188 protein-coding genes, 11 pseudogenes and 2 riboswitches (2 of these 201 running past the window's edge) are annotated in these 227758 nt (G+C 68.2%); of the genes and pseudogenes, 93 read left to right on the top strand and 106 right to left on the bottom strand.

What is annotated here, in order from left to right; all coding sequences use genetic code 11:
- Both IDM45_RS17610 and IDM45_RS17605 read left to right on the top strand, forming a co-directional pair.
- Positions 1–158, top strand: the 3' portion of a protein-coding gene (locus tag IDM45_RS17610; RefSeq protein ID WP_233457489.1) for a hypothetical protein. The gene continues 151 nt to the left of window position 1, outside the view; only the last 158 of its 309 coding nucleotides appear in the window; its start codon lies beyond the left edge, outside the window; its stop codon occupies positions 156–158.
- 71 nt (positions 159–229) lie between these two features.
- Positions 230–517, top strand: coding sequence for an ATP-binding cassette domain-containing protein (locus IDM45_RS17605; RefSeq protein ID WP_325168960.1), 288 nt, complete (start codon positions 230–232; stop codon positions 515–517).
- A gap of 91 nt (positions 518–608) precedes the next feature.
- Here IDM45_RS17605 and gdhA read toward each other — a convergent pair whose 3' ends face one another.
- Both gdhA and mutL read right to left on the bottom strand, forming a co-directional pair.
- Positions 609–1952, bottom strand: a complete 1344-nt coding sequence (gdhA, locus tag IDM45_RS09390; RefSeq protein WP_209422608.1) for an NADP-specific glutamate dehydrogenase — start codon at positions 1950–1952, stop codon at positions 609–611.
- A gap of 314 nt (positions 1953–2266) precedes the next feature.
- Positions 2267–4192 carry a DNA mismatch repair endonuclease MutL gene (gene mutL, locus IDM45_RS09385; RefSeq protein ID WP_209422607.1) on the bottom strand — a complete coding sequence of 642 codons (1926 nt, stop codon included), beginning with the start codon at positions 4190–4192 and terminating at the stop codon, positions 2267–2269.
- A 95-nt stretch (positions 4193–4287) separates the two neighbouring features.
- On the opposite strand from mutL, the gene IDM45_RS09380 reads away from it, so the two are divergent.
- Positions 4288–4941 carry a DedA family protein gene (locus IDM45_RS09380; protein ID WP_209422606.1) on the top strand — a complete coding sequence of 218 codons (654 nt, stop codon included), beginning with the start codon at positions 4288–4290 and terminating at the stop codon, positions 4939–4941.
- 58 nt (positions 4942–4999) lie between these two features.
- On the opposite strand, the gene IDM45_RS09375 is transcribed toward IDM45_RS09380, so the two are convergent.
- From IDM45_RS09375 to tsaE, 4 genes are all read right to left on the bottom strand, one after another.
- On the bottom strand, positions 5000–5233 hold the full coding sequence (locus tag IDM45_RS09375; RefSeq protein ID WP_209422605.1) for a glycine zipper domain-containing protein: 234 nt from the start codon (positions 5231–5233) through the stop codon (positions 5000–5002).
- A 304-nt stretch (positions 5234–5537) separates the two neighbouring features.
- Positions 5538–5894 (bottom strand): cupin domain-containing protein, encoded by a 357-nt coding sequence (locus IDM45_RS09370; protein ID WP_209422604.1) that lies wholly within the window; start codon positions 5892–5894, stop codon positions 5538–5540.
- A 56-nt stretch (positions 5895–5950) separates the two neighbouring features.
- Positions 5951–7432: an N-acetylmuramoyl-L-alanine amidase gene (locus tag IDM45_RS09365; protein ID WP_209422603.1), complete on the bottom strand. Its 1482-nt coding sequence runs from the start codon at positions 7430–7432 to the stop codon at positions 5951–5953.
- A gap of 13 nt (positions 7433–7445) precedes the next feature.
- Positions 7446–7979, bottom strand: coding sequence for a tRNA (adenosine(37)-N6)-threonylcarbamoyltransferase complex ATPase subunit type 1 TsaE (gene tsaE, locus IDM45_RS09360; protein WP_408631669.1), 534 nt, complete (start codon positions 7977–7979; stop codon positions 7446–7448).
- Here tsaE and queG point away from each other — a divergent pair.
- From queG to IDM45_RS09320, 8 genes are all read left to right on the top strand, one after another.
- Entirely contained in the window at positions 7959–9044 is a 1086-nt protein-coding gene (queG, locus tag IDM45_RS09355) for a tRNA epoxyqueuosine(34) reductase QueG (RefSeq protein ID WP_232654090.1), read from the top strand. The genes tsaE and queG overlap by 21 nt on opposite strands.
- Before the next feature lie 9 nt (positions 9045–9053).
- Positions 9054–11780: a diguanylate cyclase gene (locus IDM45_RS09350; protein WP_209422600.1), complete on the top strand. Its 2727-nt coding sequence runs from the start codon at positions 9054–9056 to the stop codon at positions 11778–11780.
- Between the two features lie 207 nt (positions 11781–11987).
- On the top strand, positions 11988–14258 hold the full coding sequence (locus IDM45_RS09345; protein ID WP_209422599.1) for a TonB-dependent hemoglobin/transferrin/lactoferrin family receptor: 2271 nt from the start codon (positions 11988–11990) through the stop codon (positions 14256–14258).
- Positions 14259–14306: 48 nt separating this feature from the next.
- Positions 14307–14858: a pyridoxamine 5'-phosphate oxidase family protein gene (locus IDM45_RS09340; protein WP_209422598.1), complete on the top strand. Its 552-nt coding sequence runs from the start codon at positions 14307–14309 to the stop codon at positions 14856–14858.
- A 10-nt stretch (positions 14859–14868) separates the two neighbouring features.
- A complete protein-coding gene (locus IDM45_RS09335; protein ID WP_209422597.1) occupies positions 14869–15792 on the top strand; it encodes a ChuX/HutX family heme-like substrate-binding protein in 924 nt (307 codons plus the stop codon).
- On the top strand, positions 15789–16715 hold the full coding sequence (locus IDM45_RS09330) for a heme/hemin ABC transporter substrate-binding protein (RefSeq protein ID WP_209422596.1): 927 nt from the start codon (positions 15789–15791) through the stop codon (positions 16713–16715). The genes IDM45_RS09335 and IDM45_RS09330 overlap by 4 nt, the downstream gene beginning before the upstream one ends.
- Positions 16716–16826: 111 nt before the next feature.
- Positions 16827–17897, top strand: a complete 1071-nt coding sequence (locus tag IDM45_RS09325; protein WP_209422595.1) for a FecCD family ABC transporter permease — start codon at positions 16827–16829, stop codon at positions 17895–17897.
- Complete coding sequence (locus IDM45_RS09320) at positions 17894–18691, top strand: ATP-binding cassette domain-containing protein (RefSeq protein ID WP_209422594.1); 798 nt, start codon at positions 17894–17896, stop codon at positions 18689–18691. The genes IDM45_RS09325 and IDM45_RS09320 overlap by 4 nt, the downstream gene beginning before the upstream one ends.
- Before the next feature lie 168 nt (positions 18692–18859).
- Here the strand turns inward: IDM45_RS09320 and IDM45_RS09315 are convergent, their stop codons facing one another.
- From IDM45_RS09315 to IDM45_RS09300, 4 genes are all read right to left on the bottom strand, one after another.
- Positions 18860–19774, bottom strand: coding sequence for an AEC family transporter (locus tag IDM45_RS09315; RefSeq protein WP_209422593.1), 915 nt, complete (start codon positions 19772–19774; stop codon positions 18860–18862).
- Positions 19774–20184, bottom strand: a complete 411-nt coding sequence (locus IDM45_RS09310) for a DUF1850 domain-containing protein (RefSeq protein WP_209422592.1) — start codon at positions 20182–20184, stop codon at positions 19774–19776. Before IDM45_RS09310 ends, IDM45_RS09315 begins: the two co-directional genes overlap by 1 nt.
- A gap of 14 nt (positions 20185–20198) precedes the next feature.
- Positions 20199–22247 carry a TRAP transporter permease gene (locus IDM45_RS09305; protein WP_209422591.1) on the bottom strand — a complete coding sequence of 683 codons (2049 nt, stop codon included), beginning with the start codon at positions 22245–22247 and terminating at the stop codon, positions 20199–20201.
- Positions 22248–22323: 76 nt separating this feature from the next.
- On the bottom strand, positions 22324–23280 hold the full coding sequence (locus IDM45_RS09300) for a TAXI family TRAP transporter solute-binding subunit (RefSeq protein WP_209422590.1): 957 nt from the start codon (positions 23278–23280) through the stop codon (positions 22324–22326).
- Positions 23281–23516: 236 nt separating this feature from the next.
- Here IDM45_RS09300 and IDM45_RS09295 point away from each other — a divergent pair, with 236 nt between their 5' ends.
- Both IDM45_RS09295 and xerD read left to right on the top strand, forming a co-directional pair.
- Positions 23517–24587 carry an RNA-guided endonuclease InsQ/TnpB family protein gene (locus IDM45_RS09295; RefSeq protein WP_267912108.1) on the top strand — a complete coding sequence of 357 codons (1071 nt, stop codon included), beginning with the start codon at positions 23517–23519 and terminating at the stop codon, positions 24585–24587.
- A gap of 63 nt (positions 24588–24650) precedes the next feature.
- On the top strand, positions 24651–25571 hold the full coding sequence (xerD, locus tag IDM45_RS09290) for a site-specific tyrosine recombinase XerD (RefSeq protein WP_209422589.1): 921 nt from the start codon (positions 24651–24653) through the stop codon (positions 25569–25571).
- A 15-nt stretch (positions 25572–25586) separates the two neighbouring features.
- Here xerD and IDM45_RS09285 read toward each other — a convergent pair whose 3' ends face one another.
- The 3 genes from IDM45_RS09285 to IDM45_RS09275 form a co-directional block, all read right to left on the bottom strand.
- Positions 25587–26858 (bottom strand): EAL and HDOD domain-containing protein, encoded by a 1272-nt coding sequence (locus IDM45_RS09285; protein WP_209422588.1) that lies wholly within the window; start codon positions 26856–26858, stop codon positions 25587–25589.
- A 41-nt stretch (positions 26859–26899) separates the two neighbouring features.
- Complete coding sequence (locus tag IDM45_RS09280) at positions 26900–28138, bottom strand: EAL and HDOD domain-containing protein (RefSeq protein WP_232654099.1); 1239 nt, start codon at positions 28136–28138, stop codon at positions 26900–26902.
- Positions 28139–28225: 87 nt separating this feature from the next.
- On the bottom strand, positions 28226–29026 hold the full coding sequence (locus IDM45_RS09275) for a ferritin-like domain-containing protein (protein ID WP_209422587.1): 801 nt from the start codon (positions 29024–29026) through the stop codon (positions 28226–28228).
- A 50-nt stretch (positions 29027–29076) separates the two neighbouring features.
- Between IDM45_RS09275 and IDM45_RS09270 the strand changes: the two genes are divergently transcribed.
- Both IDM45_RS09270 and hslO read left to right on the top strand, forming a co-directional pair.
- A complete protein-coding gene (locus IDM45_RS09270) occupies positions 29077–29601 on the top strand; it encodes a gamma carbonic anhydrase family protein (protein ID WP_209422586.1) in 525 nt (174 codons plus the stop codon).
- 58 nt (positions 29602–29659) lie between these two features.
- A complete protein-coding gene (hslO, locus tag IDM45_RS09265) occupies positions 29660–30646 on the top strand; it encodes an Hsp33 family molecular chaperone HslO (RefSeq protein ID WP_209422585.1) in 987 nt (328 codons plus the stop codon).
- A gap of 74 nt (positions 30647–30720) precedes the next feature.
- Here the strand turns inward: hslO and IDM45_RS09260 are convergent, their stop codons facing one another.
- The 4 genes from IDM45_RS09260 to IDM45_RS09245 all read right to left on the bottom strand — a co-directional run bounded on the left by IDM45_RS09260 (position 30721) and on the right by IDM45_RS09245 (position 34552).
- A complete protein-coding gene (locus IDM45_RS09260; protein WP_209422584.1) occupies positions 30721–32016 on the bottom strand; it encodes a TRAP transporter large permease in 1296 nt (431 codons plus the stop codon).
- Positions 32009–32515 (bottom strand): TRAP transporter small permease, encoded by a 507-nt coding sequence (locus tag IDM45_RS09255; RefSeq protein ID WP_209422583.1) that lies wholly within the window; start codon positions 32513–32515, stop codon positions 32009–32011. The genes IDM45_RS09260 and IDM45_RS09255 overlap by 8 nt, the downstream gene beginning before the upstream one ends.
- 117 nt (positions 32516–32632) lie before the next feature.
- On the bottom strand, positions 32633–33616 hold the full coding sequence (locus IDM45_RS09250; protein ID WP_209422582.1) for a TRAP transporter substrate-binding protein: 984 nt from the start codon (positions 33614–33616) through the stop codon (positions 32633–32635).
- A gap of 264 nt (positions 33617–33880) precedes the next feature.
- On the bottom strand, positions 33881–34552 hold the full coding sequence (locus tag IDM45_RS09245; protein ID WP_209422581.1) for a GntR family transcriptional regulator: 672 nt from the start codon (positions 34550–34552) through the stop codon (positions 33881–33883).
- A gap of 121 nt (positions 34553–34673) precedes the next feature.
- Between IDM45_RS09245 and IDM45_RS09240 the strand changes: the two genes are divergently transcribed.
- From IDM45_RS09240 to IDM45_RS09230, 3 genes are read left to right on the top strand one after another with little or no spacing between them, the layout of a single operon-like run.
- Complete coding sequence (locus IDM45_RS09240; protein ID WP_209424065.1) at positions 34674–35432, top strand: LamB/YcsF family protein; 759 nt, start codon at positions 34674–34676, stop codon at positions 35430–35432.
- A gap of 13 nt (positions 35433–35445) precedes the next feature.
- On the top strand, positions 35446–37116 hold the full coding sequence (locus IDM45_RS09235) for a 5-oxoprolinase subunit B/C family protein (protein WP_408631677.1): 1671 nt from the start codon (positions 35446–35448) through the stop codon (positions 37114–37116).
- 33 nt (positions 37117–37149) lie between these two features.
- Positions 37150–38931 (top strand): acetyl/propionyl/methylcrotonyl-CoA carboxylase subunit alpha, encoded by a 1782-nt coding sequence (locus IDM45_RS09230; RefSeq protein WP_209422579.1) that lies wholly within the window; start codon positions 37150–37152, stop codon positions 38929–38931.
- 91 nt (positions 38932–39022) lie between these two features.
- Here the strand turns inward: IDM45_RS09230 and ftsB are convergent, their stop codons facing one another.
- The 5 genes from ftsB to IDM45_RS09205 all read right to left on the bottom strand — a co-directional run bounded on the left by ftsB (position 39023) and on the right by IDM45_RS09205 (position 43672).
- A complete protein-coding gene (ftsB, locus tag IDM45_RS09225; RefSeq protein ID WP_209422578.1) occupies positions 39023–39310 on the bottom strand; it encodes a cell division protein FtsB in 288 nt (95 codons plus the stop codon).
- A gap of 67 nt (positions 39311–39377) precedes the next feature.
- Positions 39378–40664: a phosphopyruvate hydratase gene (gene eno / locus IDM45_RS09220; protein WP_209422577.1), complete on the bottom strand. Its 1287-nt coding sequence runs from the start codon at positions 40662–40664 to the stop codon at positions 39378–39380.
- Positions 40665–40826: 162 nt separating this feature from the next.
- Positions 40827–41117 carry a DUF1330 domain-containing protein gene (locus IDM45_RS09215; RefSeq protein WP_209422576.1) on the bottom strand — a complete coding sequence of 97 codons (291 nt, stop codon included), beginning with the start codon at positions 41115–41117 and terminating at the stop codon, positions 40827–40829.
- Between the two features lie 4 nt (positions 41118–41121).
- Entirely contained in the window at positions 41122–41979 is an 858-nt protein-coding gene (gene kdsA, locus IDM45_RS09210) for a 3-deoxy-8-phosphooctulonate synthase (RefSeq protein WP_209422575.1), read from the bottom strand.
- A gap of 25 nt (positions 41980–42004) precedes the next feature.
- The gene (locus tag IDM45_RS09205; protein ID WP_209422574.1) at positions 42005–43672 is read right to left on the bottom strand and encodes a CTP synthase; all 1668 of its coding nucleotides are present in this window, start codon (positions 43670–43672) and stop codon (positions 42005–42007) included.
- Positions 43673–43862: 190 nt separating this feature from the next.
- On the opposite strand from IDM45_RS09205, the gene coaBC reads away from it, so the two are divergent.
- From coaBC to IDM45_RS09190, 3 genes are all read left to right on the top strand, one after another.
- Positions 43863–45089 (top strand): bifunctional phosphopantothenoylcysteine decarboxylase/phosphopantothenate--cysteine ligase CoaBC, encoded by a 1227-nt coding sequence (gene coaBC, locus IDM45_RS09200; protein ID WP_209422573.1) that lies wholly within the window; start codon positions 43863–43865, stop codon positions 45087–45089.
- Complete coding sequence (gene dut / locus IDM45_RS09195; protein ID WP_209422572.1) at positions 45086–45532, top strand: dUTP diphosphatase; 447 nt, start codon at positions 45086–45088, stop codon at positions 45530–45532. The genes coaBC and dut overlap by 4 nt, the downstream gene beginning before the upstream one ends.
- A 205-nt stretch (positions 45533–45737) precedes the next feature.
- A complete protein-coding gene (locus IDM45_RS09190; protein ID WP_209422571.1) occupies positions 45738–46223 on the top strand; it encodes an outer membrane lipoprotein in 486 nt (161 codons plus the stop codon).
- 30 nt (positions 46224–46253) lie between these two features.
- Here IDM45_RS09190 and IDM45_RS09185 read toward each other — a convergent pair whose 3' ends face one another.
- Positions 46254–46778, bottom strand: a complete 525-nt coding sequence (locus IDM45_RS09185) for an FKBP-type peptidyl-prolyl cis-trans isomerase (protein WP_209422570.1) — start codon at positions 46776–46778, stop codon at positions 46254–46256.
- A gap of 78 nt (positions 46779–46856) precedes the next feature.
- Here IDM45_RS09185 and IDM45_RS09180 point away from each other — a divergent pair, with 78 nt between their 5' ends.
- The 3 genes from IDM45_RS09180 (at position 46857) to IDM45_RS09170 (ending at position 48922) form a co-directional block, all read left to right on the top strand.
- Positions 46857–47984: a cupin domain-containing protein gene (locus tag IDM45_RS09180; protein WP_209422569.1), complete on the top strand. Its 1128-nt coding sequence runs from the start codon at positions 46857–46859 to the stop codon at positions 47982–47984.
- Positions 47977–48468 carry a hypothetical protein gene (locus IDM45_RS09175; RefSeq protein ID WP_209422568.1) on the top strand — a complete coding sequence of 164 codons (492 nt, stop codon included), beginning with the start codon at positions 47977–47979 and terminating at the stop codon, positions 48466–48468. Before IDM45_RS09180 ends, IDM45_RS09175 begins: the two co-directional genes overlap by 8 nt.
- 169 nt (positions 48469–48637) lie before the next feature.
- Positions 48638–48922 (top strand): hypothetical protein, encoded by a 285-nt coding sequence (locus IDM45_RS09170; RefSeq protein ID WP_209422567.1) that lies wholly within the window; start codon positions 48638–48640, stop codon positions 48920–48922.
- Between the two features lie 112 nt (positions 48923–49034).
- Here the strand turns inward: IDM45_RS09170 and IDM45_RS09165 are convergent, their stop codons facing one another.
- The 6 genes from IDM45_RS09165 to IDM45_RS09145 form a co-directional block, all read right to left on the bottom strand.
- Entirely contained in the window at positions 49035–49832 is a 798-nt protein-coding gene (locus IDM45_RS09165; protein WP_209422566.1) for an MBL fold metallo-hydrolase, read from the bottom strand.
- Positions 49833–49847: 15 nt separating this feature from the next.
- Complete coding sequence (bamC, locus tag IDM45_RS09160) at positions 49848–50942, bottom strand: outer membrane protein assembly factor BamC (protein ID WP_209422565.1); 1095 nt, start codon at positions 50940–50942, stop codon at positions 49848–49850.
- Between the two features lie 70 nt (positions 50943–51012).
- Complete coding sequence (gene dapA, locus IDM45_RS09155; protein ID WP_209422564.1) at positions 51013–51912, bottom strand: 4-hydroxy-tetrahydrodipicolinate synthase; 900 nt, start codon at positions 51910–51912, stop codon at positions 51013–51015.
- Positions 51913–51942: 30 nt separating this feature from the next.
- A complete protein-coding gene (locus IDM45_RS09150; RefSeq protein ID WP_209422563.1) occupies positions 51943–52521 on the bottom strand; it encodes a class I SAM-dependent methyltransferase in 579 nt (192 codons plus the stop codon).
- 25 nt (positions 52522–52546) lie between these two features.
- Positions 52547–52678, bottom strand: coding sequence for a hypothetical protein (locus IDM45_RS17935; protein ID WP_267912107.1), 132 nt, complete (start codon positions 52676–52678; stop codon positions 52547–52549).
- Positions 52675–53886 (bottom strand): MFS transporter, encoded by a 1212-nt coding sequence (locus IDM45_RS09145; protein ID WP_232654101.1) that lies wholly within the window; start codon positions 53884–53886, stop codon positions 52675–52677. The genes IDM45_RS17935 and IDM45_RS09145 overlap by 4 nt, the downstream gene beginning before the upstream one ends.
- 131 nt (positions 53887–54017) lie before the next feature.
- Here IDM45_RS09145 and IDM45_RS09140 point away from each other — a divergent pair, with 131 nt between their 5' ends.
- The 8 genes and pseudogenes from IDM45_RS09140 to IDM45_RS09105 all read left to right on the top strand — a co-directional run bounded on the left by IDM45_RS09140 (position 54018) and on the right by IDM45_RS09105 (position 66091).
- Positions 54018–56000, top strand: a complete 1983-nt coding sequence (locus IDM45_RS09140; RefSeq protein WP_209422561.1) for a DNA topoisomerase IV subunit B — start codon at positions 54018–54020, stop codon at positions 55998–56000.
- Positions 56001–56066: 66 nt separating this feature from the next.
- Positions 56067–56348, top strand: a complete 282-nt coding sequence (locus IDM45_RS09135; protein ID WP_209422560.1) for a type II toxin-antitoxin system RelE/ParE family toxin — start codon at positions 56067–56069, stop codon at positions 56346–56348.
- Positions 56349–56360: 12 nt separating this feature from the next.
- Complete coding sequence (locus IDM45_RS09130) at positions 56361–56666, top strand: HigA family addiction module antitoxin (RefSeq protein WP_209422559.1); 306 nt, start codon at positions 56361–56363, stop codon at positions 56664–56666.
- On the top strand, positions 56650–56874 hold the full coding sequence (locus tag IDM45_RS09125; RefSeq protein ID WP_209422558.1) for a hypothetical protein: 225 nt from the start codon (positions 56650–56652) through the stop codon (positions 56872–56874). Before IDM45_RS09130 ends, IDM45_RS09125 begins: the two co-directional genes overlap by 17 nt.
- A 223-nt stretch (positions 56875–57097) precedes the next feature.
- Positions 57098–58840, top strand: coding sequence for a site-specific DNA-methyltransferase (locus IDM45_RS09120; protein ID WP_209422557.1), 1743 nt, complete (start codon positions 57098–57100; stop codon positions 58838–58840).
- A gap of 3 nt (positions 58841–58843) precedes the next feature.
- A complete protein-coding gene (locus IDM45_RS09115; protein ID WP_209422556.1) occupies positions 58844–61555 on the top strand; it encodes a DEAD/DEAH box helicase in 2712 nt (903 codons plus the stop codon).
- 274 nt (positions 61556–61829) lie between these two features.
- Positions 61830–64174, top strand: a pseudogene (gene parC, locus IDM45_RS09110) (DNA topoisomerase IV subunit A).
- Positions 64175–64306: 132 nt separating this feature from the next.
- Positions 64307–66091 (top strand): methyl-accepting chemotaxis protein, encoded by a 1785-nt coding sequence (locus tag IDM45_RS09105; protein WP_209422555.1) that lies wholly within the window; start codon positions 64307–64309, stop codon positions 66089–66091.
- Positions 66092–66145: 54 nt separating this feature from the next.
- Here the strand turns inward: IDM45_RS09105 and IDM45_RS09100 are convergent.
- Positions 66146–66603 (bottom strand): annotated as a pseudogene (locus IDM45_RS09100) (RidA family protein).
- Here IDM45_RS09100 and IDM45_RS09095 point away from each other — a divergent pair.
- From IDM45_RS09095 to IDM45_RS09055, 9 genes are all read left to right on the top strand, one after another.
- A complete protein-coding gene (locus IDM45_RS09095) occupies positions 66602–69091 on the top strand; it encodes a DNA internalization-related competence protein ComEC/Rec2 (RefSeq protein ID WP_209422554.1) in 2490 nt (829 codons plus the stop codon). The pseudogene IDM45_RS09100 and the gene IDM45_RS09095 sit on opposite strands and share 2 nt — an antisense overlap.
- Before the next feature lie 132 nt (positions 69092–69223).
- Entirely contained in the window at positions 69224–69889 is a 666-nt protein-coding gene (locus tag IDM45_RS09090) for a TetR/AcrR family transcriptional regulator (RefSeq protein WP_232654107.1), read from the top strand.
- A gap of 15 nt (positions 69890–69904) precedes the next feature.
- Positions 69905–70855: an SDR family oxidoreductase gene (locus IDM45_RS09085; RefSeq protein WP_209422552.1), complete on the top strand. Its 951-nt coding sequence runs from the start codon at positions 69905–69907 to the stop codon at positions 70853–70855.
- 44 nt (positions 70856–70899) lie between these two features.
- The gene (locus IDM45_RS09080; protein WP_209422551.1) at positions 70900–72078 is read left to right on the top strand and encodes an acyl-CoA dehydrogenase family protein; all 1179 of its coding nucleotides are present in this window, start codon (positions 70900–70902) and stop codon (positions 72076–72078) included.
- A 29-nt stretch (positions 72079–72107) separates the two neighbouring features.
- Positions 72108–72992, top strand: a complete 885-nt coding sequence (locus IDM45_RS09075; RefSeq protein ID WP_209422550.1) for a beta-keto acid cleavage family enzyme — start codon at positions 72108–72110, stop codon at positions 72990–72992.
- Between the two features lie 11 nt (positions 72993–73003).
- On the top strand, positions 73004–74620 hold the full coding sequence (locus IDM45_RS09070; RefSeq protein WP_209422549.1) for a class I adenylate-forming enzyme family protein: 1617 nt from the start codon (positions 73004–73006) through the stop codon (positions 74618–74620).
- Positions 74617–75672, top strand: coding sequence for an AMP-binding protein (locus IDM45_RS09065; protein WP_209422548.1), 1056 nt, complete (start codon positions 74617–74619; stop codon positions 75670–75672). Before IDM45_RS09070 ends, IDM45_RS09065 begins: the two co-directional genes overlap by 4 nt.
- Positions 75673–75825: 153 nt before the next feature.
- On the top strand, positions 75826–77427 hold the full coding sequence (locus IDM45_RS09060) for a class I adenylate-forming enzyme family protein (protein WP_209422547.1): 1602 nt from the start codon (positions 75826–75828) through the stop codon (positions 77425–77427).
- Between the two features lie 136 nt (positions 77428–77563).
- Positions 77564–78682 carry an ISAs1 family transposase gene (locus IDM45_RS09055; protein WP_209422546.1) on the top strand — a complete coding sequence of 373 codons (1119 nt, stop codon included), beginning with the start codon at positions 77564–77566 and terminating at the stop codon, positions 78680–78682.
- A 100-nt stretch (positions 78683–78782) separates the two neighbouring features.
- Here the strand turns inward: IDM45_RS09055 and IDM45_RS09050 are convergent, their stop codons facing one another.
- The 9 genes and pseudogenes from IDM45_RS09050 to IDM45_RS09010 all read right to left on the bottom strand — a co-directional run bounded on the left by IDM45_RS09050 (position 78783) and on the right by IDM45_RS09010 (position 90366).
- A complete protein-coding gene (locus IDM45_RS09050) occupies positions 78783–80954 on the bottom strand; it encodes a 3-hydroxyacyl-CoA dehydrogenase NAD-binding domain-containing protein (RefSeq protein WP_209422545.1) in 2172 nt (723 codons plus the stop codon).
- 30 nt (positions 80955–80984) lie between these two features.
- Complete coding sequence (locus tag IDM45_RS09045; protein WP_209422544.1) at positions 80985–82190, bottom strand: acetyl-CoA C-acetyltransferase; 1206 nt, start codon at positions 82188–82190, stop codon at positions 80985–80987.
- 92 nt (positions 82191–82282) lie between these two features.
- A complete protein-coding gene (locus IDM45_RS09040; protein WP_209422543.1) occupies positions 82283–83449 on the bottom strand; it encodes an acyl-CoA dehydrogenase family protein in 1167 nt (388 codons plus the stop codon).
- A 165-nt stretch (positions 83450–83614) separates the two neighbouring features.
- Positions 83615–84781, bottom strand: coding sequence for an ABC transporter substrate-binding protein (locus IDM45_RS09035; RefSeq protein ID WP_209422542.1), 1167 nt, complete (start codon positions 84779–84781; stop codon positions 83615–83617).
- A 92-nt stretch (positions 84782–84873) separates the two neighbouring features.
- Positions 84874–86736, bottom strand: a complete 1863-nt coding sequence (locus IDM45_RS09030; protein WP_209422541.1) for an AMP-dependent synthetase/ligase — start codon at positions 86734–86736, stop codon at positions 84874–84876.
- 4 nt (positions 86737–86740) lie between these two features.
- A complete protein-coding gene (locus tag IDM45_RS09025) occupies positions 86741–87550 on the bottom strand; it encodes an ABC transporter ATP-binding protein (RefSeq protein WP_209422540.1) in 810 nt (269 codons plus the stop codon).
- Positions 87547–88383, bottom strand: coding sequence for an ABC transporter ATP-binding protein (locus IDM45_RS09020; RefSeq protein WP_209424064.1), 837 nt, complete (start codon positions 88381–88383; stop codon positions 87547–87549). Before IDM45_RS09020 ends, IDM45_RS09025 begins: the two co-directional genes overlap by 4 nt.
- Before the next feature lie 28 nt (positions 88384–88411).
- Positions 88412–89488, bottom strand: coding sequence for a branched-chain amino acid ABC transporter permease (locus IDM45_RS09015; RefSeq protein ID WP_209422539.1), 1077 nt, complete (start codon positions 89486–89488; stop codon positions 88412–88414).
- 3 nt (positions 89489–89491) lie between these two features.
- A pseudogene (locus tag IDM45_RS09010) lies at positions 89492–90366 on the bottom strand (branched-chain amino acid ABC transporter permease).
- A gap of 180 nt (positions 90367–90546) precedes the next feature.
- On the opposite strand from IDM45_RS09010, the gene IDM45_RS09005 reads away from it, so the two are divergent.
- Positions 90547–91983, top strand: a complete 1437-nt coding sequence (locus tag IDM45_RS09005) for an NAD-dependent succinate-semialdehyde dehydrogenase (RefSeq protein ID WP_209422538.1) — start codon at positions 90547–90549, stop codon at positions 91981–91983.
- 74 nt (positions 91984–92057) lie between these two features.
- On the opposite strand, the gene IDM45_RS09000 is transcribed toward IDM45_RS09005, so the two are convergent.
- From IDM45_RS09000 to IDM45_RS08990, 3 genes are all read right to left on the bottom strand, one after another.
- Positions 92058–92957 (bottom strand): sulfurtransferase, encoded by a 900-nt coding sequence (locus tag IDM45_RS09000; protein ID WP_209424063.1) that lies wholly within the window; start codon positions 92955–92957, stop codon positions 92058–92060.
- A 99-nt stretch (positions 92958–93056) separates the two neighbouring features.
- Complete coding sequence (locus IDM45_RS08995; RefSeq protein WP_209422537.1) at positions 93057–93953, bottom strand: DMT family transporter; 897 nt, start codon at positions 93951–93953, stop codon at positions 93057–93059.
- A gap of 123 nt (positions 93954–94076) precedes the next feature.
- The gene (locus IDM45_RS08990) at positions 94077–95216 is read right to left on the bottom strand and encodes an aromatic ring-hydroxylating oxygenase subunit alpha (RefSeq protein WP_209422536.1); all 1140 of its coding nucleotides are present in this window, start codon (positions 95214–95216) and stop codon (positions 94077–94079) included.
- Between the two features lie 255 nt (positions 95217–95471).
- Here IDM45_RS08990 and xseB point away from each other — a divergent pair, with 255 nt between their 5' ends.
- The 4 genes from xseB (at position 95472) to IDM45_RS08970 (ending at position 99827) form a co-directional block, all read left to right on the top strand.
- Entirely contained in the window at positions 95472–95714 is a 243-nt protein-coding gene (gene xseB, locus IDM45_RS08985) for an exodeoxyribonuclease VII small subunit (protein WP_209422535.1), read from the top strand.
- Positions 95711–96628, top strand: a complete 918-nt coding sequence (locus IDM45_RS08980) for a polyprenyl synthetase family protein (protein ID WP_209422534.1) — start codon at positions 95711–95713, stop codon at positions 96626–96628. Before xseB ends, IDM45_RS08980 begins: the two co-directional genes overlap by 4 nt.
- A 68-nt stretch (positions 96629–96696) precedes the next feature.
- On the top strand, positions 96697–98592 hold the full coding sequence (gene dxs, locus IDM45_RS08975) for a 1-deoxy-D-xylulose-5-phosphate synthase (RefSeq protein ID WP_209422533.1): 1896 nt from the start codon (positions 96697–96699) through the stop codon (positions 98590–98592).
- Positions 98593–98744: 152 nt separating this feature from the next.
- Positions 98745–99827, top strand: a complete 1083-nt coding sequence (locus tag IDM45_RS08970; protein WP_209422532.1) for a TRAP transporter substrate-binding protein — start codon at positions 98745–98747, stop codon at positions 99825–99827.
- 162 nt (positions 99828–99989) lie between these two features.
- On the opposite strand, the gene IDM45_RS08965 is transcribed toward IDM45_RS08970, so the two are convergent.
- From IDM45_RS08965 to modA, 6 genes are all read right to left on the bottom strand, one after another.
- Positions 99990–101810, bottom strand: coding sequence for a TRAP transporter large permease (locus IDM45_RS08965; RefSeq protein WP_209422531.1), 1821 nt, complete (start codon positions 101808–101810; stop codon positions 99990–99992).
- 26 nt (positions 101811–101836) lie between these two features.
- The gene (locus IDM45_RS08960; protein ID WP_209422530.1) at positions 101837–102463 is read right to left on the bottom strand and encodes a TRAP transporter small permease subunit; all 627 of its coding nucleotides are present in this window, start codon (positions 102461–102463) and stop codon (positions 101837–101839) included.
- A gap of 237 nt (positions 102464–102700) precedes the next feature.
- The gene (locus tag IDM45_RS08955; protein WP_209422529.1) at positions 102701–103819 is read right to left on the bottom strand and encodes an ISAs1 family transposase; all 1119 of its coding nucleotides are present in this window, start codon (positions 103817–103819) and stop codon (positions 102701–102703) included.
- 109 nt (positions 103820–103928) lie between these two features.
- Complete coding sequence (gene modC, locus IDM45_RS08950; protein ID WP_209422528.1) at positions 103929–105035, bottom strand: molybdenum ABC transporter ATP-binding protein; 1107 nt, start codon at positions 105033–105035, stop codon at positions 103929–103931.
- Positions 105032–105721 carry a molybdate ABC transporter permease subunit gene (gene modB, locus IDM45_RS08945; protein ID WP_209422527.1) on the bottom strand — a complete coding sequence of 230 codons (690 nt, stop codon included), beginning with the start codon at positions 105719–105721 and terminating at the stop codon, positions 105032–105034. Before modB ends, modC begins: the two co-directional genes overlap by 4 nt.
- A gap of 76 nt (positions 105722–105797) precedes the next feature.
- Entirely contained in the window at positions 105798–106565 is a 768-nt protein-coding gene (gene modA / locus IDM45_RS08940) for a molybdate ABC transporter substrate-binding protein (protein WP_209422526.1), read from the bottom strand.
- An 81-nt stretch (positions 106566–106646) separates the two neighbouring features.
- Between modA and IDM45_RS08935 the strand changes: the two genes are divergently transcribed.
- The 8 genes from IDM45_RS08935 (at position 106647) to IDM45_RS08900 (ending at position 114359) form a co-directional block, all read left to right on the top strand.
- Positions 106647–107438: a TOBE domain-containing protein gene (locus IDM45_RS08935; RefSeq protein ID WP_209422525.1), complete on the top strand. Its 792-nt coding sequence runs from the start codon at positions 106647–106649 to the stop codon at positions 107436–107438.
- 239 nt (positions 107439–107677) lie between these two features.
- On the top strand, positions 107678–108448 hold the full coding sequence (locus IDM45_RS08930) for an ABC transporter ATP-binding protein (protein WP_209422524.1): 771 nt from the start codon (positions 107678–107680) through the stop codon (positions 108446–108448).
- Position 108449: 1 nt separating this feature from the next.
- On the top strand, positions 108450–109166 hold the full coding sequence (locus tag IDM45_RS08925; RefSeq protein WP_209422523.1) for an ABC transporter ATP-binding protein: 717 nt from the start codon (positions 108450–108452) through the stop codon (positions 109164–109166).
- A gap of 81 nt (positions 109167–109247) precedes the next feature.
- Complete coding sequence (locus tag IDM45_RS08920) at positions 109248–110450, top strand: ABC transporter substrate-binding protein (RefSeq protein ID WP_209422522.1); 1203 nt, start codon at positions 109248–109250, stop codon at positions 110448–110450.
- Positions 110451–110531: 81 nt separating this feature from the next.
- Positions 110532–111725, top strand: coding sequence for an ABC transporter substrate-binding protein (locus IDM45_RS08915; protein ID WP_209422521.1), 1194 nt, complete (start codon positions 110532–110534; stop codon positions 111723–111725).
- Between the two features lie 64 nt (positions 111726–111789).
- Complete coding sequence (locus tag IDM45_RS08910) at positions 111790–112674, top strand: branched-chain amino acid ABC transporter permease (protein WP_209422520.1); 885 nt, start codon at positions 111790–111792, stop codon at positions 112672–112674.
- A 19-nt stretch (positions 112675–112693) separates the two neighbouring features.
- Positions 112694–113692, top strand: a complete 999-nt coding sequence (locus tag IDM45_RS08905; protein ID WP_209422519.1) for a branched-chain amino acid ABC transporter permease — start codon at positions 112694–112696, stop codon at positions 113690–113692.
- A 220-nt stretch (positions 113693–113912) separates the two neighbouring features.
- Positions 113913–114359 (top strand): CZB domain-containing protein, encoded by a 447-nt coding sequence (locus tag IDM45_RS08900; protein ID WP_209422518.1) that lies wholly within the window; start codon positions 113913–113915, stop codon positions 114357–114359.
- An 82-nt stretch (positions 114360–114441) separates the two neighbouring features.
- Here IDM45_RS08900 and IDM45_RS08895 read toward each other — a convergent pair whose 3' ends face one another.
- The 4 genes and pseudogenes from IDM45_RS08895 to IDM45_RS08880 form a co-directional block, all read right to left on the bottom strand.
- Positions 114442–115557 (bottom strand): lipocalin-like domain-containing protein, encoded by a 1116-nt coding sequence (locus IDM45_RS08895; RefSeq protein WP_209422517.1) that lies wholly within the window; start codon positions 115555–115557, stop codon positions 114442–114444.
- Positions 115557–116612: a PLP-dependent cysteine synthase family protein gene (locus tag IDM45_RS08890; RefSeq protein WP_209422516.1), complete on the bottom strand. Its 1056-nt coding sequence runs from the start codon at positions 116610–116612 to the stop codon at positions 115557–115559. Before IDM45_RS08890 ends, IDM45_RS08895 begins: the two co-directional genes overlap by 1 nt.
- A gap of 100 nt (positions 116613–116712) precedes the next feature.
- Positions 116713–117934 (bottom strand): annotated as a pseudogene (locus tag IDM45_RS08885) (IS256 family transposase).
- Between the two features lie 180 nt (positions 117935–118114).
- Positions 118115–120750, bottom strand: a pseudogene (locus tag IDM45_RS08880) (FtsX-like permease family protein).
- Positions 120751–120910: 160 nt separating this feature from the next.
- On the opposite strand from IDM45_RS08880, the gene IDM45_RS08875 reads away from it, so the two are divergent.
- Positions 120911–121342: an Hsp20/alpha crystallin family protein gene (locus tag IDM45_RS08875; RefSeq protein WP_209422515.1), complete on the top strand. Its 432-nt coding sequence runs from the start codon at positions 120911–120913 to the stop codon at positions 121340–121342.
- Positions 121343–121376: 34 nt separating this feature from the next.
- On the opposite strand, the gene IDM45_RS08870 is transcribed toward IDM45_RS08875, so the two are convergent.
- From IDM45_RS08870 to IDM45_RS08850, 5 genes are all read right to left on the bottom strand, one after another.
- Positions 121377–122072: an ABC transporter ATP-binding protein gene (locus tag IDM45_RS08870; RefSeq protein ID WP_209422514.1), complete on the bottom strand. Its 696-nt coding sequence runs from the start codon at positions 122070–122072 to the stop codon at positions 121377–121379.
- Positions 122069–123049 (bottom strand): tRNA (adenosine(37)-N6)-dimethylallyltransferase MiaA, encoded by a 981-nt coding sequence (gene miaA, locus IDM45_RS08865; protein ID WP_209422513.1) that lies wholly within the window; start codon positions 123047–123049, stop codon positions 122069–122071. Before miaA ends, IDM45_RS08870 begins: the two co-directional genes overlap by 4 nt.
- The gene (locus IDM45_RS08860) at positions 123039–124295 is read right to left on the bottom strand and encodes a multidrug effflux MFS transporter (protein WP_209422512.1); all 1257 of its coding nucleotides are present in this window, start codon (positions 124293–124295) and stop codon (positions 123039–123041) included. The genes miaA and IDM45_RS08860 overlap by 11 nt, the downstream gene beginning before the upstream one ends.
- Before the next feature lie 59 nt (positions 124296–124354).
- Entirely contained in the window at positions 124355–124801 is a 447-nt protein-coding gene (locus tag IDM45_RS08855) for an HIT family protein (protein WP_209422511.1), read from the bottom strand.
- 132 nt (positions 124802–124933) lie between these two features.
- On the bottom strand, positions 124934–125959 hold the full coding sequence (locus IDM45_RS08850; protein WP_209422510.1) for a porin: 1026 nt from the start codon (positions 125957–125959) through the stop codon (positions 124934–124936).
- Between the two features lie 148 nt (positions 125960–126107).
- On the opposite strand from IDM45_RS08850, the gene IDM45_RS08845 reads away from it, so the two are divergent.
- Together IDM45_RS08845 and IDM45_RS08840 are read left to right on the top strand one after the other, a co-directional pair.
- Complete coding sequence (locus tag IDM45_RS08845; protein WP_209422509.1) at positions 126108–126731, top strand: Crp/Fnr family transcriptional regulator; 624 nt, start codon at positions 126108–126110, stop codon at positions 126729–126731.
- A 241-nt stretch (positions 126732–126972) separates the two neighbouring features.
- Positions 126973–129219 (top strand): sensor domain-containing diguanylate cyclase, encoded by a 2247-nt coding sequence (locus tag IDM45_RS08840; protein ID WP_209422508.1) that lies wholly within the window; start codon positions 126973–126975, stop codon positions 129217–129219.
- Between the two features lie 111 nt (positions 129220–129330).
- Here IDM45_RS08840 and xdhB read toward each other — a convergent pair whose 3' ends face one another.
- Positions 129331–131676, bottom strand: coding sequence for a xanthine dehydrogenase molybdopterin binding subunit (gene xdhB / locus IDM45_RS08835; protein ID WP_209422507.1), 2346 nt, complete (start codon positions 131674–131676; stop codon positions 129331–129333).
- Complete coding sequence (gene xdhA / locus IDM45_RS08830) at positions 131673–133211, bottom strand: xanthine dehydrogenase small subunit (RefSeq protein ID WP_209422506.1); 1539 nt, start codon at positions 133209–133211, stop codon at positions 131673–131675. The genes xdhB and xdhA overlap by 4 nt, the downstream gene beginning before the upstream one ends.
- Positions 133212–133403: 192 nt before the next feature.
- On the opposite strand from xdhA, the gene IDM45_RS08825 reads away from it, so the two are divergent.
- The 8 genes from IDM45_RS08825 to IDM45_RS08790 all read left to right on the top strand — a co-directional run bounded on the left by IDM45_RS08825 (position 133404) and on the right by IDM45_RS08790 (position 142964).
- Positions 133404–134336 carry a LysR family transcriptional regulator gene (locus IDM45_RS08825; RefSeq protein ID WP_209422505.1) on the top strand — a complete coding sequence of 311 codons (933 nt, stop codon included), beginning with the start codon at positions 133404–133406 and terminating at the stop codon, positions 134334–134336.
- Positions 134337–134416: 80 nt separating this feature from the next.
- Positions 134417–136006 (top strand): ABC transporter ATP-binding protein, encoded by a 1590-nt coding sequence (locus IDM45_RS08820; protein ID WP_209422504.1) that lies wholly within the window; start codon positions 134417–134419, stop codon positions 136004–136006.
- Positions 135993–137069, top strand: coding sequence for an ABC transporter permease (locus tag IDM45_RS08815; protein ID WP_209422503.1), 1077 nt, complete (start codon positions 135993–135995; stop codon positions 137067–137069). Before IDM45_RS08820 ends, IDM45_RS08815 begins: the two co-directional genes overlap by 14 nt.
- The gene (locus IDM45_RS08810) at positions 137069–137989 is read left to right on the top strand and encodes an ABC transporter permease (protein WP_209422502.1); all 921 of its coding nucleotides are present in this window, start codon (positions 137069–137071) and stop codon (positions 137987–137989) included. The genes IDM45_RS08815 and IDM45_RS08810 overlap by 1 nt, the downstream gene beginning before the upstream one ends.
- 58 nt (positions 137990–138047) lie before the next feature.
- On the top strand, positions 138048–139211 hold the full coding sequence (locus tag IDM45_RS08805; protein ID WP_209422501.1) for a BMP family ABC transporter substrate-binding protein: 1164 nt from the start codon (positions 138048–138050) through the stop codon (positions 139209–139211).
- A gap of 88 nt (positions 139212–139299) precedes the next feature.
- Positions 139300–140454, top strand: a complete 1155-nt coding sequence (locus IDM45_RS08800) for a BMP family ABC transporter substrate-binding protein (RefSeq protein WP_209422500.1) — start codon at positions 139300–139302, stop codon at positions 140452–140454.
- Positions 140455–140569: 115 nt separating this feature from the next.
- Positions 140570–141877: a DUF3422 family protein gene (locus IDM45_RS08795; RefSeq protein ID WP_209422499.1), complete on the top strand. Its 1308-nt coding sequence runs from the start codon at positions 140570–140572 to the stop codon at positions 141875–141877.
- 37 nt (positions 141878–141914) lie between these two features.
- Positions 141915–142964 carry an adenosine deaminase gene (locus tag IDM45_RS08790; protein WP_209422498.1) on the top strand — a complete coding sequence of 350 codons (1050 nt, stop codon included), beginning with the start codon at positions 141915–141917 and terminating at the stop codon, positions 142962–142964.
- Positions 142965–143068: 104 nt separating this feature from the next.
- Here the strand turns inward: IDM45_RS08790 and flhC are convergent, their stop codons facing one another.
- From flhC to bfr, 3 genes are all read right to left on the bottom strand, one after another.
- Positions 143069–143665: a flagellar transcriptional regulator FlhC gene (gene flhC / locus IDM45_RS08785; protein ID WP_209422497.1), complete on the bottom strand. Its 597-nt coding sequence runs from the start codon at positions 143663–143665 to the stop codon at positions 143069–143071.
- 70 nt (positions 143666–143735) lie between these two features.
- On the bottom strand, positions 143736–144062 hold the full coding sequence (gene flhD / locus IDM45_RS08780) for a flagellar transcriptional regulator FlhD (RefSeq protein WP_209422496.1): 327 nt from the start codon (positions 144060–144062) through the stop codon (positions 143736–143738).
- Positions 144063–144313: 251 nt separating this feature from the next.
- Positions 144314–144790, bottom strand: a complete 477-nt coding sequence (bfr, locus tag IDM45_RS08775; protein WP_209422495.1) for a bacterioferritin — start codon at positions 144788–144790, stop codon at positions 144314–144316.
- 236 nt (positions 144791–145026) lie between these two features.
- On the opposite strand from bfr, the gene ahpC reads away from it, so the two are divergent.
- Both ahpC and ahpF read left to right on the top strand, forming a co-directional pair.
- A complete protein-coding gene (gene ahpC, locus IDM45_RS08770; RefSeq protein WP_209422494.1) occupies positions 145027–145590 on the top strand; it encodes an alkyl hydroperoxide reductase subunit C in 564 nt (187 codons plus the stop codon).
- A gap of 118 nt (positions 145591–145708) precedes the next feature.
- A complete protein-coding gene (ahpF, locus tag IDM45_RS08765) occupies positions 145709–147277 on the top strand; it encodes an alkyl hydroperoxide reductase subunit F (RefSeq protein WP_209422493.1) in 1569 nt (522 codons plus the stop codon).
- Between the two features lie 20 nt (positions 147278–147297).
- On the opposite strand, the gene IDM45_RS08760 is transcribed toward ahpF, so the two are convergent.
- Entirely contained in the window at positions 147298–147798 is a 501-nt protein-coding gene (locus tag IDM45_RS08760; protein ID WP_209422492.1) for a hypothetical protein, read from the bottom strand.
- Positions 147795–147998 (bottom strand): hypothetical protein, encoded by a 204-nt coding sequence (locus IDM45_RS08755; RefSeq protein ID WP_209424196.1) that lies wholly within the window; start codon positions 147996–147998, stop codon positions 147795–147797. Before IDM45_RS08755 ends, IDM45_RS08760 begins: the two co-directional genes overlap by 4 nt.
- On the opposite strand from IDM45_RS08755, the pseudogene IDM45_RS08750 reads away from it, so the two are divergent.
- Positions 147952–148901 (top strand): annotated as a pseudogene (locus IDM45_RS08750) (DNA/RNA non-specific endonuclease). The gene IDM45_RS08755 and the pseudogene IDM45_RS08750 sit on opposite strands and share 47 nt — an antisense overlap.
- A 185-nt stretch (positions 148902–149086) precedes the next feature.
- On the top strand, positions 149087–149548 hold the full coding sequence (locus IDM45_RS08745; protein WP_209422491.1) for a KGG domain-containing protein: 462 nt from the start codon (positions 149087–149089) through the stop codon (positions 149546–149548).
- Positions 149549–149669: 121 nt separating this feature from the next.
- On the opposite strand, the gene IDM45_RS08740 is transcribed toward IDM45_RS08745, so the two are convergent.
- Together IDM45_RS08740 and IDM45_RS08735 are read right to left on the bottom strand one after the other, a co-directional pair.
- Positions 149670–150701, bottom strand: coding sequence for an SDR family oxidoreductase (locus IDM45_RS08740; protein WP_209422490.1), 1032 nt, complete (start codon positions 150699–150701; stop codon positions 149670–149672).
- Between the two features lie 48 nt (positions 150702–150749).
- Positions 150750–150899: a hypothetical protein gene (locus tag IDM45_RS08735; protein ID WP_209422489.1), complete on the bottom strand. Its 150-nt coding sequence runs from the start codon at positions 150897–150899 to the stop codon at positions 150750–150752.
- A gap of 231 nt (positions 150900–151130) precedes the next feature.
- Between IDM45_RS08735 and IDM45_RS08730 the strand changes: the two genes are divergently transcribed.
- Positions 151131–151691 carry a hypothetical protein gene (locus IDM45_RS08730; protein ID WP_209422488.1) on the top strand — a complete coding sequence of 187 codons (561 nt, stop codon included), beginning with the start codon at positions 151131–151133 and terminating at the stop codon, positions 151689–151691.
- Between the two features lie 110 nt (positions 151692–151801).
- On the opposite strand, the gene IDM45_RS08725 is transcribed toward IDM45_RS08730, so the two are convergent.
- Positions 151802–152248, bottom strand: coding sequence for a hypothetical protein (locus tag IDM45_RS08725; protein WP_209422487.1), 447 nt, complete (start codon positions 152246–152248; stop codon positions 151802–151804).
- A gap of 632 nt (positions 152249–152880) precedes the next feature.
- On the opposite strand from IDM45_RS08725, the gene IDM45_RS08720 reads away from it, so the two are divergent.
- Positions 152881–153762: a hypothetical protein gene (locus IDM45_RS08720; protein WP_209422486.1), complete on the top strand. Its 882-nt coding sequence runs from the start codon at positions 152881–152883 to the stop codon at positions 153760–153762.
- A 115-nt stretch (positions 153763–153877) separates the two neighbouring features.
- On the opposite strand, the gene IDM45_RS08715 is transcribed toward IDM45_RS08720, so the two are convergent.
- The 5 genes from IDM45_RS08715 to IDM45_RS08695 all read right to left on the bottom strand — a co-directional run bounded on the left by IDM45_RS08715 (position 153878) and on the right by IDM45_RS08695 (position 160823).
- Positions 153878–156238 (bottom strand): CHASE2 domain-containing protein, encoded by a 2361-nt coding sequence (locus tag IDM45_RS08715; RefSeq protein ID WP_232654116.1) that lies wholly within the window; start codon positions 156236–156238, stop codon positions 153878–153880.
- Positions 156235–157944, bottom strand: a complete 1710-nt coding sequence (locus tag IDM45_RS08710) for a FecR domain-containing protein (protein WP_232654118.1) — start codon at positions 157942–157944, stop codon at positions 156235–156237. The genes IDM45_RS08715 and IDM45_RS08710 overlap by 4 nt, the downstream gene beginning before the upstream one ends.
- Positions 157941–158651 (bottom strand): response regulator transcription factor, encoded by a 711-nt coding sequence (locus tag IDM45_RS08705; RefSeq protein ID WP_209422485.1) that lies wholly within the window; start codon positions 158649–158651, stop codon positions 157941–157943. The genes IDM45_RS08710 and IDM45_RS08705 overlap by 4 nt, the downstream gene beginning before the upstream one ends.
- 134 nt (positions 158652–158785) lie before the next feature.
- On the bottom strand, positions 158786–160099 hold the full coding sequence (locus IDM45_RS08700) for a tryptophan--tRNA ligase (protein WP_209422484.1): 1314 nt from the start codon (positions 160097–160099) through the stop codon (positions 158786–158788).
- 37 nt (positions 160100–160136) lie between these two features.
- Complete coding sequence (locus IDM45_RS08695; protein WP_233457487.1) at positions 160137–160823, bottom strand: site-2 protease family protein; 687 nt, start codon at positions 160821–160823, stop codon at positions 160137–160139.
- A gap of 296 nt (positions 160824–161119) precedes the next feature.
- On the opposite strand from IDM45_RS08695, the gene IDM45_RS08690 reads away from it, so the two are divergent.
- The 4 genes from IDM45_RS08690 to IDM45_RS08675 are packed head-to-tail and all read left to right on the top strand — an operon-like array spanning position 161120 to position 166346.
- The gene (locus IDM45_RS08690) at positions 161120–161992 is read left to right on the top strand and encodes a c-type cytochrome (RefSeq protein ID WP_209422482.1); all 873 of its coding nucleotides are present in this window, start codon (positions 161120–161122) and stop codon (positions 161990–161992) included.
- Positions 161993–162044: 52 nt separating this feature from the next.
- Positions 162045–163418 carry a cbb3-type cytochrome c oxidase subunit I gene (locus tag IDM45_RS08685; RefSeq protein ID WP_209422481.1) on the top strand — a complete coding sequence of 458 codons (1374 nt, stop codon included), beginning with the start codon at positions 162045–162047 and terminating at the stop codon, positions 163416–163418.
- A 6-nt stretch (positions 163419–163424) separates the two neighbouring features.
- Positions 163425–164222, top strand: coding sequence for a CbbQ/NirQ/NorQ/GpvN family protein (locus tag IDM45_RS08680; RefSeq protein WP_209422480.1), 798 nt, complete (start codon positions 163425–163427; stop codon positions 164220–164222).
- An 18-nt stretch (positions 164223–164240) separates the two neighbouring features.
- Positions 164241–166346, top strand: a complete 2106-nt coding sequence (locus IDM45_RS08675) for a VWA domain-containing protein (RefSeq protein WP_209422479.1) — start codon at positions 164241–164243, stop codon at positions 166344–166346.
- Positions 166347–166469: 123 nt separating this feature from the next.
- Here the strand turns inward: IDM45_RS08675 and IDM45_RS08670 are convergent, their stop codons facing one another.
- Positions 166470–167105: an L-threonylcarbamoyladenylate synthase gene (locus IDM45_RS08670; protein WP_209422478.1), complete on the bottom strand. Its 636-nt coding sequence runs from the start codon at positions 167103–167105 to the stop codon at positions 166470–166472.
- A 98-nt stretch (positions 167106–167203) separates the two neighbouring features.
- Complete coding sequence (locus IDM45_RS08665) at positions 167204–168085, bottom strand: 3',5'-nucleoside bisphosphate phosphatase (RefSeq protein WP_209422477.1); 882 nt, start codon at positions 168083–168085, stop codon at positions 167204–167206.
- 221 nt (positions 168086–168306) lie between these two features.
- On the opposite strand from IDM45_RS08665, the gene IDM45_RS08660 reads away from it, so the two are divergent.
- Genes IDM45_RS08660 through IDM45_RS08650 form a run of 3 tightly spaced genes read left to right on the top strand, consistent with a single transcriptional unit; the run spans position 168307 to position 172941 of the window.
- Positions 168307–169104 (top strand): SDR family oxidoreductase, encoded by a 798-nt coding sequence (locus IDM45_RS08660; protein WP_209422476.1) that lies wholly within the window; start codon positions 168307–168309, stop codon positions 169102–169104.
- Between the two features lie 58 nt (positions 169105–169162).
- A complete protein-coding gene (locus IDM45_RS08655) occupies positions 169163–170263 on the top strand; it encodes a TRAP transporter substrate-binding protein (RefSeq protein ID WP_209422475.1) in 1101 nt (366 codons plus the stop codon).
- The gene (locus IDM45_RS08650; protein ID WP_209422474.1) at positions 170260–172941 is read left to right on the top strand and encodes a bifunctional diguanylate cyclase/phosphodiesterase; all 2682 of its coding nucleotides are present in this window, start codon (positions 170260–170262) and stop codon (positions 172939–172941) included. The genes IDM45_RS08655 and IDM45_RS08650 overlap by 4 nt, the downstream gene beginning before the upstream one ends.
- Here IDM45_RS08650 and IDM45_RS08645 read toward each other — a convergent pair.
- Positions 172938–173849, bottom strand: a complete 912-nt coding sequence (locus IDM45_RS08645; RefSeq protein ID WP_209422473.1) for a DMT family transporter — start codon at positions 173847–173849, stop codon at positions 172938–172940. The genes IDM45_RS08650 and IDM45_RS08645 overlap by 4 nt on opposite strands.
- Positions 173850–173961: 112 nt before the next feature.
- Here IDM45_RS08645 and IDM45_RS08640 point away from each other — a divergent pair.
- Together IDM45_RS08640 and IDM45_RS08635 are read left to right on the top strand one after the other, a co-directional pair.
- Positions 173962–174944: pseudogene (locus IDM45_RS08640) on the top strand (quinone oxidoreductase family protein).
- A gap of 139 nt (positions 174945–175083) precedes the next feature.
- Positions 175084–176076 carry a bile acid:sodium symporter family protein gene (locus tag IDM45_RS08635; RefSeq protein ID WP_209422472.1) on the top strand — a complete coding sequence of 331 codons (993 nt, stop codon included), beginning with the start codon at positions 175084–175086 and terminating at the stop codon, positions 176074–176076.
- Here the strand turns inward: IDM45_RS08635 and IDM45_RS08630 are convergent.
- Positions 176067–177737, bottom strand: coding sequence for a Na/Pi cotransporter family protein (locus IDM45_RS08630; RefSeq protein WP_209422471.1), 1671 nt, complete (start codon positions 177735–177737; stop codon positions 176067–176069). The genes IDM45_RS08635 and IDM45_RS08630 overlap by 10 nt on opposite strands.
- A 227-nt stretch (positions 177738–177964) precedes the next feature.
- On the opposite strand from IDM45_RS08630, the gene IDM45_RS08625 reads away from it, so the two are divergent.
- The gene (locus tag IDM45_RS08625; RefSeq protein ID WP_209422470.1) at positions 177965–179638 is read left to right on the top strand and encodes a methyl-accepting chemotaxis protein; all 1674 of its coding nucleotides are present in this window, start codon (positions 177965–177967) and stop codon (positions 179636–179638) included.
- A gap of 25 nt (positions 179639–179663) precedes the next feature.
- Here IDM45_RS08625 and lspA read toward each other — a convergent pair whose 3' ends face one another.
- The 3 genes from lspA to IDM45_RS08610 all read right to left on the bottom strand — a co-directional run bounded on the left by lspA (position 179664) and on the right by IDM45_RS08610 (position 184199).
- Positions 179664–180191 (bottom strand): signal peptidase II, encoded by a 528-nt coding sequence (gene lspA / locus IDM45_RS08620; protein WP_209422469.1) that lies wholly within the window; start codon positions 180189–180191, stop codon positions 179664–179666.
- Positions 180191–183046, bottom strand: a complete 2856-nt coding sequence (gene ileS / locus IDM45_RS08615; protein WP_209422468.1) for an isoleucine--tRNA ligase — start codon at positions 183044–183046, stop codon at positions 180191–180193. The genes lspA and ileS overlap by 1 nt, the downstream gene beginning before the upstream one ends.
- A 118-nt stretch (positions 183047–183164) precedes the next feature.
- Entirely contained in the window at positions 183165–184199 is a 1035-nt protein-coding gene (locus IDM45_RS08610; protein WP_209422467.1) for a bifunctional riboflavin kinase/FAD synthetase, read from the bottom strand.
- A gap of 147 nt (positions 184200–184346) precedes the next feature.
- On the opposite strand from IDM45_RS08610, the gene IDM45_RS08605 reads away from it, so the two are divergent.
- A complete protein-coding gene (locus IDM45_RS08605) occupies positions 184347–184904 on the top strand; it encodes an HNH endonuclease (protein ID WP_209422466.1) in 558 nt (185 codons plus the stop codon).
- Between the two features lie 87 nt (positions 184905–184991).
- On the opposite strand, the gene IDM45_RS08600 is transcribed toward IDM45_RS08605, so the two are convergent.
- From IDM45_RS08600 to IDM45_RS08590, 3 genes are all read right to left on the bottom strand, one after another.
- The gene (locus IDM45_RS08600; protein WP_209422465.1) at positions 184992–186107 is read right to left on the bottom strand and encodes an acyl-CoA dehydrogenase family protein; all 1116 of its coding nucleotides are present in this window, start codon (positions 186105–186107) and stop codon (positions 184992–184994) included.
- 26 nt (positions 186108–186133) lie between these two features.
- The gene (locus tag IDM45_RS08595; protein WP_209422464.1) at positions 186134–187315 is read right to left on the bottom strand and encodes an acyl-CoA dehydrogenase family protein; all 1182 of its coding nucleotides are present in this window, start codon (positions 187313–187315) and stop codon (positions 186134–186136) included.
- Between the two features lie 96 nt (positions 187316–187411).
- Entirely contained in the window at positions 187412–188122 is a 711-nt protein-coding gene (locus tag IDM45_RS08590; protein ID WP_209422463.1) for a YceH family protein, read from the bottom strand.
- A gap of 52 nt (positions 188123–188174) precedes the next feature.
- On the opposite strand from IDM45_RS08590, the gene purN reads away from it, so the two are divergent.
- Positions 188175–188792, top strand: coding sequence for a phosphoribosylglycinamide formyltransferase (purN, locus tag IDM45_RS08585; protein ID WP_209422462.1), 618 nt, complete (start codon positions 188175–188177; stop codon positions 188790–188792).
- Between the two features lie 14 nt (positions 188793–188806).
- Here purN and IDM45_RS08580 read toward each other — a convergent pair whose 3' ends face one another.
- Entirely contained in the window at positions 188807–189361 is a 555-nt protein-coding gene (locus IDM45_RS08580; RefSeq protein WP_209422461.1) for a hypothetical protein, read from the bottom strand.
- A gap of 277 nt (positions 189362–189638) precedes the next feature.
- Here IDM45_RS08580 and IDM45_RS08575 point away from each other — a divergent pair.
- Positions 189639–190736 (top strand): annotated as a pseudogene (locus IDM45_RS08575) (RsmB/NOP family class I SAM-dependent RNA methyltransferase); the annotation flags it as partial.
- A gap of 7 nt (positions 190737–190743) precedes the next feature.
- Positions 190744–191934, top strand: a pseudogene (locus IDM45_RS08570) (aldehyde dehydrogenase family protein).
- Between the two features lie 105 nt (positions 191935–192039).
- On the opposite strand, the gene rpmG reads toward IDM45_RS08570, so the two are convergent.
- Positions 192040–192210, bottom strand: coding sequence for a 50S ribosomal protein L33 (rpmG, locus tag IDM45_RS08565; RefSeq protein WP_209422460.1), 171 nt, complete (start codon positions 192208–192210; stop codon positions 192040–192042).
- Positions 192211–192231: 21 nt separating this feature from the next.
- Positions 192232–192465, bottom strand: a complete 234-nt coding sequence (gene rpmB, locus IDM45_RS08560; protein ID WP_091570468.1) for a 50S ribosomal protein L28 — start codon at positions 192463–192465, stop codon at positions 192232–192234.
- Positions 192466–192761: 296 nt separating this feature from the next.
- On the opposite strand from rpmB, the gene IDM45_RS08555 reads away from it, so the two are divergent.
- A complete protein-coding gene (locus IDM45_RS08555) occupies positions 192762–193598 on the top strand; it encodes an ABC transporter substrate-binding protein (protein ID WP_209422459.1) in 837 nt (278 codons plus the stop codon).
- 30 nt (positions 193599–193628) lie between these two features.
- Here the strand turns inward: IDM45_RS08555 and IDM45_RS08550 are convergent, their stop codons facing one another.
- The 11 genes and pseudogenes from IDM45_RS08550 to trxB all read right to left on the bottom strand — a co-directional run bounded on the left by IDM45_RS08550 (position 193629) and on the right by trxB (position 208971).
- Positions 193629–194195, bottom strand: a complete 567-nt coding sequence (locus IDM45_RS08550; RefSeq protein ID WP_233457486.1) for a vWA domain-containing protein — start codon at positions 194193–194195, stop codon at positions 193629–193631.
- 173 nt (positions 194196–194368) lie between these two features.
- Positions 194369–195535: an ATP-binding protein gene (locus tag IDM45_RS08545; RefSeq protein ID WP_209422458.1), complete on the bottom strand. Its 1167-nt coding sequence runs from the start codon at positions 195533–195535 to the stop codon at positions 194369–194371.
- A 72-nt stretch (positions 195536–195607) separates the two neighbouring features.
- Positions 195608–199474 carry a cobaltochelatase subunit CobN gene (cobN, locus tag IDM45_RS08540; RefSeq protein WP_209422457.1) on the bottom strand — a complete coding sequence of 1289 codons (3867 nt, stop codon included), beginning with the start codon at positions 199472–199474 and terminating at the stop codon, positions 195608–195610.
- A gap of 90 nt (positions 199475–199564) precedes the next feature.
- Positions 199565–200641: a cobalamin biosynthesis protein CobW gene (gene cobW / locus IDM45_RS08535; protein WP_209422456.1), complete on the bottom strand. Its 1077-nt coding sequence runs from the start codon at positions 200639–200641 to the stop codon at positions 199565–199567.
- Between the two features lie 2 nt (positions 200642–200643).
- Positions 200644–201305: pseudogene (locus tag IDM45_RS08530) on the bottom strand (energy-coupling factor ABC transporter permease).
- A gap of 144 nt (positions 201306–201449) precedes the next feature.
- A riboswitch (cobalamin riboswitch) is annotated at positions 201450–201683 on the bottom strand.
- Positions 201648–202634 (bottom strand): LLM class flavin-dependent oxidoreductase, encoded by a 987-nt coding sequence (locus IDM45_RS08525; protein ID WP_209422455.1) that lies wholly within the window; start codon positions 202632–202634, stop codon positions 201648–201650. (Overlaps the previous riboswitch by 36 nt.)
- Positions 202631–203374, bottom strand: a complete 744-nt coding sequence (locus IDM45_RS08520; RefSeq protein WP_209422454.1) for an ABC transporter ATP-binding protein — start codon at positions 203372–203374, stop codon at positions 202631–202633. The genes IDM45_RS08525 and IDM45_RS08520 overlap by 4 nt, the downstream gene beginning before the upstream one ends.
- Positions 203371–204369, bottom strand: a complete 999-nt coding sequence (locus tag IDM45_RS08515) for a FecCD family ABC transporter permease (protein ID WP_232654130.1) — start codon at positions 204367–204369, stop codon at positions 203371–203373. Before IDM45_RS08515 ends, IDM45_RS08520 begins: the two co-directional genes overlap by 4 nt.
- Positions 204366–205313, bottom strand: a complete 948-nt coding sequence (locus IDM45_RS08510; RefSeq protein ID WP_209422453.1) for an ABC transporter substrate-binding protein — start codon at positions 205311–205313, stop codon at positions 204366–204368. Before IDM45_RS08510 ends, IDM45_RS08515 begins: the two co-directional genes overlap by 4 nt.
- On the bottom strand, positions 205313–207481 hold the full coding sequence (locus IDM45_RS08505) for a TonB-dependent siderophore receptor (RefSeq protein WP_209422452.1): 2169 nt from the start codon (positions 207479–207481) through the stop codon (positions 205313–205315). The genes IDM45_RS08510 and IDM45_RS08505 overlap by 1 nt, the downstream gene beginning before the upstream one ends.
- A 160-nt stretch (positions 207482–207641) precedes the next feature.
- Positions 207642–207921, bottom strand: a riboswitch (cobalamin riboswitch).
- A gap of 90 nt (positions 207922–208011) precedes the next feature.
- Entirely contained in the window at positions 208012–208971 is a 960-nt protein-coding gene (trxB, locus tag IDM45_RS08500; protein ID WP_209422451.1) for a thioredoxin-disulfide reductase, read from the bottom strand.
- A gap of 167 nt (positions 208972–209138) precedes the next feature.
- Between trxB and IDM45_RS08495 the strand changes: the two genes are divergently transcribed.
- Both IDM45_RS08495 and lolA read left to right on the top strand, forming a co-directional pair.
- Complete coding sequence (locus tag IDM45_RS08495; RefSeq protein WP_325169004.1) at positions 209139–211586, top strand: DNA translocase FtsK; 2448 nt, start codon at positions 209139–209141, stop codon at positions 211584–211586.
- Between the two features lie 20 nt (positions 211587–211606).
- Positions 211607–212239, top strand: a complete 633-nt coding sequence (gene lolA, locus IDM45_RS08490) for an outer membrane lipoprotein chaperone LolA (RefSeq protein WP_209422450.1) — start codon at positions 211607–211609, stop codon at positions 212237–212239.
- A gap of 74 nt (positions 212240–212313) precedes the next feature.
- Here the strand turns inward: lolA and IDM45_RS08485 are convergent, their stop codons facing one another.
- The 10 genes from IDM45_RS08485 to IDM45_RS08440 all read right to left on the bottom strand — a co-directional run bounded on the left by IDM45_RS08485 (position 212314) and on the right by IDM45_RS08440 (position 222808).
- Positions 212314–214251 (bottom strand): FAD-binding oxidoreductase, encoded by a 1938-nt coding sequence (locus IDM45_RS08485; RefSeq protein WP_209422449.1) that lies wholly within the window; start codon positions 214249–214251, stop codon positions 212314–212316.
- Entirely contained in the window at positions 214248–215693 is a 1446-nt protein-coding gene (locus IDM45_RS08480; RefSeq protein ID WP_209422448.1) for a cbb3-type cytochrome c oxidase subunit I, read from the bottom strand. Before IDM45_RS08480 ends, IDM45_RS08485 begins: the two co-directional genes overlap by 4 nt.
- Positions 215690–216193 (bottom strand): hypothetical protein, encoded by a 504-nt coding sequence (locus IDM45_RS08475; RefSeq protein WP_209422447.1) that lies wholly within the window; start codon positions 216191–216193, stop codon positions 215690–215692. The genes IDM45_RS08480 and IDM45_RS08475 overlap by 4 nt, the downstream gene beginning before the upstream one ends.
- Positions 216190–217743 carry a hydrogenase iron-sulfur subunit gene (locus IDM45_RS08470; protein ID WP_209422446.1) on the bottom strand — a complete coding sequence of 518 codons (1554 nt, stop codon included), beginning with the start codon at positions 217741–217743 and terminating at the stop codon, positions 216190–216192. Before IDM45_RS08470 ends, IDM45_RS08475 begins: the two co-directional genes overlap by 4 nt.
- A 19-nt stretch (positions 217744–217762) precedes the next feature.
- A complete protein-coding gene (locus tag IDM45_RS08465) occupies positions 217763–218659 on the bottom strand; it encodes an SCO family protein (RefSeq protein ID WP_209422445.1) in 897 nt (298 codons plus the stop codon).
- 12 nt (positions 218660–218671) lie between these two features.
- Positions 218672–219571: a heme o synthase gene (gene cyoE, locus IDM45_RS08460; protein WP_209422444.1), complete on the bottom strand. Its 900-nt coding sequence runs from the start codon at positions 219569–219571 to the stop codon at positions 218672–218674.
- A 15-nt stretch (positions 219572–219586) separates the two neighbouring features.
- Positions 219587–221287 (bottom strand): cbb3-type cytochrome c oxidase subunit I, encoded by a 1701-nt coding sequence (locus IDM45_RS08455; protein ID WP_209422443.1) that lies wholly within the window; start codon positions 221285–221287, stop codon positions 219587–219589.
- Between the two features lie 10 nt (positions 221288–221297).
- Positions 221298–221837 (bottom strand): cupredoxin domain-containing protein, encoded by a 540-nt coding sequence (locus IDM45_RS08450; protein ID WP_209422442.1) that lies wholly within the window; start codon positions 221835–221837, stop codon positions 221298–221300.
- A gap of 12 nt (positions 221838–221849) precedes the next feature.
- Positions 221850–222005 (bottom strand): hypothetical protein, encoded by a 156-nt coding sequence (locus IDM45_RS08445; protein WP_209422441.1) that lies wholly within the window; start codon positions 222003–222005, stop codon positions 221850–221852.
- 149 nt (positions 222006–222154) lie between these two features.
- Positions 222155–222808 carry a uracil-DNA glycosylase family protein gene (locus IDM45_RS08440; RefSeq protein ID WP_232654134.1) on the bottom strand — a complete coding sequence of 218 codons (654 nt, stop codon included), beginning with the start codon at positions 222806–222808 and terminating at the stop codon, positions 222155–222157.
- A gap of 129 nt (positions 222809–222937) precedes the next feature.
- On the opposite strand from IDM45_RS08440, the gene IDM45_RS08435 reads away from it, so the two are divergent.
- From IDM45_RS08435 to IDM45_RS08415, 5 genes and pseudogenes are all read left to right on the top strand, one after another.
- Positions 222938–224254, top strand: a complete 1317-nt coding sequence (locus IDM45_RS08435) for a replication-associated recombination protein A (protein WP_209422439.1) — start codon at positions 222938–222940, stop codon at positions 224252–224254.
- Positions 224255–224445: 191 nt separating this feature from the next.
- Positions 224446–225375 carry a branched-chain amino acid ABC transporter permease gene (locus tag IDM45_RS08430; protein WP_209422438.1) on the top strand — a complete coding sequence of 310 codons (930 nt, stop codon included), beginning with the start codon at positions 224446–224448 and terminating at the stop codon, positions 225373–225375.
- 26 nt (positions 225376–225401) lie between these two features.
- Positions 225402–226478, top strand: coding sequence for an ABC transporter permease subunit (locus tag IDM45_RS08425; RefSeq protein WP_209424059.1), 1077 nt, complete (start codon positions 225402–225404; stop codon positions 226476–226478).
- A 25-nt stretch (positions 226479–226503) separates the two neighbouring features.
- Complete coding sequence (locus IDM45_RS08420; RefSeq protein WP_209422437.1) at positions 226504–227289, top strand: ABC transporter ATP-binding protein; 786 nt, start codon at positions 226504–226506, stop codon at positions 227287–227289.
- Between the two features lie 13 nt (positions 227290–227302).
- Positions 227303–227758: pseudogene (locus IDM45_RS08415) on the top strand (ABC transporter ATP-binding protein); it runs 281 nt beyond the window's last position.

Raw genomic sequence — 227758 nt, 5'->3', positions numbered from 1 at the left:
AAGAGGGCGAGGCCAAGGCTGGCGTGCTGCGACTGCTCGCTGGTGAGCTGGCGCCCACCGCCGGCAGCCTGTCGCTCAACGGTGCTGCGCATGGCAGCCCGGCCTATGGCCAGCAGGTCTTCTGGCGCGACCCGCTGGCCCCTGGCTGCAGGAGCTGACGCCGCTGGCCTGGAGCGCGCAACTGGCCAGCCAGCAGCCGCACTGGAGCGCGCAGCAGTGGCAGCGCCATGTGCAGGGCTTCGGACTGCAGCCCCATCTGGAAAAGGCCATGTTCCAGCTCTCCACCGGCAGCCAGCGCAAGGTCTTGCTGGCCGCTGCCCTGGCCAGCGGTGCGCCGCTGACGCTGATCGACGAGCCTGTGGCAGCGCTGGATCGCTCGTCGATTGCTTATTTGTGCGCCGCCCTGGCGCGCGAGGCCGCACGCCCGCCCGGCCTGGCCCGGCGTGTCTTGGCGGTGGCCCACTGGGACGCTCTGGCAGACGATATTGCCTGGCAGGAACGGCTCAGGCTGGCCTGACTCGCCCCCTGCCAGAACGCCAGCACACGGAGCACCTTAAAGGCCTGGCGCCGTGCGCCCACGTCTGGCGCACAACGCCCAACTTCTCAGCTCAGACCACGCCCTGCGCCAGCATGGCGTCGGCCACCTTGGCAAAGCCGGCGATATTGGCGCCGTCGATGTAGCTCAGGCGGCCATCGGCGCGGCGGCCATGCTCGACGCAGGCGGCGTGGATGCCCTGCATGATGCGCAGCAGTCGGGCATCCACCTCTTCGCGCGTCCAGCACAGGCGGCTGGAGTTCTGGCTCATCTCCAGGCCCGAGGTGGCCACGCCGCCGGCGTTGCTGGCCTTGCCCGGCGCATACAGCACGCCGGCAGCCTCGAAGACCTTGGCAGCCTCGTTGGTGCAGGGCATGTTGGCACCCTCGGCCACGCACAGCACGCCGTTCTTGATCAGCGTGGCGGCGTCGTGCTCATCCAGCTCGTTCTGGGTCGCGCAAGGCAGGGCGACATCGACCGGCACCTGCCAGGGCGTCATGCCGGCCTCGAAGCGCACGCCGGTGCGTGCAGCGTAGTCGCCGACGCGGCCATAGCAGTGGTTCTTCACGTCCATCAGGATGGCCAGCTTCTCGGGCGTGAAGCCGTCCTCGTCGATGATGGTGCCGCTGGAATCCGACACGGTGACCACGCGCGCGCCATGCTGCATGGCCTTTTCCACGGCGTACTGCGCCACGTTGCCCGAGCCGGACACGGACACGCGCAGCCCGTCGAAGGAGCGGCCCCGGGTTTTCAGCATTTCCTCGGCAAAGTACACCGTGCCGTAGCCCGTGGCCTCGGGCCGGATCAGCGAGCCGCCATAGGCCAGGCCCTTGCCGGTGAACACGCCGGCGGCGTTGTTGGCCAGCTTCTTGTACATGCCGGCCATGAAGCCGACCTCGCGCCCGCCCACGCCGATGTCGCCAGCCGGCACATCGGTATCGGCACCCACGTGGCGGAACAGCTCGGTCACGAAAGCCTGGCAAAAGCGCATGATCTCGGTCGGGCTCTTGCCCTTGGGGTCGAAGTCCGAGCCGCCCTTGCCGCCACCCATGGGCAGCGTGGTCAGCGCGTTCTTGAAAGTCTGCTCGAAGGCCAGGAATTTCAGCACCGACAGCGTGACCGAGGGGTGAAAGCGCAGCCCGCCCTTGTACGGGCCGATGGCCATGCTGTGCTGGATGCGGTAGCCACGGTTGACATGCACCGTGCCATGGTCGTCGAACCAGCTCACGCGGAAGCTGATGACACGCTCGGGCTCGACCAGACGCTCCAGCAGGCCGTGCTCGGCGTAGCGTGGGTTCTTTTCGATGAAAGGCCACAGGCTTTCCATGACCTCGGTGACCGCCTGCAGGAACTCCGGCTGGCCGGGGTTGCGCTGGGCGACGTATTCAAGAAACTGGCCTACGGACTGGTGCTTCATGGTGTGGGCTTTCGGCGAAAGAGAAGTGGGAAGGGGCTTGAACTTTGCGGCAGTGCAGCATGAGTTTATGTCGAAACGGTATGACTTCATGCAAGGTTGACACTGAGGCAACAAAAAAAAGAAATTTTTTGGGTCGTCCACATGGCAAATGTCCACGTCCGGCCACGGGCAGGCGCGCGCCGGCTGTTGCAGGGGTGGGCGGCGGCCGGCCAGTGGCAAGAATGGCTGGGAGGCCAGCAGGTCTGGCGGGCCGTAGCACCCTCATCCAGCGCCAGTGAGTGCCAGCGGGTGCCCGTCAGCACCGGCAGGGCCGGTCAGCGCCCGCGCAGAAAGAGGGCGTCCAGCTCTTTGAGCGTCAATTGCCGCCAGGTGGGCCGGCCGTGGTTGCACTGGTCGGAGCGCTCGGTCACTTCCATCTGGCGCAGCAAGGCGTTCATCTCCTCCAGCGTCAGCTGGCGATGCGCGCGCACTGCGCCATGACAGGCCATGGTGGCCAGGATGTCGTGGCGCGCCCGCTGCAGCACCTGGCTGGCGTCGTGTGCGGCCAGTTCGGCCAGCACGCTGCGCGCCAGCTCGACGGCATTGGCCTGCGCCAGTGCCGCCGGCAGCGCACGCACGGCCAGGGTGCGCGCCGAGAAGGGCGCGATCTCCAGCCCCAGCGCGGCCAGCGCCTCGCTCTGGCCTTCAGTGGTGGCCACTTCCAGCGGCGTGGCGGCAAAGGTCGCCGGAATCAGCAGCGGCTGGCTGGCAATCGCGCTGCCGACTTCGGCCTGGGCCTTGAGGCGCTCATAGACGATGCGCTCGTGCGCGGCGTGCATGTCCACCAGGATCAGGCCCCGGCTGTTTTCCGCCAGGATGTAGATGCCGTGTACCTGCGCCAGCGCGCGGCCCAGGGGCCAGATGTCGGCGGCGGCGCTGCCGGCAGGCGTGGCATCGGGGGCAGCCATCCCGGCAGCAGCTGCAGGGACGGCGGGCGGCTGGCTGTGCGGGGCCGCAGCGCCCCACAGCAGGCTCAGGTCGGAGACCTTGTGGCCGGCTGTTTGTTTATCGAAATTGATAGCTGTCTGCGCTTGCTGGTATTGGGTTTGAGCCACTTTTGGCTCATATTTTGCAGGTTCTGCAGGGGTCGTGGCAGCGGGCCAGGCTGCCAGGGCCGACGCACGCGGCACGGCCAGCGCATCGGTCACGGCGTGGCGCACGGCCTGATGCACCTCGCGGCTGTCGCGAAAGCGCACCTCCAGCTTGGTGGGGTGGACGTTGACATCGACCCGCTGCGGCTGCAGCTCCAGGTACAGCGCATACACCGGCTGGCGCTGGCCGTGCAGCACGTCTTCGTAGGCGCTGCGTGCTGCGTGGGCCAGCACCCGGTCGCGCACGAAGCGGCCATTGACGTAGCAATACTGCTGATCGGCGCGGCTGCGTGCAGCGTCGGGCACGCCGGCCCAGCCGATCAGGCGGATGCTGCCGCTGCTGCGCTCCACGGCAATGGCGTTGTCGATGAAATCCTCGCCCAGCACATCGGCCAGGCGCCGCGCCAGCGCCGTGCGCCAGGCCTGTGGATCAGGCGCTGCCGGGCCATCGGCTGCCGGGCTGGCGGCCAGGGTGGCGCGCCACTGCTCGACCAGGCGCCCCTCATGCCAGATGGCAAAGCCCACGTCCGGGCGTGCCAGGGCATGGCGGCGCACGGCCTGGATGCAGTGCGCCAGCTCGGTGGCATCGCTCTTGAGGAACTTGCGCCGCGCCGGGGTGGAGAAAAACAGCTCCTTGACCTCCACCGTCGTGCCCTGGGCGCGCGCGGCCGGGCGCAGCTCGCCGCTGCGTGCATCGAGCACGAAGGCGCTGTCCTGCCCGGCAGTGCGCGACAGCAAGGCCAGCTCGGACACCGAAGCAATCGCCGCCAGCGCCTCGCCGCGAAAGCCCATGGTCAGCACGGCTTCGAGCTCGTCCAGGCTGGTGATCTTGCTGGTGGCGTGGCGGCGCAGGGCGGTCTGCAACTGCGTGCTGGGGATGCCGCTGCCATCGTCCTCGACGGCAATCAGGCGCACGCCACCAGCCAGCAGGCGCACGGTGACTTGCCGGGCGCCGGCGTCCAGGGCGTTGTCCACCAGCTCGCGCACGACCGAGGCCGGGCGCTCGACCACTTCGCCGGCGGCGATCTGGCTGATCAGCTCGTCGGGCAGGTCACGGATGGGGGCGGGAGCGAGGGCGGAAGGCGAGGACAGGACGGGCACGTGGGCCATTCTAGGCAGCCGCGCCGGGGCGGCTGGCTCGGCGCTACATTACGCCGCTTCGGGCGCCGGCATTGTGCTGCGGCGCAGCACGCTTTGGGGTCACTGTGGAAGTTCTGGCGTTTCTGATCGATTTCATCCTGCATGTGGATCAACACCTGGCGGCCTTTGTGGCCAGCTACGGGCCGTGGGTCTATGCCCTGCTGTTTGCCATCGTCTTTGTCGAGACCGGTGTGGTGGTCATGCCTTTTCTGCCCGGGGATTCGCTGCTGTTCGTGGTGGGCGCGCTCAGTGGCGCCGGGCTGATGAACTTTCCGCTGGCCTGCGCGCTGCTGCTGGCGGCGGCCATTCTGGGCGACCAGTGCAACTACTCCATCGGGCGCTACTTCGGCCCCAAGGTCTTCCAGTGGGAGGGCTCGCGCTGGTTCAACCGCCGCGCCTTCGACCAGGCCCATGCGTTCTACGAGCGCTACGGCGGCGTCACCATCGTGCTGGCGCGCTTCATGCCTTTCATCCGCACCTTCGCGCCCTTCGTGGCCGGGGTGGCCGACATGCGGCGCAGCGCCTTCACTGCCTACAACGTCGGCGGGGCGCTGCTGTGGGTGCTGGGCATCTGCTCTGCCGGGTATTTCTTCGGCAATCTGGCCTGGGTGCAAAAACACCTGGACAAGATCATCTGGGCCATGATCTTCGTCCCCGGCCTGATCGCCATCGCAGGTGCCTGGCGGGCTGGGCGCAAGCACAATATTGCTACTGAATAAATAGCTGTTAGCGCTTGCCCAGCAAGGGTTTTAGGCCGATTTGACCCGATTTTTTGCTTCAACGGCGGCCCTGGCGCTGGTCGCGATCCTCGCCCAGTTCGTGGCCGATCAGCGCACCGGCGCCGGCGCCGATCACAGTGGCCGCCGTGCCGCCGACGGCACTGCCGACCACACCGCCGGCCACGGCGCCCACGCCGGTACCGATCTGGGCATTGGTCGGATTGCTGGAGCAGCCTGCCAGGCCCAGGGCGGCGGCGCTGGCGGCGATGCAGACAAGGTGACGGTAGTTCATGACGTTCTCCTGATGTGAAGGAACCCTGCCGGGCAGGACGCGCCTGCCGCGTCCAGCAGCCCGGGCCGGGCCTGCATCTGGAATATGCGTCTGCACGGTGGCAATCCTGTCAGCGCGCCCTGTCAGCGGGCGTAGGAAGGCGGCACAGGCCCCGGGCGTCAGGCCTGGCCGGGCAGCAGGCAGATGGTCAGCAGCAGCGAGCTGTCGTGGATGGCGCTCAGAGCGTGTTCACGATCTCCGCGCGCAGGGGCGCGAGTGCGGATCGGGATGGGCTGCCAGGCGCAAACCGCAGCGATAGCCCGTGCTATCGCGAGGATTTGCAACGCCGCAGACCGCCCGAGGCCGCGCTCGCGCACCCGCGCGGGGATCGTAAACACGCTCTCAGGGCGTGCGGCGCACGTGCCTGCAAATGCAGCAGATCGCCAGCGCGCAGCACATGCGTGGCGCCGCCGACCTCGAACTGCACCTCACCCTCCAGGCATTGCACGGTGATCTCGCCCGGCGTGTCGTGCTGGCGCAGGCGCTCGCCAGCGCGCAGCACCACCCGGATGACCTCCAGCTGCGCTGCCTTGATGATGGCGTAGGACTGGGTGTCGGCCAGCAGCGCGCCCAGCGGACGGATGCTGACGAGCTGCGCGGATTGGGCGTGGGGCAGGGCCATGGAAGGGTCTCCTTGGGTAGTGTGGGCTGCCGCGCGCGAGCGCAGGCCGGGCGGGCTCACACGGTGCGGTTGCGCGCCAGCGGCGGATTGCGCGCGAAGTATCGGCTGATGCCGCGCATCAGCGCGTCGGCCAGTTGCTCCTGGTAGGCAGCCGAGCGCAGACGTTTTTCCTCCTCGGGGTTGCTGATGAAGGCAGTTTCCACCAGCACGCTGGGGATGTCGGGTGCCTTGAGCACGGCAAAGCCGGCCTGCTCCACGCGCGGCTTGTGCAGCTTGGCCATGCCGCCAATTTCGCCCAGCAGCACGCTGCCCAGCTTGAGGCTGTCGTTGATCTGCGCAGTGGTGCTCATGTCCAGCAGCACGCGCTGGATGTGCTTGTCCTGCGCGCCCACGTTCACGCCGCCGATCAGGTCGGCCTGGTTTTCCTTGTTGGCCAGCCAGCGCGCCGCCGAGCTGGAGGCACCGCTCTCGCTGAGTGCAAAGACGCTGGCGCCGCGTGCCGCCGGGTTGGTGAAGGCATCGGCATGGATGGACACGAACAGGTCGGCTTGCACGCGCCGCGCCTTGTCCACGCGCGTGGCCAGGGGCACGAAGTAATCGCCGTCGCGCGTCAGGAAGGCGCGCATGGGGTTGCCGCCTACGCTGGTGGCGTTGATGCGCTCGCGCAGGCGGTGCGCCACACGCAGCACCACGTCCTTCTCGCGCGTGCCGCCCGGGCCGATGGCACCCGGGTCTTCGCCGCCGTGGCCGGGGTCGAGGGCGACGATGATCAAGCGGTCGGTGGCGCGGGCGAGCGGTGCAGCCGGGCGCACCACAGGCCGCTTGGCTGCCGGGGCTGGAGCCGCAGCCACAGCCGGGGGTGGAGCCGGCGACGTGGCTGGCGGCGGCAGGGGCAGGGGCAGGCCGGAGGTGGGCGGCGCCTCGCCCCGGGCCGCGTGCTGGGCGATCAAGTCGCCCAGCGGGTCGATCGGGGCTGGCGCGGCCACCGGCGGCAGCGGGGGCGCCAGGGGCGCGGCGGAGGCCACCATCGGCGCGGCCTCGCGCAGGCGCTCGGCAATCAAAGTCTCCAGCGGATCGGCCGCCTGCTCTGGGTAGAGGTCGAACACCAGCCGGTGCCGGTAGGCGGCAATCGGCGGCAGGCTGAAGACTTGGGGCAGGGCGGCATGTTTGAGATCGACCACCAGGCGCACCACGCCCGGCGCGTTCTGGCCAACGCGGATACCGGCGATGTTGGGGTCGTCGGGCTTGACCTTGGCGACCAGCTCGCGCAGCGCCGGATCAAGCTCGATGCCCTCGATGTCCACGGCCAGGCGTGGCGGTGTGCCGACGAAGAATTGCCTGGCCACCAGCTTCTGGTCGGATTCGATGGTGACGCGCGAGTAATCGCGCGAGGGCCACACGCGCACGGCCACGATGCCGGCGCCGTGCGCCAGGTGCTGCGCGCCCAGCAGTAGCACCACGGCGCCGGCGCGCAGCGTGGCCCGCCGGCCCGGGCTGGGAGGGCAGGAAGGGGTGGGGGAGGAGGGGAAACGCGCCATGTCGCTCAAGGGTTCAGGACAGGGTGGGTGCCAGCGCCTGCAGCAGGGCTGCTCCGCGCGGTGTGTGGGCAGCAAGCGTGACGAGCCGGCTCGCATCATCGTTGGCATACAGCCAAATGGCAACATCTGCCGCCGGCAGGACGGCTGCCGCCTTGTCCGGCCACTCGGCCAGCTTCAGGCCGGGGCTGGCGAAGATGTCGCGAAAGCCTGCATCCTCCCACTCGCGTGGATCGCTGAAGCGGTAGAAATCGAAATGCCAGATGTCCAGGCCGGGCGCCTGGTGCGGCTCAACCACGGCGTAGGTCGGGCTCTTGATGCGCCCGGCTACGCCCAGGGCGCGCAGCAGGTGGCGCACCAGCGTAGTCTTGCCCGCGCCCAGGTCGCCGTGCAGCGTGATGAAGGCGTTGCGCAGCGCAGGCTGGCCGGCCAGGGCGCGGGCGAAACGCTGCGTCGCCTCCTCGTCTGCCCATGTCAGCGATGCGGATGCAAGCGCACCGGCCAGGAGGCTTCCTACAATTTCGGCGCTATGGTGGTCAGCAGCAGTCAACTCGTTCCTCTCATCCGGCAATGGGCGCGTGAACTGGGATTTTCCCAAATCGGCATCGCCGGCGTGGATCTGGCCAGCGCCGAGCCTGGGCTGGCGCAGTGGCTGGCCGCCGGCTTTCACGGCGACATGCAGTACATGGCGGCGCATGGTATGCGCCGGGCCAGGCCGGCGGAGCTGGTGCCGGGCACCGTCAGCGTCATCACCGCGCGCATGGATTATTTGCCGCGCGATACGCCGGCGGGCTGGCAGGCCGTCGAGTTCGAGCGCCTGGCGCGCCCGTCCGAGGGCGTGGTCTCGGTCTATGCCCGGGGCCGGGACTATCACAAGGTGCTGCGCGCACGGCTGCAAAAACTCAGCGACCGCATCGCCGAGGCGCTCGGCCCCTTCGGCCACCGGGTGTTCACCGACTCGGCCCCGGTGCTGGAGGCCGAGCTGGCCAGCCGCAGCGGCCAGGGCTGGCGTGGCAAGCACACGCTGGTGCTGTCGCGCGAGGCCGGCTCCATGTTCTTCCTGGGCGAGATCTATGTGGACATGCCGCTTGAGCCGACCGAGCCGGTCACAGCGCACTGCGGCAGTTGCCAGGCCTGCATGGATATCTGCCCGACCGGGGCCATCGTGGCGCCGCACCGCGTCGATGCACGGCGTTGCATTTCTTACCTGACCATCGAACACGCCGGGCCAATTCCACTTGCCTTGCGCTCGCTCATGGGCAATCGCATCTACGGCTGTGATGATTGCCAGCTGATATGCCCCTGGAACAAATTCGCCCAAGTCAGCAGCCTGCCCGACTTCGACCAGCGCGCCGGTCTGTCCGGCCAGCAGCTGGCGGCGCTGTTCGGCTGGGACGAAGCCACCTTTCTGCGGCTGACCGAGGGCGGCCCCATCCGGCGCATCGGACACGAGCGCTGGCTGCGCAACATTGCTGTGGCCCTGGGCAATGCTCTGCGCGTGGCCGATGCAGCGCAGGCGGCGTCCCTGCGCGCTGCCCTGCAGGCGCGGCTGGCGCACCCTTCGCCCTTGGTGGTTGAGCATGTACATTGGGCGTTGGCTCAGCAACCACCCTGAACAAGCTCCATGCCTGATGAGCGCCGCAAGCCCGTTGCCAGCCTCCTGAAGCGGGATCGATGGTCGCGCTCTCAGATCTTGATTGCGCTGGCCCTGGCCGGGCTGCTGGCGGCCCTGGCTGCCTACTGGTCGGTGCTGCTGACCAGCCACCGCGAGCAGCAGCGCGAAGTCGAGGCGCAGACCTGGCTGCGCGCGGGGCAGATGGCGCAATCGGCCTCGGTGCAGGTGCAGACGCTGCTGGCGGGGCTGGACTACACGCTGCAAAGCCTGGGCGCACTCTACGCCATGCGCGATCGGGCCGCGTTTGCCGACGCCGTGCAGGCCGTGCAGCAGGCCTACCCCGTGGGCACGGTGATGCAGGTGGCCGTGGCCGATGCGGCAGGCAACATCGTCTATTCCAGCCTGGAGCCGCAGGGCCAGCCGCGCACTTCCGTGACCATCCGCGACCGCGAGCATTTCGAGGTACATGCGCAGCAGCAGGTGCCGGGCATGTTCGTCAGCCGACCGGTGCTCGGGCGGGTGTCGCAGCGCTGGTCGATCCAGCTCAGCCGGGCGCTGCAGCGCGATGGCGTGTTCATCGGGGTGCTGGTGCTGTCGCTGTCGCCAGACCACATCGCACAGTATTTCGAAGCCCTGGCCAGCGGCGCGGGCGATGTCATCGTCCTGCTGCGCAGCGATGGCAGCTATCTGGCACGCTCGCAGCGCCAAAACGAGGTGCTGGGCACTTCGGTGCCGCCGGATCGGGCCGGGTTCTTCCAGGGCCACCAGGACAGCGGACGCTACAGCATCGACTCCCCCATGGATGGCCTGTGGCGCCTGTACGCCTGGCACCGGGTCGAGGCGCTGCCCCTCGTGGTCAGTGCCGGCATGGATCACAACCGGGCGCTGGCACCGGTGCGCGCCGAGTTCGTGCGCATCGTGACGCGTAACGCTGTGGGCACGGCCTTGATCCTGGCGGGCTTCGTCGCCGCAGCGTGGCTGGCGCTGCTGCGCGAGCGCAGCGAACGTCTGCAACAACAGGAAAAGGAGCGCTACGCTCGCCTGGCGCAACAGGCCATTGCCCTGAGCGAGGAGCGTCTGCGCGCAACGATGCGTGCCGTGCGCGATGGCCTGTGGGAGTGGGATCGCAGCAGTGGCGTGGTGCTGTTGGACGCTCGCTGTGCGGAAATCCTAGGCCACACCGGTGGGCCGATGACCCTGGACGCAGAGCGTTTCATGGCGCATGTGCATCCAGCCGACAGGCAGCGGCTGCACACCCGGCTGCGGCAGCACTTGGCCAGCGGCGAGGAGTTTCGCGTCGAGATCCGCCTGCGCACGGCGGCCGGCGGCTGGCGCAGCATCGAGTCGCGCGGCGAGGTCACGCAGCGCGACGACAGCGGCAGGGCCTTGCAGATGCTGGGCACGCAAACCGACATCCAGCAGCGGGTCGAGCAGACCAACCTGATCCATGCCCTGCTGGACAGAAGCAGCGCCCTGGTGCTGATGGCAACCCCGCAGCGCCGCATCGCCTATGCCAACGAGCGCGCCGCCCAGGCGTTCGGCCTGGCAGTGGGCACGCAGGCCCTGCAGGCGCAGCCCTCGTTCAGGCTGCTGCATCTGGACGACGCCAGCTTCACGCGCTTCCACGAGGTCTATGCCGCGCTGCAGCAGCATGGTCAGGCGCGCATCGAGTTGCAGTTGCGCCTGGCCGACGGCAGCGTCCACTGGTTCGACGTGCAGGGCAGCCGGCTCGATCCGCAGCAGGAGGGCGAAGGCGAAATCATCTGGACTTTGCTGGACATCGATGCGCGCCGCCGGGCAGAAAGCGCGCTGGAACATGCCCGGCGCACCCTGGGCGTCATCATCGATCGCTTTCCTTCCGGCGTGCTGGTGGCGGACGCACAGGATTGGCAGATCGTGGCCGCCAACCGGCAGTTGCTGGAGCTGCTGGGGCTGCAGGCGTCTGCGCCGCCCCTGGTAGGCCTGGCGGTCGCGCAACTGCCGGCCCTTGTGCCCGAGTCCCTGGCGCAGGCGCTGCTGCGCAGCGACGGCCAGGGCGGCTTTGCCGAAGGCAAGAGCCTGCAGGCGCTGGCCGGCGAGCGCTTCCTGGAGATCGAATCCTTTGCCTTGCTCGACCAGGGCCGGCGCATCGGCCACTGCTGGGTCTTCAGCGACGTGACCGAGCGGCGCCAGCGCGAAACCCGGCTGGAGACGATGGCGCTGACCGATGCCCTGACCGGGGAGCCCAACCGGCGTGCCTTCCTGGAGCGGCTGGACACGGAGATGCAGCACCTGCGCGCCGGACTGGTTGGGCACGCCGCGCTGGTCATGCTGGACATCGACCATTTCAAGCGCGTCAACGATACCTGGGGCCACGCCGCCGGCGACGTGGTGCTGCGCGAGATGGCCCAGACCCTGGCGCAGGCGCTGCGCCGTCAGGACATGGTGGGGCGCATCGGTGGCGAGGAATTCGCACTGCTGCTGTCCGGCGCCAATGCCGAGGTGGCCCTGGAGCGTGCCGAGGAGCTGCGCCTGCTGATCGCCGGGCGCGAGATTTTGCTGCCCGACAGCACTGCGCTGCACATCACCATCAGCCTGGGTGTCTGCAGCATGGAGGCCGAGGACGAGTCCGGCCTGATTGCCCTGGAGCGAGCCGATACCGCCATGTATTTTTCCAAGCGCAGCGGGCGCAACCGCACGACCTGCTGGTCGGCTGATCTGCCCGCCATGGCCGAGCCTGCGCCTGTGGCGCGGTGAGCCGGCGGCAACTGGATTTATTTTTGAGAAGCGTTTCGATTGTTGAATGAGAATCGCTATCATTATGATTAAAATCAAGCTGCGCTCATGTTGAGCCACTGGCGCGCGTACCGGGTATGCGCGCCAGCCTGCTTCCATCACCTCTCCCGCACCAGCCAGCCTGCGCCAGCCCGTGCCTTCTGACAAGGAACTTGCACTGTGCTGCACATGCATCCGCTGGTTCTGGCGCTCGCCAGTGCCGGCCTGACTGGTCTTGCCGCTCCCTTGTGGGCGCAAGAGCCGCCTTCGCCCCTGCCTGCATCGCCTCTGCCCGCCGGCACGTCTTCTGCGGCGCCGCTGTTGGCCGATGCGGCCACGCTCAGAGCCGTCACTGTCAGCGCCACGCGCACCGAGCGCACGATCGATGAGGTGCCGGTCACCGTCACCGTGACCGAGCGCGCCGACATCGAGCGGCGCGACCCGCGCAACCTGAAGGACTTGCTCGACGACGAGATCGACCTGTCGGTGCGCAGCGCCCCGACGCGTTTCAGTGTGGCCAGTCCGACCGGGCGCGCCGGGGTCGAAGGCATCAACATCCGTGGCCTGGAGGGCAACCAGGTCTTGATGACGGTCGATGGCATCCGCGTGCCCAATGCGTTTTCGTTCGCTGCGTTTTCCACCGGGCGCGGCGACTATGTGAGCCCCGACGGGCTCAAGAGCGTGGAGGTGCTGCGCGGGCCGGCATCGATGCAGTTCGGCAGCGATGGCCTGGCCGGTGCGGTCAGCTTTCGCACGCTTGACCCGGGCGACGTGTTGCAGGGCGATGTGCGCCTGGGAGGCTTTGCCCGCAGCGGCTATGCCAGTGTCGATCGCTCGCGCTACGGCACGCTGGCCCTGGCCGGGCGCACGGGGCAGGGCAGCGGCCATTGGCAGGGCCTGTTGCTGGCCAGCCTGCGCGCTGGCCACCAGACCGGCAACCAGGGCAGCGACGACAGCCTGGACGAGCGCCGCACCGCGCCCAATCCGCTGGACTACGACAGCGGCTATGTGCTGGCCAAGGCGAGCTACGCCATCGATGGCGCACACCAGCTCGGTGCGACCCTGGAGGCACTGCGCCGCACGCAGGACACCCAGGTGTACTCGGGGCGCAAGAGCCCGCCGCTGGCCGATACCAGCGTCATCGGTCTGGAAAGTGACGACCGCGTGGCCCGCGAGCGCGTCTCGCTGGAGCACCGCTTTGCCGATCCGGACGCACGCGGTGTGCAGCGTGCTCAGACCACGCTGTACTGGCAGGACGCGCAGAGTCGGCAAAAGACCTGGGAAGACCGCTTCATCGCCCTCGACCGCACGCGCGACAACCGCTACCAGTCCCGGGTTTTTGGCTTTTCCAGCGTGCTGCAAAGCGACATCACGCTGGGCCTGCCCCAGCATCTGACCTATGGCCTGGACTGGAGCCGCGCCAGCAGCAGCGCCCTGCGCGACGGCACCGTACCGGCTGCGGGCGAGAGCTTCCCCACGCGCCCCTTTCCCAGTACGGCCTACACGCTGGCCGGCGCTTTCGTGCAAAGCGAAATGCCGTGGGGGGCGTTCAACCTGACGCCAGGGCTGCGCCTGGATCACTATGCCCTCGCGCCCTCGGCGGCTGGCTACGACGGCGAGGCGGTGTCACTGTCGGGCAGCGCCGTCAGCCCGCGCCTGGGCGTGCTGTGGCAGCTTTCGCCAGCGTTTGCTCCCTACGCCCAATGGTCGCGGGGCTTTCGCGCACCGACGCCCGACCAGGTCAACAACGGCTTTTCCAACCCCCTGCAGGGCTATGCCTCGATAGGCAACCCCCGGCTGCAGGCTGAGCGTGCCAAGAGCGTGGAAATCGGCGCACGCGGGCAGTTCGGTGCCTGGCGCTATGGCGTGGCGGCGTTCGACAACCGCTACCGGAACTTCATCGAGCAGGACATCGTGCAGGGCACGGGCCGGCCTGGCGATCCGATGGTGTTCCAGTACATCAACCTCAACGACGCGCGCATCCATGGCGCACAGCTGCGCGCCGAGTGGGCCATCGAGCGCCACTGGACGCTTGCCGCTGGCGTGGCCTACACCAAGGGCTACAGCACCGAAGCAGGCAGGCGCACGCCGCTGGAGAGCGTCAATCCGCTTAAGGCCACGCTCAGCGTGCGCTACGAGCGCGCGCGCTGGGGCCTGGAGGCGCTCGCCGTGCATTACGGCCGCAAGTCGCCCAGTAGCGTGCAGCCGGTCAGTGCCTCGCCTTCCAGCCCAGGGGCTGGCGGCCCGGCCTTCATTCCGCGCGCGGCCACCGTCATCGACGTGGGCGCCCATTACCAGTTCACGCCTCGCCTGGCGCTGCAGGCGCGCATCGGCAATCTGCTGGACACGACGTATTGGCGCTGGCAGGACGCGCGCGGCCTGGCTGCCAGCAGCCAGGTGCTGGATGCCTACAGCGCACCCGGACGCAACGTGCAGCTGTCGGTCAAGTACGACTTTTGAGATTTTTCCGGAGCACTTACCCATGAATACCGCCATGAATGCCACCCCGTGACCAGGCTCGACCTGAGTAGCCTCAACGCCGAAGCCTGGGATTTCGCGCTGCGCCAGCAGACCCTGCACCTGGCCACCTGCGATGCCGCAGGCCTGCCCGAGGCCAGCTACGCGCCCTACGTCGAGCAGGGCCGCGAACTCTACGTCTATGTCAGCGAGATTGCCCGCCATTGGCGCAATCTGGCCGCCAGCGGGCGCTGTGCGGTGCTGTTCATCGAAAGCGAGGCCGAAGCCAAGACGCCATTTGCACGCCAGCGCCTCGCGCTGCAATGCACCGCCCGGGAGGTGGCGCGCGGCGGCGCCGACTTCGACGCCGTGATGGCGCTGTTTCGGCTGCGCTTTGGCAAGATGATGAATGTGCTCGAACCCATGCAGGACTTTCACCTGTACCGCCTGACGCCGACCCAGGGCAGCTACGTCACCGGCTTCGCCCGGGCGTTTCGGATGGCGGGCGACGGACTCAGCGAGGTCAGCCACCGCAGCGACGAAGGCCATCGCACGGGCGATGCCGGTGCGCGTCGGGCGCTGTCCCAGGCCCTGGCAGGCTGAGGAGCGGGCCATGCCATACGACCATACTTTCGATGCCGGCCTGCGCGCGCAGTTCGAGCTGCGGCGCCGACAAGGCCAGCGCCACCGCGACATCGCCCAGGCCCTGGGCGTGTCCGAGGGCCGGCTGATCGCCGCGCACTGCCAGGCCCCTGGCGACGCGCGCCTGCAGGCCACGCCGCTGCAGCCCCACTGGTCGGCGCTCATCGGTGCATTGCATGAGCTGGGCCAGGTCATGGCGCTGACGCGCAACGCTGGTTGCGTCCACGAGGCCATTGGCCGCTATCCGGCGTCACTCGCTGGCACGGGCCGGGTGGCGGGCGAAGGCTTCGAGCTGCAATTGCACTACGCCCGCTGGGCAGGCGGCTTCGGCGTCGCCGAGCAGGGCGTCCGAGGCGGGTTGCAGCGCAGCCTGCAGTTCTTCGACGCTGGCGGCCAGGCTATCCACAAGGTAGTGCTGCAGTCGGGCAGCACGCAGGAGGCATTTGGGCCGCTGCTGGCGCGCTTCGCCGGCACGCAGCCAACGGCGTTCGAGCCAGTGCCCGCAGCGCAGCCGGCTCCAGCGCCGATGCCGGCAGCAGCCACGCAGCACGCAGCCGGCGTGCAGCGTCTCCTTGAATGGGCGGCGCAGCAGGCGCTGGCACTGACCGTGCGCGTGGCCAACCCGGGGGCCGAGCAGTCGCGCAGCGCAGCGGTGCAACGCATCGCTGTGATGGGGCCGTGGCTGAACATCCTCGACCCCGGCTTCAATCTGCACTTGCGGGCCGACTGGATCGACCGCACCGAACGGCATTCCAGCGCCGTGCGCGCCGTGCCGATGCTGCAGGTGTGCGCTGCCGGCGGCGCCCTGCTGTGCAGCATCGAGCCGGCGTCGGATGCGGATGCGGTGCGCTGGGCCGCGCTGGTGGACGTGGCCTTGCCGGAGTGCGTCGCATGAGCCGCGCCGCCTTGTCGGCCCCATCGCCGGCCCCATCGCCGGCCCGGTCGCGCCGCGCCGGCCTGCGCCTGGCTCTGGGCGCTGCGGCCCTGGCCGGCACGCCCTGGGCGTGGAGCGCCGGCGCTGCGGCCCCCGGGCGCGTCGTCAGCGTCGGCGGGGCCATCACCGAGATCATCTATGCGCTGGGTGCGGGCGGGGCGCTGGTCGGTGTTGACAGCACCTCCACCTATCCGCCCGAAGCCACGCGCCAGCCCGTCGTGGGCTACGCCCGGGCGCTGTCGAGCGAGGGCATCCTGGCGCTGGCGCCGGCGCTGGTCGTCGCCAGCGAGGAAGCCGGCCCGCCACTGGTGCTGCGCCAGTTGCAAGGCGCGGGCGTGCCGGTGCAGGTGCTGGCTGCCCACCACCGCTTCGAGGGCCTGCTCACGCGCGTGGCGCGCCTGGGGGAGCTGCTTGGCCGGCAGGACGCGGCAGCGCAACTGGCGCAGCGGCTGCGTGCCGACTGGCAAGCGGCGCGCGCCCGTGTGGCCGGCCAGCGTGCTGCCGGGCCGCGCGTGCTGTTCGTGCTCTCGCACAGTCCCAGCCAGATCGTCGTCGGCGGCCAGGGCAGCGCCGCCGAGGCCATGCTGCACTATGCCGGCGCGCGCAATGCCGTACAGTCGTTTGCCGGCTTCAAGCCGCTGACGCCCGAGGCCGTGGTGGCCGCGCAGCCCGACGTGGTGCTGTTGACCGAGCAGGGCCTGCAGGCGATCGGTGGGCTGGAAGGAGCGCTCAAGCTCCCTGGGCTGCAGCACACGCCTGCGGGACGGGCGCGGCGCATCGTCGCGCACGACGCGCTGCTCCTGCTGGGCTTTGGCCCGCGCTTGCCGGTAGCCCTGGCAGCGCTGGATGCCAGCCTGCGCGAAGCCATGGGGGCTGCGTCATGAGTATTCGCCAGCTTGCTGATGACTTCGTTTTTGATAGCTGCTTGCGCTTGCCTGGTAAGGGTTTAAGACATATTTCATATAAAAACAAGGTGTTGCCATGCGGGGGCTGCCATGAGCGCTGACAGCCTGGCCCTGCCAGCCAGCGCCCGCCGGGTGGCGTTGCGCCAGCTGGTGCAGCGCCGGCCTGCGCTGGCGGTGCTGCTGTCGATTGCGGCCAGCATCGGGCTGGCCTTGGCCTGTGGAGCGGTGCAGGTGGCGCCGGGCGACTGGGGCGCGCCACTGCGGGATGGCCCGCTGTCGGGCAGCGCCTATGTGTTGTGGCATCTGCGCCTGCCACGCATCGCCCTGGCCCTGCTGGTGGGGGCCGCGCTGGGGCTGTCCGGCGCTCTGACGCAAGGGCTGTTTCGCAATCCCCTGGCTGATCCTGGCTTGCTGGGCGTGAGCAGTGGTGCAGCCTGCGCAGTCGCCCTGAGCATCGTGTTCCTCTCGGCCCTGCCGGCCCTGCCGGTGGCGCTGCGTCCCTGGCTGCTGCCGCTGGCGGCATTTGCCGGCGCCGTGGGCGTGTGCCTGGCGCTCGATCGCGTCGCGCGCTGGCTGACGGCGGATTCCATCACCGGCCTGTTGCTGACGGGTATTGCCCTGAACGCGTTGGCAGCGGCGGTGATCGGCCTGTGTACCTATCTGGCCAGTGACGAGCAGTTGCGCAGCCTGACGTTCTGGACGCTGGGCTCGCTGGCCGGCGCCAACTGGCCGGTGGTGGCCGTGCTGGCGGCGCTGCTGTTGGCGGCGCTGTGGCAGGTGCGCCGGTTGCTGCGCGTGATGAATGCGCTGGCCCTGGGCGAGGCCGCCGCCGCGCATGTTGGCGTCAACGTGCGCCAACTGCGCACCTGGGTGGTGGTGCTGGTGGCGCTGCTGTGCGGTGTAGCCGTCGCCTGGTGCGGAATGATCGGTTTCATCGGCCTGGTGGCCCCGCACATCGTGCGCAGCCTGGCCGGGCCAGACCAGCGCCGCGTTGCCCCGCTGGCCATGGGCGTGGGGGCGTTGCTGCTGCTGGTGGCCGATACGCTGGCGCGCAGCGTGGCAATACCGGCCGAGGTGCCGGTGGGCATTTTTACCGCACTGTTCGGGGCGCCGTTTTTCTTGTTGCTGCTGTTGGCCGCGCGCCGAAGGGGGCTGGCATGAGCGCGCCGCTGCTGGTGCTGGAGCAGGCCGGGGTGCGGCTGGGCCGGCAGGATTTCGGCCCCTTCACGCTGCAGGTCGCAGCAGGTGAGCACATCGCCATCCTCGGGCCGAGTGGCGCCGGCAAGTCCACGCTGATGAAGCTGCTGGCGCGCGAACTCGCGCCTGTGCGGGGCCGTGTGCTGCTGCAGGGTCGAGCGCTGGCAGATTGGCCTCTGCAGGCTCTCAGCCGCCGGCGTGCGGTGCTGCCCCAGGGCCACGACGTGGCCTTCGGCCTGCCGGTCGATCTGGTGGTTGCGCTGGGGCGTGTGGCGCTGGCCCACGACCCGCAGCAGGCCCGCATCGTCGAGCAGGCAGCGGCACTGGCCCGCGCGCAGCATCTCTTGGGGCGGCGCTTTGACACCCTGTCGGGCGGCGAGCGCGCGCGCGTGCAATTGGCCCGCGTGTTCGCCCAGCTGTGGGACGAGGAGGAGGCGCTGGTGATGGTCGATGAGCCGCTGGCTGCGCTCGATCCGGGTCTGCAGCTACAGCTGATGGATGCCATGCTCGGCTTTGCCCGCACACGCGGCCATGCGGTGCTCGCCATCCTGCACGACGTGAACCAGGCGCTGCGCGATTTCGAGCGCTTGCTGCTGGTGCAGCGCGGCGCGCTGGCTGGCGATATGGCCGTCGATGTGGCCGGCGGCAGCGGGGCGTTGGCTGCGCTGGAGCGCCTCTATGGCGTGCGCTTTGCCAGTGCCATGACGGCGGATGGCGAGTGCGTCACTGCTGCGGTGCGCGCACTGGAGCCGGCCTGAATGCTCAGAGCGTGTTTACGATCCCCGCGCGGGTGCGCGAGCGCGGCCTCGGGCGGTCTGCGGCGTTGCAAATCCTCGCGATAGCACGGGCTATCGCTGCGGTTTGCGCCTGGCAACCCATCCCGATCCGCACCCGCGCCCCTGCGCGCGGAGATCGTAAACACGCTCTCAGAGCAGCACTCCCAGCGCCAACGGCAGGCTGGCCAGCGCCAGCAGCGTCGAGAGCGTGATCAACCCGGCCACATAAGGCCCGTTGTAGCCCATGCGCACGGCCAGCACGTAGCAGCTCGATGCCGTCGGCAGCGCAGAAAACGCCAGCAGCACGCTGCGCTGCACGCTGTCGAGCGCGAACACGTGCGCCAGCGCCCAGGCCCACAGCGGCAGCAGCAGGTGGCGGATGGCCAGCAGCACGGTGCTCAGGGTGCGATTGCCTTCCAGCAGCGCTCCCCATTGCAGCCCGGCGCCGGTGGCCATCAGCCCGAGGGCGATCGAGGCTGCGCCGATGCGCGCCACCGGCGCCGTGGCCCAGCCGGGCAGCGTGAGGCCGGCCAGGTTGCAGGCCAGGCCGCCGACCGTGGCGATGATCAACGGGTTGCGCGCCAGCTCGCGCAGCACGTGCTGCTCGCTGTGGCGCGCCATCGGCCAGACGGCAGCGACGTTGAGCAGCGGCACGCACACACCGATCAGTACAGCGATCATCTGCAGTCCGGCATCGCCGGCCACGCGCTCGGCCAGCGCCAGGGCGATGAAGGAGTTGAAGCGAAACGCCACCTGCGCCGCCCCGGCGTGGTCGCGCGCGTGCAGGTGCCGGCGCAGCCCCGGCAGGCGCGGCAGGAGCTGCGACAGTGCAATGCCGCCGCTGCTCAGCAGCAGCCCGGCGGCCATCAGCGCCGAAGTCTCGCTGACCTGGATGGGCGTCTTGACGATGGAGTGAAACAGCAGCACCGGGAACAGGAAGAAGTACACCAGCGCTTCCACGCTCTGCCAGACGCTGCGCCCCAGCAGGGTGTAGCGGCACACCAGGTAGCCTGCCAGGATCAGCGAGAAATCGGGCAGCAGCAGTTGGACGTAACCACCCATCATCAGGGGGCGCCAGCAGGGGCGCTGCAAGGCGACAGCCGCGTGATGGCGCCATCCGAGGCGAGCCAGTGGCCCATGGGCCGGCAGCGTCCGGCCAGGCACAGCTCGAAGTCGGCAGTGAACTCCGAGCGCGTGAGCAGCAGCGGCGTGGCTGGCTGGGCGGGCGGCTGGTAGCGGTACCAGCCCCCGTCCAGCCGCGCGTCAGGGGGCGGCTCCATGCCGGCGGCGGAGCCGCGCACCCGGGCCTGCAGCGCCCGCAGCGTGGCGGGCGGGCCGGGCAGGACGGCGTAGTCCTCCTCCCAGCGCACCTTTTCGATGGAATGCGTCCAAGCCAGGGTGAAGCGCTCGGCGGGCACGAAGATTGAGGCTGCCGGCGCAGCCGCCAGCGCCAGGCAGATGCCCAGTACTGTCATGTCTTCAGGCCGCTTCAGGTCGATGCCGCAGCGGTGTGCTGGCGCCGGCTGCGCCGCACATGCCATGCCAGGAACAGCGCCACGGCGGCCAGGCCGACCTCGTCGGTCAGCGGCGCCGCCACCACCAGCAGGCTGGCCGCTGCCACGGCGATCAGGCGCTCGGCCCAGTTCAGCGGCCCGAGCAGATAGCCGATGGCGCCTGCGCCCCACATGGCCACTGCCACCAGCGCCTTGAAGACCACCCAGGTGGTGTCTAGCCAGTCGCCCTGCTGCAGCATCAGTGCCGGGCTATAGACGGCCATGTAGGGCACGACGAAGCCGGCCACGGCGATGCGCACCGCCTGCAGGCCGATCTTCAGGCCGCTCTCGCGCGCGATCGGCGCCGCCGCAAAGGCTGCCAGGGCCACGGGCGGCGTCAGGTCGGCCATGATGCCGAAGTAGAAGACGAACATGTGCGAGACGATCAGCGGCACGCCCAGCTGCAGCAGTACCGGCGCAGCCAGCGAGCTGGTGATGATGTAGTTGGGAATGGTCGGAATGCCCATGCCCAGCACCAGGCAGGTCAGCATGGTCAGCAGCAGCGCCAGGAACAGGCTTTTCTCGCCGATCAGGATGATGCGCCCGCCCAGTTCGGCGGCCACGCCCGTGAGGTTGATGATGCCGATGATGACGCCCACCAGCGCGCAGGCGATGGCTACCGGCAGCGCGTGGCGTGCGCCGTCGGCCAGTGCGGCCAGGGCCAGGCGGCGTGCGTCGCCGCCGGTGCGCCGGATGTAGGTCAGCGCCACCAGCAGCAGGGTGACCACGATGAAGGTGCCCACGCCGAAGTAGAAGAAGCCCGCGCAGGCAAAGCCCAGCAGCACCCAGAACAGCACGCGCAGCGGCGTGCCCTGCACGCCGCTGGCCACAGCCGCGCCGAAGATCAGCACCACCGTGAGCGCCAGGCCGACGGTGCCCGAGAACATCGGCGTGTAGCCGGAAAACAGCAGCGTCACCAGGCCAATCAGCGGCAGCAGCAAATACCAGCGCAGGCGCACGGCAGTCCAGGGGTTGGGGCATTCCTCCTTGGGCAGGCCGGTGAGGCCCTTGCGCCCGGCCTCCAGATGCACCATCCAGAAGGCGGTGAAGAAGTACAGGATGGCCGGGATGACGGCGGCCTTGACGATGTCCACATAGGGTACGTTGATGGTCTCGGCCATGATGAAGGCCACCGCTCCCATCACGGGCGGCATGATTTGCCCGCCCATGCTGGCGGTAGCCTCGACGCCGCCGGCAAAGGCCGGGGCGTAGCCGAAGCGCTTCATCAGCGGGATGGTGAACTGCCCCGTCGTCACCACGTTGGCCACGCCCGAGCCGTTGATGGTGCCCATCAGCGCCGACGAGATCACTGACACCTTGGCCGGCCCGCCGCGCGTGTGGCCCACCGTGCCCAGGGCGAAGTCGTTGAACAGGTTGATCATCCCGGCCTGCTCCAGAAAGGCGCCGAACAGGATGAACAGGAAGATGTAGGTGGACGACACATAGGTCGGCGTGCCGTAGATGCCCTCGGTGCCGAAAGCCAGCGTGCCGACGATCTGATCGAGCCCGAAGCCCCGGTGCGCCAACATGCCCGGCAGGTACTGCCCGAATAGGCCGTAGAGCAGGAAAAGGCCGCAGATGAGCGGCAGGCCCCAGCCCATGGCGCGCCGCGCGGCCTCGAAGACCAGGGCGATCAGGGTCACGCCGATGACCCAGTCCATGGCGACCAGCTCGCCGGCGCGCGCCGTCAGGTCGGCCTCGAAGACCCAGTGGTACAGGCTGAAGACGAATCCGATCAGGCCCAGCGCCCTGCCCAGCACCCGACCCCAGCGCTGCGCTGCCGGGCTGCTCCGCTCCAGCGGCGGAAACAGGATGAAGATCATCAGCAGCACGAAGCCCACGTGGATGGCGCGGATGACCTGGCTGGACAGGGGGTGGAAGGCCGCCATCCACAACTGGTAGCTGGAAAACAGGATGGCCACCGCAAAGATGGCTCCGCGCAGTCCGCTGCGGCTGGAAGTGGTCTGTGTCTCGTTCATGGTCATGGTGCTTGGCCCGGGCGGCAGCTGTTGCTGCAATGAAAACGGCCCCTTGTCGGGGCCGGATCTGACGGGAAATGGCTTACTTGATCAGGCCCACTTCCTTGTAGTAGCGCTCGGCGCCCGGATGCAGCGGCACCGGCATCCCCTGGATGGCCTTGTCGCGCTGGATGGCCTTGGCGGCATTGTGTGCCGAGTGCAGCGTCTCCAGGTTCTCGTAGAGCTGCTTGGCCATCTGGTAGGCCAGCTCGTCGGGCACGCCCGCGTGCGTGACCAGGAAGTTGGGAATCGCCGCCGTGGGCACGTCCGCCGCCTGGCCGGTGTAGGTGCCGGCAGGGATGATGGCGCTTTGGTAGGCGGCGTCGCCCACCTTGGCCACGGTCTCGGCGGGCACGGGCACGACGATGATCTTCACCGCCGTGGCCAGGTCGCGGATGGAGGCCACGCCCAGGCCGGCGGATTGCAGCGTGGCGTCGAGCTGGCGGTTCTTGATCAACTCCACCGATTCGCCAAAGGGCAGGTACTCGACCTTGCCCAGATCCTTGTAGTCCAGGCCGGCGGCCTTGAGGATGGCGCGGGCGTTGAGCTCCGTGCCCGAGCGCGCCGCGCCGACCGAGACGCGCTTGCCCTTGAGATCGGCCAGCGTCTTGATGCCGGCATCGGCGTTGGCGACGATCTGGATGTAGTTGTTGTAGGTGGCCGACAGGCCGCGCAGCTTGTCGAGCTTTTTCGGGAAGCCCGCTTCGGCATCGCCCTTCCAGGCGTCCGATAGCGCATCGCCCAGGGTGAAGGCCAGCTCGCCACGGCCGGCCTGCAGCAGGTTCAGGTTCTCGGCCGAGGCCTTGGTCACCTGCGCCGTGGCGCGGGCGCCCGGGATGGTCTTGCCATAGACCTGCGACAGCGCCACGCCCAGCGGGTAGTACACGCCGCTTTGGCCGCCGGTCAGGACGTTGACGAATTGCTGCTGCGCGTGTGCGCCCGAGGTGGCGAGGAGGGCGCTCAGGCCGAGCCCGAGTCCGAGTTGACGAAGCCAGCGCATGTGGAAGTCTCCTGTATGTCGTGTGTGCTGCTGATGTGGCGGGGCAGAATAACGCAACTGCTGGCTGGCGGGCGGCTGGCCTGCAGGAGCCCGAGCAGGGTTTTCACCCATGGCGCGGGAAGCTTCGGGGTTTACCGGGGTTGAGAGCGTGGACGGCGCAGCCGTCCTGAGGAGGGCTGTGCGGCTGTGCCTGATCGTGCTCGCCGTGGGGCTACATCCATTGAATAATCTGTGCCATGGATTGCACCAAGACCCTGCGCCTGCGCATCAAGGACAAGCACCGCAAGATGCTGGCCGCGATGGCGCGCGAGGTCAATCAGGTCTGGAACTTCTGCGACGAGACCAGCCACCGCGCCATACGAGAGCGCCGCCAATGGCTATCGGGCTACGACCTGCAAAAGCTGACCAAGGGCTTCAGCAAATGCGAGGGCATCCACATCGGCTCGCCCACCGTGCAGCAGGTGTGTGAGTACTACGCCAAGGCCCGCAAGCAGTTCAAGAAAGCCAAGCTGCGCTGGCGTGTCTCCAACCCGCAAAGCAGCAAACACAGCCTGAGCTGGATTCCATTCAAGGCGCGGGCCTTGCAATACAAAGCGGGGCAGATTGCCTTTGCCGGCCAGAAATTCAGCCTCTGGGACAGCTACGGTCTGATGGATTACGAGCTACGTGCAGGCAGCTTCAGCCAAGACAGCCGGGGCCGCTGGTACTTGAATGTCGTCGTCAAGGTACAGGCCAAGGCCAGCGCGGGCACGGCCAGTATCGGTATCGACCTGGGGCTGAAAGAGGCGGCGGTGGCCTCCACGGGCGAACGCATCGAAGGGCGCTTTTACCGCAGACTCGAATGCCAGCTGGGCATCGCCCAGCGGGCACACAAAAAACAGCGCGTACGTGCCATCCACGCAAAAATTGCCAACCAGCGCAAAGACCTGCTGCATCAGTTCAGCACGCGGCTGGTGAAAAACAACGCCGCCATCTTCGTGGGCGACGTGGCCGGCGCCAAGCTGGTCAAAACCAAGATGGCCAAGAGCACGCTGGATGCGGGCTGGGCCAAATTAAAGACGATGTTGGAATACAAGAGCCATCAGGCCGGTATCGTCTTGGAGGTAGTGGGCGAGAGCTACACCACCCAGACTTGTTCGTGCTGCGGGAACATTCCCGCCAGCAGTCCGAAAGGTAGGGCAGGCCTGCGAATAAGAGAATGGACTTGCAGCGACTGCGGCGCGGCGCACGACCGCGACGTGAATGCGGCCAGGAACATTCTCGCGGCGGGACATCGCCGTCTTGCAGAAGGAATCCCCGCGCTTTAGGGCGGGGAGGATGTCAAGGGTTGTTCTGTCCCGCCGGCAGACTGCCATACACCTCAGGCATTCATGCGTTCCCTGTCCCAAGCGGCCCTTGCGCCTGCCCCCGATGCTTCCTTGATCGACCAGTTCATCGACGCCCTGTGGCTGGAGGATGGCTTGGCGCGCCTGACGCTGCAAGCCTACCGCGGCGACCTGCGGGCGCTGGCGCAGTGGCAGGCGCAGCGGGAAAAAGGCCTGCTGCAGGTGCAGGAGAGCGACCTGGAGGCCTATCTGAGCCACCAGCACGCCCAGACCCGCGCCACCACTGCCAATCGCCGCCTGACCGTGTTCCGGCGCTTTTATGCCTGGGCGCTGCGCGAGCGGCTGCTGACCGCCGATCCCACAGTGCGCCTGCTGGCCGCGCGCCAGGCGCTGCGCGTGCCGCAGACCCTGACGCAGCAGCAGGTCGAGCAACTGCTGCGCGCACCGGATGTGGACACTGCCCTGGGCCTGCGCGACCGCGCCATGCTGGAGCTGCTGTATGCCAGCGGCCTGCGCGTGAGCGAGCTGGTGGAGCTCAAGACCTGGCACGTCAGCCTGGGCGAAGGGGTGCTGCGTGTCATGGGCAAGGGCGCACGCGAGCGCCTGGTGCCCTTTGGCGAGGAAGCGCAGCAATGGCTGGAGCGCTATCTGCGGCGCGCGCGCGGCGAGCTGCTCGGGCCGCGCCAGACCGATGACCTGTTCGTCACGCGCCGCGCAGCGGCCATGAGCCGGGTCATGTTCTGGAAGCTGGTGCGGCACTATGCCCTGCTGGCCGGCATCAGCGCGCCGCTGTCGCCGCACACCCTGCGCCACGCCTTTGCCACGCATCTGCTCAACCACGGCGCCGACCTGCGCGTGGTGCAGCTGCTGCTGGGACATGCCGACATTTCCACCACCACCATCTACACGCACGTGGCGCGCGAGCGGCTCAAAGTCCTGCACGCCCGGCACCACCCGCGTGGCTGAGGGGCAGGGCCAGCCCTATTCGTCCTGGTCGAGGTTCTCGGCCCAGGCCAGCGCCTGCAGGTGTGCCCAGTTGACCTGCCGGTTGGACAGGTGCAGCGCCTGGGCGCAGCGGGCAAAGGCCTCCTCGTCGGCGCTTTCGCAGGCGCGCGTGAGCTCCAGGAAGGGCGCCAGCACGCCCTTGCCATGCAGCACGGCATCGACCACCGGCTGGGGCAGGGCGACGGACTCGAAGGCCTGCTCCAGCGATACGCCCAGCATCACGTCCAACAGCGAGAACACGCCGGCGACGAAGGCGTTGTCGCAGTCCTCGGGCTGCAGCAGCTCGGCGGCCAGCAGCTCCATCAGGCGCCCGCGCACCACGGCGGTCTGGCCCACGGCGGGCGGCGAGCCGGTGTTGCGCGAAGTGGTCAGCAGCAGGGCGGCCCAGCGAAAGAGTTTTTTCAGGCCCAGGATCATCACGGCGTGGCGAAACGAGGTGATCTCGCACGACAGGCCGAAACCCGAGGAGTTGATGAAGCGCAGCAGGTTGAACGACAGCGTCGGATCTTTCTTCAGCAGCTCCTCGATCTCGGTCAGCGAGGCCTGCTGGCGCACCATGTTGATGAGCTGCACGATGGTGGCCTGCGAGGGCCGGATGGTCTGCGCCTGGATGACCGTCGGCTGGGCGAACCAGTAGCCCTGGAACAGGCGCACGCCCAGGGCAGCCATGCGCTCGTACTGCTCGGCCGTCTCCACCTTCTCGGCCACCAGGGCGGCTGCGCTGTAGGAGCGGGCGAACTTAATCAGCGGCTCGGCCAGCTCGGGCTTGAAGGCCAGCAGATCAAGCTTGATGTAGGCTGCCTGCGGCAGCCAGGAGGCGTAGGCGCGGCGCAGCACCTCCTGGTTGAAGGCCAGGCGAAAGCCGCGCGCGCGCAGGCTCTCGAAGACCGGCAGCAACTCCCCGATCTGCTCGGGCGTGGCCTGCTCGCCCAGCGTCTGCACCTTGAGCACCACCCGCTCGGGGTGGATCAGCTCCAGGTGCGGCCCCTTGAGGCTTTCGTGGGTGCAGTTGATGAAGACGGTCTTGCGCCCCACCAGGGCTTCCGAGCCGGCATAGGACAGGGCGTTGAACAGCAGCGCGGCATCGCTGGCCGCCGTGTGGGCCGCTGCCGCCGTGGAGCGGTCGAACAGCTCGTAGCCGAACACGGCGCGCTTGTCGTCCAGGATGGGCTGGCGGGCAATGAGGTTCTGCCTGTCGTGTGCAGGCTCGGCGCTGGAGCTGGGGGAAGGGGGCGCAATATCGGTCATGGCACAAACATTTGAAAGCTGGCGGCGCAGGGCAGGCCCTGTCAGTGGCCGACCACCCCGGCCCAGGTCAGCGCCTGCAGGTGTGCGGCGTTGATCTGGCCGATGTCCAGCGCCAGGGCCTGGGCCATCCGGGTGAAGGTGGGCTCGTCGCCGTTTTCGCAGGCGATGGCCAGGGCCAGCAGTCTGCCGTGGGTGCCGCTTTGCTGCAGCAGTGCCTCGGTGACGCTGGCTGGCAGGCTCAGCAGGCCCAGCGCTTCGGCCAGCGGCATCCCCAGCATCTGGTCGAGCATGGAAAACAGGCCCACCACAAAGGCCTCGTCGGCCGTTTCCTGGTCGCCCAGGCGCAGCGCCAGCAACTCCATCAGGCGGGCGCGCACCACGGCGGTCTGGGCCACGGCGGGCGGCGTGCCGGCGCTGCGCACCGCCGTCAGCAGCAGCGCTGCCCAGCGAAACAGCCGCTTGAGGCCCAGCAGCATGACCGCCTGGCGCAGCGAAGACACCTCGCGTGTCATGCCCAGGCTGGCCGAGTTGATCAGGCGCAGCAGGCTGAAGGACAGGCTGGCGTCCTTTTTCAGCACCTCCTCGATGGCGTCGGCGCCGGCCTGGCTGCGCAGCACGTTGAGCAGCTGCACCGTGATGGCCTGCGAGGGTGTGAGCACGCGCGCCTGCACCAGGGTCGGGCGGGAAAACCAGAAGCCCTGGAACATCTGCACGCCCAGCGACGACACCATGTCGTACTGCTGGGCGGATTCGATCTTTTCGGCAATCAGCTCGGCGCGGCTGTGCCGGCTGGCGTAGCTGATGAGCACGCTGGCCTGGTCGGCAGCCAGCACCGACATGTCCAGCTTGATGTAGTCGGCCAGCGGCAGCCAGGGCGCATAGGCCGACTCCAGCACCGTGTGGTTGAAGGCCAGGCTGAAGCCGCGCTCGCGCAGGCTGCTCAGGATGGTCAGGCGCGCACGCACCTCGGAGGCCGCGACATGGCCCAGCGGCGGGATCTCCAGCACCACCTTGTCCGGATCGACCAGGTCGAGATGCCCGCCGGACAGGCTCTCGTGGGTGCAGTTGACGAACAGCAGCGTCGGGCCGACCAGCTCGTCGATGCCGACATGCGACAGGGCGGTGAACACCAGCATCATGTCGCTGGCAGCCGTGTGCGGGGAGCGCGAGCGGTCGAACAGCTCGTAGCCGATGACCGCCTCCTGGCCATTGACTATGGCCTGGCGCGCAATCATGGCGCCGGGGCGGCCCGAGGCGGCAGGGGAAGACTGGGAGAGCATGAAACCTGGAGGCAGGGGACGCGGGGCGTCGCAGCAGGGCTGAGCAAGGCAGGGCGGAGGGCCATTGTAGGGAATGCAGGCCCGGGCTCAACCGTTGTCCAGCCAAGCCAGCTCGGCCTGGCTGAAGCCGGCAGCGCGGCGTGCCTCGGCATTGATCGGCGGCTTGGGGCGCGGCGCCTCGTAGTGCTGCGCCAGCCAGGCGTAGTGCGCCAGCGGCTCCAGGCCGCGCCGGGCGCACAGCCAGCCAAACCAATGGTTGCCGATGGCCACGTGGCCAATCTCCTCACGCAAGATGGTGTCCAGGATGTCCACGGCGGCCAGCGCGTCGGGCGTGCCGACGCGGCGCAGCTTGTGCTGGATCAGCGGTGTCGCGTCCAGGCCGCGCGCCTCCAGCGTGCGCGGCACCAGCGCCATGCGCGCCACGATGTCATGCGCCGTCTTCTCGCACATGGCCCACAGGCCCTGGTGCGCCGGGAAGTCGCCGTAGTCGTGGCCCAGGTGCGCGCGCAGATGGTCGCGCAGCAGGCGAAAGTGCCTGGCCTCCTCGGCGGCCACCTGCAGCCAGTCCAGGTAGAACTGGCGCGGCATGTCGGCAAAGCGCCAGATGGCGTCCAGCGCCAGGTTGATGGCGTTGAATTCGATGTGGGCGATGGCGTGGATCAGCGCCGCGCGGCCCAGGGCCGTGGCCGGCGAGCGCCGGGCAACGGCCGTGTGCGCCAGCAATTCGGGCCGCACCGGGTGCCCGGGCAGCGCCTGGATGGGGGTGTAAACAGCTTTTTCAGCTATCGAAATACTAGCTGCCTGCGCTTGCAGGGCAACGGTTAGAGTCGATTTTTCCTCTGGATCGGTGAGTTGCAGGATGTGCAGGGCGTGTTGGCGAAGCTCCATCCCTACAATTGTATTTTTCCCGCCAACCCCCGCATGAAAGGCAGCATCCGATGGCAATCTACGAACTCGACGGCGTGGCGCCGCAGCTGGCAGACAGCGCCTGGGTGGCCGACAGTGCCCAGGTCATGGGCAACGTCCGCCTGGAGGGCGACGCCAGTGTCTGGTTCGGCGCTGTGGTGCGCGGCGACTGCGAGAGCATTGCCATCGGCGCCGGCTCCAACGTGCAGGACGCCAGCGTGCTGCATGCCGACTTCGGCCAGCCGCTGGTCATCGGGCGCCACGTCACCATCGGCCACCAGGTCATGCTGCACGGCTGCACCATCGGCGACGAATCGCTGATCGGCATCGGCGCCGTGGTCTTGAATGGCGCCAGGATAGGCCGCAACTGCCTCGTGGGCGCGGGCGCGCTGGTCACCGAGGGCAAGGAGTTCCCCGACGGCTCGATGATCCTGGGCAGCCCGGCCAAGGCGGTGCGCCAGCTCACGCCCGAGCAGATGGCGGCCATTCGCCAGAGTGCCCAGCACTACATCGACAACGCGCGGCGCTTTCGCGCCACGCTGCGCCAGATCGGCTGAAGAGGCCCGGCCCTGCGCCGATCTGGCGCGCAACTGCCAAGAAAAGGGATCACCTTCCGTGTCCGAACTGCACAAATTCCTGTTTGACGGCCTGCCGGTGCGCGGCGCCATCGTGCGCCTGACCGATGCCTGGGTCGAGCTGCTCTCCCGGCGCGCCGGCAACAGCGAGACCGGCGCCTACCCGCCGCCGGTGGCCGAGCTGCTGGGCGAGATGGCCGCCGCCGGCGTGCTCATGCAGTCGCACATCAAGTTCAACGGCGCGCTGATCCTGCAGGTCTTTGGCGACGGCCCGGTCAAGCTGGCCGTGGCCGAGGTGCGCTCCAGCCTGGGCCTGCGCGCCACCGCCACCATCAGCGGCGAAGTGCCTGCCGCCGCGCGCCTGCCCGAGCTGGTCAACATCGGCGGCCAGGGCCGCTGCGCCATCACGCTCGATCCGCAGGATCGCCTGCCCGGCCAGCAGCCCTACCAGGGCGTGGTGCCGCTCAACGATGCCGCAGGCGAGGCGCTGCCCGATCTGTCCCAGGTGCTGATGCAGTACATGCGCCAGTCCGAGCAGCTCGATGCCACGCTGGTGCTGGCGGCCAACGACCAGGTGGCCGCCGGCCTGCTGATCCAGCGTATGCCGGTGCAGGGCGAGGGCAATCTGGCCGGCACTGGCCTGGGCAGCGATGAGCAGCGCGCGCAGCACGAGGAAGACTACCGGCGCATCGCCACGCTGGCGGCCAGCCTGACGCGCCAGGAGCTGCTGACGCTGGACGTACACACCATCTTGCACCGCCTGTTCTGGGAGGAGCGCCTGCTGCGCTTCGAGCCGCAGCAGGGCGCCAGCGGCCCGCACTTTGCCTGCACCTGCTCGCGCGAGCGCGTGGCCGCCATGCTGCGCAACCTGGGCCAGGCCGAGGTGCAATCCATCCTGGACGAGCGCAGCAACGTCGAGGTGGGCTGCGACTTCTGTGGCCGCCAGTACCACTTCGACCGGGTGGATGCGGCCCGGCTGTTCACCGAGCCGGAAAAGCAGCCGCCCGCGCCCTCCGGGATGCAGTGAGAAGACCCCAAAAAAGAGCGCTGCGGCACGGCTGCCGGGCGCTTCTTGGCTGCAGCTGGCGTGCTGCGCCGGGCTCACATGTTGGCGGGCAGTGCGGTGACGATGGCCGGGAAGAGCCACAAGATGGTCAGCGCCAGCACCATCAGCATGAAATACGGCGCGCAGACCCGGGCGATGTAGGTGATCTGGCGGCCCGTCATGCCTTGCAGCACGAACAGGTTGAAGCCCACCGGCGGGGTGATCTGCGCCGTCTCCACGGTGATGACCAGGAAGATGCCGAACCACAGCGGGTCGATGCCCGCCGCCTGGATGATGGGCAGCACTACGCTCACGGTCAGCACGATGGCGGAGATGCCGTCCAGAAAGCAGCCGATCAGCACGTAGAAGATGCCCAGCACGACGATCAGCATGCCCGGCGACAGGCCCAGGCCGCCGACGAACTCGGCCAGCTGGCGCGGCAGGCCGATGTAGCCCATGGCCAGCGTCATGAAGGCCGCTCCCGACAGGATCAGCGCAATCATGCAGTACAGCCGCGTGGCGCCCAGCAGCGCTGCCTTGAAGCTGTCCCAGGTGAGCGAGCGCTGCGCAGCCGACAGGATCAGCGCGCCGGCCACGCCGATGGCTGCGGCCTCGGTGGCGGTGGCGATGCCGGTGTAGATGCTGGCAATCACGCTGCCGATCAGCAGCACCACCGGGATCAGGTGGCGCGCCTCGTGCAGTTTCTGGGCCAACGTCAGCCGTGCGTCCGAGGCCGGCACCTTGTCCGGGTGGAGCAGCGCCCAGCCGACGATCCAGCCGCTGAACATCAGCGCCAGCATCAGCCCCGGCAGCACGCCGGCCATGAACAGCTTGGAGATCGACAGCTCGGCCGAGACGCCATAGACGATCAGGATGATGGAGGGCGGGATCAGCAGGCCCAGCGTGGCCGGCCCACCCAGCGAGCCGATGATCTGCGCGGTCGGGTAGCCGCGCTTTTGCAGTTCCGGCAGGTTCATTTTGCCCACCGTGGCACAGGTCGCGGCCGACGAACCCGACACTGCAGCAAAGATGGTGCAGCCGATGACGTTGGTGTGCAAAAGCCGCCCGGGCAGGGCGTTCACCCACGGCGCCAGCCCGCGGAACATGCTCTCGGACAGGTTGGTACGGTACAGGATCTCGCCCATCCACACGAACAGCGGCAGCGCCGTAAGCGTCCACGAACTCGATGCACTCCAGATGGTCATGGCCATGGCGTCGCCTGCGGCGCGCGCGGTGAAGAACTCCATGCCGAACCAGGCTACGCCAGCCAGCGTCAGCCCCACCCATACGCCGCCGCCCAGCAGGGCCAGCAGCACCACGATCAGCGCAATGCTGGCGGTGATCTCACTCATGGTGTGCATCCTCCACGACGCGCGGCTGGCGCCGGCCCAGCAGCTCCAGTATCAGCTCGTCGCAAAAGGCGATGAAGAACACCAGCGTGCCCAGGGCCATGAACAGCTGCGGAATCCACAGCGGCGTGGCGTCCATGCCCATCGAGACGTCATCGATCTCCCAGGACTGCCACACCAGGCGCGATGAGTAAAAGGCCAGGAAACCCGACAGCGCCACGGCAATGGCCAGCGCCGCCACTTCCAGAGCCCGGTGGGCGCCGCCCTTGAGCGCGCCCAGCAGCAGGGTCACGCGGATGTGTTCGCCCTTTTTCAGGGTGCTGGCCAGGGCCATGAAGCCGGCGCCGGCCATGGCGTAGCCGGCATAGGCGTCGGTGCCCGGGGCAGAAAAGCCCAGCAGGCGGCTGAAGATGGTCAGGAGCACCATCAGCAGTACGCCGATCATGAACAGGCCGGCCAGCCAGGCGCTGGCGGAGTAGAGACTGTCGAGCAGCTTGCGCATGGGAGTTTTTCCTCGACGGCAGCCATCCGGGGCGGCGGTCGGGCACGTCGAGGCCGCCAGAGCCAGGCCTGGCGGGTGCGCGCCGGGCCAGAAGTCCGGATGCGGTGAGCCGCCTGCTTACTTGCTGGCCTTGAAGCTGTCGAGCAGCGCCTTGCCCTCGGCGCCGGCCTTGTCCTGCCATTCCTTGATGACGGTGTCACCCACCCGGGCCAGGTCGGCCTTGAGCTGGGCCGAGGGCTGCTCGACCTGCATGCCGCCCTGGCGCAGGGTGTCGAGCGCGCGTGCATCGACCTCGCGCGAAGCCTTCCAGCCGCGCTCCTCGGCAGCGGCGGCGGCCTTGAGCACGGCGTCCTGCTGCGCCTTGTCCAGAGCGTTGAAGGCCTTCTTGTTGACCACCACGGCGTTCTTGGGGATCCAGGCCTGGACGTTGTAGTAGTACTTCAGGTTCTCGAACAGCTTGTTGTCCGCGCCGGTGGCGCTGGAGGTGATCAATCCTTCGATCACGCCGGTGGCCAGGGCCTGCGACAGCTCGGCCTCCTGAATGGTCACGGGCTGCGCGCCCACCAGCTCGCCGATGCGCGCCGTGGTGGGCGAATACACGCGCCACTTCATGCCCTTGAGGTCAGCGGCCGAGTTGATGGGTTTCTTGGTGTAGATGCCTTGCGGCGGCCAGGCCACGGCGTACAGCAGGATCTGGCCCTGCTTGTCCAGCAGCTTTTGCATCTGCGGCTTTTGTGCCTGGTAGAGCCTGAAGGCATCGTCGTAGTCGGCGGCCAGGAAGGGCAGGCCGTCGGCGCCGAACAGGGGCAGCTCGTTTTGGAAGCTGACCATGAAGAACTCGCCCATGTGCGCATTGCCGGTCTGCACCGCGCGCTTGATGTCGGGCATCTTGAACAGCGAGGCACCGAAGTGCGGAGTGATCTTGAGAGCGCCGCTGGTGGCTGCCTCGACGTCCTTGACGAACTGCTCGTTGTTCTTGGAGTGGAAGTTGAACGCCGGGTAGGCGGTGGCGAAGTCCCACTTGGTCTGGGCGGATGCCCCGCTCGCGAAACCGGCGGCGGCCAGAACTGCGGTGGCGCTGAGGAGGATGCGACGCTTCATGAAAAGTCTCCGGAGGGTGGGTCGAGAGCCGCCGCCGGTGGACGCCGCTTGCGACGCCGCTCCGTGCTGGCGGAGTGCGGACGGCTGGAAGTTAGCAGTCTCGCCCCGCAATCGCCATTGGGGTTTTCAACAATAAAAATTTATTGTGGGTGATGTAGCTTATTGTTGTACCTCTAGACTAGGTATTTTGTTCAACAAAACAAGCGACAAGGCTTTTTTTGCTCTTTTCGCTCTTTCCTCATCGCCACCGTGGCACCAGACCCCTCACTGCACCTGCCTGGCATAGACCGCCAGCACCATACGCTCGGACTGCACCAGGTAGGCCTCCAGTTCGCGCGCGGCCTCGGCCGTCTGGCCGTCCATGAACAGCTGCAGCAGCCGCGCGTTGTAGTCCACGTAGGGCGCGTGCAGGTACTCGGGGTCGTCGAGCAGGCCAAAAGCCAGGCGCAGCTCGGCGCAGATGTCCTCGAACATGGCCGACAGGCGTTCGCTGTCGCTCAGCGCCACGATGGCGGCGTGAAAAGCCATGTTGGCCGAACCCACGCGCAGCCAGTCGCGTGCCTCGCGTGCGGCACTGGCCTCCTCAACGGTCTGGCGCATACGCTTGTGCGCCGGGTGCAGCGGCCAGGCCTTCTTCAGCGACTGGCACTCGATGAGCCGGCGCACGCGGTAGATGTCGATGATGTCGGCCATCGAGGGTACGACCACCGACACGCCCCGGTTGGGTTCATGGTGCAGCAGCCCCTCCTTGATCAGGATGCGGAACACCTCGCGCAAGGTGTTGCGCGAGATGTCGAGCTGCTGGCTCAGCGCCGCTTCGGACAGATGCTGGCCGGCGCGCAACTGGCCGTGGATGAGCTGCTGGCGGATGGTGTCGGCGACCGTATCGGCCAGGCTGGTGGCCTCGGTACGGGTCGAAAAATGCCGGGATTGCATGGCGTGGGCGTGCAGTGGAGTTGCAGACAGGAGCGGCTGAGGCGGGCCGGACGGAACAGGCTGGCGGCATGATTGTTGAGCAATCATGCCGATTTTTGTGAAAACGGAGCAGCGAATGGACATCACCATGGACATCAACAGCGACCTGGGCGAGAGCTTCGGCCCCTGGCGCATGGGCGACGATGCCGCCATGCTGGACATCGTGACCAGCGCCAACGTGGCCTGCGGCTTCCACGCGGGCGACCCTGCCGGCATCTTGCAGACCCTGCGCGCGGCGGCGCAGCGCGGCGTGGCGGTGGGCGCGCATGTGGGCTACCGCGACCTGGTCGGCTTCGGGCGGCGCAACATGGAGCCGGGCAGCGCCGAGCTGGTGGCCGACGTGATCTACCAGATCGGCGCGCTGCAGGGCCTGGCGGCAGCGGCCGGCACGCAGGTGCGCTACGTCAAGCCGCACGGCGCCCTGTACAACACCATCGCCCACGACCGGCGCCAGGCCGATGACGTCATCAGCGCCGTGCTGGCGGTGGACGCCAGCCTGGCGCTGATGGCGCTGGCCGGCTCGCCCCTGGTCGAGTGGGCGCGCGCACGCGGCCTGCGCGTGGTGACCGAGGCCTTTGCCGATCGGGCCTACAACGATGACGGCACCCTGGTCGCGCGCCGCCACGGCGGGGCCGTGCTGCACGACGCCGAGGCCGTGGCCGAGCGCATGTTGCGGCTGGTGCAAAGCGGCGAGATCGAAGCCATCAGCGGGCGCAGCGTGCGCGTGCAGGCCGACTCCATCTGCGTCCACGGCGACAGCCCCGGTGCGCTGGAGATGGCACGCCGCATCCGTGCGCGGCTGGCGCAGGCCGGTGTGGCGCTGCGCTCCTTTGCCGACTGAGCTGGCAATGTCCATGCGTTTCCTGCCCGCCGGCGATGGCGCCGTGCTGCTCGAATTGCCCGATCTGGCGCATACCCTGGCGCTGCACCGCGCACTCAGCGCCCAGCCCTTGCCGGGCGTGTGTGAAGTCGTGCCTGCTGCCCGCACCCTGCTGGTCTACTACGACCGCCAGGCCCTCGTTGCGCTGCCCGAGCTGATGGCGGCGCTGCGCACGCGCGCCGCGCAGGTGGCAGCTGGCGGCCAGGCGTATGCCGGCGCGCCCGGGCGGCTGGTGGAGATCCCGGTGCGCTACGACGGCGCGGATTTGCCCGAGGTGGCCGAGCTGCTGGGCATCAGCGTGGCCGAGGTCATGGAGCGCCACACCGCCCAGCCCTGGCAGGCGGCCTTTGCCGGCTTTGCCCCGGGCTTCGTCTATCTGACCGGTGGCCATCCCTGCTTTCAGTTGCCGCGCCGGGCCTCGCCGCGCGTGCGGGTGCCCGCCGGCTCGGTGGCGCTGGCCGGGGATTTCAGCGCCGTCTATCCCGGCGCCAGCCCGGGCGGCTGGCAGCTCATCGGCGTGACCGAAGTGCCCATGTGGGATCTGCAGCGCGCCGAGCCGGCCTATGTGCAACCGGGCTTTCGGGTGCAGTTTCGCAATGCGTGCAGCGCGGGCCGGCACATCAGCCTGCCTGGTCTGCCCAGCCGCACTGCACAAGGGGCCGGAGATGTGGAAAATGCCCAGGATTTTGAGTCAAAAACGCCTCAAACCCAATACCAGAAAGCGATAGCAGCTATTGAAATAGTAGCTACCGGCCTGCAGACCCTGGTGCAGGACGCGGGCCGCCACGGCCTGGCCGGGCTGGGCGTCTCGCCCTCCGGGGCGCTGGATGCGCCGGCCATGCGCCTGGCCAACCGCCTGGTGGGCAACCCGGTCGATCAGGCCGTGCTGGAGAGCCTGCTGGGCGGCCTGCAGCTGCGCAGCCAGGGCCGCACGACGCTGGCCGTCACCGGCGCGCGCGTGGCGCTCACGCTGCAGGCAGCCGATGGGCGGCAGTGGCCTGTGGCCAGCCACACGGCGCTTGCGCTCGACGATGGCGACCTGCTGAGCGTGGCCGCGCCCGAGGCTGGTGTGCGCAGCTATGTCGCCGTGCGCGGCGGCTGGCAGGTGGCGCCGGTGCTGGGCAGCTGTGCCAGCGACACGCTGGCGCAGATTGGCCCGCCAGCGCTGCAGGCCGGCCAACGCCTGGCCGTGGGCGCTGGCGTGCCGCAGCAGGCCTTGCGCGCCGTGCAGGAGCCGGCGCCCGCGTCTGCCCTGCCCAATTGGCCCCGGGCGGGCGATGCCGTGGTGCTAGACGTGCTGCTCGGCCCGCGCACCGACTGGTTCACACCCGAGGCGCTGGCGCTGCTGCAGGAGCAGGACTGGCTGGTCACCCCGCGTTCGAGCCGCGTCGGTATGCGCCTGCACGGCCAGCAGCCGCTGGCGCGCAGCCGCCCGCAGGAGCTGCCCAGCGAGGGCACGGTCACGGGCGCCATCCAGGTGCCGGCCGACGGCCAGCCCGTGCTGTTCCTGGCCGACCATCCGCTGACCGGGGGCTACCCGGTGATTGCCGTGGTGGCCAGCCACCATCTGGCGCTGGCGGCGCAGACCCCGGTGGGCTGCCGGCTGCGCTTGCGCGTGATTGCGCCGTTTGCCCCGGCAGCCTGAAGACACCCCGAAAAAACCACAAGGACGCCTGCCATGCTTCGCAAAATCTTGATCGCCAATCGCGGCGAGATCGCCGTGCGCATCGCGCGCGCCTGCCGGGACTACGGCGTGCGCTCGGTCGCCGTCTATGCCGACCCGGACGCCGAGGCCCTGCACGTACAGGCCGCCGACGAGGCCTGGGCGCTGCAGGGCCTGCGCCCCGCCGAGACCTATCTGGACATGGGCAAGCTGCTGGACATCGCGCGGCGCAGCGGCGCCGATGCCGTGCATCCCGGCTACGGCTTTCTGTCCGAGCGCGCCGAGTTCGCCCGCGCCGTGCAGGCTGCCGGCCTGGTCTGGATCGGCCCGCCGCCTGCCGCCATCGAAGCCCTGGGCGACAAGGTGGCGGCGCGGCGCATCGCCCGGCAGGTGGGCGCGCCCCTGGTGGCCGGCACGCCCGGCCCGGTGCAAGGCGCCGATGAGGTGCTGGCCTTTGCCCGCGCCCACGGCCTGCCCGTGGCCATCAAGGCGGCGCACGGCGGCGGTGGCCGGGGGCTGAAGGTCGCCTGGCACATGGACGAGGTGGCCGAACTGTACGAATCCGCCGTGCGCGAGGCCACGGCGGCCTTCGGGCGCGGCGAGTGCTATGTCGAGCAGTTCCTGGATCGCCCGCGCCATATCGAAGCCCAGGTGCTGGCCGACCGGCATGGCCAGGTGCTAGTGCTGGGCACGCGCGACTGCTCGCTGCAGCGGCGCAACCAAAAGCTGGTGGAAGAGGCGCCCGCGCCTTTCCTGAGCGAGCAGCAGCGCCAGCAGATCCACGAGTCGGCGCGCGCCATCTGCGCCGCTGCCGGCTACGAGAGCGCCGGCACGGTGGAATTCCTGCTTGGCTGCAACGGGCAGATTTCCTTCCTGGAGGTCAACACCCGGCTGCAGGTCGAGCACCCGGTGACCGAGGAGACCACCGGTGTCGATCTGGTGCTGGAGCAGTTGCGCATTGCCGACGGTCTGCCGCTGCCCTGGACGCAGACCCCGCCGGCGCGCGGCCACAGCATCGAATTTCGCATCAACGCCGAAGACCCGGGACGTGGCTACCTGCCCACGCCCGGGCGCATCACGCGCTTCGATGCGCCCAGCGGCCCGGGCGTGCGCCTGGACAGCGGGGTGGCCGCGGGCAGCAGCGTGCCGGGCGTGTTCGACTCGCTGCTGGCCAAGCTGATCGTGACCGGGGCGACGCGCGAGCAGGCGTTGGCGCGGGCGCGCCGGGCGCTGCGCGAATTTCACATCGAAGGCGTGGCCACGGTGCTGCCCTTCCACCGGGCGGTGCTGCAGGAGGCGGCCTTCACCGCCGAGGATGGCTTTGCCGTCCACACGCGCTGGATCGAGACCGAGCTGGCGGCGCACCTGGAGCCTGCCGCCCGGCCCGGGCCAGAGGAGGCTGCGCCGCTGCTGCGCACCTTCATCGAAATCGATGGCCGGCGGGTGGCACTGGGGTTGCCGGCGGGGCTGGTGCTGGCTGGCGTATCCGGCCAGGAGGGTGGCGCAAGAGGTGGGAGCGGCGCATCCGGGACGCCGGCCCAGGCGCCGAGGGCTGCCGCTGCGCCGGGCGAGGTATTGGCACCCCTGGCCGGCACCCTTGTGGCCTGGCACCGGCACAGCGGCGACGCCGTGCAGGCCGGCGAGGTGATTGCCGTGCTGGAAGCGATGAAGATGGAGACATCGGTGGCCGCCCCGCAGGCCGGCATCCTGCAATGCCTGGCCGAAGTCGGCAGCGCGCTGCAGGCTGGCCAGAGCCTGGCGCGCATCCAGGCGGCGGGCGCGCAGGCCGGGGGGTGAGGGCGGTTGTGCGTTGAACGCTGAGCGTTCTGCGTGTTTGTGGGCATTCACGCCCAGCGCCCAACGCCCCCCGCCAAACGCTCGACCTTCCTCAACGCGGCGCCACCGGCATGACCTGGACGTAGATCTCACCCTGGCGCACCATGCCCAGCTCGGTGCGGGCGCGCTCCTCGACCATTTCCAGGCCCTCGCGCAAATCCTGCACCTCGGCGGCCAGGCGCTCGTTGTCCTGGCGCGCCCGGGCATTGGCGGCCTGCTGGGCCGCCAGCTGGCTGCGCATCTCGCGCACCTGCGGAATGCTGCCGCGCCCCTGCCACAGCTGCATGTGAATGCCCAGCAGCAACAGGAGCAGCAAGAGCGCGACAGTGCGTGTGGCCACGGGTGCAGTGAGCGGTCAAGCCAAGTGGGCGGGAGGGCAGGAGGGCAGCAAGGCGCCTGGCTGCGCGTCAGCGCAGGTTGTAGAAGGCAGCGCGGCCTGGGTACTGCGCCACGTCGCCCAGGTCTTCCTCGATGCGCAGCAACTGGTTGTACTTGGCGATGCGATCCGAGCGGCTCAGGGAACCAGTCTTGATCTGGCCGGCGTTCAGGCCCACGGCGATGTCGGCAATCGTCGAGTCCTCGGTCTCGCCCGAGCGGTGGCTGATGACGGCGGTGTAGCCGGCGCGCTTGGCCATCTCGATGGCGGCGAAGGTCTCGCTCAAAGTGCCGATCTGGTTGATCTTGATCAGGATGGAGTTGGCTATTGCCTGGTCGATGCCTTCCTTGAGGATGCGGGTGTTGGTCACGAACAGGTCGTCGCCGACCAGCTGCACCTTGCTGCCCAGGCGCTCGGTCAGCAGCTTCCAGCCGTCCCAGTCGCCCTCGTGCATCCCGTCCTCGATGCTGATGATGGGGTATTTGTCGCACCAGGTGGCCAGCATGTCAGTCCACTGCTGGGCCGTGAGCTGCACGCCGCCTTCGCCGGCCAGCACGTACTTGCCGTCACGATAGAACTCGCTGGCGGCGCAGTCCAGGGCCAGCACGATCTGCTCGCCTGCCGTGTAGCCGGCGGCGTCGATGGCTTCCAGGATGAGCTGGATGGCCGCTTCGTGGCTGTCCACGCTGGGGGCAAAGCCGCCCTCGTCGCCCACTGCTGTGCTCATGCCGCGCCCGTCGATGATCTTCTTGAGCGCATGGAAGACCTCGGCGCCCCAGCGCAGCGCCTCGCGAAAGCTCGGCGCGCCCACCGGCACGATCATGAACTCCTGCAAGTCCAGGCTGTTGTTGGCGTGCGCGCCGCCGTTGATGACGTTCATCATCGGCACCGGCAGCTGGCAGCCGCCCATGCCGCCGAAGTAGCGATACAAAGGCAGGCCGGCTTCCTCGGCGGCGGCGCGGGCCACGGCCATGGACACGGCCAGCATGGCGTTGGCGCCCAGGCGGCTCTTGTTGTCCGTGCCGTCCAGGTCGATCAGCGTCTTGTCCAGGAAGGCTTGCTCGGCAGCGTCCAGGCCCAGCACGGCCTCGGAGATTTCGGTGTTGATGTGCTCGACGGCCTTGAGCACGCCCTTGCCCAGGTAGCGGCCCTTGTCGCCGTCGCGCAGCTCGATGGCCTCGCGCGAGCCGGTGGAGGCGCCGCTGGGCACGGCAGCGCGGCCCATGACGCCCGATTCGAGCAGCACGTCGCATTCGACGGTGGGATTGCCGCGGCTGTCCAGGATTTCGCGGCCTACGATGTCAACAATGGCACTCATGGTGATTCTCCAGGGAGTATGAAAACCGTTGCGCCGCAGCAAGAAAAGCGGCTGTATTTTGTATGAAATATGGCGCAAACCCTTGTGGGGCAAGCGATTCCAGCTATCAATGAAGGAGTGAATTCGGGGCTGTCGAATGTCCCCGCATGTCCCCCGACGCCCTCAGACGCCCTCGACGCAGACCATGTGCATGATGGCCGCGCCCTCGCGGGCGGCGCGCGCCTTGCGGTATTCGGGCGAGTCGTGGAAGGCCAGTGCGGCCTCGAAGCTGGCGAACTTCAGGATCACGGTGCGCTGCGGGTTCCAGTCACCCTCCAGCACCTCGACCTTGCCGCCGCGCACGCAGACTTCGGCGCCGTGCGTGCGGATGGCCTCGGTGCTCCAGCGCTTGTACTCCTCGTATTGCTGCGGGTTGGTCACGCTGACCGAGGCAATGATGTATCCGGCGGGCATGGCGTCAGGCTCCAAAGTCGTTTTCCAGAAAGCCGCTTTTCTTGGCCACGGCATCGAGCTGCACCAGGCTGGCCAGCAGCGCGCGCATGTGCCGCAGTGGCACGGCGTTGGGCCCGTCGGACAGGGCGTTGCACGGGTCGGGGTGGGTTTCCATAAACAGCCCGGCCACGCCCACGGCGACGGCGGCGCGCGCCAGCGGTGGCACCATCTCGCGCATCCCGCCGCTGCTCGTGCCCTGGCCGCCGGGCAGTTGCACGCTGTGCGTGGCGTCGAACACCACGGGTGCGCCCGAGTCCCGCATGATGACCAGGCTGCGCATGTCGCTGACCAGGTTGTTGTAGCCGAAGCTCGCACCGCGTTCGCAGGCCATGAAGCGGTCTTCGGACAGACCGGCCTCGCGTGCGGCGGCACGGGCCTTGTCGATCACGTTCTTCATGTCGCCGGGCGCCAGGAACTGGCCCTTCTTGATGTTGACCGGCTTGCCCGATTGCGCCACGGCGCGGATGAAGTCGGTCTGGCGGCACAGAAAAGCCGGCGTCTGCAGCACGTCCACCACCGCTGCCACGTGGGGCACTTCGGCCTCGGTATGCACGTCGGTCAGCACCGGCACGCCGATGTCTTTTTTCACCCGGGCCAGGATCTCCAGGCCGCGCTCCATGCCCGGGCCGCGAAAGCTGGTGCCCGAGCTGCGGTTGGCCTTATCGAAGCTGCTCTTGAAGATGAAGGGGATGCCCAGCGAGGCGGTGATGTCCTTGAGCTGGCCGGCCACGTCCAGCTGCAGCTGCTCGGATTCGACCACGCAGGGGCCGGCGATCAGGAAGAAGGGGTGCTTGAGGCCGACGGGGAAGCCGCACAGTTGCATGTCGGATGTCCTGGTTGGTGCCGGCTCAGGCGCTGGCTGCCGCGCCGGCCTGCTGGTGGCGCTGCACGGCGGCGCGCACGAAGTCGTTGAACAGCGGGTGGCCGTCCCACGGCGTGGACTTGAACTCGGGGTGGAACTGCACGCCCATGTACCACGGGTGCACGTCCTGCGGCAACTCGACGATCTCGGTGAGTTGCTCGCGCTGGGTCTGCGCCGAAATCACCAGGCCGGCGGCGCGCAGGCGATCGAGGTACTGCACGTTGGCCTCGTAGCGGTGGCGGTGGCGCTCGGTGGCGGTGTCGCCATAGATGCGGTGCGCCAGCGTGCCGGGCTGGACGTTGGAGGTCTGCGCGCCCAGGCGCATGGTGCCGCCCAGGTCGGAGTGCTCGTCGCGCGTCATCACGCGGCCATCCTCGTTCTTCCATTCGGTGATCAGGGCAATCACCGGATGCGGGCAGCCCTGGTCGAACTCCGTGGAGTTGGCCCCGGCCAGGCCGGCCACATGGCGCGCATATTCGATGGTCGCCACCTGCATCCCCAGGCAGATGCCCAGGTAGGGCACGCGCTGCTCGCGCGCGTAGCGGGCGGTGCTGATCTTGCCCTCCACGCCGCGCGAACCGAAGCCGCCGGGCACCAGGATGGCGTCGAAGCGCCCCAGCTGCTCGGCAGCGTTGGCGTCGGTGATGGCCTCCGAGTCCATGTGCGTGATCTTCACGCGGACATGGTTTTGCAGGCCGGCGTGCTTGAGCGCTTCGTTGACCGACTTGTAGGCGTCCGACAGCTCGGTGTACTTGCCGACCATGGCGATGCTGATCTCGCCGGCCAGGTGCTCGCACTCGTGTACCAGGTCGTCCCAGCGCTTCAAGTTGGCCGGCGGCGTGTTCAGGCGCAGTTTGTCGCAGATCAGGCCGTCCAGGCCCTGCTCGTGCAACATGCGCGGCACCTTGTAGATGTTGTCCACGTCCCACATGCTGATCACGCCCCATTCGGGCACGTTGGTGAACAGCGAGATCTTGCCCTTTTCCTCGGCGGGCACGGCGTGCAGCGCGCGGCACAGCAGGGCGTCGGGCTGGATGCCGATCTCGCGCAGCTTCTGCACCGTGTGCTGGGTGGGCTTGGTCTTGAGTTCGCCAGCGGTTTCTATCCAGGGCAGGTAGGTCAGGTGGACGAAGGCCGAGTTGTTCGGCCCGAGCTTCAGGGACAGCTGGCGCACGGCCTCCAGAAAGGGCAGGGACTCGATGTCGCCCACCGTGCCGCCGACCTCGCAGATCGCCACATCGACCGCGTCCGGCGTGCCGATGCCGGCGCCGCGCCTGATGTATTCCTGGATCTCGTTGGTCACGTGCGGAATGACCTGCACGGTCTTGCCCAGGTAGTCGCCGCGGCGCTCCTTTTCCAGCACCGACTGGTAGATGCGGCCGGTGGTGAAGTTGTTGGCCTGCTTCATGCGCGTTTCGATGAAGCGCTCGTAGTGGCCCAGATCCAGGTCGGTCTCGGCGCCGTCGTCGGTCACGAACACCTCGCCATGCTGGAAGGGGCTCATGGTGCCCGGATCGACGTTGATGTAGGGGTCGAGCTTGATGAGGGTGACTTTGAGGCCGCGCGATTCGAGGATCGCGGCAAGCGAGGCGGAGGCGATTCCCTTGCCCAGGGAAGACACCACACCGCCGGTGACGAAGACGAATTTGGTCATGCCATTGATCGTGGAGCGGAGCGGGCAGGTCAGACCGGGTGCCAGGGAGCCGGGGGCTGATCCTGCCAGCGCCGCAGGTGCTGCTGTGCAGTGGGCAGGTGGCCCTGAGCTGGCAGCCACCCGTGCAAAAGCCGGCAATTTTACCTTGCCGCCGTCCGGCCCTGCCGGCAGCCTCTGCTACATTGCCCCGATGCAAATACTGGCTGGCAAGCACCTGGTGCTGGGGTTGAGTGGCGGCATCGCCTGTTACAAATCGGCTGAACTGGTACGGCTGCTGGCCAAGGCCGGCGCCAGCGTCCAGGTCGTCATGACCGAGGCGGCCGAGCAGTTCATCACGCCGGTGACCATGCAGGCGCTGTCGGGCCGCGCGGTCTATGGCTCGCAGTGGGATGCGCGCGAGGCCAACAACATGGCGCACATCAACCTCTCGCGCGAGGCCGACGCGGTGCTGATCGCGCCGTGCAGCGCCGATTTTCTGGCCCGCCTGGCGCAGGGCCGCTGCGACGAGCTGCTCAGCCTGCTGTGCCTGGCGCGGCCCATCGAGCGGGTGCCGCTGCTGCTGGCGCCGGCCATGAACCGCGAGATGTGGGCGCACCCGGCCACGCAGCGCAACCTGGCGCAGGTGGCGCGCGACGGCGCCGCTGTGCTGGGCGTGGGCTGCGGCGAGCAGGCCTGCGGCGAGACGGGCGATGGCCGGATGCTGGAGCCTGCCGAGATCATGGAGGAGCTGGCAGCCTTCTTCACGCCCAAGCTGCTGGCCGGCGAGCAGGTGCTGATCACCGCCGGCCCGACGTTTGAAGCCATCGACCCGGTGCGCGGCATCACCAACCTGTCCAGCGGCAAGATGGGCTTTGCCATCGCCCGCGCTGCACGCCAGGCCGGCGCGGAGGTCACGCTGGTGTCCGGCCCGGTGCATCTGCCGACGCCGCGCGGGGTGCGGCGCATTCCTGTCGATTCAGCAAGAAAAATGCTTGAAACCGTTACCAGTCAAGCGCAGAAAGCTAGTATTTTCATAGCGACTGCGGCAGTGGCCGACTGGCGCCCGGCCAGCAGTGCCGAGCACAAGATCAAGAAGGACGGCTCCGGCCAGGTGCCGACGCTGGCCTTCGTCGAGAACCCGGACATCCTGGCCAGCGTGGCGGCCTCGGCGCGCGCGCAAAGCGGCCAGCTGTACTGCGTGGGCTTTGCCGCCGAGAGCGAGAACCTGCTGGAGCACGCGGCCGCCAAGCGCGCACGCAAGGGCGTACCGCTGCTGGTGGGCAACATCGGCCCGGACACCTTCGGCCAGGACGACAACGCCCTGCTGCTGGTGGACGCAGGCGGCCACCGCGAGCTGCCGCGCGCCTCCAAGATCGAGCTGGCGCGCCAGCTGGTGGCGGACATCGCCGCGCGGCTGCGGCACACTCGCGGCGCATGAAGATAGACGTCAAGATTCTCGATGCGCGCATGGCGCAGCAATTGCCCGCCTACGCCACGCCGGGCAGCGCCGGCCTGGACTTGCGCGCCTGCCTGGACGCGCCGCTGACCCTGGCACCCAACGCCTGGGAACTGGTGCCCACCGGCCTGGCCATCCATATCAAGGATCCCGGCCATGCGGCGCTGATCCTGCCGCGCTCCGGCCTGGGCCACAAGCACGGCATCGTGCTGGGCAACCTGGTCGGCCTGATCGACAGCGACTACCAGGGCCAGCTCATGGTGAGCTGCTGGAACCGCAGCAGCACGGCCTATACCCTGCAGCCGCTGGAGCGGCTGGCGCAACTGGTCGTCGTGCCGGTGGTGCAGGCGCAGTTCCAGGTGGTGCAGGAGTTTGCCGCCAGCCAGCGCGGCGAGCGCGGCTATGGCTCGACCGGGCAGCATTGAGACGGCTTGCCTTGAGGGCCGGTGGCGTCAGTCCACGCCGACGCCTTGTCGCTGGCCCGAACTACAGGCGCTGCGCCGCACTGCTGGCCGACTGGCAGGCCGCCATCTGCTGCAATTCCCCTCTGGCCGCGCCGTCCGTATCTGGCCGCCCCGGGCCGAATACTGCACAGTTTTCTTTTTCATCACAGCTACAAGGAGCGATGCCATGCGTCAATATTCCCGTCTCGCTGCCCTGACCAGCACCGTCGTGCTGGCTGGCTCCCTGGCCGCCTGCGCCAGCTCGCCGCGCTACTCCGACCGCCCGTACTACTCGGGCCAGCCGGTGCAGACCGCCCCCACCTATGACGACCGGACGACCGAGTTCGGCGTGGTCTCCAACATCGAAGTCCTGCAGGATCGTGGGCGCACCTCGGGCGCTGGCGCCGTGCTGGGCGCAGTGGTCGGCGGCGTGCTGGGCAACCAGGTCGGCAAGGGAGGCGGGCGCGTTGCCGCCACGGCCATCGGCGCCGTGGGCGGCGCCGTGGCCGGCAACGCCATCGAGGGTAGCGGCGATCGCGGCGGCTACGACGGCTACCGCATCATCATCCGCCTCGACCGGGGCGGCCAGCGCGTCTATGACGTGCCCAACCCCGGCGATCTGCGCCCGGGCGATCGGGTGCGGCTGTACAACGGCCAGATCTCGCGCATCTGAGCTGCGCTGGGGTGACCGCCTGGCGGCGCCTCAGTGCCGGGCGTCGCTGCCGGGCGCCATGGGCTGGATGCGAAAGAAGCCCGCGCCAGCCGAGCGGCGCTCGGCTTCTTCTTCGCTGGCCTCGCGCACGCCGTGAACCCTGAGCTGCAGCCGCAGCGCCATGCCGGCCAGCGGGTGGTTGCCGTCCAGCACCACATGCTCGGGGTAGATCTGCGCCACGGTGTAGAGCGCATCGCGCGGCGCCTGGGCGCTGACGCCCTCGGGCAGTGCCGAGCCCTCGAAGGTCATGCCTTCTTCCAGCTCTTGCGGGAACAGCGCGCGTGCCTCCAGAAACAGCAATTGCCCGTCATAGTCGCCAAAGGCGTCCTCAGGCTCCAGGTGCAGTGACAGCTCGGCGCCTACCTCGTGGCCCTGCAAGGCCTGCTCGATGCGCTCCAGCAGGTCGTCGCCGCCGACCATGAATTCCACTGGCTCGTGCAGCACGTCCAGTTCTTCGCCCAGCGTGTCCTTGAGCACCCAGGTCAGCGCCACTACGCAGTGTTCATTGATTTCCATAAGAGAATTGTCGCAGTTCCCATCTCTCTTCCTCTCTCCCTTTCTCCTTCGGCACGCCCTTGAGGCGCGTCCCACGTCATGGATGTACGACAGCCCACAGCCTTGCTCGGCGGCCTGAGTCCGGCCCAGTTCATGCAGCGCCACTGGCACAGAAAGCCCCTGCTGGTGCGCGCTGCCATCCCCGGCTTCAAGCCGCCCGTGTCGCGCGCCGAACTGCTGCGCCTGGCGGGCAGCGAGGATGTCGAGTCGCGCCTAATCCAACACCAGGACGGCCAGTGGCGGCTGCGCCACGGGCCGCTGCCGCGCCGCGCCATCCCGTCCCTGACCACGCGCGAATGGACGGTGCTGGTGCAGGGCGTGGATCTGCACGACGATGCAGCCCATGCGCTGCTGCAGCGCTTTGCCTTCGTGCCGCACGCCCGGCTGGACGACCTGATGATCAGCTACGCCAGCGACGGCGGCGGCGTCGGGCCGCACTTCGACAACTACGACGTGTTCCTGCTGCAGGGCCTGGGCCGCAGGCGCTGGCGCATCGGGCGGCAGAAGAACGCCAAATTGATCGAAGGCCTGCCGCTGAAGATCCTGGCCCGCTTCGAGCCTGAGGAGGAATATGTGCTCGAACCTGGCGACATGCTGTACTTGCCGCCGGGCTGGGCGCACGACGGCGTGGCCGAGGGCGAGTGCATGACCTGCTCCATCGGTTTTCGCTCGCCCGACGCCGCCGGCCTGGCGCACGAGGTGCTGTTGCGCGTGGCCGATGCGGCTGCCGACGAGGACGACGCGCCGCTGTACCGCGACCCGAAGCAGACGGCCACCGCCAGCCCCGGCGCCATCCCCGCTGCCCTGCAGGCCTTCGCCCGCGAAGCCGTGCAGCGCGCCCTGGCCGACCCGGCGGCGCTGGACTGCGCCCTGGGCGAGGCCTTGACCGAGCCCAAGCCCAACGTCTGGTTCGAGCCGGCGCCTGCGGGCGGCTTGATGGAGCGCGTGGTGCTGGATAAACGCACACGCATGATGTATGACGAGCAGCACATCTTCATCAACGGCGAGAGCTACCGCGCTGCGGGCGACGACGCCGTGCTGATGCGCCGCCTGGCCGATGGGCGCGCCCTCGGGCCGCAGGAGCTGGCGCGCGCCAGCGACGAGGCGCTGGAGCTGCTGGCTGCCTGGTGCGACGCCGGCTGGGCACACGCGCGCAGCGATGGCTAACGCCCTGCCCACAGGCCGCTTCGAGGGCCGAGAGGCCTTTGCCGTCCTGGTGCGCCAGGCATTGGCCGCTGCCGCCCAGGCGGGCTGGGCCGAGCTGGTGTTGAGCGATGCCAGCTTTGCCGATTGGCCGCTGGGCGAGCGCGAGGTGGTGCAGTCGCTGCAGCAGTGGTCACGCGCGGGCCGGCGCTGCACGCTGCTGGCGCTGGACTTCGATGATCTGGTACGCCGCCAGCCGCGCTTCGTGCAGTGGCGCCGGCAGTGGGATCACCTCATCGCCTGCCGCAAGGCCGCCACCCCCGATCCGCTGGCGCTGCCCAGCGTGCTGTGGTCGCCTGAGTGGGTGCTGCAGCGCCATGACCCGGTGCGCAGCGTGGGCGTTGCCGGCCACGAGCCCGAGCGGCGCGTGCAGCTGCGCCAGACGCTGGACGAGTGGCTGGAGCGCCGGAGCACACCCGCCTTCCCGGCCACAGTGCTGGGGCTGTAGCACGATCAATACAGGCTTGTTCTTCGTGTAACTCTGTATTGACGTATCGTTCTTATAATCATCGGCTGATTTCACCAGGGTGCGCAAAGCGCTCTCAGTCGCGCCGATCGCTGTGAGGCGTTGAGGTTCGGCATTTCATAACAATCGTCTTCATCATTAGGAAACTGACATGAAAAATTCCGTCGTCCTGGCCGCCTTGATCGCTGCTGCCGCCCTCGCTGCCTGCGGCAAGAAGGAAGAGCCCGCTCCGGCGCCAGCGCCCGCTCCTGTGGAAGCCCCGGCTCCGGCACCCGAGCCGGCACCTGCTCCCGAGCCGGCACCCGCACCTGCCGAGGCTCCTGCTGCCACCGACGCGGCCACGCCTGCTGCCGATGCCGCCTCCGACGACGCCAAGGCTGCTGCCGACGCTGCTGCCGCCGCCGCAGCAGCTCCTGCCTCCTCGGAAGCCAAGTAAGCACGTCGCCAAGACGCAGCCAGCCTGGCACTCATGTGCCGGGCCAGGCAACAAAAACCCCGTGCGTACCAGCGCTACGGGGTTTTTTGTTGCCTGCTGCCTGCCGAGGCCATCACTCCCAGCGTCCCTGGCCGGGTGCCACCCAATTCGTCCCGGTGCGCTGGTCGGCCACGATGATGTCGGCGCTGGCACAGCCCCAGGCCTGTGCCAGCGCGGCCTGCGCCAAGTGCGGCTGGTTGTTGCGCGCGCTCAGATGGGCCGCCACCACCTGGCGCAGGCCGGGATGGCAGACGGCGCGCAGCAGCTCGGCGCTGGCGTCGTTGGCCAGGTGGCCGTGCGGGCCGGCGATGCGCTGCTTGAGAAAGGCCGGGTAGCGCCCGCCGTGCAGCATGTCGGCGTCGTGGTTGGCCTCCAGCAGCAGGGCGTGGCAGCCTTGCAGGTGCTGCACCACATGCTCCGGGGCATGGCCCAGGTCGGTCATCAGGCCGATGTGCGTGGCGCCGTCGCTCACGCGCAGATGCAGCGGCTCGCGCGCATCGTGGGGCACGGCAAAGGGCCAGGCCTCGAAGCCGCCCAGGTCAATGGCCTGGCCATCGTGGGCAAGGTGCAGCAGGCCGTCCAGCCCGGGCGCGCCCATGCCGCGCCAGGTGCCCTCGCTCATCCAGACCGGGATGCGCTCGCGCAGCGCGAGTTTGAGCACGCAGCCGGTGTGGTCGGAATGCTCGTGCGTGATGAAAACGGCATCCAGCGCGCCGGCGCTGGTGCCGGCGGCCTGCAATCGCACATCCACTTGGCGCAGGCTCAGGCCGCAATCCAGCAGCAGGCGGCAAGGACGCGTGCCGCTGCTGCCGCCCTCGATCAGCGTGGCGTTGCCACCGCTGCCGCTGGCCAGATTGCGAAAGCGCAGCAAGGTTGCGGCAGCCGCTTACTTCAGGTCGTCGGCGATCACGCGCACGATGCGCTCGGCGGTAGCCGAGGACTCGGGCGCGCCGGCAGCGTTGAGCACCGACACGGTGCTGCTGGCGCCCTCGCTGCGCACCACGATGCGGTACTTGAGCGGCGGCGCAGCGTCCGGGCTGCGGCTGAACAGCTTGCCAAAGAAGCCCTGCTGCTTCCTGTCCGCATTGGGCTCGACGTAGCGCACGAAATACACGCCCTGGCTGCGGTCCCGGTCTTCCACGGTGAAGCCGGTGCGATCCAGCGCCACGCCGACGCGGCGCCAGGCACGGTCGAAGGGCTCGGCGATCTGCACCACGGGCACGCCATCGACCTGGCCGATGCTGGCGGCTGGCGCTGCCGGCAGCGGCGCGGCGGCAGCCGCGCGCGACTGCTCCTCGCTCACGCCCAGCTTGACCATCAGGCGGCGCAGGAATTCGGTCTCCAGCTCCGGGTCGGCGGCGCGCGGCTGCCACACGGTCTGATCCTTTTGCGTGTTTGTATAGACCTCGACCATGCCGCGATGGCTGACATAGATCTCGGTGCCGCCATCGGCGCGCCGCTCGATGCGCGTGCGAAAGCGGTCACGCTCGCCGGTCGAGTACAGCGAGTCGAAAACCTTGCCGATGGTCGAGCGGATGATGTCCTGCGGCAGCTTGGCGCGGTTTTCCGCCCAGTCAGTCTCCAGCAGGCCCAGGTCGCGGTTTTCCAGGGTGTAGATGAAGCCGTTGTCCAGCCAGAAGTCACGTACCGGCTCCCACAGCTGGTCGGCACTGCGGCCCACCACCAGCCAGCGCTGGTTGCCGTCGCGCTCGATGCGCACGTCGCCGATGGCCTTGGGCGCGGCGCTGCTGGCGCTGCTGCGGCTTTGCTGCGCCGCGCCGGCCTCGTAGGCGGCGGCGGAGACAGTGCCGCCGGGCACGCTGTAGCGGGTGTCGCGCGACAGTTGCGTCAGGTCGGGCGGCACCTCCAGCGTCGCGCCCTTGCTGGCGCTCTTGTAGTCGATCTTGTCGCTCTCCAAGACGGAGCAGGCAGACAGGGCGAGGGCCAGGCCGAGCAGGCCGATGCGGGTGCTAGGGTTCACGAGAGCAGTCCTCGTTGCGCGGTGCGGATGCGCGAAGGCGGATGGATGGAGCGGGCAGGCGGGCGGCACGTCAGGCCAGCAGGCCGGCGGCGCGCAGTGCGCCCTCGACCACGGCTTCGTTGCCCTGCGACAGTGGCGTCATGGGCAGGCGCATGGCCGGGCCGCACAGGCCCAGGCGCGCCATGGCCCACTTGACGGGGATGGGGTTGGCCTCGACGAACAGGTGCCTGTGCAGCGGCAGCAGCTGGAACTGGATGTCCATGGCGGCCCGGCGGTCGCCGGCGATGGCTGCGGCGCACAGCTGGCGCATCAGGCGCGGCGCGACGTTGGCCGTGACGCTGATGTTGCCGTGGCCGCCGCACAGCATCAGGGCCACCGCCGTGGGGTCGTCGCCCGAATAGACGGCAAAGCCCTGCGGGACGTCGCGGATCAGCCACTGCGCACGCTCGATGTTGCCGGTGGCCTCCTTGATGCCGACGATGCCCGGCACCTGCGACAGGCGCAGCACGGTCTCATGGTGCATGTCTGCCACGGTGCGCCCGGGCACGTTGTACAGCACCATGGGCAGGTCGCCGACCGCCTCGGCGATGGCCTTGAAGTGCTGGTACTGGCCTTCCTGCGTGGGCTTGTTGTAGTAGGGCACGACCTGCAGCTGGCTGCTCGCGCCCACCTGCCTGGCGTAGCGTGCCAGGGCGATGGCCTCGTGCGTGGAGTTGGCGCCGCAGCCGGCCATCACGGGCACGCGGCCAGCGGCCTGCTCGACGGCCACGCGGATGATCTCGCGGTGCTCCTCGACATTCACCGTGGGCGACTCGCCCGTGGTGCCGACGACGCCGATGCAGTCCGTGCCCTCCTGGACGTGCCAGTCGATGAGCTTGCGCAGCGCGGCGTAGTCCACGCTGCCGTCATCGAGCATGGGGGTGACAAGGGCGACGATGCTGCCCGTCAAAGGGGCGCTGGAAAGAGTCATGGCGCGGTCAAAAACGCAAAAAAAGGCATTCTAACGAGGCGACTGCCCACCAGCCGGGACGGGCGGCTGCAGGGGCCAGCGCTGTGCCGGCTGCGCCGGAGCACGCACGGCGGCAATGCGCTGCACGAAGCGCTCGGGGGCGCTCAGAAAGCCGTCCTCGTAGGCCACCACGCGCAGCTCGGCGCAGGCGCGCAGCAACTCGCCCGGCGCCAGCAGGAAGTCGGGCCGTGCGGGCCGGCCCACGGTCTCGTTGCCCTGGGCAAAAGTCTCGTACAGCAGCACGCCGCCCGGCGCCACGCTGGCGACGATGGTCGGCAGCAGTGGCCGCCACAGGTAATTGGTCACCACCACGGCGGCGAACTGCCGCCCGGGCAGGGGCCAGGGGCCATTCTCGATGTCTGCCTGAATGGCTGCAGCGGCCATGTTTGCTATTGATTCAGTAGCTGACAGCGCTTGATCCACGCCGGTTACCGGGTGATTTCGTTCATGAAACCAGCGCACGTGCCGGCCCGCGCCGCAGGCCACGTCCAGCACGGCGCCGCCAGCGGGCACCAGGTGCGACCAGCGCACTATCCATTGCGAGGGCGGGTGCAGGTCGGCAGCGGTCATGGCAGGGGTGCGGGGATTCGGTTGTCTAGAAGCAGGCCCACAGCTGATCGGCCAGCGTGAGCATGAAGTCCGGGCGCAGATACCAGGCGAACACGGCCAGCAGCACGGCGGCCAGCGCCAGGGCCAACAGGGCGTTGCGCACAGGCAGGCGCCTCATGCGGGCTGGGCCGCCGTTGCAGCGGCGGGGCGGACGATGGCGTTCTCACGCACCGGCAGGTTGAGCAGCCCGGCCAGAATGCCCAGGGCAATCGCCAGGTACCAGACGATGTCGTAGCTGCCCGTGCGGTCGTACAGATAGCCGCCCAGCCACACGCCCATGAAGCTGCCGATCTGGTGGCTGAAGAACACAAAGCCGCTGAGCATGGACAGGTGCTGCACGCCGAAGATCTGCGCCACCACGGCGTTGGTCGGCGGCACGGTGGACAGCCACAGCATCCCCATGACGGCGGAAAACACGTACACCGAGGTGGGCGACAGCGGCACCAGCATGAAGATGGCGATGACCACCGCGCGCGCCCAGTAGATGGCTACCAGGATGGTGCGCTTGGGCAGGCGCTGGCCCAGCGCGCCGGCGGCATAGGTGCCCACCACGTTGAACAGGCCGATCAGCGCCAGCGCCATGCTGGCCACCTGCGGCGTCAGGCCGTGATCCTTGAGGTAGCTGGGCATGTGGACGCCGATGAAAACCACCTGGAAGCCGCAGACGAAATAGCCCGCCGTCAGCAGCAGGAAGCTCGGGTGGCGCAGTGCCTCGGCCACCGCGTGGCCCACGCTCTGGCCGTGGCCGCCGGCGCTGCGCTGGCGTTGGCCGCCAAAGCCCGGCTCACGCAGGCCAAAGGCCAGCGGGATGATCAGCAGCGCCATGGCCGCTAGCACCAGCAGCGCCTGCTGCCAGCCCAGGCTCAGGATCAACTGGCCCTCCAGCGGCACCATCAAAAACTGCCCGAACGAGCCGGCTGCCGCCGCCACACCCATGGCCCAGGAGCGCCGCTCGGCCGCGATCTGCCGGCCCAGCACGCCATAGATCACGGCATAGGTCGTGCCGGCCTGCGCCGCGCCTATGACCACGCCAGTGCTCAGGGCAAACAGCCCTGGCGTGGGCGACAGCGCCATGCCGGACAGGCCCAGCGCATACAGTAGCGCCCCGCCGATCAGCACCCGGAAGGCGCCCAGGCGATCCGCCGCCATGCCGCCGAAGATGCCGAACACGCCCCAGGCCAGGTTCTGGATGGCCATGGCAAAGGCAAAGGTCTGGCGCGTCCAGCCCATGTCCTGCGTGATGGGTGCAAGCCACAGGCCGAAGCCGTGGCGTATGCCCATGGACAGCGTGACCACGGCAGCGCCGCACGCCAGGATCTGAAACATGGGAAGAGGAGACTGCTGGGAGGGGCCGGAGTGCATCCGGGCGAATGTAACCAAAACCCGCGCCACCTGCCGGGCCAGGCAAAAAACGCCAAAATACTGTTCAAAAAACCAGTTATCTACAATCTGCCGCCATGGCCAGCAAAGCACAACACCACCCCGCCCACGACTACGGCGAGCGCTCCATCCGCGTCCTCAAGGGCCTGGAGCCCGTCAAGCAACGCCCGGGCATGTACACCCGCACCGACAACCCGCTGCACATCATCCAGGAGGTGCTGGACAACGCCGCCGACGAGGCGTTGGCCGGCTACGGCAAGAAAATCCGCGTGACGCTGCACCTGGATGGCTCGGTCAGCGTCGAGGACGATGGCCGGGGCATCCCGTTTGGCCTGCACCCCGAGGAAAAGGCCCCCGTGGTCGAGCTGGTCTTCACCCGGCTGCACGCCGGCGGCAAGTTCGACAAGGGCCAGGGCGGTGCCTACAGCTTCTCGGGCGGCCTGCACGGCGTGGGCGTGTCGGTGACCAATGCGCTGTCCACGCGCATGGAGGTGGCCACGCACCGCGAAGGGCAGGTGGCGCGCCTGGTCTTTGCCGGCGGCGACGTGGTCGAGCCGCTGGCGGCCCGGCCCCTGCAGCCCGGCGAGCGCAAGCAGGGCACGACGGTGCGCGCCTGGCCCGACGCGAAGTATTTCGAGTCCAGCCACCTGCCTATGGGCGAACTCACGCACCTGCTGCGCAGCAAGGCGGTGCTGATGCCCGGCGTCGCCGTCACGCTGTACAACGAAAAAACGCGCGAGACGCAAACCTGGCAATACAAGGGCGGCCTACGCGACTATCTGGCGCAGACACTGCCCGCCGACCCGGTCATCCCCATGTTCGAGGGCGAGGGTTTTGCCGATGCCGGCAACGACCACTTTGCCGAAGGCGAGGGCGCAGCCTGGGCCGTGGCCTTCACCGAAGAAGGCGCGCCGGTGCGCGAGAGCTACGTCAACCTGATCCCCACATCCGCCGGCGGCACGCACGACAGCGGCCTGCGCGATGGCCTGTTCCAGGCCGTCAAGAGCTTCATCGAGCTGCACGGCCTGCTGCCCAAGGGCGTCAAGCTCATGCCCGAGGACGTGTTCGCCCGCGCCAGCTACGTGCTGTCGGCCAAGGTGCTCGATCCGCAGTTCCAGGGCCAGATCAAGGAGCGGCTGAACTCGCGCGATGCCGTGCGGCTGGTGTCCAGCTTCGTGCGTCCGGCGCTCGAACTGTGGCTGCATCAGCACGTGGACTACGGCAGGAAGCTGGCGGAGCTGGCCATCAAGGCGGCGCAGACCCGCCAGCGCGCCGGCCAGAAGGTCGAGAAGAAAAAAGGCTCGGGCGTGGCCGTGCTGCCCGGCAAGCTCACCGACTGCGAAAGTCGCGATACGGCGTACAACGAAGTTTTCCTGGTCGAGGGCGACTCCGCCGGCGGCAGCGCCAAGATGGGCCGCGACAAGGAGACGCAAGCCATCTTGCCGCTGCGCGGCAAGGTGCTCAACACCTGGGAGGTCGAGCGCGACCGGCTGTTTGCCAACACCGAAGTGCACGACATCGCCGTGGCCATCGGCGTCGATCCGCACGGCCCGCAGGACGAGCCGGATCTGTCCGGCCTGCGCTACGGCAAGGTCTGCATCCTGTCGGACGCGGACGTGGACGGCTCGCACATCCAGGTGCTGCTGCTGACGCTGTTCTTTCGCCACTTCCCCAAGCTGATCGAGGCCGGCCACATCTACGTGGCGCGCCCGCCCTTGTTTCGCGTGGACATCCCGGCGCGCGGCAGAAAGCCGGCGGCCAAGCTCTACGCGCTGGACGAGGCGGAACTGACCGCCATCCTGGACAAGGCCGCCAAGGAAGGCGTGGCGCGCGAACGCTGCCAGATCAGCCGCTTCAAGGGCCTGGGCGAGATGAACGCCGAGCAGCTGTGGGAAACCACGCTCAACCCCGACACGCGCCGATTGATGCCGGTGCAGCTGGGCGCTGCGGGCCACGAGGCCACGGCAGCACTCATGACCCGCCTGATGGGCAAGGGCGAGGCCGGCTCGCGGCGCGAGCTGATGGAGCTGCATGGGGATTCGGTCGAGGTGGATGTGTGAGCGCAGCCGATGCTGGGCGAGCTTGCTGACGTTTGACGATACTAACGACTAACGTTAGCATTTCGCATGGCGATCCAATCCCTTGCCGACTCCGACACCCGAGCTTTGTTCGAGCAGCAGCGGGTCAGGCGCTGGGTGCACATTGAGACGGTCGCCCTGCGCAAGCTGGCCATGCTGCACCGCGCTGCGGTACTGGATGACCTGCGCATCCCGCCCGGCAACCGCCTGGAAGCCCTGCAGGGCGATCGCAAGGGCCAGCACAGCATCCGCATCAATGACCAGTGGCGCGTGTGCTTCGTCTGGCAGAACGGACACGCCACGCAGGTGCAAATCGTTGACTACCACTGAAAGGAGCACTGCATGACCACCCAAGTCGCATGGCCGCACCCCGGTGAAATCCTGCTGCATGAGTTTCTGGAACCCATGGGCCTGACCCAGTACCGGCTGGCCAAGGAGATTGGCGTCTCGCAGCGCCGCATTGGCGAGATCGTGGCGGGCACGCGCTCCATCACCGTCGATACTGGGCTGCGGTTGTCGAAATTTTTTGGGACGTCCGACGGATTCTGGGCGGGGCTGCAGTTCGATTACGACACGGCCATCGCCAAGGAACGCATGGCCGATGTGCTGGCGCAGATTCGGCGCTTCGAGCATGAACCCGCCCAGTGAGAATCCACAGGGCTTGGCCAGCGAGGCCGGCGCGCGTGATCGCGTGCTGCAAAGCTGGAAGCAGTACGTCCGCCAGTTCGACGCAGAGCGGCGCACCAGTGACGCCCCTGAGATCACGCAGGAAGCAATTGCCCAGGAGATCGAGTCGGCACGTGCTCAACGCCGCGCCGGTCTTGCTCCCTCTCCCTCCGGGAGAGGGCTGGGGTGAGGGCCGCCAGCTGAACCAATTGCGAGTGTTTTAGCCTGCCAGCCCGCGCCATACAAGCGCAAGCAGCTATCAAAAAAGAAGCAACCGAGCGGGCATAAAGCCGCTCTCATGAGAACAACCTCCGGAGGATTCCTTGTCTGCCATCCATGACTTGATCGCCCAGATCGGCGAGCCGCGCCTGCGCGGTTGCGCTCCGGCTTGAGCCAACGAGGAACCAGCGCCCATGCCCACACTGAACTGGATCGGCAAAGAAGCCGTCGTCAAGCACCACAAGGAAGTGCCATTCCGTCTGCTGGAGCCGGTACCGGAGCTCTCCTGCGGCCCGGGGCAGGGCAAAGACTCGGGCAACCTCATCGTGCAGGGCGACAACCTGCATGCGCTCAAGGCGCTGCTGCCGCGCTATGCCGGGCAGGTGAAGTGCATCTACATCGACCCGCCTTACAACACCGGCAATGAAGGCTGGGTCTACAACGACAACGTCAACAGCCCGGAGATCCGGAAATGGCTGGGCGAAGTGGTCGGCAAGGAAGGCGAGACGCTGGATCGGCACGACCGCTGGCTGTGCATGATGTACCCGCGGCTGGTGTTGCTGAAGCAGTTTTTGAGAGAAGACGGTTTAATTTTCGTGTCTTTGGATGATAACGAGCAGCACTCTCTACGTTGGCTTATGGATGAAGTATTTCAACGAAAAAACTTTGTGGCACAGTTTGTTTGGAATACCGAAGGTCATACAGATAATCAATTTCATGTAAAAGTAAATCATGAATATGTTATCTGTTATGCGATGAATTCAGAGAGGGTGGCTTTCGGGCACATCATCGATCCGAATACTAGAGAGGAAAGTAATTTATGGGCTGGATTTGCGGAAAATTCCATTACAAAAAATGGGTCTGCAAATCCTCCTAGTGAAATTGTATTGCCTGTCGGTTTTCCCGTGGCGGCTGCTGAAATTGATCTTCCAGCAAGTGAAATACCTGTAGGTTTGGTTCAAGCAATGACTGAAGAAGGACTGTCAAGTAATCCTCTAAAGAGGCGTTTTGGCAAAATTCAATTTCCTCTAAGATTGGATCCAATGAAGGGGGTTAGTGGAAAGCTAACTTCTTCTTGCAGGGTTTTTTCTGGCTGGGCGAATGCTAATAAATTGCGCCGCTTCATTGAAAATAGCTGCCTTCCATTGGATGAAGATGACGGACAGCTGAAATTTTTTCTATCGGCAAGCGGTGTTATCTATTACAGAAAAGATCGCGGTGAGAAGGCTAGGAATATTCTTTCAGTGTTGCGTGGTTTTGGGACGACAGAAAAAATGCGTGCTGAACTTGAAAGGATGAATATTAGCTTCAGCTACCCTAAGCCCAAAGAATTAATAAAGTATATTATCAGGATGGGCTCTGAGGAGGGTGATATTATTTTGGATTCTTTTGCGGGCAGTGGCACGACTGGGCACGCTGCTCTAGAAATGGCTGCAGAAGGGGAGAGAAGGCATTTTATTCTTATTGAGATGAGCGATTCCACTGCAAAAGATATCGCAAGGAAGCGGTTGGAGCTAGTTTCCGGCGGTCTTATGGGCGCTGTAGGGGAAAATGTTCAAGGAGCGGGTGGCGGTTTCCAATATTGTCGCCTGTCTGCCGAGCCCCTTTTCGCAGCAGACGGCCAGATACGCAACGATGTGAAGTTTGCCCAGTTAGCCGAATTCGTCTGGTTTGCCGAAACCGGCACCGGTTTTACCGGCACCGCCGACTCTCCGCTGTTGGGCGTGCATGAAGGCCGCGCCATCTACCTGCTCTACAACGGCATCCTCAAGGACAAATCTGTGGGCGGCGGGAACGTGCTCACCGGCCCGGTATTCGAGGCGCTGCCGAAGTTTGCCGGCCCGAAAGTGATCTATGCCGCTGCCAATCGCATGGGTGCCCGCGCCGCACGCGAAGGCGTCACTTTCAAGCAAACCCCTTATGCGCTAGAGGTGTAGGCCATGTCCGGGTTCGCACCGAAAATCTATCAACAGCAAGTGCTCGGCAGTGTGGAGGCCTATTTCAAAGCCTGCCACGAATTGCCGTCACCTTCGATTGCCTTCACCGCCACCACCGAACGCCTGTGGGGACGCGGCAATCTGTACAACCCGCTGTCGGGCTTTCCGGCCGACATGCCGTATTTCTGTCTGCGCGTACCCACCGGCGGCGGAAAGACCTGGCTGGCGGCGAAAAGCGTTCAACTGGTCAACACGCATCTGCTGCGCACCGAGCACAGCGTGATTCTGTGGCTGGTGCCCAGCAAGCCGATCCGCGAACAGACCCTCAAGGCGCTGAAGGATCGCAGCCATCCCTATCACGCCGCACTGCGCGAGGCAGGCCCGATCACGGTGCTCGACTTGGACGAAGCCAAGAGCGTGACCCGTGCCACGCTGGACACCTCGACCACGGTGATCGTGGCCACACGGCAGGCCTTCCAGGTGGAAGATGAAGAATGCCGCAAGGTGTACCAGTCCAGCGGCGCACTGATGCACCACTTCGACAACCTGTCGCCAGTGCAGCGCGATGGCTTGCTGACCGATGGCGAGGGCAGCGGGCGCACCACGCCGTATTCACTGGCCAACGTGCTGCGGCTGCGCCGCCCGTTCGTGGTGGTGGACGAGGCGCACAACAGCCGCACCGAACTGGCCTTCGATATGCTGGCGCGCTTTCGCCCCAGCGGCGTGATGGAGCTGACCGCCACGCCCGATCTGGAGCGCACACCGACCAATGTGCTGCACAGCGTATCCGCCGCCGAGTTGAAGGCGGAGGAAATGGTCAAGCTGCCGGTGGTGCTGCAAACCGAGCCGAACTGGCAGCAGTGTCTGGCCGATGCCATTGGCCGACGCGATGCCCTGCACAAGCTGGCCGATGAAGAACGCCGCGCCGGCGCAGCCTATCTGCGCCCGCTGGTGCTGATTCAGTCCGAACCTCGCCGCGCCGGTATCGAAACGCGGGACTTCGAAAAGGTGAAGAACGAGCTGATCACCAACCACGGCATTCCCGGCAGCGAAATCGTGGTGGCCACGGGTGACGAAAAGGGCCTGGAGCAGATCGACGCTGACTACAAACTGGGCATTGCCGATCCGGCTTGCCCGGTGAAATTCGTCATTACCCAGAGAGCGCTGGCCGAGGGCTGGGATTGCCCGTTTGCCTACATTCTGGTGAGCATGGCCTCGCTGTCGTCGGCTACGGCGGTGGAGCAGTTGCTTGGGCGCGTGTTGCGGCAGCCAGGTGCTGTCCACCGGCAGGCCAAGGCGTTGAATCAATCCTATGCCTTCGTGGTATCGCGCGACTTTGCCGAAACAGCGGGGGCGCTGCGCGACCGTCTGGTGGCCGGCGCCGGGTTCGAGCGGCGCGAAGTCGCTGAATTCGTCACGGCCGCCAGGGCCGAACAGGCCCGGCTTGACCTGGAGGGCCATGCCGGGCGCGTGGTCGTTCGGCCCGTAGCGATCACATTGTCCGAAAAGCCCGACCTGAAGAGCGTACCGAAGCCGGTACGAGACAAAGTGAGTTGGGACGGCAAGCTCAACACGCTGACCATCAGCACGCCGCTCACGGAGGATGAGGCCGAAGTGCTCAAGGCGTCGGTTGCCTCCGAAACCGCTGCGGCGGCAATTGTGGAAGCCGCCGAAGTCAGCCGCACCACGGCGATCGAATTCTTCCAGACGCCGGCTGAACTGGGCGTGCGTTTCCGGGTGCCGCAGTTGGCCTTGCGGGTGCAGGGCGGGCAAGGTGAATTGGCGCTGTTTGATGACCCGGAGGTGCTGGAGTATCCGTGGGATCTTTCACCCTACGATGCCGCACCGACGGCCGATGACCTGACGGCATTGGGGGCGGCGCTGAAGGTGTCGGAAGGCGGCGAGATCGATATCGATGCGAGTGGTCGCCTGGTGTCCCGCTTCCTGCCCGATTTGCAGCGCGATCTGGGTCTTGTTTATCAACCCGAAAACTGGGATGAAGTTCGCATCGCCACCTGGCTGTGTCGCAACCTCCCCGAGCCCTCACTGACCCACGCGAGCAAGCAGGCATTTGTTGCTGCGTGGGTCACCGATCTGCTGCGACGTGAAGGTTTCACGCTGGCACGCGCCAACCTGCAGAAATTTTTGGTCCGCAATCTGATCGAGGCCCGAATTCGCGAGCTGCGCAAGCAGGCCGTTGGCGCGGCCTTCCAGCAGGCGCTGTTCGGAGACGGCGCAGCCACCCGAGTGGCAGTGACCGATCAATACGCTTTCGAGTTTCACGCCCAGGCCTATGCCCCGAGCCGCGATTACGACGGGCGTTTCGGGCACTTTGATTTCCGCAAGCACTTCTATGGGCGGATGGGTGACTTCGATAGCAAGGAAGAATTCGAATGCGCCTGCCAGCTGGATATGTGGGCGCAGCAGGGCCGGATCCGGTACTGGGTGCGTAATCTGGTTCGGCGTGAGGGCAGCTCATTTTTTCTGCAGAAGGCCGATGGCCGCTTCTACCCTGATTTTCTCTGCCAATTGCCCGATTCGGCGGGCCAGCCGGGGCCGATTCTGGCGGTTGAATACAAGGGCGCGGATCGATGGAACGGGGCTGAGGATGACCGCCTGATCGGTGGCCTATGGGCCCAGCTGTCGGAAGGCCGCTGCCGGTTTGTGATGGTCAAGGACAAGCGCTGGGATTGGGTCGAGAAGGCGCTTGGATGAAGCGGCCATGTGTTCCGTCTGGAATTTCTGCCACAAGCTGGGGCCCCAATGGCGTTTCCAGCAAAAGTGCACCGCCGGCTGCATTTTTTCGCGCAAGCCCTCACTTGCGAACCACATGCCTCGCCGCCCCGTTGAACCAGGCATCCAGCTGGCCAAGGCTGCCTCCAGGCATCCTCCGAGTGGCAATAGCAAATTTGGCCCCCTTTTTGAGTATTTGAACGTTTTGGCCTCTAGCCAGCGCCAGTCAAGCGCAAGCAGCTATTATTTTTGAAGCATGACAGACACCCTTTCCCTAGACCCTACCCGCCAGGCCGACGACGACAGCCTGGCCAGCTACGCCCAGCGCGCCTACCTGGAATACGCCTTGTCCGTCGTCAAGGGCCGGGCCCTGCCCGATGTGTGCGACGGCATGAAGCCGGTGCAGCGGCGCATCCTCTACGCCATGGGCGAGATGGGCCTGGGCTGGAGCGGCGCCAACCGCAACGTTGCCGCCAAGCCGGTCAAGAGCGCCCGCGTGGTGGGCGATGTGCTGGGCCGCTTTCACCCGCACGGCGACCAGTCGGCCTACGACGCGCTGGTGCGGCTGGCGCAGGACTTCTCGCAGCGCTACCCGCTGATCGACGGCCAGGGCAACTTCGGCAGCCGCGACGGCGACGGCGCTGCCGCCATGCGCTACACCGAGGCGCGGCTGGCGCGCATCACCAGCCTGCTGCTCGACGAGATCGACATGGGCACGGTGGATTTCGTGCCCAACTACGACGGCTCGACCCTGGAGCCGCGCCAGCTGCCGGCGCGCCTGCCGTTTGCGCTGCTCAACGGCGCCAGCGGCATCGCCGTGGGCCTGGCGACCGAAATCCCCAGCCACAACCTGCGCGAGGTGGCCGATGCCTGCGTGGCACTGGTCAAGAACCCCAAGCTGGACGATGCGGCGCTGTTTGCCCTCATCCCCGGCCCGGACTATCCCGGGGCGGCCAGATCATCAGCGCTGCCGAGGACATCCAGGCGGCCTACCGCAGCGGGCGCGGCAGCCTCAAGGTGCGCGCGCGCTGGAAGATCGAGGAGCTGGCGCGCGGCCAGTGGCAGCTGGTGGTGACCGAGCTGCCGCCCGGCGTGTCGGCGCAAAAGGTGCTCGAAGAAATCGAGGAGCTCACAAACCCCAAGGTCAAGGCCGGCAAGAAGGCTCTCAACCCTGAACAGGTGCAGCTCAAGGCCAGCGTGCTGGCGCTGCTCGACGGCGTGCGCGACGAATCCAGCAAGGATGCGCCGGTGCGCCTGGTCATCGAGCCCAAGACCTCCAAGATCGCGCAGGCCGAGCTGACCACGGCGCTGCTGGCACACACCAGCCTGGAAACGTCAGCGCCCATCAACCTGACCATGGTCGGCCTGGATGGCCGCCCGGTGCAGAAGTCGCTGCGCCAGATGCTGGATGAGTGGATTGCCTTTCGCCAGCAGACCATCACCCGGCGCAGCCAGCACCGGCTGGCCAAGGTGCAAGAGCGCATCCACATCCTCGAAGGGCGGCAGATCGTGCTGCTCAACATCGACGAGGTGATCGCCATCATCCGCGAGGCGGATGAGCCCAAGGCGGCGCTGGTGGAGCGCTTCCATCTGTCCTCCGCCCAAGCCGAGGACATCCTGGAAATCCGCCTGCGCCAGCTGGCGCGGCTGGAGGCGATCCGCATCGAGCAGGAGCTGGCCGAGCTGCGCGAGGAGCAGGCAAAGCTTGAAGACATCCTGGCCAATCCGGCCTCGCTGCGCCGGCTGATGGTGCGCGAGATCGAGCAGGACGCCAGGCAGTTTGCCGACGCGCGCCGCACGCTGATCCAGCACGAGCGCCGCGCCGTGGCCGAGGTGCGCGTGCCCGACGAGCCGGTCACGGTGATCGTGTCGCAAAAGGGCTGGGTGCGTGCGCGCCAGGGCCACGGCCTGGAGGCGGCCAGCTTCAGCGTCAAGGCCGGCGACCAACTCTACGGCACCTTCGAGTGCCGCACGGTGGACACGCTGCTCGTCTTTGGCAGCAATGGCCGGGTGTATTCGGTGGCCGTGGCGCAGCTGCCCGGCGGGCGTGGCGACGGCCAGCCCATCACCACGCTGATCGAACTGGAGGCGGGCACGCAGCCGGTGCATTACTTCGCCGGCCCGGCCAGCGCGCAGCTGGTGCTGGCCGGCTCGGGCGGCTACGGCTTCATCAGCACGGTGGAGCACATGACCGGGCGCAACCGGGGCGGCAAGGCTTTCGTCAGCCTGGCGCAGGGCGAGACCCTGTGCCAACCCTCGCACGCCGCTGGCAGCAGCGCCGGCGAGGCGCTGGTGCCGGCCACGCACGTCTGCTGCGCCTCGGTGGGCGGGCGTGTCCTGACCTTCGAGCTGGGCGAGTTGAAGCTCATGGAAAAGGGCGGGCGCGGCTTGCAGCTCATCGACCTGGATGCTGGCGACCAGCTGGCCGGGGCCGCTGCCTACACGCGCAGCGTGCGCCTGACCGGCGTCGGGCGCGGCGGCAAGGCGCGCGAGGAGGTGCTGGAAATCCGCAGCCTGAACAACGCGCGCGCCGTGCGCGGGCGCAAGGGCCGAGCGGCAGAGCCGGGCTTCAGGCTGAACGGCGTGCAGCGGGTGCAGTAGCCGACCAGTGGGCTGGCGTGCGCGGCCCTGGCCAAGAAGCTGTCGTGCGCGCGAGCCAGCAAGGCGATATTTTGTGGCCAAATGTGAATGAGGTGTCTGCAGATGGGGCAGGCCAGGTTTTAGGAGTCCTTCATGTTTCGCTCGCTGCGCATTTCGCACAAGCTCTGGCTGGCGGTGCTGATACTGGTCATCTTGCTGGTGGCGGTGGTCGGCTTTGCCGGCTATCGCTCATCCAAGTCCCAGGCTCAGGCTGATCTGGTGATGCTCGACCTGGCCGAGCGCGTCGAATCGGCTCTGCGCTGGCAGGGCCTGACCGAGACCAATGCGGCGCGCACGGAGGCCATGATCGTCAGCTCCGACCCGGCGGTGGAGGCGCAGTTCAAGGAAACCATTCCGGCCACCTCGGCGCGGATCAGCGAGCTGCAAAAACGCCTGCAGGAGCTGGCCACCCGCGACGTTGACAAGGCGCAGATGGCCAGGATCGCCCAGGCGCGCACGGCCATGCTGGAGCTGCGCAAGAAGGCCGTGGCCCTCAAGAGTGCCGGCCAGCACGACGAGGCCATGGAGCTGATCGGCCAGCAGTACAACCCGGCATCGGCCAGCTACCTGCGCACGCTGCACGAGTTTGCCGAGATGCAGCGGGCCTACTCCGCCGAGCGCAAGGTGGAGCTGGGCCAGGATCGCCTGCGCACCGTGCAGATTGCCGGCGTGATGGTGCTGGGCGTGCTGCTGGCCATCGTGGCCGGCACCCAGTTCCTGATCCGCACCATCCAGCAGCCCCTGCTGCAGGCCAGCGGCCTGGCCGGGCGCATCGCGCGTGGCGACCTGAGTGCGCGCGCCTCCGATTCCCGGCGCGGCGATGAGTTCGGCGAATTGCTGGCCTCGCTGGAGGCCATGCGTGCCTCGCTGGCGCGCATGGTGGCGCAGGTGCGCAGCAGCACCGACAGCATCGCCACCGCCAGCGACCAGATCGCCGCTGGCAACCAGGATCTGTCGGCGCGCACCGAAAGCACCTCCAGCAACCTGCAGCAGACGGCGGCGGCCATGGAGGAGTTCACCAGCACCATTGCCCAGAGCGCCGGCAGCGCCAGCCAAGCCAGCCAGTTGGCCAGCAGCGCGCGCGATGTGGCGCAGCGCGGCGGCGCGGTGGTGTCCGAAGTGGTCAGCACCATGGAGGCCATCCAGGCCAGCAGCCGCAAGATCTCCGACATCATCGGCGTGATCGACGGCATCGCCTTCCAGACCAACATCCTGGCGCTCAACGCCGCTGTCGAAGCCGCGCGTGCCGGCGAGCAGGGCCGGGGCTTTGCCGTAGTGGCCGGCGAGGTGCGCACGCTGGCGCAGCGCGCCGCTACCGCCGCCCGGGAGATCAAGGGCCTGATCGACGTCTCGGTCGAAAACGTGGAGAGCGGCTCGCGCCTGGTGCAGCAGGCTGGCGGCACCATGGGCGAGATCGTGCAGTCGGTGCAGCGCGTAGCTGACATGATCGGTGAGGTCACGGCGGCTGCCGCCGAGCAAAGTGCTGGTGTCGGGCAGGTCAATCAGGCGGTAGGCCAGCTCGACCGGATGACGCAGCAAAACGCTGCGCTGGTCGAGCAAAGTGCCGCTGCCGCGCAAAGCCTGCGCGAGCAGGCGCAGCAGCTGGCGCAGGTGGTGTCGGTCTTCAAGGTGGAGGATGGCGGCGGCGCACCGGCAGCGCCAGTCCGGCCCGCCCCTGCGGCGCCAGCGCCAGCGCCGATGCCGGCTGCTGCCGCACCCCGGCTGGCGCCCCGGCCAGCAGCTCCCGTCCGGGTCGCTGCACCGGCTGCTGGCGCTGCTGCCACTGCTGGTGCCGCGCCTGTGCTTGCTGCCAGAAGTGCGCCACCTGCGCGCAAGCCGGCAGCGGCGGGTGCCGAGGATGACTGGGAAAGCTTTTGACGAAGCTCTTGCTCCCGGCGCACCGGCGGACGGGTCGGGCAGCGCTGGCGGGTGTCAGGCCAGCTCTGCGATCAGCTCGATTTCCACGCAGGCGCCCATGGGGATTTGCGCCACGCCAAAGGCGCTGCGCGCGTGCTTGCCGGCCTCGCCGAAGACCTGGCCGATGAGTTCGCTGGCACCGTTGGTCACCAGGTGCTGCTCGGTGAAGTCGCCCGTGGAGTTGACCAGGCTCATGAGCTTGACGATGCGCTTGACGCGGTTCAGATCGCCTCCGGTAGCCTCGTGCAGCGTGCCCAGCAGGTCGATGGCGACGGCGCGCGCGGCGGCCTTGCCCTCCTCGGTGCCGATGTCGCGGCCCAGCTGCGCCACCCATGGCTTGCCGTCGCGGCGGGCGATGTGGCCACTCAGGAAGACCAGATTGCCGGTCTGCACATAGGGCACGTAGGCCGCCGCCGGCACCGCCACGGGGGCAGGGTGATGTTCAGCTCCTGGAGCCTGTCATAAACGCTCATGGTGATCTCCGTCAGGTTTGAAAAAGGCCGGCAAGTGTTGCACAGCGCCCGACCCTGGGCGGGCAGCGCCGCCCTGCTGGGTGTCGTGCTGGGCACGGCAGTGCAATTGCAGCAGGCGGCCCTGTGGGGCTGGCCGGCCTACGGCGCAGCCCTGGCGCTGGGCCTGCTGATCCTCGTCCAGGCGTGGCGTGGCCTGGGCGCGCGGCGTCCCGTCATGCGTGCCGGGGCGGCCCTGCTGGGAGCGGCAGCGCTGGCCTGGGGGCTGTGCGGCCTGCGCGCGCTGGTGTTTCTGTCCGGCGCACTGGCCCCGGCGCTGCAGGGCCAGGATGTACGCGTGACGGGTGTGGTCGCCGCCATGCCCCAGCCGGGCGAGAGCGGCCTGCGCCTGCGCCTGGCGGTGGAGTCGGCCCGGCTGGGAGATCGGCCAATGGCGTTGCCGAAGTTGATCGACCTGAGCTGGTATGCCGCCGGCTGGGGCCGGCCGGCAGCGCATCCGCCGCCCGATGTGCAGGCTGGCGAGCGCTGGCGCCTGACGGTGCGCCTGAAAGCGCCGCACGGGGCGCGCAACCCGCATGGCTTCGACTACGAGCTGTGGCTGTGGGGGCAGGGCGTGCAGGCCACTGGCTATGTGCGCGCCGGTGGGCGCGACGCGCCGCCCGAGCGGCTGGGCAGCACCTGGCGATACCCGGTCGAGCAACTGCGCCAGCATGTGCGCGACGCCATCGTGCGCCGGCTGGCCACGCCCCAGGCTGACGAGGCGCGCCGGCGCGCCGCCGGTGTGGTGGCGGCATTGGTCACCGGCGACCAGCGCGCCATAGACCGCGCCGACTGGGAGGTGTTTCGCATCACCGGCGTGGCGCACTTGATGAGCATCTCAGGCCTGCATATCACCTTGTTCGCCTGGCTGGCAGCGGCGGCCCTGGGCTGGCTGTGGCGCAGGAGCGCGCGCCTGTGCCTGCTGACCCCGGCGCCGCACGCGGCCCTGGTGGGCGGCGTGCTGCTGGCGGCGGCTTATGCCCTGTTCAGCGGCTGGGGCGTGCCGGCGCAGCGCACCGTGCTGATGCTGGCCAGCGTGGCGCTGCTGCGCTTGTCGGGACGGCACTGGCCCTGGCCGCAGGTCTGGCTGCTGGCCTGTGCGGTGGTGGTGCTGGCCGACCCCTGGGCCTTGCTGCAGGCCGGCTTTTGGCTCAGCTTTGTTGCCGTGGGTATTCTTTTTGCTACCGATAAAGGAGCTGTCAGCGCACGCCAGTCAAGGGTTTCAGGCCTATTTCTATCATTATTGCGTGAGCAATGGGTGGTCACGCTGGCGCTCAGCCCGCTGACGCTGCTGCTGTTCGGCCAGGTGTCGCTGGTGGGGTTGATCGCCAATGTGCTGGCCATTCCCTGGACGACGGCGGTGGTGCTGCCGCTGGCCCTGGGCGGGGTGCTGTGGCCGTGGCTGTGGCAGCCGGCGGCGGCAAGCGTGGAGTTGCTGGCGCTGTGGCTGCAGTGGCTGGCCGCCTGGCCCGGAGCGCAGTTGCAGTTGCCGCAGGCGCCGCTGTGGGCCGGCCTGGCAGCGGTGGTGGGCGGTCTGGTGCTGGCGCTGCGCCTGCCCTGGGCCTTGCGGCTGCTGGGCCTGCCGCTGCTGCTGCCGGCGCTGCTGTGGCAGCCGCCGCGCCCGGCACCCGGCCAGTTCGAGCTGCTGGCGCTGGATGTCGGCCAGGGCCAGGCGGTGCTGGTGCGTACGGCCCGCTACAGCCTGCTGTACGACACCGGCCCGCGCTACAGCACCAGTGCCGATGCTGGCGAGCGCGTGGTGGTGCCGCTGCTGCAGGCCTGGGGCGAGCGGCTGCAGCATGTCGTGCTCAGCCACAGCGACGGCGACCACACCGGCGGCACTGCTGCCGTGCTGCAGCACCAGGGCGCTGCGGCGCTGCTGGCCTCCTTCGACCCGGCGCCGGCCCTGCCGGCTGGGCGCAGCGTGCAGCCCTGCCAGGCCGGCCAGCGCTGGAGCCGCGATGGCGTCGAATTCCAGTTCCTGCACCCAGGGCCGCAGCCTGCCGGGCCAGCGCCGCGCCCCAACGCGCGCAGCTGCGTGCTGCGCGTGCAGGCGCAGCCCGTGCGCCCCGGTGTGCCGGGCGCGGCGGCGCTGCTGGCCGGCGATATCGAGCGCGCCCAGGAGCGCGCCCTAGTCGCCGCCGCTGCGCCCCTGGCGGCGCAGGTGCTGCTGGTGCCGCACCACGGCAGCAAGACTTCCTCCAGCGAGGCCTTCATCGACGCCGTGCAGCCACGCCTGGCCCTGGTGCAGTCGGGCTGGCGCAACCCCTTCGGCCACCCGGCGCCCGAGGTCGTGCAGCGCTATCGCCAGCGCGGCATCGAGCTGGTAGCCAGCCCGGCCTGCGGCGCTGCCCGGTGGGCGTCGGACGCGGGCCGGCTGCACTGCGAGCGCCAGCAGGGGCGGCGCTACTGGCACCACTTGATCGACGAGCACGAGCAAGAACAGCGGTGAGGCCGGGCAGGTTTATTTTTAGAAAGCATTTGCTTGCTAAAAATAAATGTCCTTGCTATGGTGCCGTCCATGCCCGTGAAAAAGCACGCTCCGGCCACCGCATCTGCGGCTGCTGAACCTTCACCGCTCCCCATGCCGGGGCTGCCGCAATCGCCAGCCGCAGCCGCTGCGGATGTACTGCCCAAGCGTCCGCGCGGGCGCCCGCGCAAGAGTGCCGACGCCCTTGATGACGGCAACCGCCGCCGCGCGCTCATGGACAAGGCGGCCCGGCTGTTCCTCACCCAGGGCTACGCGGCCACCAGCACGCGCGACATCGCTGCCGCCACCGGTATGCACAGCGGCTCGCCCTACTACCACTTCAAGAGCAAGAGCGCCCTGCTGCACGCCGTCATGGCCGAGGGCATGGCCATGGCGCTGCAAAGCCAGCAGGAGACGCTGGACGCGCTGAGCCCGGATGCCGGCGCACGCGCGCAGCTGCGCGTGCTGATCCGCCACCACTTCGAGATCCTGCTGGGCCCCAGGAGCGGCTTCATCCCGGTGATGCTGTACGAATGGCGCTCGCTCACCGCTGCGCAGAGGAAGGACGTGGCGCGCATCAAGGATGCCTATGAGGCGGCCTGGATGCCAGCGCTGCAGGCGCTGGCGCGCGAGGGCGCGCTGCAGGCCGAACCGGCGGTGGCGCGCCTGTTCATCTTCGGCGCGCTGAACTGGGCGGTGAGCTGGTTTTCCCCGAAAAAAGGCCTCTCGCTCGACGCCCTGTCCGAGCAGGCGCTGGCCTTGTTCATCCAGAAAGATTGACCCGAAAGGACTGATGTGACGCTTTCTTCCTCCACCCCGCCCTCCGCCCAGCCCGGCGGCGGCTACCGGTCGGTCTTTGCGCCCGGTCTGCTGGCCGGCCAGGTCATCATCGTCACGGGCGGCGGCTCGGGCATTGGCCGCTGCAGCGCGCACGAACTGGCGCACCTGGGCGCACAGGTGGTGCTGGTCGGGCGCAAGGCCGACAAGCTGGCCGCCGTCCAGCAGGAGATCGAGGCCGACGGCGGCCACGCCTCAGCGCACTCCTGCGACATCCGCAGCGAGGACGGTGTCGTGCAACTGGTGCAGCAGGTGCTGGCCGCGCATGGCCGCATCGACGGCCTGGTCAACAACGCTGGCGGGCAGTTCATGTCGCCGCTGGAGAGCATTTCGGCCAGGGGCTGGGAGGCGGTGGTCAACACCAACCTGACGGGCGGCTTTTTGCTGGCGCGCGAGTGCTTCAGGCAGTGGATGGGCGAGCACGGCGGCGCCATCGTCAACATCGTCGCCGACATGTGGGGCTCCATGCCCGGCATGGGCCACAGCGGCGCAGCGCGCGCCGGCATGGTCAGCTTCACCGAGACGGCAGCCGTCGAGTGGGCGCGCGCCGGCGTGCGCGTCAACGCCGTGGCGCCGGGCTACATCGCCTCCAGCGGCATGGACAACTACCCGCCCGAGGCGGCGCAGATGCTGCGCGCCATCCCGCGCACTGTGCCCGCCGGGCGCATGGGCACGGAGGCCGAGGTGTCGGCGGCCATCGCCTTCCTGCTCAGCCCGGCGGCCAGCTTCATCAGCGGCACCACGCTGCGCGTGGACGGCGCCCGGCCCCAGGGGCGCGCCGGCTGGGGTATGCAGCTGCCAGACGAGCAGGCGCGCCAGCGCGCTGCCGTGCAGCCCTTCGAGGGCTTTCACCGGGCGCAGACGCCGCGCGTATTCGCCAAGGCCGAAGCCGCTGCAGCCGGCCACTGAAGACCGGCGCAGCCCCCCGCAAGAACAGAAGACAGGAGACAGGCATGAACGCCCCCGCCAGCGCCGAGCAGCTGGGCAGCGAGCGCGCCGAGCGCGAAGCCCTGACCGACACCATCACCCGCTTCGCCAGAAGCGAGATCGCGCCGCACGCTGACGCCTGGGACGCCGCCGGCGAATTCCCGCGCGAGCTGTACCGCCGCGCCGCCGAGCTGGGCCTGCTGGGCCTGGGCTATCCCGAGGAGTACGGCGGCACGCCGGTGAGCTACGCCATGCGCGTGCCGCTGTGGCGCGCGCTCAGCCGCCACGGCGCCAGCGGCGGCGTGCTGGCCAGCCTGTTCTCGCACAACATCGGCCTGCCGCCGGTGGTCAACTTCGCCAGCGCCGCCGTGCGCGCCGAGGTCATCCCGCCGGTGCTGGCCGGCGAGCAGATCGCCGCGCTGGCCATCACCGAACCCGGCGGCGGCTCCGACGTGGCGCGCCTGGCGACCACCGCCCGGCGCGATGGCGATGATTACATCGTCAACGGCGAAAAAGTCTTCATCACCTCCGGTATGCGCGCCGACTGGATCACGGCTGCCGTGCGCACGGGCGAGCCGGGCAGCAAGGGCGCGGGCGGTATCTCCATGCTTTTGATCCCGGCGAGCAGCGCCGGCCTGTCGCGCAGCCCGCTGGCCAAGATGGGCTGGCTGTGCTCGGATACGGCGCACCTGCGCTTTGACAACGTGCGCGTGCCGGCGCGCTATCTGCTGGGTGAGGAAGGCCAGGGCTTTCGCATCATCATGGGCAATTTCAACGGCGAGCGCTTCGGCCTGGCGGCCTCGGCCCTGGGCTTTGCCGAGGCCTGCTTCGACGAGGCGCTGGCCTGGGCGCGCCAGCGCCGGGCGTTTGGTGCAGCGCTGGTCGAGCACCAGGTCATCCGCCACAAGCTGGCCGACATGCAGATGCGCATCCAATCCACCGCCGCCTGGGTGGACGCCATCGCCGCCCGCGCCGATGCCGGCGATACCGGGCCGGATTGGGTGGCGCAGATCTGCCTGCTGAAGAACCACGCCACGCAGACCATGCAGTTCTGCGCCGACCAGGCCGTACAGATTCTGGGCGGCATGGGCTTCATGCGTGGCACCGTGAGCGAGCGCATCTACCGCGAAGTCAAAGTGATGATGATCGGCGGCGGCGCGGAAGAAATCATGAAAGATTTGGCCGTGCGGCAGCTCGGCCTGTGACCAACCTCCAACAGAAAGAGCCACTTGCCATGAGCGCAGCCAATCCCCACAACAAAGCCGTCGTCACCTGTGCCATCACCGGCGTGCTGACCGACCCGGCGCAGCACCACGTGCCCGTCACCCCCGAGCAATTGGCCCAGGAAGCGCGCCGCGCCTACGACGCCGGCGCCAGCGTGATCCACGTCCACTTTCGCAGCCAGGAGCCGGGCCGCGGCCACCTGCCCAGCTGGGATCCGCAGGTCGCCCAGGCTTGCGTGCAAGCCATGCGCGAGGCCTGCCCCGGCATCATCATCAACCAGACCACCGGTGTGGTCGGGCCGCACTACCAGGGGCCGCTGGATTGCCTACGCGCCACCCGGCCCGAAATGGCGGCGTGCAATGCCGGCTCGCTGAACTACCTGAAAGTGCGCGCCAATGGCACCTGGGCCTGGCCGCCCATGCTGTTCGACAACCAGCCGGCCAAGGTGCAGGACTTCCTGGACGTGATGGAGGAAACCGGCACCCTGCCCGAGTTCGAATGCTTCGATGTGGGCATCGTGCGCTGCGTGCAGATGTATGTGCAGACCGGCATGTACACGCGCGGCCTGCCGGAATACAACTTCGTCATGGGTGTCGAGTCCGGTATGCCGGCCGACCCGGATCTGCTGCCGATCCTGCTCAAGCTCAAGATCGAGGGCGCGCCCTGGCAGGCCACGGTGATTGGCCGCAGCGAGATCTGGCCTGTCCACCAGCGCGTGGCCGAGTTGGGCGGGCATCTGCGCACCGGGCTGGAGGACAGCTTCTACCTGCCGGATGGCAGCAAGGCCACGTCCAACGGCCCCATGATTGAGCAGCTCGTGCAGTGCGCGCGCCGCGCCGGGCGCGAGGTGGCCAGCACCGATGAGGCGCGCGCCATCCTGGGGCTGGCGGCCTGAGGAGCGAGGCGATGACGTACACAGAACCCCCTGCGCAGTCAGGCCAGCCCCCGGCCTGGGCCGGGACGGTGGCCGATGCGCTTGCGCACGCCGCAGCTACACGCCCGGGCACCGCCTATATCGACGGCGGGCGCGAATGGTCGTGGCGCCAGGTGGCCGAGGCCTCGGCGCACCTGGCGGCGCAGCTGCGCCAGCGCGGCCTGGGCCGGGGCGACCGCATCGGCATCATCCTGCCCAACCAAATCGAGTGGCTGCTGACGTATTTCGCGGCCGCGCAGATTGGCGCCGCCGTGGTTGGCCTGAACGTGCGCTACCGCGAGACGGAGCTGGACTTCATGCTCGCGGACGGTCGCGTCAAGGCGGTGTTGGCGCCAGCGCAGTACGCGGGCTTCGACTACGTGGACTTCTTCGCGCGCCGGCGCGGGCAGTATCCGCAGCTGGAGCACGCCTGGTTTCTCGCCGATACGGCGGTGCTGCCCGACGGGGCCGACTTCCGCAGCCTGCTGCAGCCGGGCGCCGCCCCGGTGCCGGTGGGGACGGCCTCGCCCGACGACCTGCTGATGGTCATCTACACCTCAGGCACTACGGGCCGGCCCAAGGCGGCGGGGCTGACGCACCGCTCGCAGCTGGCCTCGGCCTGGGCGCAATGCACGCACACCCGGATGGCAGCGGACGACCTGCTGCAGCTGGCCATGCCGTTCAACCACGTGGGTGGCATCACCTGCGGCATCCTGGCCATGCTGCTGGGCGGCGGCACGTGCGAGCTGGTACCCGCCTTTCATCCCGACACGGTGCTGGAGATGGCGCACCTGCACCCGCCTACGCTGCTGGTGGGCGTGCCGACCATGCTGACGCTGCTGCTGATGAGCCCGCGCCTGGCGGAGGCCGACTTCAGCCGCCTGCGCCTGATCGTGGTGGGGGGCTCCACGGTCGATGCGCCGCTGCTGCACCGGCTGCAAGAGGCCTTCCCGGGCGTGGCTTTCATGAACCTCTATGGCCTGTCCGAGACTTCGGGCGCCATCATCATGACGCCGTGGGATGCCGGCGCCGAGGCGCTGGTTGGCTCCATCGGCGCGCCGCTGGCGGGCGCCCGGGTACGCATCGCCGATGCGCAGGGCGCCACACTCGCTGCGGGCGAAGTAGGGGAGATTTGCGTGCATGGGGCCGGCGTGATCCCGGCATACGTCGGCAGCCACGGCGAGGGCGCGGCCTTCGACGACCTCGGCTGGCTGAGCACCGGCGACATGGGCTACCTGGGCGCGGACGGCCTCATCTACCTGATGGGACGCAAGAAGGACATGTTCATCCAGGGCGGCTACAACGTCTATCCGGCGGAAATCGAGGCCGTCCTGGCCTCGCACCCCGAAGTGGTCATGGCGGCGGGCATCGGCGTGCCCGACCCAGTGCTGGGCGAAGTCGGGCGCTTTCACGTGGTGCGCCGACCAGGCAGCGCGCTGGATGCCCAGGCCCTGCAGGAGCATTGCCGCGAGCGCCTGGCCGACTACAAGGTGCCGCGCCAGATCGTCTTCAGCGAGGCGCTGCCGATGACGCCGGCCGGCAAGATCCACAAGGCAGCGCTGCGCCAGCAGGTCGCGAATGAAGGCGGGCAGGGGGAGGCGGTGCGATGAACGTCCACTTCGATTTCACTGATCGCCACGTCGTGATCTTCGGCGGCACCACTGGCATCAACCTCGGGATTGCCCAGGCCTTTGCCGCTGCCGGCGCGCGCGTCAGCGTGGCCAGCCGCAAGCAAGACAACGTCGCTGCCGCCGTCGCCACGCTGGCGTTCTGTGTGCCGGCCATGTGGGCGGCCATCCATGCTGCCGGGCTGCAGGGGCGCGATCTGGCCTCGCTGCGCTACACCGTCTCGGGTGGCGCGCCGTGCCCGGTGGTGCTGATCGAGGCACTGCGCAGCGCCGGCCTGGTCTTCACCGAGGGCTTCGGCCTGACCGAGACGGCGCCGATCGCATCGGTACTGGATGTCGCCGATGTGCTTGAGCGTGCCGGCTCCATCGGCAAGCCGATCGCGCACGTCGAGTACCGCATCGCCGACGAGGCCGGCCAGGATGTGCCGCCGGGCGAGACCGGCGAGTTGCTGATCCGCGGCCCCAACGTCTTCATCGGCTACTGGCAAAAGCCCGAGGCCACGGCCGAGGCGCTGCGCGGCGGCTGGTTCTATTCGGGCGACCTGGCGCGCCAGGATGAGGCGGGCTACTACTACATCGTCGATCGCAAGAAGGACATGGTCATCAGCGGCGGCGAGAACGTCTATCCCGCCGAGGTCGAGCAGGTGCTGTACCGCCATCCGGGCATCGCCGAGGTGGCCGTCATCGGCTCGCCCGACGCGCGCTGGGGCGAGGCCGTCACGGCAGTGGTCGTCCCCAAGGCTGGCGCGCAGATCGACGAGGCCGGGCTGATCGCCTGGTGCCGCGAGCGCCTGGTGCCGCGAGTGCCTGGCGCACTTCAAGTGCCCGCGCGTGGTGCAGTTCATCGACGTGCTGCCGCGCACCGCCACCGGCAAGGTGCTCAAGCGCGAGTTGCGCCAGCGCTGGACGGCGGACGGCGCTGCCGTGCAGCGCTAGCGCACGCCAGCCCGGCAGTAAGAGCGTGTTTACGATCCCTGCGCGGGTGCGCGAGCGCGGCCTCGGGCGTTCTGCGGCGTTGCAAATCCTCGCGATAGCACGGGCTATCGCTGCGGTTTGCGCCTGGCAGCCCATCCCGATCCGCACCCGCGCCCCTGCGCGCGGAGATCGTAAACACGCTCTAAGAGCAAGAGGCGCCTGAAGGCGCTCGCCAAGACAGAGTCCAACCACCAAAAAAGGAGACAAGACCCATGATCCAGATGCCTATCACCCCTGCGGCACGCCGCATCCGCCGCGTCGCCCTGGGCGATTTTGTCCATCGCAGCGCGCGCAAGTTCGGCGAGCGCACCGCCGTGGTCGATGGCGATATCCGCCTGAGCTATGCCGAGCTGGATGCGCGCAGCTCGCGCTTTGCCCATTACCTGCTGGAGACCTTCGGCAGTGGCCGGCAGATTGGCATGTTGTGCATGAATTCTGCCGACATGGTGGTGGCCTACAACGGCATCCACAAGTCCGGCAATGTCTGGGCGCCGGTCAATGTGCGCCTGGACGCCGGCTCCATCGAATACATCCTGCGCCACGCCGAGGTCTCGGCGGTGGTGGTGGATGCGCCCCTGTACGCCGACCCGGCCCTGGCCGCCATGCTGCAGGGCCTGGGCGTGCCGCTGATCATGACCATGGCGGGCGGCGCGGCCACCGTGCCGGGCGCCACCACCCTGGGCCAGGCCGAGGCCGGGCGCAGCGATGCACTGCCCGACATCGACATCGACGACAGCCAGCCGGCCCTCTTGATGTACACCAGCGGCACCACCGGCAACCCCAAGGGCGTGGTGCATTCGCACCAGTCGGTGGCGGCGGCCATCCTGGGCAACGCCAGCGGCTTTGCCTATGTCGAGACGGACGTGTTCTCGGGCGTGCTGCCGCTGTTTCACTGCGCGCAGCATGGCCTGGCCGCGACGGCGCACGCCGTGGGCGCGTGCATCGTGCTGGCGCGCGCCTTCGTGCCCGACGAGATCCGCGCGCTGGTGCTGCGCGAGCGCCTGACGGTCTTCACCGGCCTGCCCATGATGTACGGGGCGCTGCTGGCCGACCCGCAGTTCCGCTGTGACAGCCTGCGCCAGTGCATCTACGCCATGGCGCCCATCCCCAAGCCGCTGATTGCCCAGATCGCCGAGCGCATGAGCCGCAATGTCGTGCTGGCTACCGGACAGACCGAGATCTACCCGGCCACCATGATGTTCAGGGCGCTGGAGCACCCCGAGCTGGACGCCAATTACTGGGGCACTTCCTTCATCCACTGCGAGACGGCGGTCATGGACGACGAGGGCCGCCTGCTCGGCCCCGGCGAGGTTGGCGAGATCGTGCATCGCGGCGCCAATGTCATGCTGGGCTACTTCAAGGACGAGCGCGCCACGGCCGAGGCGCAGCGCTTTGGCTGGCACCACACGGGTGACCTGGGCATGTGGGGGCCCAAGGGCCAGATGCTGTTCATCGACCGCAAAAAGGACATGATCAAGACCGGTGGCGAGAACGTCGCCAGCGTCAAGGTCGAGGCCGTGCTGCTGGGCCACCCGGGCGTGGCCGGCGCGGCGGTGCTGGGCCTGCCGCACCCGCACTGGATCGAGGCGGTGTGCGCCTTCGTGGTCAAAAAGCCCGGCGCCGAGGTCGATGAGGAATCCATCCAGGCCCACTGCCGCGAGCGCCTGGGCGGCTTCGAGGTGCCCAAGCTGGTGCGCTTCGTCGAGGCCCTGCCGGCCACGGCGACGGGCAAGGTGCAAAAGCATTTGCTGCGCCAGCAGTTCGCCGAGCTGGCGCGGCAGGCGTGGGCAGCAGAGCCGGCGACCCAGAAATGACGGGAAAAAGAATTCAGGAGTGATAATTTACTACTGAAATGATAGCTATCAGCGCTTGCTGTCAGGGCGATCGCATCTAAATTTTGAGCCAATCTTGATGCAAAGTGCAGGCTCCTAAAGCCAACCGGATGCGACCTTGAGCCTGCTGCAACTGCTCCAACAAATTCCCGATCCCCGTGTGCAGCGCACCCGCCGCCATGAGCTCATCGACTTGCTGGCTATCGCCCTGTGCGCTACTGTCGCCGGAGCAGACAACTGGATCGAGACGGTGGAGTTTGCCCAGGCCCACCAGGCCTGGCTGCAACGCTTTTTGCGCCTGCCCTGCGGCATTGCCTCACACGACACCTTCGCGCGGGTCTTTCGCCGCCTGGATCCACATGCACTCGAACAGGTCTTGCAGCAATGGCTCAAGGGTATGTCTGCGAGCGCCTCGGGCCATGTGGCCATCGATGGCAAGAGCGTGCGCAGCGCCCACCGCAAGGGCAAGGGTGCGCACCACAGTTTGCATTTGGTCAGCGCCTGGGCATCTGAGCAGCGCTTGCTGCTGGGCCAGCGCAAGGTCGATGGCAAGAGCAACGAGATCACGGCCATTCCTGAGTTGCTCAAGTTGTTGGACATTGGTGGGTGCACCATCACCATCGATGCCATGGGCTGCCAAAAAGCCATTGCCAAGCAAATCGCCGACCAAGGTGCCCACTACGTGCTCAGCCTCAAGGGCAATCAGCGGCACATGTTCAACGTGTGCAAGAAACACTTTGAAAGCGCTGAAGCTGACAGGGGCCAGCAAACGTTCAGTGACTCAGACAAAGGCCACGGGCGCATCGAGACGCGCAAGTACCAGGTGTCGGCACTGCCGCCGGCGCTGCAGCGTGCGGCCCAGCACTGGCCCCAGCTGCAAAGCGTGGTGCGCGTGGTGCGCACGCGCCAACTGCCAGGCCAAGAGCGAGTCGGCGAACAAACCAGCTACTACCTCAGCAGCCTGAGCGCACACACCAGCGCCCAGCAAATGGCGCAATACATCCGGGGGCACTGGAGCGTGGAAAACCAGCTGCACTGGAGCCTGGATGTGGGCATGGGCGACGACAGCGGTCTGAGCCAGAAAGACCACGCTGCGCACAACCAAGCGCTGCTCAGGCGCATAGCCCAGCAGATGCTGCAAGCCGACACCAGCGTGAAGGCCGGACTCAAGGCCAAGCGCAAACGCGCGGGCTGGGACTTGACCTACTTGGAGCGGGTCATGGAGCTATGCATTTAGATGCGATCGCCCTGCGCTTGCTGTGTAAGGGTTTGACGCTGAAAAGCATAAAAAACCGCCTCATGGAGGCGGTTTTTTGATGGCCCGAGGCGCTTAGCGTTCAGTACCGGGGCTGATGTGCCCGGATGGCCTCGCGTGTCCTGGCGTCCAGCGCAAAACCCGCGCCATGCTGCGCCGCCAGCGCATCGGCCCGGTGCAGGAAGGCATCCACCCCCGTGCCATAGATGAACTGCATGGCCCCACCCGTCCAGGCCGGGAAGCCGATGCCGAAAATCGAGCCGATGTTGGCGTCATGCACGCTGGTCAGCACGCCCTCGGCCAGGCAGCGCGCAGTCTCGATGGCCTGGCGGTACAGCAGGCGATCCTGGATGTCCTGCACGTCCCACGCGACTTCGGGTTTCTCGAACAACTCGCGCAGGCGCGGCCACAGGTGCTTCCTGCCGCCTTGAGGATAGTCGTAGAAGCCGCCCCCGCCGGCGCGGCCCGGGCGCTGGTGCTCCTTGACCATGCGCTCGACCAGCAACTGGCCGGGCGTCGCCTCGTAGGCCTTGCCCTCGGCGGCGAAGTCGGCGCGGGTCTGCTCCATGACGTGGACGCTCAGGGTGAGGGCGGTTTCGTCGAGCACCGCCAGCGGCCCCACGGGCATTCCGGCCTGCATGGCGGCGTTCTCGATCACGGCGGCAGGGATGCCCTCGCTGAGCATGGCCGCGCCCTCCATGACGAAGGTGCCGAAGGTGCGGCTGGTGTAGAAGCCCCGCGAGTCGTTGACCACGATGGGAATCTTGCCCAGCGCCTGCACGCAGTCGAAGGCGCGCGCCACGGTCTCGTCGTCGGTCTGCTGGCCGCGGATGATCTCCACCAGCTTCATCTTGTCCACGGGGCTGAAGAAATGGATGCCGATGAATTTTTCCGGTCGGCTGCTGGCCTGCGCCAGGCCGCTGATGGGCAGGGTCGAGGTGTTGCTGGCAAAGAAGCCGCCTTCGGCCAGCTGCGGCTCGGCCTCGCGCGTGACCTGGGCCTTGAGGTCGCGGCTCTCGAACACAGCTTCGATGATCAGTTCGCAGCCGGCCAGATCGGCGGCGCTGGCCGTCGGCTTGATGCGCGCCAGCAGCTCCTGCGCGGCCTCGGGTGCCATGCGGCCCTTTTCCACGCGCTTGGCCGCAAGCTTTTCGCTGTAGGCCCGGCCCTTGTCCGCTTTGTCCTGGCTCACGTCCTTGAGCACCGTCTCGATGCCTCGGCTGGCTTGCGCCCAGGCGATGCCCGCGCCCATCATGCCGGCGCCCAGGATGCCCACCTTGGCTGGCTTGAAGCGCGCCACACCCGCTGGCCGCGACTTGCCCGCCCGGATGGCGTTCAGGTCGAAGAAGAAGGTGTTGATCATGTTGTGCGCCACCGGCGTGGTCATCAGGCGCGCCAGGTAGCGGCTCTCGATGCGCAGCGCCGTGTCGTAGTCCACCATCGCGCCCTCGACCATGGCCGACAGGGCGGCCTCGGGGGCCGGGTAGCGCCCGCGCGTGGTCTTGCCGAGCATGGCCGGGGCCACGACCAGGGCGCCGGCGATCTTGGGGTTGCTGGGCGTGCCGCCGGGCACACGATAGTCCTTGGCGTCCCAGGGTTGCTGGGCCGTCGGCTGCGCGGCGATGTGCGCCAGCGCGCGCGGCAGCAGTGCGTCCTGCGAATCGACCAGTTCGTGTACCAGGCCCAGCTTGTGCGCCTCGGCGGGGCCGAAGGTCTTGCCCTCCAGGATGAACGGCTGCGCGCCCAGCAGGCCCAGCAGGCGCGTCATCTTGGTGATGCCGGTGGCGCCGGGCAGCAGGCCCAGGGTGACTTCGGGCAGGCCGAACTGGATTTTCCTGTCGTTCACGGCGATGCGGTGGTGGGCGATCAGCGCCACCTCCCAGCCGCCGCCCAGGGCCGTGCCGTTGAGGCAGGCGACCACCGGGATGCCCAGCGTCTCAAGCTGGCGGAAGTTCTTTTTCATGGCCTCGATGCGCGCAAACACCGTGGGCGCATCGGCTGGCGTCAGGCGCATGGTGGCCTTGAGGTCGGCACCGGCAAAGAAGCTGCTCTTGGCCGAGGCCAGCACGATGCCCTTGAGGGCCTGGCCCAGCTGCTGGCGGTCGGCCAGCACGCGCGCAGTGGCCTCTCCCAGGTCAGCCTGCCACTGCTCGCACATGGTGTTGACCGGCGAGCCCTGCTCGTCGAAGGTGATCAGGGCGACCTGGCCGTCTGCGCCCTGTGCGGGGATGAGTTCGTAGCGGATGGTTTGCATGTCGGTGTCTTTTTCAGCTCAGCAGTTGCGTCAGATGCGTTCCACGATCGTGGCGATGCCCATGCCGCCGCCCACGCACAGGGTGATCAGGCCGTAGCGCAGGCTGCGCCGGTGCAGTTCATCGACCAGCGTGCCCAGCAGCATGGCGCCGGTGGCGCCCAGCGGGTGGCCCATGGCAATCGCCCCGCCGTTGACGTTCACCTTCTCGTGCGGCACGCCCAGCTCTTTCATGAAGCGCATGGGCACGGCGGCAAAGGCTTCGTTGACCTCGAACAGGTCGATCTGGTCAACCGTCATGCCGGCGCGCGCCAGCGCCTTGAGCGTGGCCGGCATGGGGCCGGTGAGCATGATGGTCGGATCGGCTCCGCTCACGGCGGTGGCGACGATGCGTGCGCGCGGTGTCAGGTTCTGTGCCTTGGCCGCCGCCTCGTTGCCGATCAGCACGGCAGCGGCGCCATCGACGATGCCCGAGGAGTTGCCGGCGTGATGCACATGGTCGATGGCCTCGACCTGCGGATAGCGGCGCAGCGCCACGGCATCAAAACCCATGCCGCCCAGCTGGGCGAACGAGGGCTTGAGGCCGGCCAGGGTCTCCACGGTGGTCTGCGGCTTGATGAATTCGTCCTCCTCCAGGATGACCTGGCCGAGGAAGTCGCGCACCGGCACCACCGAGCGCTTGAAGTGCCCGGCAGCGCGTGCGGCAGCGGCGCGGCGCTGCGACTCCAAGGCAAAGGCATCGACGTCGGTGCGCGTGTAGCCGTCCAGCGTGGCGATCAGGTCGGCGCCAATGCCCTGGGGCACGAACATGGTCTGCAAGTTGGTGGCGGGGTCTTGCGCCCAGGCGCCGCCATCGGCGCCGATGGGCACGCGGCTCATGCTCTCCACGCCGCCGGCAACGACCAAATCCTCCCAGCCGCTGGCGACCTTTTGCGCCGCCAGGTTCACCGCCTCCAGGCCCGAGGCACAAAAGCGGTTGACCTGCACGCCGGCGCAGCGCCAGTCCCAGCCGGCCTTGAGCGCGGCGATCTTGGGCAGCACCGAGCCCTGCTCGCCAATGGGCGAGACGATGCCCATGACCACATCGTCCACCTGCGCGGTGTCCAGGTCGTGGCGCCGCTGCAACTCGCCCAGCAGGCCGGCCAGCAGGTCGATGGGCTTGACTTCGTGCAGGCTGCCGTCCTTCTTGCCCTTGCCGCGCGGCGTGCGCAGGGCGTCGAATACATAGGCATGGGTCATGGAATGATCTCCTTTTTAGGTCAAATTGGCTTGAAAGTGGCTCTGGGCAAGCGCTGGCAGCTATCAATAAATGAGTTTGAAAATAGCCGGCCTCAGCGTCCGCCCAGGCCCATGCTGCGGGTGATGACTTCTTTCATGATCTCGTTGGTGCCGCCGTAGATGCGCTGCACGCGTGCGTCGGCCCAGGCGCGGGTGATGGGGTATTCCCACATGTAGCCGTAGCCGCCAAAGAGCTGCACGCACTCGTCCATGACCTTGAACTGCAGGTCGCTGGTCCAGTACTTGGCCATGCTGGCCGTGGCGGTGTCGAGCTTGCCTTGCAGGATCAGCTCGCAGCACTTGTCCACGAAGACGCGCGCCACCTGCACCTCGGTCTGCAGCTCGGCCAGGGTGAAGCGCGTGTTCTGGAAGGCCGCCACCGGCTGGCCGAAGACCTTGCGCTCCTTGACGTAATCCACCGTCCAGTCGATGGCCGCCTGCGCGGCGGCTACCGCCGAGATGGCGATCTGCAGGCGCTCCCAGGGCAGCTGCTCCATCAGGCAGATGAAGCCCTTGCCCTGCATGGCCGGGCCGCCCAGCAGGTTCTCTGCCGGCACGCGCACGTTGTTGAAGAACAGCTCGGAGGTGTCCTGCGCCTTCATGCCGGCTTTCTTCAGGCGCTGGCCCTTCTCGAAACCCTCCATGCCGCGCTCGACCAGTAGCAAGCTGGTGCCCTTGGCGCCGGCGCTGGGGTCGGTCTTGGCGACGACGATGACCAGGTCGGCGTGCCAGCCGTTGGTGATGAAGGTCTTGCTGCCATTGAGCAGGTAGTGGCTGCCGTCGGCGCTCAAGGCCGCCGTGGTCTTGACGCCCTGCAGGTCGCTGCCGGCGCCGGGCTCGCTCATGGCGATGGCGCCGACCATGCTGCCGTCGGCCAGCTGCGGCAGGTACTTGCGCTTTTGCTCCTCGGTGCCGTAGTGCAGGATGTACGGCGCGACGATCTCGCTGTGCAGGCCGAAGCCGATGCCGGTCGTGCCGGCGCGGGCGATCTCCTCCATCTGGGCGATGGAGTAGCCCTTGTCGGCGCCGGCGCCGCCGTACTCCTCGGGCATGGTCATGCACAGAAAACCGTTGGCGCCGGCCTTGCGCCAGACCTCGCGGTCAACGTAACCCTGGTCTTCCCACTGGGCGTGGTGGGGCGCGATTTCCTTGTCGAGGAAGCGGCGAAAGCTGTCGGCAAAGGCTTGGTGCTCAGGCTGCAAAAGGGTGCGTTCGATCATGGCTGGACTCGGCAGTGGCAGGGGTGGCGATGGCAAAAGGGATTTTGAAAAGCAAATGCTTGCTGAAATTCTGCCACTGTTGCAGCATCTTGTGGGCAGTGTTTTCGAGCATGAAAAAACCGCCCGCAGGCGGTTTCGGCAGTGGCAGGCGTGGCCTGGCCGGGGTCAGTTGAAGTAGTCCGAGACCACCTTCCAGCGCCCATCCTGGATCTGCGACAGGCGCGAGCGATCGGTGCCCAGGCGCTGGGTGGCGCTGAACCTGAGGGTGTCGCTGCCGAACATGTCGGGCTCGATGGGCGCGCTGTCCATGGCCTTGATGAAGCTGTCGGTGCTCAGGCTGGCGCCGGCGCGCTGCGCGCCCTGGAGGAAGTTGTCCATGATCTGGTAGCCATAGACCGAGAACACGCCGGGGTCTTCGTTGAACTTGGTCTTGTACTTGTTGGCCCAGAAGCGGATGGGCTGCGAGGTGTCGTCCAGGTAGGGCACCTGGATCGCCATGGTGGCGTACAGGCCGTCCATGGCCTTGCCGCCCAGCTTGTGGATCAGGTCGGTGTAGGCGGCGGTGGTGCCCAGGAAGGTCGGGGAAAAGCCCGTCTTGCGCGATTCGCCTATGGTGCCGATGGTCTCGCGGATCACCGTGCCCAGCACCACGAAGTCGCAATTGGCGGCCTTCATCCTGGCCACCTGCGAGGAAAAATCGGTCGCGCCGCGCTTGTAGGTGGTTTTCTCGGCCAGCTCCATGCCGATGCTCTTGAGGCCCTCCTCGGCGCCGCGCATGACCTCCAGGCCGAACTCGTCGTCCTGGTAGATGGTGCAGACCTTCTTGGCGCCCTTTTCCTTGACCAGGCGCGGCGTGGCCGTGCGCGCCTGGTCGTAGTAGGGCACGGAGAAGGCGTACTTGAGGCGCATGTTGGGCTCCTCGAACATCTCGCGCGCCCCGGTCAGTGGGTAGAAGTTGATGACCTTCTTGGGAAACAGCACCCCGAAGGTGGCCACGTTGGCTGCCGTGCCGATGTGGCCGACCATGGCGAAGACCTTGTCCTGGTTGACCAGCTTCTGCGCCGCCAGCACGGCGCGCTTGGGGTCGTAGCCCGAGTCCTCGGACTTGAAGACCACCTTGCGGCCGTTGATGCCGCCTTGCTCGTTGGCCTCGTCCACGCGCAGCAACATGCCGTTGCGCGCCTGCTTGCCAAAGCCCGCCAGCGGGCCGGACAGATCCTGGATGGTGCCCACCGTGAGGGTGTCCTTGGTGACGCCCTGCTGCGCCTGTGCCCAGGCCCCCGTGGCCGCGCAGGCCAGGGCGGCGGCTGTGGCAAGAAGATGGAATTTCATGCGCTTGTCTCCTGTGGTTGTGGCTTGTCGGGTCTATTTGTCGGGTTTATAGGCTGCTGCGGTGCGCCGGCCATCGGCACTATCCCTGCCGGCTAGCCCGATCCGTACATGGCTTCGATCTGTGGCGCGTACTTGGTCTGCACCAGTTTGCGCTTGAGCTTCATGGTCGGGGTCAGCTCTTCGTCCTCGGCGGTGAGCTGGGTGTCGAGCAGGAAGAACTTCTTGATCTGCTCGACGCGGGCGAACTTCTTGTTCACCTCGTCGATGACGCTCTGGATCAGCGCCTGCACCTCGGGTGCGCGCGTGAGGCTGGCGTAGTTGGAGAACGGCACGTCGTGATCCTGCGCGTATTTCTCGACGTTCTCCTGGTCGATCATGATGATCACCGTGAGGTAGGCTCGCTGGTCGCCGATGACCACTGCGTCGGTGATGTAGGGGCTGAATTTCAGCTCGTTTTCCAGCTCGCTGGGCGTAATGTTCTTGCCGCCGGCGGTGATGATGATGTCCTTCATCCGGTCGGTGATGCGGTAGTAGCCTTCGGCGTCCACCGTGCCGACGTCGCCGGTGCGCAGCCAGCCATCCTGGGTGAAGGTCTCGGCGGTCTTGTCCGGCAGGTTCAGATAGCCCTTGAAGACGTTCGGCCCCTTGACCTGGATTTCTCCGGTCTCGGGATCGAGCCGCACCTGGTTGAAGCTGGTCGCCGGGCCGATGGAGCCGGGCTTGATGCGCGCGGCCACCATGCCAGTGGAGGCGCCGCAGGTCTCGGTCATGCCCCAGACCTCCAGCATGGGCACGCCCAGCGCCAGATACCACTTGATGAGTTCGGGCGAGATCGGCGCCGCGCCGGTGACCAGGAAGCGTGCGCGGTGGATGCCGATCAGCTTGCGCACATTGCCCAGCACCAGCCAGCGCGCCAGGTGGAATTGCGCTTTCAGGGTGGCCGGCACGCTTTGGCCGGCCAGCACCCGGTCGGCAATCTTCATGCCCACGCCGATGGCCCAGGCGTAGGCGGCCTGCTGCACGCGGCTGGATTCCTTGAGGGCGATCATGACGCCGGAGTAGAACTTCTCCCACACGCGCGGCACGGCGGTGAACACGGTGGGCGCGATCTCGCGCACGTTCTCGGGCACGGTGTCGGGGTTCTCGACAAAATTGAGCTTGCAGCCGGTGTAGAGCGAGAAATACTCGCCGCCCATGCGCTCGGCGATGTGGCACAGCGGTAGGAAGCACATGGCTTCGTCGTCCGCGCTGCGCGCGATCAGCGTGTTGAAGCCGCGCGCCGTATAGGCCAGCGCGCTGTGGCTGTGCATGGCGCCCTTGGGCTTGCCGGTGGTGCCCGAGGTATAGACCAGGATGGCAGTGTCGTCTGGCTGCAGGGCGGCGATGCGCTGCTCGATTTCCTGTGGGTGTGCGGCGTTCCACTCGCGGCCCAGGGCGCGCAGGTCGGCCAGGCTGATGATGTGCTCGTCGTGCAACCCGCGCAGGCCCTCCATGTCGAAGACCACGATGGTGCGCAGCAGCGGCAACTGCCCGCGCACCTCCAGTGCCTTGTCCAGTTGCTCGTCGTCCTCGACGAACAGCACGCGCGTGGCCGAGTCCTGGCACAGGTAATGCACCTGCGGCGCGGCGTCGGTCGGGTAGATGCCGTTGGCCACGCCGGCGCACGACAGCACGGCCAGGTCGGTCAGCACCCATTCGACGTTGGTGTTGGACAGGATGGAGGCGCACTCGCCCGGCGCAAAGCCCAGCGCCATCAGGCCGCCGGCAATCTCGCGCACGGCCTCGCCGACGCGGCTCCAGCTCCAGCTTTGCCAGATGCCGAGCTTTTTCTCGCGCAGCCACACGCGCGGGCCGCGTTCACGCACGGCATTCCAGAACATGGCCGGGATGGTGTCGCCGGCCAGCACGCTGTCCGGTTGCGGTTGGATGCGGGAGAGATCCCAAAGGTTGGACATCGGCTTACCTCCAGGTTTTCTTTTTCTTCCAGCGCCGCTCGCCGCGCACGCTGCTTTCCTTCATGCCGAGGTAGAACTCCTTGATGTCGTCCTTCTCGCGCAGCGCGGCGCAGCTGTCTTCCATGACGATGCGGCCGTTTTCCAGCACATAGCCATAGTCCGAGGCGTTCAGCGCCATGTTGGCGTTCTGCTCGACCAGGAGGATGGTGGTGCCGCGCTCACGGTTGATGCGCACGACGATCTCGAAGATCTCCTTGGTCAGGCGCGGCGACAGGCCCAGGCTGGGTTCGTCGAGCAGGATCAGCTCGGGCTTGGCCATGAGGGCGCGCGAGATCGCCAGCATCTGCTGTTGGCCGCCCGACAGCAGGCCCGCGTCCTGACTCTGGCGCTCGCGCAGGATGGGGAAGTAGCCGTACACCGTTTCCATGTCGTGCGCCACGGCGTCGCGGTCGGCTCGCGTGTAGGCACCCATGAGCAGGTTGTCGCGCACTGACAGCAACGGAAACACCTCGCGCCCCTCGGGCACGTGCGACAGGCCACGGCGCACGATGGCTGCCGGGTCGTGTGCGGTGATGTCCTGGCCGTGCAGTTGCACGCTGCCCTTGCGCGGGTCGATGATGCCGGAGATGGTCTTCAGGATGGTGGTTTTGCCGGCGCCGTTGCTGCCCAGCACGGTGGCGATCTCGCCACGGCGCACCTGCAGGCTGACGCCGCGAATGGCCTTGATGGGGCCGTAGCTGCTTTCGATGTTCTGCAGGCGCAGGATGGGTGCGCTGGCGGCTGCACTGGCGTGGGTCTGCACGGCGGTATTCATGCGCGCACCTCCAGGCCGGCGGCGTCGGTGCGGCGCAGGCTGCTCACGTCGTCGATGGTGCCCAGGTAGGCCTCGACGACGCCGGGATGCGTCTGCACCTCGTGCGGCGTTCCCATGGCCAGCACCTGGCCCTGGTTCATGGCCAGCACCCGGTCGGATACGCGCGAGACCAGCGACATGTCGTGCTCGACCATCAGCACCGTGATGCCCAGCTCGTCGCGGATGTCCTGGATCCAGAAGGCCATGTCGTCGGTTTCCTCCACGTTCAGGCCGGACGATGGCTCATCGAGCAGCAGCAACTGCGGCTCGGTACACAGCGCGCGCGCCATCTCAACCACCTTGCGCACGCCGTAGGGCAGGCCGGCGATCAAAGTGTCGCGATAGTGCTGCAAGTCCAGGAAGTCGATGATTTCCTCGGCCTTCTCGCGCGCCCGCAGCTCGGCGGCGCGCACGCGCGGCGTGAAGAACATGTCGGCCAGGAGTCCGGTCTCGCGCCGCGTGTGCCGCCCGATCAGCAGGTTGTGCAGCACGCTGGCGTGCTCGAACAGCTCGATGTTCTGGAAGGTGCGCGCAATACCCAGGCCGGCCACCCGGTGCGCGGGCTGCTCGGTCAGCGCCAGCTCGCCCGCCGGGCCGGCGTAGCGGATGGCGCCGCTGGTGGGCTGGTAGATGCGGCTGATCAGGTTGAACACCGTGGTCTTGCCGGCGCCATTGGGGCCGATCAGCGTGAAGACCTCGCCGCGGCGCACGTCGAAGCTGACGTCGCTCACCGCCAGCAGGCCGCCGAAGCGCACGCTCAGATTGCGTGCGCCAAGCAGCACGTCGGCGGGCAGGGGGCATGGGCTGCATTCATGGCCGTGCTCATTTCAGGCGCTCCGATTTCTGGAAGCTCTTTTGCCGCTTGAACATGCCCTTGCGGTAGAAGGGAAACAGCTGCAGCCAGGTGCGCACCTTGAGCCAGCGGCCATACAGGCCCATGGGCTCGAACAGCACGAAGGCGATCAGCACCGCGCCATAGACCACGGCCTGCAGGCCGGGCGCCTGGCCGATGGCTTCGGGCAGCACGTCCTTGCCCAGGGAGATCATCTGCGGCATCAGGATCAGGAAGGCAGCGCCCAGGAAGGCCCCGTGTACCGAGCCCAGGCCGCCGATGACGATCATCAGCAGCAGGTCGATGGACTGCAGGATGCTGAACTGATCCGGCGAGATGAACTGCATCTTGTGCGCGTACAGCGCGCCGGCAATGCCGGCCAGCGCGGCAGATAGGGCGAACGACAGCGTCTTGTACCAGGCCAGGTGGATGCCCATGCTCTGCGCCGAGATCTCCGAGTCGCGGATGGCGACGAAGGCCCGGCCCGTGGGCGAGCGCAGCAGGTTCAGGATGGCCAGCGTGCAGGCCACGGCCAGCGCCAGGCACAGGAAGTAGAACGCCTCGGTGCTCTCCAGCGTGTAGCCCAGCAGTTGCGGCGCTGCGACCGACTTACCGGCATTGCCGCCGGTGACCGACTCCCAGCGCGCGAACACCTCCTCGACAATGAAGCCGAAGGCCAGCGTGGCGATGCCCAGGTAGATGCCCTTGACGCGCAGCGCCGGCAGGCCCACGACCACGCCCACGGCAGCCGACAGCGCCGCGCCGCAGGCCAGCGACAGCAGGAACGGCCAGCCCATGCCGGTGAGTACCACCTGCGTGTAGGCGCCCACGCCCAGAAAGGCTGCGTGCCCCAGCGAGAACTGCCCGGTGAAGCCCGCCAGCAGCATCAGCCCCAGGCCGGCAATGGCGTAGATCAGCACGAAGGTCAGCTGGGCCAGCCAGTACTCGGGTGCCAGCCAGGGCGCGGCGACCAGGGCCAGGCCCAGCAGGCTGTACCAGAAGATGTGCCCGCCGTGCTTGGCCAGGCGGATGTCCTGCGCGTAGCTGGTCTTGAAGATGTAGCGCATCGCTCAGACTTTCTTGCGCAGCTTTTCGCCGAACAGACCATTGGGTTTGACCATGAGCATCAGCAGCACCACGATGTAGGCGGCGATGTCCTTGAAGCCTTCGGGCAGGTAAAAGCCCGACAGCGATTCGATCACGCCGATGATGAGACCGCCGACGATGGCCCCCGGCAGGCTACCAAAGCCCCCACCACGGCGGCGGGAAAGGCCTTGAGTCCGATGAAGCCCATGTTGGCGTGAACGAAGGTGATGGGCGCCAGCAGCAGGCCGGCCAGCGCCGCCACCGCTGCCGCTAGGCCCCAGACCATGCCGTTGAGGCGCTGCACCGGGATGCCCATGTAGTAGGCGGCGAGCTGGTTCTGCGACGCCGCCTGCATGGCCACGCCCAGCCGGGTGAAGCGGAACATGGCGTACAGCAGCGCGCACAGCACAGCCGAGGCGGCGATGACCACCAGCTGCTCGGCGGCCAGTACCAGCGTGCCCATCTGCACCACCTGATCCTTGTAGGGCACTGGCAGGGCGTGGGTCTCGGTGCCAAAGCCCGGAATCATGGTGATGGCGCCGCGCAATACATAGCCGATGCCGATGGTCAGCATGACGATGGAGAATGCCGGCTGCCCCAGAATGGGCCGTATGACCACGCGCTCAAGCAATACGCCGAACAGCGCCACGGCGATGATGCTGGCCACCACGGCTACCCAGAACGGCATGCCCAGCACCTGCATCACCACCAGGCCGGCAAACGCCCCCAGCATCATCAGCTCGCCCTGGGCGAAACTGACGGTCTCGGTGGCCTTGTAGATGAGCACGAACCCCAGCGCGATCAGCCCGTAGATGCACCCCTGAGCGATGCCGCTGACCAGCAGTTGGACGAATTGCACAAGCTCTCCTGCATATTTATACAAAGCGATTGCTTTGCATAAATAATGGTGCCTTGGGGAGCGCCGATCCGTATTCGGGACTTACCCTGAAAATGCCTGTGTCATGAATGCCGGCCCTGCCGTGCCGCCATCCCCTCGCCATCCCCTTCATCGCTTCCATTCACCCCCAAGGAGACTCGCATGACCTACCCCGACACCCGACTTTTCATCGATGGCCAGTGGCAGGACGCCCGTGATGGCCGCACCCTGGCCGTCCACAACCCCGCCACCGGGCAGGAAATTGGCTGCGTGGCGCACGCCGCCATCGCCGACCTGGATCTGGCGCTGGCCTCGGCGCAAAAGGGCTTCGAGACCTGGCGCGCCATGGCCGCCGTGGAGCGCGCGCGCATCATGCGCCGCGCCGCCGCCCTGATGCGCGAGCGCGCCGGTGCCATCGGCGCACTGATGACGCAGGAGCAGGGCAAGCCGCTCATCGAGGCGCGCGGCGAGGCCGCTGCTGCCGCCGACATCATCGAGTGGTTTGCCGACGAGGGCCAGCGCGTCTATGGCCGCATCGTGCCGGCGCGCAACCCGGCTGTGCAGCAGCTGGTGCTGAAAGACCCGGTGGGCGTGGTCGCCGCCTTCACGCCGTGGAACTTCCCCATCAACCAGGTGGTGCGCAAGCTGGGCGCGGCGCTGGCGGCGGGCTGCGCGGTCATCGTCAAGGCGCCCGAGGAAACCCCGGCCAGCCCGGCGGAGCTGGTGCGCGCCTTTGCCGACGCCGGCCTGCCACCCGGCGTGGTCAACCTGGTCTATGGCACGCCGGCGGAGATCTCCGGCTACCTGATCCCGCACCCCATCGTCAAGAAGGTGACCTTCACCGGCTCGACTGTGGTCGGCAAGCAGCTTGCCGCCCTGGCCGGCCAGCACATGAAGCGCGTGACCATGGAGCTGGGCGGCCACGCCCCGGTCATCGTCTGCCAGGATGCCGACGTGCAACTGGCCGTCAAGGCGTCGGCGGGTGCCAAGTTCCGCAATGCCGGCCAGGTGTGCATCGCGCCCACGCGCTTTCTGGTGCATGAGAGTGTGCGCGCCGAGTTTGTCGCTGCGCTCACGCGCCATGCCGAGGGCCTGAAGGTGGGCGATGGCCTGCAGGAAGGCACGCGCATGGGGCCGCTGGCCAATGCGCGCCGGGTGGCGGCCATGCAGGACTTCCTGGGCGATGCGCGCCAGCAGGGCGCCCGGGTCACCACGGGTGGTGAGGCATTGAGTGGCGCGGGCAACTTCTTTGCGCCCACGGTGCTCGACGACGTGCCGCTGTCGGCGCGCATCTTCAACGAGGAACCCTTCGGCCCGGTGGCCGCCGTGCGCGGCTTCACCGATCTGTCTGACGCCATCGCCGAGGCCAACCGCCTGCCCTATGGCCTGGCGGCTTATGCCTTCACGCGCTCGCTCAAGGACGCGCATCAGCTGGCGCAGCAGGTCGAGGTCGGCATGTTGTGGGTCAATCAGCCGGCCACGCCCAGCGCCGAACTGCCCTTTGGCGGCCTCAAGGACTCAGGCTACGGCTCCGAGGGCGGCCCCGAGGCCGTCGAGGCCTGCCTGAACACGCGGGCGATCTCCATCACCCCCATGTGATTTCTATCTCTATCTCCCTCTCCCGCCCGCCTGCGGGAGAGGGAGGGGATGAGGGTAGCGACAAGGGCGCTGCCTCAACCCCGCTCGACTGGCCGCGCCGGATCGCTGCACCAGTCGCTCCAGCTGCCCGCGTACAGGGCGGTAGGCGGGTAGCCGGCAATCTCCATGGCCAGCAGGTTGGGGATGGCGCTCACGCCGCTGCCGCACTGGTGTACCACGCTGGCCGGATCGCGCCCGGCCAGCAGTTGCTCGAACTCGGCGCGCAGTTGCGCCGCCGGCTTGAAGCGGCCATCGGCGCCCAGGTTGTCGCTGAACGGGCGGTTCAGCGCGCCGGGGATGTGCCCGGCCACGGGGTCGAGCGGTTCGATCTCGCCCCGGTAGCGTGGCGCGGCGCGGGCGTCCAGCACCGTCTGGCCGGGCTGGTGCAGGCGCTGCCACACCTGCTGGGCATCGACCAGCCGACGCAGTGGCTCGCGGATCTCGAAATTGGTCTGGAAGTGCCCCGGCTCGTCGCCGCTGGCCAGCGCGCCGCCTGCCGCCTGCCAGGCCTGCAGGCCGCCGTCGAGCACGGCCACGGCGTCGTGCCCCAGCCACTTGAGCATCCACCACAGCCGGCCACAGTAGTTGCCGCCATTCCTGTCATACACCACGGCTTGCATGTCGTTGGCCAGGCCGATGGCCGACAGCCACATGGCAAAGCGCTCGCGGTTGGGCAGCGGGTGGCGTCCGCCCGAGCAGGGCGAATCGGCCGCGCCGGCCACCAGCACGCCGCCCGGGCCAGGTGCACCGTGGCGGGCGCTCAGGTTCAGATCCAGGTCGGCGTGGACGGCTCCGGGGATGTGCTCGTGCTGGTACACGGCCAGGCCGCGCGAGGGCGTGGCCAGGTCGAAGCTGCAGTCGAACACCATCAGCCGCTGATGCGTGTGCAGCAGCTCTTGCAGTTCAGGGACGGAGATCAGCAGGGTGTAGGGCATGGTCGGCGCAGACATGGGAGCAAAAAAGGAGCCTGATTGTGGCTGTGCTGCGCCAGCATTGCGCGTCGGCGCGCGCCGCGTGTACGGCTTCTGCCTGCCTCAGTTGGTTGCCGCGCCACGCGCCCGCAGCGCGGTGGCGGCGATGCCGCTGGCGACGATCAGCGCCATGCCGGCCCAGGCCAGCAGCGGCAGCGCGTCGCCGAACAGCAGCACGCCGTAGAGGCTGGCGAAAATGATGCCCGAGTACTGCAAATTGGCCACCACCAGCGTGCTGCGCGCCGTGGTGGCGCGGGCATAGGCCAGGGTCATGCACAGCTGCCCGCCGGCGGCCAGCAGGCCCAGCGGCAGCAGCCACAGCGCCGGCCAGCCTGGCCAGGGCGATGCGCCGGCCACCAGCATCGCCGCGCCACCGGCAACCGCCGAGCCAAGTGCGAAATAAAACACCGTGCGCGCCTCCGGCTCGCCCAGGCGCGACAGCGCCGAGACCTGCATGTAGGCCATGGCCGCGCAAAAGCCCGACAGCAGCCCCACGGTGCCGGCAAAGCCCTGGCCATCGCCCACGCTGGGGCGCAGCATCAGCAGCACACCGGCAAAGCCGGCCAGCACGGTGAGCACCAGCGGCACCTGCAGCGGCGGGCGCGGCGTCTGCGGCGAGGGCCGCCAGGCCAGCAGCGCTCCGCCCATGACGAAAGCGGCAATCCACACGCTGCTCATGTAGTTCAGCGTGATGGCCGAGGCCAGCGGCAGATGGGCGATGGCGTAGAACCAGGCCCCCAGCGCCACCACGCCGACCAGGCTGCGCCAGGCGTGCATCCCCGGGTAGGCGGTGCCCAGGCGCACGCTCTGGCGCCGCGCCAGCAGGGCCAGCAGCCCCATGCCGATCAGGCCGCGATAAAACACCAGTTCAGCGGCGGAAAACCACTGCGAGGCGATCTTCACGCAGACCCCCATGCTGGCAAACAGGAACGCGGCCAGAACCATCCACAGGGCTTGCATGAAACCTGAAAATATGAATGAAAACAGCTGGAAACGCTTACCTGGCAAGCGCTGACAGCTATTATTTCAATAGTGAATGTGGCCTGGCCAGGCGGGTGGCGCCGGCTCCTGCCGCTGCCGGGGTCAGCCTGCGGCCAGCGCCTGGCCCATCTTGCCCCGGTACCACTCGTGGAAGTGCTGCATACCGTCTTCCATCGGGCTTTGATACGGGCCGGCCTCGTTGTCGCCACGCTGCATCAGGGCCTGGCGCCCGGCGTCCATGCGCTCGGCGATCTCGTCGTCCTCGATGGCTGTTTCCATGTAGGCCGCGCGCTGGGCCTCGACGAAGTCGCGCTCGAAGGCCACGATCTCCTCGGGGTAGTAGAACTCGACCAGGTTCAGCGTCCTGTCCACGCCCATGGGGTGCAGCGTGGACACGGTGAGCACATGCGGATACCACTCGACCATGATGTGCGGGTAGTAGGTCAGCCAGATGGCGCCGCGCTGCGGCAGCTGGCCGCCCTGGTAGCGCAAGAGCACGTCGTGCCACTGCTTGTAGATGTCCGAGCCGGGCTTGGCAAAGGTCGGCGCCACGCCCACGGTCTGCACGGAGAACTCGCGTCCGAACTCCCATGTCAGGTCGTCGCAGGTCACGAAGTTGCCCAGGCCGGGGTGGAAGGGGCCGACGTGGTAGTCCTCCAGATAGACCTCGATGAAGGTCTTCCAGTTGTAGTGGCACTCGTGCAGCTCGACGTGATCGAGCGCGTAGCCCTCGAACGACAGCTCGTGCGCCGGCCCCATGCCGGCCAGGTCGGCGGCGATGTCGCGGCCGTTGTCCTCGAACAAAAGGCCGTTCCACTGGCGCAGGCCGTAGTTGTTCAGGTGCAGGCAGGGGTCGTGCTGGAAGTGCGGCGCGCCCAGCAGCTCGCCCTTGTCCGAATACGTCCAGCGGTGGATGGGGCAGACAATGTTGCCGCCGGCGTGGCCCTTGCCCTGCGCGCCCAGGTTGCCCCGGCCGCGCAGCATGATGGCCTGGCGGTGGCGGCAGACGTTGGACAGCAGCTCGATGCCGCCTTGCGCATTGCGCACCAGGGCGCGGCCCTCCTGCTCCTGGGGCAGGGCGTGGTAGTCGCCCGGCTCGGGCACGGCCAGCTGGTGGCCGACGTAGCGCGGCCCGGCGCGAAACAACAGCTCCTGCTCGCGCGCCAGCAGCGCCGCGTCGAAGTAGCTGGAAACTGGAAGTTGGCTCGTGGCTTGCTGCAGTTGAAGACTTAAATCAGACATGGGTGACCTGACCTAAAGACTCCCCACAGGGAGGGTGGGAGGGTGCGCGCGCGGCGCCCGGGAAAAAAGAAACCGGCCTGGAGCGATACCCGCGAGCCGGTCTGATGAGGGAATGGGATTATAGAAGTTGGGGTTATTTCCGGAGGGGCCACACGTGTATCCGGCCTGCTGCAGCGCCCCGGGTGCAGCGCCAGGCGTGCGGCCTAAAATCCCCCGCTTTCCACTTGCGCGTCCGGCGCCGCCCATCCGTTTGCCATGCCCAAGGCTCCTGTCGCTCTCAAACTCCCCCCCGAACCCGCCAGCTACGAAGCCGCGCTGCAGGAGCTCGAACAGCTCGTCGCCCGCATCGAATCCGGCCAGTTGCCGCTCGACCAGCTGCTCGCCGGCTACCAGCGCGGCGCCACGCTGCTGGAGTTCTGCCGCACCCGCCTGGCCGCCGTGCAGGAGCAGATCCAGCTGCTCGACGATGGCGTGCTGCAGCCGTGGAACGACGCATGAGCGCCGTCTCCGACAGCCGCGCCAGCACCGTCCCCTTTGCCCTGGCGACCTGGATGCAGGCGCAGCTGGCGCGCGTCGAGGCAGCGCTGGACGCGGCCCTGGCTGACGACGGCCCGGCCGGCCTGGGGCTGGCCATGCGCTATGCCGTGCAGGGCGGCGGCAAGCGGCTGCGCCCGCTGCTGGTGCTGGCCGCCTGCGAGGCCGTGGAGGGGCAGCCGGCAGCAGCGCTGCGCGCTGCCTGCGCCGTCGAACTGATCCATGCCTACTCGCTGGTACACGACGACATGCCGTGCATGGACAACGACGTGCTGCGCCGGGGCAAGCCCACCGTCCACGTGCAGTTCGGCCAGGCCCAGGCGCTGCTGGCCGGCGATGCGCTGCAGGCGCTGGCCTTCGAGCTGCTGACGCCCGAGGACGGCGTGGACGAGGCCATGCAGGCGCGGCTGTGCCGCCTGCTGGCGCGCGCCGCCGGCAGCCAGGGCATGGCCGGCGGGCAGGCCATCGACCTGGCCCACGTGGGCTGCCAGTTGGCCGAGGGCGAGCTGCGCCACATGCACGCCCTCAAGACCGGCGCGCTCCTGCAGGCCAGCGTGCTCATGGGTGCAGCCTGTGGGCAGGCATCGCCCGCCGCCTGCCAGGCGCTGAGCGAGTACGGCGCTGCCATCGGCCTGGCCTTCCAGGTGGTCGATGATGTACTGGACGTGACGCAGGACTCGGCCACCCTGGGCAAGACTGCCGGCAAGGATGCCGCGCAGGACAAGCCGACCTATGTCTCGCTCATGGGCCTGCAGGGCGCGCGCGCCCACGCCGACGACCTGCTGGCCCAGGCCCAGGCCCGGCTGGTCGCCAGCGGCCTGGCCGATACGCACGCACTGGCGGCCCTGGCCGACATGGTGGTGCGGCGCACCCATTGATACTCTGGGGTCAAATACCCCTCTGGCGCTTGCTGGACAAGCGTCGCCAGCTACGGAAAAGATAGCTTATGTCCGCCACGACCTACCCGCTGCTCGAACGCATCCATGACCCGGCCGACCTGCGCCGCCTGCCCCGTGCCGAGCTCAAAGCCCTGGCCGGCGAGCTGCGCGCCTTCGTGCTGGAGAGCGTGTCCAGAACCGGCGGCCACCTGTCGTCCAACCTGGGCACGGTCGAACTCACCATCGCCCTGCACGCCGTGTTCAGCACGCCCGAAGACCGCCTGGTCTGGGACGTGGGCCACCAGACCTACCCGCACAAGATCCTGACAGGCCGGCGGGGCCGCATGGGCAGCCTGCGCCAGCTCGGCGGCCTGTCGGGCTTTCCGCAGCGCAGCGAGAGCGAATACGACACCTTTGGCACGGCGCACTCCTCGACCAGCATCTCCGCCGCCCTCGGGATGGCGCTGGCCGCGCGCCAGCAGGGCCAGCAGCGCCACTGCGTGGCCATCATCGGCGACGGCGCCATGACCGCCGGCATGGCCTTCGAGGCGCTGAACAACGCCGGCGTGGCCGACGCCAACCTGCTGGTCGTGCTCAATGACAACGACATGAGCATCAGTCCGCCGGTGGGCGCGCTGAACCGCTATCTGGCGCAGCTCATGAGCGGCAATATCTACAGCCGCGCGCGCGACGTGGGCAAGAACGTGCTCAAGAACGTGCCGCCGCTGCTGGAGCTGGCCAAGCGCCTGGAGCAGCAGGCCAAGGGCATGGTGGTGCCGGCCACCATGTTCGAGCAGTTCGGCTTCAACTACATCGGCCCCATCGACGGGCACGACCTGGACTCGCTCATCCCCACACTGGAGAACATCCGCGAATTGCAAGGCCCGCAGTTCTTGCACGTGGTGACCAAGAAAGGCCAGGGCTACAAGCTGGCCGAGGCCGATCCGGTGGCCTACCACGGCCCGGGCAAGTTCGACCCCAAGATCGGCCTGGTCAAGCCGGCCACGCCCCCGAAGCCGACCTTCACCCAGGTCTTTGGCCAGTGGCTGTGCGACATGGCGGCGCACGATGAGCGCCTGGTCGGCATCACGCCGGCCATGCGCGAAGGCTCGGGCATGGTGGAGTTCGAAAAACGCTTCCCCACGCGCTACCACGACGTGGGCATTGCCGAGCAGCACGCCGTCACTTTTGCCGCCGGCATGGCCTGCGAGGGCGTCAAGCCCGTGGTGGCGATCTATTCCACTTTCCTGCAGCGGGCCTACGACCAGCTGATCCACGACGTGGCGCTGCAAAACCTGCCGGTGGTCTTTGCGCTCGATCGCGCCGGCCTGGTCGGCGCCGACGGCGCCACGCACGCCGGGGCGTATGACATCGCCTTCATCCGCTGCATCCCCAACATGGCCCTGGCCTGCCCGGCGGACGAGCGCGAATGCCGCCAGCTCCTGACCACGGCCTACGAACAGGATCACCCCGTGGCCGTGCGCTATCCGCGCGGCGCTGGCGTGGGCATCACGCCGCTGGCCAGCCTGGAGGGCCTGCCCTATGGCCGGGGCGAGGTGCGCCGCGAAGGCCGGCGCATCGCCATCCTGGCCTTCGGCACGCTGCTGTATCCGGCGCTGGAGGCGGCCGGGCAGCTCGATGCCACGGTGGTCAACATGCGCTGGGCCAAGCCGCTGGACACCGAACTGCTGCTGCGCATCGCGCGCAGCCACGAGGCGCTGGTGACGCTGGAGGAGGGCGCTGTTCTGGGCGGCGCCGGCAGTGCCGTGTGCGAGGCGCTGAACGCCGCCGGCCTGACGCTGCCGGTGCTGCAACTGGGCTTGCCCGACGTGTTCATCGAGCATGGCGATCCGGCGCGGCTGCTGGCGCTGCAGGGGCTGGATGCGCCGGGCATCGCGCGCTCCATCGGCGAGCGCTTTGCCGATCTGCTGGCGCAGCCGCAGCCGGGCCGGGCGGCGGCCTGAGGCACTGCTGGCACTGCTGGCGGTTTTCCAAGGGGAAACCCGTAGCGATGGGCGGTGCTACAGTTTTTACAATTTCCCGCTGTGCTGCGTGCGGTGGCCTTGGCCGTGATCCCGCCCGCAGCCTTTTTTCCATCCCAACAGGAGATAGGTTCATGGATCGTCGTTCCATCATCAAGCACGCCGGCCTGGCCGGTGTGCTCGCCGCCGGCGTCGCACCTGCGGTACATGCCCAGGCCGCAGTGCGCTGGCGCATGGCTGCCAGCTTCCCCAAGTCCCTGGACACCATTTTTGGCTCTGCCGTCAAGTTCTCCGAGACCGTCAAGGAACTCTCGGGCGGCAAGTTCGAGGTGTCCGTCCACGCCGCTGGCGAGTTGATGCCGGCCTTTGGCGTGGTCGATGCGCTGGAGAAGGACACCATCGAGATGGCCCTGTCCGCCGCCTACTACTTCACCGGCAAGGATCCCATCTTCGCCTTCAGCTGCGCCGTGCCCTTTGGCCTGACCGCGCTGCAGAACATGGCCTGGAAGGACTACGGCAATGGCCGCAAGCTGCTCAACGAGTTCTTCGCCAAGTACAACTTCCAGACGCTGAGCGCGCTCAACACCACCACCCAGATGGGCGGCTGGTATCGCAAGGAGATCAAGACCGTCGAAGACCTCAAGGGCCTGAAGATGCGCATGGGCGGCGGCGTGTTCGGCGAGGGCATGGCCAAGCTGGGCGTGGTGGCGCAGAACCTGCCTGCGGGCGATCTGTACCAGGCGCTGGAAAAGGGCACGCTGGACGCCGTGGAGTTCGTCGGCCCCTACGACGACGAGAAGCTCGGCTTCAACAAGGTCGCCAAGTACTACTACTACCCGGGCTGGTGGGAAGGCGGCGCCGACCTGGAGTTTTTCATCAACAACAAGGCCTTCGAGAAGCTCTCGCCCGAGAACAAGGCCATCGTCCGTGCGGCGGCTGCCGTGGCGGCCGCCGACGGCACGGCCAAGTACATGGCGCTCAACCCGGTGGCGCTCAAGCGCCTGGTGGCCAGCGGCACCCAGCTCAAGGCCTTCCCCAAGGCCGTCAACGACGCCGGCTTCAAGGCCTGCATGGAAGTCTTTGCCGAGCACGAGGCCAAGTCGCCCGAGTTCAAGAAGATCCACCAGGACATGCGTGCCTTCCAGCGCGACCAGATCCTGTGGAACCGCTTCTCCGAGTTCCCGTTCAACCAGTACATGAACAGCGTGAAGATCTGATGCGCTGATGCCTTGGCGCCTTGCGCGCCGGCAATAAAAAACCGCAGCTTCGGCTGCGGTTTTTTTGTCGGAAGTGCTATCGTTTATATAGCTGCCAGCGCTTGCCTGTATTGGGTTTGCGCTGGTTTTTGCCTCAAATGAGGGGCGGGCGCTGCTGCCCCCTCACTGGCTGGCCGGCTCCTGCGGCGCCGATGCGCCGTCCACGGCCTCTTGAATGGCCTTGAACGGGTCGTCCTCGGCGGCTGCACCCTCCTCGGCGGGCGCCGGCTCGGGCATGGCCGGGGCGTCGGACTCGGGTGCAGCCTCCTCGTCCGCGCCGTAGCCGCCATCGTCCTGGTTCAGGCTGTCGAGCATCTGCGCGCCCACGGCGTCCATGTTGACCTCGACCTTCTTGTCCAGGCTGCCCGTGACCAAGCTGGGGAAGGCGATCAGGATGCCGACCATGGTCAGCTGCAGGATCAGGAAGGGAATCGCGCCACGATAGATCTGCATGGTGGTCACCGGCTCCATGAGCTTGCCGGTCACGTGATCGACATAGGGCTTCTCGGGCGCCACCGAGCGCAGGAAGAACAGCGCGAAGCCGAACGGCGGGTGCAGGAAGGAGGTCTGCATGTTCACCGCCAGCAGCACGCCAAACCAGATCAGATCGACGCCCAGCTTTTCCGCCACCGGCGCCAGCAGCGGCACGACGATGAAGGACAACTCGAAGTAATCCAGGAAGAAGGCCAGGAAGAAGATCATCAGGTTCACGACGATCAGAAAGCCCACCTGGCCGCCGGGCAGGTCGGCCAGCAGGTGCTCGACCCAGCGCGGGCCGTCAGCGGCCTGGAAGACCATGCTGAACATGGTCGCGCCGATCAGGATGAACATCACGAACGAGGCCAGCCGCGTGGTCGAGGCCAGTGCCTGGGTGAGCAGCCTGAAGTTCAGCCGGCCCCGGGCCAGGGCCATGATTAGCGCGCCCACCGCGCCCATGGCGCCGCCCTCGGTGGGCGAGGCCACGCCCAGGAAGATAGTGCCCAGCACCAGGAAGATCAGCAGCAGCGGCGGGATCAGCACGAAGGTCACGCGCTCGGCCAGTTGCGACAGCAGGCCCAGGCGCAGCACGCGGTTGGCCACGGCGATCAGCCAGGCCACGAAGGCGCCGCCGCAGGCGGCGACCACCACTTTTTCATCGGTCGGCACGAACTCCACCAGGCGGCCCTCCCACCAGGTGTGGATGTCGGCCATGTGCGACTCCAGCACCCAGGCCACCAGCGCCGAGATCAGCAGCACCGCCGCTAGCGAGGGGTAGCCGGCGCTGCCGTCTTTCTCGCGCAGCGTGCGCGCCTCGGGCGGCAGCGCCGGCACGGCCTGGGGCTTGAAGATGGCCAGGAAGACCACCCACAGCACGTACAGGCCCACCAGGATGAGGGCCGGGGTGAAGGCGCCCTTGTACATGTCGCCCACGCTCTTGCCCAGCTGGTCGGCCATGATGATCAGCACCAGCGACGGCGGGATGATCTGCGACAGCGTGCCCGAGGCGGCGATCACGCCGCTGGTCAGCGGCCGGCTGTAGCCGTAGCGCAGCATGATGGGCATGGAGATCAGGCCCATCGAGATGACCGAGGCGGCGACCACACCGGTGGTGGCGGCCAGCAGCGCGCCGACGAAGATCACGGCCAGCGCCAGGCCGCCGCGCAGCGGCCCGAAGACCTGGCCGACCGAGTCGAGCAAGTCCTCGGCCATGCCGCTTCTCTCCAGGATCAGGCCCATCAGCGTGAAAAAGGGCACGGCCAGCAGCGTGTCGTTGGCCATGATGCCGATCAGGCGTTCAGGCAGCCAGGCCAGGATGGAGGCGGGGAAAACGCCCAGCTCTATGCCCAGCAGGCCGAAGAACAGGCCGCAGGCGCCCAGGCTGAAGGCCACGGGAAAGCCCAGGATCAGAAACAGGGCCAGGCCCGCGAACATGATCGGGGCGAAGTTGGAGGTGAGAAATTCCATGATGCTTCAGGTGCTCCGGTCGGCGCTCAGCGGGCGGCAGGAGTGGGGGCGCCGGCAGCGGCCTGGCGTTCCTGCTCGGCCTGCTGGCGCAAGGCCTCGATCAGCGCCTGCTCGTCGCTCTTGTCGGACAGTCGGCCCATGGGATCAGGCCCCTGGCCCTTGAGGAAGGCGATGCGCTTGATCAGCTCCGACCAGCCCTGCAGCATCAGCAGCGCAAAGCCCACGGGCAGCGCCACCCACACCGGCCAGCGGATCAGCCCGCCGGGGTTGCCCGAGACCTCGCCCGACTGGAACTTGCTGATCAGCATGGGCACGCCCAGCCACAGCACCAGGATGCATACCGGCGTGAGGAAGAAGATGAAGCCGAAGATGTCGATCCAGACCTGGGTGCGCTTGGACAGGCGGCTGTTGAGCACGTCGATGCGCACGTGCTCGCGCTGCAGCAGCGTGTAGCCGGCGGCGATCAGGAACGACCAGGCATACAGGTACCACTGCACTTCCAGGAAGGCGTTGGAGCTGTAGTTGAAGAGTTTGCGGATCACCGCATTGGCGGCGCTGATGACGGTGGCGGCAAAAATCAGCCAGATGCAATATTTGCCGACGAAGGCGTTCAGCCTGTCGATGGCCCTGGACAGGGCAAGTAGAGCCTGCATGGTGTCTCCGGAAAGCGGCGGGTAGGCAGCGGGGGTAGGCGGGTGGCGGCGGTCAACACGCACGGGCGGCAGGCAAGGGGTGGCTGCGTGCGCCCAACAAAGTTTTACGCGGGCGCCATTCTAAAGACTGGCGCAGCGGGCGTTTTCTGGGTGATTTCGCGCTGCAGCCCATGCCTGGCAAACGCAGATAGCTATCTTTTGAGTAGCAATGAGGGTTTTTGCGCAGGGCGATCGCATCTAAATGCATAGCTCCATGACCCGCTCCAAGTAGGTCAAGTCCCAGCCCGCGCGTTTGCGCTTGGCCTTGAGTCCGGCCTTCACGCTGGTGTCGGCTTGCAGCATCTGCTGGGCCATGCGCCTGAGCAGCGCTTGGTTGTGCGCAGCGTGGTCTTTCTGACTCAGACCGCTGTCGTCGCCCATGCCCACATCCAGGCTCCAGTGCAGCTGGTTTTCCACGCTCCAGTGCCCCCGGATGTATTGCGCCATTTGCTGGGCGCTGGTGTGTGCGCTCAGGCTACTGAGGTAGTAGCTCGTTTGTTCGCTGACTCGCTCTTGGCCTGGCAGTTGGCGCGTGCGCACCACGCGCACCACGCTTTGCAGCTGGGGCCAGTGCTGGGCCGCACGCTGCAGCGCCGGCGGCAGTGCCGACACCTGGTACTTGCGCGTCTCGATGCGCCCGTGGCCTTTGTCTGAGTCACTGAACGTTTGCTGGCCCCTGTCAGCTTCAGCGCTTTCAAAGTGTTTCTTGCACACGTTGAACATGTGCCGCTGATTGCCCTTGAGGCTGAGCACGTAGTGGGCACCTTGGTCGGCGATTTGCTTGGCAATGGCTTTTTGGCAGCCCATGGCATCGATGGTGATGGTGCACCCACCAATGTCCAACAACTTGAGCAACTCAGGAATGGCCGTGATCTCGTTGCTCTTGCCATCGACCTTGCGCTGGCCCAGCAGCAAGCGCTGCTCAGATGCCCAGGCGCTGACCAAATGCAAACTGTGGTGCGCACCCTTGCCCTTGCGGTGGGCGCTGCGCACGCTCTTGCCATCGATGGCCGCATGGCCCGAGGCGCTCGCAGACATACCCTGGAGCCATTGCTGCAAGACCTGTTCGAGTGCCTGCGGATCTAGGCGGCGAAAGACCCGCGCGAAGGTGTCGTGTGAGGCAATGCCGCAAGGCAGGCGCAAAAAGCGTTGCAGCCAGGCCTGGTGGGCCTGGGCAAACTCCACCGTCTCGATCCAGTTGTCTGCTCCGGCGACAGTAGCGCACAGGGCGATAGCCAGCAAGTCGATGAGCTCATGGCGGCGGGTGCGCTGCACACGGGGATCGGGAATTTGTTGGAGCAGTTGCAGCAGGCTCAAGGTCGCATCCGGTTGGCTTTAGGAGCCTGCACTTTGCATCAAGATTGGCTCAAAATTTAGATGCGATCGCCCTGGGTTTTTGCGTACAGCCGCGCCGGCTGCGCCGCGCTCAATCCACCAGGGCCACGCTCTTGACCTGGGCAAAGACGGCGTCGCCCGGCGCCAGCGCCAGTTCGCGCTGCGAGCGTTGCGAGATGCGCGCCAGCAGCCGCGTGCCGCCAAGCTGCAGGGCCACCAGCACCTGCCCAGGGGCGTCGGGGGCGATGTACACGATGCGCGCCGGCAGCGCATTCAGGATGGTGCTGCCCTGCGGTGCGCTGCGTGCCAGGCTGACGTCGCGCGCCAACACGCGCAGGCGCAGCGGCTCGCCTGCCGGGCGGCTGTGATGGCCGGCCAGGTGCAGCACGCCGCCGTCGAAGGCCACGCTCAGCAGATGGTCGCGCGCGTCCCACGCCAGCGCCCGGCCTTGTACCAGCGCGCCGGCGGCGTCGCCGTGCGCCAGCGGCAGGTCGAGCCGGGCCATCAGCTCGGCGGGCGTGCCCTGGCCGAGTACCCGCCCGTCCTGCAGCAGCACCAGATGCGTGGCCAGGCGCGCCACTTCCTCGGGTGCGTGGCTGACGTAGAGCACGGGAATGTCAAGCGTGCGCTGCAGCCGCTCCAGATAGGGCAGGACTTCGGCCTTGCGCGCGCCGTCCAGCGCGGCCAGCGGCTCGTCCATCAGCAGCACGCGCGGGCTGGCGGCCAGCGCCCGGGCAATCGCCACGCGCTGGCGCTCGCCGCCGGACAGGGCCTGCGGCATCCGCCCCATCAGCGGCTCCAGGCCGAGCAGCCCGATGATGTGCTCCAGCGGCACGCTGCCCCGGCGCTGCGCCGGCAGGCGCCGGCGGCCATAGTCGATGTTGCGCTGGACGTTGAGATGGGCGAACAGGCTGGCTTCCTGAAAGACATAGCCGAGCTGGCGGCGGTGCGTGGGCAGCCATTGGCGCGTGGCGTCGTCCTGCCACAGTGCGGCGCCGACCTGCACCCGGCCAGCGGCGCGCTCCAGCCCGGCGATGGCGCGCAGCACGCTGGTCTTGCCGCAGCCAGAGGGGCCGAACAGCGCCGTCACGCCGCTGCCCGGCAGTTGCAGATCGACATCCAGCGTGAAGCCCGGGCGCTGCAGGCGCAGGCGCGCCTGGATGGCGCCGGCGTGGCCATCGGTGTCAGAGGTGCTCATGGCGTGTGCGCTCCCCGGGGCTGCAGCCACTGCAGCAGCACCAGCACGGCGAAGGAAAACAGCACCATGCCGCCGGCCAGCCAGTGCGCGCGGGCGTATTCCATGGCCTCCACGTGGTCGTAGATCTGCACCGAAACCACGCGCGTTGCGCCCGGGATGTTGCCGCCCAGCATCAGGATCACGCCGAACTCGCCCACCGTATGGGCAAAACTGAGCACGGCGGCGGTGACGAAGCCCGGCAGCGCCAGCGGCAGCGCCACGCTGACGAAGCGATCCAGCGGCGCCGCGCCCAGGCAGGCCGCGACCTCCAGCGGACGGCGACCGACAGCCTCGAAGGCACGCTGCAGCGGCTGCACGGCAAAGGGCAGGGAATAGACGATGGAGCCGACCACCAGTCCGCCAAAGGTGAAGGGCAGCCGGCCCAGGCCCAGCGCCTCGGTCAACTGCCCGCCCCAGCCGCGTGGCCCCAGCAGCAGCAGCAGGTAAAAGCCGATGACGGTGGGCGGCAGCACCAGCGGCAGCGCCACCACCGCGCCCACCGGCCCGCGCCAGCGCGAGGGCGTATGCGCCAGCCACCAGGCCAGGGGCGTACCCAGCAGCAAGAGCGCCAGCGTGGTGATGCTGGCCAGCCGCAGCGTCAGGCCGATGGCGGCCCAGTCGTCGGGCGCCAGCACGGGCAGGCTCATCGGTTAATCATCAAAAATGATAGCTGTCAGCGCTTGCTGGACAAGGGTTTGAGGGTAATTTAACCATTATTTATCATCAAAAACCGTAGCCGTAGCTGCGGATGATGGCGCGCGCCTTGTCGCCGCGCAGGTACTGCAGCAGGGCATCGGCAGCGGTGTTGCCCTGGGCGCCCTTGAGGGCGATGGCGTCCTGGCGGATGGGGCTGTGCAGGCTGGCCGGCACCAGCCAGGCCGAGCCTTCGCGCAGTTTGCCATCCTCCATGATCTGCGACAGCGCGACAAAGCCCAGCTCGGCATTGCCCGAAGCGGCGAACTGCCAGGTCTGTGCGATGTTCTCGCCCTGCACCACGCGCGGCTGCACCTGTTGCACCAGCTTGAGCTGCTCCAGCACTTGCATGGCGGCTGCGCCGTAGGGCGCCAGGCGCGGATTGGCGATGGCGATGTGGCGCCAGTCGATCTTTTTGAGCACCTCGCCCTGGTCATCGACATAGCCCGCCTGGCGGCTCCACAGCGCCAGTTGGCCGATGGCGTAGGTGAACTGCGTGGCACCGTCGCCCAGGCCTTCGCGGGCCAGCTTGCTGGGCGTGGCGTCGTCGGCGGCCAGCAGGATCTGGAACGGCGCGCCGTTGGCGATCTGGGCGTAGAACTTGCCCGTGGCGCCGAATGCCAGTTGCGCCTTATGCCCAGTGTCGTGCTCGAAAGCAGCGGCGATCTTCTGCATGGGCGCGGTGAAGTTGGCCGCCACGGCGACGCTGACTTCAGCGGCGTGGACACCAGCAGCGCCGGCCAGCAGGGCGGCGGCCAGCGCCAGCGGGCGCATGGAGGAGGGGAGTTGGACGGACATGGCAGCCTCGTTATTCCTGTTTTGAATAGCGCGGCAGTATAGCCCCCGGCCTCGGCCGCGCCGCTTGGCATGATGGCGGCCATGACCGATACCCACTCCAGCGCCAGCACTGCCATCTTCGACGCCCTGGGCCACGGCCCGGCAGATCGGCGCCTGGCCATCCTGCGCGAGATCGGCGCCGGTGGCTCCATCTCGCAGGCCGCGCGCAGCGTGGGCGTGAGCTACAAGGCTGCCTGGCAGGCGCTGGACACGCTCACCAATCTGGCTGGGGTGCCGCTGGTCGAGCGCGTGGTCGGTGGCGTGGGCGGCGGCGGCGCCCACCTGACCGAGGCGGCCCATGAGCTGCTGGCTGCCGCCGATGCGCTGCACGCCGCACGCACGCAACTGGCCAGCCAGTTGCAGCCTGGCAGCGGCACGTCGGCGGCCACGGCGCTGCGCCTGTCGGTGCAGACCAGTATGCGCAACCAGTGGCCGTGCCGCGTGCAGGCGCTACACGCCAGTGGCCCCATCGTGCGCGTGCAACTGTGCGCCGACGGCCCGCTGCCGCAACCCCTGGTGTTGTGGTCGCGCATCACGCGCGAGAGCTGCGAATTGCTGGCACTGCGCCCCGGGCTGGCGGTGCAGGCCTGGTGCAAGGCCACGGCGGTGCAGGTGCGGCGCGCCGCCCAGGCGCCGCAGCCATTGCCGGCCAACCACTGGCCCGGGCGCGCCGTGCGCCTGGATCGCGGCAGCCTGGGCGATGAGGTGGCGCTGGACGTCGGCGGCCTGCAGCTGGTCGGCTTTGCCGCTGCCGGCTCGCGCCTGCGCCGGGGGGCGCAGGTGGTCGCCAGCGTCGACGAGGCTGCCGTGGCGCTGGTGCTGGCCGGGCACTGAGGGGCCTGTCCTTGCCGGCGTTGCGCCCGGCTGTGGTGGCCGATCCGCCCAAGGCCCAGCCAGAAAACAGCCCCGGGAGCCTGCAGCCCGGCGGGGTCGTGTTGTCACGTAGGCGTAACTACATAGGCATTACTCCCAGTGCTGCCGGCAATAGGCCGCCCTTACGATGCGCCGCACACAACCCATCCATGGAGACAGGGCCGTGGCCGCGTTCATGCGCGGTACACGCCCCGTTGGCAATGAGCGACGTCATACTCGAAACCTCTCACCTCACCAAGGAATTCAAGGGCTTCACTGCCGTGAGCGATGTGAGCCTGGCCGTGCGCCGGGGCTCGATCCACGCGCTGATCGGCCCCAATGGCGCAGGCAAGACGACGTGCTTCAACCTGCTGACCAAGTTCCTGGAGCCCACATCGGGCTCCATCCGTTTCAACGGCACGGACATCACGCGCGAGCAGCCGGCGCAGATCGCCCGGCGCGGCGTGATCCGCTCGTTCCAGATCTCGGCGGTGTTCCCCAACCTGACGCTGCTGGAGAACGTGCGCATGGGCCTGCAGCGCCGCCTGGGCACGTCGTACCACTTCTGGCGCAGCGAAAAATCCCTGCACCAGCTCGATGGCCGGGCGCGCGAGCTGCTGGCCGAGGTCGGCCTGGAGGAGCTGGCCGACGAGGTCACCGTCAACCTGCCCTATGGCAGAAAGCGCGCCCTGGAGATCGCCACCACGCTGGCCATGGAGCCCGAGCTGATGCTGCTGGACGAACCCACGCAGGGCATGGGCCATGAGGACGTGGATCGTGTCACGCAACTCATCAAGAAAGTCTCCGCCGGGCGCACCATCCTGATGGTCGAGCACAACATGAAGGTCATCTCCACCATCGCCGACCGCATCACCGTGCTGCAGCGCGGCGCCGTGTTGGCCGAGGGCAACTACGCCGAAGTCTCCAGCAACCCGCAGGTCATGGAGGCCTACATGGGCACGACCGACGGCCAGCTGCAGGGGGCGCACTGACATGGCGACGACGCAACCTGCACTGGAAATCAAGGGCCTGCAGGCCTGGTATGGCGAGTCGCACGTGCTGCACGGCGTGGACATGGTGGTGCAGCCCGGCGAGGTGGTGACGCTGCTGGGGCGCAACGGCGCCGGGCGCACCTCGACGCTGCGCGCCATCATGGGCCTGACCGGCGCGCGGCGCGGCTCGGTGCGCATCCACGGCACCGAGACCATCGAGCTGGCCACGCACCGCATCGCCCACCTGGGCGTGGGCTACTGCCCCGAGGAGCGCGGCATCTTCTCCAGCCTGTCGTGCGAGGAAAACCTGCTGCTGCCGCCCAGCCTCAAGACCGGCCAGCCGGGCATGAGCATCGACGAGATCTACAGCATGTTCCCCAACCTGGCCGAGCGCAGGAACAGCCAGGGCACGCGGCTGTCGGGCGGCGAGCAGCAGATGCTGGCCGTGGCGCGCATCCTGCGCACCGGCGCGCGATTGCTGCTGCTCGACGAGATCTCCGAGGGCCTGGCGCCGGTCATCGTGCAGGCACTGGCGCGCATGATCACCACGCTGCGCGAGAAGGGCTACACGGTGGTCATGGTCGAGCAGAACTTCCGCTTTGCCGCACCGCTGGCCGACCGCTTCTACGTCATGGAGCATGGCCGCATGGTCGAGCACTTCGCCGCCGCCCAATTGCAGGAAAAAATGCCCGTGCTCAACCAGCTGCTGGGTGTGTGAGGCGCACGCCCTCACTGCCGCGATACGGCCCCGGCCCACCCTTTTTCATCCCGATTTTTTGACGACAAGGAGAGACAAGCCATGCAACACCGCCTCAAGACCACTGCCGCCCTCCTGGCTGCTGCCGGGCTGTCCCTGGCCGCCGTGCAGGCGCAGGCGCAGGACAAGGTAAAGATCGGCTTCATCACCGACATGTCCAGCCTGTATGCCGACGTGGACGGCAAGAACGGCGCCACCGCCATCCAGATGGCCATCGACGACTTCGGCGGCAAAGTGCTGGGCAAGCCCATCGAACTGCTCACCGCCGACCACCAGAACAAGGCCGACATCGCTGCCAGCAAGGCGCGCGAGTGGATCGACACCCAGGGCCTGAATATGCTGCTGGGCGGCACCAACTCGGCCACGGCGCTGGCCACGGCCAAGGTCATGGCCGAGAAAAAGCGCGTCTATATCAACATCGGCGCCGGCTCCTCGGCCCTGACCAACGACCAGTGCAACCCCTACACCGTCCATTACGCCTACGACACCGTGGCCATGGCCAAGGGCACGGGCGCGGCAGTGGTCAAGAGCGGCGGCAAAAGCTGGTTTTTCCTGACGGCCGACTACGCCTTTGGCCATGCGCTGGAGGCCGATACCTCCAAGGTCGTCAAGGAGTCCGGCGGCACGGTGGCCGGCAGCGTGCGCCATCCGCTCAACGCCTCGGATTTCTCGTCCTTCCTGCTGCAGGCGCAGAGCTCCAAGGCGCAGATCCTGGGCCTGGCCAACGCCGGCGGCGACACCATCAACGCCATCAAGGCCGCCAAGGAATTCGGCATCAACAAGACCATGAAGATGGCCGGCCTGCTGGTTTTCGTGACCGACGTACACAGCCTGGGCCTGAAGAACACCGAAGGCCTGCTGCTGACCACCAGCTGGGACTGGAACCTGAACGACGAAAGCCGCGCCTTCGGCAAGAGGTTCTTCGACAAGACCAAGCGCATGCCTACCGACATCCAGGCCGCCGACTACTCGGCCGCCATGACCTACCTCAAGGCCGTGGAAGCCGCTGGCACGCTGGATGCCGACAAGGTCATGGAAAAGCTCAAGTCCATGCCCATCAAGGACTTCTACGCCGAAGGCAGCATCCGCCCGGATGGCCGCTACGCCCACGACATGTACCTGATGCAGGTCAAGTCGCCGGCGGAATCCAAGCAAGCCTGGGACTACTACAAGGTCGTGGCCAAGCTGCCCGCCGACCAGGTCTGGACGACCAAGGCCGAAAGCAAGTGCGCGCTGTGGAAGTGATGCCGCACTGATGCCTGCCACCTGCCCTGCAGCCACAACAGGGCAGGCCCGCGAAGAACAACAACCCGGAGACACACCACCATGAACACCAAGCTCACCACACTGGGCCTGCTGCTGGCCGCTGCCGGCCTGGCCACCACCGCCCACGCCCAGGACAAGGTCAGGATCGGCTACATCAGCGACATGTCCAGCCTGTATGCCGACCTGGAAGGCAAGGGCGGCGCCACTGCCATCCAGATGGCCATCGACGACTTCGGCGGCAAGGTGCTGGGCAAGCCCATCGAGCTGCTCACCGTGGATCACCAGAACAAGGCCGACATCGCCGCCAGCAAGGCGCGCGAGTGGATCGACACCCAGGGCCTGACCATGATCTTCAGCGGCACCAACTCCGGCACCGCCCTGGCGCTGGCCAAGGTGGCCGACGAGAAAAAGCGCGTGATGATCAACAACGGCGCGGGCAGCTCGGCGCTGACCAACGAGGCCTGCACGCCCTACACCGTCCACTACGCCTACGACACCGTGGCCCTGTCCAAGGGCGCAGCCGGGGCCATCGTGGACGGCGGCGGCAAGAGCTGGTTCTTCCTGACGGCCGACTACGCCTTCGGCCACGCCATGGAGGCCGATGCCTCCAACGTCGTCAAGGCCAAGGGCGGCACGGTCGCCCAGGCAGTGCGCCACCCGCTCAACGCCTCGGACTTCTCGTCCTTCCTGCTGCAGGCGCAGAACTCCAAGGCCCAGGTGCTGGCGCTGGCCAATGCCGGCGGCGACACCATCAACACCATCAAGGCGGCCAAGGAATTCGGCATCGACAAGACTATGAAGGTCGCGCCGCTGCTGGTCTTCTACAGCGACATCCACAGCCTGGGCCTGAAGAACACCGCCGGGATGCAGTTCGTGACCAGCTGGTACTGGGACATGGACGACGCCTCGCGCAAGTTCGCCGACGCCTACATGAAAAAGACCAACCGCCGCCCGACCGAGATCCAGGCCGCCGACTACTCGGCCACCATGAACTACCTCAAGGCCGTGCAGGCCGCCGGCACCGTCGATGCCGACAAGGTCATGGAGACTTGGCGCGGCATGAAGATGGACGACTTCTTCGCCAAGGGCTACCTGCGTGCCGACGGCAGCTACATCCACGACATGTATCTGGTGCAGGTCAAGGAACCCAAGGAGTCCAAGGGCACCTGGGACTACTACAAGATCGTGAAGAAGCTGCCCGGCGAGGAGGTCTTCACGACCAAGGCCGAAACCAAGTGCGCCCTGTGGAAGTGATGCTGCAGCGCGCCTGCTGATCCACAGAAACCCCCCCTACCGCCCGCGTCAACCGCGTCTGTCCATGGAAATCTTCGGTGTCTCAATGCCGGCCCTGATGAGCCAGCTCCTGCTGGGGCTGGTCAACGGCTCGTTCTACGCCATCCTCAGCCTGGGGCTGGCCGTGATCTTCGGCCTGCTCAACGTGATCAACTTCGCGCACGGCGCGCTGTTCATGCTGGGGGCGCTGACCACCTGGATGGCCATGAACTACCTGGGCATCAACTACTGGCTGATGCTGATCCTGGCGCCGCTGGTGGTGGGGGCGTTCGGCGTGCTGATCGAGCGCCTGCTGCTGCGCTGGATCTACAAGCTCGACCACCTCTACGGCCTGCTGCTCACCCTGGGCCTGACGCTGCTGATCGAGGGGGTGTTTCGCTCCATCTACGGCGTCTCCGGCCTGGGGTATGACACACCCGAGCTGCTGGAGGGCGCCACCAACCTGGGCTTCATGATCCTGCCCAACTACCGCGCCTGGGTGGTGGTGGCCTCCATCGTGGTGTGCATCGCCACCTGGTACGTCATCGAGCGCACCAAGCTGGGCGCCTACCTGCGCGCCGGCACCGAGAACCCGCGCCTGGTCGAGGCCTTTGGCGTCAACGTGCCGGTCATGATCACGCTGACCTACGCCTTCGGCGCCGCGCTGGCAGCGTTTGCCGGCGTGCTGGCCGCGCCGGTCTACCAGGTCACGCCGCTGATGGGGCAGAACCTCATCATCGTGGTCTTCGCCGTGGTGGTGATCGGCGGCATGGGCTCCATCATGGGCTCCATCCTGACCGGCCTGGGCCTGGGCATCGTCGAAGGCTTCACCAAGGTCTTCTACCCCGAGGCCTCCTCCACCGTGGTGTTCGTCATCATGGCCATCGTCCTGCTGATCCGCCCCGCCGGCCTGTTCGGCAAAGAAAAGTGAAGCCGCCGGGGTTGTCCACATGAACGTCAAGAAATTCGCTCCCATCGGTTACGGCCTGCTGCTGCTGGGCCTGATCGCCGCGCCCTTCCTGGGTGCCTACCCGGTGTTCGTGATGAAGCTGCTGTGCTTCGCGCTGTTCGCCTCGGCCTTCAACCTGCTGCTGGGCTACACCGGCCTGCTGTCCTTCGGCCACGCGGCCTTTCTGGGCGGTGCGGCCTATGTCACTGGCCACACCATCAAGGTCTGGGGTGCCACGCCCGAGCTGGGCCTGCTGGCCGGCCTGCTCAGCGGCGCGCTGCTGGGCCTGGTCATGGGCTGGTTCACCATCCGGCGCCAGGGCATCTACGCCACCATGATCACGCTGGCGCTGGCGCAGATGCTGTATTTCGCCGCGCTGCAGCTGCCCTTCACGGGCGGCGAGGACGGCCTGCAGGGCGTGCCGCGCGGCAAGCTGTTCGGCGTGCTCGACCTGTCCAGCGACCTGACCATGTACTACGTGTGCCTGATGGTGTCGGTGGCGGCCTTTCTGCTGATCGTGCGCACCATCCACTCGCCCTTTGGCCAGGTGCTCAAGGGCATCAAGGAAAACGAGCCGCGCGCCATCTCGCTGGGCTACGACACCAACCGCTTCAAGCTGCTGGCCTTCGTCATCTCCGCCGCCCTAGCCGGCCTGGCCGGCTCGCTGAAAACCCTGGTGCTGGGCTTTGCCACGCTGTCGGACGTGCATTGGAGTGCCTCGGGCCACGTGGTGCTGATGACGCTGGTGGGCGGCATGGGCACCCTGAGCGGCCCGCTGGTCGGCTCGGCGGTGGTGGTGCTGCTGGAAAACAAGATCGGCGAGCTGGGCAGCTTCCTGGCGCGCCTGACCAGCGTCGAGTGGTTCAGCACCCTGGGCGAGTCGGTCACCATCGTGACCGGCCTGATCTTCGTGGTCTGCGTGCTGGCCTTCCGGCGCGGCATCATGGGCGAGCTGATCGCGTGGCTGGAGCGCCGGCGCGCGGGCGGCGGCACCCTCTGACAGTCCTGCCCTGGACTGCATGGCACGACAGGGCGCAGACGGGATCGCGACAATATCACCGGGGCCATGCCATGCGCATGGCCTTTTTTTGTGCTTCCTGCCCATCTCCCCGGTTTTTTTGCCGGGACGCCATCAACCTATGAATTCAGTCGGGTCATGTTGACAAGCCAACCGGCTTTTGTATGATCAAATAAAAAAATATTTCTATAAAAGGTGGGGTATGTTTCTGAAAAATGTCTTTGGAGAATTCTTCGGCTCGGTCAATCTCTTCAAGCGAGATGCAACCAAAAAGATAGCCAACGCCGTCACCGATCTGGATATTGATGTGGCCATTGCGGCGCACGAGAACTGGAAACTGCGCTTGCGCACCTTTCTTTCAGGCAAGTCCACCGAGAATTTCATTCCCGAGGAAATCTGTTTCGACGACCGCTGCGACCTGGGCAAATGGATTCACAGCTCCGGTCGTGCCAAGCTGGGTGCTTTTCCAGGTTTCACGGCGCTGATGGAACACCACAAGATGTTTCACTATGCAGCGTCCAATGTTGTCGCGCTGGCCCAGGCGGGAAAATACGATGATGCAGAAAGAATGCTGGATGTGCAGTTTGCGCAGCATTCTGCCGAAGTGATGCGGGATTTGAAAAAGCTCAAGGAACTCTCGAAGGCCTAGGCCGGAAATCCCTGAAAACAGCACTTCCCGACGCCATCGACTGGCCAGCGCCTGCACCTGGGCTGAAACCCGTGGAGGGGGCTCAGCCCAGGTGCAGGCGCTGCGCATATCCCGTCATTTCCAGATAGCCCCGGCCCAGCGTGCGCCCATCGGCGCCGCGCAGCTCGCTCAGGCCTTCCCAGTAGATCGCGCCCGTCGAGGCCCGGCTGTCGAGCTCCTGCGCGTCCAGCAGCGCCTGCACGGTGAAGCACCCGGCGGGCGTATCGACGCGCCAGTCCACCGGATACGTCGCGCCGCTTGCGCCGCTGATCCAGCGCCGCAGCGGCGTCCAGGTCACCTCGTCGCTGCCGAAGATGTGTGCCTTGCTCTCGCCCGTGCGGCGCAGCGAACCGCCCGCCCACAGCGCACTGCCATCGGCGCGCCGCAGCCGGAACGCCGTGAGCGCACCGCCATCCAGCAAATTCATGCCGATCCAGTCCCAGCCCACGGCCTGCGGATGCATCAGCGCCTCGCTCCACTCGTGATCCATCCAGGCGCGGTTGTCGGGCGCGGGCAGATCGGGCGCGATGGCGATGCGCTGCCCGGCCACCGTGAGGGCGCCGGTCACCGCCAGCTGCGGCTGGCTGACGTAGTAGCTGGCCTGGCTGGCCTCCGGCCCCTTGCGCGACAGGCCGGCCTGGCCCTGCAGCAGCACCGGCTGGGTGCTGGTGCACTGCACATCCAGCGCAAAGCCATCGGCCTGCGCGCGGATGGCCCAGCGGCTGTGGCCGGGTATGTCCGGCACCTGCGTGCGCTCCAGCGACCAGTCGTGCAGCCGGATGCGCGCATCGTCCTCGTCCGCGCCCGCAACGCCAAAGCCCGCGCGTGCGATGCGCTGGTCGTGCCACTGGCGCGCGCCCTGCACATCCGTCAGGGCCGCGTGCGCAAAGATCAACTGCCGCGCCGCAAAGGCCGAGCGCAGGCCCTGCGCCACATCCACGCGCGAGCGAAAAAACGTGATCTGAAAGCCCCACAGCCGCGCATCCTCGCTGCGCGCCTGGCCGGTGATGTACCACCACTCGGTACGCAGATCGGGGTGGCTGCCATGGTCGCGGGGGAAGACCAGCGCGCGCGGCGCCAGGGCCAGCGCCGACGCGCGCCAGCCCAGCAGGCCGGCCCCTGTGGCCAGCATGAGTTGCCGCCGTGCCAGCGCGGCCATCAGACAGTCAGCGCATCGATGCGCGAGCGCGCTGCCGCGCAGTCGCCGACCACGCGCTGCACCCAGGCCTCGTCGTGGTAGGTGGGCAGATAGCGCTCGCCCGAGTCGCACAGCAGCGACAGGATGGAGCCGCTCTCGCCGCGTTCGCGCATCTCGCACGCCAGCCGCAGCATGGCGACGAAATTGGTGCCGGTGGACGGCCCCACGCGCCGGCCCAGCAGTGCCGACAGCGCACGCATGGCCGCGATGGACTCATCGTCGGCCACCTCCTCCATGCGATCGACCAGCGTGCGGATGAAGCTCGGCTCCACGCGCGGGCGGCCAATGCCCTCGATGCGCGAGCCGGGCGCGGTGAGCGTCTCGTCGCCCGTACGGTGATACGCGCTGAACACCGAGCCGGCCGGGTCGGCCACGCACACCTGCGTGTCATGCATCTGAAAGCGCACGTAGCGGCCAATCGTCGCGCTGGTGCCGCCCGTGCCCGCGCCCACCACGATCCAGCGCGGCAGCGGATGCCGCTCGCGCTGCATCTGCGTGAACATGCTCTCGGCGATGTTGTTATTGCCGCGCCAGTCGGTGGCGCGCTCGGCGTAGGTGAACTGATCCATGTAGTGCCCGCCAGTCTCGGCGGCCACGGCACGCGCTGCGTCGTACACATCGCCCGCGCGATCGACGAAATGGCAGCGCCCGCCATAGAACTCGATCAGCGCGATCTTTTCCGCCGACGTCGAGCGCGGCATCACCGCCACGAAGGGCAGGCCGAGCAGCCGGGCGAAGTAGGCCTCGCTCACCGCCGTGGAGCCGCTGGATGCCTCGACGATGGTCGAGCCTTCATGCACCCAGCCATTGCACAGCGCATAGAGAAACAGCGAACGCGCGAGGCGGTGCTTGAGGCTGCCGGTGGGGTGGGTGGATTCGTCCTTGAGGTACAGGTCTATGCCGGCGGCGGCGAAGGCGGGCAGAGGCAGGGGGATCAGGTGGGTGTCGGCGCTGCGGTGGTAGTCGGCTTCGATGCGGGCGAGGGCGGAGGGGAGCCAGGGGGAGGGGGACATCATGGCGGGATTGTGTTTGGGAGTATGGCAACAGCCGTCCAGAAAGCTTTTGTCCAACTTCCGACAGGGGCGTGTCCGAATTTTTGTGTAAACGGGTCGGACTTCAATTGACGGAGATGCGGTCTCCGAACTGAATGGTAAAGCGGGTCAGCGCGGCCTTCCAATCGCGGATGGGCATGTTCCACTTCTGGCTGATGTTGCGCAGCGCCAGGTAGAACAGCTTGGTCAGCGCCTCGTCGCTGGGGAACGAGCCCCGGTTCTTGGTCAGCTTCCTCAGGCTCATGTTGACCGACTCGATGGCGTTGGTGGTGTAGATGACCTTGCGGATTTCCGGCGGGTAGTCAAAGAACGGGGTCAAGCGACTCCAGTTCCTGCGCCATGACTGGCCGATGGGCAGGTACTCGGCATCCCATCGGGCCTCGAACTCTGCGAGCATCAGCTCGGCCTCTTCGGCGGTGGCGGCCGTGTAGATGCGGCGCAGGTCGGCAGCCACTTCCTTGCGGCGCTTGCATGAGACGTAGTTCAGGCTGTGGCGCACCATGTGAACGATGCACAGTTGCACCACCGCCTTGGGAAAGACGGCCTCAATGGCGTCCGGGAAGCCCTTGAGCCCATCGACACAGGCAATGAAGATGTCCTGCACGCCCCGGTTGCGCAGTTCGGTCACAACCTGCAGCCAGAACTTGGCACCCTCGGTCTGCGCCAGCCACAGACCCAGCACCTCCTTCTCGCCCGTCATGGTGATGCCGATGGCCAGGTACACCGTCTTGACCCGCACTGCGCCCTCGCGCACCTTCACATGGATGCAGTCAGACGATGGGGTAAATCGGCTCCAGCGGTCTGGCCTGCCAGGCCTTGACCTCATCGGCCACGGCATCGGTCACCGAGGAAATCAAGCTGGGTGAGACCTCGGTGCCATACATCTCTTCGAGATGGGCCTGTATCTCGCGCACCGTCATGCCACGGGCGTACAGCGAGATGATTTTGTCGTCGAAGTCGGCCCAGCGGGTCTGGTGCTTGGGGATGAGCTGAGGCTCGAAGCTGCCATGGCGCTCGCGTGGCACTTCGATGGGCAATTCGCCGAACTCGCCCTTGAGGGTCTTCTTGCTCTTGCCGTTGCGGGTGTTGCCAGCGGGGTTGGCCACCGCCTCGTTGCGTTCATGGCCCAGGTGCTCAGTCAGCTCAGCGTCCAAAGCTCGCTCGACCAGCAGCTTGGTCAACTGCTTGAGCAGCCCGTTCTCGCCGATGAGGTCTTCGGGCTTCTTGTAGTTGGCCAGCAGGCCAGAGAGCAGTTCTTCGGGTACGTCGTGTTTCTTGGTGTTCATTGTGCTTACGGACAGGCCGGCTTGCGCCGGCGGTGGATTGTCCGTTTACACAAATTTCTGCACACCCTCGTTACGAGAAGCCCAGGCGCAAACTGCTTGCAAAGGCGCGGTTTCAATCGCAATGGAGTGGCATCAAGCCGTTGATCTGCAACGGGTTCGGCCATTTTTTAGCCCGTTTTTCTACCAGTCTTCCCTCACCGCCAGCACCGCATCCCTCCCTACCGCAGCCCGTCCCGCCACCCACGCCGTCACCGTCCCCGCTGCCATCACCGCCGCCGCCAGCGCCGCCAGCCGCCCACAGGCACCCGCAGCTCCATCGTCCAATGAAAACTCTGCGGGTTCACCACATGCACCAGCACCACGGCCACCGCCAGCCCCAGCAGCGTGCCGGCCAGCGCGCCGACTGCCGTCCAGGCTGCCCCTTCGCCCGCGACCACGGCCAGGATTTGCGCGCGCGTCAGGCCTAGGTGGGCCAATAGCCCAAACTCCTTGCGCCGCGCCAGCACCTGGGCGCCGAAGCTGGCCGCCACGCCGAACAGGCCGATGCCAATGGCCACGGCCTGCAGCCAGTAGGTCACGGCAAAGCTGCGGTCGAACAGTTCCAGCGAACGCTGGCGGATCTGCCCGGACGAGGTGAACTCCAACGTGCCGGCCTGCGCGCCCAGTTCGCTGCGCGCCAGCGCCAGCACGGCGGCGCGCACGGCCGCTTCATCGGCGTCGGGCGCGGGCCACAGCGCCAGATCGCTGGCGCGGGCGTCGCCGGTCAGGCGTTGATAGTCGCCGCTGTCCATGGCGATGGCGCCGTGCTGGCGCACATAGTCGCGCCACACACCAGCTATGAAAAATGTAGCTGCTCGCGCTTGTCCCACAACGTCTAGCGGCCCAAAACCCTCGGAAAGTGCCGGCCAGACCTGCCCAGGACGCACGCCGTACAAATCCACAATGGCCTCGCTCACGTACACGCCGATCTGCCCGTCCGGCACCGGCAGCGCCGCGCCGACCAGGGGCAGGGCCTGCGCCGGCTGCGGCGACAAGGGCCGCGCCAGCAGCGCCACCGCAGGCAAGGCCGGATCGGGCTGCACGCTGCTGACGCGCTGGGGTTGCACGCGCTCGACCTCGGGCAGTTGCGCGGCGGCCTGCACGAAATCGGGCGTGAACACCGCCGCGTCGTCGCCCGCCGGGCTGCCGGCTGCGCGCAGGTACAGCGGCGCGGGCAGCACGGCGGAGAGCCACTGATCCACGGACGTGCGAAAGCTGCCGACCATCACGGTGAGCGCCACCGCCAGGCTGAGCGCCGCCACCACCCGCCCACGGCCACGGCGGCGCTGGCGCGCATGCGCTGGGCGCGCGCCAGCACCAGCAGCCACAGCGGGCCGCGCCGCGCCAGCGGCATGGCCAGCGCCAGCACGCCCTGCACCAGCCAGGGCAGCAGCGCGATGCCGCCCACCAGCAGCACGCCGACCGAGACATAGGCCGCCAGCGGAATGCCCCACAGCGGCGGCAGCAGCGCCAGGCCCCTGAGGCCAGCACCAGCGCCGCCCCCAGCCCGGCGCGCGCCGGGCGCGACTGCATCAGGCCCACGCTCTTGAGCGTCGGCGCCGGGGCGATGCGCCGCGCGGCCAGCGCCGGCCACCAGCCGCCGGCCAGCGCGGCAATCAGGCCCAGTGCGCCGTACAGCAGCGCGGCGGCGGTGCTCCACTGCAGCGCCGGCTGCACGCCGGTGAAGTAGCCCCCGCCCAGATCACCCCCAGCACGCGTAGCGCCAGCGCCGCCAGCGCCGCGCCCAGGGCGATGCCGGCGGCGCTGCCGGCCACGCCCAGCCCTGCGGCTTGCGACAACACCAGCAGCAGGCGCTGGCGCGGCGTGGCGCCCAGCACGGCCAGCAGGGCCAATTGCGGCGCACGTCGCGCCACGGCCAGCGCCAGCACCGAATACACGAGGAAGGCGCCGGTGAACAGGGCGACCAGCGCCAGCACCGTCAGGTTGACGCGGTAGGCGCGCGAGAGTTGATCGACCTGCGCGGCGCTGTCGGCCGGCTCGGCCACCAGAATGCCGCCCGGCCAGCCGGGCAGGGCGGCCAGATGCCGCTCCAGCTCGGCGCGGCTCGCGCCTGGGCGCAGCAGCACGTCGATGCGCGAGAGCTCGCCGCCGCGGCCAAACAGATCCTGCGCCGCGCCAATGTCCATGACCGCCAGCGGCCCGCCGCCTGCCGCGACGCTGCCGGCCACGCGCACCGGCACGCGCTGCACGCCGACCTGCAATTGCAGCAATTGCTGCTCGGCGGCAGCCCCGAGCGGCAGGCCCAGCGCCTGCGCGGCTGCTGCGTTCAAGAAGAGGGTCGCCGGCGCGAAGAGTGCGAGCCGGTCGGCGCCGGGCGCCAGGCGCGGCATCAGCCCAGGCGCCATGGACGCCAGCGCCAGCGCGTCGGCGCCGACGACGCGCAGGCGCACGGAGGCGGCATCGACGGCTTGCATGGCGTTCGGGGCGCTGTCACCTGCTGCATCGCTCGCCTCGGTGTCGCGCGATGCGCTGGTGGTCACTTCCAGCACCGGCGCGGCGCGCGCAACCTGGGGCGCGGCGGCAACCAGCGCGTACGACTCTTCCGGCAGGCCGCCCTGGCGCGCGCGCAGTTGCACGTCGGGCTGGCCGCCGGCGGCGCGCGTCGCGCGGGTGAACTCCTGCAGCGCCGAGGCATTGATCAGGTGCACGGCAAAGGCCAGCGCCACGCCCAGCATCACGGCCGCGGCGGCCACCAGGCTGCGGCCCGCGTGGCGGCGCAACTCCTGCCAGGCAAGGAGGCGAAAGAGCGCGATCACGCTGCAACGAGCACTGGCCTTGCGCTTGAAAAAGAGGTTTTCATACGTATTTACCCTGAGACGGACTTCAGCGTCCATTCCAGCGGCTGCTGATCCTGCCGACGTGGCGGGTCATGTGTGCCGCTGGCTTCAACCCATCCATGACATGAGGAGTTTTGCCATGAATTCTCTGGTGACACGCGGCGGCAGCCTGTTCGACGATTTTTTCAGGGACTTCGCTCCGGGCTTTTACGTGCGCCCGCTGCACGGCGACAGCCTGCCCCAGCCTTCGCAGATCAAGATCGACGTGAAGGAGGACGAAAACGCCTACAAAGTCCAGGCGGAAGTGCCCGGCGTGGCCAAGGAGGACATCCACGTCTCCGTGGACGGCCCGGTGGTCACGCTGCGCGCCGAGGTGCGTCAGCACGATGAAAAGAAAGAGGGCGAGAAGACCCTGCGCAGCGAGCGTTTCTACGGCTCGGTGGCGCGCAGCTTCCAGCTGCCCATGGAGGTCGAGGCCGGCCAGTGCAAGGCCAGGTACGACAACGGCGTGCTGCACCTGACGCTGCCCAAGAAGCAGGGCGGCAAGGCCCAGCGGCTGGCCATCGAGTAAGGGCGCGGCCCGGGCCGCCTGCGGCTGGCCCGCGTCAGGCTGGCGGCCACATTCCCTGCGCCGTCAGCCGCAGCACCCGATCGGCGCGCTGCGCCGCTGCCGGTGCATGGGTGACCAGCACCAGCGCCGTGCCGTGCTCGCGTGTCTGGGCGATCAAGGCGTCCATGACACGCGCCGCCGTGTCCGGATCCAGGTTGCCGGTGGGCTCGTCGGCCAGCAGCAGGGGCGGGCGGTGGGCCAGCGCCCGGGCGATGGCCACGCGCTGCAGCTGCCCGCCGCTGAGCTGCTGCGGCAGCCGCCCGCCCAGGCCATCCAGGCCGACGGCCTGCAGCATGGCCTGCACGCGCGCCTCGCGCCGTGCCCGGGGCCAGCCCAGCAGCATCAGCGGCAGCGCCACGTTCTGCGCCACGCTCAGATGCGGCAGCACGTGGAAGGCCTGGAACACGAAGCCCACGTGCGCGCGCCGCCATACGGCGCGCTGCGTCTCGTCCAGTGCGCCCAGGTCGGTGCTGCCGTGCCGGATGCGGCCGGCATCCCAGCGATCCAGCCCGGCCAGGCAGTTGAGCAGCGTGGACTTGCCCACGCCCGAGTCGCCCACGATGGCGACGAATTCGCCCGGTGCGACGGCAAAACTCACCCCGGCAAACACCGGCGCGTTGCCATAGTGCTTGGCCAGTTGGCTGACCTGCAGGGCCGCTGCCAGGGGTGCTGTCGGGGCCGCTGGGGTCATGGCTGGGGCGCCTTGGCGTGCAGGCACTGGCGCACAGCCTGCACCAGTGCTTCGGTGGCGCCGGGCTGGTCACAGGCGATGATGCGCCGCTGCGCCATGCCGCGCAGCCAGGTGATCTGGCGCTTGGCCAGCTGGCGCGTGGCGGCGATGCCGCGCTCGGGCAGGCCCGCCAGCGGGTAGGTGCCATCCAGCGCCTCCCACGCCTGGCGGTAGCCCACGCAGCGCATACTGGGCAGATCGGGGTGCAGGTCGCCACGCGCGCGCAGGCGCATGACTTCTTCCAGAAAGCCCTCGGCCAGCATGGCCTCGAAGCGCCGGGCGATGCGCTGGTGCAGCCAGGCACGATTCTGCGGCTCCAGGGAAAAAAGCCGTCCAGCCCATGCTGGATCAGCGTCTCCAGCTGCCTTTTTTGTAGTGTGAAAGCTCGACAGAGACCGGCCCGAGATGTGCCACACCTCCAGCGCCCGCTGGATGCGCTGGCTGTCGCCCGGCGCCAGGCGGGCGGCGCTGGCCGGGTCGATGCGCGCCAGCTCGGCGTGCATGGCCGGCCAGCCGATGGCGGCGGCCTGGGCATCGAGCCGTGCGCGCACGGCGGTATCGGCTGCCGGCATGTCGTCGATGCCGTCCAGCAGCGCCTTGAAGTACAGCATGGTGCCGCCCACCAGCAGCGGCAGCGCGCCGCGCGCCTGGATCTCGCCGATCAGGCGCGTGGCGTCCTGCACGAACTCGGCGGCGCTGTAGGCCTGGCGCGGGTCGCGGATGTCGATCAAATGGTGCGGCGCGGCAGCCAACTCCGCCGCTGTCGGCTTGGCAGTGCCGATGTCCATGCCGCGATAGACCAGCGCCGAGTCCACGCTGATGATCTCCACCGGCACCTGCGGGGCCAGCGCGGCGGCGATCGCCAGCGCGCCGGCGGTCTTGCCCGAAGCGGTGGGGCCGGCCAGGGCGATGGGCTGCAGCGGTGCTTCAGCGGGCATGGGCAGGCTCCCCGTGGCGCTGCACCAGCGTCCAGGCGACGCCGGCCAGCAGCACCGACCACAGCGCCACGCCGTGCATCAGCGGCCAGATGCTGCCGTCCAGCGCCCGGCCCAGCCACAGGCCGATGGCAAAGGCGGCCAGCATCATCATGAAGCCGTTGAGCGCCGAGGCCACGCCGGCAGCCTGCGGAAACGGCCCCACAGCGCCCGACTGCCCGCAGGGCTGGTGGATGCCGTGGCCGATCATGAACAGGTAAAAGGGCGGCAGCAGCGTGGCCGTGCTGTGCCAGCCGGCCCAGGCGATGGCCAGCGTCAGCAGACCGCCGGCCAGGCTGAGCGCCGCGCCGAAGGCCACTGTCTGCGCCACGCTCCAGCGCGCCAGCAGGCGCCGGCACAGCAGCGTGCCCAGTAGATAAAACGCGGCGGTGGACAGCAGCGCCAGGCCGTACTGCGTGCGCGTCAGGCCCAGCACATCGATATAGACGAAGGACGAGGACGCCAGAAAGGTGAACAGCCCGCCGTAGCTGGCCGTGGTCAGCAGCGAGAACGCCCAGAACGTGGGCGAGCGCAGCACCAGCGCCCAGTTGCGCGCAAAGGTGGCCGGCTGCAGCGCGCGCGGGTTGGGCTGCGCCAGGGTCTCGGGCATGTGGCGCCAGACCATGAACAGCGTGGCGCAGCCATACGCCGTGAGCGCCAGCAGCGCCGCGCGCCAGCCCAGCGCTTCGGTCAGCGCGCCGCCGATGGGCGCGCACAGGCAGGCGATGATGCCCAGCCCGGTCAGTGCGCGCGACATGGCGCGCGCGCCGGCCAGCGGCGTGTATAGGTCGCGCACCATGGCGCGCGCACACATGACGGCCGCGCCCATGGCCGCACCCTGCAGCGTGCGCCACAGCACCAGCAGCGCCATGTCGGGGGCCAGCGCGCTGCCCACCGAGGCCAGCACGTACAGCGCCAGGCCGATGAGCAGGATGGGCCGGCGCCCGAAGCGATCCGACAGCGGCCCCCACAGCAGTTGCGAGCTGCCGAAGGCCAGCAGCAGCGCCGACAGCGTGAGCTGGCCCGCCGACACCGGCGCGCCCAGGCTGCGCGTGAGCGCCGGCAGCGCCGGCAGGTACAGGTCGGTGGTGACCGGCTGGATGCTCATCAGCAGCGCCAGCAGCAGCACGGCCAGGCCGGGCGGCAGCGGGGGCGCCGGGGTGCCGGCGCTGCCGGGGTGGGCGCTGGCGGTCAGGGTCTTGGCAGGCATGGGATCGGGGCCGGGCGCGGCTTTGGCACGCCGGGGCAGGGGGCTGTTTTCCGCGCCGCTCACAGCTCGGCCAGGGCCGCGCGCAGGCGGGCGGCGTAGTCGGCCAGCACCTGGGCGCCGGGCTCCTTGCGCGGCCAGCTCAGGGCGATGCCGTCGTCCGCGTGGCGCGGTACGACGTGGATGTGGAAGTGCCCCACGGTCTGCCCGCCCACGGCGCCGTTGGCCTGCAGCAGCGTCAGGCCGGCCGGGTCGAATGCGGCCTGCACAGCACGCGCCACGCGCTGCGCAGTCTGCATCACGGCGCCGGCTTCTTCGGGCGTCAGATCGGTCAGCGTCACGGCATGGCGGCGGCTGGCTACCAGCACATGACCGGGCGTGACCTGGCCCAGATCCATGAAGGCGATGGTCAGCTCGTCCTCATGCACGATGGCCGCCGGGATGTCGCGCGCCACCAGGCGGCAAAAGATGCACTGGCCGGGCGGCGAGGTGTCAACAAACATCGGCATGGGGCAGTCCTTTCATTGCTTTATCGCTATGTAAGATATAGCTGTCAGCGCTTGCTGGTATTGGTTTTGAGGGGTATTTCATCATAAAAAAAGCACGCGCCGGGCGCGTGCCTTGGGCGGGGCCGCCGGGGCTCAGAAGCGATGGCGGATGCCCACGCCGAAGCTGGAGCCCGAGCTTTGGTGGGTGATCTTGTCATTCATCAGCATGGCATAGACATCGGTGCGCTTGGACAGGTTGTAGTCGTAGCCCACGGTCAGCGTCTTGCGGTTGATGTCGCTGGCCGACAGATCGGTCTTGGCCCACGAGGCCAGCACCTTGCCCGCGCCCAGCGGGGCCGACACGCCGATCTGCAGTGTCTTGGCGCGGCCCGGTGCGTTGTCGGCCTTGGTCTGGCCGTAGGTCAGGTAGGGCTTGGCGACCTGGAAGTCATAGGCTGCGCCCAGCATCCAGTCCTTCTTGGTGGTGCCGAAATACGCGCCCTGGCCGGGGTTGCTGATCTGGTCGCGCTCGTAGTAGCCGGTCAGCAGCAGCGGGCCGCCGAAGTAGAAGAAGTTGGCGCCGACGTTCTTCTTGCCGTTGTCGCCGGGCTGCTCGCCGAACTGGTACTGCAAGTTGGCCTTGAAGCCGTTGATGTCGGGCGTGGAGTAGGCGATCTGGTTGCTCCAGCCGGTATCCGACGGCGTGGTGGCTTGCCAGCCCGAGCCGTTGAACAGCGGCACGTTCATATGCACGATCAGCGGCGCGAAGGTGAACGAGTCGCCCATCGGGTTGGCCAGCACCGAGGGCAGGAAGTTGGGCGCCATCCAGCGGCCCAGGCGCAGCGTGCCGAAGCTGCCCGACAGGCTGACGTTGGCATCGCGCGAGAAGAAAGTGTCGCCTGGGAAGCGCCCTTGCGTACCGTCGTCCACCTGGATGAAGGAGGTCAGGGCAAAGCCGGCCTTGAGGCCGCCGCCCAGGTCTTCGCTGCCGGTGAAGCCGAACCACGAGGTGGTCATGCCGCCGCTGTTGACCACGGTGCGCCGACCTGCATCGCCGGCCATGCGCATGGAGCCGACATAGACGTCGGTCGTGCCCGACAGCTGAACCGTGCTCTGGGCATGGGCGGCGCTGGCGCACACGCTGGCAATGGCGATGGCAAGCAGTTGGCGATGTTTCATGGGTGGCATCCTCTTGGTTCCTGATGATGGGTGATAGGGCGCGCGTGCGCCCGGCTATTGTGTGCGAAGGCCTGTGCCGGTGCTGTTGCATGTGTGCCTTTGACTTCGCTCAAAGCACGAAAAAACCTGTGGCGGCACATTTGCAGCCATGTTTGCCACGCCTTGTCCCAATCCAGACCTGCACTTCGAGATTGCTGCGGCCGGAGAGGTGCTGCGCCAACGCCACCAGCAGCCCGCCAGCGTGCTGTATCTGGATAGTGGCCGGGTGCTGCTGGGCGTGCGCGAGGACGGCGTGCTGCGCCACCAGCTCGGCTCGGTCGAGGGGCCGTTCTGGCTGGACGCCGCCACGGCGCTGCTCGACCAGCCCTGCGCCGTGGACATGGTGGCCGACACGGCGGTGCGGCTGCGCCGCGTGCCGCTGGAGGACTTTCGCCGCAATCTGGAGCAACTGCCCGAAGCGGCGCAGATCCTGCTGCGCGACATGGCCACCGGCTACTGCCGCCAGACCGAGTTGGCCGTCAGCCGCCTGGCGCAGGACGCCCAGGTGCGCTGCGCGCAGTGGCTGCTGCAGCACGCCCAGGGGGGCGAGGACGGCAGCCTGCGCGTGACGCTGCAGCAGCGCAAGCGCCTGATCGCGGCGCAGCTGGGCATCGCCCCCGAGACCTTCTCGCGCGTGCTGCGCAGCCTGCGCGAGCATGGCTTGATCGCCGGCTCCGGCAACGTGCTGAATCTGCCCCAGCCGCACGCGCTGCGCCTGATGGCCGGGGTGTAGGGGCGCCGGCACGCTCCAGGCCGGACAGCCGGCCCCGCGCGTGCTGCACACGCGGCGCCTGTCCTGTCAGGGTTTTCCTGCCGGGCTTTGAGGGTTGTTCCCCAAATCTGCCGGGCAAGGGGCTGCGTATATTGCCTGTCCGGGTGCCCTGCCTGTCAGTGGGCGGTACCCGGCCCAGCAATTGCCATGCTCTGCCCCCACCGCCTTCCCCCATCCTGGCCGCTTGCGTTGCGGAGCGGCCATGACGCCGCCCGACCAGGCGACGGCCCTGCGGGGGCGGCTGTTCGTGCAGCAGCAGGCGCCCGGCACGGCTGCGGCCCGGCCCGCCGCAGGCACACCCACAACAGCACCAGCACCGGGCCTGCCACCGGCGCCCGGGACACCCGGGGCGCAGTCCATCGAGCATGAACGCGAGGGCGATCTGTCCGGCTGGCTCCCCGGCCCGCTGGTGCGCAAGCTGCTGCTGGTGACGGCACTGGCCGTACTGGCCGCCGGCGCCCTGGCCGGCTGGCTGGTGGGGCGCGCCACGGCGCAGGACGCCATGCAGCGTCTGCTGGTGCAGCAGGGCGATGAAGTCGAGCTGGTGGCGCGCCTGCTGGCCAGCAAGATCGAGCAAAGCCAGAAAGTGCTGGCCACCGTGGCCGAGGGCATCACGCCGCAGATGCTGGAGTCGCCCGCGTCGCTGGAGTGGCTGCTGCAGCAGGGCCTGCCGGCGGTGCGCTTCTTCGATGCCATGCAGGTGGCGCGCAAGGACGGGCAATTGAGCGTCAACCTGCGCTATGGCCAGCTTGAACAGGCCTCGGAACTGGAGCCGGCCGAGCGCGACCAGCTGCGCCGCACCCTGGTCGATGGCAAGCCGCTGGTGTCCGAGCTGATGGGCGCCAGCGCCCAGGAGGCGCGTGTCATGTTCACCCAGCCGCTGCTGCGTGGCGAGGGCCGGGTCATCGGCGCGCTGGCCGGGGCGCTGCGCCTGCAGTCGCAGGGCCTGCTGCCGCACTCGCTGGCGCTGCCGGCGCGGCCCGAGTCGCGCCTGGTGGTGTTCACGCGCGAGGGCGTCATCCTGTCGCACCCGGATGCCGCGCGCGTGCTGGGCCATGTGCGTGACGAGCCCGGCCTGGCTGAGGCCTACGAGCGCTGGCGCAGCCGGGGCAAGCCGCTGACGGCCAGCGAGGACATGACCGAGCTGTACTCCGGCCACGTGGTCAGCCTGGCCAGCGTGCCCATGCCCGGCTGGATGGTGGCGCGCGTGAGCGAGGCCGGCGCGCTGCTGGCGCCGGTGCAGGGCGCGCAGCGCCGCGCCTGGCGGCTGGCGGCGGGCGCCACGCTGGCCACCTGCGCCCTGGCGCTGCTGGCCATGGTCTGGCTGGCGCGGCCCCTGGCGCACCTGCGCCGGCGCGCCAGGTGGCTGCTCGACAGCGAGGGGCTGGCGGTGGCCGGCCCGAGGGCTGGCTGGCCGGGCTGGCCGCGCTCGCCCGGCGAGGTGGACGACGTGGTGCGCATCTGCACCCGGCTGCTGGAGCACCGGCGCCTGCAGCAGCAGGACTCGCAGGCGCTGATGCGCCAGTTGCAGGCGGTGCTGGCGCATGTGCCGCTGGGCATCGCCGTGACCTGCGCCGAGCGCGTTGAGGTGGTCAGCCTGCAGGCCTGTCGCCTGCTGGACTACACGCCTGCCGAGCTGCACGGGCGCGATCTGCTTGATCTGCTGGCGCCGGCCAGCGGCGAGACCGACCGCATGGCGCGCCACGTGCGCACCCAGTTCGCCGCGCATGGCGTGTTCGATGGCGAGTTGCCGCTGCTGCGCCGCGACGGCGGCGTGCAGTGGGTGCGCGCCCAGGGCCAGCCCATCCATGCCAGCAACCCGCAGGCCGGCACGGTGTGGATGCTGGAAGATTGCACGGCGGTGCGCGATGCGCGCCAGCAGCCGGCCTGGCGGGGCGAGCATGACGAGCTGACGCTGCTGCCGCACCGCGCCGCCTTCGAGCAGCGGCTGCAGGCCCTGCTGGCATCGCGCGCCGCCCGCCCGCAGCCGGCACTGCCCGGCGCTCCAGTGCAGGCGCCGGTGCTGTATGGCGAGGAGGGCAGCGGCGTGCTGATGTTTCTCGACCTGGATCACTTTGCCGTGGTCAACGATCTGGCGGGCCATGCTGCTGGCGACGACGTGCTGCGCCACCTGGCGCGGCTGCTCGAATCCGAGGTGCGCCAGATGGGCTGGGCGGCGCGCCTGGGCGGGGATGAATTCGCCGTGGTGCTGCCCGGCGCCACCACGGCACGCGGCCAGGCCGTGGCCGAGCAGCTGCGCGCCGCCGTGCAGGCCTGGGAGCCGTCCTATGGCGGGCGCAGCTTCACGCTGGGCCTGAGCATCGGCCTGGTGCCGCTGCCCACCGGATTGCGCGACGTGGCGCCGCTTTTGCACGCCGCCGACATGGCCTGCTACGCCGCCAAGCGCGCCGGGCGCAACCGGGTCGAGGTGCGGCGGGTCATGCCTTGAAGGCCCGCTGGGGCGTTGTGCAAATGCCCGCAGCAGGCGTGATTTGCTATTTTTTAAATAGCTTTCAGCGCTTGCCAGCAAAGGGTTTCAGGCTGTTTTGATGCTTGTCCATCAGGCCAGGCGACCCAGCGCACGCAGCACGTTCTCGGCAGTCGCTGGCGCTTTCAGGGCGATGCGCTCGCGCCCTGCGTTGCCCTGCTCATCGCGCGCTGCGGCCACGGCGTGGCGCAGCGCCTCGTACACGCTTACGGCCAGCATGAAGGGCGGCTCGCCCACGGCCTTGCTGCCGCCGACGTTGTCCTCGCGGTTGGCCTCGGGCCACAGCGCCACGTTGAAGTGCGCGGGCACGTCGCCCGTGGCCGGGATCTTGTAGGTGCTGGGCGCGTGCGTGGCCAGGCGCCCCTTGCCATCCCAGACCAGCTCCTCGGTGGTCAGCCAGCCCATGCCCTGGATGAAGCCGCCCTCGATCTGGCCGATGTCAATCGCCGGGTTCAGGCTGCGGCCCACGTCGTGCAGGATGTCGATGGCCAGCACGCGGCTCTCGCCGGTGCGGGTGTCGATGGCGACCTCGGTGCAGGCCGCGCCATAGGCAAAGTAGAAGAAGGGCCGGCCCGTGAGCGTGGTCTTGTCGTAGTGGATCTTGGGCGTGCGATAAAAGCCGTCGCTCCACAGCTGGATGCGGTTGGCATAGGCGGCGATGACCACTTCGCGCCACGAGCGCGTGGCGTGCGGCGAAATGACCTGCCCGCCCTCGAAGCGCACGGCGCCGGCGCCGCAGCGATCCAGCCCGGCGACGAAGGCCGCCAGATTGCTGCGCACGGTGGCGGCGGCGTATTGCGCGGCGCGGCCATTGAGGTCGGTGCCGCTGGACGCCGCAGTGGCGCTGGCGTTGGGCACCTTGCTGGTGTCGGCTGCCGTGACCATGACGAGCGAGAGCGGCACGCCCAGCTCGTCGGCGACGATCTGCGCCACCTTGGTGTTCAGGCCCTGGCCCATCTCGGTGCCGCCGTGGTTGACCTGCACGCTGCCATCGGTATAGACGTGTACCAGCGCACCGGCCTGGTTGAATAGCGTGGCCGTGAAGCTGATGCCGAATTTGACCGGCGTGAGGGCCAGGCCGCGCTTGAAGGCGGGATTGCCCACGTTCCAGGCGGCAATCGCCTGCTGGCGCTCGCGGTAGCGCGCATCGCGTTCGAGCTGCGGGATCAGGCGGTGCAGGATGTTGTCCTCGACCGGCATCTGGTAGTGCGTGACGTTGCGCTCGCTCTCGCCGTAGAGGTTGGCCAGGCGCACGTCCAGCGCGTCCAGTCCCAGGTGCCGGGCGATGTCGCCCAGGATGGTCTCGATGGCGATCACGCCCTGCGGCCCGCCGAAGCCGCGAAACGCCGTGTGGCTTTGCCGGTGGGTCTTGCAGCGGTAGGAGGCGATCTCGACGTGCTCCAGAAAATAGGCGTTGTCGCAGTGGAACACCGCACGGTCGGCCACCGCGCCCGACAGGTCGGCGCTGTGCCCGCAGTCGACCGCCATCAGCAGCTGCAGTCCAGTGATGCGCCCGCTGGCGTCGAAGCCCACGTCGTACTCGTAGGCGAAGGGGTGGCGCTTGCCGGTGACCATGAAGTCGTCGTCGCGATCCAGGCGCAGCTTGACCGGGCGGCCGAACTTGCGCGCCGCCAGCGCCGCCCACACCGCCATATGGCCGGCCTGCGTCTCCTTGCCGCCAAAGCCGCCGCCCATGCGCCGGCACTCCACGCGCACGGCGTGGCTGTCGATACCCAGGGCGTGCGCCACCCAGTGCTGCACCTCGCCGGGGTGCTGGTTGCTCGAATGGATGCACCACTGGCCCTGCTCCAGCGGCAGGGCGTAGGCGATCTGGCCTTCCAGGTAGAAATGCTCCTGCCCGCCGGTCTCGAAGCGGCCCTGCAGCCGGTGCGCGGACTGCGCCAGGGCGGCCTGGGCGTCGCCCCGGCGCACGTGTACCGGCGGCAGCACAAAGCTTTGCGCGGCCAGCGCCTCCTGCACCGACAGGATGGCCGGCAGCGGCGTGATGTCCAGCTGCACGGCGCGTGCTGCGCGGCGCGCGGCCATGACCGAATCGGCCACCACCAGGGCCACGACCTGGCCGACGTGCTGCACCACTTCACCCGCCAGGATGGCCTCGTCGCGCGCCGCTGTCGGAAAGACGCCCTGGCCCGGGATGTCGCTGGCCAGCACCAGGCCATGCACGCCGGGCAGGGCCAGCGCAGCGCCGGCATCCAGGCCGTTGACGCGGCCATGCGCCACCGGACTCATGACCGGCGCGGCGAACAGGGTGCCGCGCAGTTCGGGCAGGTCGTCGATGTAGTGGGCGTTGCCGGCCACCTGGGCGCGGGCGCTTTCATGTGCGTGTGACTGGCCTACGGCGGGAGCCGTGGCCGCTGCCGGCAGCGCGGGTTGCAGGGCGCTTTGATCGCGTTTCATGGCGTGGCCTCCTGGGGCAGGGTGAGCGGCTGCAGCTCCTGCAGTTGCAGGCCCGGGGCGCCGCCCTGGCTTTCGTGCCACAGGCGCAGCACCAGCGCGCCCAGCAGTTTGCGCCGGTAGGCGCTGCTGGCGCGCATGTCGCTGATGGGGTCGAACTCGGCCTGCAGGGCGGCGCCAGCGCGCCGGGCGCTGGCCTCGCTCCAGGGCTGGCCGGCCAGGGCGGCCTCGGTCTGGCGCGCGCGCGCCGGCGTCGCCGCCACGCCGCCGGCGCCGATGCGCGCCTGCACGATGCGGTCGCCCTCCAGCTGCAGGTTCAGCACCAGGCAGACGGCGGAGATGTCGTCGTCGAAGCGCTTGGACACCTTGTAGGCTGCCAGCAGTTGCCCCGGCTGGGGCAGCGGCACGTGGATGAAGGTCAGCAGCTCGTCGGCGGCCATGACGTTTTGCCGGTAGCCGGTGTAGAGGTCTTCCAGCGCCAGGCGGCGGCTGGCGCGGCTGCTGGCCAGCTCGACCTGTGCGCCCAGGGCGATCAGGAGCGGCATGGAGTCGCCGATGGGCGAGCCGTTGGCGACGTTGCCGCCCAGCGTGCCCGAGTTGCGCACCGGCAGGCCGGCAAAGCGCTCGGCAAAGCGCGCCAGCTGCGGCCAGCGCGCCACCAGCGCGGCAAAGGCGTCGGTCAGCGAGACGGCGGCGCCTATGGTCAGCGCGCCGCCATGCTCGTGCAGGGCGTGCAGCTCCTGCGCGCGCGTCACGTCCAGGATGCGCTCGAACTGCTGGTGGCCCTTGGTGATCCACAGGCCGACGTCGGTGCAGCCGGCCACCACCTGGGCCTGGGGCTGGGCGGCGCGCTCGGCCAGCAGCTCGGCCAGCGTGGTTGGCGCTTTATAAGCAAAATCGGCCGCAAAGCCTTGCTGGTCAAGCGCAAGTAGCTCCAATTGTTGTAGCAAAGTGGTTTCGTCCACCTGCATGGCCGGCAGTTCCTGCATGTGCTGTGCGGCGTCCAGGATGGGGCGGTAGCCGGTGCAGCGGCACAGGTTGCCCGACAGCTCGCGCACTGCCAGCGCGCGCGTGATGGGCTGGCCGCGCCGCACGTGGTTCTGGTACATGCCGAACATGCTCATGGCAAAGCCGGGCGTGCAAAAGCCGCACTGCGTGCCGTGGCACTCGACCAGCGCCTGCTGCGCCGGGTGCAGGGCACTGGCCGCGCCGGCGTTGGCATGATCGCCGCCGCTGCCGGGCAGGGGCTGGATCAGCGGATCCAGGGCCAGGTCTTCCACCGTCCACAGCGCCATGCCGTCGATGGAGTGCGCCAGGCGGATGCAGGCGTTCACGGCCTCGTAGTGGATGCGGCCGGCGCGCACGCTGCCCAGCACCACGGTGCAGGCGCCGCAGTCGCCCTCGCCGCAGCCCTCCTTGGTGCCGGTGGCGGCCAGGTCTTCGCGCAGTAGCTCCAGCAGCGTGCGCTGGGGCGGCACCTGGGCCAGCTGCACGCGCTGGCCCCGGCGGATGAAGCGGATCGGGCGGTTGGTGGTCATGGTGGTGAGGGTAGGGCGCAGCGTGGCCGCCGGCATACGCTGCTGCGTATAACCCGGATGCCCACTGCGCTATGGCGTGTGTAGAGTTGCCGGCAATCCCCTGCCCTGCCCGCCAGCCCGCGCCCCCGCGTATAGCCCGGGCCACGGCGCGGCGCATACACCCCCGCCCATGGCGCGCATACCCGAGTGGATATGAGAGAGCCTGCCCTTTTCGACAAGATCGACCTTCATCTCATCCGGGTCTTGCATACCGTGATTACTGAACGCAGCGTCTCGCGTGCCGCCCTGCGCCTGGGTATGTACCAGCCAGCCGTCTCCGGCGCCCTGCGCCGCCTGCGCACGCTGGCGGGCGATCCGCTGCTGGTGCGCTCGGGCGCCGGGATGCAGCCCACCGATGCCGCGCTGGCCATGGTCGAGCCGGCAGCCAGCATCCTGCGCGCCGCCGAGGTGCTGTTTTCCGATGCGCGCGGCTTCGCGCCGCGCAGCGCCACGCGCAGCTTTCGCATTGCCGCCAGCGACTACCTCGATCCGCTGTTCCTGCCGCGCCTGGTGGCGCGCATCAAGGCCGAGGCGCCGCTGTGCCCGGTGGAGATCCTGCCCCTGTCGGCGGACGCGCACTACCACGCCCACCTGGCGCAGGGCGAGGCCGACGTGGTCATCGGCAACTGGCCCGAGCCGCCTGGCGACCTGCATCTGGGGCGGCTGTTTGCCGACGAGGTGGTCTGCCTGGTCAGCCGCGAGCACCCGGCGGTGCGCCGGGGCTGGAGCCAGGAGGACTGGCTGGCCGCCGAGCACATCGCCCCCACGCCCACCCACCCGGGCGCGCGCGGCGTCATCGACGCGCATCTGGACGCGCTGGGCCTGGCGCGGCGCATCACCGTGCGCTGCGCGCATTTCAGCCTGATCCCGGCCATGGTGGCGGGCAGCCTGCTGGTGCTGACCACGGGCCGGCAGTTCTGCGAGCGCTACGCGCAGCAGCTGCCCCTGGCGATGCTGCCGGCGCCGCTGGCCTTCCCGCGGCTGATGTACTACCAGCTGTGGCACGCGCGCACGCACCACTCGGCCGCCGGTGCGTGGCTGCGCGAAGCCATCAGGGATGTGGCTTCATCGCTACGGAAAACATAGCTATCTGCGCTTGCCCATCAATGGGAAATGGCGGATTTCACCCATAAAAACCCCTTTTGTTTTCGGAGACAATCCAGGCGATGAACCCATCCCCCTCGAATGCTGCCGCGACCGCGCCGCCACCACGGCTGCAACTGACGGGCATCACCAAGCGCTACCCGGCGGTGGTGGCCAACGACGGCATCTCGCTCACGGTGCAGCCGGGCGAAGTCCATGCCGTGCTGGGCGAGAACGGCGCCGGCAAGTCCACGCTGATGAAGATCATCTACGGCGCCACCCAGCCCGACGCGGGCAGCGTGCTGTTCGATGGCCAGCCCGTGCAGGTCAGGAACCCGCAGGAGGCGCGCGAGCTGGGCATCGCCATGGTGTTCCAGCATTTCAGCCTGTTCGACACGCTCACCGTGGCCGAGAACGTCTGGCTGGGCCTGGACAGGCGCCTGGCGCTGGCCGAAGTCGCCCGGCGCATCACCGACAAGGCGGCCGAGTACGGCCTGGACATCGACCCGCAGCGCCCGGTGCATACGCTGTCGGTAGGCGAGATGCAGCGCGTGGAAATCATCCGCGCGCTGCTCACCAACCCACGCCTGTTGATCCTGGACGAGCCGACCTCGGTGCTCACGCCGCAGGCCGTGGACAAGCTGTTTGTGGTGCTGCGCCAGCTCAGCCAGGAGGGCTGCTCCATCCTGTACATCAGCCACAAGCTGCACGAGATCCGCGAGCTGTGCAGCGCCTGCACGGTGGTGCGCGGGGGCAAGGTCACGGGCGTATGCAACCCCATGCAGGAGTCCAACGCCTCGCTGTCGCGCCTGATGATCGGCGCCGAGCCGCCGGCGCTCACGCACCACCAAGTGGCGCTGGGCGACCTGGTGCTGGCGGCGCACGGCCTGTCGCTGCCGGCGGACGATCCGTTTGGCGTGCCGCTGGTCAGCATCGACCTGGAAGTGCGCGCTGGCGAGGTGGTGGGCATCGCCGGCATCTCGGGCAACGGGCAAAAGGAGTTGCTCTACGCCCTGTCGGGCGAGGACACGCGGGCGCGAGCCGAGATGGTCGTGCTGGCCGGGCGGCCTGCCGGGCGGCTGGCGCCGCGCGCGCGCCGGGCGCTGGGCCTGCACTTCGTGCCCGAGGAGCGCCTGGGGCGCGGCGCCGTGCCGACCATGAGCCTGGCGCACAACCTGCTGCTCACGCGCGGCAACGCCGTGGGCCGGGGCGGCTGGCTGCACATGCGCGAGTTGCAGCACCAGGCGCGCACCATCATTGGCCGCTTCAACGTCAAGGCGGGCGGGCCGGATGCGCCGGCCAGGTCGCTGTCGGGCGGCAACCTGCAGAAATTCATCGTCGGGCGCGAGATCGATGCCAGGCCTAAGCTGCTCATCGTCTCGCAGCCGACCTGGGGCGTGGACGTGGGTGCGGCGGCGCAGATCCGCGGCGAGATCCTGAAGCTGCGCGATGCCGGCTGCGCCGTGCTGGTGGTCAGCGAGGAGCTGGACGAATTGTTCGAGATCTGCGATCGCCTGCACGTGCTGGCCAAGGGGCGCCTGTCGCCCTCGGTGCCGCGTGCCGAGGCCAGCGTGGAGCGCATCGGCGAGTGGATGAGCGGCCTGTGGCACGCCGAGGTGCAGGAGCACCTGGGCCGCAGCCGGGAACAGGGGGCAGGCCATGCTCAAGCTTGAAGCGCGGCCCCAGGCCTCGCGCGTGTGGACGTATGCCTCGCCGCTGCTGGCGCTGGCCATCACGGTGGCCATCGGCGTGACCTTGTTCGTGCTGCTGGGCAAGGATCCGGTGCGCGGGCTGCAGGTCTTTTTCTGGGAGCCGGTCAAGTCGGCCTACGCGCTGGGCGAGCTGGCCGTGAAGGCCACGCCGCTGCTGCTGGTAGCGCTGGGCCTGGCGGTGTGCTTTCGCTCCAACGTCTGGAACATCGGCGCCGAGGGGCAGTTCGTGCTGGGCGCAGTAGCCGCCGGCGGCATGGCGCTGCTGGCGGACAAGGGCACGGGGCCGTGGATCATCCCGGCCATCTTGCTGGCCGGCGTGCTGGGCGGCATGGCCTGGGCAGGCATCGTGGCTTTCCTGCGCGACCGCTACAACGCCAACGAGATCCTGGTCAGCCTGATGCTGGTCTATGTCGCCATCTTGCTGCTGGGCTACCTGGTCTATGGGCCGTGGAAGGATCCCATGGGCTACAACTTCCCGCAGACGCGCATGTTCGAGCGGGTGACGCAGATCCCGAAGCTGTTTGCCGGCTCGCGCGTGACCATCGGGCTGCCGCTGGCGCTCGTGGGCAGCGCGCTGCTGTGGCTGTTCCTGTTTCGCACGCGTGCCGGCTTTGCCCTGCAGGTGGGCGGGCTGGCGCCGGCGGCGGCGCGCTATGCGGGCTTTTCCTCGCGCCGGGCGCTGTGGATGGCGCTGCTCATCTCCGGCGGCACCGCCGGGCTGGCGGGAGCGTTGGAAGTCGCCGGGCCGATCGGCCAGCTCACGCCCTATGTGCCGGCGGGCTACGGCTTTGCCGCCATCATCGTTGCCTTCGTGGGGCGGCTGCATCCGGTGGGCATGGTGCTGTCGGCTGTTCTGATGAGCATGTTCTACATCGGCGGCGAGCTGGCGCAGTCGCGCCTGGGGCTGCCCAAGTCGCTCACCGGCGTGTTCCAGGGCCTGCTGCTGTTCACGCTGCTGGCGTGCGATACCTTGATTGCCTACCGCGTGCGCTGGGTCGGCACCAAACGCGGAGGGCAGGGGTGATGGAATCCTATGCATTGCTGCTGGGCGCCACGCTCAGCGCCGGCACGGTGCTGGCACTGGCCTCGCTGGGCCTGCTCATCAACGAAAAGGCCGGCATCGTCAACCTGGGCGCCGAGGGCATGATGCTGTGCGCCGCCGTGGCGGCCTTTGCCACCGTGGTGCATACGGGCAGCTTTGCCCTGGGCCTGGTGGCCGGCATGGCGGCCGGGGCGCTGCTGGCGGCGCTGTTCGGCGTGCTGGTCATCTGGTTCAACACCAACCAGTACGCCACGGGGCTGGCGCTGTCCATCTTCGGCGTGGGCTTTTCGGCCTTTGCCGGCATCGGCTACGTGCAGGCCAAGCTGCCGACCACGCCCAAGTTTTCCTGGCCGGGGCTGGCCGATCTGCCGGTGCTCGGCCCGGCGCTGGGCACGCTGCACCCGCTGGTCTATCTGACCATGCTGCTGGCCGCCGCCCTGGTGTGGTTTCTGTACCGCACGCGCGCCGGGCTGGTGCTGCGCTCGGTGGGCGAATCGCCCGAGTCGGCGCACGCGCTGGGCTATCCGGTGCGGCGCATCCGCCTGGGCGCCGTGGCGGCGGGCGGGGCGCTGTGCGGGCTGGCCGGGGCCTATATCTCCACCGTCTATACGCCGCTGTGGGTCGAGGGCATGGTGGCCGGGCGCGGCTGGATCGCGCTGGCGCTGACCACCTTCGCCACCTGGCGGCCAGCGCGCGTGCTGCTGGGCGCCTACCTGTTCGGCGGCGTGACCATGCTGCAGTTCCATCTGCAGGCCTCGGGCGTGCAGGTGGCCAGCCAGCTGCTGTCCATGCTGCCCTATGTGGCCACCATCGTGGTGCTGGTGCTGATCTCGCGCAACCCGGTGTGGATTCGTGCGAACATGCCGGCCTCGCTGGGCCGGCCCTTCCACCCGGGTGGCTAGGCGCGCTCCCGGTCTGCGGTTCTTCGCTCCCCTGTTTCCTTTCTTTCCTCTCAGATCCATGAAGCCCATGAACAAACGATCCCTGCTCAAGGCGGCTGCCTTGTCGGCCCTCGCTGCGGCAGCCCTGGCCGGCTGCGGCAAGAAGGACGAGGCGCCCGCGCCTGCCGCTGCTGCGCCCGAGCCGGCCCCGGCTGCCGCGCCTGCCGCCGACAAACTCAAGATCGGCTTCATGTATGTCAGCCCCATCGGCGACGGCGGCTGGACGTTCCAGCACGACCTGGGCCGCAAGGCCATCCAGGACAAGTTCGGCGACCGCATCGAGACGTCCTTCGTCGAGAGCGTGCCCGAGAGCGCCGACAGCGAGCGCGTCATGCGTGACATGGCGGGCCAGGGCAACAAGCTGATCTTTGCCACCAGCTTCGGCTACCAGGAGTTCGTGCAGAAGGTCGCCGCCGACCTGCCCGACGTGAAGTTCGAGCACGCCACCGGCTACAAGCAGCAGGACAACGTCGCCACCTACGACACCAAGACCTTCGAGGGTGCGTATCTGGCCGGCATCGTCGCCGGCGGCATGAGCAAGACCAAGACCGTGGGCGTGGTGGCCTCGGTGCCGATTCCCGAGGTGGTGCGCAACATCAACAGCTTCGTGCTGGGCGCGCAAAGCGTCGATCCAGCCATCAAGGCCAAGGTGGTCTGGGTCAACGAGTGGTTCAGCCCGCCCAAGGAGGCCGAGGCAGCGGCGTCGCTCATCAACGGCGGCGTGGACGTCATGTACCAGAACACCAACTCGCCCGCCGTGCTGAAAACCGCCGAGGAGCGCGGCGCACGCGCTTTCGGCAAGGACGGCGACATGAGCAGCTTCGCGCCCAAGGCGCACCTGGGCTCGGCGGTGATCGACTGGACGCCCTACTACACCAAGGTGGTCGAGGACACGCTGGCCGGCAACTGGCCGCAGGGCAACTACTGGTGGGGCGTCAAGGAAGGCGCCATCGACCTGCTCAAGATCGCCGACGACGTGCCGCAGGACATCCGCGATCGCGTGGCCAAGGCGCGCGATGGCCTGAAGGACGGCAGCTTTGCCGTCTGGACTGGCCCCATCCAGGACAACGCCGGCAAGGAGCTGCTCACGGCCGGCCAGGTGGCGGACGAGAAATTCCTCACCGGCATCAACTTCTTCGTTGCCGGTGTCGAGGGCAAGGTGCCCGGCACCGAGGGCAAGTAAGCACTGCCAGGCACTGCCGCACCGTTCATCGCATCTCCCGCATCTCCTGTGTGCCTCGTCCCATCACCATTCAACGAAGGACTGCCCCATGACTGATCTGCACAAGCGTTCCCTGCTCCAACTCGCCGCCGCCACGGCGCTGGCCGCCACCGCCCTGGTGGGCTGCGGCAAGAAGGAGGAGCCGGCGCCCGCGCCCGCTCCCGAGCCGGCCCCGGCGGCGGCGGCAGCGCCTGCCGAGCCGCTGAAGATCGGCTTTGCCTACATCGGCCCGGTGGGCGATGGCGGCTGGACGTTTGCCCACGACCAGGCGCGCAAGAAGCTCGAAGCCGAGTTCGGCGACAAGATCCAGACCATGTACGTGGAGAGCGTGCCCGAGGGGCCGGACGCCGAGCGCGTGCTGCGCGACATCATCGGCCAGGGCAACAAGCTGGTCTTCGGCACCACCTTCGGCTATATGGACACCATCCAGAAGCTGGGCGAGGAGTTCCCGGACGTGCGCTTCGAGCACGCCACGGGCTACAAGACGCGCGAGAACGTGCGCACCTACGACAGCCGCACCTACGAGGGCGCCTACCTGGCCGGCATCATCGCCGGCGGCATGACCAAGACCAATACGCTGGGCGTGGTCGGCTCGGTGCCGATTCCCGAAGTGCTGCGCAACCTCAACAGCTTCACCCTGGGTGCGCTGAGCGTGAACCCCGACATCAAGACCAAGGTGGTCTGGGTCAACGAGTGGTTCAGCCCGCCCAAGGAGACCGAGGCCGCGACCTCGCTGATCAACGGCGGCGCCGACGTGCTGTTCCAGAACACCGACTCGCCCGCCGTGCTCAAGACCGCCGAGGAAAAGGGCAAGCGCGCCTTCGGCTGGGACTCGGACATGACCGCCTACGGCCCCAAGGCGCACCTGGGCTCGGCCGTCATCGACTGGGTGCCGTACTACACCAAGGCCATCAACGATGCGCTCAACGGCACCTGGACGACCGGCCAGGCCTGGTGGGGTGTCAAGGAAGGCGCCATCGACCTGGTGTCCATCGCCGAGGATGTGCCCGCCGAGCTCAAGGCCAAGGTCGAGGAGGCCAGGCAAGGCCTCAAGGACGGCACGCTGGTCATCTGGAAAGGCCCGCTGGCCGACAACACCGGCAAGGAAGTGCTGGCCGGTGACGCTGCGGCGGACGACAAGTTCCTGACCAGCATCAACTTCTACGTCAAGGGCGTGGAAGGCCAGGTGCCCGGCGCCAAGTAAGCCGGCGCTGCAGCCTGCAGGCGCCCTCTGCGGTTCTCCCGGGGGCGCCACCTCACACGGCACGCCGCCTTGCTGTTTCCGGGGCGGCGTGCCTTTTTCTTGCCTGCCCACTGCCATGCCCCAGCCGCCGTCCCTGCCCCAGCAGCATCCCGAACGGGCCGTGCTGCACAACGAAGTCCATGCCCGGCCACCCGAGTCGCTCACGGCGCCGCTGGCGCTGACGCACTTCGTCATGTGGACGGATGCTGCCGAGCGCGAGGCCAGCCGCGCGCATCTGGCGGCGCTGCTGCGCGACCAGCACCAGCCCCTGCCGGACGCCCAGTGCATCCACCTGCGCGTCGATCTGGGCGCCTACCGGCTGCGCTGGGAGCTGCACACCGAGTTCGTCACCTGGACGTTCACCAGCGTGCTGCCCGCCGCCGAGTACGGCGCACGCGAACCCGATGCCGCCATCCAGGCTGTGCCCAAAGACTGGCTGGCGCAATTGCCGGGCCGCGCCCTGAGCGCCCTGCATCTGTGGGTGCTGCCGGCCTCCAGCGTGCCCGAGGGCGCGCAGCTCATGCGCAGTGCGCTGCGCGAGGACAACTTGGTGGCTTCCACCGTGGCCGACGGTTATGGCGAGCTGTACACCGACTTCTGCATCCACGCCGATGGCTATTCGCGCATGGTGCTGCTGACGGGCAGCCTGACGCCGCGCCGCCTGGGCCGGCTCGTGCTGCGCCTGCTGGAGATCGAGACCTACCGCATGGCCGCCATGCTGGGCCTGCCGGCAGCGCGCGCCGCCGGGCGCGAGCTGGCGCTGGCCGAGGGCGAGTTGGCCGCGCTGGCCGAGGCCATCCGCAGCGCCAGCCGCAACGACGAACCCGAGCTGCTCGACCGCCTGACCCGCCTGGCCGGCAAGGTCGAGAGCCAGTACGCTGCCACGCACTCGCGCTTTTCCGCCAGCCGGGCGTATTTCGAGCTGCTGGACAAGCGCATCCAGGACATTGCCGAGTCGCGCCTGGCCGGGATGCAGACGGTGCGCGAGTTCATGGACAGGCGCCTGTCGCCGGCGCGCGCCACCTGCGAATGGGCGGCGCGCCGGCAGGATGCGCTGTCGCAGCGCGTCTCGCGCATCAGCAACCTGCTGCGCACGCGCGTGGAGATCGAGCAGCAGCAAAGCGCCCAGGCGCTGCTGGCCACCATGAACCAGCGCCAGGGCCTGCAGCTCAAACTGCAGTCCACCGTGGAGGGCCTGTCGGTGGCGGCCATCACCTACTACATCGTCGGCCTGGTCAGCTATCTGGCCCGTGGCGCGCAGGGCCTGGGCTGGCCGCTGGCGCCCGAGACCACGGCGGCGCTGGCCATCCCGGTGGTGGCCGGCTCGGTGTGGTGGTCGCTGCGGCGGCTGCACCACCGCATGTTCGGTGCGTCGCGCCATTGACCATCCATCCGTTTCGGCATTTGTCCAGGAGGCTGCCATGTTCACACCCCCGCCCATTGCCCGCGACCGCCTGCCGGCGCTGCTGGCCGCCATGCCCAAGGCCGAGCTGCACATCCACATCGAAGGCTCGCTGGAGCCGGAGATGATCTTTGCCCTGGCACAGCGAAACGGCGTGGCGCTGCCGTATGCCAGCGTCGAGCAGTTGCGCCGGGCCTACGATTTCAGCGATTTGCAGAGCTTTCTGGACATCTACTACGCCGGCGCCAGCGTGCTGCTGCATGAGCAGGATTTCTACGACATGGCCCGCGCCTATCTTGCGCGGGCAGCTATGGAAAATGTAGTACACGCAGAAATCTTCTTCGACCCGCAGACGCACACCGCACGCGGCGTCGGCATGGAGACCGTGATCAGGGGCCTGCACCGCGCCTGCGCGGACGCCCGCGCCGAACTGGGCATTTCCGCCTCGCTGATCCTGTGCTTTCTGCGCCACCTGAGCGAAGAAGATGCCTTTGCCACGCTGGAGCAGGCCATGCCTTTTCTGGACCAGTTCATCGGCGTGGGGCTGGACAGCAGCGAGGTCGGCCATCCGCCGGAAAAGTTCGCCCGCGTCTTTGCGCGCTGCCGCGAGCTGGGCCTGCACCTGGTCGCGCACGCTGGCGAGGAGGGGCCGCCGGCGTACATCTGGAGTGCGCTGGATGTGCTCGGGGCCGAGCGTATCGACCACGGCGTGCAGGCCGTGCATGACACGGCGTTGATGCGCCGGCTGGCCGACGAGCGCATTGCGCTCACGGTGTGCCCCCTGTCCAACCTCAAGCTGCGCGTGTTCCCGCAGCTGTCGCAGCACAACCTGAAGCGCCTGCTGGACGCGGGGCTGGTGGCGACGGTGAATTCGGACGACCCGGCGTACTTCGGCGGCTATCTGAACCAGAACTTCACCGAGGTCTTCGCTGCTTTGCCGCAGCTCGATGCGCGCGACGCCTGGCAACTGGCGCACAACAGCTTCGCCGCCAGCTTCGCGCCCGAGGCCCAGCGCCGCGCCTGGCAGGATCGCCTGGCCGAGTGCTTCGCGCAGCACGCCGGCAATTGATGCGACAAAGCCCCGCACGGGCGGGGCTTTGCCGCTAAATTGATAGCTGTCAGCGCTTGTCTGGCAAGGGTTTGAGCCAGATTTGACTGATATTTTGCGCTGGTTCAGTGCAGCGTCAATGCGCCGGCACTCTTGCTCTTGCCGGCGCGTGCCGGCGGATTGCACAAGCCGCAGGTGTAGTGGCGGTTCTCGTACAGCTCGGAGACGAACTGGCCCTTGCACTGCGAGCACTGGGTGCGCGTGAGCATCCCGGCATCGACGAACTTGACCAGCCGCCAGGCGCGCGTGAAGGACAGCAGCGGCTCGATCTCGGCAGCTGCCACCTGCTCGTTGTACAGGCGGTAGGCGCGCGTGAGCAGTTCCACCGAGTCCAGCGCCACGCCCTTGGACAGGTATTCGTAGATGTTCAGGAACAGCGAGCTGTGGATGTTTTCCTGCCAGGTCAGGAACCAGTCGGTGGAAAACGGCAGCTGGCCCTTGGAGGGCGACTTGCCCGCCACTTCCTTGTACAGCCGGATCAGGCGTTCGTAGGACAGCGTGGTCTCGGATTCGAGCACCTGCATACGCGCACCCATTTCGATCAACATCACGGCGCGCTCGATCTGGCGGGCATCGTTGAGAACACTCTTGGCCACGCTCTTGGCGCTTGGGGCGCTCTTGGCAGGCGCGGTGGGCGTGGCAGTTGCGGCGGGTGCAGTCATGGCAGGCTTTCGGCGGGAACAGACGGGACGCAGAGGGCAGGGCGCAGGGCTGGGCGGGCGGCGCAGCGCCTCACAGCACTTCGGTGACGCGGCTGGCCATCAGGATGTTGGCGTGCAGCGTGTTTGTGGCCTCGGCGGCCTTGCGCGGCGTGTTGTGGCTGGTCAGCAGGCTCCACACCAGCTCGTCGTCCACGCGGAAACTGCAAAGAAGGGTGTTTCGCGAGGCCAGTTTGAGGATTTGCGCCGCCGACAGGGCGGCGAGAATGTCGGCTGACTCCTCGCTCACCCCCAGGCGGAAGATGGCCTCGGCCTTGTCCTGGCGGATCAGGTTCTGAGCCAGCATCAGATAGGTCAGATTGGTTTCGCGGATCTCGGCAAGCAGTTGTTCGGAGGTCATGGGTCGGTTCCTTTGCAGCAGCGATTCAGGCGTTACATGTGATTGCATGAGTTGCCTCGATTCGATGAACTGGATTGTGAAACCGGCGCTTTAGAAAATTAAGTCGGAATCTGGATGTGGGTCTTGTCTGGTTGTCGGATGGGTCTTGTAGGAATTTGCCTTACAAGGCTGTCAGGCCCCGGCCCAGGCGGCCAGGCGAAAAAAACGGGCACCAAGGCCCGTTCTCTTGTGTTCGGTGGCTGACGCTGCTGTCAGCTGGCATCCCCCATCTGCGACTGCAGGTAGTTCTGCAGGCCTACGTCCTCAATCAGGCTCAGCTGGGTTTCCAGGTAGTCGATGTGCTCCTCGGTGTCCTTGAGGATGTCTTCCAGCAGGGCGCGCGAGACGTAGTCGCGCACCGACTCGCAGTAGGCGATGCCTTCCTTGACCGTGGCCTGCGCGCCGCGCTCGGAGCGCAGGTCGCACTCCAGGATTTCCGGCACGTCCTCGCCGACCTGCAGCTTGGCCAGATCCTGCAGGTTGGGCAGGCCATCGAGCATGAAGATGCGATCCATCAGCCGGTCGGCGTGCTTCATCTCGCCGATGGACTCGTCGTACTCGCGCTTGGCCAGCTTGGTAAAGCCCCAATGCTTGAGCATCCGGTAGTGCAGAAAGTACTGGTTGATGGCCGTCAGCTCGTTCTTGAGCTGGGCCTGCAGGTGGGCAATGACCTGGGGGTCGCCGTTCATGGTGCTTCTCCTTTTCAGCAATGGGCAGTGGATGGTGGGCCATTGTCATGACCCCGGCGTCTTGCGGCAAGCAATGGCCTTGCGCCATGATTCACGGCTGGCGGCGGTCAGGCTGGCGGAAATCTGGAAATAGAAATAAACTATCAAACTTATTCCATCAATAAATTGGATTTATTGATCGGAACCGCCTAGACTTCAGTCTCGCTTCATTCATCAACCAACCGAGAGGAAACGCAATGTCCGTGCTCAACACCACTATCAAGCCCTTCAAGACGCAGGCCTACAAGGATGGCAAGTTCATCGAAGTGACCGAAAAGGACGTCCTGGGCAAGTGGGCCGTGTTCTTCTTCTACCCTGCCGATTTCACCTTCGTGTGCCCGACCGAGCTGGGCGACGTGGCCGACCACTACGACGAGCTGCAGAAGATGGGCGTCGAGGTCTATTCCGTCTCCACCGACACGCACTTCGTGCATAAGGCCTGGCACGACGCCTCCGACACCATCCGCAAGATCAAGTACACCATGCTGGGTGACCCGAGCTGGCAGATCAGCCAGAACTTCGACTGCCTGCGCGAAGGTCAGGGCCTGGCCGATCGCGCCACCTTCATCGTCGATCCGGACGGCGTGATCCAGGCCATGGAAATCACCGCCGAGGGCATTGGCCGCAACGCCGCCGACCTGCTGCGCAAGGTCAAGGCTGCCCAGTACGTGCGCAACCACCCCGGCGAAGTCTGCCCGGCCAAGTGGGAAGAGGGCGCCAAGACGCTGGCCCCGTCGCTGGATCTGGTCGGCAAGATCTGACCGCCACGCACTTCACTTGAGTGCAGCCGCCGCTCCAGGCGGCTGCCCCAGACGCCCGGGTGCCTGGCGCCCGGGCATTTTTTTGCCCAACGAACAACCATACCGAGAGGAGTTCCCCATGCTCGACGCCAACATGCAGTCCCAACTGAAAGCCTATCTGGAGCGCCTGCAGCGCCCCGTGGAACTGGTCGCCACGCTGGATGATGGCGCCACTTCGCAGGAGCTGCGGGAGCTGCTCGATGACATCCGCAGCCTGTCCGACAGGATCACCGTGGTCGAGGCCAACGACGCGCCGGTACGCAAGCCCTCGTTCCTGATCACCAACCCGGGTGTGGATACTGGCGTGCGCTTTGCCGGCGTGCCGCTGGGCCATGAGTTCACCTCGCTGGTGCTGGCGCTGCTGCACGTGGGTGGCCATCCATCCAAGGAAGCTGCCGACTTGCTGGAGCAGGTGAAGAACCTCGAAGGCAGCTTTCACTTCGAGACCTACTATTCGCTGTCGTGCCACAACTGCCCGGATGTGGTGCAGGCGCTCAACCTGATGAGCGTGCTCAATCCCGGCATCACGCACACGGCCATCGACGGCGCCGTGTTCCAGCAGGAGATCAAGGATCGCCAGGTCATGGGCGTGCCCACGGTGTTCCTCAATGGCGAGCACTTCGGCCAGGGCCGCATGGAACTGGGCGAGATCGTCGCCCGCCTGGACAAGGGCGCTGCCGCGCGCGACGCGGCGAAGATGAACGAAAAAGAGCCCTTCGACGTGCTGGTCATCGGCGGCGGCCCGGCGGGTGCGGCGGCGGCCATCTACGCCGCGCGCAAGGGCATCCGCACCGGCATCGCCGCCGAGCGCCTGGGCGGCCAGGTGCTGGATACGCTGGACATCGAAAATTACATCTCGATCCGCAAGACCGAAGGCCCGCAGTTTGCCGCCGCGCTGGAGCGGCATGTGCGCGACTACGACGTGGACATCATGGGCCTGCAGCGCGCCAGCGCCCTGCGCCCCGCCGCCAGCCCGGGTGGCCTGATCGAGGTCGAGATGGACAACGGTGCCGTGCTGCGCGGCCGCTCGGTCATCCTGGCCACTGGCGCACGCTGGCGCAACATGGGCGTGCCGGGCGAGGACGAGTACCGCACGCGCGGCGTGGCCTACTGCCCGAGTTGCGACGGCCCGCTGTTTAAGGGCAAGCCGGTGGCAGTGATCGGCGGTGGCAACTCGGGCGTGGAGGCGGCCATCGACTTGGCTGGCGTGGTCGCGCACGTCACGCTGCTGGAGTTCGCCCCCGAGCTCAAGGCCGATGCCGTGCTGCAGCGCAAGCTGAGGAGCCTGCCCAACGTGACCATCATCGTCAACGCCCAGACCACCGAGGTCAAGGGCGACGGCCAGCGCGTCACCGGCCTGAGCTATCAGGATCGCCAGACGGGCCAATCGCACGACGTGGCGCTGGAAGGTATCTTCGTGCAGATCGGCCTGCTGCCCAACACTGACTGGCTCAAGGGCACGCTGGAGCTGACTCCCTTTGGCGAGATCGTGGTCGATGCGCGCAACCACACCAGCGTGCCGGGTGTGTTTGCTGCCGGCGACTGCACGGTCGTGCCCTACAAGCAGATCGTGATCGCGGCGGGCGAGGGCTCCAAGGCAGCGCTGTCGGCCTTCGACCACCTGATCCGCACCAGCGCACCGGCCTGACAGGCTTTGTCCGGCCAGGTTTAGTCCGGGCTGCTCTCTGGAGCATCCGGCCCGCTGCCACTCCAGGCCGCAAGCTGGATGTCCAGCGGCAGCTCATGCGCCAGGGCCGTGTGTTCGCGCTCGTGGTGGTGCTCCAGCACGTGGCGCAGGGCGTGGGCGCTGTCCACCAGCGCCAGGATGGCCTCACGGCGCTCGCGCCCGTCCTGTGGCTGCGGCCTGCACCGGGCTGCGGCGCGCACCCTGTCCAAATATTCGTCGGCTAGCAGGGCGATGCGGTCATGCTCGACCCGATAGACGCGCTCTGCCCAGCGCGCGCCCTCGGGTATGTGGGGCAGCAGCAAGGTGTTTTCGATGTCGATGTGCCGCGCCAGCGCGGTGCGCCAAAGCTGCAGCCGCTGCAGGGCGGCCTCGAAGTCGCCGCCGATGACATCCAGCAGGTGGGCGTGCAGCTGGGCGTCGAGCTGCTCGTGCTGCTGCTCGAACAACGAGGCGGTGGAGGCAGGTGCGGTAGTGCTATTCATGGCAGTGGGCGCATTCGAGTGCAGGAAAGGCCGAGTGTGCCGCCGCGCTCTTTTTGCACAATTTTTCTGTTCGTGCAGTCACTTAAGTGCGTTTCACGGAATTGGTGAATACCCTGAAAACTGGCCAGGTCGGCGGCACAATTGGCCGGCTGCATGTCCAAGAAAAAGAAGTCATCGCGGCCTGCGGGCGCCGCTCTCATTGCGTCTCTCTCTTTCCTGCGCAGCCGGCCCACTCTGGCCTTTGCCGTCGCGGTTGCCGTGGTGCAGGCCAGCAGTTGCGGCCTCGAACTTGCCTGGCTGCCTGGGCAACAGTCCAAAGCACCGACTGTCGGGCAGCCCGCGCCCGTGCCAGCGCCCATCACCCAGGGCATACAGACCCATTTTGCACAGTGCCCGCAATTTTTTCCGCCTGGCGGTATGCCCGTGGTGCCACAGCGCCCAGGCCAGGGAACGCTGCGTGAGCTGTGCTATGACAGTTTTGCCATCCTGCACAGCGGCGATACGCGCACCCCGGTGTTCGTGGCGCAGCGCCTGAACCGCAGGATGCTGGAGCAGGGCGAGGGGATCAAGCGCACCGACAGATTTTTCGCCGACGCCCGGCTGCCCGGCCGCGAGCGTGCCGAGCTGAGCGACTACAAAGGCTCCGGCTACTCGCGCGGGCACATGGCCCTGCCGGCGACATGCCCAACATGACGGCCATGGCGCAATCGTTCACGCTGGCCAACATGGTTCCGCAGGATCAGAAGCACAACGCTGGTGCCTGGGCCAGGATCGAGGCGGACACGCGCGCCTATGCCATGCGTGCCAAGGGCGATGTGTATGTCATCACCGGCCCGGTCTTCGAGCGGGGCGCGCAGCGCATTGGCCCCAACCAGGTGGCAGTGCCCTCGCACCTGTTCAAGCTGGTGCATGACCGCACGACAGGGCGTTCCTGGGTGCATTGGCAGGAAAACGCTCCCAGGAAGAAGGCAGCGCCACCGATCAGCTATCTGGAGCTGATGCAGCGCACCGGGCTTGAGTTGCTGCCGGGCAGGCCGGCAGGCCAAGTGGTCCGGCAGCCAGCCAAGCAGCCGGCCAAGGCAAGACAGGCTGCTGCAGATTGATATGCGCGGGCGTGGCTTGTCGGGTCTGGCAATGCCTCGGCTCATCCTGTTACGCAGCTGGGCGGCGCACCTACCGCCATGTCAGACCCCACTGACGGGTCGGCCCATCTCGGGAGCGCAAATTCAAGTTGCACGTTGGAATTCCCCAGCTTGCTTCTTCACTTGCCAATCCACAGGAGATCGCAATGCCTAACAACAACCCTCAGGGTCACAATCAATACACGAACAACAGCAACGCCAACAGCAGCAATAGCAACAGCAAGGGCAGCAACAACCAGAGCAACCAGTCCAATCAATCGAACCAAGGCAACAGCAACCAGTCCAACCAGGGCGGCGGACGCGGCTTTGCTTCGATGGATCCGGAGCGTCAGCGGGAAATCGCTGCCGAAGGTGGTCGTGCAGCCCACGCTTCCGGCAATGCCCATGAGTTCACCTCGCAGGAGGCACGCGAGGCAGGGGCCAAGAGCCACGGTGGCCAAGGCTCCTCGTCGCAAGGCTCCAACAACGCCCGGGGTTCGGCGAGCAGCAATTCGAACGCCAGTTCGAACAACAATCACTCCAACAACTCCAATTCCGGTAATACGCGTGGTGGCTCCAGTGAGCAACATGCCCGTGCCGGCGCACAGAGCCACAAGAACGATCGGTGATCAGGCTGGACGCTGAAAGCCCGGAGGCTGCATGCAGCCTCCGGGCTTTTTTGTTTGTCCGGTAATCCTGCCGCGTACCAAGCACTGCCTTGCTCCAGTCACCGCTGCAGTGTGGGCAGCATCAGGCGCCGTCGCCAGCGCTTCCCGTGATGGGCAGGACGATGCCGGTGATGTAGCTGGAGCAACTCGCGGCAGCCAGGAACACGTAGGCCGGAGCGATCTCCTCCGGCTGGGCCGGGCGCTTCATGTCGGTGTCGGCGCCGAAACTCTTGATGTCCTGCGGCGGCTGGTCGGCAGGGTTGAGCGGCGTCCAGACCGGCCCTGGGGCGACGGCGTTCACCCGGATGCCCTTGTCGATCACGTTCTGCGCCAGGGCCTTGGTGAAGGCATGGATCGCTCCCTTGGTGGCCGAGTAGTCAAGCAGCCCCTTGCTGCCGCGCAGGCCGGTGACAGAGCCGGTGTTGACGATGGCGTCTCCGCGACCCAGGTGCGGCAGGGCTGCCTTGGCCATGTGGAAGTAACCATAGACGTTGGTGCGAAAGGTCTGGTCGAAGCGCTCCTCGCTCAGCTCCTCCAGCGAGGCAACATGCTCCTGGAAGGCGGCGTTGTTCACCAGCACATTCAGACCGCCCCATTGCTGCACCACTTGGTTGACGGCACGCTGGCAGAACGCTGCATCCTTGACGTCCCCGGGAATGTGAAGGCTGCGCCCTCCCTCGGCCTGTATCAGGCGACAGGTTTCCTGGGCGTCTTCGTGTTCGCTCAGATAGACGATGGCGACATCCGCGCCCTCGCGGGCAAACAGCACTGCCACGGCGCGCCCGATGCCGGAGTCGCCCCCAGTGATCAGGGCAATCTTGCCGCGCAGCTTGCCGCTGCCTTCATAAGCCGGAGCCTGGTCGCGCGGTTGCAATTGCATCTCATGCTGGTTGCCGGGTTTGCTCAGGTGCTGCTGTGGCAAGGGAGGCGCTGGCTCCTGTCGGCCTGGGCCGGGGGCCGCCTGCTCGCCGCCTTTGGAGGCGGCCTGTTTGTCCTCGCCAGCCTCATGCCTGTGCGCGTCTGCTCTGTCCTGCTCCTGTTGCAGGTGCTGTTGCTGCTGGGCTGTCTGCTGAGCCGTGCCGGCGTCGTTTTTTCGGGAAGTGGTACGGGCCATGGGAAAAATCCTGTTGGGTTAAAAGAACGTATCGTTCGGTGGCCTGCATCAGCCCAGCGGCTTCCACAAGGGCGGCTGCGGCAACGGAAACTGCGCGGGGCGCCTGGCATGGGCAAGCATGGATTCCTGCTGGCGCATACGTTTGAGGGCGCGAGGCTTGAGCGTCTTGTCATTGCTGCGCTGATAGGGGGTGAGCATGGCGAGTCTCCGGTGGTGGGGGTGGCGCCATTGCAGCACTGGAGTTTTCTCTCCCCTGTCAGACGCCCTCGTTTTGTGGCCGAAATTCTGGCTGTCTTGAAATTCGGCAGGCCAGCATGGAATTGAAAGGGTGGTGGGGTGCAGGTTTTGCAAAACAAAGTAAAACCCAGGTTCTGGAATATCTTCGTTGCCTCCCACGCGTTTGCTTACCATTTTTCTGGGGAAAATAATATGACCAAGACGCCTTTTGAAAACCTACGCGCCAAGGCAATTTCCTGGTGTCAGGATTTTGAAAATTACAAGGAGGAGTGCCGGGTGTTTGCCGAGCGCCTGCGCATCGAATTCATCGGCTACTTGGGCGCCAGATCGACGGATGTCGAGTTCTACAAAATGGATGAGCGGCTCGAGCGTCTGGTCTCAGAAGGCACCACCTTGTCTCCACGCCTGCAGGTGGGAGACGACGGCTTCATCTATTTCGGCATCACCATCTTCATCCGCGAGGGCTCGCACTGCCTGGAGGAACACGCCCGCGTAGGCGTGCAACGTATCCAGGGGAAATGGCGCATACGCTGGAACCAGTTGGAAAGTGCCAGCATTGCGGACAAGGTGCCAGCGGCTTTCTTCGAGAAAGTCATTGCCACGATGCTGGAAAAATTCTCCACGCCCTTCTACAAGATTCGCGGGCAGCTCGGCTTCATTCCAACTTTCAGCAACGATCACCTGGTGCTGGTGCCGACCGCCGACCCGCTGGTTGCTGCGGATGACAGAAGCCAGGCTGAAGGGGCGGCCTGAAATGCCTGACATGGCCCCGGCAGGCTGCCGACAGGCAACCTCCCTGTGCTGGCTGCGCCTGGGATGGCGCGTATTCTGAAGAATGCCTGGACGTTCGGATATTGGGGTGTTCAATCCTCGCTGCCCGGCAGGCCATGCCGCAGCAGTGGCGCTTCCGTGGCTAGGGCATTGGCGCTGCCATCGCCGCCGATCCGGAAATGGGCTGTCGGGCAGTGGGCGAACTGCAGGATGGCGCCGAAGCAATTCGCTGGCAGCGTCAGCGTGCCCAGGGCCAGCGTGTCGTAGAGGGCAAAGCTGGGTGCAGCCAGCTCATCGGCCAGGGAAAAGCCGATCTTCAGCGAAGTGTGCAGCGCACCGGCACGCGTCCCTATGAGTTCGATGAAGCCCGTGGCCTGGGGCACGCTGTAGTGTTCTTCGGAAAAGTGGTGCAGGCCCGACAGGGCGAGTGCGCGCACGCTCTTGACCTTGATGGTCACGTACCGATCCCAATCGTGGCTGAAGTCCTGGGCCTTCATGACATTCTTGGCCCAGGGGCGGGAGTTCTGTGTGGTGATCATCATTGGCTGCGTTGCGTGAAGGTGGAGGCTGCCTGCTGTCCAGCGGAGGCCGAGCCGGGAGTCTTGGGGAAGGTCTGAGGAAAGGATGGCTTGATGTCCTCAGGCTGGCTGGGGACGCTGGCGGGGCAGGGCTGTTGCGCCACTCCTGGCTCGTCGGTAAAGGGCACGGGTGCAGGCTGCGGTTGATCGGCTGTTGGATGTTTTCTCATGGGACTCTTGACGGTTGGTCAGGGAGTAGTTGGAAAATCTCTTGCTTTTGAAACATTTGTCTTTAACAAAAAAGCAAGGGATACAAATATTGCTTGTTTGAAGTGAAATATTTCGGATTGAAATTCTCATGATCTCGAAGTTGTTTTCTGGCTTCTTCATTGTGATGTTGATGGCTGCTCTGGCGACAATCCCCAAGCCCAAAGCGATGTAGGCGCAAACGCACAGGGCCGGGAGTCGTGCGCCTTGCAAGCTTCGGCTCTGAAAAAGAGGTTGGATGGGAATTTTTTAGAATATGGCCGGGGCTGACGCTGGTGTCGGTGTCAGCCTACAGCCCATGCTGCATGACTTCGGGAGCATGAATCAACGCATGGGGAATTCGCCACATGCGGCATTTTCTATCCGACTTTCATCTGGAGTTTGCAATGGCATATCGTGATTACGACGAAAACAATCAACACCACAACCAGCGCCACTACGGCAGGGGCCGGGACGATGAGCACCAGGGGCGTGACGAAGGCTGGTCACGCGGCTATGAGGAGTCGCGCAACCAGGGCGGCTATCACGACCAGGGGCGTCAGCAGCAATACCAGCAAGGTGACGCCTACCGTGATGCCTACCGCCATGGCGGCGGGCGCAGCCAGGGGCCGGGCTATGGCGGCGGATACCAGGGCCAGCAAGAAGGCTACGGCGGTCAGTACCAGGGCAGCGGCCAGTACGGTGGCTACGGCTCAGGTGGCCAGGGTGGCTACGGTAGCCCAGGCAGCCACTGGCAGGATGAGCAGTACGGCCAGTACGGCCAATATGGTGGCCATGGCTCCATGCAAGGCCGTCAAGGCGTTTACGGCAGCCAGGGTGGTCAGGGCCAAGGCTATGGCGGTGATCAATCCTCGGGCGGCCAGTACGGCGGCAGTCAGTACGGCAGTGGCCAGCGCGGCGGCTATGGCCGGACACGGGACTACTCGGGTGGTTTCTATGGCGACGAAAGCCGTTTCTCGCAAGGCGGGATGCAGCGCTCGCGCCACCACGATGACCCGGATTACCAGCAGTGGCGCGATGAGCAGATGCGCAATCTGGACAACGACTATGAAAACTGGCGTGGCGAGCGCTATCGCAAGTTCTCCGACGAGTTCAGCAACTGGCGCAGCAACCGCGCACAGCGTGACAACAGCTCGGACAACGTGACGTCCAGCGGCCAAGGCAGCACCACGGGCGGCAGCCAGAACAGCCATTCCAGCAACAACTCCAGCAACAACTCCAGCAACAACTCCAGCAGCAAGAGCAGCAGCAAGGAGCAGGGCAAGTGACCCTGGGGCTACTCGCCGGGCAGTCTGCTGTGCGCTGACCGTCGCGTGAACGCAAAAGCCGGCAGGCCCTGCCGGCTTTTTTGCGCCTGTGCAGCGCGGCTGTGGCCTGGCGCACTCAGCCTTGGAGGCGCGTGGCAGGCAGCAACAGGCTGAAACAGGCGCCTTGGCCGGGCTTACTGTCGAACTGGATGCTGCCGCCGTGGCGCCGCACTACGGTATCGACGAAAGCCAGCCCCAGCCCGGCACTGCCGACGCGCCCGGCGCGCGTCTGCTGTAGGCCCATATCGCTCTTGAAGGGCTTGAAGATGTCGGCCTGCAACTCGGGCGCGATGCCCGGCCCCTCGTCGCGGATGTCCAGGCACCAGCCGGTCGGATGTGAGCGCAGCGAGCAATGCACGGTGGCGCCGGCGGGACTGAACTTGAGGGCGTTGCCCAGCACATTGCCGATGGCGCGCTGGATCAGGCTGCGATCACCTTCCATCTGCGCTTCGCTATCGACGCAGGACACGGCCAGCTGCACCTGCCGCTCCTGCGCCGCCTCCCAGGCTTCATCCACTGCCTCGTGCAGCACGGCTGCCAGGTCGAAGGCCGCGCACTGATAGTTGTCGGCCTGGGCGCTGGCCAGCTGGACAAAGCCTTGCGCCATGTTCAAGGCGGCCTGGGCGTGGCGCTCAATGCGGGCAAGCAACTGCTCATGGCTGAGCTGACCGGCAAACTCGCGCTGCATCTCCAGCAGCGTCAGGATGGAGGCCGCCGGCGCGCGTATATCGTGCGATATGAAGTGCAGCGCCTGGTCGCGCTGGCGCTGCGCCTGGCGGATGGCCGATAAATCCACCAGCGTGATCAGCCACAGGGCGGCGTCATCCAGATGGTGCGGCTGGCACAGCAGCAGCATGTCGCGCCCGCTGGTGTCGCGTCCTTCGCAGCGCAGGGGCATGGTGCTGTCGGCCAGCGTCCGAGGCTCCAGCAATGCCTCTCCCGTCTGCGGGTCGTGCAGACTGCCCAGCAGCCGGTCGGCGGTCTGTCCGACCAGGGCGGGCTCGATCTGGCCCAGGTGCTGGGCGGCGCTCGAATTCGCCAACAGCACCTGGCCGGCGCCATCGCAGATCAGCGTTGGCAAGGGCAAATGCTGCAGGCTCTCGCTGACGAAATGATGCAGGCGGCGCAGGCGGCTGGAGGCCGTTTCCACCGCCAGGATGCGTCGCTCCAGGGCATCGCCGGACGGGGGCAGATCGCCTTGCGTGGCCAGGGGCATCTGGCGCTGCAGGGCCTGCATTTCCAGTTGCAGAAAGTGCGCTGCTGCGCTCAGGCGGCGCCAGCTCCACAGTGGATAGGCCAGGGCGATACCGACCAGGGCTGGTGCCGTGGCCAACTCCCAGCCCAGCATGGGTGCTGCCAGCGTGGCCAGCAGCAGGCTGGACAGCGCCAGGAGGGCGCAGCCCATCAGGCCCGCCAGGGGGCCGAGCAGCCGCAGGCCCAGCAGCGCCGTTGCCACAGGCACCAGGCTGAACAGCAGGTTGGCACCCTGGCTGGCGGGCTGCAGGCGGGCGCCGGCCAGCTCGGCATGAAGGGCATGTGCCAGCAATTCCACCCCGCTCATGCGCCCGCCCTGGGTGGCTGCCGGGGCGGCAAACATGTCTCCCAGGCCGACAGCCGTGGCTCCCACCAGGACGTATTTGCCGCGCAGCGCCTGTGCATCGAGCCGGCCCTTGAGCAGATCGACATAGGAGTGCTGCACGAATGCCGGCTGTCCTGCAGTGAAGACCAATCCTTGCAAACCCTGTGCCGTCCAGCTGCCGGCGGCAGGCGCGGCACTGCCCCGGCAGTCGGCATGGGCCTGTCCGGCAGCGCACAGCATGGCCACGCTGACATGGGGCCAAGGGGCTGCTTGCGGCCCCTCGCGGGCGAAGAAGTGGCGCACGGCTCCGTCAGCATCCACATGCACCTGGACATGGCCGAGCTGGGCGGCCGCCTGGCGCAGGGCTGGCAAAGGCGCGTCCACCAGGCCGCCGGCGGCATGGCCGCCGCGCTGCGCCACGGGCAGCACCACGTTGCCGGCGCGTTCGATGGCGCGTTCGAGCAGCAGGTCGTCGCCCGGGTAGTCGGCGTCGGGTTCGCCGAACAGCACATCCAATGCAATGGCACGCGGCGCCTGGGCGGCCATCTGCGTGATCGCCTGGGCGTGCAGGGCGCGCCGCCAGGGCCAGCGTCCTATGGCGGCGATGCTGGCGTCATCGATGGCGATGATGACGATGTCCTGGCTGGCCGGCAGCATGTGCAGACGCATGGCCGCGTCGTGCGCCACATGATCCAGCCGGCGCAGGGCGCCGCTGTCCGCCAGCCAGGCCACCAGGGCCAGCAGGGCCAGGGTCAGCAGCAGCCACTCGCGCAGCAGGTTTGCGCGCTGGCCAAGCCAGGACGGGGCAGCTCCGGGCGTCCCCGGCTTGTCAGGAGATACCGGCTGCCCGGGCTTCAAGGCCGGCTCAGGGGTTGGCCATCAGCGCTGGTCACCGGCAGGTCGGTGCTGCTGCGCACCGCAGCCACGGGTTGCAGCGTGATGCGGCGCGGGGTCGAGAAACTGCTGATCAGGCCGGTTTCGGTATCGCGCGTGCGGATGCGCAGGTAGTAGCGCCCCGGCGCCATTGCAGGAGCAGTCCAGGACGATTCGGACAGCTCCTGCTCCAGCGCCAGCGTGGTGAAGTCCGGCTCTGGCGACAGCTGCAGCTCGAAGCGCTCCCCGGGCTGGCCCGGCCAGTTCAGCTGCAGCCGGGAGCCGGCCTGCTGCACTGCGATGGCGTCCCCGGCGGGAGCGACAGGGAGCTTGGCCAGCGTGAAGGCCTGGGCTGGGCTGAAGGGGCCTTGATCCAGCTGGCCATCGGGCAGGCGGCGTACGCTGGCTGCGCGCCAGCGATAGGCGCCTGGTGCCAGCGCCGCCAGCGCCAGTCGGCAGTGCTCGTTGCCCGCAATGTCCAGCACGGGGGCCGTGAAGTCTGCTGCTGCTACCTGGATGCGGTAGGCCACGGCGCCCTCCACCGGCGTACACGACAGCTCGGCTCCAGGCAGGGCCAGGGCAGTGCTGGAGACTTGCAGCAGCGGCGCTATCGGATGGGCCTTGATGATGATGGCGCGCTGGGCTGGCAGGCCCGGCAGGCCCTGGGCATCGATGGCGCGCGCTGCCAGGTGGTAACGGCCATCCGGCAACGCGGCCAGCTGCACCTGAGGCGAGCTTGAGTAGGTGCTGCGCACGACGCTGGCAAATTCAGCGTCCTGGGCCAGCTGCACCCGGTAGGCGACAGCGCCAGGAACCGGCTCCAGCGGCAGGCGCAGGAAGTCGGCATCGCCGAGCGTGTCCGGCAGTGCTTCCAGGCCGGGGGCTGGCAGCAGGTTCTGGCTGGCTGCGGCCTGGCCATCGGCAGACACGACCAGGCCTTGTCCACTGGCCACGGCAATGGCCGGTCGCGCATCCGCTGCCGGGGCCACTGCCAGGCGGCCCTCGGTGACCGCTGCCAGCGTGCGCCCGTCGGGCGCCAGGGTGACGACGAAGCGGGTGCCGCGCACGGCAGTGGTGGCGCCAGGGGTGCGTACCTCGAAGCGGCGCTGGCTGCCCGGCTGGGTCGGCACGCTGGACTCGACGCTGCCGCGCTGCAGTTCCAGCACGGATTGCGCATCGCCGGCGCGGCCTCGTCGGCGCAACTGCTCGATCTGCACCTGCGAGTCGGCCTGCACCCGCACCACCGTGCCGTCGGCCAGTTCCACGCTGACGAAGGACTGCGGCCCGGCCTGGAGCCTGGTGCCCTCGGCCACCAGCTGGCCGGCATCCGGCAGCTGCACGGCACTGCCGCCAGCGGCTTGCAGGCGCACATCGCCAGAGGCGAACAGCACCCGGGCCGTGCTGGCCGGCAGCAGATGCGCCGGGATGTGCAGCACCGTCCCGGGGCGCAGGCGGCGCGGGTCGCGCACCTGGTTGCTGCGCTGCAGCGCAGGCCAGTCGCGGGCGTCGCCCAGATAGTCCAGGGCCAGGGCGGACAGGGTGTCGCCGGGCTGCACCGTGTGGGCCAGGCCGCTGCCCTGGGCGTGCAGCCCTGCAGGCAGCAGCAGCGCCAGGCCCAGCATGATGACCTGCCAGGCTTGGCCTGGGGCAGGGCGCTGGGGCCGTGGTCGTGTCCGTGCCGTGGCCGTCATGGCGTGCGGCCTTGCTGCGGGCGCGGCTGCACGGCCTCGAAGCGATAGCCCACGCCATAGACCGAGGTGATGGCGTAGCCGTTGGCCGGGCGCAGCTCCAGCAGCGTGCGCAGGCGCGAGATGTGCGTGTCCAGCGAGCGCGAGATGACCTCGGCGCTGTGGCCCCAGATCACGTCGCGCAGGTGGTCGCGCGACAGCAGGCGGCCCAGGTTCTGGAACAGGAACAGCGCCAGTTCGTACTCGCGCGCCTTGAGCGCCACGCTCTGGCCGTCCATGAGCAACTCGCGCGTGGCCGGCAGAAAGCGGTAGCGCCCGAACTCCAGCTCGCCGCTGGCCGCCTGCGGATAGGCGCGGCGCAGCAGGGCGCTGACCCGGGCATTGAGTTCGGCCACGCGCACCGGCTTGCCCATGAAGTCGTCGGCGCCGCAGGCCAGACCTTCCACGATGTCGCGCTCCTGCTGGCGGTGCGTGACGAACAGGATGGGCAGCTCGGGGCCGATGTGCTCGCGCACCCAGCGGATGATGTCCGGGCCGCTGGTGTCGGGCAGCTCCCAGTCCACGATCAGCAGGTCGAAGGTGTCGCGGCGCAAGGCCTTGAGCAGTGCAGCGCCGGTCTCGAAAGTCTGGCAGACATGGCCCAGGGCCGTCAGGGACTGGGTGAAGAGTTCAAGCTGGAGCGGGTCATCGTCCACTGCTGCGATGCGCATGGCTGCGTGGTCTTTCCTTGCCGGAGCGTTTCGTGGTCAGTTTTGAAATTATGGCGTTTTCTGGCTAAAACCCTTGCTGGGAAAGCGGTAGCAGCTATCATTTTTGTTCTGAATCACTGGTTTGTACAGGCCTGTCAGGCTTCGCGGGCGGCGGCCAGGGCCTGCAATGCGGCAGCGGCGGCGCTGGCCTGGGCCGGGTTCAGCGGGGCCAGTTGCGGCGCCAGCTCGGCCAGGGCTGCTGCCGGCGCGCGCTGCAGCCGGGCAATGGCCTGGCCGGCGTCGCGCGGCGCGGCAAAGCCCGTGCTTTGCAGCAGCACCTGGCCATCGGCGGCCACCAGCTTGAAGTAGAACTGCCCATCCGCCTCGCGGTACTGCTTGAAGCTGGGCAGCGCAGCGGGGGCGGCAGCCCTGTCCGGCTGGCGCGGCGTGCCGATGGCGGCGCTCAAGGGGCGCAGGCCCACGGCGGCGCGCAGGCGCTGCAACAGCGGCGCTGCCTGGGCGCGGGCGCGCTCGCCGCCCTGCTGCAGCGCGGCCTCGACTTTTTCCGGGTGCGCCATCAGGTCGTCGTAGCGGGCGCGCAGCGGGGCGATCTCCCGGTCGATGCACTCGAACAGCTGCTGCTTGGCCTCGCCCCAGGCAATGCCATCGGCGTAGGCGCGGCGCATGGCCTCGGACTCCTCGGGCGTGGCAAAGGCCTGGTGGATCTGGAACAGCGCCGAGCCTTCCACCTGCTTGGGCTCGCCCGGCGCGCGCGAGTCGGTCACGATGGCGCCGATGAGCTTTCTGAGCTGCTCGCGCGGGGCAAACAGCGCGATGGTGTTGTCGTAGCTCTTGCTCATCTTGCGCCCGTCCAGGCCGGCCAGGGTGGCGACGTTGTCCTCGATGGCTGCCTCGGGCAGCGTGAAGTGCTCGCCATACAGATGGTTGAAGCTGGCCGCCATGTCGCGCGCCATCTCGATGTGCTGCACCTGGTCGCGCCCCACGGGCACCTTGTGCGCGTTGAACATCAGGATGTCGGCGGCCATCAGCACCGGGTACATGAACAGGCCGGCGGACACGCCCTCGTCGCCATCGCGCCCGGCCTCGTGGTTCTTGTCCTGCGCGGCCTTGTAGGCGTGGGCGCGGTTGAGCAGGCCCTTGCCGGTCACGCAGGTCAGCAGCCAGTGCAGCTCGGGGATTTCCGGGATGTCGGACTGGCGGTAGAAGGTCACGTGCTCGGGGTTGAGCCCGCAGGCCAGCCAGCTGGCGGCGATCTCCAGCGTCGAGCGATGCACGCGCTCGGGTTCCTGGCATTTGATCAGGGCGTGGTAGTCGGCCAGGAAGTAGAAATTTTCCACGCCAGGCGTGCGCGTGGCGGCAATGGCCGGGCGCATCATGCCCGCGTAGTTGCCCAGGTGCGGCGTGCCCGAGGGGGTGATGCCGGTGAGAAAGCGCGTGGGTTTTTGCATGGATGGAGACACGGAGGACGAGGCAGAAAAAGCAGGTTCAGCGCAGCAGCCCGGCAAAGGGGCTGAGCAGCAGGTTGATGGCGCCGTAGCCCAGCGACATCAGCGGGCGCAGCCACAGCGCGCCCACCACGCCGGCCAGCACCAGCGCCAGCACGATGAAAAAGCCATAGGGCTCGATGCGCGACAGCCACAGCGCCTGGCGCATCGGCAGCAGGCCGGCCAGCACGCGCCCGCCGTCGAGCGGTGGCAGCGGAAACAGGTTGAAGGCCCACATGACCAGGTTGACCAGGATGCCGGCGCGCGCCATTTGCAAAAAGAACGGCTCGGCCACATCCAGCGCCAGCAGCGCGAACAGCAAGAGCGCCCAGGCGATGGCTTGCACGAAGTTGGACGCCGGCCCGGCCAGCGCCACCCAGACCATGTCGCGCTTAGGGTGCCTGAGCTTGCCGAAATCGACCGGCACCGGCTTGGCGTAGCCGAACACGAAGGCGCCGGAGGTGGAAAAGTACAGCAGCAGCGGCATCAATATGGTGCCGATGGGGTCGATGTGCTTGACCGGGTTGAGCGTGATGCGCCCCAGCATGTAGGCGGTGTTGTCGCCGAAGTGGCGCGCGGCGTAGCCGTGCGCGGCCTCGTGCGCCGTGATGGAAAACAGCACGGGCAGGGCGTAGATCAGGACGGTCTGGATGATGTCGGAGGAGGGCACGGGGCGATTGTCGCGCATGAGGACTGTCGGCCATGTCCCACAGGTCGTGGGCGCTTGTCCGACATCAGTGACCCTGGTCAAGCCTCAACAATGCCCGGCAAGGCCCGGCGTGCAAGGCGGCGGGCCGTCCAAGAACAACTGGAGCACCCCCCATGCATGTCTGGTACGCCCCTCTGAAGATATTCGCGCTCGCCATCGTGCTGCTGATGGCCGTGGCCATGGTCTATGCCGGCACCATGGCCATCACCTACTGGGCCGGCATAGGCGTCTGACGCCCGCCACTCCATGCCGCTGCAAGCTATCCGGGAGCTGCCATGAACAAGCGCCAGACACGTCTTTTCGCCATCGTCGCCACGGCCATCTCGGCGGCGGCCTTTCTCATTCTCACCTTGGACAGCCATCGCAAGTTCGACCAGCTCACCAATGCCGAGTCCATCACCCCGGCGGTGACGCTGGGCAAGGATGTCTGGCACAGGAACAACTGCATCAACTGCCACACGCTGTTTGGCGAAGGCGCCTACTACGCTCCTGATCTCACCAAGATCACCAAGCTGCGCGGCGAGGCCTATCTCAAGGCCTACATGAAAGACCCGTCCAAGTTCTACGACGAGCAGCGCCACCGCCGCCTGATGCCCAAGCAGGACTTGAGCGACGAGGACATCGCCGGCCTGATCGCCTTCTTCGAGTGGGTCAGCAACGTGGACAACCAGGGCTGGCCGCCGCGCCCCATCCTGGTCACCGGCTCGGCCCTGCCCGGCGCCGACCGCAGCGTCGATCAGCAGACCAGCGACGCCAAGGTCGAGCGCGGCAGCATAGCTGCGCCCCCCGGCGCGCGTCCGCTGGCCGGCGACGAGAACCCCATCGCCCTGGGCGAGCGGGTGTTTCGCACGGCCACGCCGGCCTGCACGGCCTGCCACTCCACGGCGCCGGGCGTGGACATGGCCGGGCCGTCGCTGGCCGGCGTCGTGGGCCGCACCGAGGCGCTGCTGGCGTCGAGCGACTACAAGGGCCAGGCCAAGGATGTGTCCGCCTACCTGCACGAATCCATCATGGAGCCCAGCGCGCACCTGGTGCCCGGGCCCATGTACTCGGCCGACGGCACCTCGTTCATGCCCACCACCTACGGCAAGGACTTGACGCCCGAGCAGATCGACCAGCTCGTGGCCTATCTGATGTCCCTGAAATAAGCCGTTGCACAGCACAACACGACCGCCGCCCAGGCCTTCGCCGGAGTTCGCCATGAGATACAAGTCCCAAGCCGTCGCCTACTGGTACTTTGCCGTTGCTGTGGCCTTGTTCGGGCTGCAGATCGTCTTCGGTCTGCTCTCGGCCACCAAGTACCTGGGGCCAGACCCGCTGCTGTACATCCTGCCCTTTGACGTGACCAAGATGATCCACACCAATGTGCTGATCGTGTGGGTCATCTGCGGTTTCATGGGAGCCACCTACTGGATGGTGCCCGACGAGTCGCGCACCGAGCTGCACAGCGTGAAACTCGCCTACATCCAGCTGGTGCTGTGGGTGGTCATGGGCGTGGCCACGGTGGTGGGCTACCTGTTTCGCTACGGCACCGGCAACAAGCTGCTGGAGCAGCCCCTGCCATCCAAGCTGGCCATCGTCGTGGCCATGCTGATCTTTCTCTACAACATCGGCATGACGATCAGGAAGTCGGGCCGCTTCACCACGCCCGAAGGAGTGCTGCTGGGCGGCCTGGGCCTGGCGGCGGTGCTGTATGTGCCGGCGCTGCTGGAGTATCACAACTACACCGTCTCCATCTTCTACCGCTGGTGGACCATCCACCTGTGGGTGGAAGGCGTGTGGGAGATGATCCAGGGCGGCTTTCTGGCCTATCTCCTGATCCGCCTGTCCGGCGCCGACCGTGAGGTCATGGAAAAGTGGCTCTACGTCATCGTCGGCCTGGTCTTCATCGCCGGCATCCTGGGCACGGCGCACCACTATTACTGGGTGGGCGTGCCGGCCTACTGGCTGCCCATCGGCGGCTTCTTCAGCGCACTGGAGCCGGCGGCCTTGGTCGGCATGGCCATGTACGCCTACTACGCCATGCGCCGCTCAGGCCTGGCGCACCCGAACAAGCTGGCCCTGCACTGGACGGTGGGCAGCGCCGTGTACACCATGTTCGGCGCGGGCCTCTTGGGCCTGGCGCACACCTTCCCCAGCGTCAACAAATGGACGCACGGCACCTTGATCACCGCCATGCACGGCCACGCAGCTTTCTATGGTGCCTACGCCATGATCGTCATGGCCATGATCAGCTACGCCCTGCCGCACTTCACCCGCCGCCCCGAAGAAGGCACCTCGATGGGCTACACGGCGTTCTGGATGCAGCTGGCCGGCATGTTCGGCATGACCTTGTCGTTTGCCACCGCCGGCATCGGGCAGGTCTATCTGGAGCGCATCATGGGCATGGGCTACCTGGATGCGCAGCTCAAGATCCAGGTGCATTTCGTGATGCTGATCATTACGGCGTCCATCTTCGCCGTAGGCGTGGCGCTGTTCATCATCGACTTCTTCCGCTACCCGCTGCGTCTGGAAGTGCGTGAGGGTGACCCGGTCGTGCCGCCCGCAGCGCCGGCACGCGCGGCCACGGTCTGAGGCGGCATGGACGCCAGCGCCTTGGCTGCCACCGCGCCGTTCTACCTGCCCACGGGCGACGAGGTCGAGGTCTTCGAGCAGTGCCACGCCCAGGGCCTGGCGGTGATGCTCAAGGGGCCGACGGGCTGCGGCAAGACGCGCTTCGTCGAGCACATGGCCTGGCGCCTGGCCCGGCCCCTGATCACCGTGTCCTGCCATGACGACCTGAGTGCCAGCGATCTGATCGGGCGCTTTCTGATCAAGAGCGACGGCACCGAGTGGCAGGACGGCCCGCTCACGCGCGCGGTGCGGGGCGGCGCGCTGTGCTACCTGGACGAAGTGGTCGAGGCGCGCCAGGACACGGTGGTCGTGCTGCACCCGCTGACCGACCACCGGCGCGAACTGCCCATCGACAAGACCGGCGAGCTGGTGCGTGCGGCGCCGGGTTTTGGCCTGGTGGTGTCCTACAACCCGGGCTACCAGCGGATGCTGAAAGACCTCAAGCCCAGCACGCGCCAGCGCTTCGTGGCGCTGGACTTCGACTTCCCGGCGCCCGAGGCCGAGGTGCGCATCGTCGTCCAGGAAAGCGCCATTGCCGAGCCTGATGCCCGCGCCCTGGTGCAGCTGGCCACCCGCCTGCGCGCCCTGCACGACCGGGGCCTGGCCGAGGTGCCCAGCACGCGGCTGCTGGTCGCTGCCGCGCAGCTGGCGGTGCGCGGCGTCGAGCTGCGCCGCGCCTGCATCCACGCCATCGTTGCGCCGCTGTCGGACGACGCTGCGCTGGTGGCCGCCATGCGCGATCTGGTGGACGCTACCTTCGTCTGAACGGCTGACAGCAGCGCCATGGCCGAAGCCGAAGACGTCATCACCGACGCCGCGCGCCACGCCACCATCTATGCGCAGCGCCTGTGGCGCCGCCACCGTCCGCCGCCGCCCGGCCCGCCGGTGCTGCAGCTGGCGGATGTCGCCCAGCGCCTGGATCTGCTGATCTGCGCGGCTCTTGGCCCGGGTCTGCTGTTGCGTCCGGCGCAGCAGCCGGCGCCGCCCACCTTCCTGTCGCGCTGGCTGCAGCGCGGCGAGCCGCCTGCACCCAGGGTGCCGCTGCCGGCCACCGACGGCGCCAGCATCTGGCTGCCGCCAGCGCTGCCAGCCGGGCAAGGCATGGAAGACGCCGCAGAAAACTACCGCGCCCTGGCACTGACACAAGCCATGCGTGCGCAGCGCGGCACGCCGCAGCTGGCCGTTGCGGTGCGCGATCCGCTGGCCCACGCCCTGCTGACCCTGCTGGAGGCGCACGCCGCCGATCATGCGCTGCTGCAGCACCTGCCGGGCGTCGCCGCGCCGCTGCAGCGCCTGCGCGCTGCGGCCCTGGCCGCGCGGCCCCGGCTGGCCAGCCTGCCGGCCCATCTGCGCCCGCTGGAGGCCTTGCTGCAGGCCGTGCTTCAGGCGCCGGCGGGCAGGGCGCTGCTGCTGTCCCATGCTGGCCCGGCCCTGGGTGCAGCCCTTGGCACCACCGGCGATGAGCCATTGCTCCACCTGCCGGCCAGCGCCGGGCAGGTGCGCCAGCGGGCGCTGGAGCTTGCTGCCCACCTGCGGTCGCCAGCTGCACCAGCACGCCAGCAGCGCTGGCTGCTGGCCGACGCCTGGCTGGGCGAGTTGCGCGCCCCGGCAGCGACCGCCAGCCTGCACCGCAGCGCTGGCGACGACAACGATGACGCGGACACCAGCCCCGCCCGCAGCGCCCGCCTGGCGCGCCGCCCGCAGGTGCGCCAGGCGCAGGAAGACGAGGACGACGAGCAGGGCCAGCCCGGCGCCTGGATGGTGCAGACCGCCCAGCCGCACGAGCAGGCCGCCGACCCCATGGGCCTGCAGCGCCCCACCGACCGCGACAGCGACACGGCGGCCGACGAGTTCGCCGACGCCCTGTCCGAACTGCCCGAAGCGCGCCTGGTGGCCACGCCGGGACGGCCCAGGGAAGTGCTGCTGTCCGACGACCCGCCCGAGCATCTGGCCCGGCAGGTGGCTGGCGCCGAGCAAGCAGGCGGCCCGGATACCGACGCCGCCTTGCCTTACCCGGAGTGGGACTGGCGCAGCTCCAGCTATCGCCCGCACGGCGCCACGGTGTGGCTGCGCGCTGCGCCGCCCGGCCCGCCCGAGTGGCTGGAGGCCACGCTGGATGCGCACCGCAGCATGTTGCACGAGGTGCGCCGGCGTTTCGAGCTGCTCAAGAGCCGCCGCGTGCCGGTGCGCCGCCAGCTCGACGGCGACGATATCGACCTGGAGGCCTGCATCGAGGCGCGCGCCGACTTCGCCGCCGGCCTGCCGCTGCCCCAGCGCCTGTACCGCAGTGATCGGCGGCTGCAGCGCGATCTGGCGCTACTGATGCTGATCGATGTCAGCGGCTCCACCGATGCCTGGGTGGGCGAGGGGCGGCGCGTGATCGACGTGGCGCGCGAGGCGCTGCTGCTGGTCAGCCTGGCGCTGGACGGCATGGGCGCGCCGTTTGCCGTGCAGGCGTTCTCCGGCGAGGGGCCGCATGGGGTGGTGGTGCGCGGCGTCAAGCATTTTCACGAGGACTACGGGCAGGACGTGGCCCTGCGCATTGCCGGCCTGGAGCCCGAGCACTACACCCGCGCCGGCGCGGCCTTGCGCCACGCCACGGCCACGCTGATGCGCCAGCCGGCGGCGCACCGCCTGCTGCTGCTGCTGTCGGACGGCAAGCCCAACGACATCGACCAGTACGAAGGCCGCTACGGCCTGGAGGACATGCGCCAGGCGGTCACCGAAGCGCGGCTGCAGGGCATCTCGCCGTTTTGCCTGACCATCGACCGCCAGGCGGCCAGCTATCTGCCGGCTGTCTTCGGCGCGCACCACTACGCACTGCTGCAGCACCCCCAGCGCCTGCCGCAGGTGCTGCTGGAGTGGCTGCAGCGCCTGGTGGCGCAGTGAAATGGGCAAAAAATATGAATGAAATCAGCCTCAAACCCTTGTCTGGCAAGCGCTGACAGCTATCAAAAAAGAAGTTCAAGGGCCGCGTGCTGCCAACCCACGGCCTGATGTCATGGCCTGGTTTCACAAACCCAGTTTGGCCAGGCTGCCGCGCCCTTCGCGCACCACCAGCGGCTCGCCGCCGCTGTTCATGGGCGTCAGGTCGAGCACCGTGGTCTGCTCCAGCGGGCAGCCGCCGGCGTCCACGATGCCGTCGATGAGCTTGCCCAGGTGCTCCTGGATGTCCTCGGGGTCGTTCAGCGGCTCGCTCTCGCCGGGCAGGATCAGCGTGGTGGCCAGCAGCGGTGCGCCGTGCAGCTCCAGCAGCAGCTGCAGGCCCTTGCGATCGGGCACGCGCAGGCCGATGGTCTTGCGCTGCGGGTGGCTGACGCGGCGCGGCACTTCCTTGGTCGCCTCCAGGATGAAGGTGTAGGGGCCGGGCGTGCCCAGCTTGAGCAGGCGGAACTGCCGGTTGTCCACATGGGCGTAGCTGGCCAGTTCCGACAGGTCGCGGCACAGCAGGGTCAGCAGCCGCTTGTCGTCGATCTGGCGCACGCGGCGCATCCGATCGACGGTGGCCTTGTCGTCCAGCCGGCACACCAGGGCGTAGCTGGAATCGGTGGGTACGGCCAGGATGCCGCCGTCGGCCAGGAGCTGCTGCGCCTGCTTCAGGATGCGCGGCTGGGGGTTGTCGGGATAGACCTCGAAGAGTTGGGCCATGGCGGATTGCTCTCTCTTTTCATGCGCTGGCGTGCCTTGTGCCTGCAGCGCGGGTTGTCGGTGATTCCTGGTGGTTGTCGATAGGCGCAGGGCTGGAGTCAGTGGGCTGTGCGCGCTGGTGGCGCGCGCAGAATGCGGTGCTCCAGCCGCTCCCACACGGCAGTCAACTGGCCCGGCAGGCCGGGTAGGCGGCCCAGGTCGGTGTGCGATTCATCGGGGCTGTGGAAGTCGCTGCCGCGCGAGGCGGCCAGGCCGAACTCCTGCGCCATGGCGGCGTAGATCGGGTACTCGGACGGCATGTGGCTGCCAGTGACCACTTCGACGCCGCCGCCGCCATGCTGCTTGAATTCGGAAAACAGTGCGTATTCCTCGGTCGGCGTCAGGCGATAGCGGCCCGGGTGGGCGATCACGGCCATGCCGCCAGCCTCGCGGATCCAGCGCACGGCATCGCCCAGGCGCGCCCAGCGGTGCGGCACGTAGCCGGGATGGCCCTCGGTCAGAAAGCGCCGGAAGACCTCGCTGGTGTCGCGGCACACGCCAGCGTCCACCAGATGGCGGGCGAAGTGCGTGCGCGAGATCAGCTCGGGATTGCCGACGTATTTGAGTGCCCCCTCGTAGGTGCCGCGGATGCCGGCCTGGGCCAGCTGGCGGGCGATCTCCTGCGCCCGCTCGCCGCGCCCGCCGCGCGTGGCCAGCAGGCCGGCGGCGAGTTGCTGGTCAGCGGCGTCGAAGCCCAGGCCGACGATGTGCACCGTGGTGTCGGCAAAGGTGACGGAGATTTCCACCCCGGTCAGATAGTCCAGGCCCCGGGCGTGGGCGGCAGCGATGGCGCGCTGCTGGCCGCCGATTTCGTCGTGGTCGGTCAGCGCCCACAGCTGCACGCCGTTGGCGTGCGCCCGCGCGGCCAGCGCTTCGGGCGTGAGGGTGCCGTCAGAGACGACGGAATGGCAGTGCAGGTCGGCGTTGAGCAGTATGGTCACCCGGGCATTTTAGGAAGTGCCCGGGCGCTGGCGCTGTCAGCATTTCTTGGAAATCGCCGGCTGCGGTGCGCCTGGCGTGGCACCGCTCGATGGCAGGCTCTGGCCCTGCTCGGCAAAAACCCTGTCTTGGACGCATTGATGCTCCTGCATGGATGCGCATGGCTACCATGCTTGCAGCAAATTGTCAGAATCATCACTTCAGGTAGAAAAAGCGAGGCACCATGGATTTAGGCATTGCGGGCAAATGGGCGCTGGTGTGCGGCGCCAGCAAGGGCTTGGGGCTGGGCTGCGCGCAGGCGCTGGCGGCCGAGGGCGTCAATTTGGTCATCAATGCCCGGGGCGAGGCGGCGCTGCAGCAGGCGGCCCAGGCCGTGCGCGCCAGCGCCAGCGCCGTGCAAGTCGTCGCCGTGGCAGCCGACATCACCACACCCGAAGGGCGCGCGGCTGTGCTGGCGGCCCCGGGCGGGCCGGGCAGTGCGCTGGACATCGTGGTCACCAACGCCGGCGGCCCGCCGCCGGGCAACTTCCGCGACTGGGATCGCCAGGCCTGGCTCGACGCAGTGAACGCCAACATGCTCACGCCCATCGAGCTGATCCGCGCCACGGTGGACGGCATGGCCGAGCGTGGCTTCGGGCGCATCGTCAACATCACCTCCGGCGCAGTGAAGGCCCCTATCGACATCCTGGGCCTGTCCAACGGCGCACGCAGCGGCCTGACGGGCTTTGTGGCCGGCGTGGCGCGCAGTGCCATCGCAGCGCGCGGCGTGACCATCAACAACCTGCTGCCGGGGCGCTTCGACACCGATCGGCTGGCGGCCACGCTGCAGGCCGGGGCGGCGCACACTGGCAGGAGCCTGCAGGCAGAGCGCCAGGCGCAGCAGGCCCGCATTCCCGCCGGGCGCTTTGGCACGCCGCGCGAGTTCGGCGCCATCTGCGCCTTCCTGTGCAGCGTGCAGGCTGGCTACATCACCGGGCAGAACCTGCTGGCCGACGGCGGCGCCTACCCCGGCACCTTCTGACGCCGCCCGACGCAGCCACGCCCGTTTTTCCAGCTCCACGCCGCCCCAGGAGGCCACCATGCTGCAGTCCATCGCACGCTCTTGCGGCACTGCCGCGCAGGCTGCAGCAGCCAGCATCCGCCAGCTTGTCCTGGGGACGTTGCTGGCGCTGGCGGTCGGCGTGCAGGCCCAGCAGCCGGTGCCGCTCAAGCTGCGCGTCGTCGGCGGCCTGGCCGGTGTCACCCAGTTCACGCATCTGGAAAAACCCTTCTGGACGGCCGATCTGGCGCGCCTGAGCGGTGGGCGCTACAGCGCCGAGATCGTCGCCTTCGACCGCGCCGGCGTGCCGGGTGCAGACATGCTGCGCCTGCTGCAGCTCGGCGTCGTCCCTCTTGGCACAGTGCTGATGAGTTCGCTGTCGGCCCAGCAGCCGCACTACACGGCAGCCGACCTGCCTGGCTTGAACCCGGACATGGCCACGCTGCGCGCCTCGCTGGCGGCGGCGCGCCCGGCGCTGGAGCAGGCGCTGCGCCGCGAGCACGGCGTGGAGCCGCTGGCCATCTACGTCTATCCGGCGCAGGTGCTGTTTTGCCGGGCGCACCTGCGCGGGCTGCAGGATTTGCGCGGGCGCCTGGTGCGGGTGTCCTCGGCGGCGCAGGGCGATTTCGTCACTGCCCTGGGCGCGCAGCCGCGCCTGCTGGCGTTTGCCCAGTTCATGCCCAGCATCCAGGCCGGCACGCTGGACTGCGCCATCACCGGCACCATGTCCGGCAATGCCCTGAGCCTGCACCAGCACACGCGCTACCTGCACGCCATGCCCATCACCTGGGGGCTGGCCATCTTCGGCGCCAACCGCGCAGCCTGGCAGGCGCTGCCGGCTGACCTGCGTGAGCTGCTGCAGGTGCAGCTGCCCCGGCTGGAGGCGGCCATCTGGCACAGTGCCGAGGAAGAGACGGCCCAGGGCCTAGCCTGCAATACCGGCCAGGCCAGCTGCACGCGCGGCCAGCGCGGCACCATGAAGCTGGTGGCTGCCAGTGTGCAGGATGAGCAATTGCGCCGGCAGGTGGTGCGCACCAGCGTGCTGCCGCGCTGGCTGGAGCGCTGCGGCGCGCGCTGCGCCGAGCTGTGGCGCAGCACCATGGGGCCAATACACGGCATCGAGCTGCCCCCCGAACCATGAGAAGTGCGCTGCATCTCCACGGGCGCCGGCTGTATCTGGCGATCTGGGTGCTGGTGGGTCTGTTGATCGCCGGTCTGGCAGGCAGCGTGCTGGTGCTGCTGTACAAGCAGCGCAGCGCCGATCTGGCTGATAGCCGGGCCGGGGTGGCACGCCTGGCCCGGGGCGCCGAGGTCGGCATGAACCGCACCCTGCTGGCGGTGGATGTGCTGCTGGCCACCTTCGAGGAGCTGCTGGGCGAGCCCCGGCCCGCCGGGCAGAGCCTGTACGAGCAGGCCCGGGCGCCGGCGCTGGCAGCGGTGGCGCGGCAGAACCTGATGCTGCGCCACGTCATGCTGCTGGACGATGCGGGCCGGCCCATCGTCGCCTTCGACGAGCCGGGTGGCGCAGCCCCGAGCGGACTGCCGGCACCGGAATTCGTCCGGCAGGCGTTGGCGCAGGCCTTGCCCGGCCTGCTGCTGGGCAACCCGGTACCGGGGGCCGATGGCGTCCAGCAGGTGCTGCCCGTAGCCCGCCCGCTGCGCCTGCCCGATGGGCGCCGGCTGCTGGCGACGGCGCAGATACCGGTCGAGGCGCTGGCGGCGGTGCTCATGCAGGGCCTGGCGCCCAGCCAGGTCGAGCTGACCCTGGAGCGCAGCACGGGTGAACTGTTGATCGGACTCGACCCCGAGCGTGGGCTGGATGAGCGCAGCCACGTCCAGGAGGGCCTGGCCCTGCAGGACGCGCCTGGCGCGCCGGCCAGTGCCCCGCAGGGGTACACCCGGCTGCGCGCCCGGCCCGGCCTGGTCAGCGCCCGCGCGCTGATGTATGACGGGCTGTGGGTCACGGCCAGCCTGCCGCGCACCGCCGCCCTGGCCGACTGGGCGGCGCTGGCACGCCTGAGCACGGCGGCCACGCTGCTGCTGATTGCCAGCCTGGTGCTGGCCGGCGCCCTGGCCACCCTGCACACCCGCCAGATGGATCTGGCGCGCGGCGCCCTGGCGCGCTCCAAGGCCTTGCTCGACCAGGCCTTGGGGGTCATGGTCAGCGGCTTTGTCCTGCTCGATCGCGATGGCCTGCTGGTGCAGTGGAACACTCGCTTCGAGGAGTTCTTCCCCTGGCTGGCGCCGTTGCTGGAGCCGGGCCTGCCGTTTCGCCGGCTGCTGCAGGCCACCGTGCATTACCACCTGCCCGGCGCCAGCGCCGAGGCCAAGGCCGCCTGGGTCGAGGAGCGCCTGCGCCACCAGCAGGCGGCGGACAGTCCGCTGGAGCAGCACCTGCCCACCGGGCGCATCGTGCAGATCACCGAGCGCCCGACGCCCGATGGCGGCGTGGTCATCCTCTACCACGACGTGACCGAGCTGCACCAGGCGGCTGCCGATGTCGAGCACCTGGCTTTCTACGACCCGCTCACCGGCCTGGCCAACCGGCGCCTGCTGCTGCAGCGCATCGAGCAGGCTGGCGCCGATGCGCTGCGCACCGGCTTGCATGGGGCGGTGCTGTTCATCGATCTAGATCGCTTCAAGACGCTCAACGACACCCTGGGGCACGAGGTCGGCGACCTGCTGCTGGGCCAGGTGGCGCGGCGCCTGCAGGGCGCTGTGCGCGCCGGCGATGTCGTGGCGCGCCTGGGTGGCGACGAGTTCGTCATCGTGCTGCTGCGCCTGGATCGCCACCCGGACACGGCGCAGGCCCAGGCGCGCGGCGTGGCCGAGAAGGTGCTGGCCAGCCTGAATCAGCCCTACGCCCTGGACGGGCATGTCCACCACAGCAGCGCCAGCATCGGTGCGGCCCTGTTCGGCCAGGAGCCGCAGACGGCCACCGATGTGCTCAAGCAGGCCGACATCGCCATGTACGAGGCCAAGTCGGAGCACGGCAACGCCGTGTGCTTCTTCGCGCCATCCATGCAGCAGGCGCTGAGCGAGCGGGCGCAGCTGGTGGCCGACCTCAAGCAGGCGCTGCCCGAAGATCAGCTGCGCCTGTACCTGCAGCCGCAGTTCGATGGCGCCGGGCGGGTGGTGGGCGCCGAGGTGCTGCTGCGCTGGCAGCACCCGCAGCGCGGTCTGGTGGGGCCGGCGCAGTTCATCGCCGTGGCCGAGGAAAGCGAGCTGATCGTGCCCATTGGGCGCTGGGTGCTGGCCACGGCCTGCGCCCTGCTGGGGCGCTGGCAGCGTGAGCCGCAGTTGCGCGAGCTGTGCCTGAGCGTCAACGTCAGCGCCCGGCAGTTCCGCCAGGACGACTTCGTGCCCATGGTCATGGGTTGCATGGCCGAGGCCGGCGTGCGCCCGCACCTGCTGGAGCTGGAGCTGACCGAATCCCTGGTGCTGGAGAACGTGGCCGAATCCATCGACAAGATGCACCAGCTGCGCACCCGGGGCGTGCGTTTCGTGGTGGACGATTTCGGCACCGGCTACTCGTCGCTGGCCTATCTGACGCGGCTGCCGCTGCACCGGCTGAAGATCGACCGCTCCTTCGTGCAGTACCTGGGCGAGCGCCACAGCGACGAGGTGGTGGTGCAGACCATCCTGGGCATGGCGCGCAATCTGGAGCTGGACGTGGTGGCCGAGGGCGTGGAGACGCAGCAGCAGCACGACTTCCTGGCCGCGCACGGCTGCACCACCTACCAGGGCTTTTTGCTGGCGCGGCCCATGCCGGTGGAGCAGTTCGAGGTGCTGGTGCGCCAGGGCGCCGCTGCACCCTAGCTGCGCCGCGACGACACCACGATGCCGCCCACGATCAGCACGAAGGCCAGCGCGTGGTAGGGCCGGGGCAACTCGCCCAGAAACGCAGCCGACAGCAGCGCGGCGAACAGCGGCGTCAGGTTGATGAAAAAGCCCCCGACCACCGGCCCGGCGCGCTGTACGCCCAGGCCCCAGCAGCGATACGCCAGCAGCGCCGGGCCGATGGCGATGAAGGCCAGCGCCGCCGCCAGCGGCCAGCTCCACTCGAAGCGGCGCATGCCCAGCGACCACTCGACGCCGGCAAAGGCGCCTGACCACATCAGGCCGAAGACCATCTGCGCGAGCAAAAAGCCCGCCCAGTCGGCGCGCAGACCTGCCGGCTGGTCGGTGCGCACCAGCAGCCAGCTGTACAGCGCCCAGGCCAGCGTGGCCAGCACCATGTACAGATCGCCCGGCACCAGGCGCAGCGCCAGCAGCTCCTGCCAGCTGCCGCGCGAGAGCACCAGCAGCACGCCGGCCACCGAGGCCAGCGCCCCGGCCAGTTGCCGCCCCGACACCGGCACGCCGAACAGCAGCCGGCCCAGCAGCAGCATCCAGATCGGCGTGCCCGAGCCGACCAGCGTGACGTTCAGCGGCGAGGACGTCTGCAGCGCCATGTACTGCAGCGCGTTGTAGCTGCCTATGCCCAGCAGGCCCAGCAGGCAGTAGCGCCGCCAGTGCGGCCACAGGCTGCTGCCCGGGCGCAGCACGCGCCAGGCCAGGGGCGCCAGCAGGGCAAAGGCGATCACCCAGCGCAGGAAATTCAGCGCCACCGGCGCCACCATGGAATGCACCAGGCGCCCGACCACGGCATTGCCGGCCCACATCAGCGGGGCGGTGGCAAGCAGCAGGGCGGTCTGGGAAGTGAGGGCAGGGCGGTGGTCAGGCATGGGGGCGCCACTGTAACCCCGGGCCGGCGCCGGCGCAGCGCTCGTGGCACCATGCCGGCCCTGCAAGGGCGCGCGCCGCCCATGCCACACCCCAGACAGGAGAACCAGACCCATGACCCGTGCCATCCAGATCCGCCAGCACGGCGGCCCCGAAGAGCTGCAACTCGTCGATGTCCAGGTCGGCCAGCCCGGCCCGGGCGAGGTGCGCATCCGCCACCACGCCATCGGCTTGAATTTCATCGACGTCTATCACCGCACCGGCCTGTATCCGCTGCCCATGCCGGCGACCATCGGCATGGAGGCCGCCGGCGTGGTCGAGGCCGTGGGCGCGGGCGTCGCGCATCTGGCTGAGGGCGACCGCGTGGCCTACGCCAGCAACCCGCCGGGCAGCTATTGCGAAGCGCGCGTGCTGCCGGCCATGAATGTGTGCAAGTTGCCCGATGCCATCGACTTCGAGACCGGCGCGGCCATGATGCTCAAGGGCCTGACGGCGCAATACCTGCTGAAGAAGACCCGGCCCGTGGAGGGCCTGCAGCCGGGCGATCACGTGCTGTTCCACGCCGCTGCCGGCGGCGTCGGCCTGATCGCCTGCCAGTGGGCGCGCGCCCTGGGCCTGCAGCTGATCGCCACTGCCGGCAGCGACGACAAGTGCCGCCTGGCGCTGGCCAACGGTGCGGCGCACGCCATCAACTACCGGCAGGAGGACTTCGCTGCGCGCGTCAAGGACATCACCGGCGGGCGCGGCGTCAAGGTGGTCTATGACTCGGTGGGCAAGGACACCTGGGACAAGTCGCTCGACTGCCTGCGCCCCTTCGGCCTGATGGCCAGTTTCGGCAATGCCTCGGGCCGGTGCCGCCGTTTGCGCCCAGCGTGCTGGCCAAGGGTTCGCTGTACGTCACGCGCCAGACGCTGTTCTCGCACATCACCTCGCGCGCGGCCACCCAGGCCATGGCCGACGAGCTGTTCGATGTCGTGGCCAGCGGGCAGGTCAGGATCCATATCGAGCAGCGCTACCCGCTTGAGCAGGTGCAGCAGGCGCACCGCGACCTGGAGGCGCGCAAGACCACCGGCTCGACCATCCTGACGCTGGCCTGAGCGCGCCTGCGTGTCCTCACGCCTGCGCCGCACGGCAGGCAGGCAAGTATTTTTAGCTATTTTTTATATAGCTGTAATCGCTTGCCTGGTAAGGGTTTGAGGCGGATTTCATCTAAATTTCACCGCTTTCCCTGCGCGTATGGCCCGCTCCCGTCTGCTTCCCGACAACTTCACCCTGGCGCTACTGGGCACCGTGGCGCTGGCCAGCATCCTGCCTGCGACCGGCAGCATGGGCGCGCTGCTGGAGCACGTCACCGTCGGCGTGGTGGCGCTGCTGTTCTTCATGCACGGCGCCAAGCTGTCGCGCCAGGCGGTGCTGGCCGGCATCGGGCACTGGCGGCTGCATCTGCTGGTGGTGGGCTGCACCTTTGCGCTGTTTCCGTTGCTGGGGCTGGCGTTGCAGCCGGTGCTGGCGCCGCTGGTCACGCCCGAGCTGTATGTCGGCGTGCTGTTCCTGTGCGTGCTGCCGGCCACCGTGCAGTCGGCGATTGCCTTCACGGCGGTGGCCGGCGGCAACATGGCGGCGGCCGTGTGCAGCGCTTCGGCTTCGACGCTGCTGGGCATCTTCATCACGCCGGTGCTGGTCAGCGTGGTGCTGCCGCAGGCCGGCAGCGCCGGGCAGGATGTGCTGGCCGGCATCCTGCGCATCATGGTGCAGCTGATGCTGCCCTTTGCCGCTGGGCACTTGCTGCGGCCCTGGATCGGCGGTTTCATGGGCCGCCACGCGGCGGCGCTGAAATACGTCGATCAGGGCTCGGTGCTGCTGGTGGTCTATACGGCCTTCAGTGCGGCGGTGGCGGGCGGGCTGTGGCAGTTGCTGCCGCTGCCGGCGCTGGCCGGGCTGCTGGTGGTGTGCGCGGTGATCCTGGGCCTGGCGCTCACCTTCACCACCTGGCTGTCGCGGCGCCTGGGCTTTGCGCGCGAGGACGAGATCACCATCGTCTTTTGCGGCTCGAAAAAGAGCCTGGTCAGCGGCGTGCCCATAGCCAAGGTGCTGTTCGACTCCGAGGCCGCCGGCGCCATCGTGCTGCCGCTGATGGTCTTCCACCAAATGCAGCTCATGGTCTGCGCGGTGCTGGCGCAGCGCTACGCCCGGCAAGGCCGTGCGGCCACAGTGGCGGCTCAGGGGTGATCGTCCAGCGGCTCGGCGTGGGCGCGGGGGTTCTTCAGCCGGCTGGGCGCCAGCACGCCGGCGGACTCCAGGATGGGATAGGCGATCGAGCTGATGTGTGAGTTGATGCGCTTCAAGTCGCTGATCAGGTCGATGTGCAGCGAGCTGGTCTCCATGCTGTTGACGGCACGATCCGACAGGCGCATCAGATGGCTGGTGGCGTAGGCGCGCTCCAGGTTGCGGAAATGCACTTTCTCCTCCAGCAGCCGCTGCGCGTCGCGCACGTTGCCGTTCAGGAACACGCTCATGCCCAGGCGCAGATTGCTGACCAGGCGCTGGTGCAGCTCGGTGATCTCGGCCATGCCGGCCTCGGAGAACTGGCGGCCCTTCTTGATCTTCTTTTCCTCGATGTCCTGCAGCACGCGCTCGATGATGTCGCCGATCTGCTCCATGTTGATGGTGAAGCTGATGATGTCGGCCCAGCGGCGGGACTCTTCCTCACCCAGGTCGTCGCGCGAGATCTTGGTCAGGTAGTACTTGATGGACGAGTACAGCTCGTCCACCTCGTCGTCCATGCAGCGCAGGCGCTGCGCCAGGTCTTCGTCGTTGTTGCGGATCACGTCCGGGATGCCCAGCAGCATGGTCTCGACCACATCGGCCTGGTACAGCGCCTCGCGCACGGCAAACGAGATGGCCAGCGACGGCGTGGCCAGCGCCGAGGGATCGAGGTGGTGCGCGCGGCTGCCCTGCGCACCCGCGGGCTTGGGCAAAAGGCGCGCCACCCAGTGCGCCACCCAGTCGGTAAAGCCGATGAAGCCGACGCTGATGATGATGTTGTAGGCCAGATGGAACAGCACCACGCTGTGCGCCGTGCCGGGCAGGAGCGGCTCGACGTGCGCGATCCACAGCTCGATGAAGGGCGCCATGAGCGCGACGCCCAGGATCTTGAAGACCATGTTGCCAATCGTCACCTGGCGCACCTCGACGCTGGAGCGCGCCATGGTCAGCACGGCGGCCAGGCCGTTGCCCAGGTTGGCGCCCAGCACCATGCCCAGCGCCATCCCGAGCGGCACGACATGCGTGTCGGCCATGGCGGCAATCAGGAGCACCACGGCCAGGCTGGAGTACGACACGATGGCCAGCACCGCGCCGATCACGATCTCCATCCACAGGTCGCTGGCCAGGCTGGTCAAGAGCATCTGCGTGATGGGCGAGGCCATCATGGGCTCGGTGGCCTGCACCACGCGCTCCAGCGCCAGCAGCATCAGCCCCAGGCCGATGAACACCCGGCCCACGCGCCCGGCGGTGCTGGCCTGGCGGGTGATGAACAGCACCACGCCGACAAAGATGAAGACCGGCGACAGCCACGACAGGTCTTGCGCGAACAGCATGGCCATGATGGCTGTGCCGATGTCGGCGCCGCGCATCACGGCCAGCGCCGCCGGCAGCGAGATCAAGCCCTGGCCGACGAAGGAGGCCGTCATCAGCGACGTTGCCGTGCTGGACTGCACCAGCGCCGTGACGCCGATGCCCGACAGCGCCGCCGTGAAGCGGTTGCCCAGGCTGCGCGCCAGCAGCGTGCGCAGCTTGGCGCCAAAGACCCGCAGCACCCCCGTGCGCACCAGGTGCGTGCCCCAGACCAACAGGGCAACGGCGGCGAGCAGGTTCAGCAGGTGTTTCATGGGCAGCAGGCGGACGCGAGAGGCAGGATGCGGCAGGGGTTGGGGCGAAACACTCCAGCATAACCCCGGCAGAGATGCCCGCAGCGCTGGTACCGCCAGTCCTGCCGCAGTGCTGCACCGGGCGGGTAGTGCAAGCCTTTCCTGGGGATTTGCCCTGTGGGGAGCGTGTAGGCTGCAACAGCCCGTAACATCAAGCCATCGTTTTCTCCGGCTCAAGGACTTGCCTCATGTGGAATCGGCTGCGTATCACCCATCGTTTCATTGTTGTCCTGGCTGCGTTCTGGCTCTCGGGCGCGGCGGTTGTCGCCATCAGCCTGTGGGGGCTGGCCTCGTCGCGCGACAGCCTGAAGATGCTGCACGACCACGCCATGGCCCTGGGCCTGAAGGCGGGCGACGTGGAGAACCTGGCAGTGCAAAACCGTATGCAGGTGCTGCTGGCCTTTCAGCACGCGCCTGACGGGCCGCTGGCTGCCATTCACCAGCACCCGGTGGAAGACCACCTGAGAGCGCTCGCAGCCAACCGCAGCAAGATCTCCGAGGCGCTCAAGGTCATCGAGGCGGCCAGCGGCGACGCGCAGGAGCAGCCCCTGGTGCAGGCGCTGCAGCGCACGCGCGCCGCCTGGGTGGCTGAGCTGGACGCGGCGGCCCAGGCCGTGCGCGGCGGCGACTACTCGCCGGAGGTCATGGAGCGCTTCCTGCGCGCCGGGCGCACCGAGGGTGAGGCCATGGTGCAGGCGGCGGTGCAGTACCGCGCCTACCAGATGCAGCAGGCCGACACCGCCTACCGGGCGGCGCAGCAGCGCTACGAGCTGGCGCTGTGGATCTTTGCCGCAGCCACCTTCATCCTGGGCCTGCCGGCGTCGCTGCTGGGCCTGGCGCTGCTGGGGCGGCTGGTGCGCGGCTTTCGCTCGGCCAACCAGGCGGCAGCGGCGATTGCCGCCAGCGACCTGTCCCGGCGCATCGAAGTCAGCGGCAGCGATGAGATCGGCGCCATGCTGGGGCAGATGGAGACCATGCGCGGCAACCTGAACCGCGTGGTCGGCCAGGTCAGCGGCGGCGCCGGGGCGATTGCCGGCGCCTCCACGCAGGTGGCCGCCGGCACGCGCGACCTGTCGGCGCGCACCGAGCAGCAAGCCAGCGCGCTGGAGCAGACCGCCTCGGCCACGGAAGAGCTGTCGGGCACGGTGCAGCACAACGCCGACAGCGCCCACGAGGCCAGTCGCCTGGCGGCGCAGGCCACGACCGTGGCGCAGCGCGGCGGCTCGGCCATGAACCAGGTGGTCAACACCATGCAGGGCATCGCCAGCGCCTCGCACCGCGTGGCCGACATCATCGGCGTGATCGACGGCATTGCCTTCCAGACCAACATCCTGGCGCTGAACGCCGCGGTGGAGGCGGCGCGCGCCGGCGAGCAGGGCCGGGGCTTTGCCGTGGTGGCCGGCGAGGTGCGCAGCCTGGCCGGACGCAGCGCCGAGGCGGCACGCGAGATCAAGGCGCTGATCTCCGACTCGGTGGCCCAGGTCGAGGCCGGCAGCGCCCAGGTCGGCGACGCCGGCGCCACCATGCAGGAGATCGTCAGCGTGATCGGGCGCGTGGCGCAGCTGGTCGATGAGATCGCCCTGGCCAGCCGCGAGCAGTCGCAGGGCCTGGCGCAGATCAACCAGGCGGTGGCGCACCTCGACGGCGTGACGCAGCAAAACGCCGCGCTGGTCGAGCAGACCTCGGCGGCCTCGGACTCACTGCAGGATCAGGCGCGCCAGCTGGCGGCGCTGGCCGCCACCTTCCGGCTGACGCAGGACAGCGCCGGCCCGGCCCTGGCGCCGGTTGCCGCGCCGCCGCTGCGCCCGGGCAGTGCCCCGGCAGCAGTGCAGGAAGACCGGGCCGAGCTGCTGCCCGGCTGAGGGCAGCGCCCGGCAGGCACTGTGCTCAGGAGCCTTTGCGCAGGCGCAGCAGCTCGTCCAGGATCAGCAAGGCTGCGCCCACGCTGATGCCCACGTCGGCCAGGTTGAAGGCGGGGAAGTGGCCCCGGTAGAACAGGCCGGACAGAAAGCTGAAGTGGAAGTCCAGAAAATCCACCACGTAGCCGTGCTGCAGCCGATCGACCACGTTGCCGATGGCCCCGCCCAGGATGCTGGACAGAGCGAAGGCAAACAGCTTTTGCTGCGGGTGCTGGTGCAGCTGCCACAGGATGAAGCCGGCTGCCGCCACGCCGATGCCGGTGAACAGCCAGCGCTGCCAGCCACCGGCGTCGGCCAGCATGGAAAACGCCGCGCCGGTGTTGTGCGCCCGCACGATGTTGAAAAAGCCCGTCACCGGCGTGGCGTCGCCCAGCTGGTAGTAGCCCAGGATCAGCGTCTTGGTGAACTGGTCGGCCAGGAAAATGATCAGCGCCCAGGCCAGCCAGGGCCAGAGCCGGGCGTTGCCGCCCGCCGCCTTGCCTGCCGCGCGCGCCATCAGGCGTGCAGCCGGGCCTCGCCCGCGCCGTGGAGGTTGCTGGTGCAGCGCCCGCACAGTGTGGGGTGCTGCGCGTCCTGGCCGACGTCGGCACGCCAGTGCCAGCAGCGCTCGCATTTCTGGTCAAAACTGGCTGAAACGCTGACCTGGAGCGCGTCACCAGCTACCAATTCAATAGCGGAGACGATGAAGATGAACTTCAGGTCATCGCCCAGGCTGGCCAGCAGGGCGTGATCCTCGGGCGCTGCGGCCAGGCGCACCACGGCCTGCAGCGACGAGCCCACGGTGCCAGCGGCGCGCACGGTCTCGATCTCCTTGTTCACCACGTCGCGGATCTCGCGCAGGCGCTGCCACTTGACGAGCAGGGCCTCGTCGCCGGCGGGCAGGGGGGTGAAGGTCTCCAGATAAATCGATGCCGAATGGCCGAAGACCTTCCAGGCTTCTTCTGCCGTGAAGGACAAAAACGGCGCCATCCAGCGCAGCATGGCGTGGGTGATCTGGTACAGCGCCGTCTGCGCGCTGCGCCGGGCGAGTGACTTGGGTGCCGTGGTGTAGAGGCGATCCTTGAGCACGTCCAGGTAAAAGCCGCCCAGGTCTTCCGAGCAGAATAATTGCAGCTTGGCCACGACCGGATGGAACTCATAGACCTGATAGTGCGCCAGCACCTCGGCCTGGAACTGCGCGGCGCGCGCCAGCGCCCAGCGGTCGATCTCCAGCAGGTCTTGGGTGGCCACCGCGTCGGCTGCCGGGTCGAAGTCGCTGACGTTGGCCAGCAGGAAGCGCAGTGTGTTGCGGATGCGCCGGTAGGCATCCACCACGCGCGCCAGGATCTTGTCGTCGATGGCCAGATCGCCCGAGTAGTCGGTCGAGGCGCACCACAGGCGGATGATCTCCGCGCCCAGCTTGCCGCTGACCTCCTGCGGCGACACCGTGTTGCCCAGCGATTTGCTCATCTTCTTGCCCTGGCCGTCCACCGTGAAGCCGTGCGTGAGCAGGCCCCGGTACGGCGCGCGCCCGAAGATGGCGCTGGCCAGGAGCAGCGACGAGTGGAACCAGCCCCGGTGCTGGTCATGGCCTTCCAGGTACAGGTCGGCCTCTGGGCCTTCGTCGTGGTGCATTCCGGCGTGCGTGCCGCGCAGCACATGCCAGAAGGTGGAGCCGGAATCGAACCAGACCTCCAGGATGTCGGTGCTCTTCAGGTAATGCGGCGCATCCTCAGGCCCCAGGATGTCCTCGGTGCTCACCCGGCTCCAGGCCTCGATGCCGCCGGCTTCGATGATGGCGGCGGCCTGATCCAGGATGTCCATGGTGCGCGGGTGCAGCTCGCCGGTTTCCTGGTGCAGGAAGAACGGCAGCGGCACGCCCCACGAGCGCTGGCGCGAGATGCACCAGTCCGGGCGGTTGGCGATCATGTCACGCAGTCGGGCGCGGCCATTTTCGGGATAGAAGCTGGTGTGCTCGATGGCTTCGAGTGCGATCTGGCGCAGCGTGCGCTCGGGCTTTTGCGCCGGGTCGGTGAACACGCCCTCGCCCTCGTCCATGCGGATGAACCACTGGGCGGCAGCGCGGTAGATCACGGGCGTCTTGTGGCGCCAGCAGTGCGGGTAGCTGTGGCTGATGGTCTTGCTGTCCAGCAGCCGGTCGGCCACGCGCAGCGCATCGATGATGACCGGCACGGCCTTCCAGATGTGCTGGCCGCCGAACAGGCCCAGGTCGGGCGCATAGACGCCGTTGCCCTGCACCGGGTTCAGGATGTCCTCGTAGCGCAGGCCGTCGGCCACGCAGGAGTTGAAGTCGTCCACGCCGTAGGCCGGGGCCGAATGCACGATGCCAGTGCCGTCCTCGGCTGTGGCGTAGTCGGCCAGCAGCACGGGCGAGAAGCGGTCGAAGGCTGCATCCACGTGCGCCAGCGGGTGCCTGAAGTTGATGTGGTCGAGCTTTTGCCCCAGGGCGCTGGCGACCACGCTACCCGCGATACCCCAGCGCGCCAGGCACTGCTGCACCAGGGCCGATGCCACCAGCAGCAGGCCGCGCTCGGTGTCCACCAGGCTGTACTCCAGCTCGGGGTTGACGTTCAGCGCCTGGTTGGCGGGGATAGTCCAGGCGGTGGTCGTCCAGATGACGGCGAATGCGGGCTTGGCCAATGCGCCCAGGCCGAAGGCGGCGGCGAGCTTGTCGGCTTCAGCGACCGGGAACATGACATCCAGCGTCTGGCTTTGCTTGTCCTGGTACTCGATCTCGAACTCGGCCAGCGACGAGGCGCAGTCGAAGCACCAGTACACGGGTTTCAGGCCGCGATAGACGAAGCCGCGCTCCATGACTTTCTTGAGCGCGCGCAGCTCGCCGGCCTCGCTGGCGAAATTCATGGTCTGGTAGGGGTTGTCCCACTCGCCCAGCACGCCCAGGCGCTTGAAATCCTGCATCTGCTGGGCGATCTGCTCGGTGGCAAAGGCCCGGCCCCGGGCCTGCATCTCGTCGCGCGGGATGTTGCGGCCATGGAGCTTTTCGATGGCGTTCTCGATGGGCAGGCCGTGGCAGTCCCAGCCGGGCGTGTAGAGCGCGTCGAAGCCCTCCAGCTGGCGCGCCTTGACGATCATGTCCTTGAGGATCTTGTTGACCGCGTGACCGATGTGCAGCTGCCCGTTGGCATACGGCGGGCCGTCGTGCAGGATGAATTTCGGCGCGCCGTGGCGGGCATCGCGCAGCTGCCTGTAGATGCCTTTTTCGTCCCACTCGCGCGCCCATTGCGGCTCGCGCCTGGGCAGGTCGCCGCGCATGGGAAACGGCGTGTCGGGCATGTTCAAGGTGCTGCGATAGCCACCTGCGGCGGCGGGCTTGGCGTTGGGTTCGGACATGGGGTTTTCAGGCCTTGATGGGTGTTCTGCGGCCCGCGAGGGATGGTGCGGGGCGAAAAAAGCAAGCCGCAGCGGCGGCAGGCCGTGCGGCAGGGCAGGGGAGGGCGCCAAGGCCCCGTCAAATTCGGTCGCGCGTGGTCTGGCGACGGGTTTCGGCGTGGCTGGCGGCAAACCACTGGCGCGCCTCGGCGCAGTCGCGTGCGATGCCGGCGCTCAAGGCCTCCAGGCTGTCGTACTTGCGCTCGTCGTGCAGTTTGTGCAGCAGTTCCACCCGGATGATTTTACCGTAGCCCCCCTGCGCGCCCAGGTGCGCCGGCCAGTCCAGGCAGTGTGTCTCCAGCAGCACGCGCCCGCCGTTGACATCGCCCGGATCGAGCGATGGGCGCACGCCCAGATTGGCCACGCCGGGCAGCGGAGCGTCCGCCAGGCCATGCACCAGCACGGCAAAGATGCCGCTGGCGGCGCTCTTCCAGTGGGCAAAGCGCAGGTTCAGCGTCGCAAAGCCGCCGCTGCCGTCGCCGCGGCGCCCCAGCTCGCGGCCCAGCTTGCGGCCATGCACGACATGGCCGGAGATCGCATAGGGCCGGCCCAGCAGGCGTGCCGCCTCGTCCATGTCGCCGGCGGCCAGGGCGGCACGCACGGCGGAGCTGGACACGCGCTGGCCGTGTACCTCGTAGCTGTTCATGCGCGCCACGTCGAAGCCGCGCGCCTGGCCCGCCGCATCCAGCACCCGATAGTCGCCCGCGCGCTGGCTGCCGAAGCGAAAGTCGTCGCCCACCAGCACATAGCGCGCGCCCAGGCCGGCCACCAGCACCTGGTCGATGAAGTCCTGCGCGGACAGGCGTGCCAGGCGCTCGTTGAAGGGCAGCACCACGGTCTGCTGCACACCGCAGCGTGCCAGTTCGCACAGCTTGTCGCGCAGCGTGCCGATGCGCGCCGGGGCCAGGTCGGCGCGCTGGTGCTGCTTGGCGAAGTAGTCGCGCGGGTGCGGCTCGAAGGTCAGCACGCAGCTGGGCACGCCGCGCTGGCGCGCCTCGGCCTCCAGCAGCGCCAGCATGGCTTGGTGGCCACGGTGTACGCCGTCGAAGTTGCCGATGGTCAAGGCACACCCGGGCGCCACGCCGGGATGCTGAAAACCTCGGAAGATGTTCATCGTCTTGCTTCTTTTTTAATAGCTGCCAGCGCTTGACTGCCAAGGGCTGGGGGGCTATTTGGCTTGAAAGGGGTATATTGTGCGCCAAGTGGCGCCGGTGCTTCGTGGCTGCGCGCCTGCCGCGCTCTTTCGCATTGGAGGCTTGCTGTGAAGGTCTTGAAGCTGTCGGCCCAGGGGCTGCCGCAATCGTGGATCACGCTGGAAGATGCCGCCACGCACTACGCCGCCGGCGACGTGCGCTGGGAGCTGGGCGCGAGTGTGGCGGTGTTTCGCGGCGGGCACAACGCGGTCACGGGCGAGCAGTCGCGCATTGCGATCTCCAGCATCATCGGCACGCGCGGCGCGCCGGGCATCAACCCCTTCGAGCAGACCCCCAGCCTCACCAACAGCAAACTGTTCGCCCGCGACCGCAACCTGTGCGCCTACTGCGGCAGGCATTTCCACGAAACCGACCTGACGCGCGAACACATCGCCCCGGTGGCACGCGGCGGGCAGAACCACTGGATGAACGTGGTGACCGCCTGCCGTGCCTGCAACCACCGCAAAGGCCCGCGCACGCCCGAGCAGGCGCACATGCCGCTGCTGTATGCGCCCTATGTGCCCAGCCTGTGGGAGGACTTCATCCTGCGCAACCGGCGTATCCTGGCCGACCAGATGGAGTTCCTGCTGGCGCACGTGCCCAGGTCGTCGCGGCTGCTGAGCTGAGCGGCCATCGACCGGCGGCCCAAAAAAAACCGCGCTGGCCAGCGCGGTTTTTCGCCCATGCAGCGCATGGGTCACTGGGTCACCCGATCAGGCAAACACCCCAGCCGTCTCCTGCATCCGCTCGGACACTTCGCCCAGGTGGTGCAGCGTGTCGCCCCAAGCCATCTCCAGTTGCGTCAGCGTCTTGAAGTAGTGGCTGCCGATGTATTCGTCGGTCACGCCGATGCCGCCGTGCATCTGTACCGACTGCTGGCCGACGAAGCGCATGGACTGCCCCAGCTGCACCTTGGCGCGCGACAGGGCGCGGCGGCGCTCAAGCGGCTCCTCGCCCAGCTTCAGGCTGGCGTAATAGCTCATGGAGCGTGCCAATTCGAGCTGCATCTTCATGTCCGCCGAGCGATGGCGCAGCACCTGGAAGCTGGCAATCGGCACACCGAACTGCTTGCGCTGGTTCAGGTAGTCGGCGGTGAGGGCCAGCGTCTGCTCCATGGTGCCCACGCCATAGGCGCAGGCGCCGGCGATGCCGGCATCCACGGCCAGCTCCAGCGCGGCCAGGCCGTCCGCCGTGAGCAGCGTGGCCGGTGTGTCGTGCAACGTGACCTCGGCGGCGCGGCTGCCGTCCTGGGTCACATAGCCGCGCGTGGCGACGCCCGGCGCGCTGCGCTCGACCAGGAACAACGCCAGCTGCCCATCGAGCTGCGCCGGCACGATGAAGGCATCCGCCTGGTCACCTGCCGGCACTATGCTTTTGCTAGCTGTCAGCGAATGTCCTGCCTGTGTTTTCGCCGCTTTTGCCTTGCAAGCGTCAAGGCGGTAGCGGGCGCCGCGCTCGTGCTGCGCCAGCACCACCAGGGCCTCGCCGCTGGCGATGCGCGGCAGCCACTGGCCCTGCACCTCCTGGGCAGCGAAGTCGGCCAGCACGCGCGTGGCGATGAAGGCCTGGGCCAGCGGCTCCAGCACGATGCCGCGCCCGAGCTCCTCCAGCGCCACCATGGCGTCCACCGTGCCCTGGCCCAGGCCGCCGTGCGCCTCGGGTACGGTGAGCGCGGTCAGGCCCAGCTCGGCCAGCTCGTTCCACACGCTGCGGTCGAAGCCGCCAGCGGCCACGATGGCGCGGCGGCGCTCGAAGCTGTAGCCCTTGTCCACCCAGCGGCGCACGGCGTCGCGCAGTTGCTGCTGGTCTTCGGAAAAATCGAAATCCATGTTCGTGTCCTTTCGCCGTCGCCGGGTCAGCCCAGTACGGTCTTTGCGACGATCTCGCGCTGCACTTCGTTGCTGCCGCCGTAGATGGTGGTCTTGCGCAGGTTGAAGTAGGTCGAGGCCAGCGGCGCGTTGGCGACTTCGCCGCCAGGGAAGTCTCCTTGCCAGCCGGCCTCCATGGCGTCTTCGATGAAGGGCAGGGCGAACGGCCCGGCGGCCAGCATCATCAGCTCGCTGTAGCGCTGCTGGATTTCGCTGCCACGGATCTTCAAAAGGCCGGCGATGTCGAGCGGGTTCTTGCCGCTTTTTTCCATGGACAGCACGCGCAGCACCAGCATCTCCAGCGCCACGATGTCCACTTCCAGCAGGGCGATCTGGTCGCGAAAGCGCTGGTCGTCCCATACGCCCTCGGTGCGGGCGATGCGCTTCAAGCGCTCCAGTTCGCGCTTGGCGCGGTTCACGTCGGCGATGTTGGTGCGTTCGTGCGCCAGCAGGTGCTTGGCGTAAGTCCAGCCCTTGTTTTCCTCGCCGATGAGCTGGTCGGCGGGCACTTCGACGTTGTCGAAGAAGACCTCGTTGACCTCGCACTCGCCGTCCAGCAGCTTGATGGGCCGCACGGTGACGCCGGGCGACTTCATGTCCAGCAGCAGGAACGAGATGCCGGTCTGCGGCTTGCCTTCGCTGCTGGTGCGCACCAGGTTGAACATCCAGTCGCCGTGCTGGCCCATGGTAGTCCAGGTCTTCTGGCCGTTGACGATGTACTTGTCGCCCACGCGCTCGGCGCGCGTCTTCAGGCTAGCCAGGTCGGAGCCGGCGCCCGGCTCGCTGTAGCCTTGGCTCCACCAGACCTCGCCGCTGGCGATGCCGGGCAGGAAGCGCTGCTGCTGCTCGGGCGTGCCGAAGGCCATGATGACGGGCGCCACCATGACCGGGCCGAACGGCATGATGCGCGGCGCGCCGGCCATGGCGAGTTCTTCCTCGAACAGGTGCTTTTGTACGGCGTTCCAGCCCGGGCCGCCGAACTGCCTGGGCCAGCCGTAGCCCAGCCAGCCCTTCTTGCCCAGCGTCCTGGCCCAGCTCTGGAAGTCGTCCCGTGTCAGGCGCAGGGCGTTGTGTACCTTGTGCGCCAGCTCGGGCGGCAGGTGGCTGCGTACCCACTCGCGCACTTCGGCGCGGAAGGCTTGCTCCTCGGGTGTGAATGCGAGATCCATATGTGTCGCGTCTCCTTTGCAGGCGCAGGTTTTAGCACGGGTGTTCGGCCCAGCCCTGTCCGGGATGGGACAGGCCTGGGCATCACCGGCTTGCCATCACGCGGCAGGCGGCAGGTGTGCCGGCTCGGCTGGGGCGATGCCCAGCTGCTGGCAGACATCGGCCAGCGTGGCGCGCAGGGCGGAGACTTCGGCCTCCAGGGCCTGCACGCGGGCGGACAGTGCGGGGTCTGGCGCGAGTGCCGCAGCGGCGCTGGCCGCCGACTGGTCGGAGGCCGGGGCCGATATGTCCACCGGCCCGCCCAGCAGCTGCGCCCAGCGGCTCTCGCGGGCGCCGGGGGCGCGCGGCAGCAGCAGCGCCAGCGGCCCGCCGCGCTCGTCGCTGCGCTCGGCCAGTTCGTGCAGGAAGGCCTCGACCGAGGAGATGTCGGCAAAGCGGTGCCAGCGCTCGGCATTGATGCGCAGCTCGCCGGCGGTCTGCGGCCCGCGCAGCATCAGCAGCGACAGCAGCACGGCAGACTGCTCGGGCACGCCGACGCCGCGCATGAAGTTGTGCTCCCAGCGCGATACGCGCGCACCACCGATCTCCACCACCAGGGCGCGCAGGCGCAACTCATCGAGCGCCTCCTGCACTTCGGCCTCGCTCAGCTGCATGACCGGCTCGCGGCTGGACTTCTGGTTGCAGCCGGCCAGCAAGCTGTTCAAGGTCAGCGGATAGCTGTCGGGCACGGTGCGCGACTTTTCCATCAGGGTGGCAAGCACACGCGCCTGCACGGGGGAGAGGGGCTGGGTTCGGCTGTCGAATGGCATGGCAAGAGGCAGGCAAAAAGGCGGGTCGAGGGCGCACGGATAATCCGCAGCGATGAAGAACATCGTGATTTTGATCTCCGGCGGCGGCTCCAACATGGCCGCCATCGTGCGCGCCGCGCAGCAGCAGGACTGGCAGGAGCGCCACGGCATCCGCATCGCTGCCGTCATCAGCAACCGCCCCGGCGCCGGCGGCCTGGCCCTGGCGCAGGGGCTGGGCATCGCCACCCAGGTGCTCGATCACAAGGCCTACGCCACGCGCGAGGACTTCGACGCCGCGCTAGCCCAGGCCGTGGCAGCCCACGATCCGGCGCTGGTGGTGCTGGCCGGCTTCATGCGCGTGCTGACACCGATCTTCGTCGAGCGCTTCGCGGGCCGGCTGCTGAACATCCACCCCTCGTTGCTGCCGGCCTTCCCGGGCCTGGACACGCACCAGCGGGCCATCGATGCCGGCTGCAAGGTGGCCGGCTGCACGGTGCATGAGGTCACTGCGGAGCTTGATGTCGGCCCCATCCTGGAGCAGGCCGTGGTGCCGGTGCTGCCCTGCGACAGCGCCCAGACGCTGGCGGCGCGCGTGCTGGAGCAGGAGCACCAGATCTACCCGCGCGCCATCCTGGCCTTCCTGCGGTGCGGCGAGGATGGGCAGGGCGCTGGCGCCAGCTGCCTGCGCTGAACAGTCCCTGGCCCTCACAGGGTGCGCATGACCCGGGCGCTGCTGCCCTCCAGCAGCTCCTGCGCCTGCTCGGTCTGGTGCGAGTCGGTCGGGTGGACGACCAGCGCCCAGCGCCCAGCGCGCAGGGCCGAGCGCACCTGGGCAATGACCCGCACGTGGTCAGGCCGCAGCGTGACCAGGCCGCCCAGCAGCAGGCCGAAGGTGGTGGCAAAGCCGACGATGGCGATGAAGGCCAGCATCGGGCTGCTGGTGACCATGACGTGGCCGCTATTCATCCAGTAGGCGTACAGCAGCAGGCCCAGCACGAAGCCGGCAAAGCCCGCCACCAGGTGGGCGCGGAAGGCAGTGTGGAAGATGCCCGATTGCTCAGGCTCCATCTTGCGACCGAACAGGTCGGCGCGGTGGGTCTTCAGGTCGGCCTGGCTGAGCAGCCGCACCTGGCTGGGTTCCATTCCCGGCAGGCGCAGCACCCGACCAACCATGGCCTCGGCGCTGGCCTTGTCGTCGAACAGGGCGACGACCTTGGTGAGGGATTTCTCGCCGAACATGCCTTGCAGCAGATAGTCCATGGGGTGCTCCTTTCGGTGCCGGCGCCAGCGTCCGGCCTGTTGCTGGGGATGGGGCCAACCCTATGCCGCCGGCCCGGGGCCAGTCGTAGGACGGGGCAGCGCCAGCTTGCCAGCACGCGGGCGCAGCCGCTGTAATGATTCAAAAACAATAGCTGGAAGCGCTTGCTGTACAAGGGTTTGAGCTGGATTTGATATAAATCTTGCGCGGGTTTTCGGGTTTTTTCAGGGGCCTTGCGGCTGCGCTGGGCCTGCTCATGCGGATGGGACAATCGTCCCCATGCACCCCAAAGCCCTTCTGGATACCTGCGCCGAGCTGCTCGGCCAGGTGCTGACCTTCGAGCACCCGGCGGATGCCGTGGTGGCCCGCTTCCTGCGCGCCCAGCGCCAGCTCGGCCCGCGCGAGCGCGCCCTGCTGGGCGATGCCGTCTATGCCGTGCTGCGCAAGAAATTGCTGCTGGAGCAACTGGCGCGCTCGGGCAGCGGCCCGCTGGCGCGGCGCCTGGCCATCCTGGGCCTGGCCGCCGTGCCGGACGAAGCCGGGCCGGGCCGGCAGGGCCGCGCGCGCGAGCTGCTGCAGGCCGCCCTGAGCCCGGCAGAGCAGCAATGGCTGGCGCAGTGCGAGGCCGTGCCGGCGCAGGACTTGCTGGCGCCGCACCGGCACAACCTGCCGCAGTGGCTGGCCGAGGCGCTGCGCGCGCAGCTGGGCGAGCCGGATTTCTGGCAGCTGGCCGAGGCGCTGGGGCAGGCCGCGCCACTGGACTTGCGCGTCAATCTGCTCAAGGCCCGGCGCGAGCAGGTGCTCAAGGAGCTGGAGCAGGCCGGCATCCAGGCCCAGCCCACGCCGCATTCGCCCTGGGGCCTGCGCGTGGCGGGCAAGCCCTCGCTGGCGCGGCTGCCGGCGTTTGCCAGCGGTGCCATCGAGGTGCAGGACGAAGGCTCGCAACTGCTGGCGCTGCTGCTGGATGCGCGGCGCGGCGAGATGGTGGCCGATTTCTGCGCCGGCGCTGGCGGCAAGACCCTGGCCATTGGCGCGGCCATGCGCGGCACAGGCCGGCTGTACGCCTTCGACGTGTCGGCGCACCGGCTTGAGGGCCTCAAGCCGCGCCTGGCGCGCAGCGGCCTGTCCAACGTCTATCCGGTGGCCATTGCCCACGAGCGCGACGAGCGTATCAAGCGCCTGGCCGGCAAGATGGATCGGGTGCTGGTCGATGCGCCGTGCTCGGGCCTGGGCACGCTGCGGCGCAGCCCTGATCTGAAATGGCGCCAGACGCCGCAGACCGTGGCCGAGCTGGCCCGGCTGCAGACGGCCATCCTGGCCAGCGCGGCGCGGCTGGTCAAGCCGGGCGGGCGGCTGGTCTATGCCACCTGCAGCCTGCTGCCCGATGAAAACGAGGCCATCGCCCAGGCCTTCGGCGCGGCGCATGAAGACTTTGCGCCGCTGCCGGTGGCAGGCCTGCTGGCGCAGGCGCGCGTGGCCGATGCGCCGGCCCTGGCCAGTGGCGGCGAGGGGGGGATTTCCTGCGCCTGTGGCCGCACCGGCATGGCACGGACGGCTTTTTCGCCGCCGTGTGGCAGCGCCGGGGCTAGGAGCCTGGGCGGCAGTAGGCGTTGCAGCCGATGCAGCTTCTGCCGCCCAGGCTCCTAGGCCACCTGCGCAGCGCCTGAAGGCTTGCGCTCGGGCAGCGGCACCTGGGCGATCGGGCCGGGGTCGAGCCTATGGCGAAGTCATCCCCTCGCCCTGGAAGGATCGCAACATCGTGGTCACGCGCGAGCCGGTGGGCGTGTGCGCAGCCATCACGCCGTAGAACTTCCCGGCGGCCATGATCACGCGCAAGGTGGCACCGGCCCTGGCAGCGGGCTGCACCATGGTGCTCAAGCCGGCCGAGCAGACGGCCAGCGCCGTGGTGCGCAAGCTGAGCTTCACCGGCTCCACGCCCGTGGGCCAGCTGCTGATGCGCCAGTGCGCCGGCACGCTGAAGAAGCTCTCGCTGGAGCTGGGCGGCAACGCGCCCTTCATCGTCTTCGACGATGCCGACCTGGACGCTGCCGTCGAGGGCGCCATCGCCTCCAAGTACCGCAATGCCGGCCAGACCTGCGTGTGCTCCAACCGCATCCTGGTGCAGGCCGGCGTGTATGAGCCGTTTGCGCAGAAACTCGCCGCTGCGGTGGCCCGGCTGCAGGTGGGCAACGGCATGGACGAGGGCGTGGTGCAGGGGCCGCTGATCGACGAGGCGGCGCTGGCCAAGGTCGAGGCCCTGGTGGCCGATGCCGTGGGCCAGGGCTTCGGCCCGGTGGCGCCGCTGGTGCGCTTCGAGACCGAGCAGCAGGCCGTGCAGATGGCCAACGACACCGAGTTCGGCCTGGCCTCGTATTTCTACTCGCGCGACCACGCCCGGGTCTGGCGCGTGTCGCGGCAGCTCGAATACGGCATGGTGGGCGTCAACACCGGGCTGATCTCGACCGAGGTGGCGCCCTTTGGCGGCGTGAAATTCTCCGGCCTGGGCCGCGAGGACTCGCACCACGGGCTGGACGAATACCTGACGCTGAAATATCTGGCCCTGGGCGGCCTGTAGGCTGCAGGGCCGGGCGCGCAGCCACGACCTGCCAGGACACAACGAAAAAACCGCCAGGGCCTTGAGGGCTGCTGGCGGTTTTTGTTCTGGCAGGGGCCGGGCCGATTACTTCAGCTTGGCTTCCTTGTATTCGACGTGCTTGCGCGCCTTGGGGTCGAACTTGATGATGCTCATCTTCTCGGGCATCGTCTTCTTGTTCTTGGTGGTGGTGTAGAAGTGGCCGGTGCTCGCAGTGGAAACCAGCTTGATCTTTTCGCGTCCGCCTTTGGTGGCCATGGTCTTGCTCCTTGTCAGCTATCAGGCCTGGCCGCGTGCGCGCATGTCTGCGAGCACGGACTCGATGCCGTTCTTGTCGATCAGGCGCAGCGCGGCACCGGACACGCGCAGGCGCACCCAGCGGTTTTCGCTCTCCACCCAGAAGCGGCGGTACTGCAGGTTGGGCAGGAAGCGGCGCTTGGTCTTGTTGTTGGCGTGGGAAACGTTGTTCCCGCTCATGGGCTTCTTGCCCGTTACTTCACATACGCGTGCCATGAGGACACTCCGTTCATTGCAACGGCTGCCTGCCAGGCGGCCCCTGTCAGCCCTGGCACGGGCCAGCGAAGGGGTGGGCCGGCAGCCTCACCTCGCCAGTTTCGAAAGATCGGGTGGCGGTAGCCCGGCTTTTTCCGCAGCTGCCGGCAGTGTCTGCCGCATCAGCCTTTTTCAGGAAAAGCCCGCGATTATAGTCCGGCGCCTGTCCTGCCCTTGAACGGCCTTCGGAAAAAGACCTTCCAGCCGCAGCCCGCAGCAATGGCTGCGCTCCCCCACGGCCCTTGCACCGTCTGACCATGCCTTCTGCTCCCGCCTCCCTGATCGCTGCCGCCGTGCTGGCCGCTGCCGGCATCAGCCATGCCCAGCCGGCCCAGCGCATCGTGGCGCTGCAGCCCTCGCTGACCGAGGCCTTGTGCAGCCTGGATGCCTGCGATCGCCTGGTGGCCGTGGATCGGCACTCGGACTGGCCGGCAGGCGTGGCGGCGCTGCCGCGCGTGGGCGGCATGGCCGATGCCAACGTGGAGGCCATCGTCGCCCTGCGCCCCGACCTGGTGCTGCTGGGCGCACGCAGCCGCGTTGCCGAGCGCCTGCGCGCGCTGGGCCTGAATGTGCTGGTGCTGGAGGCCAGGAGCCATGCCGACATCCACCGCAACCTGGAGGCCATCGCCCAGGCGCTGGGCAAGCCCGGCGCCGGCGAGCGCCTGTGGCGCGGCCTGGACATGCGCGTGCAGGAGCAGCGCCGGCGCGTGCCGGCCGCCTGGCGCGGGCGGCGCGTCTATCTGGAGCTGCACGGCGGGCGCGCTGCCGCCAGCGAGGACTCCTTCATCGGCGAGACGCTGGCGCTGCTGGGTTTGAGCAACGTGGTGCCGGGGCGGCTGGGCGCGTTTCCGCGCCTGGGGCCGGAATATGCGCTGCGCGCCGACCCGGACGTGCTGATCACCACCACCGTGGGCGCCACTGTGCCGCCGCCGCAGCGCCCCGGCTGGCAGGCCCTGCGCGCGGTGCGCGAGCAGCGCTATTGCACGCTGTCCGAGCGGCAGTTCGACGTGGTGCTGCGCGCCGGCCCGCGCATCGACGAGGCGGCCGCCGCGCTGGTGCAATGTCTGCAGGGCCTGACGCCGCCGGGGGCGTGAGCGTTGAGCGATGAGCGCTTTGCGTATCGCCTACGCAGAACGCCCAAGGCAAAACACCCAACGCACAACGCATAACCTCCCAGCCCCCTCAGCCCCAGCCATCCTGCGCGCGCAGATAGTGGGCCTGCCAGGACTGGGCCAGCGCTGCGGCACGGCCCAGGGCGGGCGTGCCGTGTCGAAGTCGATGACGCACAGCCAGTCCGCCCAGGCCGGGCGCGGCGGCTGCTCGCGGGTGCGCCCGTCGGTTAGCAGCCACAGCCAGCGCTGGCCCTGGCGATGGCGGCGCAGCAGGGCGTCGGCATCCTGCAGCGCAGCGCCCAGGGGCGTGCCGCCGCCACCGGCGAGCGGCGCCAGCGCGCCGCCAGCGTCCTGCAGCGCCCGCCCCGGCGCCAGCACCAGGGCGCTGCCGGCGCCGCCAAAGCCCAGCAGCGCGACCGGATCGCGCCAGCGGTAGGCCTGCGCCAGCAGCTCGGCCAGCACACCCTTGGCACGCGCCAGCTGCCCGGCGCGCAGCATGGAGCCTGAGCAATCCAGCACAAAGCAATGCAGCGCCGGCGCGCGTGGCGCTGCGGCACGCCGGTACACATGGGCAGGCATGAACTGCGGTGCTGCGCCGCGCGCCAGCAGGGTGCGCGGCCAGTCGATGGGCTGGCGGCGCTCGTGCTGCGGATGGGTGGCGGGCGCAGCTGCTGCATGGGTGGCCAGGGCGGCACCCGGCGGATTCAGCCCCTCGCGGCCCCGGTGGCGGCCGGGTTGGGCGGGCGAGGGGCTCAGGCTTTTTTTGAATTGCTCCAGTGCAGCGGGCGCAGCGGCTTGACCGGGGCGATGCCGACGGGTTCAGGGGGCAGGGCGCCCCAGTCGTCTTCGGCCCGGTCGCTGCCACTTTGCTCACCCGCCTCGGTGCCGCCTCCCGTGGGCACGTCTGCAGTCGGCGCGGCTGGCCCAGGGGCTGCGGCGGCTGTCGGTTCGGCACTTAGCGCCGCTGCGTCCTCGGGTGGTGGGGTGGGCGGCGTTGCCTGTGCAGGCGCCAGTGGCTGCGCTGCCGAGGGCGGCTCCACCGGCGCGCCGGCCTGGCGGCGGTGGCCCAGCACCAGCTCGGCCACTTCCTGCACATGCCTGGGCAGCACTTCGACCGCGCCCTGCCAGGCGGCCAAGGCCCGCGCGGCGCGCAGCAGCACCAGGTCGGCGCGCAGGCCGTCCACCCGGGCGGCAATGCACAGCTCGCTGACGGCGGCGTGTACGGCGTCGCTCCAGGGCAGGGCGCCGGCAGCGGCGGCCCGGGTGCGGGCGCGGGCGAGTTGCTGCCTCAGCTGCTGCTGGGCGCCCGCGTGGCGGGCGGCAAAGCCGGCCGGGTCGGCATCGAAGGCCAGGCGGGCGCGCACGATGGCCTGGCGGCTGGCGGCGTGCTGCACGTTGTCCAGCCGCACGGCCAAGCCCAGGCGGTCGAGCAGCTGCGGGCGCAGCGCGCCTTCCTCGGGGTTCATGGTGCCCACCAGGACGAAGCGCGCCGCGTGCTGGTGCGAGATGCCGTCGCGCTCGACCAGGTTCAGGCCGCTGGCGGCGGCGTCCAGCAGCACATCGACCAGGGCATCGGGCAGCAGGTTGATTTCATCGACGTACAGCACGCCGCCGTGCGCGCGCGCCAGCAGCCCGGGGGCGAAGCGCACCTCGTGGCCGGACAGGGCGCTTTGCAAGTCCAGCGTGCCGGTGACGCTCTCCAGCGCCGCACCCAGCGGCACGGTGACGAAGGGCGCCGGCGCCAGCAACTGCGCGAGGGCCCGCGCCGCCGTGGACTTGGCCGTGCCGCGCGGGCCTTCGATCAGCACGCCGCCGATGGCCGGGTCGATGGCGGCCAGCAGCAGGGCCAGGGTCAGGCGCGGCTGGCCGGTGATGGCGGCGAAGGGGAAGGGTGGGGGAGGGAGGGCGTCAGGCGTCATGACCGGGTGCGAGGGGGTGGCGGTATTGCTCCTTCCCCTGCTGGGGGAAGGCGGGGATAGGGCCGGCGATGGTCACTCCAGCTGCTCATCATGCGCCAGCGCCAGATCGTCGAGCCGCGCGGCGTAATCCCCCGGCTGCTGCCACAACCCCCGTGCAATCGCCTCGCGCAGGCGCGCCAGGATGTCGGCCAGCGCCTGCGGGTTGTGCTGCGCCAGAAAATCGCGGTTCACGGCATCGAACACATAAGCGTCGGTCACCATCGCATAGTGGTGGTCGCCCACCACCCGCGCCGTGGCGTCGAAGCCGAACAAGTAGTCCACGCTGGCTGCCATCTCGAACGCGCCCTTGTAGCCGTGGCGGCGCACGCCGGCCAGCCACTTGGGGTTGGTCATGCGCGCGCGCACCACGCGGCCGATTTCCTCCTGCAGGCTGCGCACGCGCGGCTGCGCCGGGTTGCCGTGGTCGCCGTGGTACAGCGCCGGCTGGCGGCCCGACAGGTGGCGCACGCTGGCCGCCATGCCGCCCTGGAACAGGTGGTAGTCGCCCGAGTCCAGGATGTCGTGCTCGCGGCTGTCCTGGTTGTGCAGCACGGCATCCAGCCCGGCCACGCGCAGTGCCAGCGCGTCGCCAGCGGCGCTGCCCTCGTCGCTCTGGCCATAGGCGTGGCTGCTGGCGGCCAGCCACGCGGCGCCCAGGTCGGCGTCGCTGTCCCACTGGCCCGAGCGCAGCAATAGCTCCAGTCCGCTGCCGTAGTGCCCCGGGCGGCTGCCGAAGACGCGCCAGCCGGCGCGCCGGCGTGCTTCATGCGTCGGCAGGCCCTGCGCGGCCAGTTGCGCGCTGTCGGCCAGGATGCGCGCGCGGATGGGGTTGTCGTGTTCGTCCTCGCCATCGAGCGCCGCCACGGCCTGCACGGCGGCGTCGAACAGCTGCACCGTGGCCGGGAAGGCGTCGCGAAACAGGCCGGAGATGCGCAGCGTCACGTCCACGCGCGGACGGTGCAGGCCCACGCGCGGGATGACCTCGAAGTCCACCACGCGCTGGCTGCCCGGCGCCCAGCGCGGGCGCACTCCTATCAGCGCCAGCGCCTGCGCGATGTCGTCGCCGCCAGTGCGCATGGTGGCCGTGCCCCAGACGGACAGGCCGATGCTGCGCGGGTAGTCGCCGTGCTCTTGCAGGTGGCGTTCGATGAGCGCGCGCGCGGCGCGCTCGCCCAGCGCCCAGGCGGTCTGCGTGGGGATGGCGCGCGTGTCCACGGTGTAGAAGTTGCGCCCCGTCGGCAGCACGTCGGGCCGCCCGCGCGAGGGCGAGCCGCTCGGCCCCGGCGGCACGAAGCGCCCGCGCAGCGCCTGGCTGAACTGGCGCAGCTCCTCGCCGCCGCAGGCGTCCAGGCGCGGCGCCAGCACCTGCAGCACGCGATCCAGCGCAGCGTTGGTGTTTTTGAATGAAATATGGCTCAAACCCTTGCTGGATAAGCGATGACAGCTATCATTTTTATCAATCTCTTGCTCCAGGCGCTGGTGCAGCAGCTGCGCGGCCAGCAACTCCAGGCGCTCGCGCGTGTCGCCCCAGTGGCGCCAGGGCGCGTCGCTGACTTGCTGCAGCAGCGCCGGGCGCTCTGCCGTGAAAGGCTCGGCGCTGCCGGGGGCGAAGGGGTCGGTGCCGTCTCCCAGCAGGTCGGCGGCCAGCGCGGCGATCAGGCCGGGTGCGCCGTCGGCGCTGGCGTAGCGCGCCAAGGCCAGCAGGGTGTCCCGCCGCTGCACGCCAATGGGGCTTGCGCCAAAGATGTGCAGGCCATCGCGGATCTGCGTTTCCTTCAACTCGCACAGATAGGCGTCGATGCGCTCCAGCACCCTGTCGTCCTCGCCCTGCGCCAGCGCCCCGTCCAGGCCCAGCTCGCCGGCGAGTTGCTGCTGGCGCACCAGGGCCAGGATTTGCTGGCGCAGCAGATCGGCGCGGCGTGCGTCCACCAGCAGGGCGTCGTAGAACTCATCGACCAGGCGCTCCAGCTCCTGCATGGGGCCGTGGTTCTCGGCGCGCGTGAGCGGCGGCATCAGGTGGTCGATGATGACGGCCTGGCTGCGCCGCTTGGCCTGCGCGCCCTCGCCGGGGTCGTTGACGATGAAGGGATACAGGTGCGGCAGGGGGCCGAAGATGGCGTCCGGCCAGCACGCGGACGACAGCGCCAGGCTCTTGCCCGGCAGCCACTCCAGATTGCCGTGCTTGCCCACGTGCGCCACGGCGTCCACCCTGAACACGTCGCGCAGCCAGAAGTAGAACGCCAGGTAGTGGTGCGGCGGGGGCAGCTCGGCGTCGTGGTAGTTGGCCCAGTCCTGCACCTCCAGGGTGCGCGCCGGCTGGATGCCGACGAAGACCTGGCCCAGGCGCAGGCCGGCGATCATGAAGCGGCCCTGGCGCAGCGCGGGATCGGCTTCGGGCGGGCCCCAGCGGGCGATGATGGCGGCTTCCATGCCCGGTGGTAGGGCGGCCAAGCGGGCGCGGTAGTCGGCCAGCGGGTAGCTTTGCAGGGCCGGGCGCAGCGGCCACTGCGTGGGGTCGTTGGCAATGCCTTGGGTCAGACGGCGCATCAGCGCGTCGCCGTCCTCGGGCAGGGCCTCAGTGCCCAGCTCGTGGCCCTCGCGCTGCAGCAGGTGCAGCAGCTGCATGACGGACGCGGGAGTGTCCAGGCCCACGCCGCTGCCGATGCGGCCTTCGCTGCCGGGGTAGTTGGCCAGGATCAGCGCCAGCCGCTTGTCCTGCGGCGCCAGTTGGCGCAGGCGGCACCAGCGCTGCGCCAGGTCGGCCACGAAATCCACCCGGTCAGGCTCACTTTGGTAGCGCACCAGATCGACCTGGGTGTGCGGGCAGCGCTCGGTGCCCGCCTTGAAGCTGATGGCGCGGCTGATGATGCGCCCGTCCATCTCGGGCAGCACGATTTGCATGGCGATGTCGCGCGGGCGCAGGCCCTGGCTGTCTTGCAGCCAGCCGCTGCGGTCGGTGCCGCTGACGATGACCTGCAGCACTGGCGCGTCACCGGCCAGCGCGTCTTGCGGCTGCGCGCCGCCGTCGTGGCCCAGGGCGGCAAAGGCCGTGGTGTTGAGCACCAGCTGTACGGCGTGCTGCTCGCACAGCGCGCGCAGCGTGGCCAGGCACAGGGCGTCCTTGAGCGAGTCCAGCGCCAGCGGCAGCGCGTTCAGGCCGCGTGCGTGCAGCGCCAACGCCAGGTCGTCAAAAGCGGCGGTATTGCCAGCCAGCAAGTGCGAGCGATAAAAGACCAGCGCCACGACCGGCGCGCCCGGGTGCCAGGCGCGCTGCAGGGCGGCCAGCGGGTCGGCGGCTGCGGGTGCCGGATCGTGGGCAGCGAGGGGCTGCGTCCAGGCCGTCGGCACGTGCAAGGCGACCTGCGGCAGTGGGCGCGGCGGCGGTGGCTCGCTGCCGTAGGCCAGGCCATGCCAGGCGACGGCACGCAGGAAATGCAGGGCGTTGGCCGCGCCGCCCGCGCGCAGATAGCGCCACAGCAGCCGGCCGGTGCCCTCGGGCAGGGTGCCTCGCGCCAGCAGGGCCGGGTCTTCGGTCAGGTCGCCCGAGAACAGCGTCAGCGCCTGCCCATGCTGGCGCGCCAGGGCGGCGAGTTGCTGGATGCCGTAGGGCCAGGTGGATTCCGAGCCCAGGTGATCGACGATGACCGCGCGCGCGTGCTGCAGTACTTCGTCGGCGTAGCGATCGAGCGAGGCATTGCCGCGCAGGTGCAGCAAATTGGCCAGGCGCAGGCTGGGAAAGCCGGGGTCGGTCTGCGCCAGCTGCGCGCGCGCGGCGGCCAGCAGGGCCAGCGTGGTGTCGGCGCTGCTGAGCACCACGATGTCGGCGGGGGTCTGCTCCAGGCAGATGACGGCGCTGTCGTCCTCGACGAAGCCGCCGGGGCGGGTGCTCAGCAGGTGCATAGCGAGGGTGTTACTCCCTCTCCCGCACGCGGGAGAGGGGGTGGAAAGCGTTGCTGGACAAGCGCAGACAGCTATTGAAACAGGAGCTATTCACGTCGCGAGCGGCGCCAGCGCGGCACGCACGGCGGCCTCGTCCAGGCCTTGGCCGATGAACACCAGCCGCGTGCGTCGCTCCTCGTCCGCGCGCCAGGGCCGGTCGAAGTGGTGCGAAAAGCGCGCGCCCACGCCCTGCACCAGCAGGCGCATGGGTTTGCCCGGCAGGGCGGCAAAGCCCTTGATGCGCAGGATGGGCTGCTCGGCCACCAACTGCTGCAGCGCGGCGAGCAGCGCCTCGCGCTCGACCTCGGGCAGCGCCACGTCAAAGGACTGGAACTCGTCGTGGTCGTGGTCTTCGTCATGGTCGTGGTGGCTGGCGCGCTCGTCGATGGTGGCCTCGGCAGCGCGCTGCAGGCCCAGCAGTACATCCAGCGGCAGCCGGCCTTCGGTGGCGTGTACCACCTTGACCTCGGGCGGCAGTTCGGCGCGCACCAGGGCCTCGACCTGCGCCAGCGCGGCCTCCTGAACCAGGTCGCACTTGTTGAGCACCACCAGGTCGGCGGCGCCGAGCTGATCCTCGAACAGCTCGTGCAGGGGCGATTCGTGATCCAGATTCGGGTCGGCGCGGCGCTGGGCGTCCACGGCGGCGGGGTGGGCGGCGAACTGGCCGGCGGCGGTGGCCGGCGTGTCCACCACGGTGACCACGGCGTCCACCGTGAAGGTGCCGGCGATCTCGGGCCACTGGAAAGCCTGCACCAGGGGCTTCGGTAACGCCAGGCCGCTGGTCTCGATCAGCAGGGCGTCGATCTCGCCCTTGCGGGCTGCCAGCTGCTGCATGACCGGGAAGAATTCCTCCTGCACCGTGCAGCACATGCAGCCGTTGGCCAACTCGTACAGCTGGCCGGCCTGCTCGCCCCCCGCGCCACCCTCATCGTCGCAGCCGATGCCGCAGGCCTTCAGGATGTCGCCGTCGATGCCGAGTTCGCCGAACTCGTTGACGATGACGGCGATGCGCCGGCCTTCGGCGTTGGCCAGCACGTGGCGCAAGAGCGTAGTCTTGCCGCTGCCCAGAAAGCCGGTGACCACGGTGGCGGGGATCTTGCCCAGGGCCGGGCGGGTGTCTTGGTTCATGTTCATGCTCCAGCGGTAAACAGGCGGCGCTCCAGCAGCGCCGAGCCGTGCGGGCGGTGCAGCGCCTTGGCGGCGGCCAGCACGGCCAGATCGACCAGCGGCTCGACCAGGATGACCAGCAAGTAGGCGCCGCCGAAAGACGCGATCTGCTGCAGGTTGTCCGCACCCACGCCGTGGCCGTACAGCGCCCAAAAGGCCACCCAGGCGATGATGCCGCCCTGGAAGGCCAGTGACAGCTTGAAGGTCTGGCCGTAGCTCAGGTCCACATAGCGCGTATGCGGGGCGATGATGCGCCGCGCCAGCGCCGCCGTGGCAAACAGCGGCGCCAGCAGCGTGGTCACGTTCATGCCGTACTGCGGCAGATCGGACGGGGCGAAGAACAGGCCTTGCACCAGCAGCCCGGCGGCCAGTCCGATGGCGGCGGCCGCCGGCCCGAACAGCAGCAGCAGCGTGCTGCCCAGGATCAGGTGGACTTCGGACACGCCCACCGGGTGGTGCGGCAGTACCTCGAAGGAGCCAAACACCAGCAGCGCCGCCAGCAGGCTGCGCCCTGCTGGCGCAGCGCGCGTGCGCCGGCAAAGGCCGTGGTGGCCAGCAGCGCGGCGGCGCTGGCATAGCTGAGAAGGATTTTTGCGCCGTCAACGACGCCGGGTTCGATGTGCATAGTCCAGTCCGTTTCGCCAGGATTGCAAGGCGGCACAGGCGCCGGGGATGGACTGAAAAGACGGGTGCTGCAGGCAGTGCGGGCAGGCGCTGGCAAGGGCAGCGCAGGCCGGACGGCGCAGGCCCGGCCCCGTCCCCGAAGCCCATGCCTTGAATGCTTCGGGCCGGTCTTCTGGCTCACCTTCGTCCTCGGCCACGCCTTCCCGCGCCCGTGGGGGCGCAGTGGCTGGATGTGGCGTCGTCAGGCTCACAGCAGCGGGGGCTGCGCCGGAATGGCCCTGATCTCCTGATCTGGCAGGGCGGCACCGGCTTCCCGTTTCACCGGCGCTGGCTGAAGTGGACATCAGCGCGGGCCGGCACCCGAAACGGTCGGCAGTATAGGCCGGGCTGGGCGCAGCGCCGGCAGCACTTCGCGGGCAAACAGGGTCATGCCGGCCAGGGCCTGGGCACGCGACAGCAGGCCGTTGGCATTGAAGACGCAGCGCAGCGCACCGATGCCGCTGGACTGGCCCAGTTGCATCAGCTGCTCGTGGCACTGCTCGGGCGTGCCCACGATCCATTGCTCGCGCAGGGCGCGTGCCGTGTCCAGCGGTGCGACGGCGTGTGCCGGCACGCCGCGGCGCCCGGCGAAATACACGCGCCGCTCATGCAGGCGCGGCCATAGTTCGTCGAGCAGGGCCTGGGCCTCGCTGCGGCGGCTGGCGATGCAGACATAGCGCGACAGCGACGAGCGCGCCAGTACCTGCTGGCCGGCAGCGGCATCGACCAACTGCCGCACCTGCGCCAGCTGCGCGGCCTCCGGCGGCTCCAGGCTGAGCAGCAGCGGCAGGCGCCGGGCCAGGGCAAACGCCAGGGTCTCGGCGGTGCTGCCGGCCACGTACAGCGGCACGGCGCGCGCTGCGTCCAGCAAGGTCGTGCAGCAGTGCTCGAAGCGCGTGCGCGTCTCCTCCTGGGCGATGCCCAGTTGCGCCAGCGTGGCGGCATCCGTGCCCCGGCCCAGGCCGGCGTCCAGGCGGCCATCGCTCTGGAAGTGCAGCTGCAGCAGCTCCTCGGCCAGCAGCAGCGGCTGGTGCAGGGGCGCCACCAGCGCCGAGATGCCCACGCGCAGCCGCTCGGTGCGCGCCAGCAGCGCAGCAGCCAGCAGCAGGGGCGAGGGGTAGGGGCCGCTGCCTTCCAGCAGCCGGAATTCATGGAACCACACACCGTCAAAGCCCAGCTGCTCGGCGGTGCAGAAAAAATCCAGCAGTTCGCGGTGCGGCCCCAGCGTGGCCTCGCGCGACCAGCCGGCCAGGTCGAAGCGCTGGAATCCGCGCGGGGGTTGAGGGGTCATGCCACGGCCTCGGGTTGGGTGAAAAACTGCTGCCCCTGCACCTGCAGGGCAGCGATGGGTGCGCCATAGGCCTGGGCCAGCAGCGCGGGGGTCAGCACTTCGGCGGGTGGGCCATGGGCCAGCAGCCGCCCCTGGCCCAGCAGCGCCAGGCGGTCGCAGTACCGCGCGGCTGCGTGCAAGTCGTGCAGCACGATGACCACGGCGCGCTCGCGCGCTGCCTCGTGCAGCAAGGCCATCAGACGGTGGTGGTGCGGTATGTCCAGGTGGGCGGCAGGCTCGTCGGCCAGCAGCAGTGCGGGGCTGTGCGCCAAGGCGCGCGCCAGTGCCACGCGCGCGCGCTCGCCGCCCGACAGGCTGGCCAGGCGCCGGCCCAGCAGGGGCTGCAGCTCGCAGCGCTGCAGCCAGGGGCCAGGGCGGGCGCCGGGGTGCAGATGCAGCGCCTCATGCACCGTCAGATCCCAGTGGCTGTGCCCGTCCTGCGCCACGTAGCCGACCTGGCGCGCCAGCTCGTGCGCCTTCCAGTGCTGCGGCGCGCGGCCCTGCACCAGCACGCGCCCGCAGTGCGGCGCCAGCAGCCCCAGTGCGGCACGCAGCAGGCTGGTCTTGCCGGCGCCGTTGGCGCCCACCAGCCCGAGCAGGCCACGCGCCGGCACCTGCAGATCCACCTGTTGCAGCAGCACCCGCCCGGCTACCGCCAGCGAGAGCTGTTCGAAGGCCAGGGCCGGCGCAGTGCTGCTCATGCCTTGGCGCGCAGCAGCAGGAACAGGAAAAATGGCCCGCCGATCAGCGCGGTGAGCAGGCCAATGGGGATTTCGCTGGGCGCCAGCGCCGCGCGCGCCACGGCGTCCACGGCCACCAGCAAAGCGCCCCCGGCTACGGCGCAGGCTGCGGCCAGGCGCGCGTGCAGCGGGCCCAGCCACCAGCGCAGCACGTGCGGCACGATCAGCCCGACAAAGCCGATCAGGCCGCCCCAGGCCACAGCCAGCGCTGTGGCCAGCGAGGCCAGCATGACGGCGCGTGCCGAGAAGGCTGCCGTGCGCACTCCCATGGCATGCGCCGTCTCCTCGCCCAGGCCCAGTGCGTCCAGCCCGGGCGCCAGGGCGCGCACCAGCAGCGCCAGCACGGCCAGCGCTGCCAGCAGCGCCAGTGCCTCGCCCCAGGCGGCGTTTTGCACGCCGCCCAGCTGCCAGGAGACGATGGCGCGCAGGTTGGTCGTCTCGTCGCCCCACAGCATCAGCATCAGGCTGCGCAGTGCCGAGAGGATGGCCGCCAGCGCCACGCCGGCCAGCAGCAGCCGCCCGCTTTGCCAGGCGCCCCCCAGGCGGGCCACCAGCAGCACCAGCCAGCCTGCGCCCCAGGCGCCGGCGAAGGCCAGCAGCGGCAGGCTCCAGCTGCTGGGCACTGCCGCCGGCAGCAGCAGCGCCACGGCAGCGCCCACGGCCGCACCGCTGGCGCTGCCCAACAGATAGGGCTCGGCCAGCGGATTGCGAAACACCCCCTGGAACACCAGCCCGGCCAGGGCCAGAAAGCCGCCCACGGCAAACGCCGTGGCCACGCGCGGCGCGCGCCAGACGCGCACCAGCTCGGCGGCGGCGTCGCCTGCCAGCCAGCGCCAGGGCGGCACGGTGGCGGCGCCCAGGCTCAGTGCGGCCACTGTCGCCAGCGCAGCCAGCGCCAGCAGCAGCGCCCAGGCGCGCGCCGCACCAGGCCGGGCGCGCTCGGGCCGGGCGGTCAAGCCCCACCTCCGGCAGCAGAGGGGTTTGGGGTGTCGGCAAAAAGCTCAGGATGCAGCGCCCGTGCATAGGCCTGCACCGCCTGCACCTGGCGCGGGCCGGGGATCAGCTTGTGGCCGCGTTCGAGCACCACCACGCGCCCGCTGCGCACGGCGCGCAGCCGGCTCCAGCCAGGGCGGCGGGCGATCAGCTCGGGATCCCTGGGCACCTGTTGCAGCGAGATGATGACCTGCGGGTCATGCAGGAAGATGGCTTCGGCGCTGACCTGCTGGGCGCCCTGCAGCGTGTCGGCAAAGACGTTGCGCCCGCCGGCCCAGCGCAGCGCATCGCTGGCGTAGTGACCGCGCCCCATGGTCTGGTAGGCGCCGCGCGCAGCGGCAGCGGTCTCCAGATAGACGCTGCGCACGGGGGCGCCGGCCACGCGCTGCGCCACCTCGGCCAGGGCCTGCTGCATGTGCTCCTGTTCGCGCCGGGCCGCGTCCTCGCAGCCGGTGGCCTGGCCCAGCAGTGCCAGGTTGCGTAGCACGGCGGGCAGATCCGGATGCGCCAGCACCAGGCTGGGCGTGCCGATGCGTGCAAAGGCATCGACCAGGTGCAGGGCCGACTGGTGCGCCGGCGTGAGCACCAGCAGGTCGGGCCGGTGGGCGGCGGCGGCCTCGACGGAGTAGCCCAGGGCGCCGCCGATGCGCGGCTTGGCCACGGCCTCGGGCGGCCAGCGCACCGTACCGCCGATGGCCGCCACGCGCTCGCCCAGGCCCAGCGCCCAGGCCAGTTCGACGTTGCTGGGAAAAACCACCAGCAGCCGCTCGGGCCGACGCTCGATGCGCACGCGCCGCCCCAGCGCGTCCACCACCTCGCGCGGGAACGCCCCCGCTGCGCCGGCGGCCCCGGCCTGCGCGGCGCAGCCTGCCAGCAGCATGTGTCCCAGCATGTCGCGGCGGTGCATCAGAAGCGGTAGCGTGCGCGGGCGAACCAGGTGCGCGGGGCGCCGGCGTTGCCCGCGTCCTGCGCCGACAGGTCGTCGCCGATGTAGTAGCGGTCGCTCAGGTTGTTCACCCCCGCCTGCAGCGTCCAGCGCGCTGTGGCGTCCCAGCTGGCGGCGACGTTGAGCAGCACATAGGCCGGCAGCTTCTGCGGATTGGCCGTGTTGTCGCGCAGGAAGCGCGAACCCACCGAATTGGCGCTGGCAGCCACCGTCCAGTCGCCCTCGCGCCAGGTCACGCCCAGGCCGGCGATGTGGTGGGCCGACATGCGCATACGCAGGCCGCCGTAATTGGCCGACGGCACGCCGGCGTTGGTGTAGGTCTGGAAGTCGCTCAGGCGCGCGTCCTGCCAGGTGTAGTGGGCCCAGCCGCTCCAGCGCGGCGAGAGCCGCCACTGCGCCTGCGCCTCCAGGCCGTGTACGCGCGAGGTGGCATTGGTCGAGATGAACGAGTCGGGGCCGTTGCGGTAGTAGCGCTGGCCGTCGATCTTGCGCGCCTCGAACACGCTGACCTGGTAGGCCCAGGACGCATCGAGCGCCCGGCCCTTGAGCCCGATCTCCCGGCTGCGCGTGCGCTCGGGACGCAGGATGTTGGGCATGACGATGCCGTCGCGCGTATTCAGCGCCACGGCCTGCGGGCGAAAGCCCTCAGTCCAGTTGGCAAACAGCACATGCTCGCCGGCTGCGCCGCGCAGCCACAGCCAGTCGGCGGCAATGCGCGGGCTGTTGCGGCTGGCGCTCTGGTAGGACTGCACGGACGTGTCCGAGCGTGCCAGGCGCTGCGTGAAGTGGTCGCGCCGCAGGCCCAGCGTCAGGCCGGCATCGCCCCATTCCAGGCGATCCTGCATGTAGATGCTGCGCACTTCCTGGTCAAAGCGCGAGCCGGTCACGCGGCCACGGATGCCGCGCGGGTCGTTGCCGATATTGCTCACCGGCGTGTCGTAGTCGGGGCCACGGTAGGTGGGCGCGTTGCTGAAGGCAGGCGAGGCCTGATCCTGCCAGCCGCGCTCCAGGTTCAGGCCGATCTGCAGCTCGTTGCTCCAGTGCTTGCCAGCCGACAGGTGGGCCAGCGACAGGTCATGGAACACGCCGCTGTCGTCGGTCTGCGTCTCGGAATAGCCTTTGCTGACGGCGGCCGGCGGCGGCACGATAGTGATGCCGCCGGCGAACAGCCGGTCGTAGCGCGTGATGCTGCTGAGGTGGCGCAGGCTCAGGCCCTGGCCCCACTCGATCCTGTTCTTCCACGACAGCGACTGGTAGTGTCCGGTCACGCGCGAGCCGTCGATGCCGTAGTTGTCGCGCCAGCCGATGCCGAACATGGGCCGGCCACCTTGCAGCGGCACGATGGAGCCGCGGTAGGCATTCACGTCGCTGTCGAAATACTGCGCGCCGGTGACCCACTGCGGGGTGAGCGCCCAGTCGCCCGAGAGCACCGCTGCCTGCTGGGTGCGCCCGGCGCCGCGCTGGAAGCCGTCCCAGTGGTTGCTGGCCAGGCCGACAAACAGATTGCCGCGCTCGAAGTCCCAGCGCTGGCGCAAGCTAGCGTCGGTGCGGCCGAAGCGGCCCAGCGTAGCCGTAGCCTCGCCGCCGGCCTGCTCGGGCTTGAGGAAGAACTGCACGACGCCGCCGATGGCGTTCTTGCCGTACAGCGCCGAGGCCGGGCCTTTGATGAATTCGATGCGATCGACCAGTTCGGGGGCAACCAGGGTCACGTCGGCGTTGCCCTGCAGCAGGCGCAGCGGCACGCCGTCGATCAGCACCAGCACGTCCTGCGTGTCGCGCAGGCCGCGCGTCTCGAAGCGTGTGTAGTAATTGCCCTGGGTGCCGTGCTGCAGGCCAGGCACGCTGCGCAGCTCGTCCTCCAGCGTGATGGCGCCGGCGGCGTCCATCTGCGCGCGCTCGACCACGGTGGCGGCAAAGGGCAGGCGCAGCGGGTCGGCCTCCAGGCGCGTGGCGGTGGAAATGCTCTGCTGGCTGGTGACCTGCACCGCCGGCAGTGCGCCCTGGGTGGGCGCTGCTGCTGCGCTGCCCGTCTGCGCGTTTGCTGCGCCCCACAGGCTGCAGCCGGCCAGCAGGCAGGCCCGCCAGGGGCGCACGAGGCTGGGCCGGCGGGATGGAAGGATGGATGGCATGGAACGCAACTCCCTGATCCGCTGGGTCTGCTCGCCCGCAGACCACGCTCGACTGTTGGAAAGGCGCCGAGGCAGGAATCAGGGGGCGGACGCTGCCGCGCGGGGCAGGGCGCGGCCAGGGGGCAGCGTGTGTCCGGCCCGCTGCTCGCCCGCAGCCGCCGCTACATGCTCACGCAGGCCGGTATCCGGGCTTGCGGACGGTGCGCTTGGCGCACCAGGCCTCGCGCCTTCCCGCGCCGCATGGCGCAGTGGCGGCCAGCCATGCCGAGGGCATGGCGGCGGGCGAGGCTTGGTTTCCGCTGACCGTTGCGGGGGCAGCGCAGGAATTGCGGCTTTGCTGCAGAAAATTCTTGCTGCAGGAGGCGCCGCGCACCTGCTTCCCGTTGAACCCTGCAGGCCGCAAGAGCGGCAGGCCGGGCACCTGGTGAGAGCGCCGCCGCCGGGTGGATGGAAAAGGCCCGGGCGGGCGGCGGGCGCGATTGTGGCACAGGGCGCCGGCAGCAGCGTTGCCTGCGCCTGCCGCTCTTTCGTCAGTCCTGCTGCTCCAGGAAGCGCTGCGCATCCAGCGCCGCCATGCAGCCCGTGCCGGCGCTGGTAATCGCCTGGCGGTAGGTGTAGTCCTGCACGTCGCCGGCAGCGAATACGCCGGGCACGCTGGTCTGGGTGGCAAAGCCCTGGTGCCCGCCCTGGGTGTTGATGTAGCCGCCTGCCATGTCCAGCTGGCCCTGGAAGATGTCGGTGTTGGGCGAGTGGCCGATGGCGATGAAGCAGCCCTGCAGCGGCAAGTCCTCGGTATGACCGTCCTCGGTACTCTTGACGCGCACGCCGGTGACGCCCGAGTCGTCGCCCAGCACCTCGTCGAGCGTGAAATGCGTCTTCAGCTCGATCTTGCCCTCGGCGACCTTCTCATGGAGCTTGTCGATCAGGATGGGCTCGGCGCGGAACTTGTCGCGCCGGTGGATCAACGTGACCTTGCGCGCGATGTTGGACAGGTACAGGGCTTCCTCCACGGCAGTGTTGCCGCCGCCGACCACGCAGACATCCTGCTCGCGGTAGAAAAAACCGTCGCAGGTGGCGCAGGCTGACACGCCCCGGCCCATGAAGGCCTCCTCGGACGGCAGGCCCAGGTACCTGGCCGAGGCGCCGGTGGCGATGATCAGCGCGTCGCAGGTGTACTGGCCCATGTCGCCGGTCAGGGTGAAGGGGCGCTGGCTCAGATCGACGGCGCTGATGTGGTCGAACACGATCTGCGTCTGGAAGCGCTCGGCGTGCTGCAGGAAGCGCTGCATCAGATCCGGCCCCTGCACGCCCAGCGGGTCGGCGGGCCAGTTGTCCACGTCGGTGGTGGTCATGAGTTGGCCGCCCTGGGCCATGCCGGTGACGAGCAAGGGTTTCAGGTTAGCGCGGGCGGCATAGACGGCGGCGGTGTAGCCGGCGGGGCCGGAGCCGAGGATCAGGACTTTGGCGTGCTGGGTGGGGGTGTTGGACATGGGGTTCGTCAAAGTGTCGGGGTTGGGCGGGCAAGAGTGCCGCAACGGTCGGTGAGGGCGCGGCGGGCGGCCCCGGCGCGGCGGGCGGCCCCGGCGCGGCGGCGGATCATTGTAGGGATGCCCCTGCGGCCCCTGTCCCGGCGCGGGTCATGGGGTAAGCTTGCGCGCTGGTTTTTCTGTATGACTTACTCCTTCAATACCCTGAACGGAGCGCCACCGCCCCAGAGTGCGCTGCGCAGTGGTGTGGCGCGCTTCAGCCACGAGCTGATCCTGGTGCTGGCGCTGCTGGCGCTGCTGGTCTGGCTGCTGGCGCTGCTCAGTTACTCCCCGAAGATGCGGCCTGGTCCACCACCGGCACCGGCGCTGCCACGGCCAACTGGCTGGGCCGGCTGGGCGCCTGGCTGGCCGATGGCAGCTACTTCCTGCTGGGCTTTTCCGCCTGGTGGGGCGTGGCGGCGGCCTTGCACGCCTGGCTGGCCTCACTGGCGCGCTGGATGCGCGGCGCCAGCTACGAAGGCCTGCTGTCGTGGCGCCAGCGCGGCGCCTTCTGGCTCGGCCTGGCGCTGCTGCTGTGCGCCAGCTGCGGGCTGGAGTGGTCCCGTCTGTACCGTTTCGAGCCAGCGCTGCCCGGCCATGCCGGCGGGATGTTGGGCTATCTGACAGGGCCGCTGGCGGTGCAGTGGCTAGGCTTCACCGGCTCGGGCCTGATCGGCGTGATGCTGGCGCTGCTGGGTGCGGCGCTGGTCTTCGGCTTTTCCTGGGGGCACCTGGCTGAGCGCCTGGGCCGGCGCATCGATGCCGTGGTGCTGGCCAGCCGGGCGCAGGGCGAGCGCGCGCGCGACGCTGCTGCTGGCCGGCGCGCGGCGCGCCAGCGCCAGGCTGCGCTGGGCGAGGAGCCGCGCCATGAGCCGGTGGTGGAGGCGCTGCGGCCTGGCTCGGCGCCGGCTCCGGAAGCGCCGCCAGCCGCCGCTGCCGTCCCCCAGCCGCCAGCCGCCGCTGCCGCCTTCAGCCCTGAGCCGCTGCAGTCGTCCACCCGCGCCGAGCCAGCCCCGGCAGCCGCAGCGACAGGTGCGCCTGCCGCGCGCGCCCAGCCAAGGCCGCCGGCTTCGGGTGGCCTGGGTGACGAGGCGGGCCTGCCCCAGGTCAGCCTGCTCGATCCGGTGCAGGCGCTGCAGGAAAGCGTCACGCCCGAGACGCTGGAGATGACCAGCCGCCTGATCGAGAAAAAGCTGCAGGATTTCGGCGTGGACGTGCAGGTGGTCGAGGCCATGCCCGGCCCGGTCATCACACGCTACGAGATCGAGCCGGCCACGGGCGTCAAGGGCGCGCAGATCGTGAACTTGGCCAAGGATCTGGCGCGCAGCCTGAGCCTGGTGTCCATCCGCGTGGTCGAGACCATTCCCGGCAAGACCACCATGGCGCTGGAGCTGCCCAATGCCCGGCGCCAGACCATCCGCCTGGCGGAAATCCTGGGGTCAACGGTCTATCACGACGCCAGAAGCCTGCTCACCGTGGGCCTGGGCAAGGACATCATCGGCCAGCCCGTGGTGGCAGACCTGGCCAGGATGCCGCATTGCCTGGTGGCCGGCACCACCGGCTCGGGCAAGTCGGTGGGCATCAACGCCATGATCCTGAGCCTGCTGTACAAGGCCGAGCCCAAGGACGTGCGCCTGCTGATGATCGACCCCAAGATGCTGGAGATGAGCGTCTATGAGGGCATCCCGCACCTGCTGGCCCCCGTGGTCACCGACATGAAGCAGGCCGCGCACGGCCTGAACTGGTGCGTGGCCGAGATGGAGCGGCGCTACAAGCTCATGAGCAAACTGGGCGTGCGCAACCTGGCCGGCTACAACGCGAAGATCGACGAGGCGGCGGCGCGCGAGGAGTTGGTGCCCAACCCCTTCAGCCTGAACCCCGAAGCGCCCGAACCCCTGGAGCGGCTGCCGCACATCGTGGTCATCATCGACGAGCTGGCCGACCTGATGATGGTCGTGGGCAAGAAGATCGAGGAGCTGATCGCCCGCTTGGCGCAGAAGGCGCGCGCTGCCGGCATCCACCTGATCCTGGCCACGCAGCGCCCCAGCGTGGATGTCATCACCGGCTTGATCAAGGCCAACATCCCGACGCGCATCGCGTTCTCCGTGGGTAGCAAGATCGACAGCCGCACCATCCTCGACCAGATGGGCGCCGAGGCCCTGCTGGGCATGGGCGACATGCTGTACATGGCCAGCGGCACCGGGCTGCCGCTGCGCGTACACGGTGCCTTCGTGTCCGACGAGGAAGTGCATCGGGTGGTCGAATACCTGAAGACACAAGGGGAGCCGGACTACATCGATGGTGTGCTGGAGGGCGCTAGCCTCGACGAGGAGGGCGCCAGCAGCGGCTTCGGCGGCCTGGACGGCGGCGGGGACGGCGAGAAAGACCCCATGTACGACCAGGCGGTGGAAGTGGTGCTCAAGGATCGCAAGGCCAGCATCTCCTACGTCCAGCGCAAGCTGCGCATCGGCTACAACCGCTCGGCGCGGCTGCTGGAGGACATGGAAAAGGCTGGCCTGGTCAGCGCCCTCACTTCCAACGGCCAGCGCGAAGTGCTGGTGCCGGCCCGCAGCGAATGAACCCCTGGACAGGACGCCCCTTGAAAAAAATTTTTGCTTCTCTCTTGATAGCTGGCTGCGCCCAGTGGGCCTGGGCTGACGGCCTGAAAAGCCTGGAAGACTTCATGAAGACCGCCAGGAGCGGCAGCGCCAGCTTCACCCAGACGGTGACTGCGCCGCCCCGTGACGGCCAGGCCGCGCGCAGCAAGACCAGCAGCGGCCAGTTCGACTTCCAGCGCCCCGGGCGCTTTCGCTTCGTCTATCAAAAGCCCTTCGAGCAGACCATCGTCGCCGATGGCCGGACGCTGTGGCTCTACGACGCCGATCTGAACCAGGTGACCCAGCGCGCGCAGGAGCAGGCGCTGGGCTCGACCCCGGCGGCGCTGGTCGCCTCGGCGCCCGACTTGGCGGCGCTGCGCGGCGACTTCACGCTGGAGTCGGCGCCGGACGAGGGCGGCCTGCAATGGGTGCTGGCCACGCCCAAGGCCTCGGGCAGTCAGCTCAGGAGCGTGCGCGTCGGCCTGGACGGCGCACGGCTGGCGGTGCTGGACATCGAGGATAGCTTCGGCCAGCACTCGGTCATCCGCTTTGCCGACATGCAGCTCAACCCGCAGTTGCCGACCGGCACCTTCAGCTTCAAGGTGCCTGCCGGCGCCGATGTGCTGCGGCAGTAGGCTGCAGGGATGCTATATTTCTAATAGCTGTCAACGCTTGCTGGGTAAGGGTTTCAGCCGTTTTTCATTGGAAATCATGCTGATTGGGCTGGCGGCGCGGCGTGCGCCGTGGTGACGAAGGCGTCGGAGAAGCAGAAGTTCTCGTCCAGGCCCTGGGCGACGAATTCCGGCACCGCCGTCTCCACCATGCGCACCGAGCCGCACAGATAGACCTCGTGGCCGCTCAGGTCGGGGTGATCGTGCAGCATGGCCTGGTGTACCAGGCCGGTGCGGCCCGTCCAGCCATCGCCGGGCTGGGCGTCCGACACCACCGGGATGACCTCGAAATTGCCGTGCTCGCGCTGCCATTGCCGGCACAGGTCGATCTGGTACAGATCCCCGGGCTGGCGCACGCCCCAGTACAGCCGCATGGGCCGCTGCACGCCGCGTGCGAAGGCGTCCTCGACGATGCTCTTGATGGGTGCAAAGCCCGTGGCGCCGGCGACGAACAGGATGGGCTGGCTGCCGTCGCGCAGCGTGAACTGGCCCAGCGGCCCCTCGAAGCGCAGCACGTCGCCCACCCGCATGGCCTCGAACACATGGGTGGTGAAGCGACCGCCCGGTACCAGGCGCACGTGCAGCTCGATGTCGTCGCTGGCCCCGGGCCGGTTGGCGAACGAGAAGGCGCGCCGCTGCCCGTCCTCCAGCAGGATGTTGATGTACTGGCCGGCCACGTAGGCCAGGCGCTGCCCCGGGGGCAATTGCAGCACCACGCGCATCACGTCGGGCGCCAGGCGCTGCAGCGCCGTGACCGTGGCTGTGTGGATCTGCTGCTGCCGGGCCTCGGCGCCGGTGAAGCCTGCGACCTCGATGGCCATGTCCCCCTTGGGCACGGCGCAGCACATCAGCGCCTTGCCGCTGGCCCGGTCGGCATCGGACAGGGCGCTTTTCTGGTAGGGCCGGTGCTCGAAGCTGCCTTGCTCGACCGTGCACAGGCACAGGCCGCAGGCGCCGTTGCGGCACTCGTAGGGCAGGGCCAGGCCGTGACGCAGGCCGGCGTCCAGGATGGTCTCGTCGGCGCGCACGGCAATGGTGCTGCGCGCACCTTGCGCGCCCTGCTCGCCCTGCACCAGCACCTGATGCTGCGGCGCAGCGCTGCGCCGCAGTTTCGGCGGCCACCACGGCAGCAGCGCCACCAGCACCGACGCCCCGACCACCAGCGCCCACACCCGCCCCAGCGGCCACTGGCTGAGCAGCGGGAACACGGCCATGTAGAACCAGTCCAGCTCGACGCTGGTGATGGCGTGCGCCAGATCGACCGGGCCGCCCTGGCTGTACACGGGCGCGACCAGCGCCAGCACCAGCAGGGACGCCAGCAGGCCGATGACGATGGGCTGCGGCGGCGTGGTGCGCGCCTTGGGCACGCGCTGCACGTGGATCCACATGACCATCAGCACCACCAGCGGTAGGCCCAGGTGCAGGAAGGACAGCAGCGTGAAAAAGCGCGCGCCCACGTGGTCGGTGTAGAGGAAGTTGCGCATCAGGCTGCCGCTGAACAGGGGCAGCCAGTCCAGCCATTCGAAGCTGGCCACGGTGACGTACTGCGCCAGTTGATCCCATGGCAGCATGTAGCCGTTGATGCCCGAGGCATAGACCATCCAGATCAGCAGCACGCCGGTGATCCAGGAGAACCAGCGAAAGCCGTGATAAAGATTGAAGGCGAAGTAGCGCAGCATGTGCAGCACCATGGTCAGCACCATGGCGTCCGAGGCGTAGCGGTGGATGCTGCGCAGGATGCCGCCCAGCCACCATTGGCGCGTGCTCAGTGCGACCACCGATGAGTAAGCCTCGGCCACGCCGGTCTCGAAGAACACGTACAGGTACAGCCCGCTCCCCCCGATGATCCAGAACAGGAAGAAGGTGATGGCGCCCAGGTGGTAGAACGGGTTGATGCGGTCGCCGAAGGCAGCGTTGAACAGGCCCTCGACGCGCAGGAACAGGGTCTGCAGGAGCTTTTGCAGCGCGCCTATCATGGCTGCCGCCCCGCTGCCGACGACCGGGCCTGCGGCTGCATGGCGCGCAGCGTGACCACCACGAACAGCAGGCCGCCGATGATGGCCACCAGCCCGCCCAGGCCCATCAGGCCCATACCAGCGATCTCGGCGGTGCTGCGCAGCACCTGCTCGGCGCCGGCCACCTTGCGCTGCACGCCATAGCCGCCTGACCAGACCAGGCCGATGATGTGCATCAGCTGGCCCAGGCCATAGACCCAGGGCTGCCAGGTCGCCATGCGGCCCTGCGCAGCCCGATAGCCCAGCGCCGGCAGCAGGCGATAGACGGCGCCCATCAGTGCCAGCGTCACGCCGACGATGCAGCCGTGGTAGTGCGCTGGGATGCGCACGTTGCTGCCATTGATGAAGATGCCGATCACGCCGCCCGAGGCAAACAGCAGCACCGAGGCCAGCAGCGCCGCGCGCAGCGGGCGCATGGCCGGGCTCAGGTTGCGCTGCAGCGCCATCGCCAGCACCACGGCCAGGCCCACCGGCAAGATGGCCGGCCCGCCGCCCAGGCGCATGGCCCAGGTCAGCAGGTTGCGGTGCTCGACCGAGGCCACATCGTGCGCCAGATAGGCCCAGGGCGTGACGAAGACGCCAGCCAGCGCCAGCGCCAGCAGCGCCAGCACCACGCGCGGCGTCAGCAAGATGGGTGCGCCGCAGCTGCTGGCCAGCCACAGCCAGGCCACCAGCATCAGGAGCGTCCAGGTGAACTGCAGGGCATGGCCGCCGCCCCAGAACAGGATTTCGTAATAGGCCTTGCCGTGCAGGCTGGTCGGCAGCACGGCCCACGACCAGGCGAAGCTCAGCAGTGCCACGGCGGTGGCAATGGCGGCGGCGCGCAGGCCGAAGTGCAGCGCCCCGCGCCCGGCCCACTGCAGGCCCAGGCGTGGCGCCGTCCACAGGTCGCGCAGCACCAGCAGGGCGGCGCCGGCGCCAAAGGCCACCAGCCCGGCCAGGAACAGCGGCGAGTCCAGCACCGGGATGTAGTTGGCCATGATGGGCGCGCCCGGCTGCACGAAGGGCGCCAGCGCCATGGCCAGCGTGCCCGCCCCGGTGATCCCCAGCGCCCAACGGCCCAGGCCTTGCGCGCGGGCTTCGCCGTGCAGGCTCCACAGCACGCCGGCCAGGGCGACGAACCACACCAGCACCGACAGATCGACATGCAGCACCAGCGCGACATGGAAGAAGTCTGCCGTCGGCAGCCACTGGTTGACCCAGGGCGTGCGCGCGGCTACCAGCAGGATGGAGAACACGCCCGAGCCGATCAGCGCCGCCAGGCCCAGCCACAGCCAGCCGCGTGCCAGCGGCAGCCGGTCATCCGCAGGCAGGTCGAGCTGGTAGCTGGCGCCAGGCCGGGCGGCGGGTGGGCAGGCGGCGGGGCGTGCGCGCACGCCGTTGGGGAAGGTGGTGCTGGTCATTGGAAAACGATGCCTCCCTTGTCCGCGTTGAAGTCGATCACCAGCACCTGCGCGGGCTGCAGGGTGATGGTGGCGTCGCGCTGATGCACGGGAGCGCCGGGCCTGGGGTCGTCCTGCAGGCGCACGGCGATGTGGTGTGTGCCGGCGGGCAGATCCAGGCGCCGGTAGAAAGTCGAGGCGCCATCGCGCGACAGGCCCGCCGGCAGGGCGGTGTGCTGCAGCACCTGCTGGCCGTCGATGTCCACCTCGATGTGGACGGGGGCGCGCTCGCGCTCGCACTGCGTGGCGCGGCGCATGTTGGGCGGCAGCCGGGCCAGCTCCTCGGCGCTGTAGCGGCGGCATTCGGCCAGGCGGGCGCCGTGGTGGGTGAAGCTGACCTTGACCTGTGCCTGATCCCCGGCCAGCGGGTGATAGACCGGCCAGCGCGAGAACACGCCCACGGCCAGGGCAAAACTGCCATACAGCAGCGCCTGACCCGTCCAGTTCAGTGCGCGGTTCATGCAGCGATCTCCTTGTGTCCTGGCTCCATGCCGGTGGGGCAGTGCTGGCGCAGGGTATGCAGCGCGGCGCGCAGGGTGTCCTCGTCGCCTTCGTCAGCCCAGACCACCTGCAGGCGTTGGCGCGGCACGCTGCGGCGCAACTGGGGTGGGCGCTGGCCGGCCAGGCGCTTGTCCGTCCACTGCTGGCCCAGGCGGAATTCGCAGCCGCCCACGCGGCAGCCGCTGACCAGCACGCCATCGGCACCGTGGCGCAAGGCGTATTCGATGAAGGACGGCGGCAGGGCGCCGGCGCACACCAGTGGCAGGTGCAGCACGTCGGGCTGCTGCCGATCGAGTTGCGCGCCCTGGGCGCAGGTCAGCGCCACATAGCGCGCCGGGCCGCTCATGGCCTGCAGGCCCTGGCGCAGCCGGGTGCGCAGTGCGTCCACCGGCCACTGTGGCAAGTCGATGCCGGTGACCAGGGTGTCCATGCCGCGAAACGGCGTGGACGAGGGGCAGGAGCCGGCGCAGATGCCGCAGCTGGCGCACAGGTCGGGATGCACCTGGGCCAACAGGGCGCCGGGCTTGCCGCTGGGGTGCGCCACCATGCTGATGGCGCCGTAGGGGCAGTCGTCCAGGCAGAGCGTGCAGCCGCTGCACTGCTCGGGCTGCACCACGGCTGCCGGCGCGCGCGTCGTGCTGCCTGGCCACAGGGGCAGCAGCGCCAGCAGGGCGAAGGCCAGCGCCACCAGCAGCCAGCCGACCTCGGGCGTGGTCGCCTGCACCAGCGGATGGATGAACAGCAGCCACCAGTCCAGCGCCAGCGCCGTGGGCTGGCTGGCCAGGTCGGCAGGCCCCTGGCTGTGTACCGGCGCGGCCAGGGACAGTGTCAGCAGCGTCGCCAGCGTCGTCCACAGCAGGCCGCGCGGCGGCAGAATGCGCACCAGGCTGAGGCGCTGGATGTGGAACCACAGTCCGAAGGCCAGCAGCAGCGGCACGCCGATGTGGATGAACAGGAACAGCGTGAACAGCCGGTCGCTCAGGCTGGTGCCGGCCAGGAAGTTGCGCGCCAGCGGGGCGCCGAAGCCGGGCAGGGCATCCAGCCATTCCGCCGTGGCCACGGCGGAGTACTGGCCCAGGCGATCCCAGTTCAGCCAGAAGCCGCCGATGGCGCTGACGAAGGCCAGGGCCACCAGCGGCACGCCCGTCCACCAGATGGCGCGGCGCCAGTGGCGAAAGCGCCCCAGCAGCGCCTCGCGGGCGATGTGCAGGGCCAGCACCAGCGCCAGGGCGTCGGCGCCATAGCGATGCAGGCCGCGCAGGGCATCGCCCAGCCGCCACGGCACGGCAGCCAGGGCGTCGATGGAGGCGTGGGCGCCGGCAGCCGAGGTGTCCAGCACGATGTACAGCACCACGCCACTGGACAGCAGCAACAGCATCAGCAGGACACCCAGGGCGCCCAGGTGCCTGAGCGGATTGCCGGCGGCGCCGGCCAGGCTGTCCAGGCCGTGCTCCAGCCGCCGCCAGATGGCTGCTGCGGCGCCGTGGTGGCTGGTCGGCCAGGGTGTCATGAGCGATGGGCGCGGCGCGTCAGGCGCTGCGCACCTCCTGGCGGCGGCGATTTCTGCGCGCCGTGCGCCATTCGTTGAGGAAGAACAGCACCATGGCCACGAAGAAGGTCACGCCGCCGGCGATCTGGATGGGCAGCGTGTAGTCCACCCGGTAGGCGCCGGTCTCGGGGTCGTACACCGTACACAGGATGCGCACCCGATCCACAACCTGGTTGAGCAGCGTGTCGGGCTGCAGCGGGGCGCCGGCCAACAGCATCTTGAGCGGCTCGCCGAGTTCCGCCGGCAGGGGCTGCTCGCCATAGATCTGGCGCACGATGCGCCCTTGCGCATCCAGCAAGGAGACCTGCAGCACATGGTCGAAGCCGGCGGGCGTGGCCTGGAACATGAAGCCGAAATTCTCGGCCAGCGCCGGCACGATGGCCGCCGGCGGGCTGAGGAATTCCCAGTTGGCTTCATGTATGCCGAATTGCGTGGCAAAGGCCTTGAGCGCCTGTGGCGAGTCCGCCGGCTGGTTGAAGCCGATGCTGACCACATTGAACTGGTTCGGCCCCACGGCGCGCTGCACGCCCTGCACCGTCTCCTGCAGCGAGCGCGTGGTGGTCGGGCAGATCTGGAAGCAGCCGGTGTAGATGAAACTGACCAGCAGCGGCTTGCCCCGGTAGGCGGCCAGCGAGATGGGCCGGCCTTCGCGGTCGAGCAGGATGTGCTCGCCCACCGTGCGCCCCAGCGCGGCCTGGCTGGCGCGCAGGGCGGCGTCCAGATCGAGGGCGGGCGGCGGATTGCCCTCGGCCCCGGCCAGCCCGGCGGTCAGCGCCAGTGCCAGCGCCGCCCGGCGGGCCAGCGTGGCCAGTGCTGCGGACGGGTGCTGCGCCGGACGGTGCGGCACTGGCGTGCAAGGCTGGGGCTGGAGCGTCATGGCCGGCCCCCTTCAGCGCAGCAATGCATCCAGGCTGGCCGCCATCAGCAGCAGGCTCAACTGGATCAGCGAGGCGAAGAAGGAGGCCATGGCCGTGGCGCGCTCGGGCCGGCGCGCCAGCGCCCAGGACTTGCGCACGAAGTGCAGGCCACCTGCCAGCGCCCCGATGCCATAGGCCACGCCGGCGCCATGGGCCAGCGGCGCCAGCGAGGCCAGGAACAGCAGCACGGTGCTGACCAGCACGACGCGCGCCGCACGCTGCGGCCCCAGCACCACGGGCAGCATGGGCACGCCGGCCTGGGCGTAGTCGGTGCTGTTGGCAATCGCCAGGCTCCAGAAGTGCGGCGGCGTCCACAGGAACAGCACCAGCGCCAGCAGCCAGGGCAGCGGCCCCAGGGCCGGATCGACCGCCGCCGCGCCGGCCAGCACGGCAAAGCTGCCGGCCAGACCGCCGATGACGATGTTCCAGGCCGTGCGTCGCTTGAGCCACAGGGTATAGACCACACCGTAGAAGAAGGCTCCCAGGAAGACGTGCAGCGCAGCCACGGCGTTGAGTGCCAGCCAGGCGCTGGCCACGGCCCCGCCCAGCAACGCAGCCATCAGCACCAGCCAGGCCGGATGGTGCGGCAGGGCGCCGGTGGCAAAGGCGCGCCGGCGCGTGCGCTGCATCAGCCGGTCGCTCTCGTGCTCGACATACTGGTTGAAGGCGCCGGCACTGGCCGAGGCCAGCAGCACCGACAGCGCCAGCACCAGCACCTGCCAGGCGCTGGGCGCCGGGCCGGGGGTGATGGCCATGCCCACCAGGGCCGTGAGCATGATCAGCACGCCGATGCGCAGCTTGAACAGCGAGATGACATCGCGTGCCAGTTGTGCCGTGGTGCGCGTGCCGGACGAAAGCGTTGCGGTGTTCATGGCGCCTCCTCCGGCTCAGCTCAGGCCCCACAACTGGCCCAGGTACTTCCAGTTGACGAAGTAGTACAGGATGAAGGACACCAGGAAGAACATGGCCAGCACGAAGGTGCCGGGGGCGACGAAGCCCGCCGAGCCATAGGTCTGCGCGGCGACCGTCGGTGCGGCACGCGGCACGGGGGTGAACTTCGGGCTGGGCTGGCCCGCATCGAGCCGGCGGCCCCACAGCAGCGAACCCACGGTGACGTAGATGTAGATGGCGCCGCCGGCAATCGCCGCCACGCCGCCTATGCCCACCAGGCCCATCATCAGGTAGGCCGCGCCGGGCCACTCATAGGCCAGGGCGTTGCCGTTGAAGGCCATGTCCCAGTGCCGGCGCGAGACGCCCAGCGTACCTGCACCCATCATGACCAGGCAGAAGAAGTACATCGAGAAGCCGAACAGGTAGGGCTGCAGGCGTGCCAGGCCGGGGGCGATCATCTCGCGCCTGAACAGCGACGGGATCAGGAAGTAGGTCAGCGCCATGAAGGTCAGCGTGGTGCCGACCACCACCGTGGCGTGGAAGTGCCCGGGCACGTAGATGGTGTTGTGGATCAGCAAGTTGAGCTGCTCGGTGCCCATCATCACGCCCGAGATGCCGCCCAGGAAGCCAAAGCCCACCAGCGCGATGAACACGCCCGAGAAGGTCGGGTTGCTCCAGGGCGCCTTGCGCAGCCACTCGAACAGGCCCTTGTTGTAGCCGCGTGCGCGCTGCGCCACCTCCATGGCGCCGGGGATGGACAGCGCGTGGATCATCGAGGCCAGCACGGCAAAGTACATGAAGTAGCTGGTGTTGACGATCTTCCACTCGGTGGACACGCCCGGGTCGGCCAGGATGTGGTGCGCGCTGGCCAGCTGCAGGAACAGGATGTAGAGCAGGAAGGCGCCGCGGCTGACACGCTCGGACATGGGCTTGGCGCCGAAGGCGATCGCCGCCACCGCATACCAGATGGAGATGTGCGCGGCCACGTTGATCTGCTGCGAAGAATGGCCGAAGGCCCACCACACGACGCGGTAGATCAGCGGGTCGACGCTCCCCAGCAACCCGATGGACACGAAGAAGGTCGGCACCAGGATGAATGCGCCCGACAGGATGGTGAACACCGCGATGATGGCCGCCGTCATGGCGCCGAAGGTCACCAGGGGGATGGAGCCTTCATAAGTCTTCTCGCGCCTGGCGACCACCAGGGTGCCGAAGAACACCCCGCAGGCGACCAGCGCGCCGACGGCGAACAGGATCAGGCTCAGGTAGAACGACCAGTGCGCCATCATGGGCACGTAGGAGGTCATCATCACGCTGGACTCGCCCTGGAACACGACGATGTTGTTCCACACCGCACCCACCAGCATCAGCGCAAAGCCGGCCCAGGCAATCTTCGGCGTGGCGATGCGGCAGCGCAGGAGCGTCGAGGAGGCGAAGTACAGCACCGCGACCTCGAAGAAGATGATCCAGAAGATCAGCATGTCGATGCCATGTGCGGTGAGCACCATGTAGAAGGTGTCGGCGGCCAGCCAATGCACGGCCGGCCAGCGCGTGAGCACCACGCCGATGGCCAGGATGCCGCCGACCAGCAGCGCCACGACGGCCATGAAGGCGTTGGCGATCATGAGTTTTTCCGCCTGGGCCTCGAATTGCAGGCCGGTGCGCGGGCAGGTGCGGTAAGTGGTTGCGGTGGTCATGGCGTCCCCCTCACTTCACGTAGATGCGGCCCACCATCTCGTGGTGGCCGATGCCGCAGTACTCGTTGCACACGACGGAAAAGGTGCCGCTCTCGTTGGGCGTGACCTTGATGACGTGCTCGTAGCCCGGCACGACCTGGATGTTGATGTTGGTGGGCAGCAGCGAGAAGCCGTGGTTGTAGTCCATGGCCGACAGGTGCAGCTTGTAGGTCTTGCCTTTTTCCAGCTCCAGGATGGGCCACCAGCTCCACAGCCGGCCGAGCATGTACACGTCTGCTCCCTCGGGCGGCGCAACGACGGGGATCTGCTGCTCGGTCTCGGTGCGCACCGTCCACTTGGCGGCGGCGGCCTGGGCCTGTTCGGCGAACTTGGCCGGTGTGGTCTTGTAGGTTTCGGTAGCCAGGTTCTGCTTACCGTAGACGTGCCACAGCGTCATCATGAAGAACATCACCATGCACCAGATGAAGGAGATGGCGATCCAGACAGCTTCGAGGCGATCCAGCGGGTGCTTCCACCACAGCCGCTCCGACGGCGGGAGTATTGCGCTCATGGCGAACCTCCCTCACTTGGCCAGTGGAATGGTCAGGATGTCGATGACGCCCCACAGGTTGTACACAACCATGGGGATCATCACACCCAGGAACAGCAACAGGAACGGGCTGTCCAGCAGCTGCTGCATGAGTGGAACCTTCTCGTTCTCATCGTCGTGGTGGCTCATGGTTGTCTCCTCGGTAAACCTTTGTGAACCTCTGCGTACCTTTCGGTAACAGAAATTCTTGAGCTATCCACTCGGATAAAACTTGAGGAAAGTCAAAGTTTCATGGTAGTCATTTGCAGTGAAAACCCCGTGGAAAATTTTGATGCCGATCAATCGCCGCTTGTCGGCTCCTGTTCCAGACCCTGCGCCAGCGCCTGGGCCACGCGCGCGCGCAGCAGCGGCAGGCACTCGGCCTCGAACCACGGGTGGTGCTTGAGCCAGCCGTTGTTGCGCGGGCTGGGGTGGGGCAGGGCGATGACGCGGCTGCCGGGCTGGATGCTGGCACGCACCGTCTCCGCCAGTGGCCGGCCCCGGCTGGCGGGCAGGTGCCAGCCGATGGCGTACTGGCCCACGGCCACCGTCAGCGCGATGTGCGGCAGCAGCGCCAGCAGCGGCGCGCGCCAGGTCGGCGCGCATTCGGGGCGCGGCGGTGCATCGCCCGAAGCCCCCTTGCCGGGGTAGCAAAAGCCCATGGGCACGATGGCCACACGCGTCTCGTCATAGAACACCTCGCGCGGCAGCCGCAGCCAGTCGCGCAGGCGCTCGCCGCTGGCATCGTCAAACGGCACGCCCGAGGCGTGTACCTTGCGCCCCGGTGCCTGGCTGGCGATCAGCAGGTGTGCGCCGCTGCCCGCCTGCAGCACCGGGCGCGGCCCCAGCGGCAGATGCGGTGCGCACAAGGTACAGGCGCGCACGCGCGGCAAAAACTCGTGCAGCGGCAGGGGTTGGGCCGCCGGGGAGGGGATGATTTTCTTGCTGGGCATGGCGAAGGGCGGGTGCATGGGGCCGGGGTGGCCGCCACATCATAGAAAGACGACGTGGAAAGACGCCCTGCGCGCACCTGCTGCGCGGCGGCAAGTCGCTACGATGGCCGCTGCCCTTGCCGAGCCACCATGAAACCTTCCGACCAGACCGCAACTCACCAACCCCTGGCCGAGCGCCTGCGCCCGCGCACGCTGGCCGAGGTCATCGGCCAGCAGCACATCCTGGGGCCGGGCAAGCCGCTGCGCCTGGCGTTCGAGTCGGGCCGACCGCATAGCTGCATCCTGTGGGGGCCACCCGGCGTGGGCAAGACGACCATCGCCCGGCTGATGGCACGCGCCTTCGATGCCCAGTTCATCACCATCAGTGCCGTGCTGGGTGGCGTCAAGGACATCCGCGAGGCCGTGCAACAGGCCGAGGGCGCCCTGCACGGCCTGGCGCCGCAGCGCACCATCGTCTTCGTCGATGAGGTACACCGCTTCAACAAAAGCCAGCAGGACGCCTTCCTGCCGCACGTGGAAAGCGGCCTGTTCACCTTCGTCGGCGCGACTACCGAGAACCCGTCCTTCGAGGTCAACTCGGCCCTGTTGTCGCGCGCCGTGGTCTATGTGCTGCAGCCGCTCGATACTGATGATTTGAAGCAAATTGTGGCACGAGCCCAAGCCAGTCAAGCGCTGCCAGCTATGAAAAAAGAAGCGTTGGAGCGCCTGATCGCCTACGCCGATGGCGATGCGCGGCGCCTGCTCAACACGCTGGAGACGCTGGCTATCACCGCCGCCCAGGCCGGCATCGAGCGCATCGATGACGCCTGGCTGCTGTCGGTGCTGGGCCAGCAGATGCGCCGCTATGACAAGGGCGGCGAGCAGTTCTACGACACCATCAGCGCGCTGCACAAGTCGGTGCGCGGCTCTGACCCCGACGCCGCGCTGTACTGGCTGGTGCGGATGCTCGACGGCGGCGCCGATCCGCGCTACCTGGCGCGGCGCATCGTGCGCATGGCCTGGGAGGACATCGGCCTGGCCGATCCGCGCGCCATGCAGATCACCAATGACGCCGCCCAGACCTACGAGCGCCTGGGCAGCCCCGAGGGCGAGTTGGCGCTGGCCCAGGCCGTGCTCTACCTGGCCGTGGCGCCCAAGAGCAACGCCGGCTATGCCGCTTACAACAAGGCGCGCGCCTTCGTCAAGGGCGACGCCACGCGGCCCGTTCCGCTGCACCTGCGCAACGCGCCCACGCAGCTCATGAAGCAGCTCGACTATGGCCGTGGCTACCGCTACGCGCACGACGAGGAGGGCGGCTTTGCCGCCGGCGCCAGCTACCTGCCCGACGGCATGGCGCCGCCGGGCTTTTATCAGCCCGTGCCGCGCGGGCTGGAGATTCGCATCGGCGAAAAGCTGCAGGAGCTGCGCGCGCGCAACGCTGCAGCACAGACTGCCGACCAACCCTGAGCGGGTTGTCCCGCAAAGGGAAAACCCCGCCCTTGGGGCAGTCCGGCAGACGCGAAAGCCGTGACAGAATTTCGCACCGAAACCCGCTCAGCACCGATCTGGCGGGTTTTTTTGTAGGAGGCAGGTGGCCCACAAGGCTGCTCCGACCAGGCCGTCTGCCGGGTGCGCGTCACTCACGAAGGACTCAATTTATGGACATCTTGCTGCAGCAGATCATCAATGGTCTGGTTCTGGGCAGCATGTACGCCCTGATAGCCCTGGGCTATACCATGGTGTACGGCATCATCCAGCTGATCAATTTCGCTCACGGCGAGGTGCTCATGATCGGCGCGCTCACCAGCTGGAGCTGCATCGGCCTGATGCAGCAGGCCATGCCCGGCGCCCCCGGCTGGGTCATCCTGCTGCTGGCCACCTTGATTGCCTGCGTGGTGGCGGCGGTGCTGAACTTCACCATCGAAAAAGTCGCCTATAAGCCGCTGAGGAACAGCCCGCGCCTGGCGCCCCTGATCACCGCCATCGGCATGTCGCTGCTGCTGCAGACCCTGGCCATGATCATCTGGAAGCCCAACTACAAGCCGTATCCGACGCTGCTGCCGGCCACGCCGTTCCAGATCGGCGGCGCCGTCATCACGACCACGCAGATCCTGATCCTGGGCGTCACGGTGCTGGCGCTGTCCACCATGGTCTATCTGGTCAACTACACCCGGCTGGGCCGGGCCATGCGCGCCACGGCCGAGAACCCGCGCGTGGCCGCGCTGATGGGCGTCAAGCCCGACATGGTGATCTCGGCCACCTTCATCATCGGCGCCGTGCTGGCGGCGATTGCCGGCATCATGTACGCCTCCAACTACGGCACGGCGCAGCACACCATGGGCTTTCTGCCGGGCCTCAAAGCCTTTACCGCAGCCGTGTTCGGCGGCATCGGCAACCTGGCCGGGGCCGTGATCGGCGGCATCTTGCTGGGCCTGATCGAGGCCATCGGCTCGGGCTACATCGGCGCTCTCACGGGCGGCGTGCTGGGCAGCCACTACACCGACATCTTTGCCTTCATCGTGCTGATCATCATCCTGACGCTGCGCCCCTCGGGCCTGCTGGGTGAGCGCGTGGCCGACCGGGCCTGACGGCGCAGGAGACTGACACCATGACCATGAAAAGCAACAAGGCGCAATGGATTGCGGGCGCCATCGCGCTGCTTGTGCTGCCCCTCGTGCTGCAGTATTTCGGCAACGCCTGGGTGCGCATTGCCGACCTGGCGCTGCTCTACATCATGCTGGCGCTGGGCCTGAACATCGTGGTCGGCTATGCCGGCCTGCTGGATCTGGGCTATGTGGCCTTCTACGCCGTGGGCGCCTACATGTTCGGCCTGCTCGCCTCTCCGCACCTGGCGGAGAACTTCGCCTGGTTTGCCACGCACTTCCCCGACGGACTGCACCTGTCGCTGTGGGCCGTCATTCCGCTGGCGCTGGTGCTGGCGGCCATCACCGGCGTGCTGCTGGGCATTCCGGTGCTGAAGCTGCGCGGCGACTACCTGGCCATCGTGACGCTGGGCTTTGGCGAGATCATCCGCATCTTCATGAACAACCTGGATCACCCGGTCAACATCACCAACGGCCCCAAGGGGCTGGGGCAGATCGACTCGGTCAAGATCTTCGGCCTGGATCTGGGCCGGCGCCTGGAGCTTTTCGGCTTCGACATCAGCTCCGTCACGCTGTACTACTACCTGTTCCTGGCGCTGGTGCTCATCACCATCGTGATCTGCTACCGCCTGCAGGACTCGCGCATCGGCCGCGCCTGGATGGCCATTCGCGAGGACGAGATCGCCGCCAAGGCCATGGGCATCAACACGCGCAACATGAAGCTGCTGGCCTTCGGCATGGGCGCGTCCTTCGGCGGCGTGGCCGGTGCCATGTTCGGGGCCTTCCAGGGCTTCGTCTCGCCCGAGTCCTTCAGCCTGATGGAGTCCATCATGATCGTCGCCATGGTGGTGCTGGGCGGCATCGGCCACATCCCCGGCGTGATCCTGGGCGCGGTGCTGCTGTCGGCCCTGCCCGAGGTGCTGCGCTACGTCGCCGGGCCGCTGCAGGCCATGACCGACGGCCGGCTGGACGCCTCCATCCTGCGCCAGCTGCTGATCGCGCTGGCCATGATCATCGTCATGCTGCTGCGCCCGCGCGGCCTGTGGCCCTCGCCCGAGCACGGCAAGAGCCTGGCCCAGAAGTCCTGAACCCAACGCCTCGGCAGACAACGACATGGCAGAAACAACTGAAAAAGAGGTGGTGCTCAGGGTTGCGGGCATCTCCAAGCGCTTCGGCGGCCTGCAGGCGCTGTCCGACGTGGGCATCGCCATCCGGCGCGGCCAGGTCTATGGCCTGATCGGCCCCAATGGCGCCGGCAAGACCACCTTCTTCAACGTCATCACGGGCCTCTACACCCCCGACAGCGGCACGTTCGAACTGGCCGGCCAGCCCTATGAGCCGCGCGCCGTACACTTGGTGGCCAAGGCCGGCATCGCCCGCACCTTCCAGAACATTCGCCTCTTTGCCGAGATGACGGCTCTGGAAAACGTCATGGTGGGGCGGCACATCCGCACGCACTCGGGCCTGATGGGCGCGATCTTTCGCACCAAGGGCTTTCTGCAGGAAGAGGCCGAGATCACCCAGCGCGCGCGCGCACTGCTCGACTATGTCGGTATCGCCAAGTACGCCGACTTCAAGGCGCGCACGCTGTCCTACGGTGACCAGCGCCGCCTGGAGATCGCCCGGGCGCTCGCCACCGACCCGCAGCTGATCGCGCTCGATGAGCCTGCCGCCGGCATGAACGCCACCGAGAAGGTGCAGCTGCGCGAGCTGATCGACCGCATCCGCAACGACAACCGCACCATCTTGCTGATCGAGCACGACGTGAAGCTGGTCATGGGCCTGTGCGATCGCGTCACCGTGCTGGACTACGGCAAGCAGATCGCCGAAGGCACGCCAGCCGAGGTGCAGAAGAACGAAAAGGTGATCGAGGCCTACCTCGGCACCGGTGGACACTGAGGACATGGCACACATGGCAACAACGGCCGATCAATCCAAACCAGTGCTGCTGCAGGTCAAGGGCCTGAAGGTGGCCTATGGCGGCATTCAGGCCGTCAAGGGCGTGGACATGCAAGTGCGCGAGGGCGAGCTGGTCACCCTGATCGGCTCCAACGGCGCCGGCAAGACCACCACCATGAAGGCCATCACCGGCACGCTCGGGATGAACGATGGCGACATCGAATACCTGGGGCACAGCATTCGCGGCAAGGGCGCCTGGGATCTGGTGCGCAGCGGCCTGGTCATGGTGCCCGAGGGGCGCGGCGTGTTCGCCCGCATGTCCATCACCGAGAACCTGCTCATGGGCGCCTATACGCGCAACGACAAGGCCGGCATCGCCGCCGATGTGGAGCGCATGTTCACCATCTTTCCGCGCCTGCGCGAGCGCAAGGATCAGCTGGCCGGCACCATGAGCGGCGGCGAGCAGCAG

The organism is Melaminivora jejuensis (assembly GCF_017811175.1).
GTDB classification, from domain to species: domain Bacteria; phylum Pseudomonadota; class Gammaproteobacteria; order Burkholderiales; family Burkholderiaceae_C; genus Melaminivora; species Melaminivora jejuensis.
This window is presented reverse-complemented; position numbering and strand designations above follow the sequence as displayed.

Bases quoted from the DNA above. Each gene is read 5' to 3' on its own strand.
- IDM45_RS09365 (WP_209422603.1), bottom strand. From the start codon at position 7,432: ATGGCGCGTTTCCCCTCCTCCCCCACCCCTTCCTGCCCTCCCAGCCCG.
- IDM45_RS09175 (WP_209422568.1), top strand. From the start codon at position 47,977: ATGGCTAACGCCCTGCCCACAGGCCGCTTCGAGGGCCGAGAGGCCTTT.
- IDM45_RS08685 (WP_209422481.1), top strand. From the start codon at position 162,045: ATGAGATACAAGTCCCAAGCCGTCGCCTACTGGTACTTTGCCGTTGCT.
- queG (WP_232654090.1), top strand. From the start codon at position 7,959: ATGGTGGTCAGCAGCAGTCAACTCGTTCCTCTCATCCGGCAATGGGCG.
- IDM45_RS08630 (WP_209422471.1), bottom strand. From the start codon at position 177,737: ATGAAACACCTGCTGAACCTGCTCGCCGCCGTTGCCCTGTTGGTCTGG.
- IDM45_RS08730 (WP_209422488.1), top strand. From the start codon at position 151,131: ATGACCAAGACGCCTTTTGAAAACCTACGCGCCAAGGCAATTTCCTGG.
- IDM45_RS09270 (WP_209422586.1), top strand. From the start codon at position 29,077: ATGGCAATCTACGAACTCGACGGCGTGGCGCCGCAGCTGGCAGACAGC.
- IDM45_RS08455 (WP_209422443.1), bottom strand. From the start codon at position 221,287: ATGACCACCGCAACCACTTACCGCACCTGCCCGCGCACCGGCCTGCAA.
- IDM45_RS08705 (WP_209422485.1), bottom strand. From the start codon at position 158,651: ATGCGCATCGCAGCAGTGGACGATGACCCGCTCCAGCTTGAACTCTTC.
- IDM45_RS08960 (WP_209422530.1), bottom strand. From the start codon at position 102,463: ATGCAGGCTCTACTTGCCCTGTCCAGGGCCATCGACAGGCTGAACGCC.
- IDM45_RS09315 (WP_209422593.1), bottom strand. From the start codon at position 19,774: ATGATGGGTGGTTACGTCCAACTGCTGCTGCCCGATTTCTCGCTGATC.
- IDM45_RS08740 (WP_209422490.1), bottom strand. From the start codon at position 150,701: ATGGCCCGTACCACTTCCCGAAAAAACGACGCCGGCACGGCTCAGCAG.
- IDM45_RS09135 (WP_209422560.1), top strand. From the start codon at position 56,067: ATGGCGATCCAATCCCTTGCCGACTCCGACACCCGAGCTTTGTTCGAG.
- IDM45_RS08545 (WP_209422458.1), bottom strand. From the start codon at position 195,535: ATGACGCCTGACGCCCTCCCTCCCCCACCCTTCCCCTTCGCCGCCATC.
- ahpF (WP_209422493.1), top strand. From the start codon at position 145,709: ATGCTCGACGCCAACATGCAGTCCCAACTGAAAGCCTATCTGGAGCGC.
- IDM45_RS08580 (WP_209422461.1), bottom strand. From the start codon at position 189,361: ATGGACTATCTGCTGCAAGGCATGTTCGGCGAGAAATCCCTCACCAAG.
- IDM45_RS08595 (WP_209422464.1), bottom strand. From the start codon at position 187,315: ATGGATCTCGCATTCACACCCGAGGAGCAAGCCTTCCGCGCCGAAGTG.
- eno (WP_209422577.1), bottom strand. From the start codon at position 40,664: ATGAGTGCCATTGTTGACATCGTAGGCCGCGAAATCCTGGACAGCCGC.
- IDM45_RS08760 (WP_209422492.1), bottom strand. From the start codon at position 147,798: ATGAATAGCACTACCGCACCTGCCTCCACCGCCTCGTTGTTCGAGCAG.
- IDM45_RS08870 (WP_209422514.1), bottom strand. From the start codon at position 122,072: ATGACCCCAGCGGCCCCGACAGCACCCCTGGCAGCGGCCCTGCAGGTC.
- cyoE (WP_209422444.1), bottom strand. From the start codon at position 219,571: ATGAACACCGCAACGCTTTCGTCCGGCACGCGCACCACGGCACAACTG.
- IDM45_RS09060 (WP_209422547.1), top strand. From the start codon at position 75,826: ATGATCCAGATGCCTATCACCCCTGCGGCACGCCGCATCCGCCGCGTC.
- IDM45_RS08735 (WP_209422489.1), bottom strand. From the start codon at position 150,899: ATGCTCACCCCCTATCAGCGCAGCAATGACAAGACGCTCAAGCCTCGC.
- IDM45_RS08435 (WP_209422439.1), top strand. From the start codon at position 222,938: ATGAAACCTTCCGACCAGACCGCAACTCACCAACCCCTGGCCGAGCGC.
- IDM45_RS09260 (WP_209422584.1), bottom strand. From the start codon at position 32,016: ATGAGTGAGATCACCGCCAGCATTGCGCTGATCGTGGTGCTGCTGGCC.
- xseB (WP_209422535.1), top strand. From the start codon at position 95,472: ATGCCCAAGGCTCCTGTCGCTCTCAAACTCCCCCCCGAACCCGCCAGC.
- IDM45_RS08700 (WP_209422484.1), bottom strand. From the start codon at position 160,099: ATGCAAAAACCCACGCGCTTTCTCACCGGCATCACCCCCTCGGGCACG.
- trxB (WP_209422451.1), bottom strand. From the start codon at position 208,971: ATGTCCAACACCCCCACCCAGCACGCCAAAGTCCTGATCCTCGGCTCC.
- IDM45_RS08645 (WP_209422473.1), bottom strand. From the start codon at position 173,849: ATGCCTGACCACCGCCCTGCCCTCACTTCCCAGACCGCCCTGCTGCTT.
- IDM45_RS09105 (WP_209422555.1), top strand. From the start codon at position 64,307: ATGTTTCGCTCGCTGCGCATTTCGCACAAGCTCTGGCTGGCGGTGCTG.
- flhD (WP_209422496.1), bottom strand. From the start codon at position 144,062: ATGACCTCCGAACAACTGCTTGCCGAGATCCGCGAAACCAATCTGACC.
- IDM45_RS08420 (WP_209422437.1), top strand. From the start codon at position 226,504: ATGGCAGAAACAACTGAAAAAGAGGTGGTGCTCAGGGTTGCGGGCATC.
- IDM45_RS08650 (WP_209422474.1), top strand. From the start codon at position 170,260: ATGAGAAGTGCGCTGCATCTCCACGGGCGCCGGCTGTATCTGGCGATC.
- IDM45_RS08660 (WP_209422476.1), top strand. From the start codon at position 168,307: ATGGATTTAGGCATTGCGGGCAAATGGGCGCTGGTGTGCGGCGCCAGC.
- IDM45_RS08890 (WP_209422516.1), bottom strand. From the start codon at position 116,612: ATGATGTCCCCCTCCCCCTGGCTCCCCTCCGCCCTCGCCCGCATCGAA.
- bfr (WP_209422495.1), bottom strand. From the start codon at position 144,790: ATGAACGGCGACCCCCAGGTCATTGCCCACCTGCAGGCCCAGCTCAAG.
- IDM45_RS08745 (WP_209422491.1), top strand. From the start codon at position 149,087: ATGCCTAACAACAACCCTCAGGGTCACAATCAATACACGAACAACAGC.
- IDM45_RS09145 (WP_232654101.1), bottom strand. From the start codon at position 53,886: ATGTTTCAGATCCTGGCGTGCGGCGCTGCCGTGGTCACGCTGTCCATG.
- IDM45_RS08440 (WP_232654134.1), bottom strand. From the start codon at position 222,808: ATGCCCAGCAAGAAAATCATCCCCTCCCCGGCGGCCCAACCCCTGCCG.
- IDM45_RS09350 (WP_209422600.1), top strand. From the start codon at position 9,054: ATGCCTGATGAGCGCCGCAAGCCCGTTGCCAGCCTCCTGAAGCGGGAT.
- IDM45_RS09250 (WP_209422582.1), bottom strand. From the start codon at position 33,616: ATGAAGCGTCGCATCCTCCTCAGCGCCACCGCAGTTCTGGCCGCCGCC.
- IDM45_RS09235 (WP_408631677.1), top strand. From the start codon at position 35,446: ATGCGTTTCCTGCCCGCCGGCGATGGCGCCGTGCTGCTCGAATTGCCC.
- IDM45_RS09375 (WP_209422605.1), bottom strand. From the start codon at position 5,233: ATGAACTACCGTCACCTTGTCTGCATCGCCGCCAGCGCCGCCGCCCTG.
- IDM45_RS08590 (WP_209422463.1), bottom strand. From the start codon at position 188,122: ATGCCATTCGACAGCCGAACCCAGCCCCTCTCCCCCGTGCAGGCGCGT.
- IDM45_RS08900 (WP_209422518.1), top strand. From the start codon at position 113,913: ATGTTTCTGAAAAATGTCTTTGGAGAATTCTTCGGCTCGGTCAATCTC.
- IDM45_RS08480 (WP_209422448.1), bottom strand. From the start codon at position 215,693: ATGACCAGCACCACCTTCCCCAACGGCGTGCGCGCACGCCCCGCCGCC.
- xdhB (WP_209422507.1), bottom strand. From the start codon at position 131,676: ATGAAACGCGATCAAAGCGCCCTGCAACCCGCGCTGCCGGCAGCGGCC.
- IDM45_RS08450 (WP_209422442.1), bottom strand. From the start codon at position 221,837: ATGAGCGCAATACTCCCGCCGTCGGAGCGGCTGTGGTGGAAGCACCCG.
- IDM45_RS08840 (WP_209422508.1), top strand. From the start codon at position 126,973: ATGACGCCGCCCGACCAGGCGACGGCCCTGCGGGGGCGGCTGTTCGTG.
- IDM45_RS08860 (WP_209422512.1), bottom strand. From the start codon at position 124,295: ATGCCTGCCAAGACCCTGACCGCCAGCGCCCACCCCGGCAGCGCCGGC.
- IDM45_RS08690 (WP_209422482.1), top strand. From the start codon at position 161,120: ATGAACAAGCGCCAGACACGTCTTTTCGCCATCGTCGCCACGGCCATC.
- IDM45_RS08525 (WP_209422455.1), bottom strand. From the start codon at position 202,634: ATGACCCCTCAACCCCCGCGCGGATTCCAGCGCTTCGACCTGGCCGGC.
- IDM45_RS09305 (WP_209422591.1), bottom strand. From the start codon at position 22,247: ATGACCATGAACGAGACACAGACCACTTCCAGCCGCAGCGGACTGCGC.
- IDM45_RS08895 (WP_209422517.1), bottom strand. From the start codon at position 115,557: ATGGCCGCGCTGGCACGGCGGCAACTCATGCTGGCCACAGGGGCCGGC.
- ileS (WP_209422468.1), bottom strand. From the start codon at position 183,046: ATGTCCGAACCCAACGCCAAGCCCGCCGCCGCAGGTGGCTATCGCAGC.
- IDM45_RS08695 (WP_233457487.1), bottom strand. From the start codon at position 160,823: ATGCGCGACAATCGCCCCGTGCCCTCCTCCGACATCATCCAGACCGTC.
- dapA (WP_209422564.1), bottom strand. From the start codon at position 51,912: ATGACTCTTTCCAGCGCCCCTTTGACGGGCAGCATCGTCGCCCTTGTC.
- IDM45_RS08430 (WP_209422438.1), top strand. From the start codon at position 224,446: ATGGACATCTTGCTGCAGCAGATCATCAATGGTCTGGTTCTGGGCAGC.
- rpmB (WP_091570468.1), bottom strand. From the start codon at position 192,465: ATGGCACGCGTATGTGAAGTAACGGGCAAGAAGCCCATGAGCGGGAAC.
- IDM45_RS09075 (WP_209422550.1), top strand. From the start codon at position 72,108: ATGAGCGCAGCCAATCCCCACAACAAAGCCGTCGTCACCTGTGCCATC.
- IDM45_RS08465 (WP_209422445.1), bottom strand. From the start codon at position 218,659: ATGACGCTCCAGCCCCAGCCTTGCACGCCAGTGCCGCACCGTCCGGCG.
- IDM45_RS09325 (WP_209422595.1), top strand. From the start codon at position 16,827: ATGAGCGCTGACAGCCTGGCCCTGCCAGCCAGCGCCCGCCGGGTGGCG.
- IDM45_RS09130 (WP_209422559.1), top strand. From the start codon at position 56,361: ATGACCACCCAAGTCGCATGGCCGCACCCCGGTGAAATCCTGCTGCAT.
- IDM45_RS08725 (WP_209422487.1), bottom strand. From the start codon at position 152,248: ATGATCACCACACAGAACTCCCGCCCCTGGGCCAAGAATGTCATGAAG.
- IDM45_RS08810 (WP_209422502.1), top strand. From the start codon at position 137,069: ATGGAATCCTATGCATTGCTGCTGGGCGCCACGCTCAGCGCCGGCACG.
- IDM45_RS08915 (WP_209422521.1), top strand. From the start codon at position 110,532: ATGAACACCAAGCTCACCACACTGGGCCTGCTGCTGGCCGCTGCCGGC.
- IDM45_RS09080 (WP_209422551.1), top strand. From the start codon at position 70,900: ATGAACGCCCCCGCCAGCGCCGAGCAGCTGGGCAGCGAGCGCGCCGAG.
- IDM45_RS09140 (WP_209422561.1), top strand. From the start codon at position 54,018: ATGGCCAGCAAAGCACAACACCACCCCGCCCACGACTACGGCGAGCGC.
- rpmG (WP_209422460.1), bottom strand. From the start codon at position 192,210: ATGGCCACCAAAGGCGGACGCGAAAAGATCAAGCTGGTTTCCACTGCG.
- IDM45_RS09320 (WP_209422594.1), top strand. From the start codon at position 17,894: ATGAGCGCGCCGCTGCTGGTGCTGGAGCAGGCCGGGGTGCGGCTGGGC.
- ahpC (WP_209422494.1), top strand. From the start codon at position 145,027: ATGTCCGTGCTCAACACCACTATCAAGCCCTTCAAGACGCAGGCCTAC.
- IDM45_RS09205 (WP_209422574.1), bottom strand. From the start codon at position 43,672: ATGACCAAATTCGTCTTCGTCACCGGCGGTGTGGTGTCTTCCCTGGGC.
- IDM45_RS08675 (WP_209422479.1), top strand. From the start codon at position 164,241: ATGGCCGAAGCCGAAGACGTCATCACCGACGCCGCGCGCCACGCCACC.
- purN (WP_209422462.1), top strand. From the start codon at position 188,175: ATGAAGAACATCGTGATTTTGATCTCCGGCGGCGGCTCCAACATGGCC.
- IDM45_RS09300 (WP_209422590.1), bottom strand. From the start codon at position 23,280: ATGCGCTGGCTTCGTCAACTCGGACTCGGGCTCGGCCTGAGCGCCCTC.
- miaA (WP_209422513.1), bottom strand. From the start codon at position 123,049: ATGCCCGCTGAAGCACCGCTGCAGCCCATCGCCCTGGCCGGCCCCACC.
- IDM45_RS08600 (WP_209422465.1), bottom strand. From the start codon at position 186,107: ATGGATTTCGATTTTTCCGAAGACCAGCAGCAACTGCGCGACGCCGTG.
- IDM45_RS08655 (WP_209422475.1), top strand. From the start codon at position 169,163: ATGCTGCAGTCCATCGCACGCTCTTGCGGCACTGCCGCGCAGGCTGCA.
- xerD (WP_209422589.1), top strand. From the start codon at position 24,651: ATGCGTTCCCTGTCCCAAGCGGCCCTTGCGCCTGCCCCCGATGCTTCC.
- IDM45_RS08550 (WP_233457486.1), bottom strand. From the start codon at position 194,195: ATGCCTGCCCATGTGTACCGGCGTGCCGCAGCGCCACGCGCGCCGGCG.
- IDM45_RS08910 (WP_209422520.1), top strand. From the start codon at position 111,790: ATGGAAATCTTCGGTGTCTCAATGCCGGCCCTGATGAGCCAGCTCCTG.
- IDM45_RS09230 (WP_209422579.1), top strand. From the start codon at position 37,150: ATGCTTCGCAAAATCTTGATCGCCAATCGCGGCGAGATCGCCGTGCGC.
- IDM45_RS09335 (WP_209422597.1), top strand. From the start codon at position 14,869: ATGCCATACGACCATACTTTCGATGCCGGCCTGCGCGCGCAGTTCGAG.
- IDM45_RS08485 (WP_209422449.1), bottom strand. From the start codon at position 214,251: ATGATAGGCGCGCTGCAAAAGCTCCTGCAGACCCTGTTCCTGCGCGTC.
- coaBC (WP_209422573.1), top strand. From the start codon at position 43,863: ATGCAAATACTGGCTGGCAAGCACCTGGTGCTGGGGTTGAGTGGCGGC.
- IDM45_RS09255 (WP_209422583.1), bottom strand. From the start codon at position 32,515: ATGCGCAAGCTGCTCGACAGTCTCTACTCCGCCAGCGCCTGGCTGGCC.
- IDM45_RS08920 (WP_209422522.1), top strand. From the start codon at position 109,248: ATGCAACACCGCCTCAAGACCACTGCCGCCCTCCTGGCTGCTGCCGGG.
- IDM45_RS08980 (WP_209422534.1), top strand. From the start codon at position 95,711: ATGAGCGCCGTCTCCGACAGCCGCGCCAGCACCGTCCCCTTTGCCCTG.
- IDM45_RS08935 (WP_209422525.1), top strand. From the start codon at position 106,647: ATGACCGATACCCACTCCAGCGCCAGCACTGCCATCTTCGACGCCCTG.
- IDM45_RS08720 (WP_209422486.1), top strand. From the start codon at position 152,881: ATGGCATATCGTGATTACGACGAAAACAATCAACACCACAACCAGCGC.
- gdhA (WP_209422608.1), bottom strand. From the start codon at position 1,952: ATGAAGCACCAGTCCGTAGGCCAGTTTCTTGAATACGTCGCCCAGCGC.
- IDM45_RS09170 (WP_209422567.1), top strand. From the start codon at position 48,638: ATGAAAAATTCCGTCGTCCTGGCCGCCTTGATCGCTGCTGCCGCCCTC.
- IDM45_RS08930 (WP_209422524.1), top strand. From the start codon at position 107,678: ATGAGCGACGTCATACTCGAAACCTCTCACCTCACCAAGGAATTCAAG.
- IDM45_RS08710 (WP_232654118.1), bottom strand. From the start codon at position 157,944: ATGACGGCCACGGCACGGACACGACCACGGCCCCAGCGCCCTGCCCCA.
- IDM45_RS08555 (WP_209422459.1), top strand. From the start codon at position 192,762: ATGCCTTCTGCTCCCGCCTCCCTGATCGCTGCCGCCGTGCTGGCCGCT.
- IDM45_RS09275 (WP_209422587.1), bottom strand. From the start codon at position 29,026: ATGGAGCTTCGCCAACACGCCCTGCACATCCTGCAACTCACCGATCCA.
- IDM45_RS09070 (WP_209422549.1), top strand. From the start codon at position 73,004: ATGACGTACACAGAACCCCCTGCGCAGTCAGGCCAGCCCCCGGCCTGG.
- IDM45_RS09330 (WP_209422596.1), top strand. From the start codon at position 15,789: ATGAGCCGCGCCGCCTTGTCGGCCCCATCGCCGGCCCCATCGCCGGCC.
- IDM45_RS09005 (WP_209422538.1), top strand. From the start codon at position 90,547: ATGACCTACCCCGACACCCGACTTTTCATCGATGGCCAGTGGCAGGAC.
- IDM45_RS08670 (WP_209422478.1), bottom strand. From the start codon at position 167,105: ATGGCCCAACTCTTCGAGGTCTATCCCGACAACCCCCAGCCGCGCATC.
- IDM45_RS09245 (WP_209422581.1), bottom strand. From the start codon at position 34,552: ATGCAATCCCGGCATTTTTCGACCCGTACCGAGGCCACCAGCCTGGCC.
- IDM45_RS08510 (WP_209422453.1), bottom strand. From the start codon at position 205,313: ATGCACCGCCGCGACATGCTGGGACACATGCTGCTGGCAGGCTGCGCC.
- dut (WP_209422572.1), top strand. From the start codon at position 45,086: ATGAAGATAGACGTCAAGATTCTCGATGCGCGCATGGCGCAGCAATTG.
- IDM45_RS09115 (WP_209422556.1), top strand. From the start codon at position 58,844: ATGTCCGGGTTCGCACCGAAAATCTATCAACAGCAAGTGCTCGGCAGT.
- mutL (WP_209422607.1), bottom strand. From the start codon at position 4,192: ATGGCCCACGTGCCCGTCCTGTCCTCGCCTTCCGCCCTCGCTCCCGCC.
- lspA (WP_209422469.1), bottom strand. From the start codon at position 180,191: ATGGCGCGCGCGGCAGGCAAGGCGGCGGGCGGCAACGCCCGGCTCTGG.
- IDM45_RS17935 (WP_267912107.1), bottom strand. From the start codon at position 52,678: ATGAGGCGCCTGCCTGTGCGCAACGCCCTGTTGGCCCTGGCGCTGGCC.
- IDM45_RS09150 (WP_209422563.1), bottom strand. From the start codon at position 52,521: ATGACCGCTGCCGACCTGCACCCGCCCTCGCAATGGATAGTGCGCTGG.
- IDM45_RS08635 (WP_209422472.1), top strand. From the start codon at position 175,084: ATGGCCCGCTCCCGTCTGCTTCCCGACAACTTCACCCTGGCGCTACTG.
- IDM45_RS08820 (WP_209422504.1), top strand. From the start codon at position 134,417: ATGAACCCATCCCCCTCGAATGCTGCCGCGACCGCGCCGCCACCACGG.
- IDM45_RS09095 (WP_209422554.1), top strand. From the start codon at position 66,602: ATGGTGATCTCCGTCAGGTTTGAAAAAGGCCGGCAAGTGTTGCACAGC.
- IDM45_RS08970 (WP_209422532.1), top strand. From the start codon at position 98,745: ATGGATCGTCGTTCCATCATCAAGCACGCCGGCCTGGCCGGTGTGCTC.
- IDM45_RS08680 (WP_209422480.1), top strand. From the start codon at position 163,425: ATGGACGCCAGCGCCTTGGCTGCCACCGCGCCGTTCTACCTGCCCACG.
- IDM45_RS08875 (WP_209422515.1), top strand. From the start codon at position 120,911: ATGAATTCTCTGGTGACACGCGGCGGCAGCCTGTTCGACGATTTTTTC.
- modB (WP_209422527.1), bottom strand. From the start codon at position 105,721: ATGAGCCTGCCCGTGCTGGCGCCCGACGACTGGGCCGCCATCGGCCTG.
- IDM45_RS08475 (WP_209422447.1), bottom strand. From the start codon at position 216,193: ATGAACCGCGCACTGAACTGGACGGGTCAGGCGCTGCTGTATGGCAGT.
- kdsA (WP_209422575.1), bottom strand. From the start codon at position 41,979: ATGCAACTGTGCGGCTTCCCCGTCGGCCTCAAGCACCCCTTCTTCCTG.
- dxs (WP_209422533.1), top strand. From the start codon at position 96,697: ATGTCCGCCACGACCTACCCGCTGCTCGAACGCATCCATGACCCGGCC.
- IDM45_RS08470 (WP_209422446.1), bottom strand. From the start codon at position 217,743: ATGACACCCTGGCCGACCAGCCACCACGGCGCCGCAGCAGCCATCTGG.
- IDM45_RS09125 (WP_209422558.1), top strand. From the start codon at position 56,650: ATGAACCCGCCCAGTGAGAATCCACAGGGCTTGGCCAGCGAGGCCGGC.
- IDM45_RS08925 (WP_209422523.1), top strand. From the start codon at position 108,450: ATGGCGACGACGCAACCTGCACTGGAAATCAAGGGCCTGCAGGCCTGG.
- IDM45_RS09285 (WP_209422588.1), bottom strand. From the start codon at position 26,858: ATGACCGATATTGCGCCCCCTTCCCCCAGCTCCAGCGCCGAGCCTGCA.
- modC (WP_209422528.1), bottom strand. From the start codon at position 105,035: ATGAGCACCTCTGACACCGATGGCCACGCCGGCGCCATCCAGGCGCGC.
- IDM45_RS09310 (WP_209422592.1), bottom strand. From the start codon at position 20,184: ATGACAGTACTGGGCATCTGCCTGGCGCTGGCGGCTGCGCCGGCAGCC.
- IDM45_RS09180 (WP_209422569.1), top strand. From the start codon at position 46,857: ATGGATGTACGACAGCCCACAGCCTTGCTCGGCGGCCTGAGTCCGGCC.
- IDM45_RS09045 (WP_209422544.1), bottom strand. From the start codon at position 82,190: ATGACCCATGCCTATGTATTCGACGCCCTGCGCACGCCGCGCGGCAAG.
- IDM45_RS08805 (WP_209422501.1), top strand. From the start codon at position 138,048: ATGAAGCCCATGAACAAACGATCCCTGCTCAAGGCGGCTGCCTTGTCG.
- IDM45_RS09065 (WP_209422548.1), top strand. From the start codon at position 74,617: ATGAACGTCCACTTCGATTTCACTGATCGCCACGTCGTGATCTTCGGC.
- flhC (WP_209422497.1), bottom strand. From the start codon at position 143,665: ATGACTGCACCCGCCGCAACTGCCACGCCCACCGCGCCTGCCAAGAGC.
- IDM45_RS08790 (WP_209422498.1), top strand. From the start codon at position 141,915: ATGTTCACACCCCCGCCCATTGCCCGCGACCGCCTGCCGGCGCTGCTG.
- IDM45_RS08520 (WP_209422454.1), bottom strand. From the start codon at position 203,374: ATGAGCAGCACTGCGCCGGCCCTGGCCTTCGAACAGCTCTCGCTGGCG.
- IDM45_RS08625 (WP_209422470.1), top strand. From the start codon at position 177,965: ATGTGGAATCGGCTGCGTATCACCCATCGTTTCATTGTTGTCCTGGCT.
- cobW (WP_209422456.1), bottom strand. From the start codon at position 200,641: ATGAACCAAGACACCCGCCCGGCCCTGGGCAAGATCCCCGCCACCGTG.
- IDM45_RS08855 (WP_209422511.1), bottom strand. From the start codon at position 124,801: ATGCCGATGTTTGTTGACACCTCGCCGCCCGGCCAGTGCATCTTTTGC.
- IDM45_RS09000 (WP_209424063.1), bottom strand. From the start codon at position 92,957: ATGCCCTACACCCTGCTGATCTCCGTCCCTGAACTGCAAGAGCTGCTG.
- IDM45_RS08445 (WP_209422441.1), bottom strand. From the start codon at position 222,005: ATGAGCCACCACGACGATGAGAACGAGAAGGTTCCACTCATGCAGCAG.
- IDM45_RS09370 (WP_209422604.1), bottom strand. From the start codon at position 5,894: ATGGCCCTGCCCCACGCCCAATCCGCGCAGCTCGTCAGCATCCGTCCG.
- IDM45_RS08965 (WP_209422531.1), bottom strand. From the start codon at position 101,810: ATGGAATTTCTCACCTCCAACTTCGCCCCGATCATGTTCGCGGGCCTG.
- IDM45_RS08850 (WP_209422510.1), bottom strand. From the start codon at position 125,959: ATGAAACATCGCCAACTGCTTGCCATCGCCATTGCCAGCGTGTGCGCC.
- IDM45_RS08610 (WP_209422467.1), bottom strand. From the start codon at position 184,199: ATGAACATCTTCCGAGGTTTTCAGCATCCCGGCGTGGCGCCCGGGTGT.
- IDM45_RS09050 (WP_209422545.1), bottom strand. From the start codon at position 80,954: ATGCAAACCATCCGCTACGAACTCATCCCCGCACAGGGCGCAGACGGC.
- IDM45_RS08505 (WP_209422452.1), bottom strand. From the start codon at position 207,481: ATGCCATCCATCCTTCCATCCCGCCGGCCCAGCCTCGTGCGCCCCTGG.
- IDM45_RS08995 (WP_209422537.1), bottom strand. From the start codon at position 93,953: ATGCAAGCCCTGTGGATGGTTCTGGCCGCGTTCCTGTTTGCCAGCATG.
- IDM45_RS09190 (WP_209422571.1), top strand. From the start codon at position 45,738: ATGCGTCAATATTCCCGTCTCGCTGCCCTGACCAGCACCGTCGTGCTG.
- IDM45_RS08815 (WP_209422503.1), top strand. From the start codon at position 135,993: ATGCTCAAGCTTGAAGCGCGGCCCCAGGCCTCGCGCGTGTGGACGTAT.
- IDM45_RS08990 (WP_209422536.1), bottom strand. From the start codon at position 95,216: ATGTCTGATTTAAGTCTTCAACTGCAGCAAGCCACGAGCCAACTTCCA.
- IDM45_RS08800 (WP_209422500.1), top strand. From the start codon at position 139,300: ATGACTGATCTGCACAAGCGTTCCCTGCTCCAACTCGCCGCCGCCACG.
- IDM45_RS08795 (WP_209422499.1), top strand. From the start codon at position 140,570: ATGCCCCAGCCGCCGTCCCTGCCCCAGCAGCATCCCGAACGGGCCGTG.
- IDM45_RS09015 (WP_209422539.1), bottom strand. From the start codon at position 89,488: ATGCGCTACATCTTCAAGACCAGCTACGCGCAGGACATCCGCCTGGCC.
- xdhA (WP_209422506.1), bottom strand. From the start codon at position 133,211: ATGACCACCAACCGCCCGATCCGCTTCATCCGCCGGGGCCAGCGCGTG.
- IDM45_RS09025 (WP_209422540.1), bottom strand. From the start codon at position 87,550: ATGAATACCGCCGTGCAGACCCACGCCAGTGCAGCCGCCAGCGCACCC.
- IDM45_RS08425 (WP_209424059.1), top strand. From the start codon at position 225,402: ATGAAAAGCAACAAGGCGCAATGGATTGCGGGCGCCATCGCGCTGCTT.
- modA (WP_209422526.1), bottom strand. From the start codon at position 106,565: ATGTCCGTCCAACTCCCCTCCTCCATGCGCCCGCTGGCGCTGGCCGCC.
- cobN (WP_209422457.1), bottom strand. From the start codon at position 199,474: ATGCACCTGCTGAGCACCCGCCCCGGCGGCTTCGTCGAGGACGACAGC.
- IDM45_RS09345 (WP_209422599.1), top strand. From the start codon at position 11,988: ATGCATCCGCTGGTTCTGGCGCTCGCCAGTGCCGGCCTGACTGGTCTT.
- IDM45_RS09185 (WP_209422570.1), bottom strand. From the start codon at position 46,778: ATGGAAATCAATGAACACTGCGTAGTGGCGCTGACCTGGGTGCTCAAG.
- IDM45_RS09215 (WP_209422576.1), bottom strand. From the start codon at position 41,117: ATGCCCGCCGGATACATCATTGCCTCGGTCAGCGTGACCAACCCGCAG.
- IDM45_RS08825 (WP_209422505.1), top strand. From the start codon at position 133,404: ATGAGAGAGCCTGCCCTTTTCGACAAGATCGACCTTCATCTCATCCGG.
- IDM45_RS08845 (WP_209422509.1), top strand. From the start codon at position 126,108: ATGTTTGCCACGCCTTGTCCCAATCCAGACCTGCACTTCGAGATTGCT.
- IDM45_RS09090 (WP_232654107.1), top strand. From the start codon at position 69,224: ATGCCGGGGCTGCCGCAATCGCCAGCCGCAGCCGCTGCGGATGTACTG.
- IDM45_RS08905 (WP_209422519.1), top strand. From the start codon at position 112,694: ATGAACGTCAAGAAATTCGCTCCCATCGGTTACGGCCTGCTGCTGCTG.
- IDM45_RS08755 (WP_209424196.1), bottom strand. From the start codon at position 147,998: ATGAGAGCGGCGCCCGCAGGCCGCGATGACTTCTTTTTCTTGGACATG.
- IDM45_RS09030 (WP_209422541.1), bottom strand. From the start codon at position 86,736: ATGTCCAACCTTTGGGATCTCTCCCGCATCCAACCGCAACCGGACAGC.
- IDM45_RS09040 (WP_209422543.1), bottom strand. From the start codon at position 83,449: ATGATCGAACGCACCCTTTTGCAGCCTGAGCACCAAGCCTTTGCCGAC.
- IDM45_RS09280 (WP_232654099.1), bottom strand. From the start codon at position 28,138: ATGCTCTCCCAGTCTTCCCCTGCCGCCTCGGGCCGCCCCGGCGCCATG.
- IDM45_RS09295 (WP_267912108.1), top strand. From the start codon at position 23,517: ATGGATTGCACCAAGACCCTGCGCCTGCGCATCAAGGACAAGCACCGC.
- IDM45_RS09035 (WP_209422542.1), bottom strand. From the start codon at position 84,781: ATGAAATTCCATCTTCTTGCCACAGCCGCCGCCCTGGCCTGCGCGGCC.
- IDM45_RS09120 (WP_209422557.1), top strand. From the start codon at position 57,098: ATGCCCACACTGAACTGGATCGGCAAAGAAGCCGTCGTCAAGCACCAC.